At 29.3% G+C, this 230,686-nt stretch carries 178 protein-coding genes, 4 pseudogenes and 1 riboswitch (2 of these 183 only partly in view); of the genes and pseudogenes, 160 read left to right on the top strand and 22 right to left on the bottom strand.

The window, feature by feature from the left end; genetic code table 11:
- From uvrA to psyc5s11_RS25845, 18 genes are all read left to right on the top strand, one after another.
- Window positions 1–1,312: the end of an excinuclease ABC subunit UvrA gene (gene uvrA, locus psyc5s11_RS25930; protein ID WP_224035336.1), read on the top strand. 1,517 nt of this gene lie to the left of the window's left edge; the window shows 1,312 of its 2,829 coding nt (coding positions 1,518–2,829); its start codon lies off the left edge, out of view; its stop codon occupies window positions 1,310–1,312.
- A gap of 212 nt (window positions 1,313–1,524) precedes the next feature.
- Window positions 1,525–1,968: an FHA domain-containing protein gene (locus psyc5s11_RS25925; protein WP_224035335.1), complete on the top strand. Its 444-nt coding sequence runs from the start codon at window positions 1,525–1,527 to the stop codon at window positions 1,966–1,968.
- A 226-nt stretch (window positions 1,969–2,194) separates the two neighbouring features.
- Window positions 2,195–3,415 (top strand): FtsW/RodA/SpoVE family cell cycle protein, encoded by a 1,221-nt coding sequence (locus psyc5s11_RS25920; RefSeq protein WP_224035334.1) that lies wholly within the window; start codon window positions 2,195–2,197, stop codon window positions 3,413–3,415.
- Window positions 3,416–3,418: 3 nt separating this feature from the next.
- On the top strand, window positions 3,419–4,897 hold the full coding sequence (locus tag psyc5s11_RS25915) for a peptidoglycan D,D-transpeptidase FtsI family protein (RefSeq protein ID WP_224035333.1): 1,479 nt from the start codon (window positions 3,419–3,421) through the stop codon (window positions 4,895–4,897).
- Between the two features lie 180 nt (window positions 4,898–5,077).
- Window positions 5,078–6,943: an excinuclease ABC subunit UvrC gene (gene uvrC, locus psyc5s11_RS25910; RefSeq protein ID WP_224035332.1), complete on the top strand. Its 1,866-nt coding sequence runs from the start codon at window positions 5,078–5,080 to the stop codon at window positions 6,941–6,943.
- 264 nt (window positions 6,944–7,207) lie between these two features.
- A complete protein-coding gene (gene murB, locus psyc5s11_RS25905; protein ID WP_224035331.1) occupies window positions 7,208–8,122 on the top strand; it encodes a UDP-N-acetylmuramate dehydrogenase in 915 nt (304 codons plus the stop codon).
- Between the two features lie 489 nt (window positions 8,123–8,611).
- The gene (rapZ, locus tag psyc5s11_RS25900) at window positions 8,612–9,496 is read left to right on the top strand and encodes an RNase adapter RapZ (RefSeq protein WP_224035330.1); all 885 of its coding nucleotides are present in this window, start codon (window positions 8,612–8,614) and stop codon (window positions 9,494–9,496) included.
- A complete protein-coding gene (locus psyc5s11_RS25895) occupies window positions 9,493–10,845 on the top strand; it encodes a gluconeogenesis factor YvcK family protein (RefSeq protein ID WP_224035329.1) in 1,353 nt (450 codons plus the stop codon). The genes rapZ and psyc5s11_RS25895 overlap by 4 nt, the downstream gene beginning before the upstream one ends.
- Before the next feature lie 60 nt (window positions 10,846–10,905).
- Complete coding sequence (gene whiA, locus psyc5s11_RS25890) at window positions 10,906–11,856, top strand: DNA-binding protein WhiA (protein WP_224035328.1); 951 nt, start codon at window positions 10,906–10,908, stop codon at window positions 11,854–11,856.
- Window positions 11,857–12,051: 195 nt separating this feature from the next.
- Window positions 12,052–12,336, top strand: coding sequence for a Dabb family protein (locus tag psyc5s11_RS25885; RefSeq protein WP_224035327.1), 285 nt, complete (start codon window positions 12,052–12,054; stop codon window positions 12,334–12,336).
- A 242-nt stretch (window positions 12,337–12,578) separates the two neighbouring features.
- Window positions 12,579–13,139, top strand: a complete 561-nt coding sequence (locus tag psyc5s11_RS25880) for a sigma-70 family RNA polymerase sigma factor (protein WP_224035326.1) — start codon at window positions 12,579–12,581, stop codon at window positions 13,137–13,139.
- Window positions 13,136–13,762, top strand: a complete 627-nt coding sequence (locus tag psyc5s11_RS25875) for a hypothetical protein (RefSeq protein ID WP_224035325.1) — start codon at window positions 13,136–13,138, stop codon at window positions 13,760–13,762. The genes psyc5s11_RS25880 and psyc5s11_RS25875 overlap by 4 nt, the downstream gene beginning before the upstream one ends.
- A 292-nt stretch (window positions 13,763–14,054) precedes the next feature.
- Window positions 14,055–17,636, top strand: a complete 3,582-nt coding sequence (locus tag psyc5s11_RS25870) for a DNA polymerase III subunit alpha (RefSeq protein WP_224035324.1) — start codon at window positions 14,055–14,057, stop codon at window positions 17,634–17,636.
- A 460-nt stretch (window positions 17,637–18,096) separates the two neighbouring features.
- On the top strand, window positions 18,097–19,053 hold the full coding sequence (pfkA, locus tag psyc5s11_RS25865) for a 6-phosphofructokinase (protein WP_224035323.1): 957 nt from the start codon (window positions 18,097–18,099) through the stop codon (window positions 19,051–19,053).
- A gap of 101 nt (window positions 19,054–19,154) precedes the next feature.
- Window positions 19,155–20,576: a pyruvate kinase gene (gene pyk / locus psyc5s11_RS25860; RefSeq protein WP_224035322.1), complete on the top strand. Its 1,422-nt coding sequence runs from the start codon at window positions 19,155–19,157 to the stop codon at window positions 20,574–20,576.
- A 599-nt stretch (window positions 20,577–21,175) separates the two neighbouring features.
- Entirely contained in the window at window positions 21,176–22,540 is a 1,365-nt protein-coding gene (gene rlmD, locus psyc5s11_RS25855; RefSeq protein WP_224035321.1) for a 23S rRNA (uracil(1939)-C(5))-methyltransferase RlmD, read from the top strand.
- 268 nt (window positions 22,541–22,808) lie between these two features.
- A complete protein-coding gene (locus psyc5s11_RS25850; RefSeq protein ID WP_224035320.1) occupies window positions 22,809–24,251 on the top strand; it encodes a glycoside hydrolase family 1 protein in 1,443 nt (480 codons plus the stop codon).
- A 305-nt stretch (window positions 24,252–24,556) separates the two neighbouring features.
- Window positions 24,557–24,760 (top strand): DUF1657 domain-containing protein, encoded by a 204-nt coding sequence (locus psyc5s11_RS25845; RefSeq protein WP_224035319.1) that lies wholly within the window; start codon window positions 24,557–24,559, stop codon window positions 24,758–24,760.
- Window positions 24,761–24,822: 62 nt separating this feature from the next.
- Here psyc5s11_RS25845 and psyc5s11_RS25840 read toward each other — a convergent pair whose 3' ends face one another.
- Together psyc5s11_RS25840 and psyc5s11_RS25835 are read right to left on the bottom strand one after the other, a co-directional pair.
- A complete protein-coding gene (locus psyc5s11_RS25840) occupies window positions 24,823–25,188 on the bottom strand; it encodes a DUF4363 family protein (protein ID WP_224035318.1) in 366 nt (121 codons plus the stop codon).
- Between the two features lie 14 nt (window positions 25,189–25,202).
- On the bottom strand, window positions 25,203–25,931 hold the full coding sequence (locus psyc5s11_RS25835; protein ID WP_224035317.1) for a DUF421 domain-containing protein: 729 nt from the start codon (window positions 25,929–25,931) through the stop codon (window positions 25,203–25,205).
- A gap of 520 nt (window positions 25,932–26,451) precedes the next feature.
- On the opposite strand from psyc5s11_RS25835, the gene motA reads away from it, so the two are divergent.
- From motA to psyc5s11_RS25665, 34 genes are all read left to right on the top strand, one after another.
- Window positions 26,452–27,237 carry a flagellar motor stator protein MotA gene (gene motA, locus psyc5s11_RS25830; protein WP_224035316.1) on the top strand — a complete coding sequence of 262 codons (786 nt, stop codon included), beginning with the start codon at window positions 26,452–26,454 and terminating at the stop codon, window positions 27,235–27,237.
- 17 nt (window positions 27,238–27,254) lie between these two features.
- Window positions 27,255–27,980, top strand: a complete 726-nt coding sequence (locus tag psyc5s11_RS25825; protein WP_224035315.1) for a flagellar motor protein MotB — start codon at window positions 27,255–27,257, stop codon at window positions 27,978–27,980.
- 558 nt (window positions 27,981–28,538) lie between these two features.
- Window positions 28,539–28,997, top strand: a complete 459-nt coding sequence (locus psyc5s11_RS25820) for a GyrI-like domain-containing protein (protein WP_224035314.1) — start codon at window positions 28,539–28,541, stop codon at window positions 28,995–28,997.
- Window positions 28,998–29,097: 100 nt separating this feature from the next.
- Window positions 29,098–29,982 (top strand): SPL family radical SAM protein, encoded by an 885-nt coding sequence (locus psyc5s11_RS25815; RefSeq protein WP_224035313.1) that lies wholly within the window; start codon window positions 29,098–29,100, stop codon window positions 29,980–29,982.
- Between the two features lie 53 nt (window positions 29,983–30,035).
- Window positions 30,036–30,980, top strand: coding sequence for a helix-turn-helix transcriptional regulator (locus psyc5s11_RS25810; protein WP_224035312.1), 945 nt, complete (start codon window positions 30,036–30,038; stop codon window positions 30,978–30,980).
- A 359-nt stretch (window positions 30,981–31,339) separates the two neighbouring features.
- On the top strand, window positions 31,340–33,256 hold the full coding sequence (locus psyc5s11_RS25805) for a BglG family transcription antiterminator (protein WP_224035311.1): 1,917 nt from the start codon (window positions 31,340–31,342) through the stop codon (window positions 33,254–33,256).
- Window positions 33,257–33,448: 192 nt separating this feature from the next.
- On the top strand, window positions 33,449–33,778 hold the full coding sequence (locus psyc5s11_RS25800; RefSeq protein ID WP_224035310.1) for a PTS lactose/cellobiose transporter subunit IIA: 330 nt from the start codon (window positions 33,449–33,451) through the stop codon (window positions 33,776–33,778).
- Between the two features lie 52 nt (window positions 33,779–33,830).
- Window positions 33,831–34,151, top strand: coding sequence for a PTS sugar transporter subunit IIB (locus tag psyc5s11_RS25795; protein ID WP_224035309.1), 321 nt, complete (start codon window positions 33,831–33,833; stop codon window positions 34,149–34,151).
- Between the two features lie 62 nt (window positions 34,152–34,213).
- Window positions 34,214–35,572 (top strand): PTS sugar transporter subunit IIC, encoded by a 1,359-nt coding sequence (locus tag psyc5s11_RS25790; RefSeq protein ID WP_224035308.1) that lies wholly within the window; start codon window positions 34,214–34,216, stop codon window positions 35,570–35,572.
- 19 nt (window positions 35,573–35,591) lie between these two features.
- Window positions 35,592–36,116 (top strand): GrdB-related putative oxidoreductase, encoded by a 525-nt coding sequence (locus psyc5s11_RS25785; RefSeq protein ID WP_224035307.1) that lies wholly within the window; start codon window positions 35,592–35,594, stop codon window positions 36,114–36,116.
- Window positions 36,117–36,226: 110 nt separating this feature from the next.
- Entirely contained in the window at window positions 36,227–37,321 is a 1,095-nt protein-coding gene (locus tag psyc5s11_RS25780) for a DUF871 domain-containing protein (protein ID WP_224035306.1), read from the top strand.
- A gap of 17 nt (window positions 37,322–37,338) precedes the next feature.
- Entirely contained in the window at window positions 37,339–37,599 is a 261-nt protein-coding gene (locus psyc5s11_RS25775) for an HPr family phosphocarrier protein (protein ID WP_224035305.1), read from the top strand.
- Window positions 37,600–37,896: 297 nt separating this feature from the next.
- On the top strand, window positions 37,897–38,241 hold the full coding sequence (locus tag psyc5s11_RS25770; protein WP_224035304.1) for a phenylpyruvate tautomerase MIF-related protein: 345 nt from the start codon (window positions 37,897–37,899) through the stop codon (window positions 38,239–38,241).
- Window positions 38,238–39,005 (top strand): nitrilase-related carbon-nitrogen hydrolase, encoded by a 768-nt coding sequence (locus psyc5s11_RS25765; RefSeq protein WP_224035303.1) that lies wholly within the window; start codon window positions 38,238–38,240, stop codon window positions 39,003–39,005. Before psyc5s11_RS25770 ends, psyc5s11_RS25765 begins: the two co-directional genes overlap by 4 nt.
- A gap of 159 nt (window positions 39,006–39,164) precedes the next feature.
- Window positions 39,165–40,193: a CPBP family intramembrane glutamic endopeptidase gene (locus tag psyc5s11_RS25760; RefSeq protein WP_224035302.1), complete on the top strand. Its 1,029-nt coding sequence runs from the start codon at window positions 39,165–39,167 to the stop codon at window positions 40,191–40,193.
- Window positions 40,194–40,531: 338 nt separating this feature from the next.
- Complete coding sequence (locus psyc5s11_RS25755) at window positions 40,532–41,152, top strand: bifunctional 4-hydroxy-2-oxoglutarate aldolase/2-dehydro-3-deoxy-phosphogluconate aldolase (RefSeq protein ID WP_224035301.1); 621 nt, start codon at window positions 40,532–40,534, stop codon at window positions 41,150–41,152.
- Between the two features lie 11 nt (window positions 41,153–41,163).
- Window positions 41,164–41,901: a sugar phosphate isomerase/epimerase family protein gene (locus psyc5s11_RS25750; protein ID WP_224035300.1), complete on the top strand. Its 738-nt coding sequence runs from the start codon at window positions 41,164–41,166 to the stop codon at window positions 41,899–41,901.
- A gap of 95 nt (window positions 41,902–41,996) precedes the next feature.
- Window positions 41,997–43,286 carry a citrate transporter gene (locus tag psyc5s11_RS25745; protein WP_224035299.1) on the top strand — a complete coding sequence of 430 codons (1,290 nt, stop codon included), beginning with the start codon at window positions 41,997–41,999 and terminating at the stop codon, window positions 43,284–43,286.
- Window positions 43,287–43,366: 80 nt separating this feature from the next.
- Complete coding sequence (locus psyc5s11_RS25740) at window positions 43,367–45,496, top strand: hydantoinase/oxoprolinase family protein (protein ID WP_224035298.1); 2,130 nt, start codon at window positions 43,367–43,369, stop codon at window positions 45,494–45,496.
- Complete coding sequence (locus psyc5s11_RS25735; protein WP_224035297.1) at window positions 45,493–46,149, top strand: hypothetical protein; 657 nt, start codon at window positions 45,493–45,495, stop codon at window positions 46,147–46,149. Before psyc5s11_RS25740 ends, psyc5s11_RS25735 begins: the two co-directional genes overlap by 4 nt.
- Before the next feature lies 1 nt (window position 46,150).
- Complete coding sequence (locus psyc5s11_RS25730; protein ID WP_224035296.1) at window positions 46,151–47,104, top strand: sugar kinase; 954 nt, start codon at window positions 46,151–46,153, stop codon at window positions 47,102–47,104.
- Window positions 47,105–47,295: 191 nt separating this feature from the next.
- On the top strand, window positions 47,296–48,345 hold the full coding sequence (locus tag psyc5s11_RS25725; protein WP_224035295.1) for a LacI family DNA-binding transcriptional regulator: 1,050 nt from the start codon (window positions 47,296–47,298) through the stop codon (window positions 48,343–48,345).
- A 178-nt stretch (window positions 48,346–48,523) separates the two neighbouring features.
- On the top strand, window positions 48,524–49,147 hold the full coding sequence (locus psyc5s11_RS25720) for an orotidine 5'-phosphate decarboxylase / HUMPS family protein (RefSeq protein WP_224035294.1): 624 nt from the start codon (window positions 48,524–48,526) through the stop codon (window positions 49,145–49,147).
- Window positions 49,144–49,686, top strand: a complete 543-nt coding sequence (hxlB, locus tag psyc5s11_RS25715) for a 6-phospho-3-hexuloisomerase (protein WP_224035293.1) — start codon at window positions 49,144–49,146, stop codon at window positions 49,684–49,686. Before psyc5s11_RS25720 ends, hxlB begins: the two co-directional genes overlap by 4 nt.
- A 43-nt stretch (window positions 49,687–49,729) precedes the next feature.
- Complete coding sequence (gene fsa, locus psyc5s11_RS25710; protein ID WP_224034230.1) at window positions 49,730–50,377, top strand: fructose-6-phosphate aldolase; 648 nt, start codon at window positions 49,730–49,732, stop codon at window positions 50,375–50,377.
- A 130-nt stretch (window positions 50,378–50,507) separates the two neighbouring features.
- Window positions 50,508–52,502 carry a transketolase gene (gene tkt, locus psyc5s11_RS25705; RefSeq protein WP_224035292.1) on the top strand — a complete coding sequence of 665 codons (1,995 nt, stop codon included), beginning with the start codon at window positions 50,508–50,510 and terminating at the stop codon, window positions 52,500–52,502.
- A 322-nt stretch (window positions 52,503–52,824) separates the two neighbouring features.
- Complete coding sequence (locus psyc5s11_RS25700; protein ID WP_224035291.1) at window positions 52,825–54,057, top strand: amidohydrolase; 1,233 nt, start codon at window positions 52,825–52,827, stop codon at window positions 54,055–54,057.
- A gap of 40 nt (window positions 54,058–54,097) precedes the next feature.
- Entirely contained in the window at window positions 54,098–55,276 is a 1,179-nt protein-coding gene (locus psyc5s11_RS25695; protein WP_224035290.1) for a metallophosphoesterase, read from the top strand.
- A gap of 159 nt (window positions 55,277–55,435) precedes the next feature.
- Window positions 55,436–57,208 carry a sensor domain-containing diguanylate cyclase/phosphohydrolase gene (locus psyc5s11_RS25690; RefSeq protein ID WP_224035289.1) on the top strand — a complete coding sequence of 591 codons (1,773 nt, stop codon included), beginning with the start codon at window positions 55,436–55,438 and terminating at the stop codon, window positions 57,206–57,208.
- Window positions 57,209–57,405: 197 nt separating this feature from the next.
- Window positions 57,406–57,672 carry a metal-sensing transcriptional repressor gene (locus psyc5s11_RS25685; protein WP_224035288.1) on the top strand — a complete coding sequence of 89 codons (267 nt, stop codon included), beginning with the start codon at window positions 57,406–57,408 and terminating at the stop codon, window positions 57,670–57,672.
- Window positions 57,673–57,756: 84 nt separating this feature from the next.
- A complete protein-coding gene (locus psyc5s11_RS25680) occupies window positions 57,757–60,186 on the top strand; it encodes a heavy metal translocating P-type ATPase (protein WP_224035287.1) in 2,430 nt (809 codons plus the stop codon).
- Window positions 60,187–60,258: 72 nt separating this feature from the next.
- Window positions 60,259–60,465 carry a heavy-metal-associated domain-containing protein gene (locus psyc5s11_RS25675; protein WP_224035286.1) on the top strand — a complete coding sequence of 69 codons (207 nt, stop codon included), beginning with the start codon at window positions 60,259–60,261 and terminating at the stop codon, window positions 60,463–60,465.
- A gap of 83 nt (window positions 60,466–60,548) precedes the next feature.
- Window positions 60,549–60,842, top strand: a complete 294-nt coding sequence (locus psyc5s11_RS25670) for a hypothetical protein (protein ID WP_224035285.1) — start codon at window positions 60,549–60,551, stop codon at window positions 60,840–60,842.
- 194 nt (window positions 60,843–61,036) lie between these two features.
- A complete protein-coding gene (locus psyc5s11_RS25665) occupies window positions 61,037–61,936 on the top strand; it encodes an alpha/beta hydrolase fold domain-containing protein (RefSeq protein ID WP_224035284.1) in 900 nt (299 codons plus the stop codon).
- A 109-nt stretch (window positions 61,937–62,045) separates the two neighbouring features.
- Here psyc5s11_RS25665 and psyc5s11_RS25660 read toward each other — a convergent pair whose 3' ends face one another.
- Both psyc5s11_RS25660 and psyc5s11_RS25655 read right to left on the bottom strand, forming a co-directional pair.
- Window positions 62,046–63,248, bottom strand: coding sequence for an alanyl-tRNA editing protein (locus tag psyc5s11_RS25660; RefSeq protein ID WP_224035283.1), 1,203 nt, complete (start codon window positions 63,246–63,248; stop codon window positions 62,046–62,048).
- A gap of 509 nt (window positions 63,249–63,757) precedes the next feature.
- Entirely contained in the window at window positions 63,758–63,958 is a 201-nt protein-coding gene (locus psyc5s11_RS25655) for a hypothetical protein (RefSeq protein WP_224035282.1), read from the bottom strand.
- A 223-nt stretch (window positions 63,959–64,181) separates the two neighbouring features.
- Between psyc5s11_RS25655 and psyc5s11_RS25650 the strand changes: the two genes are divergently transcribed.
- On the top strand, window positions 64,182–64,706 hold the full coding sequence (locus tag psyc5s11_RS25650; protein WP_224035281.1) for a putative ABC transporter permease: 525 nt from the start codon (window positions 64,182–64,184) through the stop codon (window positions 64,704–64,706).
- Window positions 64,707–64,757: 51 nt separating this feature from the next.
- Here the strand turns inward: psyc5s11_RS25650 and psyc5s11_RS25645 are convergent, their stop codons facing one another.
- Window positions 64,758–65,945 carry a pyridoxal phosphate-dependent aminotransferase gene (locus psyc5s11_RS25645; protein WP_224035280.1) on the bottom strand — a complete coding sequence of 396 codons (1,188 nt, stop codon included), beginning with the start codon at window positions 65,943–65,945 and terminating at the stop codon, window positions 64,758–64,760.
- Between the two features lie 428 nt (window positions 65,946–66,373).
- On the opposite strand from psyc5s11_RS25645, the gene psyc5s11_RS25640 reads away from it, so the two are divergent.
- The gene (locus psyc5s11_RS25640) at window positions 66,374–67,642 is read left to right on the top strand and encodes a methyl-accepting chemotaxis protein (protein WP_224035279.1); all 1,269 of its coding nucleotides are present in this window, start codon (window positions 66,374–66,376) and stop codon (window positions 67,640–67,642) included.
- Window positions 67,643–67,753: 111 nt separating this feature from the next.
- Here psyc5s11_RS25640 and psyc5s11_RS25635 read toward each other — a convergent pair whose 3' ends face one another.
- Together psyc5s11_RS25635 and psyc5s11_RS25630 are read right to left on the bottom strand one after the other, a co-directional pair.
- Window positions 67,754–68,677: a DUF4097 family beta strand repeat-containing protein gene (locus tag psyc5s11_RS25635; RefSeq protein WP_224035278.1), complete on the bottom strand. Its 924-nt coding sequence runs from the start codon at window positions 68,675–68,677 to the stop codon at window positions 67,754–67,756.
- A complete protein-coding gene (locus tag psyc5s11_RS25630) occupies window positions 68,677–69,705 on the bottom strand; it encodes a DUF1700 domain-containing protein (RefSeq protein WP_224035277.1) in 1,029 nt (342 codons plus the stop codon). The genes psyc5s11_RS25635 and psyc5s11_RS25630 overlap by 1 nt, the downstream gene beginning before the upstream one ends.
- Before the next feature lie 768 nt (window positions 69,706–70,473).
- Between psyc5s11_RS25630 and psyc5s11_RS25625 the strand changes: the two genes are divergently transcribed.
- From psyc5s11_RS25625 to psyc5s11_RS25575, 11 genes are all read left to right on the top strand, one after another.
- Window positions 70,474–71,148, top strand: coding sequence for a beta/alpha barrel domain-containing protein (locus psyc5s11_RS25625; protein WP_224035276.1), 675 nt, complete (start codon window positions 70,474–70,476; stop codon window positions 71,146–71,148).
- 179 nt (window positions 71,149–71,327) lie between these two features.
- Window positions 71,328–71,497, top strand: a riboswitch (Lysine riboswitch).
- Between the two features lie 264 nt (window positions 71,498–71,761).
- Window positions 71,762–73,057, top strand: coding sequence for a diaminopimelate decarboxylase (gene lysA / locus psyc5s11_RS25620; RefSeq protein ID WP_224035275.1), 1,296 nt, complete (start codon window positions 71,762–71,764; stop codon window positions 73,055–73,057).
- A 342-nt stretch (window positions 73,058–73,399) separates the two neighbouring features.
- Window positions 73,400–73,933: a signal peptidase I gene (lepB, locus tag psyc5s11_RS25615; protein WP_224038267.1), complete on the top strand. Its 534-nt coding sequence runs from the start codon at window positions 73,400–73,402 to the stop codon at window positions 73,931–73,933.
- A gap of 127 nt (window positions 73,934–74,060) precedes the next feature.
- Window positions 74,061–74,720 (top strand): signal peptidase I, encoded by a 660-nt coding sequence (lepB, locus tag psyc5s11_RS25610; RefSeq protein ID WP_224035274.1) that lies wholly within the window; start codon window positions 74,061–74,063, stop codon window positions 74,718–74,720.
- A gap of 26 nt (window positions 74,721–74,746) precedes the next feature.
- A complete protein-coding gene (locus tag psyc5s11_RS25605) occupies window positions 74,747–74,968 on the top strand; it encodes a DUF3006 domain-containing protein (protein WP_224035273.1) in 222 nt (73 codons plus the stop codon).
- 61 nt (window positions 74,969–75,029) lie between these two features.
- Window positions 75,030–77,165, top strand: coding sequence for an ATP-dependent zinc metalloprotease FtsH (gene ftsH, locus psyc5s11_RS25600; protein ID WP_224035272.1), 2,136 nt, complete (start codon window positions 75,030–75,032; stop codon window positions 77,163–77,165).
- Between the two features lie 286 nt (window positions 77,166–77,451).
- Window positions 77,452–79,653 (top strand): RNA polymerase recycling motor HelD, encoded by a 2,202-nt coding sequence (helD, locus tag psyc5s11_RS25595; RefSeq protein ID WP_224035271.1) that lies wholly within the window; start codon window positions 77,452–77,454, stop codon window positions 79,651–79,653.
- A gap of 642 nt (window positions 79,654–80,295) precedes the next feature.
- Window positions 80,296–81,141, top strand: a complete 846-nt coding sequence (locus psyc5s11_RS25590; RefSeq protein ID WP_224035270.1) for a transporter substrate-binding domain-containing protein — start codon at window positions 80,296–80,298, stop codon at window positions 81,139–81,141.
- 288 nt (window positions 81,142–81,429) lie between these two features.
- The gene (locus tag psyc5s11_RS25585; protein WP_224035269.1) at window positions 81,430–82,617 is read left to right on the top strand and encodes a M20 metallopeptidase family protein; all 1,188 of its coding nucleotides are present in this window, start codon (window positions 81,430–81,432) and stop codon (window positions 82,615–82,617) included.
- A gap of 421 nt (window positions 82,618–83,038) precedes the next feature.
- Window positions 83,039–83,740 carry an amino acid ABC transporter permease gene (locus psyc5s11_RS25580; RefSeq protein ID WP_224035268.1) on the top strand — a complete coding sequence of 234 codons (702 nt, stop codon included), beginning with the start codon at window positions 83,039–83,041 and terminating at the stop codon, window positions 83,738–83,740.
- Window positions 83,727–84,449, top strand: a complete 723-nt coding sequence (locus psyc5s11_RS25575; RefSeq protein ID WP_224035267.1) for an amino acid ABC transporter ATP-binding protein — start codon at window positions 83,727–83,729, stop codon at window positions 84,447–84,449. Before psyc5s11_RS25580 ends, psyc5s11_RS25575 begins: the two co-directional genes overlap by 14 nt.
- A 551-nt stretch (window positions 84,450–85,000) precedes the next feature.
- Here psyc5s11_RS25575 and psyc5s11_RS25570 read toward each other — a convergent pair.
- Both psyc5s11_RS25570 and psyc5s11_RS25565 read right to left on the bottom strand, forming a co-directional pair.
- On the bottom strand, window positions 85,001–85,810 hold the full coding sequence (locus psyc5s11_RS25570; protein WP_224035266.1) for a DUF2628 domain-containing protein: 810 nt from the start codon (window positions 85,808–85,810) through the stop codon (window positions 85,001–85,003).
- A 114-nt stretch (window positions 85,811–85,924) separates the two neighbouring features.
- On the bottom strand, window positions 85,925–87,100 hold the full coding sequence (locus psyc5s11_RS25565) for a cation diffusion facilitator family transporter (protein ID WP_224035265.1): 1,176 nt from the start codon (window positions 87,098–87,100) through the stop codon (window positions 85,925–85,927).
- Between the two features lie 412 nt (window positions 87,101–87,512).
- On the opposite strand from psyc5s11_RS25565, the gene dapA reads away from it, so the two are divergent.
- From dapA to psyc5s11_RS25530, 7 genes are all read left to right on the top strand, one after another.
- Window positions 87,513–88,397: a 4-hydroxy-tetrahydrodipicolinate synthase gene (gene dapA, locus psyc5s11_RS25560; protein WP_224035264.1), complete on the top strand. Its 885-nt coding sequence runs from the start codon at window positions 87,513–87,515 to the stop codon at window positions 88,395–88,397.
- 536 nt (window positions 88,398–88,933) lie between these two features.
- Window positions 88,934–89,152: a DUF4351 domain-containing protein gene (locus tag psyc5s11_RS25555; protein WP_224035263.1), complete on the top strand. Its 219-nt coding sequence runs from the start codon at window positions 88,934–88,936 to the stop codon at window positions 89,150–89,152.
- A gap of 95 nt (window positions 89,153–89,247) precedes the next feature.
- Window positions 89,248–90,582, top strand: a complete 1,335-nt coding sequence (locus psyc5s11_RS25550; RefSeq protein ID WP_224035262.1) for a M18 family aminopeptidase — start codon at window positions 89,248–89,250, stop codon at window positions 90,580–90,582.
- A gap of 685 nt (window positions 90,583–91,267) precedes the next feature.
- Window positions 91,268–91,414, top strand: a complete 147-nt coding sequence (locus tag psyc5s11_RS25545; RefSeq protein WP_224035261.1) for a hypothetical protein — start codon at window positions 91,268–91,270, stop codon at window positions 91,412–91,414.
- 567 nt (window positions 91,415–91,981) lie between these two features.
- The gene (locus psyc5s11_RS25540) at window positions 91,982–94,477 is read left to right on the top strand and encodes an N-acetylmuramoyl-L-alanine amidase family protein (protein WP_224035260.1); all 2,496 of its coding nucleotides are present in this window, start codon (window positions 91,982–91,984) and stop codon (window positions 94,475–94,477) included.
- Between the two features lie 551 nt (window positions 94,478–95,028).
- Complete coding sequence (locus psyc5s11_RS25535; RefSeq protein WP_224035259.1) at window positions 95,029–104,205, top strand: GH36-type glycosyl hydrolase domain-containing protein; 9,177 nt, start codon at window positions 95,029–95,031, stop codon at window positions 104,203–104,205.
- A 147-nt stretch (window positions 104,206–104,352) separates the two neighbouring features.
- A complete protein-coding gene (locus psyc5s11_RS25530) occupies window positions 104,353–106,083 on the top strand; it encodes an MBL fold metallo-hydrolase (protein WP_224035258.1) in 1,731 nt (576 codons plus the stop codon).
- 553 nt (window positions 106,084–106,636) lie between these two features.
- On the opposite strand, the gene psyc5s11_RS25525 is transcribed toward psyc5s11_RS25530, so the two are convergent.
- Both psyc5s11_RS25525 and psyc5s11_RS25520 read right to left on the bottom strand, forming a co-directional pair.
- Window positions 106,637–106,909 (bottom strand): hypothetical protein, encoded by a 273-nt coding sequence (locus psyc5s11_RS25525; RefSeq protein WP_224035257.1) that lies wholly within the window; start codon window positions 106,907–106,909, stop codon window positions 106,637–106,639.
- A gap of 50 nt (window positions 106,910–106,959) precedes the next feature.
- A complete protein-coding gene (locus tag psyc5s11_RS25520) occupies window positions 106,960–107,208 on the bottom strand; it encodes a hypothetical protein (protein ID WP_224038266.1) in 249 nt (82 codons plus the stop codon).
- Window positions 107,209–107,605: 397 nt separating this feature from the next.
- Between psyc5s11_RS25520 and psyc5s11_RS25515 the strand changes: the two genes are divergently transcribed.
- The 11 genes and pseudogenes from psyc5s11_RS25515 to psyc5s11_RS25460 all read left to right on the top strand — a co-directional run bounded on the left by psyc5s11_RS25515 (window position 107,606) and on the right by psyc5s11_RS25460 (window position 122,289).
- Window positions 107,606–109,330 carry an N-acetylmuramoyl-L-alanine amidase family protein gene (locus psyc5s11_RS25515; protein ID WP_224035256.1) on the top strand — a complete coding sequence of 575 codons (1,725 nt, stop codon included), beginning with the start codon at window positions 107,606–107,608 and terminating at the stop codon, window positions 109,328–109,330.
- Between the two features lie 143 nt (window positions 109,331–109,473).
- Complete coding sequence (locus psyc5s11_RS25510; RefSeq protein WP_224035255.1) at window positions 109,474–109,764, top strand: transposase; 291 nt, start codon at window positions 109,474–109,476, stop codon at window positions 109,762–109,764.
- A pseudogene (locus psyc5s11_RS25505) lies at window positions 109,736–110,158 on the top strand (transposase); the annotation flags it as partial. The gene psyc5s11_RS25510 and the pseudogene psyc5s11_RS25505, both read left to right, overlap by 29 nt.
- Window positions 110,159–110,539: 381 nt before the next feature.
- On the top strand, window positions 110,540–111,880 hold the full coding sequence (locus tag psyc5s11_RS25500; RefSeq protein WP_224035254.1) for an N-acetylmuramoyl-L-alanine amidase family protein: 1,341 nt from the start codon (window positions 110,540–110,542) through the stop codon (window positions 111,878–111,880).
- A gap of 276 nt (window positions 111,881–112,156) precedes the next feature.
- Window positions 112,157–113,356: an N-acetylmuramoyl-L-alanine amidase family protein gene (locus tag psyc5s11_RS25495; protein ID WP_224035253.1), complete on the top strand. Its 1,200-nt coding sequence runs from the start codon at window positions 112,157–112,159 to the stop codon at window positions 113,354–113,356.
- Between the two features lie 179 nt (window positions 113,357–113,535).
- Complete coding sequence (locus tag psyc5s11_RS25490; protein ID WP_224035252.1) at window positions 113,536–114,003, top strand: phage tail protein; 468 nt, start codon at window positions 113,536–113,538, stop codon at window positions 114,001–114,003.
- Window positions 114,004–114,407: 404 nt separating this feature from the next.
- Window positions 114,408–115,454 (top strand): cadherin-like beta sandwich domain-containing protein, encoded by a 1,047-nt coding sequence (locus psyc5s11_RS28155; RefSeq protein WP_311196390.1) that lies wholly within the window; start codon window positions 114,408–114,410, stop codon window positions 115,452–115,454.
- A gap of 24 nt (window positions 115,455–115,478) precedes the next feature.
- Window positions 115,479–116,369: an N-acetylmuramoyl-L-alanine amidase family protein gene (locus tag psyc5s11_RS25475; RefSeq protein ID WP_224035251.1), complete on the top strand. Its 891-nt coding sequence runs from the start codon at window positions 115,479–115,481 to the stop codon at window positions 116,367–116,369.
- A gap of 18 nt (window positions 116,370–116,387) precedes the next feature.
- On the top strand, window positions 116,388–117,776 hold the full coding sequence (locus psyc5s11_RS25470) for an N-acetylmuramoyl-L-alanine amidase family protein (RefSeq protein ID WP_224035250.1): 1,389 nt from the start codon (window positions 116,388–116,390) through the stop codon (window positions 117,774–117,776).
- 579 nt (window positions 117,777–118,355) lie between these two features.
- Entirely contained in the window at window positions 118,356–120,701 is a 2,346-nt protein-coding gene (locus psyc5s11_RS25465) for a hypothetical protein (protein ID WP_224035249.1), read from the top strand.
- 148 nt (window positions 120,702–120,849) lie between these two features.
- Complete coding sequence (locus psyc5s11_RS25460; protein ID WP_311196389.1) at window positions 120,850–122,289, top strand: cadherin-like beta sandwich domain-containing protein; 1,440 nt, start codon at window positions 120,850–120,852, stop codon at window positions 122,287–122,289.
- A 153-nt stretch (window positions 122,290–122,442) separates the two neighbouring features.
- On the opposite strand, the gene psyc5s11_RS25450 is transcribed toward psyc5s11_RS25460, so the two are convergent.
- Both psyc5s11_RS25450 and psyc5s11_RS25445 read right to left on the bottom strand, forming a co-directional pair.
- Window positions 122,443–122,769 carry a hypothetical protein gene (locus psyc5s11_RS25450; protein ID WP_224035248.1) on the bottom strand — a complete coding sequence of 109 codons (327 nt, stop codon included), beginning with the start codon at window positions 122,767–122,769 and terminating at the stop codon, window positions 122,443–122,445.
- Between the two features lie 279 nt (window positions 122,770–123,048).
- Window positions 123,049–124,869, bottom strand: coding sequence for an O-antigen ligase family protein (locus psyc5s11_RS25445; RefSeq protein WP_224035247.1), 1,821 nt, complete (start codon window positions 124,867–124,869; stop codon window positions 123,049–123,051).
- A gap of 328 nt (window positions 124,870–125,197) precedes the next feature.
- Here psyc5s11_RS25445 and psyc5s11_RS25440 point away from each other — a divergent pair, with 328 nt between their 5' ends.
- From psyc5s11_RS25440 to psyc5s11_RS25385, 12 genes are all read left to right on the top strand, one after another.
- On the top strand, window positions 125,198–126,574 hold the full coding sequence (locus psyc5s11_RS25440; protein WP_224035246.1) for a polysaccharide biosynthesis tyrosine autokinase: 1,377 nt from the start codon (window positions 125,198–125,200) through the stop codon (window positions 126,572–126,574).
- A gap of 36 nt (window positions 126,575–126,610) precedes the next feature.
- A complete protein-coding gene (locus tag psyc5s11_RS25435; protein ID WP_224035245.1) occupies window positions 126,611–127,222 on the top strand; it encodes a sugar transferase in 612 nt (203 codons plus the stop codon).
- A 75-nt stretch (window positions 127,223–127,297) separates the two neighbouring features.
- A complete protein-coding gene (locus psyc5s11_RS25430) occupies window positions 127,298–128,191 on the top strand; it encodes an SDR family oxidoreductase (protein WP_224035244.1) in 894 nt (297 codons plus the stop codon).
- A 21-nt stretch (window positions 128,192–128,212) separates the two neighbouring features.
- Window positions 128,213–129,442: a glycosyltransferase family 4 protein gene (locus psyc5s11_RS25425; protein WP_224035243.1), complete on the top strand. Its 1,230-nt coding sequence runs from the start codon at window positions 128,213–128,215 to the stop codon at window positions 129,440–129,442.
- Complete coding sequence (locus tag psyc5s11_RS25420) at window positions 129,429–130,472, top strand: polysaccharide biosynthesis protein (protein WP_224035242.1); 1,044 nt, start codon at window positions 129,429–129,431, stop codon at window positions 130,470–130,472. The genes psyc5s11_RS25425 and psyc5s11_RS25420 overlap by 14 nt, the downstream gene beginning before the upstream one ends.
- Before the next feature lie 34 nt (window positions 130,473–130,506).
- On the top strand, window positions 130,507–131,616 hold the full coding sequence (locus psyc5s11_RS25415; protein ID WP_224035241.1) for a capsular polysaccharide biosynthesis protein CapF: 1,110 nt from the start codon (window positions 130,507–130,509) through the stop codon (window positions 131,614–131,616).
- Between the two features lie 3 nt (window positions 131,617–131,619).
- Complete coding sequence (gene wecB / locus psyc5s11_RS25410; protein ID WP_224035240.1) at window positions 131,620–132,750, top strand: non-hydrolyzing UDP-N-acetylglucosamine 2-epimerase; 1,131 nt, start codon at window positions 131,620–131,622, stop codon at window positions 132,748–132,750.
- A gap of 24 nt (window positions 132,751–132,774) precedes the next feature.
- Window positions 132,775–133,911 carry an N-acetyl sugar amidotransferase gene (locus psyc5s11_RS25405; RefSeq protein WP_224035239.1) on the top strand — a complete coding sequence of 379 codons (1,137 nt, stop codon included), beginning with the start codon at window positions 132,775–132,777 and terminating at the stop codon, window positions 133,909–133,911.
- Window positions 133,912–133,958: 47 nt separating this feature from the next.
- Window positions 133,959–134,576: an imidazole glycerol phosphate synthase subunit HisH gene (gene hisH, locus psyc5s11_RS25400; protein ID WP_224035238.1), complete on the top strand. Its 618-nt coding sequence runs from the start codon at window positions 133,959–133,961 to the stop codon at window positions 134,574–134,576.
- Complete coding sequence (locus psyc5s11_RS25395; RefSeq protein ID WP_224035237.1) at window positions 134,576–135,346, top strand: AglZ/HisF2 family acetamidino modification protein; 771 nt, start codon at window positions 134,576–134,578, stop codon at window positions 135,344–135,346. Before hisH ends, psyc5s11_RS25395 begins: the two co-directional genes overlap by 1 nt.
- A 24-nt stretch (window positions 135,347–135,370) precedes the next feature.
- Window positions 135,371–136,561 carry a glycosyltransferase gene (locus tag psyc5s11_RS25390; protein WP_224035236.1) on the top strand — a complete coding sequence of 397 codons (1,191 nt, stop codon included), beginning with the start codon at window positions 135,371–135,373 and terminating at the stop codon, window positions 136,559–136,561.
- Entirely contained in the window at window positions 136,500–137,291 is a 792-nt protein-coding gene (locus psyc5s11_RS25385; RefSeq protein WP_224035235.1) for an FkbM family methyltransferase, read from the top strand. The genes psyc5s11_RS25390 and psyc5s11_RS25385 overlap by 62 nt, the downstream gene beginning before the upstream one ends.
- Before the next feature lie 538 nt (window positions 137,292–137,829).
- Here psyc5s11_RS25385 and psyc5s11_RS25380 read toward each other — a convergent pair.
- The gene (locus psyc5s11_RS25380; protein WP_224035234.1) at window positions 137,830–138,027 is read right to left on the bottom strand and encodes a hypothetical protein; all 198 of its coding nucleotides are present in this window, start codon (window positions 138,025–138,027) and stop codon (window positions 137,830–137,832) included.
- A gap of 209 nt (window positions 138,028–138,236) precedes the next feature.
- On the opposite strand from psyc5s11_RS25380, the gene psyc5s11_RS25375 reads away from it, so the two are divergent.
- The 16 genes and pseudogenes from psyc5s11_RS25375 (at window position 138,237) to psyc5s11_RS25300 (ending at window position 155,856) form a co-directional block, all read left to right on the top strand.
- The gene (locus tag psyc5s11_RS25375) at window positions 138,237–139,379 is read left to right on the top strand and encodes a glycosyltransferase family 4 protein (protein ID WP_224035233.1); all 1,143 of its coding nucleotides are present in this window, start codon (window positions 138,237–138,239) and stop codon (window positions 139,377–139,379) included.
- Between the two features lie 250 nt (window positions 139,380–139,629).
- On the top strand, window positions 139,630–140,946 hold the full coding sequence (wzy, locus tag psyc5s11_RS25370; protein WP_224035232.1) for an O-antigen polysaccharide polymerase Wzy: 1,317 nt from the start codon (window positions 139,630–139,632) through the stop codon (window positions 140,944–140,946).
- Between the two features lie 142 nt (window positions 140,947–141,088).
- Window positions 141,089–142,645, top strand: a complete 1,557-nt coding sequence (gene murJ, locus psyc5s11_RS25365; RefSeq protein WP_224035231.1) for a murein biosynthesis integral membrane protein MurJ — start codon at window positions 141,089–141,091, stop codon at window positions 142,643–142,645.
- A 196-nt stretch (window positions 142,646–142,841) separates the two neighbouring features.
- Entirely contained in the window at window positions 142,842–143,228 is a 387-nt protein-coding gene (locus psyc5s11_RS25360) for a GtrA family protein (RefSeq protein WP_224035230.1), read from the top strand.
- Window positions 143,225–143,935, top strand: coding sequence for a glycosyltransferase family 2 protein (locus psyc5s11_RS25355; protein ID WP_224035229.1), 711 nt, complete (start codon window positions 143,225–143,227; stop codon window positions 143,933–143,935). Before psyc5s11_RS25360 ends, psyc5s11_RS25355 begins: the two co-directional genes overlap by 4 nt.
- A 10-nt stretch (window positions 143,936–143,945) precedes the next feature.
- Window positions 143,946–144,962, top strand: a complete 1,017-nt coding sequence (locus tag psyc5s11_RS25350) for an NAD-dependent epimerase/dehydratase family protein (protein WP_224035228.1) — start codon at window positions 143,946–143,948, stop codon at window positions 144,960–144,962.
- Between the two features lie 20 nt (window positions 144,963–144,982).
- Window positions 144,983–145,726: a glycosyltransferase family protein gene (locus tag psyc5s11_RS25345; RefSeq protein WP_224035227.1), complete on the top strand. Its 744-nt coding sequence runs from the start codon at window positions 144,983–144,985 to the stop codon at window positions 145,724–145,726.
- The gene (locus psyc5s11_RS25340; RefSeq protein WP_224035226.1) at window positions 145,723–147,651 is read left to right on the top strand and encodes a lysylphosphatidylglycerol synthase transmembrane domain-containing protein; all 1,929 of its coding nucleotides are present in this window, start codon (window positions 145,723–145,725) and stop codon (window positions 147,649–147,651) included. The genes psyc5s11_RS25345 and psyc5s11_RS25340 overlap by 4 nt, the downstream gene beginning before the upstream one ends.
- A 13-nt stretch (window positions 147,652–147,664) precedes the next feature.
- Window positions 147,665–148,222: an HAD family hydrolase gene (locus psyc5s11_RS25335; protein WP_224035225.1), complete on the top strand. Its 558-nt coding sequence runs from the start codon at window positions 147,665–147,667 to the stop codon at window positions 148,220–148,222.
- 14 nt (window positions 148,223–148,236) lie between these two features.
- Complete coding sequence (locus psyc5s11_RS25330; RefSeq protein ID WP_224035224.1) at window positions 148,237–149,292, top strand: acyltransferase family protein; 1,056 nt, start codon at window positions 148,237–148,239, stop codon at window positions 149,290–149,292.
- Window positions 149,270–151,123 (top strand): DUF6798 domain-containing protein, encoded by a 1,854-nt coding sequence (locus psyc5s11_RS25325; RefSeq protein WP_224035223.1) that lies wholly within the window; start codon window positions 149,270–149,272, stop codon window positions 151,121–151,123. Before psyc5s11_RS25330 ends, psyc5s11_RS25325 begins: the two co-directional genes overlap by 23 nt.
- A 295-nt stretch (window positions 151,124–151,418) precedes the next feature.
- Complete coding sequence (locus tag psyc5s11_RS25320; protein WP_224035222.1) at window positions 151,419–151,817, top strand: hypothetical protein; 399 nt, start codon at window positions 151,419–151,421, stop codon at window positions 151,815–151,817.
- An 86-nt stretch (window positions 151,818–151,903) separates the two neighbouring features.
- A pseudogene (gene tnpA, locus psyc5s11_RS25315) lies at window positions 151,904–152,354 on the top strand (IS200/IS605 family transposase).
- A 97-nt stretch (window positions 152,355–152,451) separates the two neighbouring features.
- Window positions 152,452–152,826 (top strand): hypothetical protein, encoded by a 375-nt coding sequence (locus tag psyc5s11_RS25310; RefSeq protein ID WP_224035221.1) that lies wholly within the window; start codon window positions 152,452–152,454, stop codon window positions 152,824–152,826.
- 1,109 nt (window positions 152,827–153,935) lie between these two features.
- A complete protein-coding gene (locus tag psyc5s11_RS25305) occupies window positions 153,936–154,388 on the top strand; it encodes a hypothetical protein (RefSeq protein WP_224035220.1) in 453 nt (150 codons plus the stop codon).
- Between the two features lie 736 nt (window positions 154,389–155,124).
- A complete protein-coding gene (locus psyc5s11_RS25300; RefSeq protein ID WP_224035219.1) occupies window positions 155,125–155,856 on the top strand; it encodes a class I SAM-dependent methyltransferase in 732 nt (243 codons plus the stop codon).
- Window positions 155,857–155,875: 19 nt separating this feature from the next.
- Here psyc5s11_RS25300 and psyc5s11_RS28275 read toward each other — a convergent pair.
- Window positions 155,876–156,034, bottom strand: a pseudogene (locus tag psyc5s11_RS28275) (IS3 family transposase); the annotation flags it as partial.
- Window positions 156,035–156,114: 80 nt separating this feature from the next.
- Here psyc5s11_RS28275 and psyc5s11_RS25290 point away from each other — a divergent pair.
- The 6 genes and pseudogenes from psyc5s11_RS25290 to psyc5s11_RS25270 all read left to right on the top strand — a co-directional run.
- Entirely contained in the window at window positions 156,115–156,432 is a 318-nt protein-coding gene (locus tag psyc5s11_RS25290; RefSeq protein ID WP_224035217.1) for a DUF2442 domain-containing protein, read from the top strand.
- A 305-nt stretch (window positions 156,433–156,737) separates the two neighbouring features.
- Window positions 156,738–156,980, top strand: a complete 243-nt coding sequence (locus psyc5s11_RS27995) for a HEPN domain-containing protein (protein ID WP_258712396.1) — start codon at window positions 156,738–156,740, stop codon at window positions 156,978–156,980.
- Window positions 156,952–157,176 (top strand): HEPN domain-containing protein, encoded by a 225-nt coding sequence (locus psyc5s11_RS27990; protein WP_258712395.1) that lies wholly within the window; start codon window positions 156,952–156,954, stop codon window positions 157,174–157,176. The genes psyc5s11_RS27995 and psyc5s11_RS27990 overlap by 29 nt, the downstream gene beginning before the upstream one ends.
- Window positions 157,143–157,469: a nucleotidyltransferase domain-containing protein gene (locus psyc5s11_RS25280; protein ID WP_224035216.1), complete on the top strand. Its 327-nt coding sequence runs from the start codon at window positions 157,143–157,145 to the stop codon at window positions 157,467–157,469. Before psyc5s11_RS27990 ends, psyc5s11_RS25280 begins: the two co-directional genes overlap by 34 nt.
- A gap of 230 nt (window positions 157,470–157,699) precedes the next feature.
- On the top strand, window positions 157,700–158,383 hold the full coding sequence (locus psyc5s11_RS25275) for a phage replisome organizer N-terminal domain-containing protein (RefSeq protein WP_224035215.1): 684 nt from the start codon (window positions 157,700–157,702) through the stop codon (window positions 158,381–158,383).
- A 111-nt stretch (window positions 158,384–158,494) separates the two neighbouring features.
- A pseudogene (locus psyc5s11_RS25270) lies at window positions 158,495–158,905 on the top strand (AAA family ATPase); the annotation flags it as partial.
- 125 nt (window positions 158,906–159,030) lie between these two features.
- On the opposite strand, the gene psyc5s11_RS25265 reads toward psyc5s11_RS25270, so the two are convergent.
- Complete coding sequence (locus psyc5s11_RS25265) at window positions 159,031–159,390, bottom strand: Uma2 family endonuclease (RefSeq protein WP_311196457.1); 360 nt, start codon at window positions 159,388–159,390, stop codon at window positions 159,031–159,033.
- A gap of 235 nt (window positions 159,391–159,625) precedes the next feature.
- Complete coding sequence (locus psyc5s11_RS25260; protein ID WP_224035214.1) at window positions 159,626–160,189, bottom strand: sigma-70 family RNA polymerase sigma factor; 564 nt, start codon at window positions 160,187–160,189, stop codon at window positions 159,626–159,628.
- Window positions 160,190–160,611: 422 nt separating this feature from the next.
- On the opposite strand from psyc5s11_RS25260, the gene psyc5s11_RS25255 reads away from it, so the two are divergent.
- The 6 genes from psyc5s11_RS25255 (at window position 160,612) to psyc5s11_RS25230 (ending at window position 169,610) form a co-directional block, all read left to right on the top strand.
- Window positions 160,612–160,866, top strand: a complete 255-nt coding sequence (locus tag psyc5s11_RS25255; RefSeq protein ID WP_224035213.1) for a helix-turn-helix transcriptional regulator — start codon at window positions 160,612–160,614, stop codon at window positions 160,864–160,866.
- 86 nt (window positions 160,867–160,952) lie between these two features.
- On the top strand, window positions 160,953–161,552 hold the full coding sequence (locus psyc5s11_RS25250; RefSeq protein WP_224035212.1) for a YqaJ viral recombinase family nuclease: 600 nt from the start codon (window positions 160,953–160,955) through the stop codon (window positions 161,550–161,552).
- 41 nt (window positions 161,553–161,593) lie between these two features.
- Entirely contained in the window at window positions 161,594–162,736 is a 1,143-nt protein-coding gene (locus psyc5s11_RS25245; RefSeq protein ID WP_224035211.1) for a hypothetical protein, read from the top strand.
- Window positions 162,737–164,049: 1,313 nt separating this feature from the next.
- Window positions 164,050–166,413 (top strand): N-acetylmuramoyl-L-alanine amidase family protein, encoded by a 2,364-nt coding sequence (locus psyc5s11_RS28145; protein WP_311196388.1) that lies wholly within the window; start codon window positions 164,050–164,052, stop codon window positions 166,411–166,413.
- A 229-nt stretch (window positions 166,414–166,642) separates the two neighbouring features.
- A complete protein-coding gene (locus psyc5s11_RS25235) occupies window positions 166,643–168,310 on the top strand; it encodes an AAA family ATPase (RefSeq protein ID WP_224035210.1) in 1,668 nt (555 codons plus the stop codon).
- A 199-nt stretch (window positions 168,311–168,509) separates the two neighbouring features.
- The gene (locus psyc5s11_RS25230; protein ID WP_224035209.1) at window positions 168,510–169,610 is read left to right on the top strand and encodes an AI-2E family transporter; all 1,101 of its coding nucleotides are present in this window, start codon (window positions 168,510–168,512) and stop codon (window positions 169,608–169,610) included.
- A 241-nt stretch (window positions 169,611–169,851) separates the two neighbouring features.
- Here the strand turns inward: psyc5s11_RS25230 and psyc5s11_RS25225 are convergent, their stop codons facing one another.
- On the bottom strand, window positions 169,852–170,409 hold the full coding sequence (locus tag psyc5s11_RS25225; RefSeq protein ID WP_224035208.1) for a hypothetical protein: 558 nt from the start codon (window positions 170,407–170,409) through the stop codon (window positions 169,852–169,854).
- Window positions 170,410–170,871: 462 nt separating this feature from the next.
- Here psyc5s11_RS25225 and psyc5s11_RS25220 point away from each other — a divergent pair, with 462 nt between their 5' ends.
- The 9 genes from psyc5s11_RS25220 (at window position 170,872) to psyc5s11_RS25180 (ending at window position 187,277) form a co-directional block, all read left to right on the top strand.
- A complete protein-coding gene (locus psyc5s11_RS25220) occupies window positions 170,872–172,326 on the top strand; it encodes a cadherin-like beta sandwich domain-containing protein (protein ID WP_224035207.1) in 1,455 nt (484 codons plus the stop codon).
- 420 nt (window positions 172,327–172,746) lie between these two features.
- Window positions 172,747–175,014 (top strand): N-acetylmuramoyl-L-alanine amidase family protein, encoded by a 2,268-nt coding sequence (locus psyc5s11_RS25215; RefSeq protein WP_224035206.1) that lies wholly within the window; start codon window positions 172,747–172,749, stop codon window positions 175,012–175,014.
- 200 nt (window positions 175,015–175,214) lie between these two features.
- The gene (locus psyc5s11_RS25210; RefSeq protein WP_224035205.1) at window positions 175,215–176,519 is read left to right on the top strand and encodes a methyl-accepting chemotaxis protein; all 1,305 of its coding nucleotides are present in this window, start codon (window positions 175,215–175,217) and stop codon (window positions 176,517–176,519) included.
- A gap of 518 nt (window positions 176,520–177,037) precedes the next feature.
- Window positions 177,038–177,709: a CHASE4 domain-containing protein gene (locus tag psyc5s11_RS25205; protein ID WP_224035204.1), complete on the top strand. Its 672-nt coding sequence runs from the start codon at window positions 177,038–177,040 to the stop codon at window positions 177,707–177,709.
- Window positions 177,672–179,096: a bifunctional diguanylate cyclase/phosphohydrolase gene (locus psyc5s11_RS25200; protein ID WP_224035203.1), complete on the top strand. Its 1,425-nt coding sequence runs from the start codon at window positions 177,672–177,674 to the stop codon at window positions 179,094–179,096. The genes psyc5s11_RS25205 and psyc5s11_RS25200 overlap by 38 nt, the downstream gene beginning before the upstream one ends.
- Window positions 179,097–179,263: 167 nt before the next feature.
- Window positions 179,264–180,814 carry an N-acetylmuramoyl-L-alanine amidase family protein gene (locus psyc5s11_RS25195; protein ID WP_224035202.1) on the top strand — a complete coding sequence of 517 codons (1,551 nt, stop codon included), beginning with the start codon at window positions 179,264–179,266 and terminating at the stop codon, window positions 180,812–180,814.
- 432 nt (window positions 180,815–181,246) lie between these two features.
- On the top strand, window positions 181,247–184,729 hold the full coding sequence (locus tag psyc5s11_RS28140) for an InlB B-repeat-containing protein (protein WP_224035201.1): 3,483 nt from the start codon (window positions 181,247–181,249) through the stop codon (window positions 184,727–184,729).
- Window positions 184,730–185,037: 308 nt separating this feature from the next.
- Entirely contained in the window at window positions 185,038–185,373 is a 336-nt protein-coding gene (locus tag psyc5s11_RS25185) for a restriction endonuclease subunit S domain-containing protein (RefSeq protein WP_224035200.1), read from the top strand.
- A 308-nt stretch (window positions 185,374–185,681) separates the two neighbouring features.
- The gene (locus psyc5s11_RS25180; RefSeq protein WP_224035199.1) at window positions 185,682–187,277 is read left to right on the top strand and encodes a peptide chain release factor 3; all 1,596 of its coding nucleotides are present in this window, start codon (window positions 185,682–185,684) and stop codon (window positions 187,275–187,277) included.
- Between the two features lie 71 nt (window positions 187,278–187,348).
- Here psyc5s11_RS25180 and psyc5s11_RS25175 read toward each other — a convergent pair whose 3' ends face one another.
- Window positions 187,349–187,483, bottom strand: a complete 135-nt coding sequence (locus tag psyc5s11_RS25175) for an ATP-binding protein (protein ID WP_258712470.1) — start codon at window positions 187,481–187,483, stop codon at window positions 187,349–187,351.
- Window positions 187,431–187,655: a hypothetical protein gene (locus tag psyc5s11_RS25170; protein ID WP_224038282.1), complete on the bottom strand. Its 225-nt coding sequence runs from the start codon at window positions 187,653–187,655 to the stop codon at window positions 187,431–187,433. The genes psyc5s11_RS25175 and psyc5s11_RS25170 overlap by 53 nt, the downstream gene beginning before the upstream one ends.
- 341 nt (window positions 187,656–187,996) lie before the next feature.
- Here psyc5s11_RS25170 and psyc5s11_RS25165 point away from each other — a divergent pair, with 341 nt between their 5' ends.
- From psyc5s11_RS25165 to psyc5s11_RS25130, 8 genes are all read left to right on the top strand, one after another.
- Entirely contained in the window at window positions 187,997–188,332 is a 336-nt protein-coding gene (locus psyc5s11_RS25165) for a hypothetical protein (RefSeq protein ID WP_224035198.1), read from the top strand.
- 194 nt (window positions 188,333–188,526) lie between these two features.
- Window positions 188,527–190,785 carry an N-acetylmuramoyl-L-alanine amidase gene (locus psyc5s11_RS25160; protein ID WP_224035197.1) on the top strand — a complete coding sequence of 753 codons (2,259 nt, stop codon included), beginning with the start codon at window positions 188,527–188,529 and terminating at the stop codon, window positions 190,783–190,785.
- 480 nt (window positions 190,786–191,265) lie between these two features.
- Complete coding sequence (locus psyc5s11_RS25155) at window positions 191,266–193,296, top strand: N-acetylmuramoyl-L-alanine amidase (protein WP_375541975.1); 2,031 nt, start codon at window positions 191,266–191,268, stop codon at window positions 193,294–193,296.
- Window positions 193,297–193,565: 269 nt separating this feature from the next.
- Window positions 193,566–193,799 carry a hypothetical protein gene (locus psyc5s11_RS25150; RefSeq protein ID WP_224035196.1) on the top strand — a complete coding sequence of 78 codons (234 nt, stop codon included), beginning with the start codon at window positions 193,566–193,568 and terminating at the stop codon, window positions 193,797–193,799.
- A 565-nt stretch (window positions 193,800–194,364) separates the two neighbouring features.
- Complete coding sequence (locus psyc5s11_RS25145) at window positions 194,365–194,763, top strand: hypothetical protein (protein ID WP_224035195.1); 399 nt, start codon at window positions 194,365–194,367, stop codon at window positions 194,761–194,763.
- A 245-nt stretch (window positions 194,764–195,008) separates the two neighbouring features.
- Complete coding sequence (locus psyc5s11_RS25140; protein ID WP_224035194.1) at window positions 195,009–197,981, top strand: N-acetylmuramoyl-L-alanine amidase family protein; 2,973 nt, start codon at window positions 195,009–195,011, stop codon at window positions 197,979–197,981.
- A gap of 274 nt (window positions 197,982–198,255) precedes the next feature.
- On the top strand, window positions 198,256–200,106 hold the full coding sequence (locus psyc5s11_RS25135) for an NTP transferase domain-containing protein (RefSeq protein ID WP_224035193.1): 1,851 nt from the start codon (window positions 198,256–198,258) through the stop codon (window positions 200,104–200,106).
- A gap of 275 nt (window positions 200,107–200,381) precedes the next feature.
- Entirely contained in the window at window positions 200,382–201,077 is a 696-nt protein-coding gene (locus psyc5s11_RS25130) for a sugar phosphate nucleotidyltransferase (RefSeq protein ID WP_224035192.1), read from the top strand.
- Window positions 201,078–201,177: 100 nt separating this feature from the next.
- Here the strand turns inward: psyc5s11_RS25130 and psyc5s11_RS25125 are convergent, their stop codons facing one another.
- Both psyc5s11_RS25125 and psyc5s11_RS25120 read right to left on the bottom strand, forming a co-directional pair.
- Entirely contained in the window at window positions 201,178–201,861 is a 684-nt protein-coding gene (locus psyc5s11_RS25125) for an NAD(P)H-dependent oxidoreductase (protein WP_224035191.1), read from the bottom strand.
- A gap of 5 nt (window positions 201,862–201,866) precedes the next feature.
- A complete protein-coding gene (locus psyc5s11_RS25120) occupies window positions 201,867–202,475 on the bottom strand; it encodes a TetR/AcrR family transcriptional regulator (RefSeq protein WP_224035190.1) in 609 nt (202 codons plus the stop codon).
- Between the two features lie 266 nt (window positions 202,476–202,741).
- Here psyc5s11_RS25120 and psyc5s11_RS25115 point away from each other — a divergent pair, with 266 nt between their 5' ends.
- The 20 genes from psyc5s11_RS25115 to psyc5s11_RS25025 all read left to right on the top strand — a co-directional run.
- Window positions 202,742–204,205, top strand: coding sequence for an oligosaccharide flippase family protein (locus tag psyc5s11_RS25115; RefSeq protein WP_224035189.1), 1,464 nt, complete (start codon window positions 202,742–202,744; stop codon window positions 204,203–204,205).
- A 609-nt stretch (window positions 204,206–204,814) separates the two neighbouring features.
- On the top strand, window positions 204,815–204,946 hold the full coding sequence (locus tag psyc5s11_RS27970; RefSeq protein WP_258712394.1) for a hypothetical protein: 132 nt from the start codon (window positions 204,815–204,817) through the stop codon (window positions 204,944–204,946).
- Window positions 204,947–204,958: 12 nt separating this feature from the next.
- Entirely contained in the window at window positions 204,959–205,954 is a 996-nt protein-coding gene (locus psyc5s11_RS25110; protein ID WP_224035188.1) for a DMT family transporter, read from the top strand.
- A 259-nt stretch (window positions 205,955–206,213) separates the two neighbouring features.
- Window positions 206,214–208,613, top strand: coding sequence for a sensor domain-containing diguanylate cyclase (locus psyc5s11_RS25105; protein ID WP_224035187.1), 2,400 nt, complete (start codon window positions 206,214–206,216; stop codon window positions 208,611–208,613).
- Window positions 208,614–208,831: 218 nt separating this feature from the next.
- Window positions 208,832–211,513: a sigma 54-interacting transcriptional regulator gene (locus psyc5s11_RS25100; RefSeq protein ID WP_224035186.1), complete on the top strand. Its 2,682-nt coding sequence runs from the start codon at window positions 208,832–208,834 to the stop codon at window positions 211,511–211,513.
- 335 nt (window positions 211,514–211,848) lie between these two features.
- The gene (locus psyc5s11_RS25095; RefSeq protein ID WP_224035185.1) at window positions 211,849–212,148 is read left to right on the top strand and encodes a PTS sugar transporter subunit IIB; all 300 of its coding nucleotides are present in this window, start codon (window positions 211,849–211,851) and stop codon (window positions 212,146–212,148) included.
- A 63-nt stretch (window positions 212,149–212,211) separates the two neighbouring features.
- Window positions 212,212–212,532, top strand: coding sequence for a PTS lactose/cellobiose transporter subunit IIA (locus psyc5s11_RS25090; RefSeq protein ID WP_224035184.1), 321 nt, complete (start codon window positions 212,212–212,214; stop codon window positions 212,530–212,532).
- 95 nt (window positions 212,533–212,627) lie between these two features.
- Window positions 212,628–212,936, top strand: a complete 309-nt coding sequence (locus tag psyc5s11_RS25085; protein ID WP_224035183.1) for a PTS sugar transporter subunit IIB — start codon at window positions 212,628–212,630, stop codon at window positions 212,934–212,936.
- Window positions 212,937–213,131: 195 nt separating this feature from the next.
- Complete coding sequence (locus tag psyc5s11_RS25080; protein ID WP_224035182.1) at window positions 213,132–214,448, top strand: PTS sugar transporter subunit IIC; 1,317 nt, start codon at window positions 213,132–213,134, stop codon at window positions 214,446–214,448.
- A gap of 240 nt (window positions 214,449–214,688) precedes the next feature.
- On the top strand, window positions 214,689–216,101 hold the full coding sequence (locus psyc5s11_RS25075; RefSeq protein WP_224035181.1) for a prolyl oligopeptidase family serine peptidase: 1,413 nt from the start codon (window positions 214,689–214,691) through the stop codon (window positions 216,099–216,101).
- Window positions 216,102–216,164: 63 nt separating this feature from the next.
- The gene (locus psyc5s11_RS25070; protein WP_224035180.1) at window positions 216,165–217,355 is read left to right on the top strand and encodes a carboxylesterase family protein; all 1,191 of its coding nucleotides are present in this window, start codon (window positions 216,165–216,167) and stop codon (window positions 217,353–217,355) included.
- A 291-nt stretch (window positions 217,356–217,646) separates the two neighbouring features.
- Window positions 217,647–219,005 carry a 6-phospho-beta-glucosidase gene (locus tag psyc5s11_RS25065; RefSeq protein WP_224035179.1) on the top strand — a complete coding sequence of 453 codons (1,359 nt, stop codon included), beginning with the start codon at window positions 217,647–217,649 and terminating at the stop codon, window positions 219,003–219,005.
- Between the two features lie 18 nt (window positions 219,006–219,023).
- Window positions 219,024–221,840, top strand: a complete 2,817-nt coding sequence (locus tag psyc5s11_RS25060; protein WP_224035178.1) for a glycoside hydrolase family 3 protein — start codon at window positions 219,024–219,026, stop codon at window positions 221,838–221,840.
- Between the two features lie 294 nt (window positions 221,841–222,134).
- Complete coding sequence (locus psyc5s11_RS25055; protein WP_224035177.1) at window positions 222,135–223,595, top strand: glycoside hydrolase family 1 protein; 1,461 nt, start codon at window positions 222,135–222,137, stop codon at window positions 223,593–223,595.
- 84 nt (window positions 223,596–223,679) lie between these two features.
- Entirely contained in the window at window positions 223,680–224,543 is an 864-nt protein-coding gene (locus psyc5s11_RS25050) for a Cof-type HAD-IIB family hydrolase (RefSeq protein ID WP_224035176.1), read from the top strand.
- 400 nt (window positions 224,544–224,943) lie between these two features.
- Window positions 224,944–225,666, top strand: a complete 723-nt coding sequence (locus psyc5s11_RS25045; protein ID WP_224035175.1) for a response regulator transcription factor — start codon at window positions 224,944–224,946, stop codon at window positions 225,664–225,666.
- 155 nt (window positions 225,667–225,821) lie between these two features.
- Entirely contained in the window at window positions 225,822–227,096 is a 1,275-nt protein-coding gene (locus tag psyc5s11_RS25040; protein ID WP_224035174.1) for a sensor histidine kinase, read from the top strand.
- Between the two features lie 172 nt (window positions 227,097–227,268).
- Window positions 227,269–228,045 (top strand): hypothetical protein, encoded by a 777-nt coding sequence (locus psyc5s11_RS25035; protein WP_224035173.1) that lies wholly within the window; start codon window positions 227,269–227,271, stop codon window positions 228,043–228,045.
- Window positions 228,046–228,315: 270 nt separating this feature from the next.
- Complete coding sequence (locus tag psyc5s11_RS25030) at window positions 228,316–230,043, top strand: cell wall-binding protein (protein WP_224035172.1); 1,728 nt, start codon at window positions 228,316–228,318, stop codon at window positions 230,041–230,043.
- Between the two features lie 348 nt (window positions 230,044–230,391).
- On the top strand, window positions 230,392–230,686 hold the start of the coding sequence (locus psyc5s11_RS25025) for a glycoside hydrolase family 1 protein (RefSeq protein WP_224035171.1). Its footprint extends 1,118 nt past the window's final position; only the first 295 of its 1,413 coding nucleotides appear in the window; its start codon is at window positions 230,392–230,394; its stop codon lies beyond the right edge, outside the window.

Below are 230,686 nucleotides of genomic sequence, written 5' to 3'. Positions count from 1 at the left end.
ACTTATGGGTGTTTTGTATATTTTAGATGAACCTAGTATTGGTTTGCATCAAAGAGATAATGATAGACTGATACAAACTTTAAAGAATTTAAGAGATGTGGGAAATACAGTAATAGTTGTAGAACATGATGAAGATACTATTAGAGAAGCAGATTATATTGTTGATATTGGACCTGGTGCAGGAGAGCATGGGGGTGAAGTGGTAGTTACTGGTACTCTTGATGATGTTAAAGCGTGTGAAAAATCAATAACAGGACAATACTTAACAGGAAAAAAATTAATTGAAGTGCCAAAAATAAGAAAAAAGGGTAATGGACAAATTATAAAGGTTGTAGGAGCAAAAGAAAATAACTTAAAGAACATAAATATATCAATTCCACTTGGAACATTAACAGCAGTTACTGGAGTTTCAGGTTCTGGAAAAAGTACTTTGGTAAATGAAATACTTTATAAAGGCTTGAATAAGCTAGTGAACAAGAGTAAAAAGCCTGTGGGAAAGCATAAAGAAATAATTGGGTATGAGAATATAGATAAAATAATAGATATAGATCAAAGCCCAATAGGAAGAACGCCACGTTCTAATCCTGCTACTTATACAGGGACATTTGATATAATTAGAGAGCTTTTTTCGCAAACTCAAGAAGCTAAAATGAGAGGTTATAAGCAAGGACGATTTAGTTTTAATGTTAAGGGCGGAAGATGTGAAGCCTGCTCTGGAGATGGAATTATAAAAATAGAAATGCAATTTTTATCTGATGTATATGTACCTTGTGAGGTATGTAAAGGAAAAAGATACAATAGAGAAACCTTAGAAGTTAAGTATAAAGGGAAAAATATAGATGATATATTAAACATGACAGTTGAAGAAGCAGTGAAATTCTTTGAAAATATTCCTAGGATAGAAAACAAGTTGAGAACATTAAATGATGTTGGCCTAGGATATATTAGATTAGGTCAGCCATCAACTCAATTATCAGGTGGAGAGGCTCAAAGAATAAAATTAGCATCTGAATTATCAAAAAGAAGTACAGGTAAAACACTGTACATATTAGATGAACCAACAACAGGATTACATGTAGATGATGTTAGCAGATTAATAGAAATACTTCAAAGGCTAGTAGAGTCAGGAAACACGGTGGTTGTAATTGAACATAATCTAGATATGATAAAATGTGCAGATTATTTAATTGATTTGGGACCAGAAGGTGGAGATAAGGGAGGAACTCTTATTAAAGCAGGAACACCTGAGGAACTATGCAAAGTTGAAGCATCATATACAGGAAAATATTTAAAAAGTGTTTTGAATAATTAACTTAAATTCTGTAAGAATTTGTTTTTCGATTCTATATTGTTAATTGAAAAGTAATACTTTGGGATGTCAGACTTGAATTTTTGTTGTATAATCATTAATAAGGCATTTAAAAAATTAGGATATTATTTTCAGCGTTAACTGTTAACTTTTAATTGTTAACTCTTAACTAAATAAAGTGCCTATGATGTAGGAATAGATATTGAGGTGAAAATATGAGTTTTTCAAAAATAATTGCTGGAATTTTTGGAGTAGTTTTTATTGTTATACTATATGTAATAATATACTATGCATTAAAGATAATGTATAAAGATGTTAAAAACGGTGGGAAGAAGAGAAGACCACCTGTAACAAAAGGGAATTATGGATTAGAAATAATAAATTCAGGTAATGGCAAGGATTTAAAAGATGAGTCTATTATTCCTATAAGATCAGATTTGACAATAGGTAGAAAAGATGATAATTCAATTGTTTTAGCAGACCAACATGTTTCAGGGAATCATGCTAAAATTATAGTGAGAAATGATTCATTATTTATAGAAGATTTAAATAGCACCAATGGTACTTATTTGAATGGCAATAAGATAAGTGGCAAAATGAAATTAAATAATAAAGATGAAATAAAGATTGGAACATCAGTTTTTAAGATTTTAAGATAGGAACAATTTTTCGGATAGAGTTTTATATTCTTGCTGAATTTAGTTGAACTTATAACCCTTGTGGATACATTATGACCATTGTGGTTATGTGGTACCCCTGAGTATGAATTAAATAATCTAGACCAATTAAGGCTCAGTGGGAGATTATGCATAATATATCTTTCTCTGAGCCTTACAAAAGATTAAGGCATATAAAAAAGAATTAAAAGTAATGAGGTGATATAGATTGAAAATTAAGAAGGATGAGATAAAGTTATTAATGTTAACATACCTTTTATGTATAGCTCTTTTTACAAATTTGTCTATATTAAAAGATCCTATGGATATGAATGCAATATATATGGGATTAATAGTATGCGTATTATTAACAATTACTCAGATTTTAATAAGAAAATTTTATCCCCATGGAGATAAATTTTTAATTACATTTGCATGTATTTTATCAGTTATAGGTATTGCTATGTTATATAGGTTAGATACTGGTGTTGCAATTAAACAATTAATCTGGTTTATAGGGGGGATTATTGTATTTATTGCTGTATTAGTAGCCATTCCAGATTTAAGAGACTTTGCAAAATATAAAAAAATATATTTAGCTATGACCATAATAGTAATGCCATTGGCACTACTCGCACATCAAGAAACTTATGGGGCTACTAACTGGGTTACTATTGGGGGATTTGGATTTCAACCATCTGAATTTGGAAAAATAACATTTGTTCTTTATCTTGCAGCTGCGCTTAAAGAGTATGAAGATAAAAATAATATAATAGAAGATTTTAAACAGCTTTGGCAGCCTGCATTAGTCGTAATGTTTGCATTAGCATGTTTAGTTGCTCAAAAAGATTTAGGATCAGCTTTAATATTTTTTGGGATAGCATTAACAATGGTTTATGTTGCAACTGGAAAAAAGAAATATGTGATAATTTGTTTTGCATTATTTATAATAGGATCATTTATGGCCTATCATTTATTTTCACATGTAAGACAAAGAATATTAGTTTGGAGAGATCCGTGGAATTCTAAAGATAAAGGTGGATATCAAATAGTTCAAGGATTATATGCTATTTCATCAGGGGGAATGCTTGGATCAGGTTTAGGCCAAGGATATCCTAATTTATTGCCAGTTAATACTTCAGATTTAATCTTCGCAGTTATTTGTGAAGAACTTGGAATGGTGTTTGGTTTAGGTATCATGATAATCTATTTCTTATTTTTCTATAGAGGAATGAGAGCAGCATTTAGAGTTCAAGATAAATTTTCACAACTTAGCACAATAGGAATGAGTGCTATGATAGCTTGCCAAGTATTAGTTATAATTGGTGGGGTATTTGCAGTAATACCACTTACAGGAATCACGTTACCTCTTATTAGTGCTGGTGGATCTTCCATGATAAGCATGTTTTTTGCACTAGCAATACTTCAAAAGATATCAGAGGAGGGCTAAAAATTGAAAAATGTTTCTAATAGTATAAAACAAGTTATGGTAGTTTTTTTATTTTGCTTTGTAGCTCTTATCTCTTATATTGCATATTTTCAAGTTTTTTCAGCACCTAATATAGCAGAAGAGCAAGGGAATCAAAGACTATGGGCAAAAAGAAATGAAGTTTTAAGAGGAACTATATATGACAGAAATAAAAATGCACTGACAACAAGTGCAAAAGTAAATGATCTTACACAAAAAAGAACTTATGTTAATGGCGATTTATATGTTCATGCTTTAGGTTATGTAGATCCAAGGTATGGATTAACAGGATTAGAAGCAAATTATGATAGTGAATTGACAACTTATAATAAAATTACAAATAACATCTTAAATTTAACTAAAGATTTTAGTAAAGAAAAATTAAAAGAGATGTTTAATAGCAGAAAAGAAGATGAGGTTAAAATCGGTAATGGGGTCATAACTACACTAGATCCTACACTTCAAAAGATAGCTTATGATGCTCTTGAAAATAATAAAGGGGCTGTAGTTGCATTAAATCCTAAAACAGGAGAAGTACTTGCGATGGTTTCAAGACCAACATACAATCCAAATGATTTAGAAAGTTCAATGAAGGCAGCAAATGCAGGTAAAGCAGACAATAGCCCACTTATAAATAGAGCAACATCTGGACTTTATCCACCAGGATCAACTTTTAAAACTGTCACTCTTAGCAGTTCTTTAGACAATATGCCAGGTGTTACAAGCAGGACATTTGATGATACTGGGAAAATAGTATTTAATGAAAAACAATCTCTAAGCAATGATAATGGAGAAGTTAATGGAGCTATAAATTTAAAAGAAGCATTTAGATTATCAAGTAATTTTGTATTTGGTACACTAGCGATGGAGCTTGGAAATGATAAATTAAAAACTACCGCTGAAAAATATGGTTTTAATAGTACCATTGATTCAGATGGATTTAAGATAACTCAAAGTCAATTTCCAAAGTTAACTAAAGCTGAAGTTGGTAGTATAGCACAATCTGGTATTGGGCAAAGTAGCATTTTAGCAACACCAATGCAAATGGCTTTAATTTCAAGTACTATAGCCAATAATGGGAAGATGATGGAGCCAAGACTTGTTAACACAGTAATAGATAAGGATGGAAATACAGTAAAAACTATAGATTCAAAAGTATATAAACAAGTCATTAGTACAGCTAATGCAGCTATTATAAAAGATTATATGAAAAATCTAGTTGATTCTAGAGTTGATTCTTCTTGGGGTTTTTTTCAAGGAATTGAGGCAGCTGGTAAAACAGGTACAGCAGATTATAATCTTGCGAGTGGTGAAAGTGCTAAACCTCATTCATGGTTTATTGGATTTGCACCAGCAAACAATCCACAAATTGCAGTAGCAGTTATAGTGGAAAATGGAGGATATGGAGCAAGTGCAGCAGCACCAATAGCAGGAAAAGTTATGAAGTCTGCACTAAATAAGTAACAGTTACAATTATGGATGAACTCCAAAGGGATTTTTAAAAATATAACTAAAGAAATCATGTAAGGAAAAGTGATGCTCCAAATCTTGTATTTGGTCAGCAGAACTTTCTCTGTAAGAGCTTCATCCTAAATTGTTAATTCTAAATTGTTAACTGTTAATTGAGAAAAGGGGGTGGATTTAATGTTTGATTTTAATGCTCAATTAAAGATTCTACCAGATAAACCAGGGGTATACTTAATGAAAAATATTCTTGGGGAAATTATTTATGTTGGAAAAGCGAAAGTATTAAAAAATAGAGTTAGACAATACTTTCAAAATTCGAAGAATCATTCAGAAAAAGTAAAGGCAATGGTTAAAAATATTTCTGAATTTGAATACATAGTTACAGATTCTGAAATGGAAGCATTAATATTAGAATGTAATTTAATAAAAAAATATAGCCCCAAGTATAATATTTCCTTAAAAGATGACAAATTCTATCCTTTTATAAAAATAACTACTAACGAGGATTTTCCAAAAGTTTTTATAACTAGGAATTATGCAAAGGATGGGAATAAGTATTTTGGACCATATCCTAATGCGGGAGCTGTACATGAAACAATAAATTTGATAAGAAAGATTTTTCCATTGCGAACTTGTAAAAAGCTTATTATAGAAGGTGGAAAGCAAACAAGACCATGTTTGAATTATCATATAAAAAAATGTAAAGCTCCATGCGAAGGGCATATTTCGAAGATTGATTATAGAAATATGATAGATGAAATTAGAGATGTTTTGAGTGGCAAGGATAAAACTCTTGTAAATGAATTAAAAAAGGAAATGCAGGAATCTTCATTAAAATTAGAATTTGAGAAAGCTGCATCTTTAAGAGATAAGATTTTAGCTATAGAAAATATAGCTGAAAAACAAAAAGTATTTAAATCTCATGAAGGTGATGAGGATTTCATTAATATGTATAAAGATGAAAAGGACTGTTGCATCCAAATCTTCTTCTTGAGAGATGGAAGAGTGACAGGAAGAGAACACTTTATTCTTGAAAATAGTTCTCATGAAGAAGATAGTACTGTTATTTCTCAGTTTATAATCTCATTTTATGGAGGTACTCCTAAGGTGCCTAAAAACATATATATTCCAGAAAATGATGAAATAGAAGCTTTAGAGGAATTTCTAAGTATAAAGAGGGGCTCGAAAGTTTTTGTCAAAATTCCAATAAAAGGCGAAAAAAAAGATATGATAGAATTGGTAAAAAATAATGCAAGGGTTAGCCTAGACCAATTTAAGGATAAGATTTTAAAAGATAAAGAAATGAATAAAATATGCTTAGAGCAAATGCAAAATTTATTAGAGCTTGATAGTATACCACTTAGAATAGAAGCTTATGATATATCTAATATACAAGGCGTAGATTCTGTAGGATCAATGATTGTATTCGAAGATGGAAAAGCTAGAAATAGTGATTATAGAAGATTTCGTATAAAAACTGTAAAAAATGCTAATGATTATGACAGTATGAGAGAAATTTTAGAAAGAAGATTTACTCATGGATTAAAAGAAATTAAAGAGATACAAGATAAAGAAATTAAATTTTCTAGTGGTAAATTTTCTAATTTTCCAGATTTAATTATGATGGACGGTGGAAAGGGGCAAGTTAATATAGCCCTTGAAGTTTTAGATAAGCTAGGAATAAATATACCAGTATGTGGATTAGTTAAAGATGATCATCATGGAACTAGGGGAATAATTTACGATAACAAAGAATTAATAGTGAATAGAAGTTCTGATTTAATGCAATTGATAAGACGGATTCAAGATGAAGTTCATAGATTTGCAATTACTTATCATAGAAGTTTAAGAGATAAGAGAACATTACATTCAATATTAGATGATATACCGAATGTTGGGAAAAAAAGGCGAATGGCACTTCTTATGAAATTTGGTAGTATTGATAATATTAAAGAGGCTACCCTAGACAAACTTCTTGAAACTGAGTCGATTGATAATAAGGCAGCAAATAGCATTCTAGCATATTTTATGCAACGAAAATAAAATAGACTAGAATGGAGATTTGTTATTTTTTTGAATATATCAAAAAACATGAACAAAACAATTAAATTATGCTATAATAATACGGAATAAAAATTTACTAGGTATAAGCTAAGATGGATAGAATTTTAAATTATGTTATTTTAATGGTATATAATATAATGTAAGTATATACCAATAAAATTTTACTTGTGTTAGTTTTGTATATAGATTATTCTATATCATATAAAGAAATGATATTAATATCAGTGTTTAAGGAGTTTTAGCATGAATCAGTATGGAAAGTATAAGAATTTGTTCAATAAAATATATGGAGAGTCACAAATTCAGTTAGATGCGAAAATGAGTGAACATATATACTTTAAAGTTGGAGGCTTAGTAGATATACTTTTAACTCCAAATAATGTAGAACAATTAAAAGAAACTATCACTATTTGTAAACAAAATAAGATTCCCTTTTATGTTATAGGAAATGGATCTAACCTTTTAGTTAGGGATGGTGGTATTAGAGGCATTGTTATAAAGCTATGTAAGCTTAATAGGATAGAACGTGTAGGTAATAAAATTACAGCAGAATGTGGAGCATTACTTAAAGATGTTTCAACAGAAGCTACAGCAGGATCTTTAGCAGGTTTTCAATTTGCATGTGGAATTCCAGGAAGTGTAGGAGGCGCTGTATTTATGAATGCAGGAGCCTATGATGGAGAAATATCATTTGTTATTGAAAAGGCAGAAGTTTTAGATGATAACCAAGAAATTAAAGTTCTTTCTAAAGAAGAGTTAAATTTAGGTTATAGACAATCTTTAGTTATGCAAAAGGGATATGTAGTATTAAGTGCAACCTTTGATTTAACACCTGGAGATAAGGAAAAAATTCAAGACAGAGTTGATACATTAACTACAAGAAGAGAAGATAGGCAGCCATTGGAATATCCTTCAGCAGGTAGTACATTTAAGAGACCAGAAGGTCATTTTGCAGGAAGGTTAATTGAGGATGCAGGGTTAAAAGGATTCACTATAGGCGGAGCATGCGTTTCAGAAAAACATGCAGGTTTTGTAATTAACAATGGAAATGGAACAGCTAAGGATGTATTAGATGTAATAAACCATGTTAGGGATGAAGTGAAAAAACAATTTGATGTAGATTTATACCCAGAAGTTAGAATTTTAGGCGAAGATTGAGACAAAATAAATTAAGATTCCGAAGGGTCTATTAGAAAATAAAACTCAGAAGTTCATAAACTTTTGAGTTTTATTTAATTTTAGGTTCTTAGGGATTTATCTGTTAATTGTACTTTGTTAATTCTCAATTAATAAAAGTGGCATAGCCACTTAGGCACAATCAAAAAAATAACAAGTCCATCTGCCAGGCTATTTTCCATCATAAATGAAGCTCGATTCGCTACGCTCACTGAGTAAGCGATTCACACAAAATCATAGATTTTGGTTCACTGCTCACGTCAGCAAAATGTCATAATAGGCTCACTATGATGGCACTTTACTTCCTTGCCTGATGAAAAATATTCATGTCAGTTTTGGACTTGTTATTTATTTTCATGTGCCTTACATTAATAGTATGATATAATTTGAATGTTAAAGTACATTAAAGAATAATAGATTAGTATATTTGATGTGTTTAAAAAGTATCTTTGGTCAAGGGGAGTGTGTAATATGAGATTTGTTATAGTTACAGGATTATCGGGAGCAGGAAAAACACAAGCAACAAGAGCATTAGAAGATTTAGGGTATTTTTGTGTAGATAATCTTCCGCCAAAGTTAATCTCAAAGTTTGCAGAAATGTGCGCACAAAGTGGCGGAAATATTGAAAAGATAGCATTAGTTATAGATATTAGAGGTGGAATATTCTTTGATGATTTTTTGGAAACCTTAAACTATCTAAAACAAAATGAATTTAAATATGAAATTTTATTTTTAGAAGCAACTGATGAAGTTCTTATAAAGAGGTTTAAAGAAACAAGAAGAAGTCATCCACTATCACCAGATGGTAGAGTTTTAACTGGTATTACTCAAGAAAGAGAAAAACTAAGAGAAATTAAAAATTTGGCAGATATTATGATTGATACATCAAAGTATGAAATAAGACACCTTAGGGAAAAGATAAATCAAGCTTATGGAGATAATATTCATCCTAAAAAGCAATTATCAGTGACCGTATTAAGTTTTGGATTTAAATATGGAATACCTGTAGATTCTGATTTAGTTTTTGATGTTAGATTTATACCAAACCCATTCTATATTCCAGAATTAAAGCAGTATTCAGGAAATGATGAACCCGTTAAAGAATATGTATTAAAGCAAGCAGAAACTGTCAATTTTATAGAAAAATTAGTGGATATGTTAAAATATTTAATTCCTAATTACATTAAAGAAGGGAAAAGACAGCTGATAATATCTATAGGATGTACAGGGGGAAGACATCGATCCGTTGCAATTGCTAATGAAGTTTATGAACTATTAAATAAAGAAAATTACAATGCTAGAATAGAGCATCGGGATGTAGCTGAAGATCTTCATAAAGGGGAAAAGAAGCTATGAGGATACGAGATTGGCTTAAAGTAGGAATTAAAGTAAAACGATGGTTAGCGTTTGGATTGTTTGGAGTATTATTAATAGCCTTTGGTTTTACAGAATTAGTAACCCATAGAATTTATGATTTATATTACAAAGTTTTTTATATATTTTTAAATATTACTGGAATATTTGTGTTATATATTTCAGTTACAGAAATGATGAAATCTATAATTGCATTATTTAATAGAGGTTATCTTAAAGTGTCTTTAGACAGTAGAAAAATTGAAAGCTTAATATATGAGAAGAGATTATTAGTTAAAGGTCCTAAAATAGTTGTAATTGGTGGAGGAACTGGTCTTTCAACAATGCTTAGAGGATTAAAATACTATACATCTAATATTACTGCAATAGTAACAGTTGGGGACGATGGTGGTGGTTCTGGAGATTTAAGAGAAGATTTAGGAATGTTACCACCAGGAGATATAAGAAATTGTATTTTAGCACTTGCAGATACTGAACCTATACTAGAAGATTTACTTCAATATAGATTTAAAGATGGAAGACTTAAAAATCAGAGTTTTGGAAATTTGTTTTTAGCAGCCATGACAGGAATATCAGATAATTTTGAAGAAGCAGTTCAAAAAATGAGCTCTGTACTTGCAGTAACAGGTAAGGTTATACCAGTTACCTTAGATAATATGCAATTAGTAGCAAAACTTCAAAATGGTAACATAGTGAAAGGTGAATCTCAAATTCCAGAAGAAGCCATTAGACAAAATTCTAGAATAGAAGAACTAAAAATAAATCCAGAAAATGCAACGGCATTGCAAGAAGCATTAGATGCATTAAAAGAAGCTGATGCTATAGTTATGGGACCTGGAAGTTTATATACTAGTATAACATCTAATTTACTGGTTAAAGACATTGCCAAGGGAATTAGAAAAAGTGATGCAATTAAAATTTATATTTCAAATATAATGACACAGCCTGGTGAAACTACAGGGTTTAAAGCATCAGACCATTTAAAAGTTTTGCTTAAATATGGTGGGAAAGATATTGTTGATTATGTAATTGCCAATACAGGCGAAATATCAGATGAGTTAAAAGAAAGATATCTACAAGATGGTGCAGAACTTGTTAAGTTAGATAGAGAAGATATAAACAGTTTAGGTGTAAAAATAGTTGGTGAGAATTTAGTGAAAATTAAAAATGGATTTATAAAACATGATGCAGATAAATTAGCAGAAGTATTAGCAGATACAATAATGGAAAAGAAACTTTTGTATGATAAGAAGAAAATTATAGAATATATGTATTTATCACAACGTATTAAAGAGAGAGTAAGAGAAGAAAAGGGAAAAGAAATTGATTAACAATTGTCAATAGTACATTGTACATTGTCAATTGAATAAGTAGATAAGGTAGGAAACAAAATGTCATTTTCATCAAAGGTTAAAGGAGAAATATGCAGATATATAGATATTTCTAAGGCGGAAGCATTGGCAGAAATATCAGCTATAATGAAGGTTAGTGGCACATTAGCTTTTAGTGGAAGCGGAATTAGTTTCAAAATGACCACGGAAAATCCAGCTAGTGCTAGATTGATTTTTACACTTTTAAAAGAGTATTTCAATATTCATTCAAAATTAATGGTAAAAAAAAGTAACTCATTAAAAAAGAATAATATTTATATGGTAGTGATTACAGAAGAAATGGGTGTTAGAGGATTATTAAGTGATACTGGTATACTTAAAGAAATTGATGGAATAATGAGCTTAGACTACAGGATAGAAACGCACGTTTTTAACGAAGATGATACAAAAAAAGCATATATAAGAGGTGCTTTCATTGGTGGTGGAAGTATAAGCAATCCGGAAAAAACATATCACTTAGAATTTGTAACTCATAGTGAAGATTATGCTAAAGACTTATCTAATCTTATTAATACTTTTAGTTTAAATTCAAAAGTAATACAAAGGAAGAATAGTTTTATAGTATACCTTAAAGAAGGGGAACAGATTGTAGATTTACTCAATGTAATAGGAGCTCATTCATCTTTGTTAGAAATTGAAAATATAAGAATAATGAAAGAAATGAGAAACAATGTAAATAGACTTGTTAATTGTGAAACTGCAAATCTTTCAAAAACAGTAAATGCGGCTGTACGGCAGGTTGAAAGCATAAGACTAATACAATCACAAATAGGTCTTCAAAGATTACCTGAGAATTTAAGAGAGATTGCAGAATTAAGATTGAATTATCCAGATGAGTCACTGAAGGAATTAGGAGAAATGCTAAATCCACCTGTAGGAAAATCGGGGATAAATCATAGATTAAGAAAGATTGAGAAAATCGCAGAAGAATTAAGAAGCGGTAAATATTAATCAGTTAACAGGTAACAATTAACAGTTAAAGAACAAGCTCACAGAGAAAGTTCGAAGAACGAAATATAAAATTTCGATTCTCACTTTTCACTTTGTGATTTGAAAAAGTATATTAATCAGAAATTTCGAAGAAATTTCATCATTAACTCTTAACTGTGTACTCTTAACTTTTAACTGAAATAAGGGGGTGATATTATGTTTACACATATTGTACTTTTTAAAGCAAAAGAGCCAACAGAGGAAAATTTAGAATTCTTAGAAAAGACGTTTTTATCTATGGATGGAAACATTAAAGAATTAAAACAACTAGAAGTAGGAATCGATGTTGTAAGAAGTGACAGAAGTTATGATATAGCCATTATAACAAGATTTGAGTCTAAGGAAGATTACTTAGCTTATGATGTAAATGAATTCCATGTAGAGAAGGTTAAGAAGGTTATAGGGTCTTATATAGAAGTGAGTAAAACAATAGATTTCTAAACAGTAATAATAAAATTAAAGCGAAAGATCCCAGTTCAATAATATATGGACTGGGATTTTTGAATTTTTAATTAAGAGAATGAAAATTCTGCTTTGAAAGAAATTTAACTAAAAAGTGTGAAATTAGCATACTTCTTTAGGGGGAATATGTATAGTGAAAATATTTACAAATTAATGTCAGAAAAGTATATTTGAAAACGTCTATTATAGTATAAGAGGAAAATAATAAAGGGGTGATATCTATGAATGATGAAGAATTGGTAGAAAACTTAATTAAAAAAGATAAACAGTCATTCAATGAGTTTATGGATAAATATTCAATAGATATATTGAAAACTATATCTTATGTGCTGAGGGATCCGGAAGAAAAAGAATATATTGAGGAATGTTTTGATGATGTGGTAATAAAAATATTTGATAAATGTGATAACTTTAAATTTGAATCTTCATTTAGAACTTGGGTTATGACGATAGCAAAAAACAAGGCGCTAGATTATAAAAGAAAATTAAAGAAATTATCAAGAGAAACTGAAATTAATGAAACACTTCAAGTTGAATTTAATATAGAAGATAATTATATAAATAATGAGCTGGGAAAAGAAATTAATGATGTTATTAATAAATTTAATGATAATGAAAGGGAATTATTTGTTAATAAATACATATTAGATTTATCAACAAAAGAGTTATGTGAATATTATTTTATAAGTGAAACTTTGCTATATAAAAGGCTTAGTAGAGTAAAAGAAAAATTTAGAAAATTATGGGATAGTAACCATAATAGTGAGGAGGTTTTTTTATGAATAAGGATGACTATATCTCACAAGAAGAAATGGAAGAAATAGATAGAGTTGAGGTAGATAAAAAAATATTAGAAAATATTAAAAGTAAATGTGATAATACCTTTTCTAGAATACAAATACGGAAAATATTAAATTTAGTAAAACAGGATTTACAAGAAAGTGAAATTATAGAATTTCATTGTGTAGGTAGAAATTATTCAATAGATTCTGCTAGGATAGGAGTTGCTGCGTCAGTAGTAGCTTCAGATGTAGCTAATCCTATATTTGGATGGAATACTAAAACAATCTTGATAAAAACAAATATGAAAATGATTTTAGTAGAAGTTACAATGGGATGGCAGTATTCAAAACATTATGAAATAAGTCACGAAGTACATTTAGTTAAGAAAAAGGGGATGTTCTATTTAATAGTAGATGGTGATAATAAAAAAACCATAATTGAATATAATAATATCCGATATGATTTAATAATAAATTCTATAAGTGATAAAGCCAATATTGTTATTGATAAGAAATTTAATAACAAAGTTCTGAAGGCAGGTGTAGGAACAGGGTATTTATATGTTCTTCTTGTTGGTATTGTACCTATGATTCTAATTATTATTTTTATTTTAACTAATTAGGATTTTAAGCATCTATATAGACAATTAATAAAAATGTTTTAAAACTGATGAAATCAGGATATAATATAATTAGTATTAAAAAATAGAATAAATTAATAAAAATGTAATATTAAAGTATAGAGAAACCCAAAAATAAATTTAAATAGCAGTTGATTATGAATAAGCATAATTCAGTTGCTGTTTTTTTATATAAAATTATATAAAAAAGAGCTTTAGATTGTTATAATAAAAAAAGCAGACAATTTCAAGGAACTTATTGATATATAATTATAATAAGGAAAGGAGGATTTATATGGAGAACGAAAAGGAATTTGTGCATCTACATCTTCATACGGAATATAGTTTATTAGATGGATCAGGCAAAATTAAAAATCTTATGAAAAAAGCTAAAGAATTAGGAATGAAGAGTATAGCAATAACAGATCATGGTGTTATGTATGGACTTGTAGACTTTTTTAAGGCTGCAAAAGAAAATGAAATAAAGCCAATATTAGGTTGTGAAGTATATGTAGTACCAAAATCTATGCATATTAAACAGCCAGATAAAGAAAATTCAACTTATCATTTGGTATTGTTAGTTAAAAACCAAATTGGATATGAAAATTTGATGAAGATAGTATCAGCAGCATCAATTGAAGGATTTTATTATAAGCCAAGAGTTGATCATGATTATTTAAGAAAGCATAGTGAAGGATTAATTGCCTTAAGTGCATGTTTAGGTGGCGAAGTACAATCTTATCACCTTAAAGGAAATTATGAAAAAGCTAAAGAAGCAGCTTTAATATATAAAGATATATTTAATGGTGATTTTTATCTTGAAGTACAAAATCATGGAATGGAAGAACAAAAAAAGGTAAATGAAGAAAATATAAAATTGGCTAAGGAAACAGGGATACCATTAGTTGCTACTAATGACGTCCATTATATAAATAAAGAAGATTCTAAGTCTCATGATGTGCTAATGTGTATACAAACAGCTAAAACTATAGATGATCCTAATAGAAGAAGATATCCTTCAGATCAATTTTATTTTAAAAGTGCTGAAGAAATGTGGGATATTTTTTCATATGTACCAGAAGCTTTAGAAAATACAATTAAAATTGCAGAACAATGTAATTATGAGTATAAGTTTCATGAATCTAAATTGCCTAAATTTCCATTAGAAGAAGGGCAAGATCCATATGAATATCTTAGGGATACTTGCTATAAAGGGCTTATAGATAGGTATGATGTTTTTGAAGGACTAGTCGGAAAGCCTTTAAATTATGAACAAATAGATAAGATAAAAGATGGTAGCGAGAAAGCAAAAGAATATATAGATAGATTGGAATATGAGCTTGACGTTATAAAACAAATGGGTTATATTGATTATTTTTTAATTGTTTGGGATTTTATTAGATTTTCTTATGAAAGTGGAATCCCAACAGGACCTGGTAGAGGTTCGGCAGCAGGGTCAATAGTAGCTTTTACTTTAGGAATTACTAAGATAGATCCTATAAAGTATAATTTGATATTTGAGCGTTTTTTAAATCCAGAGAGAGTATCTATGCCTGATATTGATAGCGACTTCTGTTATGAAAGAAGACAAGAAGTAATTGATTATGTTGTAGAGAAATATGGATCAAGTAATGTTTCACAGATAATAACCTTTGGTACAATGGCTCCTAGAGTATGCATAAGAGATGTAGGAAGAGCTATGAACTATAGTTATTCAGAAGTTGATAGAATTGCTAAGATGATACCGACCATGTTAGGCATAACTATAGAAAAGTCATTAGAAATGAATCCAGAGCTAAAATTAGCTTATGACAATGAGGAAAGAGTAAAAACCTTAATAGATGTTGCAAAGGACTTAGAAGGACTACCAAGGCATTCTTCAACCCATGCAGCAGGTGTTGTTATTGCATCAAGACCACTAGTTGAGTATGTACCACTACAAAAAAATGATGAAATGATAGTAACTCAATTTGGAATGGGAACTTTAGAAGAGCTTGGGCTATTAAAGATGGACTTCTTAGGTCTTAGAACTTTAACTGTTATGAATGATGCTATTAATATGGTTAAACAAAATAGAAACATTGATATAGATCTTGATAAGATAGATTTTACTGATAAAGAAGTTTATAAAATGATTGGTGAAGGTAAAACAGCAGGAGTATTCCAATTAGAATCAGCTGGTATGACATCTTTTATGAAGGAATTAAGACCAGATAATATAGAAGACATAATTGCAGGTATTTCACTATATAGACCAGGTCCTATGGCTGAAATACCAAGGTACATAGATGGAAAGAGAAATCCAGAAAAAGTTACTTATCTAACTAAAGAATTAGAACCAATATTAAAGGTAACTTATGGATGTTTGGTGTATCAAGAACAAGTAATGCAAGCTGTTAGAGATTTAGCAGGATATTCTATGGGCAGAAGTGATATGGTTAGAAGAGCCATGTCTAAGAAAAAACATAAAGTCATGGAAGAAGAAAGACAAAATTTCATTCATGGTATTGTTGAAAATGATGAAGTAGTAGTTCCAGGATGTATAAGAAATGGAATTACAGAGGATGCAGCAAACAAGATTTTTGATTCTATGATGGATTTTGCATCTTATGCTTTTAATAAATCACATGCAGCAGCATATGCAGTTGTAGGTTATCAAACAGCATACATTATGAAATATTATCCTGTAGAAATGATTGCAGCTATGCTTAATTCAATTATGGGAATAAATGAAAAGGTAGCTTATTACATTGCAATAGCAGAAGAATTAGGTATACAAGTATTGCCACCTAACATAAATGAGAGTTTTTCAAGATTTACAGTTAAGGGTGATAAAATTATATTTGGTTTAGCAGCTATTAAAAATGTAGGAGCTAATGTTGTAGATAGTATTGTAAAGGCAAGAAAAGACAAAGGTGAATTTGAATCTTTAGTAGACTTTATAAATAAGATGGAACCATCAACAATAAATAAACGTGCAGTTGAATGTTTAATAAAGGCTGGCGCTTTAGATGAGTTTAAAGTTTTTAGATCAAAAATGCTAGCAGTTCATGAAAAAATGATTGAAAATATATCAAGTGATAAGAAAAGAAATATTGATGGACAAATAAGTTTATTTGCAACTGAAGAATTAAAAAATCCAGAGGTTAAGTATCCTAATATAAAAGAATTTAATAAAAGAAATTTATTAGCTATGGAAAAAGAAATGACGGGACTTTATATTACAGGACATCCTTTAGATGATTATGCTCAAACTTTAAAAATGCAAACTTCAAATGAAATATCTAAGATATTTTTAGTTCAAGAAACCCTTGATGAAACATTAGAAAATGAGATGGCTGAAGTTGCTATATTTGCAGGGGCAGATACTCTGCAAGACAATGATAGAGTAATTCTTGGGGGAATACTTGCAGTAGTTAATCAAAAAGTAACTAGGAATAATACAATAATGGCATTTTTAAAACTTGAAGATTTAACAGGAACAATTGAAGTAATAGTATTCCCTAAAACATTAGATAAAGTTAAAGAATTATGCGTAACGGATAGTTTAGTTATAATAAAGGGGAGATTAAGTTTAAAAGAAGATGAACCACCTAAACTTATATGTGAAACGATAGAACCTTTAGAAAAAATAGATAATTCAAAAGTATATTTAAGAGTAGAGAATTCGGTAGAAGCGAAAGAGCTTAGTAAAAAGCTTAAAGATTTATTAATAAAAGAATATATTGGAGATACACCTATTTATATATTTGCAAGTAAAGAAAAACAAAAGTTTAGGGTACCACGAGATAGGTGGATTTCACTAGATAGTGATGTAATAAATTTGCTAAAAGAAAATTTAGGCGAAGAAAATGTAAAAATACAAGAAGGACTTTAACAATTGACAGCAAGTTAGGGCTTTAAAATTATCAAATATGTAAATGAAAAATATTACAAAAATTAATATTGCAAAAATTATATTAATTTATATAAATCAATCGATTATTGGGTATAATAGAGAAGGCAAATTAAAGTTTAATATATAGTTATAAAAGAATTAGTACATTAAATGCATCGAGTATCTTGATTAAAAATGTATGTTAACTATATAAATGAGCTTACAAATGGCGAAATATGTGGAATAGTAAAATAAATTGAATAATTAGAAGAAGATGAATTATATAAAACTTATTATGAAATTATGATATTTATTTTAGAATAATATCAGAAATTGGTCAAATATGATTGATAATTGATAGAATTTTATGTACAATAATTGTTGGTTAATGAATTATGGTTATATTATGTACAAGGGGGGCTAAAAATGTCCCGTAGTATTTAAGGAGGAAATATATATTATGAAAAAGATAGCTGTGTTAACAAGTGGTGGAGATGCACCAGGAATGAATGCTGCAATTAGAGCGGTAGTAAGGACTGCAATTCATAATGGAATTGAAGTTATGGGAGTGCAAAGAGGGTATAGTGGACTTATCAACGGAGAATTATTCAGCATGGATAGAAATTCAGTATCTGATATAATTCAAAGAGGTGGAACAATTTTAAGAACTGCTAGATGTCCTGAATTCAAAGATGAAGAAGTAAGAAAAAAAGCTGCTAAAATATTACAAGCCTATGGTGTGGAAGCTTTAGTAGTTATAGGTGGAGACGGCTCATTTATGGGAGCAAAATTATTATCAAAACTTGGAATCAAAACAATTGGTTTACCAGGAACAATTGATAATGACTTAGCTTATACTGATTTTACTATAGGATTTGATACAGCATTAAATACTGTAGTAGATGCTATAAATAAAATCAGAGATACGTCAACTTCTCATGAAAGAGTTTCTATAGTAGAAGTCATGGGAAGAGATTGTGGAGATTTATCTTTATATGCAGGTATCTGTGGTGGAGCAGAATCAGTCATAATTCCAGAAATAGAATTTGACAAGGATATGCTTTGCAGAACTATTTTAGAAGGTAAAAACAAAGGAAAAATGCATAACTTAATAATCCTTGCAGAAGGAATTGGTGGAGCATTCGAACTTGCAAAATATGTTGAAGAAGTAACAGGAATTGAAGCAAGAGCAACAATTTTAGGTCACATTCAAAGAGGTGGTAGCCCTTCAGCTACAGATAGAGTTTTAGCTTCAAAAATGGGAGCAAAGGCTATTGAAGTATTAATAGAAGGAAAAACTTCAAAAGTAATAGGAATTAAGGGTAACAAGATTATAGATCAAGATATAGATGAAGCGTTAGACATAGAAAGCGTTTTTGATAAAGAATTATATGATATTGCCCAAGTATTATCATAATAATAAAGGTTATAATAATAATATAGTTTATTTATATAAAATTTATAAATAGAGACACATTTAATAATGTGCCTAATCAAAAAAAGAGGAGTGTTAGTTTAATGAGAAAAACTAAAATGATTTGTACAATTGGCCCAGCAAGTGAGGATATGGAAATATTAGAAAAAATAATGTTAGCAGGAATGAATGCTTCAAGACATAATTTTTCACATGGTGATCATGAAGAACATGGTGGAAGAATTGCAAAGGTTAAGGAATTATCAAAGAAACTTAACAGAGAAATTGCAATAATCCTTGATACTAAAGGACCAGAAATCAGAACAGGAAAGTTTGAACCAAAGAAACTTGAATTAATTAAAGGTACAGAATTTACTGTATATGCAGGAGATATGGAAATAGTTGGAGATGCAACTAAATGTGCTGTTACATATGAAGGATTAGCTAATGATGTTAAACCAGGAAATACTATTTTAATAGATGACGGTTTAGTTGGATTAACTGTTAAATCTGTTTCAGGAAATGCTATAAAGTGTGAAGTTCAAAATACTGGATTCGTTGGAACTCATAAGGGAGTTAACGTACCAGGAGTATCTATTAAATTACCAGCTCTTACTGAAAAAGATAAATCAGATTTAATATTTGGTTGTGGAGTTGGAGTTACTATGATCGCGGCTTCATTTATAAGAAAAGCATCTGATGTAAAGACTATTAGAGAAATACTTGATGCAAATGGTGGAGAAAGAATATTAATTTGTTCTAAAATCGAAAACCAAGAAGGTGTTGATAACATCGATGAAATCTTAGAAGCTTCAGATCTTTTAATGGTAGCAAGAGGAGACCTAGGAGTTGAAATTCCAATAGAACAAGTACCTACAGTTCAAAAGATGATGATTCAAAAATGTAATGCGGCTGGAAAACCAGTTGTAACTGCAACTCAAATGTTAGATTCTATGATGAGAAACCCAAGACCAACAAGAGCAGAAGTTTCAGACGTTGCTAACGCAATAATTGATGGTACTGATGCAATCATGTTATCAGGAGAAAGTGCTAATGGAGACTATCCAGTAGAAGCAGTAGCTACAATGGCTAAAATTGCAGAAGAAGCTGAAAAGCAATTAACTTATACAGTTGCTGTTTCAACTGCTAAATCTCATACACCAGCTATATCAGGAGTAATCTCAAGAGCAGCATGTAATGCAGCTAGTGAATTACAAGCAGAAGCTATTATATCATCAACTCAAACTGGTGCTACTGCAAGAAGAATTTCTCAATGTAGACCAGATTGTGCAATTATAGCTGTTACTTCAGATGAAGTAGTTGCTAAGCAATTAGCATTCTCATGGGGTGTATATCCAATAGTAGCAGATAAGATGGTATCAACTGATGAAATGTTAGAAAAATCAGTTCAAACTGCTAAAATGTATGAATATGTTAAATCAGGAGATACAGTAGTACTTGCAGCTGGAGTACCTGTTAATGAAATTGGAGCAACAAACCTATTAAAGGTTAGCGTTGTAAAATAATTTAAAAACATAATTTTTTAATATACATAGAGACTTTAGTAATTATTTTACTGAAGTCTCTTTTTGATATATAGTCTGAACTGAAAATCTAATTATACATTTTATTGCCTATATAAATGTTAACAAAAAATTAACATTTATATAGGCAATATTTAATATATAATGTATATTATTACTCTTAATGAGAAATACTTATTAAATGACTATGGAATTAAATGGCAACTGATTCTGTATTAGCACCGAAAGGTGCTCTTTTTATTTTATAAACTATATATAGAAATGTTATAAATAGTAATCAAAGAGTAAATTACTTTTAAGTAATGATAACTGAGTTAATTATGATATAATTCATTGCATGGGAATAAGGCATAATCAAAAAAATAACAAGTCCATTTGCCAGCCTATTTCCCATCATGCTGCGTCGGCAAATTGACCTAATAGGCCTGCTATGAGGGCAATTCGTCTTCTTGCCTGATGAAAAATATTCATGGCAACTTTGGACTTGTTATTTATTTTCATATGCCTAAAAGTCTGGCTAAAGGCGTAAAGAATAAGAAAATAGTTAACATAAATGTAAAATTAACGAAGGATGTGTGTGTGTGTTAGAAAATAATAAAGAATATATTGTGAATATTGAATCATTAGGTTATGAAGGTGAAGGTGTTGCTAAAATAGATAGATATCCAATATTTATACCAGGAGCATTAAAGGGTGAAAAGGTAAGAATAGAAATAATTAAGGCTAAAAAAAAGTATGCTTATGGAAAGCTTATAGAAATAATAGAAAAATCAAATGAAAGAAAAGAGCCTGAATGTGATAATTATAAAAAATGTGGTGGTTGTACTTTAATCCATTTAAATTATGAAGGACAATTAGATTTTAAGTTTGATAGAGTAAAAGATTGTGTAAAGAAAATTGCAGGATTAGATGAAAAAATCGTAAAATATCCACTAGGAATGAAAAAGGAATATAGATACAGAAATAAAGTTATATATTCTGTTGGATTAGTGGAGGATAAACTTGCAATAGGATTTTTTAGTGAAAAAACTCATGAAATAATCAATATGGATACTTGTCTACTTCAAGATGAAGAATCTGATAAAATTGTAAGAGTCATAAGAGCTTGGATTGAAAAGTATTCAATAATACCAGCTAAAAAAGATGGAATATTTTATGAGCAAGGCTTGATTAGAAATATAATGGTTAGAAAAGGCTTTAGGACTAATGAAGTTATGGTTGTATTAGTTACTACAGAAAAAGAAATTCCCAATAGAGATGAATTAATAAATGATTTGAATAAGGAAGTTAATAATTTAAAGAGTGTAATTCAAAATATAAATTCTGTAGATACTAATTTAGTCCTTGGTGATAAATGTGTTACGTTATGGGGAGAAGATTATATATGTGATTACATAGGGGAATATAAGTTCAACATATCTCCTTTATCATTCTTTCAAGTAAACCCAATGCAAACAGAAGCCCTTTATAATAAGGCTTTAGAATATGCTAATTTAAGTGGAAATGAGGTTGTATTTGATGCTTATTGTGGTACAGGTACAATAACACTATTTTTATCTCAAAAGGCTAGAAAAGTTTATGGAGTAGAAATTTTAGAACAAGCAATTGAAAATGCAAAAGTTAATGCAAAGCAAAATGAAATAGCTAATTCTGAATTTTATGTAGGTAAAGCAGAAAAGATAATTCCTCAATTAATAAATGATGGAGTTAAGCCAGATGTAATAGTAGTAGATCCACCAAGAAAAGGGTGTGAAGCTAAATTACTAGATGCAATAGGAGAAGCAAAGCCTAAACGAGTAGTATATGTATCTTGTGATCCAAGTACTTTAGCAAGGGATTTAAAACATTTGAATGAGTTGGGATATGAGACTGTAGAAGTACAGCCGGTTGATATGTTTTCTATGACCAAACATGTGGAGACAGTGGCTGTGCTATATCACAAGTAGAAATTATTATGACAACATATTTAATGCGTTGGTAGATAGAATTGAGATTCTAGAACCAAGGCATTTTATGTTGTATTAAAATATTTTAAAACAATAAGTTATAACATGAAAAGTTATAACATAAAAATTCAAATGATATAGACAAAGTTAATGGTTATATGATAATCTAGACTTATAAAGTTGTTAATAATTAGGCGTAATTTCTTATCTTAAATGGATACGAAATTTAATTAAAAGGAAATAAGAAATATTGTTAGGAGGATGAGGAATGTATTTTAAAGACAAGCATGGATTCCAAAAGGATTTTCTATGGGGGAGTGCATCTGCAGCGTATCAAGTAGAGGGTGCTGCTGAAGAAGAGGGAAAAGGAAGAAGTAACTGGGATGAATTTGTAAGGATTCCTGGAAAAACATTTAAAGCTACAACAGGTGATGTAGCAGTTGACCATTATCATCGTTTTAAAGAAGATATTGCTTTAATGGCAGAAATGGGATTAAAGAGTTATAGATTTTCAATTTCTTGGTCAAGAATTTATCCAAAAGGCAAAGGCGAAGTTAATGAAAAAGGCTTACAATTCTATGATGATGTAATTGATGAATGTTTAAAATATGGAATTGAACCAATGGTTACAATTTATCACTGGGATCTACCACAAGCTCTTCAAGAAGAATATAGCGGATGGGAAAGTAGAAATATAATTGATGATTATGAAAATTATGCAATTACTCTATTTGAACGTTATAAAGGTAAAGTTAAGTATTGGATAACTTTAAATGAACAAAATGTATTTACAGAACATGGATGGATGATGGCAACACACCCACCAGGCAAGAAGAATGATTTAAAGATGTTTTATCAAGTAAACCATCATGCAAATATAGCTCATGCTAAAGCAGTACTTGCATTTAAAAAGATAATCCCAGATGGGAAAATTGGTGCAAGTTTTGCATTTTCACCATCTTATCCAATTGATTGTTCACCTATAAACAATATGGCAAAGGCGGATTATGATGATTTAAGATCATTCTGGTGGATGGATGTTTATGCATATGGACGTTATCCAAAAGCAGCCTTTAAGTATTTGGAATCACAAGGCGTTGCACCAAAGTTTGAAGATGGTGATGCTGAACTTATGAAATCAGCTTCACAAGTTGACTTTATGGGAATAAACTACTATCAAACAGCAGTTGTTGAATACAATCCAATAGATGGTGTTGGAATGGCTGAAATGAATACTTCGGGTAAAAAGGGTACAGCACAAGTTAGTGGAACACCTGGATTATACAAGAACCCAGCTAATCCACACTTGAAAACTACAGATTGGGATTGGACTATTGATCCTATGGGAATAAGAATGTGCTGTAGAACTGTCACAAGCAGATATGATTTACCAATAGTTATTTCTGAAAATGGACTCGGAGCATTTGATAAGAAGACTGAAGATAATAAGATTCATGATGATTATCGTATAGCATATCTAAAGGCCCATATAGAAGAATTAAAGGAAGCTGTTAATGAAGGCTGTGAAGTACTTGCATACTGCACATGGTCAATAACAGATCTATTAAGCTGGTTAAATGGATATCAAAAACGTTATGGTTTCATTTATGTAGACCGTGAAGAAGAAGAAGGAGCATCAATGGATCGTTACAAGAAGGATAGCTTCTATTGGTATCAAAATGTAATAAAGACTAATGGTGAAGAACTATAGTTTAAATTTAAAGGAGTCATTGATAATAGTATCAATGACTCCTTTAAATTTTAAAATATATATGCTGAAATCTATAAAACCTTTTGGAGTAATCCAAGAGTTTTTTGCAACTTAAATTAAAAGAAGTAAGAAAGCTTGCAAGTAATTTAAGTGAGATGATAAAGAAATTTAAAGTGTAATTGTAAAAATGAATTCTAAGAAAAGAACTAATAAGAAGGAATATATTACATTATGAATAAATAGAATATTTAAATTAGTTATGAGCAAAATATAGTTGCAATAAAAAATAGAAAGAAGGAATTATTATGCCAACAGGAACAAAACTTGAAACAGCATTAGCTAGTGCTAAAGGATTAGCTTCTGATATGAAGACATTTTCTTTAGATACAGATAATCAAGAAGCAAAACAAATGTTTTGTCAACTTTCAAACACAATGGAAAACGTATCACAAACACTTCAATCAAGATTTGACTTTGTGAAACAAGAAGAACCTCAATACAATAAATAATTAATATTAGTAGAGGGAGTCATTGAGACAAATATCAATGACTCCCTCCACTAATTTAAGGTTTATTTTCCTAATCCCTCCCAATGTTCATAAGCTTCATTTAATTGCATAAATGAAGAAGATTTATCTTTTGCCATTATAGCACCACGAAGACGAGCTATACTTGTATCAAACGAATTTATCTCATCTCTTTCGGAACTGAATTGTATTCTTTTAACTACTTTCTCCCATACATTTGATAAATTCTCTGTCTTATCACTAGCACTTTCCCAGTTTTCAGATTCTACATCCTGAATAATCAATTCGATTGATTCAGGAATATTATCATCTTTTCCTAGAGATCCTTTTAAAATACTACTACTAAGCATAATTAATACAAAAAAAGCTAATGTCACTATGGGGATAGTTATAACTAAAAATTTTCTCATAATAATTTTCCTCCTTAATATGGTCCTTTAAAATCACCGATATCAGTTATCTTTTTTATGTGATCATCATATTTATCTACATACAAGGAACCAGAAGGTGTTAATGTTGCAAGAAATACTTCTGAAACGTCTTTAATTTCTTGCATTTTCAACTGATCCATAATCCATTTTTTGGTTTTGTTAAGTTGCCTTAGATTTTCATCTATAAGGATTCCATCATAAATAAGTTCTGTACTGATACCAGTTGGTGCTTTAAGAATACTCATATCTTTAGGTGTTAAAGGTTCATAGTCTGGCTTTTTTAGTACAGAGAGTTGGCCATTTGTTTCGATAATTGCAAAATCTACCTGTGACAAATCAAAAACATCTTTATTTCTTAGTAACCCCATAATATCAGAGATTTTGTATTTCATTTTTCGTAATGCATTCTCCATTATTTTGCCATTCATGATGATAATAGTGGGTTCTCCATCTATATATTTTGAAGCATATCGCCATTTTAAAGTAATGGATTCCATTAAATATCCAAGTAGAGCCCAAGTGAAAAGCCCGATAAAATGAGGCCAAGCTCTACTGGATAAGTCTGTAGTAAGAGTTGCAGCAATAGATCCAATTGTTATTCCAAGTACATAATCGAAAAAACTTAATTGGCTTATTTGTTGTTTCCCTAATATCTTCGCAAAAATAAGTAAAGAAAAGAATCCAATAATAGAACGCACAAAAACTACTAATCCTTCATTCAATTTTTTATACCTCCTTATCTTAAATAAAGCATTTCAAATAAAATAGACTATAGTGGGAACTTGTTATTTTTTTGAATATGCCTAATATATATAGTTATTATTTAACTTAAAGTAAATTTTATACTATATAAGATTACATATATTTATAGAATAATTAATGCTACAATGTTATAATTTTAATATATCGAATTTGAAGGAATTATTAATGAAAATAAATATAATTGATATATATATGAGATTAAAGGTGATATTAGGGGATTTTCTTATAAAACAGAAAAAAGTCAAGAATCTTATTCAGATATATATTGGAATTAAATGTTAAAATGGCAATTAATTATGGTATTATATTTATATTAGAAATTTACGATCAATAATGTGAAAAATGAAGTATTATGTATTAATTGAGAACTTAAAGCCATGTGAAAAGCAAAAGGGAAAACTATTATAAAATGTGAAGACTTAAAATATTAAATAAATTAATTCAAATTCAGTTAAGGTACATATTAGAAAGGGGACAAACATGGATATATTTTTGGTTATAGGTCTTATTGGTGGTCTAATAATTGTAGTTGCAGCTATGCTAGAAAAAGGGGCTAGTCTTGCGGTACTATTAAGCGTTGAAGCAATAATGGTAATTCTTGGGGGTACTGTAATTGGATTGATGAATTCTTTCCCAAAAGGTGAGTTTATGAAATTGGGTAAAGTTTTTGGGGTTCTTTTTAGTAATAAGAATCAACAAGATCCTAGTGAAATTATTGTGCAACTTGTAGAAATGGCTCAAACAACTAGAAGAGATGGATTGCTATCTCTTGAAAGTACTATAAATGGACTAGAAAGCAAATTCTTGAAAAAAGGATTAGAGATGGTGGTCGATGGTCTAGAGCCAGACCTTATAAAAGAAGTATTAGAAATAGAAATTGAGAGTATGGAAGAAAGACATAGGCTTGGTATTACAGCCTTTTCATCAGCGGGAGGTACAGCTCCAACCCTTGGAGTTTTAGGAGCTGTTATTGGACTAATTGGTGCTCTTGGAAATCTTAATGATATTGAAAAACTTGGGGAAAGTATAAAGTCAGCTTTCGTTGCAACAGTTTATGGTATTTTTACTGGATATTTAATTTGGCATCCATTTTCAAACAGATTAAAAAGAAAATCTTTAGAAGAAGTAACAAGTATGAATATTATGCTTGAAGGAATTTTAGCTATTCAAGCAGGGAACAATCCAAAGAGTATTGAAAGAAAACTAGTAGGGATGATAGAACCTAGCAAAAGAGCAAGATTTGAAGAAAACAATAAAGAAAACTAATTTAAAGGAGAATAATGATGAGAAAGAAAAAAGAACATCATGAAGAGCATGTTGATGAAGCGTGGCTTCTTCCATATTCAGATATGTTAACACTCCTATTGGCACTATTTATTGTTATGTTTGCTATGGGTCAAACCGATGCAGCAAAATTTAATGCAATGAGCCAACAATTTAATATTATTTTTGCAGGTGGTAGTGGGGTAATGCAACGCGATGGTAATTCAGTTATCTCTATGGAGGTTTCACCAGGACAAGCTGAGGATGACAAGATGACTGAAGTAAAGAAAATGTTAGAGGCAGAAATTACAAAAGAGGGTTATTCTGATAAGGTTAAGGTTGCTCTTAACGGTGAGGGATTAGAAATTTCAATACAAGATGTTGTGCTTTTTAATACAGCTGAGGCAGAGGTTAAAAATAATTTATCACCATTACTTGTACAAATTTCAAATCTGCTTCAAGGCTTAGAGAATAAAGTTAAGGTTGTAGGCTATACTGATAATGTACCTATTAAGAATGATAAATTCCGATCTAACTGGGAATTAAGCGCAATGAGAGCTATAAATGTAATGAATTTTATGGTTGCTTCAGGGGAAATTAGCGCTGATAAAGTATCTATTCAAGCTTACGGTGAATATATGCCTAAATTTGAGAATACCACAGAGGCAGGTAGAGCTAAAAATAGAAGAGTAGAAATCATTGTAATTAGAAAGTATCCACAAACTGCACAAGAAAAGTCAAATTGATAGGATAAATAGAAAATTTTTAATTATATATATATTGCAATTAAGAATTAATAATGTACAATTGATAATTTAGGATGAAGTCACTACGCGATTTTTTTAATAATTAGTACTGTAATTGTAGAAAACCAATTAAAATATATATAACGATTATGGAAAGCATTCAATTTAAATGAACAGTATTCTGCTGATTATGCAGGGTAGAGTTTAAGTTAATTGAGTGCTTTTTTGCTTGTTTAGGATTGTAAATAAAATGTAGTGGAATCATTTTTTAGAATTAAAAATTATAATCATATACTTATGCAATTTGAATTTAAATATGCGTAGTCGTGTAATTTGCATTCAAATAAATGACCTGTGGTACTTAAGAGATTTTTATAAAGAACTTAAGATATAAATAATATATTATAATATGACATACTGTTGTCAAGTTACAATTGATATACTGACTTTAGTTCATCTAAATTATATTTGAAGATGACTTTTTAAAATAGTACATTCTAGTTTCAAGTAAAGTTTTGAGAATAACTATTATATTATTAATGAAAAGGGGTATATAAAATGAATTATGAAGTAGTGTATTTAAAAGAAAAAATAGTAGCAGGGATTACAATCAGAACAAGCAATAATGATCCTAATATGGGAAAAGCTATAGGTGAAACTTGGCGACATTTTTTTGCAGATGGTGTTTATGGATCAATTCAAAACAAGAAAAATGATAGAAGCATTGGTTTATACGCAAATTATGAAGATAAAGTTAATGGTGCTTACGATGTGATGATTTGCTGTGAAATTTCTAAAGATAAAAATATGCCAAGTGAAATTGATGTGAAAAAAAGTGCAGAAGGCAAATATGCAAAATTCGTAGCTAAAGGCAATGTACAAAAAGCAGTAGCAGAATGTTGGGGTGAAATTTGGGCAATGGATTTGGACCGAAAATATAGTTCTGATTTTGAGGAATATATAAGCGGTGGGGACATGGATAATGCTGAAATAAATATTTATATCTCAATAAATTAGTAATTGTAATTTGAGTATAATGATTATGATAGAAGTAATTTGCTATAATAGAGAAAAATAAACAGTTCAATAAATGATTTTTATGTAGGGGAGGTTAATAATGGAATTCATATCTGCTAAAACTATTATATCTGGATATGTTGAGAATAGTCCTTGGTTTGGGAATAATTATAATATGAATATTTACAAGGGGTGTTGTCATGGATGCATTTATTGTGATAGCCGTAGCGAATGTTATAGAATAGATAATTTTGATACAGTAAGAGCAAAAAAAGATGCCCTTGCATTAATTAATAAGGAACTTAAATCAAAGAAAAGAAAAGGTGTAATAGGAACTGGAGCTATGAGTGATCCTTATAATCCCTTTGAAAAAGAATATTCTTTAACAAGAGGTGCCTTAGAACTTATTAATATGCATGGTTTTGGTGTTTCAATTATTACGAAAAGTGATTTAATAAAAAGAGACATTGATATATTAAAAAAGATAAAAAGTCATTCGCCAGTGCTTGTTAAGATAACAGTAACAACTTGCGATGATGAACTTTGCACGAAGATAGAACCTAATGTAGTGGTAGCCTCAAAGAGATTTTCTGCCATAAAGGAACTTTCTGATAACGGGATTTTTGCTGGAGTATTGCTTATGCCAGTTCTCCCATTTTTAGAAGATAATGAAGAAAATATAAATGGAATAATTAATCTTGCACATGAAAGTGGAGCTAAGTTTATATATCCAGCCTTTGGAGTGACTTTAAGACAAAACCAAAGAGATTGGTATTTTAAAAAGCTTGATGAGAATTTTCCCGGAATTAAGCAAAAATATATAGGGCAGTATAAAAATGATTATGAATGTAAATCAAAAAGAGCCAAGGAATTATGGAAGGTATTTAAAAGAGAATGTGATAATTTTGGCATACTATATAAAATGGAAGATATTATTAATGCTTATAAGAAGGGGTATGAAGACGATCAACTTTCAATGTTTTAAAAGCAAGTATTAATAATATATCTTGTAATGTATAATAAATTTAGGTGATAAAAATGCAAATAAACAGATTATTTGAAATAGTATATATTTTACTAGATAAAAAAACTATAACAGCCAAGGAACTTTCAGAACGCTTTGAGGTGTCAGTTAGGACCATTTATAGAGATATTGATACGCTATCAATTGCAGGTATACCCATTTATACTAACAAAGGTAAAGGTGGAGGAATCAGCCTTATGGATGATTTTGTACTTAATAAATCTGTGCTTTCAGAGAAAGAACAAAATGAAATATTAATGAGCCTTCAAAGCTTAAATGCCATGAAATTCCTGGATGTAGAGCCTGTTTTAAAAAGACTTAGTACAATTTTTAATAAAGAAAGTACTAATTGGATTGATGTTGATTTTTCTAGGTGGGGTAGTGATGATAGTGAAAAAGAAAAGTTTAATATCATTAAAACAGCTATTCTTAGTACTAAAATAATAAATTTTGACTACTTTAGTTCCTATGGAGAAAAAACTTTAAGGACTGTTGAACCATTAAAACTTGTTTTTAAAGGACAAGACTGGTACCTCTATGGCTTTTGTAGGATTAAGAGTGAGTTTAGAATTTTTAAAATCACACGAATTAGAAATATGAAATTATTAGATGAAACTTTTAAAAGAGATATTCCAATTTATATTTGGGATGATGGTGATAAATCTTATAAAAATAAAATGGTCACTTTAATTTTAAAAATTGATCAAAGAATGGCATATAGAGTTTTTGATGAATTTGAACAAGAAAATATTGTGAAAAATTCAGATGGAAGCTTTAATGCAACTGTTACTTTTCCAGAAGGTGATTGGATTTATGGGTATGTACTGTCTTATGGAGAGTATTGTGAAGTTATAGAGCCAAAAGATGTTAGAGAAGTTATAAAAATAAAGTTTGAAGAAGGATTAAAAAAATATACACAATTAAAAAAAGCGCGAAGCGTAACCAGGAACTTAAATTAAAAAAAGCATGCACATATAAAAAATGTGCGAATCACAATTAAGAACATATTAAGAGCAACCAAGAATAATTTATGATGAAAATTAAATAAAGTGTCATTAGAAGTTGAAAATCGTCATTAATACTCAACAAAGATATCTGAATAAGCTTTTAGAAAATCTTTATTATAGAATGAAATATCCCTTACAATGCCTAATCAATTAGTAGTAATGCCAAACTTAAAAGCATAGTAAGGAAAATAATTAAAAACAAGAAATAACTTTGCATACTGAAATAACAATAGAAATTAAAATGAAGTAAGAAATTTTATAGTGAGAGTAATACGTTTTGTTATATTAAAAATAAGTGTGAGGTGATTAAATTGCTGAACGAGCGCCAAGAAAAAATTATAATGTTACTTAAAGATAATAAAAAGTGGATGATAGGCAAAGAATTTTCTGAGTTTTTAAATGTGTCAGATAGAACCATAAGGTCTGATATTGCATATATAAATTTATACTATGAAGATATACTTATCGAATCAAATGTTCGAAATGGTTATCATTTAAATGAAGAATTATCGTCAAATTTAAATATTCATTCAGAAAATATAATTCCACAAACATCTTTTCAAAGATGTTTTTATATTATTCATGAATTATTGTTAAAAAAGAATGAACTTAATCTAATTTCTGTAAAAGACATAGTGTTTGTTAGTGATTCTTCAATGGAAAACGATTTAAAAGAAATAAAAAAAATCTTGGAACCTTATCCTACACTTAAACTTGTAAGGCATAAGAATTATATATCTTTAGAAGGAAATGAGGAGAATAAAAGAGAACTTTATGCAAATTTACTTATGAAAAAAATAAAAGGAAACTATTTAAACCTAGATTCTTTAGCTGTTCTATTTCCAAATTTCGATCTGCTTGCAGTAAAAGAATTACTAGAGGATATATTTGAAAAATATAATTACACCGTGAGAGAAATGGAATTTCCAATAATTATGACTTATATTGGAGTGGCAATTGAACGTATACTTTGCCATAATTACATAGAAACAGATGGAAAAAATGAAAACATTACTGGTAGTATAGAATTTTCTATAGCACAAGAATTTTTTGAAAATGTATCGAAAAAATTAAACATTGAACTTAAAAAATATGAAAACACTATTTTGGCATCCATATTGATTGGAAAAACACAAGCTGATATTAAAGATAGTAAAGATAGGGCTCTTTTATTGAATTATGATTATAGTACGAACCAATTGGTAAGTAACATATTAGAAGATATATATATTCAATTTGATGTTGATCTCAGGAAAGATGAAGATTTAAGGGGAGGATTATGTGTTCATATTCAGCAACTTCTTGAACGAAAAAAGAAAAATATTAATGTTTCCAACTTGTATCTGGATGAATTAAAGCATAAATATCCATTTTTTTTCGATATGGCTATTAGAGTAGGTAAATTAATTGAGGATAAATTAAATATAACCATTGACGAAAATGATATAAGCTTTATTGAACAACACTTAGGTGGTGCTCTTGAAAGGATGAATTCTAAAAATAAATATCGAGTAATCATGATGAATCCAAATAATCAAGCTTTGTCAAGTATGTGTATAAAAAAAATAGAGAGTATATTCCATGAACGCATAGAAATTTTGGGGTTTATTAATTATTTTGAAAAGAAGGAAGTACTTAAGGTAAAACCAGATTTGATTCTGACTACTCTACCATTAGAACATGATTTGAATATTTTAACAGTACAGATTTCGATTTTTATGAGCTTAGAAGATAAAATTAAAATTTTTAAAGCTTTAAATTTACTGGATAGTAATAGATTTAAAGTGAATTTTATCAGTGATTTCAAGACTATGATGGAACCTCGCTTTTTTTATTTTGATCTTGATTTGGATACTCCAAAAAAAGTTTTGAGCTTTATGAGTGATGAACTCTATAATTCTGGTTCTGTTAAGAAGAATTTCAAAGAGGCAGTATTAAAACGGGAAGAACTTTTCCCTACATCATTCATTTATTCTTTTGCAATCGCTCATCCAAACATAGCAATGAGTAAAGAATCGAAAATTTCAGTTGCGCTGCTAAAAAAACCAATACAATGGGGAGAATTTCAAGTGAAATTGGTTTTGCTATTATCTATTCAGGAAGGAAAGCAAAAAATGCTTAGAACTTTTTTTGATTGGCTGGGTAATATAGTAAGTGATTCTAAAAAGCTATCTTCACTTATGAAAACAACAACTTATAATGAATTTATTAATCAGATTATTAAATAAAGGAATCCGTGCATAAATAAAAATCATTAATATTGGCAATATGTTTATGCGCAGATTTTTTTATTTCCATTTTTTATATTGTGTAAATAGGTTCCTAACATTAGGAAGAAACATTGGAAGCATTTGTTACAAATTCATGTATAATTAAATTATAAGTAGCATATTTTAAACTACGAACAATAGGAGGGTACAATGGAAGGATTAGAATTAGTTTGTTTTCAGCTAATTTCTGCTGCTGGGATAGCACGATCTTGCAGTATTGAAGCAATACGAGAAGCTAAGAAGGGAAACTTTGAAAAAGCAGAAGAACTAATGAAAGAAGGTAAAAGCCAGTTTTTGAAGGCACATGATATACATAGTAAATTGCTTCAGCAGAACACGAATGACGAAAATACCAATAGCTTAATATTGGTTATGCATGCGGAAGATCAGCTTATGAGTGCAGAAATGTTTGAAATATTAACGAAGGAATTTATTGATAACTTTAAAAGAATGCTTAAATTAGAACAAAAAGTTAATTGAAATTTTATTAAATAATAAAATCTAATTTCATAATGGAGAGGAAGTGATATTAATGAAGAAAATTTATCTATTTTGTAGTGCAGGAATGTCTACAAGTTTGCTTTCAGCTAATATGCAAAAATTAGCTGATGCTCATGGCCTTCAAGTTGAAGTGAAAGCGTTTTCACTAGCAAGCCTTGATGATATTTATGAAAAAGATCATCCGGACTGCATTTTAATAGGCCCTCAGGTGAGATTTGCCTATGAGGAAACTAAAAATAAATACAATAAATTGAATACTCCAGTGGGGTTAATTGATAGCAATGATTATGGTACTATTAACGGCGCAAATGTTTTAAAATTAGCATCAAAATTGATAAAGCAGGGTGTTTAATAAATTATTCCAATTTATAATGTGAAATTTAACGTTATTGAAGGAAATGGAGGAAATTAAAAATGAAAAAGAGTTTTATGGATAAGTTAGAATCAAAACTTATGCCAGTTGCTAAGCTTATAAGCAATAATAAATATCTTATAGCAATTCGTGATGGATTTTTACTCGCTATGCCACTTTTAGTAGTTGGTTCAATGTTTATGCTTATTTCAAATTTTCCAGTTCAACCTTGGATTGACTTACTAAACAACACAAAACTTGGAGGAACATCAATTTCATCTTATTTTTCAAATGTAACAGCAGCAACCTTTTCAATTATGGCAATATTTATTGTAATTGGTATTGGCTATAATTATGCAAAGCAAGAAAAAGTAAATATGATATTTGGAGCAGCTGTTGCTATTTTAAGTTGGTTTATGCTTATGCCATTTACCACAGCTTTTACACCAGAAGGTTCTACAGCAGCAGTTCAAGTAGCCAGTATACCTTTAGATTGGGTTGGATCAAAAGGCATATTTATAGGAATTATATGTGCATTTATATCCGTTAAGATTTACAACTGGGTGGAAAATAAAGGCTGGACAATCAAGATGCCAAAAGGGGTTCCACCTACAGTTGGACAGTCATTTTCAGCATTATTTCCAATCGCCGGAGTAATTATTGTATTCTTCTTTATTCGAATTATTTTTTCATTAACACCATGGGGAAATGCTTTTGACTTTATTTATAAAGTTTTACAATTGCCAATGCAAAGAGTTGGAGATTCTCTTGGGGCAATGATGGGAGTTTATTTCTTTGCACATGTCTTATGGCTCTTTGGTATTCATGGGACAAACATCACAGGTTCAGTTTTTAATCCAATACTTTACGCATTATCTGCAGAAAATTTAAAAGCATTGCAAGCAGGGTTACCTTTGCCTCACATTATAAATCAACAGTTTCAAGACTTGTTTGCTACTTATGGAGGTGCTGGATCAACACTTTCTCTATTGGTTGCTATGTTTGGATTCTGTAAATCAAAACGAATCAAAGAGCTGGGAAAAATAGCAGTTATTCCTGCTATATTTGGTATAAATGAGCCAATTATTTTTGGACTTCCAGTTGTATTAAATCCTTTGATAGCTATTCCATTTATTCTTGTACCTATGATTAATATAATTATTTCATGGATTACTATGAGGATTGGAATGGTTCCAATTTGTAATGGTGTTATTATGCCATGGACAACACCACCAATTATTTCAGGTTTCTTATCATCAGGATGGCAGGGAGCATTGCTTCAAATATTCCTTATAGTTCTTGGAATATTTGTCTATTTACCATTCATTAAAACTATGGATAAACAATATTTAATTGATGAAGCTGAAGCCGAAAGCAATTCAGATGACGATAACATTTCTTTAGATGATTTAACATTTTAAAAGTTAGGAGAATTAATTCATGCTTAAGATAATAACAATTTATGATCAAATTCAAGCTGGAATGGGAACAAAAGATGACAAGATGTTGCCTTTGGGCGGGAAAAATGTTCCTATTGGTCCTAGCATCATGATGGAACCTTTTCTAAAACAAATTGGTGCAAAGGTTGTAGCATGCTTGCATTGTGGCAATGGAACCTATTTAAATGATAAAGAGGTAGTAAGCAAAAAACTATGTGATATGGTGCAAAAACTGCGTCCAGATGTAGTGGTTTGTGGACCAGCATTTAGCTATAAGGAATATGCACAAATGTGTGCTGAGGTTACGTACGACATAAATAATTCAACTAGTGTACCTGCAATTGCAGCTATGTCCGTTGAAAATGAAGAAGTAATAAGTAAATATAAGGACCTCATATATATTGTGAAATGTCCGAAAAAAGGTGAAGTTGGTTTAAACGAGGCACTGAAAAATATTTGTCTAGTAGCAAAGACTATTGCTGTTGAATATGACAATGTAGCAAAGATTAAAGAATATTGTTTCTAAAAATATGATAAAAGCAGTATAACATTTTATATCCTCTACAAAATAGCAGATTCCATTAGGTTTCTGCTATTTCTTAACAAGTATTAAAAATTGAAAGGCAGGTTTTTACAATGCATAGAATGGGTATATCTATTTATCCAGAACATTCAACAGAAAAAAAAGATTACGATTATATGAAGCTAGCTGCAAAATATGGATTTACTAGAATGTTCACTTGTTTACTGTCAGTGGATGAACCAAAAGAGATTATTATGGATAAGTTCACAAAATTTATGGAACAAGCACATGAACTTGGATTTATTGTAGGCGTAGATACAAATCCTAGTGTGTTTTTGCATCTGGGAGCTACCCCGTATAATTTAAAGCCATTTTATGATATGAAGGTGGATATTGTTCGTCTAGATGGACATTTTAGTGATAGGGAAGACATAGCAATTACTCATAATTCATATGGAATTCCTATTGAGTTTAATGCAAGTTCAAATACAGCTTTGGATTTAATGATAGAAAGAGGTGCCAACAGGGACAATATGGTTGTCTGCCATAATTTTTATCCTCAGAAATATACAGGACTTGGATGGAATAAGTTTATGGAATTTACTAATAAATATAAAGCTTTAGGTCTTACTGTTGGTGCTTTTGTTTCTAGTAATAATGAAAATACCTTTGGGCCTTGGCCAGTATTTGAAGGATTAGCTACTTGCGAAATGCATAGAGGTTTACCTATAGATTTACAAGTAAGGCATCTACTTGCAACTAATAAAATTGATGATATTTTAATTGGAAATGCCTATGCCACAGAAGATGAGCTAAAAGCAATATCTAAAGTGGATAAAACAAGAACCACATTCAAATTGGAGCTTGCTGATAGCATTACAAGTGAAGAGGAAAATATCATATACAATTATCCACATTTTGGAAGAGGAGACGCGTCTGATTATCTTGTTCGCAGCAGTATGCCACGTGCAGATTATAGAGAAGTAAAAATTCCATACTGCAAATATGATAAAGAATTTTTCCATAGGGGAGATGTAGTAATAGTTAATGATAATTTATATCATTATCGAGGTGAACTAGAAATTATAGAGAAAGATATGCCTAATGATGGTAAAAGAAATCTTGTGGCTAGAATACCCAAAGAAGAATTAATTTTATTGGATATATTGAAACCGGAACATCTTTTTGGTTTTATTAAACCGGAATAAATTTTGGGAGATATGGTGTGAAAAAGATTAAGTATCAGGTTAAAAATCCCCAGGGAATTCATGCAAGACCATCAGGGTTGTTAGTCAATGAATTTAGTCAATTTAAATGTAATGTAATTATTGAAAAGGCAGGAAAAGCAGTAAATGCAAAAGAAATCTTTCCTTTAATGAGTCTTAGCATTAAACAAGGTGATAATATTATCATAACTTTTGAGGGTGAAGAGGAAATGGCTGAGGCTAAAGTAGCAGAAAAATATTTAAAAGAAAATTTATATTAATTATTTTAGCTTAGATAAACGTAAGTGTAAAAAGGATGTTTGGCAATTAAAATTTAAACATCCTTTTTTTAGTTGATAATTACATATATTTAATTATGCTGTTTATATGGTATCATATATATATATAAATCTTTTCTGAGGTAAATGGTGATTTTATTTTTTTATCAATTCAATTTTACCATAAATCAGTGAGGAATTATTCTATTTTGTAACAAAAAATAAGTCGCATTTATGTGGGTTACGGCGTTTCGCAAACGACTAAATAGTGAATTATTAATTGAAAGGGGATTACAAGAGATGCCATTTATAGGATCAAAGGTTACTGTTAAAATTTCAAATGAAAAAGAGGAAATTATAAAAAAGAGATTAGGCGAAGCAATAAAGTTAATCCCAGGAAAAAGTGAGACATTTCTAATGGTTGGATTTCAAAATGAATATTCATTATATTTTGGAGGAGAAAAATTAGAAAAGGGTGCGTTTATAGAAGTGAAAATATTTGGAAAGACAAGTAAAGAGGCTTATGCTAATTTGACAGCAGAAATTTGCACTATATATGAGGAAGAATTAGGAATACCTCAAAATAAGATATACGTTAAGTATGAAGAAGTTGAAAATTGGGGCTGGAATGGGAGTAATTTTTGATTATAGGAATTGCTCAAATAGATATAGTTTGGGAAGATTGCACGGAAAATATGAAGAAGATTGAAGAGCTTGTTAATAAGGCTTCAGAAAATAAAGTTGAATTAATTTTATTTCCGGAGATGTCATTAACAGGCTTTACAATGGACATTAATAAGCTATTATTATCTGAAGAGCAAATAATAAGTTGGATTAAGCAAGTGGCTGTAAATAACTATATAAATATAGGACTTGGATTTGCAATAAAAGTTGATGAAAAAGGCAAGAATAAGTATGTTATTGTTTCTAAAGATGGAAAAATTTTAACGATATATACCAAAATACATCCATTTTCTTATAGCGGAGAAGATAATAAATATTATAGTGGAAATGAAATATGCATTTGTAAAATAAAGGAGTTTCAAATAACTCCTTTTATTTGTTATGATTTAAGGTTTCCTGAGATATTTCAAATGGCATCTAAAGAAGCGCAAATAATAACTGTGGCAGCAAGTTGGCCAAAGTCCAGAGAAGAACATTGGATAACATTATTAAAAGCAAGGGCTATAGAAAATCAATGTTATATTATAGGTATAAATAGAGTAGGTTTAGGTGATTACTTGCAGTATAATGGAGCATCAATTTTTGTAAGTCCAAGTGGAGAAGTTTTAAATGAAATAAATTCAGAAGAAATGCTTATTATAAAGGATTTAGAAATAGAGAAAATTAAAGAAGTTAAAGATAGCTTTGATATAAAGAAGGATAGAAGAGAAGATTTATATAGGTAATTGACAATTGACAATTAAGGAAGAAAAGCCAAAGGCTTTTCAAAAATATAAATTAAAGATATTCCTAAGGAATATCCTCCTAAATTGGTCACAGACTACCCATAAAGGGCATTAATTGTACATTGTAAATTGTAAATTAATAGGATGGCAGGTGAAAAAATGATAAATGATTTTGAACAAGAGAGTGAAAATAGAAAATTATCACTAAAAGAAGATATAAAGAGAACTGGCGGAAATTTTGCTAGAATGCTTCTTATTTTAGCAATATCAACATATGTCATAGGTTTCATAATTATATTATTCATTAAAGTTAAGGGGAGAATTCTAGGAATAGATACAACAACTAATAATGAACTAAATATTATTTTAGGAATTTCCAAAGATAAGTATAATTTTTTAGTAGGATACCTTCCTTGTGTAATTGGTGACATTATAGCAATTATTATTGCAATGAAGACTACAAAGATAAAATTTAAAGAAGATATATTGAGCAGAAATAAGTCACCTAAAAGGTTTATATTATTAGGGACAATTTCTTGTATAGGAACGGGAATGATTTCAAGTATAATCTATTTGACATATTCAACAATAATTAAACATTACGGCATAAGTATTCCAGAGCCAGATTTTAGTTTTCCTACTGAAGGTACATATTTAATATTATTTTTAATGTATGCATGTTTCATAGGTCCTATTTTAGAAGAAATTATATTTAGAGGATTTATACTAAGGAGCATGCAAAAGTACGGTAATTTAACTGCAATTATTGTATCTTCAATTTTATTTTCTATGTTTCACTTAAATTTAGTTCAATTTGTTAATCCTGTAATAATGGGAATTGTTTTAGGATTTATTGCAATTAAGTCCAAATCTATTGTGCCATCAATAATAGCACACATATTCAATAACTCAATAACTTTTATAGCACTAGGAATATCATTGCTAAAAATGCCATTAGTACAATCTATATTTGGCGTTACATATTTATTTGTTGGAATTTTAGCACTTATATTATTTATTAGAAATTATGGAAAAGATTTTATAGAATTAATAAATGAAGATAATAGAATATTAAGAACTTATGAGAAAGTCAGGTATTCTTTTAGTGGAGCATGGGCGTTAACATATATAGCTTCTTACGTAATATTTGTAGGTGGACTTATGATTTTAACTAATATAATAAAGTAGGGCATATTTGAATTATTAATTTAAAAGGTGATGCTTGTTTATTACTGCCAGTGAAGTGATAAACAAACATCACCTTTTTTGTTCATTAAATATAAATTAGGAGCATAAAGAAAAATTAGATAATTAGAAGATATTAGAACAAAATACATATATATATATAAAAGTAAAGAAAAAATTCAACTTCTTTTATAACATGTACTTGACATTTAATAATGAAAGCGTTAACATGAAATTATAGTTTTAGAAACCGGTTAACTAAAACGATAAACTAACAATTTATATAGTGGAATTTTATGAAAATATAAATTTAACAAATAGATAAAGGAGAGATAATATACATGAATAAGGCAGAAGTGAAAAAGTTAATGAAAGGAAAATTAATTGCTGTGATTAGAGGAAATGATTTAGCAGAAGCAAAAGTGATATGCAAAACGCTCGTAGAATCAGGAATTACATCTCTAGAAATTACATTTAGTTTACAAGGTGCAGAAAAATTAATTAGTGAGTTAAAAAAAGAATGTCCAAAGGCTCTCATTGGAGCGGGAACAGTATTAACTAAAAAACAAGCAGAACTTGCTGCAATTAATGGTGCAGACTTTATAGTATCACCGTGTATTATAAAAGAAGTTGGAGCTTACTGCAAAGAACATGATATTTTTTGTTCAATGGGTGCAGCAACACCAACAGAAGCCTATGAATCTTATATGGCAGGCAGCGACGTAGTTAAGTTATTTCCAGGAGACTGCTTATCACCAAAAATGATTAAAAATATACAAGCACCAATGCCATTTATTGAAATAATGCCAACCGGTGGTGTTGATGATACAAATGTGAAGAACTGGTTTGAAAGTGGCGCTTATGCTGCAGGTTTCGGTGGATATTTAACTAAAGGTATCACTTCATCAAATCTTGATTTATTAAAAGAACGTTGTGAAAAATTAATAAATGCAAATAAATAGGAGGTGAGATTATGGAAAAAAATCAATTAGTGATAAATACACTTGTCTTTCTTAATGAGCTTAAAAAAGGATTAGATCAAAGTGTAATGATGGATACAGTTCATGAACTAGGGATTAATAATATAGAAATACGACGAGAGTATATTAAAGATTTTGAAAAAGAAATTGCAACTATTAAAGAAAAATCTAAATTGCATAATATGAATATTTTTTACTCAGTACCTGAGTGGGTTTATAAAGAAAATAAATTATTAGCACATGATATAGAAAAATACTTTAAAGAAGCTTATGAAATGAATTGCCACAATGTCAAATTAAATATTGGGCAATATAAAGAAGTTAATAATGAGGATATTCAAAGAATAAATGAATTATCTAAAAAGTATGAAGTAAAAATGACTGTTGAAAATGATCAAACCAGTTTAAATGGTAAAGTTCAAAGCATTAACCAATTTCTATGCCAAGTAAAAAAGCATAAAGGGAACATAACTTTTACTTTTGATATTGGAAATTGGTTTTTTCAAGATGAAGACCCATTGGAAAATGCAGAGTTATTAAATGAATTTGTTACTTATATTCATTTGAAAGATATTAGCAAAGAAAGAAACAATGTTTTATTAAATGAAGGAGTTATAGAGTGGAAAAAGGTACTGGATAAATTGCCCAAGGGTTTACCTATAGCAATTGAATATCCATGTGAAACAAAAGAAAAATTACAATTAGAGATAAACAAAATTTTGCAAGATTAGAATTTACTAAAAAGTATGTAAGAAGGTAAAATACAAAATATTAATACTGAAATTTACTTTCTTGTAATAAAGAATAATGAATGGAGGAAAATATAATGAACATAATTCTTGGTATTATCTTATTATTAACTTTTATTGGTTTTATTATTTATGCTGTTAAGGGCGGAAACATGATGATAGGTTTCTTAGCTATGGCAATTATTTGGACTACACTCGGGATGATAGGTGGGCAAATTACTTGGGCAGATGCACAAACAAAAATTTTCCAAGGTGGACCTGAAAGTTGGGGTGCAACCGCAGTTGTAGTTATATTCGGTAGTTGGTTTGGGCAAGTACTTGTTAAAACAGGAGTGGCTGCAAAAATTATTCGTTTAGCTGTTGAACTAGGCGGAGATAAACCATTAGTTACAACAATTTTAATATCAATTGTTACTGGACTAATTTTTACTAGTACTTTTGGAGCAGGAGCAGTTGTTGCTATTGGTGTTATCGTATTACCAATATTATTATCACTTGGTGTACCAAAGCCTTTAGCAGTTTCATCTTACCTTATGTCAGTAGGATCAGGAATGTATGTAAATATAGTTCTTTTCAAACAAATGCAAGGTATTTTCGAAGGATTCTCATATGATGGTAATTATTTGAAATTTGGATTTACAGCAATGGCAATGCAAATACTTATTGTTATTATCATGTTAGCTGTAAGACTTCGTAAGTCATCAGTAAGTCATGCTTGGGCAGCAACAGCAGGTAAAACTTCCACTAGTGATGAAGTTCCAGGAATTGCATTAATTACACCAATACTTCCTGTTGTCCTTGCTATTGTATTTAAGTGGCAACCAATTCCAGCATTTATTGTTTCCGCATTCTTTGCATTATTTGTTTGTGGAAAAATTAAATCTTATAAAGATTGTGAAAAGATTATTTCTAAGACATTCTATGATGGTGTTGTAGACGTTGCAGCATTACTTGGATTCTTATTCATATTACCAATGTTTAATAAAGTAGCAGGTTTTGATGCAGTATTCTTCCAAAGCATATTAGGCGGAATTATGCCAAATAGTCCATTACTTTTATGTATCTTATTTATAGTCATTGCGCCATTTGGATTATTCCGTGGACCATTAACTGTATTCGGTGCAGGAGCAGCAACTTTAGGAATTTTAAATGGTATGGGAATTTTCTCAGTAGCTTTATTATTCCCACTTATGTATATACCAACAATTACAATGAATATATCTTGTTGTCCAACACAATCTTGGAATCTATGGGCAATCAATTACTCAAAATCTACAACAAAAGACTTCTTACGTTCAGGAGTACTATGGGGTTGGATAATATGTGCAGTTAATACTGCAATAGCATATTTTATGTTTGGAATGTAAAAAAAACTTAGGTTGTTCCTTTTATTAGGAGCAACCACTTGATAAATAGATGTATATTAACATGAAATGGAGGAATAAATATGACTAAAAAAGCAATACGTGTGGGAATAGATGTAGGTGGAACCCATACTAAAGCAGTTGCAATAGATAATGAAACGCATGAAATTATAGGTAAAGGATCAGTAATGACAACGCATGATGATGAAATGGGCGTTGCTACTGGTGTTATTGAAGCATTTAAACTATGTTTAACAGCAAATAATATCAACCCAGAGGATGTTATATTTATTGCACATAGTACAACACAAGCTACAAATGCTCTTTTAGAGGGGGATGTTGCTGATGTTGGAATTATTGGAATGGGAAAAGGTGGACTTGGCGGATTCCTTGCTAAAAGGCAAAGTAAAATTGATGATATTGATTTGGGAACAGGAAGAATTATTAAAGTCCATCATACTTATTTAAAACAAAAAGATGTTAATGATAAAAATGTAGAAGCAGCAATTAATGAATTAAAGCAAAAAGGGGCAAATGTCCTTGTGGCATCTAAAGCCTTTGGGGTAGATGATTTAACTGAAGAAGAAGAGGTTAAAAAGATTGCAGAAAAACAAGGTATTCCTGTATCTGTAGCATCTGAAATTAGTAAGCTATATGGGCTTACTAGAAGAACAAGAACTGCAGCCATTAATGCAAGTATTCTTCCTAAGATGTTAGAAACAGCAGACAGTACTGAAAGTAGTGTACGTAAAGCCGGAATCAAAGTACCATTAATGATCATGCGTGGCGATGGTGGTGTTATGGACATTAGTGAAATGAAAAAACGTCCAGTATTAACTATGCTTTCTGGTCCAGCAGCCAGTGTTGTTGGTGCACTTATGTATTTAAGAGCTTCAAATGGTATTTATTTTGAAGTTGGAGGAACAAGTACAAATATAGGAGTAATTAAAAATGGTAGACCTGCAGTTGATTATTCAATTGTTGGAGGTCATCCTACCTATATTAATTCATTAGATGTTCGTGTATTAGGAGTTGCCGGAGGTAGCATGGTTCGTGCTTCTAAAGATGGAGTTGTTGATGTAGGACCAAGAAGTGCTCATATTGCAGGAATGTCTTATGCAGTATATACACCTATTGAAGAGATTGAAGATCCAGAGGTTGAGTTTTTCTCTCCCAAAGAAGGAGATCCATCAGATTATGTTTGTATTAAACTTAAGAATGGTAAGAAGATTACAATTACAAATAGTTGTGCAGCCAATGTTTTAGGATATGTAACACCTGCGGATTATTCATATGGTAATCCAGAAGCAGCACGTAAGGCTATTGAACCTTTAGCAAAATATATGAATATTAGTGTTGAGGAAGTTTGTAAACAAATTTTACAAAAATCCTATGAAAAGATTAAACCATGTATTGAAGAATTAGCAGAAAAATATAAGTTAGAAAGGGATCAAATGTCATTTGTAGGTGTAGGTGGAGGTGCAGCAGCATTAATACCATATACAGCTAAATTCATGGAATTAGATTATAGTATACCTGAAAATGCTGAAGTTATTTCATCTATAGGTGTTGCACTAGCGATGATTCGTGATGTTGTTGAACGTGTTATACCATCACCATCTAAGAAGGATATTGCTGATATTAAAAAAGAAGCAGCAAATATGGCTATTGCAAATGGTGCAATTCCTGATTCAGTAGAAGTTCAATTGGAAATTGATTCACAAACGTCAAGAGTAACAGCAATTGCGTTAGGTTCTTCAGAAGTTCAAACAACTGATTTATTAAAAGCATGTAGTGAAGATGATGCAAAAGAATTAGCTGCAAAATCAATGGGAGTTTGTGTAGAGGATGCTAATCTTGTTACTAAAAGTAATGTATTTTATGTATTTACTACTAAAAAGAAAGATGATTCAAATCAAATTAGAATTGTAGATAAAAAAGGATTTATTAAAGTTCAACGTGGAGATGGAGAAGCTACAAAATGTACTGTAGCAGAAGCCGAGGAAATAATAGCAGAAATGTGGGAAAATTTATCTGTATATAAAAATGATATTAGATTAACACCAGATGTATATCTTTGTATAGGTGGAAAAGTGCTTGATTATGCAGGAATGATGGATTTGGATCAATTATACATGGTAGTAGATACAGAGTTATCTAGTATGGAACCAGAAGAAGAAATAATTATTATTGGAGCTAAAAACGATATATGATTAGTGAAAAAATAGATTTTCTTGTTAATATGAGTGACGAAGAATGGGGTCAATATGCTTTTAGCAGAGACCCCATTAAGAATAAAATTAGTTATGAATTAAGACAGGAAATGATCGAAAAAGCGAATTTATGTGGAAAAGAGCAAGCATTAAAACTTAAAAAAAGATTTCATAATTTTTCAGTAAAACAGATAGTTGAAAAGATGAATTTGAAAATTACACACAAAGATTCAAATGGTACAGATAATTATATTATGTTTGCTTGTTATAATAGCCCTAATAAAGTGACATTGTTTACGAAAAATATGATACTAGTTGAACAATTTATAAAAGAAAATCAACTTGAAAAAAGTTTAGATAATGTGGACATTGAGAATATGCTACTTTTACATGAAATGTTTCATCATATTGAAGGCAATGAACAAAATATATATACAAAAACAGAAACTATTAAGTTGTGGAAGATAGGATTTTTTGAATATAAATCTAAATTAATAGCTCTTGGTGAAATTGCTGCCATGGCATTTGCAAAAGAGATGCTATCTTTGTCTTACAACCCATATGTCTTTGATATAATTATGTTATATCCTCATGATACAAAGAAAGCAGACGAGTTATTAGATGAAGTAAAAGAAATTAAAGGAGGAATCTAAAATGAATGAAGTTATATTATTCGGAGAACCTATGGCTATGTTTACAGCAGAAGTTGAAGGAAATCTTGATGAAGTAGAAAAATTTAGTAAATCTTTAGCAGGTGCTGAAGTTAATGTATGCACAGGACTTACGAGACTCGGTCATAAGGTTTCTTATGTAACAAAACTTGGAAATGAACCTATGGGACAATATGTAAAGAAATTTTTAGATAGAGAAGGAATTGGCACAGAATTTATTGAATTTCATAAGACATATAAAACGGCACTTATGCTAAAGAGTAAAGTTGCTCATGGAGATCCAGTAACAGCTTATTATCGAAAAGGATCAGCATTTTCATATATGAGTGCAGAAGATATTGATAAAATTGATTTTAATGGAGTTAAACTTGTCCATGTAACAGGTATACCACCAGCATTATCTATAAGTTGTAGAGAAGCTACATATAGATTAATAGAACGTGCAAAAGAAAATGGTATTTATGTAACCTTTGATCCTAATTTACGCCCTGCATTATGGGAAAGTCAAGAAGTAATGATAGAAGTAATTAATGAGTTGGCTTCAAAAAGTGATATGGTATTACCAGGAACAAGCGAGGGATTAATATTAATGGGAAGTGAAGATCCAGAAAAAATTGCAGATTTCTATCAAAAGCTAGGGGTAAAGAATGTTATTGTGAAGCTTGGCGGACAAGGTGCCTATGTTAGGGAAGGCGAGAATAGCTTTATTCAATCAGGATTTAAAGTAGAGACGGTAGTTGATACTGTAGGTGCTGGAGATGGATTTGCAGTTGGTGTTATTAGTGGGAAATTAGAAGATTTAACAATTCGGGATTCTGTTGTAAGAGCCAATGCTATTGGAGCGATTCAAGTAACTTTTGTTAGTGATAATGAAGGACTACCTACCAGAAAAGAATTAGATAGTTATTTGAAAAAATCATTAAGCTATGTAAAATAGTAGCTGACAGTTAGTACTAAGAATATTATTTGTTTATCTATAATTACAGGTAGATGCATTATTAATTAATGCAGTTTAAATAGGCTTACTTAGTGAGCCTATTTAAAGATGACATAAAAAATAATATAGTATAAATTATTGAATATTTAGTATATATGATTGATAATAAGTACTGAATGGAGGAATAAATTATGCTGAAAAGTTCTGTGGATAAACAAAAAAATATTACAATTGTAGATGTTGCAGCTTATGTAGGAGTTTCAAAGACAACAATATCTAGATATTTAAATAAAAATTTCGAATTTATGTCAAGGGAAACTCAAGAAAAAATAGATGAAGCAATTAAAGTACTAAAATATAGACCAAACCGCATAGCGCAAACATTAAAAGCTAAAAATAAAAATATAATTGGTGTAACAATCGCAGATATAGGTAATCCTTTCTCTTCTTTACTTATTAAAGGAATAAATAATGTATGTCGTGCAAAGAATTATCAAGTACTTGTTACAAATGCTGATAATATAGATGAACAAGAAAAGGAAAATATAGAATCTTTACTGGACAGTCAAGTTGATGGGTTGCTAGTTAATACAACGGGTAATAACTATGAATATATAAAAGAATTTAAAAATAGGGATAATTATAAACCTATAGTATTATTAGATAGATTTATAAGCCCATTAATTTGCGACTCAGTAACAACAAATAATGTAGATGTAACAAAAAATATATTAAATGAATTATTAAAAAATGAATATAATCACTATGTATTTTTTTCGGAGGATATAAATGGTATAAGTCCTAGATTAGATAGGAAAAAGGGAATGGAAGAATTTTTATCTGAGTATTCATTTATAAATGGAGAGACTATTATTATTAAAAAAGAGGAAATAATAGATATACAAGAAAAGATAAAGACTATTTTAAATGAAAATAAAGGTAAGAATACTTGCTTTTTTGCAAACAATGATGAAATATTAAAAGTTCTTATAGAATGTCTATTTGATTTAAAAATAAACATTGGAATAGATGTGGGTATATTTGGATTCGCTGATGAAAAATGGGCTCGTTTAATTGGACCAGGAATTACTTCAATAGATCAGAATCCATATAAAATAGGAGAAAGAGCAGCCACATTACTTTTTGAAAGGATAGATGGTAGTAGAACAACAGAATTTGTTCTAGAAGAAATTCCTGCTACAATTCACCTACATTATTCTACAAATATTATAAAAAAATAGGTGGAATGATTATGAATAAAAAGGCATAAATTTATTAGTTTTAATATAGGTGATTTAGAAAATTTAGATGCATATGAAATATAGAAATGGGACATAATGGTGCATATTATAGAGAAAAATTAGATAGTCTCTTGAAAATTTACAAAAAGAAAATTTTAACATAATGTAGGAGGTTAAAATGAAATTACAAGTTGCTATAGACAGAGTTCCATTAGAAAAAGCAGAAAGTTTAGTTAAGGCTTTTGATGGAGTAGCAGATATTATTGAAATTGGAACATCATTAGTCAAGGATTATGGACTTTTAAAATTGAAAGAATTAACTAGTAAAACAATTAGTTCACAAATATTAGGAGATATTAAGACAAGTGATGAAGGGGCTTATGAATTTAAACAAGGTTTTAAACAAGGCTTTAATATTTTAACGGTAATGGGAAGTGCATCATTAGAAACTATAGAAAAATGCTATGAGGTTTCTGAAAAAAGCAATGGAACAATGATGATAGATTTATTAGAGTGTTCAGATGAGAAAATTAAAGAAATATCAAATTTTAAGAATGCTATCTATTGTATACATGCTTCTATTGATAGAGAAAAATTAAAAAATCCAGGTAAAACAATAGAAGTATTTAAGGAAAAATTTCCGAAAATCAATCGAATTGCAGTAGCAGGGGGAATCACCTTAGACTCTATTACTGAATTAAACAAATATAATATAGAATTAGTTATCGTAGGTTCTGCAATTACTGGTACAGATAATCCAATAGAAATAGCAAAACAATTTAAGGAGGTAATAGAAAGATGAGAACAATAGATCAAATATTAGATGAAATTAAAGATGTAATAGAAAAAGTGGATGAGGAACAAGTAAAAAAGATAATGAATGTTTTAAAAAAGGGAACACGAATTTTTGTAGATGGAGAAGGCCGTAGTGGATTTCAAGCAAAAGGATTTGCAATGCGTTTAATGCATATTGGATATAACTCTTATGTAATGGGGGAAACAATTACACCAGCTCTAAAAAAGGGAGATATATTTCTTTCAATATCAGGTTCAGGAAAAACAAAAAATATATTAAGTAATGCAAAAGCTGCGAAAGATTTGGGACTAACTATAATTGGAGTTACAAGTAAGAAGGATTCTCCTCTTGGAGAAGTATCAGATTTAGTACTTGAAGTTCCAGGAAAAACAAAAAATGATAATGGTGTTGCATCAATTCAACTCTTAAGCTCTTTATTTGATCAATCTGTTCATATAGTATTAGATGATTTATGCTTATTAATAAGTAAAAAAGATAATTTATCAGACAGTGAAGCTTCAAAGAATCATATTAATGTAGAATAATAGACTTTAAAAGTAATTATTAATAGAAAGGGATGGGAAAATAATGAGATTTTTTTTAGACACAGCAAACATAGAACATATTAAAGAAGCAAACGAAATGGGAGTAATATGTGGTGTAACTACAAACCCATCACTAATTGCAAAAGAAGGTAGAGATTTCAATGAAGTTATAAAAGAAATAACAGAAATAGTTGATGGACCAATAAGTGGAGAAGTTATAAGTGAAGATGCACAAGGAATGATTAAAGAAGGAAGAGAAATTGCAGCAATTCATAAGAACATGATTGTAAAAATTCCAATGACAGCAGAAGGACTTAAGGCTACTAAAGTTTTATCTAAAGAAGGAATAAAAACAAATGTAACTTTAATATTTTCAGTAACACAAGCATTACTTGCAGCAAATTCAGGAGCAACATATGTAAGTCCATTTTTAGGAAGAATAGATGATATATCTATGGATGGAATGGAACTTGTTAGAAATATCGCAGATATATTTGCAATTCACGGAATAGAAACAGAAATAATTGCAGCTAGCGTAAGAAATCCAATTCATGTTATTCAAGCAGCACAAGCTGGAGCAAATATTTCAACAATACCTTATAGCTTAGTTCTACAAATGATAAAACATCCATTAACAGATCAAGGACTAGAAAAATTCAAAGCTGATTGGGCAGCAGCTTTCGGTAAATAAATGTATCATTTGTAAATAATGATAAATAGTTATGCGAGAACTTTAGAATTTTAGAATTTTAGAATTTGCTTGTAGAATGCGGATTTAGGCAGATATTATAAAAAATTAATAATGCAAAGTGAGGAAAAAAATGAGTAGAGAATTAGATAAGTTATCTATTAATGCAATAAGAGTACTTTCAGCAGATGCAATTGAAAAATCACAGTCTGGTCATCCAGGACTTCCACTTGGAGCAGCAACTATGGCATTTACTTTATGGGCAAAGATGAACCATAATGGAAAAAATCCAACTTGGGATAATAGAGACAGATTTGTATTATCGGCAGGACATGGATCAATGCTTGAATATTCATTATTACATTTATTTGGATACGGAGTAGAGGTTTCTGATATTAAAAACTTCAGACAAGTTGGAAGTTTAACTCCAGGACATCCTGAGTTTGGTCATACTAAAGGTGTTGAAATTACAACAGGGCCACTTGGTCAAGGAATATGTAATGCAGTAGGTATGGCTATGGCAGAAGCACATCTTGCAGAAAAGTTTAATAAAGAAAAATATAGTGTAATTGATCACTATACATATTCAATATGTGGAGACGGCTGCCTTATGGAAGGAATTTCAGGAGAAGCATCATCACTTGCAGGAACTTTAGGACTTGGAAAATTAGTTGTATTGTATGATTCAAATAATATTTCAATTGAAGGAAGTACTGATATAGCATTTAGAGAAGATGTAGCTAAAAGATATGAAGCCTATGGCTGGCAAGTGTCAAAAATTGCTGATGGAAATGATATAGATGCAATAGAAAGTGCAATAGAAACAGCTAAAGCAGAAACTTCAAAACCTTCAATTATAATAGTCAAAAATCAAATTGGTTTTGGATGTCCCGCAAAACAAGGAAAAGCATCAGCTCATGGAGAACCATTAGGTGCTGAAAATGTAAAAGCCATGAAAGAAAACTTAGGTTGGAAGACAGAACCAGCGTTCTATGTACCAGATGAAGTATATACAAATATGAATGAACACATAGAAAAAGGTGTTTCAAAAGAATCAACTTGGAATAAATTATTCAGTGAATATTCTAAAGAGTACCCTGAACTTGCAAAAGAATATGCTGCATGGATGAGTGGAGAAATAGATAAAGAAGCCTTATTAAATAATGAAGAATTCTGGGGCTTTGATAAAGAAATGGCTACAAGAGAATCTTCAGGAATATTGATAAATAGATTAGCAAAATTAATTCCTAATTTAATAGGAGGATCAGCTGATTTAGCTCCTTCAAATAAAACTTATATGGCTGGCAAAGGAGATTTCTCAGATACAGACAGAAGCGGACAAAACCTTCACTTTGGAGTTAGAGAACATGCAATGGCAGCTATAGTTAATGGTATGTATGTTCATGGTGGACTTAAGGTATTCTGTTCAACATTCTTCGTATTCAGTGATTACATGAAGGGTGCTATGAGATTATCAGCTCTTATGAATCTTCCTGTAGCTTATGTTTTAACTCATGATAGCATTGGTGTTGGGGAAGATGGTCCAACTCATCAACCAATAGAACAATTAGCAGCACTTAGAAGTATGCCAAATATGACAGTATTTAGACCAGCTGATTCAAAGGAAACTGCAGCAGCTTGGTATTATGCTGTAACTAATGGAACAACACCAACATCATTAGTTTTAACAAGACAAAAATTGCCATTATATGATGGATGCCCTAAGAGAGCATTAAAGGGTGGATATATCCTTAAAGATTCTAAAAAAGAAACTCCAGATGTACTTCTTATGGCATCAGGTTCAGAAGTTGAATTAATATTTAAAGCAGCAGCTGAACTAGAAGCTAAAGGAATAGATGCAAGAGTTATAAGTATGCCATCATTCGAATTGTTTGAAGCTCAGGATGCAGCTTATAAAGAATCAGTTATGCCAAACGCAGTACGCGCAAGAGTTGCTGTTGAAGCATTAACATCATTTGGATGGCATAAATATGTAGGTCTTGATGGAGATGTTATTTCATTAGATACTTTCGGAGCATCAGGAAATGCAGATACATTATTTAAGCAATTTGGATTTACTGTAGAAAATGTTGTAGAAAAGGCTGTTAAGATTTGCAATAAAAAATAATTTTAGAGAATATAGTGAAAAGATTCTACTCATATTAATATTTGAGTAGAATTTTTTCATGTCTATTAAAATAAATTAATTAGGGAGTACAATTTGATTTTTTGTAGTTTATTATATTTGCTGTTCCTATATTCATTTTCAGCATAAAATAACGAGTAACTATATAAAAGAATATCTGTCCAAGTTTACTTAATTAGATAAAATAAATCTTATTAGAACATATAGAATAAAACAAAGAACATCATTGGTAAGATGGTTATATGTATTGACACAATAAGAAGGGATGCTATAATTTAAACATCAATGTACAAGGGGGATTAATATGATGAATAAGATATTATTATCAATAATAGAGGACTTAAATGACGAACTTATAGGTGTATATCGTAAATTACATGAAAATCCTGAATTACCTAATGAAGAATTTGAAACAACAAAATTAATAAAGAAGTTATTAAAAAAAGTAGATATAGAAGTTCTTGATTTACCACTAGAAACAGGACTTGTAGCACAAATAAAAGGAAATCCTAATGGGCCAGTTGTTGCTATTAGATGTGATATAGATGCATTGCCAATTCAAGAAGAGACAAGCTTATCTTATAAGTCTAAAATAAATGGTAAGATGCATGCTTGTGGACATGACTTTCACACGGCTGCAATTTTAGGAGCAGCTTATTTAGTTAAAAGACATCAAGGATCATTAATAGGTACAATAAAATTTATATTTCAGCCTGGAGAAGAAAGTGCAGATGGAGCTAAGAAAATTTTAGCAACAGGTGTTTTAGATGATGTAGATGCAATTTTTGGTGTACATAATGTTTCTGACGCAGAAGTGGGTATTATGGGAATAAAAACTGGAGCGATGACTGCAGCTGTTGATAGATTTGAAATTAAAGTTACAGGTGTTGGAAGTCATGCCGCTAAACCAGAAAGAGGAATAGATCCAATTATAATTGCAAGTAATATAGTTACATCTCTTCAAACAATCGTTAGTCGTAACATAGGTGCAACAGAAAAGGCACTTTTAAGCGTAACACATATAGAAGGTGGAAATACATGGAATGTAATACCTGAATCTGCATATCTTGAAGGGACAGTTAGAACATTAAATGAAGATATACGTGGACTAATATCTAAAAGAGCAAGTGAAATAATAACTGGAATAGCACAATCTTTTGGCGGAAGTGCAGAACTTATTTGGCATTCAGGTTCACCAGCAACTAATAATACTGAAGAATGGGTTGATTTTGCTACTAAACTTGGAAAGAGGACTGGCTATAATGTTAAGAAAATTTCTATGGGTTTAGAAGGAGAAGATTTTGCATATTATCAAAAGAACATACCAGGCGCATTTATTATTATAGGGACAGGACTTTCTTATGCACATCATCACCCAGCATATCAAGTAGATGAAAAAGCAATCTTAAATTGTTCAAAATACTTTGCTCATCTGGCAGAAGGTGCATTGAAGGAAATATTAGATAAAAATTATACACAGATAAAAGAAGCACGAAGTGCAACCAAGAACTTTATAAGTTCAAATAAGAACTTATAAAATAAAGAAATCTTGGAATTGAAAAAGAGGTAAATTGAAAATGAATACTAAGATGATTATATCAATTTTTATTGTATTAGGTTTATATATGAGCCTTTGTTATTATATTGGTTTAAAAGGAAAAATAATATTTTTAGGTGGGTATGTAAAATTTGAGCATAAGATATATGGATTAATATATTGGACAACATATTGGATTGTAGCTTTAGCTTTTATTTCAAGTAATATATTAAGAGGGATATTAACCACAGATAACTGGATAATATCAATATTCACATTGATTGGGACAACTTATCTTGGAGTTTTTATTTATTCAATAATAATATTTTTTGTGGTAGATTTTATAAAATTTGTTTTAAAGAGAATTAATCTTAAGCCACCAATTAAAGAAAAGCTAAAAAAGGTATATTGTAATGGAATTTCAGTATTTATAGTAGTATTCATTTTAGTTTGTTTTGGAATTTGGAATGCTCAAAATCAAGTTGTAACAAATTATGAAGTAAATATAAATAAAGATGCAGGTGAAGTTAATTCATTAAATGTTGTTATGATTTCTGATGTTCATATGGGAATAACAATAAAAGAAAATGGAATTAATAAAATGGTAAATTCAATAAATGAATTAAATCCGGACATAGTTTTATTTTGTGGAGATATATTTGATGAGAATACTAGTACAAAATTAAAAGAATATTCTAGAGAAGCTTTTAAAAATATAAAATCAAAGTATGGAGTATATGATGTTACAGGAAATCATGAGTATGGTGCTGGTGATTTATCAGAGACTATTTCATACTTTAAAGATGCAAATATTCAGTTTTTGCAAGATGAGTCAATAAAAATCGCAAATAGTTTTTATATAGTTGGAAGAAATGATTCATCAAATAAAATGGTAACGGGACAAGACATAAAACAACTTAGTGAGGTCTTGAAGGACACGGATAAAGCACTTCCTATTATAGTTTTAAACCATAGACCAGAAGACTTAGAGGCAGCAAAAGCAGAAAATGTGGATTTACAACTTTCAGGGCATACACATAAGGGGCAGATATTTCCTTTTAACTTTGTTACAAGCTATTTATATGAAAAGGATTATGGACATTTAATAAAAGATGATTTTAATTTGATTGTAAGTTCAGGCTATGGTACATGGGGGCCGCCAATAAGAATTGGAAGTAAAAGTGAAATTGTGAATATTAGAGTTAATTTTAATAAATAATAATATTACAGATGATATTTTAGAAAAATTAAATTTATATGAAAAGCTAGTGATTACATTTGTTTGGAAAGTTATGTTAAACATTTAATGATGTAGTACAATTATCGAATATTTGAGGTATAATTATTTTATGTAAAGTTAAAGAGGTGAACGTATAATATGGAGTACAATATATTTAAATTATTAGTGGATAATATTCCACAACCTATATGGATAAAAGATATTGACCTAAAATTTGTATATGTAAATGAAGAATATGAGAATATTCATAAAGGTGTAAATAAAAAATTTATTGGACTAAAAGACGAAGAAATCTTTGATGGAGCAATAAATAATGAATGTTATAGATATTGTAATCTAGTTATAAGTTCATTGAAGCCAATAACAGAAGAATGTTATCTAGGTGGAATACATAGAAAAATCACTATAATTCCATTGATTAATAATAATGGAGAAATAGAAGCCATAGCGGGTATATATGTGAATTTAGATATTATAAATGAAAAAGATAAGATTATTGAGGAACAAGAAAATATATTGAAGGTTGTAATGGAAACATTGCCAGGAATGGTTTTTTATAAAGACAAGGATGGAAAATACGTTTATGTAAATAAGGAATTTGATGAGTTTTATAATAGAGAAGGTATAGGCAAATCAATAGGAAAAACCAATTTTGATATACATTCTTCAGAAGAATTAGCACTTAAATATACAAAAGAAGATAATGAGGTTATTAAAAATAAGCAAAGTATATGTGTACAAACTGTAGTTAATTCAAAAAATGGGGAAAAAATATATACTGAGGCTGTAAAAGTACCTGTAATAGATAAGAATAATGAGGCTGTTGGTGTAGTTGGACTTATTTTAGATATTACTGAAAAGAAGGAAGCTGAAGAACAATTAAAACACGTAAGCTTTACGGATATTTTAACTGGCTTATATAATAGAACTTATTTTGAAGAAAAAGCAAAGGAACTTTTATCTGAGGAATATCTTCCAGTGGGCGTGATAATGGGAGATGCAAATGGTTTAAAATTAGTAAATGATACATTAGGACATAACGAAGGTGATGAGTTATTGAAACTTATAGCTCAGGTGCTTAGTGATGTGTGTAATGCGGGTCAGTTAATATTTAGAACCGGTGGGGATGAATATGTAATTCTGATTCCGAATACAACTGATTATGAGTGTGAGAATATTATCAAAAGAATATTTAAACAATGTGAGAATTATAAACATGACTTAATTGATGTAAGTGTATCTTTAGGCGCATCCTTAACTGATAATATAAATAAAAGTATATATGATGCTTTAAAAGAAGCAGAGGATAAGGTATATAGGCAAAAATTGTTACAAAAAAATAGTTTCAACAGTTCGGTTATGTATTCTTTGCAAGCAGGACTTCAAACTAAGAGTTTAGAAACAGAGGAGCATACAGATAGGGTAGTAAACTATTGTCTGATTATTGGAGAAAGACTATCACTTCCAATGTCTGTAATGGATGAATTGACAATTGTTGCAAAGCTTCATGATATAGGAAAAATAGGAATAAGTGAAGAAATATTACTTAAAGAAGGAAATTTAACTGATGAGGAATTTGAAGTAGTTAAAACACATACAGAAAAGGGCTATAGAATTGTAAAAGCATCTAATCAATTAGATAATATTGCTAAAGGTGTTTTAACACATCATGAAAGATGGGATGGAAATGGCTACCCTCTTAAATTAAGTAGGGAAGGTATACCACTAATAGCTAGAATTGTTAGTATTGCAGATGCATATGATTCTATGACTAATAATCATCTTTATAAAAAAGTATTTAATAAAGATGATGCTATTGAAGAATTACAAAGATGTTCAGGAAAGCAATTTGATCCTGACATAGTTAGAATATTCACAGAATATTTAAGTGAAACTCAAGTATGTGTCTAAAAACAATAAGAACTTAGAAAAATGAATAACAGTAAATAATCAAGGTGTGAAATTAATTGAGAATAATTAATTTCACACCCTTTTATTTCTATGGAATCAGATTTGATTTTTATGAAATAAAAATAACATTGACAAAATGAATTGTTGATATATAATAATATTAAGTAACACCCCCGAGGGGGGAGGGGAGAAATAACATGAGTGAAGAAAGAAAAAAAGCAGTTCAATCATTGAAAACTGCAAAGGGACAAATTGAAGGTATAATAAAAATGATTGAAGACGATAGATATTGCATAGATGTAGCCAATCAATTGCTAGCAGTACAATCTTTAATAAAAAAAGCAGATTTGATGATTTTACAGGGGCATTTACGTCATTGTGTCAAGGAAGCTTGTCTTAATAATAATCCAGAAGAAAAAATAGAAGAATTTAACAAGGTTTTAGAAAAAATACTTTCTAAATAAGATATTCAGAAGGAATATCATCATTAATTGTCAATTGTAAATTCTACATTGTCAATTGAATAAGTAAAGAGGTGAAAATTAATTATGAATAAAAAAGCACTTAAAATTGAAGGAATGACGTGTTCTGCATGTGCAAATAGGGTTGAAAGGTTTGTTGGGAAATTAGATGGCGTAGATAATGCAAATGTTAATTTTGCTACAGAAACTCTAAGTGTTCAATTTGATGAAACAAAGTTAAATAATGAAAGCATTGAAGAGGCAGTAATAAAAGCAGGATATGGTGTTAAGAAGAATATAAAGACTTATACTTTTAAGGTTGAAGGAATGACATGTTCTGCATGTGCTAACAGGGTTGAGAGAGTTACAAAGAAGCTTCATGGAGTTGAAAATTCTGTTGTTAATTTTGCAACTGAAAAACTTACTGTAAATATAGATGAAGATGAAATTGGATATGGTGAAATTAAAGCGGCTGTAGATAAGGCTGGATACAAATTAATTAAGGAAGAAGAAAAAGTAACAGGAAAGAAAAAGTTAGAAGCAAGTAAAATACTGCTTTTTAGATTTATAGTATCTTTAATTTTTACAGTTCCACTTTTAATAATAACTATGGGTCATATGCTTGGGATGCCACTTCCGCATATAATTGATTCCATGATGAATCCATTAAATTTTGCAATTATTCAAGTAGTGTTGACACTGCCTGTAATGATAATGGGATATAAGTTTTATACTATTGGTATTAAAAACGTATTTAAATTGAGTCCTAATATGGATTCTCTCATTGCTATAAGTACACTTGCAGCATTTATATATGGTTTATTTGGTATTTATAAGATAAATATTGGAGAGACAGAATATGCTATGCATTTATATTTTGAATCAGCAGCAGTTATTTTAACTTTAATAACTCTAGGTAAATACTTAGAAGCCGTTTCAAAAGGGAAGACATCACAAGCTATTAAATCATTGATGAGACTCGCACCTAAAACTGCAACAATTATACGTGATGGTAAGGAAGTAATTGTTCCTGCTGAAGAGGTAATAGTTGGGGATATCATTTTAGTTAAACCAGGTGAAAAGTTATCAGTAGATGGGGAAGTTGTCGAGGGAAGTACAGCAATTGATGAATCAATGTTAACAGGTGAAAGTATTCCTGTAGAAAAGAGCATTGGAAGTAATGTAATAGGAGCGAGTATTAATAAAACAGGGTTTATTAAGTACAAAGCTATAAAAGTTGGAAAAGATACTGCACTTGCTCAAATTGTTAAGTTAGTTGAAGATGCACAAGGATCAAAGGCACCAATAGCAAAACTTTCAGATGTTATTTCAGCTTATTTTGTTCCTACAGTAATTATTTTAGCTATAATATCAGCTGTAGGGTGGTTAAGCTTTGGAGAAACTCCCGTATTTGCACTAACAATATTTATTGCAGTACTTGTAATAGCTTGTCCATGTGCACTAGGCCTTGCAACACCAACAGCAATAATGGTCGGAACCGGTAAAGGTGCTGAAAATGGTGTATTAATAAAAGGTGGAGAAGCTTTAGAAATAACACATAAAATTAAGACCATTGTATTTGATAAAACGGGTACAATTACAGAAGGCAAACCTGTGGTTACAGATGTTTTGACTAATGGAATTTCAGAAAATGAAATATTAGTTTTAGCAGCAAGTGCTGAAAAGGGATCAGAACATCCATTAGGTGAAGCCATAGTAAGAGGCGCAGAAGAAAAGAATCTAAAACTTAAATCAATAGAAGAATTTAATGCAATTCCAGGGTATGGAATAGAAGTTAAAATAGATGGTAAAACTATTTTAGTTGGAAATAAAAAATTAATGAATGAAAAAAGAATAGATATAGATGTTTTAGCCAAAGATTCTGATAAATTAGCAAATGAAGGAAAAACACCTATGTATATATCAATTGACAATATTTTAAGAGGGATAGTAGCTGTTGCAGATACCGTTAAACCAAGTAGTAAAAGTGCAATAGAAGCCCTTCATAAAATGGGGATAAAGGTTGCTATGATTACTGGTGATAATAAGAAAACAGCAGATGCTATAGCTGCGCAAGTTGGAATTGACATAGTGCTCGCAGAAGTTTTACCAGAGGATAAAGCAAATGAAGTCAAAAAGCTTCAAGGAGAAAATATAAAAGTAGCTATGGTTGGAGATGGAATAAATGATGCACCGGCCTTAGCACAAGCTGATGTTGGAATTGCAATAGGATCAGGTACTGATGTTGCAATTGAATCTGCAGATATAGTCCTTATGAGAAGTGATTTGATGGATGTTATAACAGCAATTAAATTAAGCAAAGCAACCATTAAAAATATAAAACAAAATTTATTCTGGGCATTTGGATATAACGTACTTGGAATCCCAGTAGCAATGGGTGTTCTTCATATATTTGGAGGGCCATTACTAAATCCAATGATAGCAGCGGCAGCAATGAGCTTAAGCTCAGTTTCAGTACTTACAAATGCACTAAGACTAAGAAATTTCAAAGTATAGTATCAATTTACAATTCATAATTATGAATTGATAAAGGATTATAAATTAATTTAAAAATATGGAGGGATAAGTATGAAAAAGAAAATATTAATTGAAGGAATGAGTTGTGAACATTGTGTAGGTCATGTAAAGGAGGCTTTAGAGGGCTTGGACAAAGTGACTTCAGTAGAAGTTAGCCTTGAAAATAACTGTGCAATAGTTGAAACTACAAATAGTAACGAAGAATTAAAGGCAGCAATTGAAGAAGAAGGCTATGATGTAGTCAAAATTGAAGAATAGATCATTGTAACATTACCAATATAGTCATTATATTTTTAATTAATCATTACTACCATGTAGGAAAAATGATTTAGAAAAATATAATGACTTTTTTATTTAATATAAATTTTTATGTAGAGATGGCTATAGAAGAGATAAGTACCATATCTGAAGATATTGCAGCTATGTCACAGGAACTAAATGCTTCAATAGATGAAATAAATTCAATTGTTGAGAATATGGCAACTAATTCAGATAAATCAACAAAGAATTCATCAAAGATCCTAGAGGGTATAACACAAACAACTATAAGCATGGAACAAGTTGCAGCTACTGCTGAAAGCCAAGCTATACTTGCACAAGACTTAAATAATCTAATAGAAGGATTTAAAATATAACATGCGCTTATGTGTATATACAACCAAAATAAAGGTCACGCATTTGTTATGTTTGCTGAGGATTTATCTGTGAACTTCTACTGAAAAAATATTTACAGATAAATCCGAACATGCAACATTATACATAAGCATGACCTTTATTATTGTTTTGGTATATAATTGAAGGTATAAGTGAAATTTGAAAAGGAGATAATATGGAGAGCATTGGAAGTAAGTTAGCAAAAATTATATTGCGGATCATTAAACTAAATAAAATGTGGCAATTAACTGGTAATGAGCTTAGAGATAGTATAGAAAAAAGGCAATTATCAGAAAGTCATGAGCCGCCTAAAGTAATCAAGAATAGATTTAATATTATCAAAAATGATATAAATGGTTATTGTTATTATATAATGAAACCATTAAAAGATGTAGGACAAAAACATATTCTTTTTCTTCATGGAGGAGGATATGTATATGAAATTAATATCATGCATTGGGAATTCTTGGAAAAAATATCAGATGAATTGGGATGCACAATAACTATTCCTATTTATCCTTTATTACCGAAACATGAACACCAAGACGTATTTAATATGATTGTTCCAATATATAATCATATTATTTCAGAGGTAAAACTTAAGGATATAGTAATCATGGGTGATTCGGCAGGTGGGGGTATGAGCCTTGCCTTAGCAGAGCTTTTAAAAGAAAAGAACTTGCCACAGCCTGGGAACATAATTCTTATATCACCAGCTTTAGATATGTCACTTTGCAATCCTGAAATACCTGAAGTAGAGAAACTTGACCTAATGTTAGCAGTACCTTCATTAATTAATATTGGTAAGTGGTATGGAGGAGAAAAGGGTTCAAAACATTACTTGGTTAGCCCGATTTACGGTGACATTGAAGATCTTGGGAAAATTAGTTTGTTCACAGGGACTAATGATATATTATATCCAGATGCCAAGAAGTTAAAAATCATAGCAGAGCAAAAAGGAATAAAGATAAACTATTATGAATATCCTTCAATGCTTCATATTTGGCCCTTGCTTTTCTTTCCTGAATCAAAAAAAGCAAGAGAACAAATTATTGAAATCATAAAATCATCATAGAAATAAATTTTCTTAAGGAAACTAGAACAAATATGCATTGAATTTCACCGAGTTATACATAAGTACGAGTTTACGAGGAAATCTATCTACAGTCCCATCTATCTTTGTATTAATTAAAAGATTGTGTTATTTTGCTTATGGCGTAGTCTAGGGCACTTTCAAGGTTTGCATTATTTTTGCCAGCACCTTGAGCCAAGATAGGACTTCCGCCACCTTTACCATCAATAAGAGATATAGCATCTTTTAAGAGGTCATTCATTTTTACTTCTTTAACATCTTTAGAACATGCGAATAGTAGATTAACCTTGTCATCAGATTTTACTGCCATTAAAGCAATTGTATTTTCATTTTCAACAAGCTTAGAAGTTAGAGTGGTTATATATTTTAGATTTTCACCATTAAATATTTCCTTTATGACTTTAATATTTTTTACTTTAATTGCATTTTCAAGAATTTCTTTAACTTGATATTTAGCTAATAAAATATTAAGGTTTTTATTATTTTCATTAGCTTCACGTAAGTTTTCATTTAAATTCTTTATTCCATTTATCGCTTCATCTTCGTTGGAATTCAAATATTTGCATATAGAATTTTGGAATTCATCTTTTTTAAAAGAATCAGAAACAGCACGTTCGCCAGCTAAGAATTCTATTCTTGTTCCATCTTTGTGTTTCTCAAATCTTTTTATTTTAATAAGCCTAAGGTCTTGAGTTGATGCAGGGTGAAGACCACAACAAGCATTAATATCAAAATCATCTATTTTAACAATTCTAATGTCGTCCACAACGTTTGGAAGAGCACGTCTAAGAGATAACTTTTTAAGCTGCGCTTTAGTTGGAATGAAAGATTCTACAGCTAGGGCATCACCTATGATTTTATTTGCAAGCCTTTCAGCTTCTCTCACTTGAGCTTCGTTTAAAATTCCTAAAATATCAACAGAACTTATATCGCTACCTAAATGTATTGCAAATGTATTTGCATTAAAAAGATTATAAAATGAACCAGATAAAATATGTTGACCTAAATGTTGATGCATGTAATCTGCTCTTCTAGGCCAGTCAATTTCACATTTAACCTTATGTATTTTAATTGGTTTCTTTTCAACCACGTGATAAATAATTTCATCTTTTTCATAAACATCAAGGATTTTTTGATCTCCTAAATTTCCAAGGTCACAGCTTTGTCCGCCACCACCTGGGAAAAAGGCTGTTTTATCTAATATAACGTGAAATGTATTTTCAATTTCTTTTATATCAACAATTTCAGCAGTAAAATCCTTAAGGTATTGGTCATCATAATAAATTTTTTCCATATGTAAATAAGCCTCCCAATATAATTTTTTCTAAGGCTCAGATGAATATCATATTTAGAAATTCACAAAATTTTAAATAAATAAGCAAAACATAAATTTCATGAAGAAATCATTTTACAATATATATTATTTTTAATCTGAGGCTAAGAATAATTCGATAATCTTATTATAACAGATACGAGTTTTTTCAGCATAATCAAAAATAAATGTTAAAAAATAATTACTGGAAAATAAGTATTAAGAAATAAGTATCTAAAGATAACTAAACAGGCAGCCGAAAAACAGAAAATTAATTTATTGGAGGGAAGTAATATATACTGTTTCAATTCCATATGGAGTGTTTTAAATAAATGTTGCTATGAGTCGCGTGATTATAACAACATTTATTTAAAACAGTCACCATGGAAATAGATTTTAAGAGGTGACTAGGGTTTATAAGTTTTTATATTTCAAATTAGTCATAAAGAAATAGTTATTAGATATTTATATGGTTTTTATTAAATTTCTAATTATAATTTCATGATTGTGTTATTTTTTAATGAAGTTAAGCCTTCTGGAGTATGAGTTGATAAATATACAGTATTATTTGATTTGATAAAAGTTCTAACATTTTCTAATGTTTCTTTTGCTAATTCTTTATCTTCAAAAACTACTGATAATTGATTTTGTCTTAAAGCTTCGTCTGTATAAGTAATATCACCATGAATCATATAATGAATTCCATTATATATTTATTTTTAAATTAATTTTACCAATAGTTTAATGAAATTAAATTTAACTCAATTTAAATTCTGAATAAATCTTACTTCTATTTAGATTAATTGTCAATATGTCTTATTTATTATTGGATAAAAGATAATTATTCTACAAATACTAACATAAGAAGAGAACGAATGTGAGTTGGGTATATTTGTAGAATAAGGTGGTAATAGTATGAATTTATTATTTTATATGACTTTCAATTTCATTATTTATTCATTTATAGGTTGGATTATAGAAGAAGTGTATTCTTATGTAACTGTTAAAAAAATTAAAAAGGAAGGTTTTTTAAAAGGACCAGTTAAGCCAATGTATGGTATTGCAAGTACAATTTTGATTTTATATAATCAAATATTAGATATTGATGGAATTCCTTTAGTATTATTATGTTTTTTGATTCCAACAACAGTAGAATATATAAGTGGATATGTGTTAAAGCATGTATTTAATAAAGCTTATTGGGATTACTCAAATTTAAAATATAATATTCATGGATTCGTAACCCTTAGATTTTCTTTATATTGGACATTACTTAGTTTTATAGGTGTTTACTTTTTGCAACCAGCTGTGTATAACATTTATAAAGCATCAGAAAAGACTTTAATCATAGGAGCTTGTTTTTTTTCAATTATATTAACAATAGATTTTTTCTTAACTTTACGAAACGTTAAGAAAAATACGTTTTTAACCCAAAGGTGAAAACTGCACCTATGGGGGCTATCCTCATAAGTGCAGTTTTTATATTAATATTTATAAGTTATATAGTACAGCTAATTTATCAAATGCTGGAAATGAGTTTTTAATCTTTTCATATGAGATACAATAAGCTAATCTTACATGACCAGGGCATCCAAATGCTGAACCTGGAACAAGTAATAAATTAAATTGTTTTGCATCTGCACAGAATTTCACATCATCCTCAATTGGTGATTTAGGGAATAGGTAAAAAGCACCTTGAGGTTTAACACAAGTAAAGCCAAGAGATATTAAATGGTTATATAAAAGGTCACGATTTTTCTCGTATATACTAACATCAACTTCTGCATCTAAAGATTTTGCAATTACTCTTTGGAATAGGGATGGGGCATTAACGAAACCTAAAATTCTGTTTGCAATGTTCAAAGCAGACGTCACTTCGTCAAAACCATCCATTGATGTGTTAATAACCACATATCCTATACGCTCGCCAGGTAAAGATAATGATTTACTATAAGAATATCCTATAAAAGTATTAGGATAATATTTCAAAAGACAAGGAACTTCGATATTATCATAAACTATTTCTCTATAGGGTTCATCTGATATTAAATATATAGTTGTATTTAATTCTTTTTGTTTTTCGCTTAGCAGATTAGCTAAAGCTTGTATTACTTCTTTTGAATAAACAACACCAGTTGGATTGTTTGGATTATTTAATATTAAAGCCTTAGTTTTAGAAGTGATAACTGAACTTAAAGTTTTTAAATCGGGTTCAAAAGTTTCAGTGTCAGTTGGAGAAATTACAAGCTTACCATTAAAATTTTGAACATAATTTTTATACTCCCCAAAGTATGGCGCAAAGGTAATAACTTCATCGTCAGGATTTAAAATTGATTTCAAAATTATATTTAATCCACCTGCAGCCCCACAAGTCATAACAATATTATTTCTAGAAAGATCTAGATCATGTTTTTTATTTAAAAAGGCACTTATGTCATCTCTAACATCTTCATAACCAGCATTGTTCATATATCCATGAACATAATTTGGTTTTTCTTCATCTAAAATTTCAGAGATAACCTTTTTTATACTTTCTGGAGGTTCAACGTTTGGATTACCTATACTGTAATCAAAAACATTTTCTTCTCCATAAATTTCGGATAATCTTTTGCCCTCTTCAAACATAGCTCTTATGATAGAACTATTTGAAACAAGGGATTTCATCTTATTTGATATCATATTTTTAGCCCCCAATTCATATTTTGTATAGTATAATTTTATCACATTATAGCTAAATACGGACGAAATATTTATTAAAGTACGAATTAATTATGATAATAAAAATAGCATAATATTTAATGGAAATACACTTAGAGAAGCCTTAATAAATTGAATGTTTATAATAATATACAATGTTATTTATTAGTATTTCAATTTATAATATAAATAAATGTGATAAATCTTAATATAATCTAAAATTTTAGATTATTTGGTTGAAAGGAGCAAATAGACATGATATTGTAATGTATAGTCCGTAATGTGATTATATATATATTATTTTTCATATATGAGACATAATAGAATTAGATTTACATAATACGTATTTTATTTAACAAAATAAATTTATTATCATAGACATTTATCAAATAATAGGAGGATTTTTAATTATGCAAGAAAAAGTAAAAGAGGAGATTAAATCATTTTTATCCCTTAGAGCAAAGATAATGATGCAATTTGTAATTTTAATAGGAATTGGAATAGGAATTGGAATAGCAATAAAGACGAGTTCAACAGTGGCAATTATAGTTATAGTAATTTCTGTAATAATAGTTACAATTCTATCATTTGCAGCTAGTATTACAATAATGCAACCCTTAAGGAAAATAAATGCGCTAGCAGAGAGAATGGCTGAATATGACATTACGACAGATATAAAAATTACTAAAAGTGATGAATTTGGAAAAATTGGGATAGCTTTAAATAAAGCACAAGAAAATCTTAGAGAATTGATAAGAATATGTGCTGATAATGCAACAAAGGTATCTTCATTAAGCGAAGAAGCATCTGCAACAGTTCAAGAGTTATCAGTAAGCTTAGACGAAATAAACTTAGAATTTGTAAAGGTTGATTCAAATACCCAAGCAAATAGTGGAAATGTTGAAGAGATTTACGCATCAATTCAACAAGTAACTGCCAATATGGAAGAATTAGCAGCAAGAGCTGAAACAGGAAATGAAAACTCAGGTAATATAAAGGAAAGAGCTAAGGCTGTAGAAGTTAATAGTAAGAAAGCAATTGAGAATACAAGAAATGTATATTATGAAAAAGAGAAATATATAAAGAAAGCTGTTGAGGAATCAAAAGTAGTTGAAGAAATAAAAATAATGGCAGATTCAATAGCAGCTATAGCAGAACAAACAAATCTTCTTGCATTAAATGCAGCAATTGAAGCAGCTAGAGCAGGAGATTCAGGTAAGGGATTTGCAGTAGTTGCAGAAGAGGTAAGAAAGCTTGCAGAAGAGTCATCTTCATCTGTAGTCACAATTCAAAGTACAATTGAGAGAGTAGAAAAGGCATTTAACAATCTTTCAGAAAATAGTAAGGAAATGCTTAAATTTATTAAAACTAATGTAAGTGAAGATTTAAAGGATTATGGAAATGTTGCAGTTAAATATAATGAAGATGGAGAATTTATAAGTGAAATGTCACAGCAAATAGCTGAGATGTCTGAACAAGTAAATTCATCAGTTGAACAAGTAAGTGCCGCAATATCAAGTACTGCTAAGAACTCAGAAGCAGTTTCAAGCAGTACTCATAATATACAACAAGGAATAGGTGAGACATCAATTGCTATGAGACAAGTAGTAGAAATAATAGGAAAAGAAGCTATTAAAGCTGAAGAATTAAGCAGTATAATTTCTAAATTTAAATTATAGTTAGAGTATATCCAAAGTATAAATGGGACATGCTTTTGTGAAATGTTACATGAAAATATTTGGTAACATTAACAAACACATGTCCATTATTTTATGCGGATATATATAAGTTTACTTTATATGAAGGTCTCCACTTGTAGTAGTAATATTTATAAGTGAACTCTCATCACCAGAAGATAATTGTTTATGAGATGAGTCTAAATCTCCAGAAATTGTGTCATAATTTATTTTGTAGCCTAAATTTTTAGGGATGGATAAGGCTACGGAACCAGAGGCAGTACTTAAAGATGTATTGCTTAGAGAATCTTTAAATTTCAATTCAATATCACCGGAAGATGTGCTACCATTTACAGTTCCTAAAGCGCCACTTCCAATAATGCTTCCAGAAGAAGAGATTAACTTAGTTTCATTTAAGGTTGTTATAGCATTGAAGTTTATAGAGCCACTAGAACTATTTAAGCTTAAATAATTTAGATTTAAGTTAGAAATATTTATTTCACCGCTAGCTGTAGAAAGATTTAAGGTATTCATGGATAAATTAGAGATATTTATATCACCACTGCTTGTAATGATTTTTAAGGTACCTCTGCCATTAAATCCATAAGGGATGCTTATGGTGATATTAGCATTACTTGGAGTATCATAGCTAGTATTAAGAACTAATTTATTGTCATTTTCAGCTTTAAGCAATTCACTAGATATAGTACTATGGCTTTTAATTTGTACTTTCAAATCCTGTCCATCATAATTAACTATTTTAATGCCTTGAGAATTTAAATTAAGATCAATTTCATTAATATTCTCATTAATAGTATAGTCTTTTGATATATAAGAGTCATTAAAATTAAAGTCATTGAAATCAAAGAAAGTGACTTTTAAATTATTAGGGTCTATATTAAGCTCATCGGCATAATCAGAAAGCTTATAACCGCTTTGTACGAGTACAATGCATCCGGAAGCATAGAAGGTAATAGATAAAAGGAGCAATACTAACATGAATATTTTCATATTAGTAGAAATAAACTTCTTTTCCATTAGAATGCACCCCCTTTAGATTTAAGTGATTTAAAAGATTTAACTGATATGTGTATAAAGAACTTGCAAAGATAATAAAATATTAGTGATAAAATAATTGATAATGAAATTGATCCTAATGAAAAGAGAACTATTACTGGATATGGGAAATTAGCAACAAACATTGGTACATTAGGACCTCCAATAAAACTAGTAAATGTTCCGCCAACTAATAAGCCAATGCTACCCAATAAAATACCTATAGCTGCTCCTAAAAGTCCCAAAATGCAACCAATAATTCCAGTTATAACTGGGAAGAATATTATTAAAGCTAAAATTATAATGGAAATTTTTAAAAGTGTATTTACGTTAAATTGTGAGGTCTTATTTTTAGAAATTTGGTCATTAAAATTACTTGAGTTAGAATCTGAACTTCGATTATTATTAAACTTAGAATTATAATTGGAGTAATCATTGTTATCGTTATTAGAATTAAAACCACTTTCATCAGTATAATTAAAATTTGATTCATTTGAATTATCAAGGTTATAAAAATCAGAATTTAAATTAATATCTTTATAAGAATCATTAATTTTAAGAGTATCCAACTTGTTATTAGTTTCAAAGTCATTTTCCTTATTATTATTATTATTGTTTAAGTTATCATTAGTGTTAAAATCATTGAAAATATCAGTGTAAGTATTATCAGTAACTATAGCTGGTTCATCAATAGAATTTGGATAATTGTTTATAGAATTATTATTATCAGAAATTATGTCAGTGATGGAATTCTTATCATTAATAGGAGTAATATCAGCATCACTTGTAAGACATTCTGAATTAATAGGAGTTTTTAAATCTTCATTCCTATATCTATTAACGATTAAATTGGGATCACCTAATTGCCTTAGTATTTCTTGTTCTGTTTTTCCAGAAGCTAATCCAACCCTAAAGTTATTTTCATAATAGGAAATAATATCTTGTAATTTTATTTCGGGAAAGTCTTTTAAACCATCCATTAAAACATTGAAAAATTCATTTTGGTTCATTAAAATATGCCCCCTTTAATTTTTATGGTATATATTGAATAAGCTAGATTTCATGTTTAATGATTATATTTATTAAAAAATATTTCTCGATTAAAAGTATATGGTATGAAAGGGCATAGTACAATATATTAGGACACAGTTTAATATTTTATTAAGGTATTATATGGTAAAATAATAAAGTATTAAGAAATTCTTAAGGTCTGATATAAATAAAAAATGGGAATTGTACAAGCACTGTGAATAAGTATGTGGATAAGTACTGCATGTATGTCTATAAATATGGGGGATTAAGCTAGTAAGTTACAACGATTAGTCATGATGTTGATAACTATATAATGATTGTGGATAAGTTATAAGTAATCTTGCTCTTTGAACTTCTCCAGCGAACAAATGTGAGTCAAGTTTCCTTTGATTTGGGTCCTCAAACTTGGTTAACTCGTGAATATGAGTTAACCTCACTATAAAAGTTATTTTCATAGTGACTGTTTTAAATAAATGTTGTTAAGTGCATTAGATGGAAAGTAATAATTATAAACAATATCCACACTTTTGTGGATAAATACTGTGGATATTGTGGATAAGTTTTAAAGATAAAAATTAACTTTAAGAAAGAATATAAAGGAGTATAATATATTGTATTAATGATTTAAAAAATAACAAAAGTGTTCACAATTAAAGAAAATTATTATATAGTAAAATGTAATTATGAAAGTTTAGTAAGCCAAATTAAACATATTCAAAATAAATAATGAGGAGGGGATAAGAATTATGGTAAGTAAAGAGGCGAAATTTATTCCTCAAATAAAAGGTACACTTAGAAATCATGTGATAGAGGTTCCAGCAGTCATAAGAAATTGTGGCGGAATTACGATTTTTGGAAAAAGAATAAAGTCATTATTATTCAGCACGGATGTTGCATTAATAAGAAATAGTAATGCAGATGCTATTATAGCAGTGTATCCATTTACACCACAACCTCTAATAACACAAGCTCTTATTATGGCAGCAGATGTTCCTGTTTTTTGTGGTGTTGGTGGAGGAATAACGCAAGGTAAAAGGGTTGTGAATTTAGCTATGGATGCTGAGTTTAAAGGTGCTATGGGAGTAGTAGTAAATGCGCCTACAACTAATGAAATTGTTAAAAAAATTAGAGCGACTATAGATATACCAGTTATAGTAACTGTTATTTCAGAAGATGAAGATATTGCTAAAAGAATCGAAGCTGGAGCAACTATATTAAATGTTTCAGGTGGCAAAGAAACAGTTAATATAGTCAGAAATATTAGAAATAGGTTTCCAGAGTTTCCTATAATAGCTACTGGTGGACCAAGTGAAGAGTCAATTTATGATACAATTCAAGCCGGAGCTAATGCCATAACTTTTACACCACCAACTTCAGCAAGTATTATGGGAAGCCTCATGGATAAATATAGAAGTGAATAAAAGATAAGTGAGAATCGCGTGCTCAGTGAACGAATGCGAATCGAGTTTCATTTAATTTAAAAAAAGTGTTGATTTAAGGAAAAAATATGGTATCATATTTTTAATAGTTTAATAATATAATAGTAACTATTATAAGTTTCAAGGAATAGAATTTTAGAATATTACGAGAATATAACATGACCTGGGGTAGAGGTGCTGTAATAAAGAGTAGGTATAAGGAGTCGGTAGGCAATGATTTATACACAAAGGTATTATAGCCGAAGAAATGAATTAATATACGGTAATTTATTTCTGGATATTCATAGAATATGTGAATAACTGTCACGAAAAGTGTTGAGCTACAAGGTGCCTTTTTCAGTTAACAATGAACAGTTAACAGTTAGCAATTTAGAAATAAAGAAGGATGATTTTGTTAGTATATAAATTAAAATCCATATAACAATTCATTTTTGATAAATTGATAATTAATGAAAATATTGAGCATACAAATTAGCATAAGCGACCACTCGTCACAGATATTTTCTGTGGCGTTTATTTTTTTGAAATTTACAATAGACAATTGTCAACTGTAAATTGTACATTGTCAATTGAATTTAATTTGGGGGTTAACGAAATGAAATTATTTGGAACGATGAAAGCACAAGATAATCAATTAGTAATTGGTGGGGTTAGTGCCAAGGATTTAGTAAAGGAATATGGAAGTCCGTTATATGTATTCGATGAAGCTTTAATAAGAGAATACTGCACTGATTATAGAAAGTATTTTAAATGTGAAGAAAATAATAATAGAGTAGCCTTTGCTGGAAAAGCATTTTTGACTATTCAAATGTGCAAATTATTAAAAGAAGAAAATATGTGTTTAGATGTTGTGTCTGGTGGAGAATTATATACTGCGCATATTGCAGGATTTCCACTTGAAAAAGTAATGTTTCATGGAAATAATAAAACTTTAGATGAAATAGAGCTAGGAGTAAAATTAGGCGTAGGAAATTTTGTTGTAGATAATTATTATGAAATTGATGCATTAAATGACATAGCTAAGGAATATAATAAAGTTCAAAATATTTATTTGAGAATAACACCAGGAATCGAAGCACATACACATGATTATATAAAGACAGGACAAATAGATTCAAAATTTGGTTTTGCACCAGTTGAAACTGTTATAGAAGATGCTATTAAGAAGGCTATAAGTTTAGACAATATAAACCTTGCAGGAATACATTGTCATATAGGTTCACAAATTTTTGACTTGGAACCATATGAGGATGCTGTAGAGATAATGTTAGAGCTTGTAAGAAAAACTAAAGAAAATTTTGGCTATTTGATTAAAGAAGTAGATTTCGGTGGTGGCTTTGGGATATATTATACTAGCTCGGATGAACCAAGAACAACTGAAGAATATTGCAAGACAATAATTAATAAAGTTGATGAGGTTTGCATCCGAACTGGTCAAGAAAGACCAATTCTCACAATAGAACCAGGAAGAAGTATTGTAGCTAATGCGGGAATTACTTTATATACTATAGGTGCAGTTAAAGAAATTCCAACTGTCAGGAAATATGTTTCAGTAGATGGTGGGATGACTGACAATATTAGACCAGCTCTTTATAATGCACAATATGAAGGTATTATTGCAAACAGAATTGCAGGTGATTTAGAAGAGACTGTAACTGTAGCAGGGAAATGTTGTGAATCAGGAGATATATTATTAGAAGATATTAAGCTCCCAGAAGTTAAAAGTGGAGATATTTTGGCTATAATGACTACAGGTGCTTATGGTTATTCTATGGCAAGCAATTACAATAGAATACCAAAGCCAGCAGTGGTTATGGTTAAAGATAATGAAGCAAGATTAATCTGTAGAAGAGAATCTTATGAAGATTTATTAAAGAATGATTTAATCTAGAGTCATGTTGTTTTAAAGGTACTATATTTAAAAAATGGGTATTTTAGAAAATTTTACATGTAATAAGGATGATATGCACTAATTTTTAAAATTAGTGCATATTTTAATATCTGTGGAATTATAAAATGTAGATATAATAAAAAGATATAAAAGTTTACAACTTGTAAATATTTAAAACAATAAATTATGGTATACTAAAACAGTATCGAAAAATAAACACCTATAAAAAAAACTCAACCAAGACTTAAAGAGAAACCTAATCATAACATGTTAATGGAATATATAACCATAAAATATAAAACGTGGAGGCAAAGTGGTGTGACAGAAAATGCTAAAAATCAAATGACAGAAGATAAAAAGATTAAAAAGAAGTCAACAATAAAAGAATGGATAATAGATATAGCAGTTGTTGCTGTTGTAGCACTTTTAATTTGGAAGTTTGTGGGTTATGGGGTTTGGATTAAAAGTGGATCTATGATTCCAACCTTAGAAGTTAAAGATAGATTGATTGTAACAAGAGTACATAATGCTGGTAATTTAAAGGAAGGGGATATTGTACTATTTAAAAATGATGAATTTAAAGGTGATATTTTAATAAAAAGATTAATTGGACTTCCCGGAGATAAAATAGAAATTAAAAATGGAGTTGTCTTTAGAAATGGAGAACAGCTTAAAGAGGATTATGTGAAAAATAATGAAAGATATGATGGTACATTTCAAGTACCACAAGGAAAATACTTCTTTTTAGGAGATAATAGAGCAAATTCTGATGATTCAAGACATTGGAAAAAAGGTCCTTATGTTGATGAATCTGATATAGAAGGCAAGGCTAGAATAAAATATTATCCAATAAAAGATTTTGAAATATTAAAGTAATAGCAATAATTGAAAAATGAATATTGATTATAAGTGCAAATAGTATTACAATGATATATTAATGTTAATTTAAATGTATATATGATTGAAACTATAAGAGCAGTTTAATAAAAAGGGAGAACGTTAAATGAGAGAAGAAGATGAGATGATGGAATCAAAAGATATAGATAGCTCAGAAAATAGCTCTGATCTAACCAATATTTATTATTCAAAATCAGAAAATATAATAGAGGATAAAGAAGAAAACTTATCAAAAAAGGGATTCATAGCAAGTTTTCTATCAAAAGGTAGCTTTTTCAGTGAATGGATAATTCCAATAATAGCTGCCATAGGAATAGCATTACTAATAAATAAGTTTTTAGTTTATAATGTTTATATACCAAGTGAATCAATGGTTCCAACTTTAAATATTGGTGATAAATTAATGGTAACGAGAGTGTATGATACTGATAAAATTAAAAGAGGAGATATAATTGTATTTTTTTCAGAGGAGCTTAATGAGGTGCTTATAAAAAGAGCAATAGGACTTCCTGGAGATCATATTAAAATACATGATGGTATTGTCAATGTAAATGGAGAAGATATTAAAGAAGATTATGTAAAAAATAATGAAAGTTATGATGGGGATTTTAATGTGCCAGATAATAAATTCTTCTTTTTAGGAGATAATAGAAGCCGTTCATATGATGCCAGAAAATGGATTAATCCATTTATAGATGCTTCCAATATACAAGGAAGAGCTAGAATTAAATTTTATCCATTTAAAGACTTCGGTAGTTTAAATTAATGTGTATTATGAAAAGAGGGGATTAAATGGAGGAAAAGTATATAATAGATAGAGTTGAAGGAAACTATGTTATTGTTGAAAAGGAAAATGGAGATATGTATAAGATATGTATTGAAAATATTGAGAGTAATTTCAATGAAGGAGATATTTTAATTAAGAAGGGTGAATACTTTGAAATAGACAAAAAGTTTACGTTAAATAGAAAAAAGCAGATAAATGACAGTATGAAAAATATGTGGGAAGAGTAATACTGCATATGAATATGACTAAAGATAAAGAAAATAAATAATGTTAAGGAAAGGTGATTAGATGCAGAATAATAATAAAAATGGAAATAATAAAAATGGAAATAATAAAAATGGAAATAATAAAAAGAATAATAAAAATTCTATGACCATGGCGATTACTTACTTTCTAATAGCTTTTGCATTTGTAATGGCATTTAATTATGCAAAAGATTCAACGACAACTCAAAGAATTACATACAATGAATTTTCAAAATTACTAAGTGATAAAGAAATTTCAAAAGTTGTTATAACAAGTGATGATTTAGTTATAACACCTAGTGAAAATAATGGAGAATATAAAGGAAAAACTTTATATACAGGGAATATGAATGATCAAAGTTTAATTCTAGCTTTAAAGGATGCAAACATTGACTTTTATCGTGAAAATCCTAAGCAAACTCCAATTATGAATTTTGCACTTACTTGGATATTACCTATGATACTTCTATTTTTCATGTGGAAGTTCTTGTTTTCTAAAATGGGCGGAGGCGGAGGCGGTGTCATGGGCATCGGCAAGAATAACGCTAAGATTTACGTAGAAAGCGATATAAAAGTAACTTTTGATGATGTAGCAGGGCAAGAAGAAGCTAAGGACTCATTAAAAGAAGTTATTGATTTCTTAAATGCGCCAACTAAGTATACTGAAATAGGAGCTAAATTACCTAAGGGAGTTTTACTAGTAGGACCTCCAGGAACAGGTAAAACACTTATTGCAAGGGCTGTAGCTGGAGAAGCTAAAGTACCATTTTTCTCACTTTCAGGTTCAAGCTTTGTTGAAATGTTTGTAGGAGTTGGAGCTTCAAGAGTTAGAGAATTATTTAAGGATGCAGTTGCAAAAGCACCATGTATTATTTTTATAGATGAAATTGATGCAATTGGTAAGAGTAGAGATAATCAAATGCAAAGTAATGATGAAAGAGAGCAAACTTTAAATCAATTACTTTCTGAAATGGATGGATTTGATTCATCTAAGGGTGTAGTTTTACTTGGAGCTACAAATAGACCTGAAATACTTGATAAAGCACTGTTAAGACCAGGTAGATTTGATAGAAGAGTTATTGTTGATAGACCAGAATTTAAAGGTAGAGAAGCTATACTTAAAGTTCATGCAAAAAATGTACATTTAGGTGATGATGTTGATTTACATGAAATAGCAAAAAGTACTCCAGGAGCTGTAGGAGCTGATCTTGCTAATATTGTAAATGAAGGTGCTTTAAGAGCAGTAAGAAAAAGAAGAAAATTAGTACTACAAGAAGATTTGAGAGAAGCTGTGGAAGTTATAATTGCAGGTAAAGAGAAAAAAGATAGAATTCTTTCTCCAAAAGAAAGAGAAATTGTTGCATATCATGAGGTTGGTCATGCACTTGTTGCAGCATTGCTTAAAAATACAGAACCAGTACATAAAATAACTATTGTTCCCAGAACTGGGGGTGCACTAGGTTATACTATGCAAATAGAAGAAGAAAATAAATATTTAAATTCTAAGGAAGATCTAATAAATCAAATAACAATGTTAGTTGGTGGTAGAGCTGCTGAAGAAGAAGTATTTGATATAGTTACAACCGGAGCATCAAATGATATAGAAAGAGCAACTGCAATTGCAAGACAAATGGTATCAGTTTATGGTATGAGTGAACAATTTGATATGATGGCATTAGAGTCTATTCAAAACAGATATTTAGATGGCAGGGCTGTAAGGAATTGTAGCGAAGAAACTTCAACTATTCTGGATAAAGAAGCAATGAATATAATTAGGGAAGCTCATAAAAAAGCAAGAAAAATCATAAGTGATAATAGAGAATTAATGGAAAAAATATCTGCTGTGCTTCTAGAAAAGGAAAGTATTTTTGGCGAAGAATTCTTAGAAATTGTCTATGAAAAGTATCCGGAAATGAAGGAAACAAAGGAAAAAGAAAAATTAGAAAATGATAAGCAAGTAAAAGATCTAGAAGAAAGAAGAGCTAAAAAGCATTCAATAGATACAATTATAGATGATGACGCCAATAAGAATGAAGAAAAGTTTGAAATTGGAGTTATTGGTGGAATTAGAAATAATAAGACGGATGAAGATGCAGCTGAAAATGAAATCATAACGAGTGGAGAAACTAAACCTCGGCTTGATGGTGAAGCTGAAACTACAGATGATTATAAATTGTAGTTTTGGATTTGTTATTTATTTTCATGTACCTAAGATGAGAACTGAGACTATAAGTAATTACAAATTTAAATAAAAAATATTAATGCACAATGGAGGACATAAAACTGATTTAGAGTTTTTAGCCATACATTGTGCATTGTCAATTGACAATGTACAGTTAACAATTAACAGTTAAGGAACAAAGCCCAATTGGCTTTTAATAATTTATTAGAAACTCCAAAAGAGTTTCATCCACAATTGTTAATTGTAAACTGTTAATTGTAAATTGAATAAAGGGGTTGGAATTTTGGATAAACAAGTAGATTTCTTAAGAGAAGAAAATAAATTAAATGAAATTTTAGATATATTAAATAAGGAAATTTTGAATTATGTAGAGAAAAGAAAAGGTGTTACAAAATACATTCTTGACTCTAGAAAGAAATATATTGAAGAATATAAAGATGATGACGATCAAGTTATAGATTACTTTGATCATGAAAACTATGTTCAAGAAGAATCATATAGGACAATAGATAAAAGGCTTATGGAATATACAAAACTTAAGGAAGCACCTTACTTTGGAAAGGTTACTTTTAAGGAAAATGAGGATGTTCCAGAAGATATGTATGTAGGCAGATACGGATTAACTTTAGAGGACAGTTATGAACCTTTGATTGTTGATTGGAGAGCTCCAATTGCAGCCCTTTTTTATAAAGGAGCACTTGGAAAAGCAAGTTATAACCCGCCAATGGGGGAAATAGATGCGGATATATTATCAAGAAAACAGCTAATAGTTAAAAAAGGTGAATTGAAAGGTGTATTTGATTCAGCATTAGATGTTAAGGATGAAATACTTCAAATGGTTTTAACTGAAAATTCATCTGATAAGTTAAAAGATATAGTGATGACTATTCAAAGGGAACAAGATGAAATTATTAGAGAAGATAGAAATAAAGTAGTTGTTGTAAATGGTGTTGCAGGTTCAGGTAAGACAACTATTGCACTTCATAGAATTTCTTATTTGCTTTATAACTTTAGAAAACAATTTGGAGATAAGGTATTAATTTTTGGACCTAATGATATTTTCATGGATTATATAGCTCAAGTACTGCCCACTCTTGGTGAGGGTAATATAAAACAAAGTACTTTTGAGAATTTTGCAAAGAAGGAACTTGGCTTAGAAAATATAAAAGTAAAGACTTTTGGAAGTTATATTGAAGATGCTATGAATGGAAATGAAACTGCATTAGAAGAATATAAGTATAAAAGTTCTAAGGAATTTTTGGAGTTATTAAATTCAAGCATACAAGCATTAGATAAAGAATATTTTGAAATACAAGCAATTAAATTTAAAAACACAGAAATTGTTTCAACTAAAGAAATAGAAGAATTATTCACTGTTCATTATAAAGATATGCCTTTGTTTAGAAGAAGTGAAAAGATAAAAAGAATACTAATAGTTAAGATTAAGGATAAAAGAGATGAAGAAGTTTATAAATTAAATGCTGAGATTAAGGAAAAGACAGATAATTTATCAAAAGATGAATTAGAAATGGAAAAAAGTAATATAGAATACATGAAAAGAATTAAAATAAGAGAAATTATAAGAGAGGTTATAATTTGCCGTAATGAATTAGATGCTTGGATTAAAATTGAGCCAATGATAGATATTTATAAGAAAATGGTTAATTCAAAAGGAATTAAAGAAGATACGTTGGATAATGTAGATAACATCATTTTGAGGACAATTTTAAATGACAATAATGAAGTTTTAAAAGAAGAAGCAAATAATTTAGGATATATGGATTTAGCAGGAATGCTTTATTTTATGGTGAAATTACAAGGAATAAAGGTAAAGGACGAAATAAAACACATTGTAATTGATGAAGCACAAGATTATAGTTTTATACAATTTGAAATCATTAAGGAAATAACAGGATGCAAAAGTTATACAATAGTTGGAGATTCTAATCAAAGATTAATCACAACTAGTAAAGAACCTGCAATGCTTCATTTAGATGAAGTCTTTAAGGATTCTAATATTGAAATTAAGAAATATGAATTAAATAAGAGCTATAGATCAACTCAAGAAATAATGGAATATGCAAATCAATTCTTAAATGAAGAAAAAATAATTCCGTTAGTTAGAAGTGGAGAGCCTGTTATTCAGGAGGAAACTTCAAGTGAGGAGGACTTTGTAAATACTCTTATATCAATAATTGAGGATTATGAAGAAGATGGATATGAAAATATTGCAGTAATATTTAAAGGTAAGAAGGAATTAAACAAATTTGCCCATCTTATTAAAGAAAGAATTAATATACAAAATCTAGATAATGAAGATATTCTTTATAAGGGCGGAAAGGTACTTATACCAGCTTATTTAGCGAAAGGTCTAGAATTTGATGGTGTAATAGTAGTGGAAAATGGAGAGATTCAGCCTTTAGTTAAGTATATAATGTGTACTAGAGCATTGCATAGATTATCTATAATTAAAGATTTAATATAACCTTAAGGTGAAAACTACATTTATGCGGATAACCACCGAAATTGAATACATGTTTATTCCAGCGGACTAAGAAAATTTCGCTGGAAGACACTAAATGGCAGGTTGCATCCATTTTAGTTTGCTCCCAATGTAAAATTGGGACAAACTAAAATGGAACAACCTGCCATTAAATGTCTTCATCAGCTTATTTTCTAATGCCGCTTTCACAAACATGTATCCAATTTCTCTGTTTGTTTATACGCCTAAGTATAGTGAATATTCACTACTATAAATTCCAATTAGTATTTGAGTATGTATATAGATAAACATACTTAATGGTATTAATGTTCAATTTGTCATAAATTATATTTGGGAATTTATGTATTAGAATGTAGAATATTTAATGATATATATATTCAAATCATAAGTAAATCAATCTAAATAAAATCGGACAGTATACATAAAAGATAGATAAATATATATACTATCATTAGGAAAGATTACTATAATTATAATTCTACATAATAAAAGTTAAAAATTTAGCATATTGCTATTGAATAAATATTAAGAAATGTGTATAATTATGCTATTGAAAAGAAAAACTATAGAGTTTTGATTTAGAACAAAATTTAGGGAAGATATAAATTTTAGGAGGTAGTAATAATGAAAAATGGAATAATAAAAAAATTAGTTGCAGTAGCAGCAGTAGCAACTATTGCTATAAGCATGGTTGGATGTGGAAGTGGAAATACTGAAAAAAAGGAAGATACTACAGCTAAGACTACAGCTACAGCAATAGAAGCAATAAAATCAAAAGGAAAGCTTGTTGTTGGAACAAGTGCAGATTATGCACCATATGAATTCCACACACAAGTAGATGGAAAAGATAAAATAGTTGGATTTGACATTGAAATTGCAAAACAATTTGCAAAAGACTTAGGGGTAGAACTTGAAGTAAAGGATATGGCTTTTGATGGTTTGCTTGTAGCGCTTCAAGCAGATAAAGTTGATATGATATTTGCAGGTATGACTCCAACTGATGAAAGAAAACAAAATGCAGATTTCTCAGATATATACTTCATTGCAACACATAGATTTATGCTTAGATCTGGAGAAGAAGCAGGAATTGCTAAAATTGAAGATTTAAAAGGAAAGAAAATTGGAGTTCAAAAGGGATCAATTCAAGAAGGTATTGCAAAGGGTAATTTTGAGGCAGATAAAATTAAGTCTTTAGATAAAGTTCCTGATTTAGTATTAGATCTAAAGAACAATAAAATAGATGCAGTTTTAGTTGAATCAACAGTTGCAGATTTAACTGTTCAAAAGAATACAGGTATTGCAGCAAGTAGCTTAGAAGTTAAAGATCCAGATGGTGGATGTGCAATAGCAATGAAAAAAGGTTCAAATGAGTTAACAACAGAAATTAATAAGACATTAAAGAAATTAAAAGATGAAAACAAAGTGCAACAATTCTTCGTAGAGGCAAATAAATTAGCACTAGCAGAATAATATATGTCATATTAGAATATTCATTGTGATTTTAATGAAAAATTTGTATAACATATATATATAATTAAAAGTTGAGGCAACACTTCTTATAAAATATTAAGATTGTGATGCCTTTAACTTATTACAATACCATATACAAATAATTAAATTACATTTTGAAGGTAAGGATATAACATCAAAAGTAACTAATATAGATAAAATAGATGCATATCCTGTGTCATTATTAGATGGACAAAAGTGAAGAATTTCAATACATACAACCTTTGAGTTTGGAGGCATAATTATAAAATGAATATAAGAAGCGAAGTTTTAGATATCAATAATGAATTAATAAAATGGAGAAGAGAGCTTCATAAGATGCCAGAAATAGGAATGATTTTACCTAAGACATATGAATATGTAAGAGCTAGATTGGATGAAATGGGTCTTGAATATACTACATATGATAAGCATTCTGGAATATGTGCTGTTTTAGGAAAGAAAGAAGGAAAAACAATTGCTATAAGGGCAGATATGGATGCTTTAGAAATTAAAGAAGAAACAAATTTAGATTTTAAATCTGAAAATGGTAATATGCATGCTTGTGGTCATGATGCACATACAGCAATATTACTTGGTGTAGCTAAAATTCTTAAAAGAAACGAAGAAAAATTAAATGGAAAAGTTAAATTAATATTCCAACCTTCAGAAGAATGTGCCCCTGGTGGTGCATTAGCAATGATTGAAGATGGAGTGTTAGAAAATCCTAAGGTAGATGCAATGATAGCATTACATGTTGATAATGACTCGGAAAATTGTAAAAATGGAGATATAATAGTTAAGTATGGAAGTGTATCTGCATTTGAAGATCCAATTAATATAAAAATAATTGGAAAGGGTGGCCATGCATCTACCCCAGATTTATGTATAGATCCAATTTCCATTGCAACTCTAGTTATTAATAATATTCAGTATATTTTAACTAGGGAAATAAAACAAACAGTACCTACAGTAATAAGTTTTAGTGGTATCCAAGGTGGAAGAAATTCTAATAATATTATTCCTGATGTGGTAGAGATAAAAGGAACTGTAAGAAATACAGATATTGAAACAAGAAAATTTGTATTAAAAAGAATAGAAGAAATTGTATCAGGCTTAATTAAAATAATGAGAGCAAATTTTGAATTAAATTTCGATGGTGGTTGTTCTGGCGTTGTTAATGATACTGATATGGTAGATATGTTTATAAAATCAGCAAAAAAAATAGTACAAGAAGATGAAATTCATATTGCAAAAGAGTGCATGATGGGAGCAGAGGATGTAGGATTTTTCTTTGAAAGGGTTAAAGGCTGTTATTTTAAGCTATATAATCCTGCTACTTTTGAAGATGGAATAGTATATCCATTACATAATTCAAAATATATGATGGATGATTCAGTATTATATAGAGGAGTTACTTTGTTTTTACAGACAGCTATAGATTATTTAAATGATTAGAAATATATAATTAGATGAGAAGGTAACACTTAGGCACAATCAAAAAAATAACAAGTCCATTTACCAGCTTATTTTCCATCATACTGCGTCGGTAAATTGACCTAATAGGCCCGCTATGAGGGCACTTTGCCTCCTTGCCTGATGAAAAATATTCATGGCAACTTTGGACTTGTTATTTATTTTCATGTGCCTTATTAAGAAATTAAGCTTGTGATACTGTATGTTTATTTAAAGCAATTTTATCAAGTGTTAATTATTACAATTGATAATTAACAACTAATAACTTATAATAATTAAATGTAGATTTGATTATTATAAGTAGACTACACTTATAATAATCAAAAAATTAACAAGTCGGTATGACTTGGAGCTTAATAACCATCAATTGAACATTGATAATTAACAATTGGGAGGGAAAAAATTGAATTTTTCATTTATAGACAAATACTCTGGATATTTTTTAAAGGGAACAGAGATAACTATTATATTAGCATTTTTTGCAGTGCTATTTGGAACAATTTTGGGACTTGTATTAACACTTTTAAGACGCTCGAATTTTAAACCTATAAGTTCTATAAATTTCAAACCTATAAGTTTTATAGCAACAGCTTATGTAGAATTTGTAAGAGGTACACCACTTCTAGTTCAAATCTATATAATTTATATTGGATTTCCCAAATTAAATGGATTGCCTAAAGTTATGGGAATACCTATGGAAGACGTACTTGTAGGTGTAATTGCTTTAGCATTGAATTCAGCAGCATATGTATCAGAAATAATGAGAGCAGGAATTGATGCTGTAGATAAGGGACAAATGGAAGCAGCAAGAAGTTTAGGGATGAATCAGAAATTAGCAATGTTTTATATTGTGATACCTCAAGCCTTTAAAAATATTTTACCGGCTCTTGGAAATGAATTTATTTCAGTAATTAAAGAATCTTCACAAGTTTCTGTTATTGGAGTTGCAGAGCTTATGTACAATGCAGGAGTTGTAAGAGGTAATACAGCTTTGGGATTAGAACCAATTATAGTAGCAGCGGTAATTTACTTTATAATAACTTTCACAATGACAAGAATATTAGGATATGTAGAGAGGAGGATGAAGGCAAGTGATATACGTTAAGGATTTACATAAGAGCTTCGGAAAAAACCAGGTTTTAAAAGGTATAGATGAGCATATTAGTAAAGGTGAAGTTGTTGTTGTAATTGGACCATCTGGTTCAGGAAAAAGTACATTTTTAAGATGCCTTAACTTATTAGAAATTCCTACCTCCGGTCAAATTACTTTTGAAGATAAGGATATAACATCAAAATCAACTAATATAGATACAATGAGAGAAAAAATGGGTATGGTTTTTCAACAATTTAATTTATTCCCTCATAAGACTGTATGTGAAAATATATGCTTAGCACCTATAAAAGTGAAGAAAATTTCAAAAGAAGATGCTAAGAAAAGGGCAATTACCTTATTGGAAAAGGTAGGACTAGTTGAGAAAATAGATGCATATCCGGCTTCATTATCAGGTGGACAAAAGCAAAGAATTGCAATAGCTAGAGCTTTAGCTATGCAACCAGATGTTATGCTATTTGATGAGCCAACATCAGCTTTAGATCCTGAAATGGTTGGAGAAGTTTTAACTGTTATGAAAGCTCTTGCAAAAGAAGGAATGACAATGGTAGTTGTTACACATGAAATGGGCTTTGCAAGAGAAGTTGGAGATAGAATATTATTTATGGATGGCGGGAAAATAGTAGAATCAGGAACTCCAGAAGAAGTATTCAAAAATCCTAAAAATCCACGTACAATAGATTTTTTATCTAAAGTACTTTGAAAACTATACTTATGCGTATAACTCGCCGAAATTGAATACACGTTTATAACCACAAGGGTCACAATGTTCCAGCGGACTAAGAAAATTTCGCTGGAAGTCCACTAAATGGCAGGTTGCATCCATTTATGCTTGCTCCTGAGGCAAGCTCAGGACAAGCAAAAATGGAACAACCAACCATTAAGTGGCTTCAACAGCTTATTTTCTAATGCCGCTTGCACAAACATGTATCCAATTTCTCTGTTTGCTTATATGACTAAGTATGGTGAATATGGGGTTTGATGGCATATATAATTAAAACTTGCATTGTGGGTATATATATATATAAGAGTTAACCGTTAACTGATTTATAGTGTTAAAAAAATGTTGTTATGAGTTTGGACACCCATAACAACATTTTTCTTTGTAATATATACTGATTTATTTTTAATACTTGCTATATCATACGAATTTTAAATATATTAACAACATTTATTTAAAACACTCACTATGGAAATAAATATTAGTAGTTAATTTATTTAGGGCAAATGGAATTGTTATTTTTTCGATTGTGCCTAATAACTATAAGATGGTGATGAGAAATTATGAGGAACAATACCAGTTCTAGATAAATAAACTGCAAAAATAATTATAAATATTAATATATATATAGCTATTAGAATGAATGGTGCAGCTAAATTAACACCACCTTTTTTGTGTAATCTATTAATATATTGAGTTGCACTTAAATTTGCAATAATTGTTTTAACAGTCTTGATTTGACGAACAGAATGATTGAGATAAATGGCATTTGCAAACATAGCTAATAAAATGCGTAGTAACAATGATAAAACTCCAGGTATTAATAGAGATGTACCAATAGTGACAACAAAGAAAATAGCTGCGGCAGCATAAAGTTTTCTGTATAACAACCAATAAGTACCCAGAAAAAAGCAAGGCCAGTTCCAAGATATAAAATTAGTGTTTTTCTTCATTTTGTCAATATAATCAAGATAATAATTAGCATTATTACTGCCAATGAAAGCAACAAATTCTTCTTTGGATATATTATCAGATGTATAATTATCTTTGTTTAAACTTTGAAAATTATTAGGATTGTTTATATTATCATAATTTTGATTAGGATTATTATTACTATTATTGAATTTAGGATTATTATTAAACTTATTATTATTATTTAAATTAGTATTGGAAGTATAGGAATTAGGTTCAGTATTGTAACTATTTTTATTATCTAAATTATTTTCAGTACTATTTAAATGAGATTTTTCAGAAAACTCAATTTTAGTACCAAAATAAGAACATGCAGGATTTATGCATATATCATTAAGGCCTAATTCTTCTTGACAATGTGGGCATTTCATATAGATGTTCCCCCTTAAAATTGGTAATTACTATTAAAAGAATAACACAAATTTATTCAGTTAACAATAAAAGTAATTAAGAAGTTATAGCTGCAATCAATATTTCAGGAGTATCTATATAAAGTTTTTATCTACAGTAATTATGCAGTTGTAATTTGAATGAGATTTTCGCACACTTTCACAAAACTTATCAATCAATTCAGAGTCTGTTATAGGAGATTGTTTTAATGAATCAACAACTATGTCAAAAATTAAATTTTTAACGTCACCTTCACCAACAACCCTAAAATCATGTATGGATTCAATATAGTCATATTCTGAAATTAAAGATAAAATTTCCTCATAAGCATCTTTGACTTCTCCTTCAATAATACAAATAGGATCAATATGTATTACTAAGTAGATTCTAAGAGCTGCAGAAATCTCTCTCTCAGCTTTATCAATTATTTCATGAATAGCAACAACGCTGATATTACTTGGGATTTCAGCATGAATTGAAGCCATACATTTACCTGGACCATAATTATGAATTATTAAGTCATGAGCTCCTGATATATTCTCATAAGATAAAACCATTTCTTTAATGGAATTAACAAGTTCAGGATCTGGAGCTTCACCGAGCAGGGGACTTATAGTATCTTTAACTAAACTGAAGCCAGAATAAACTATAAATAATGCAACAACCATTCCGATATATCCATCTATAGGGAAGGTTGTAAAGTTTGCAGCTAAAAATGAAATAGCAACACAAGTTGAAGTAAATACATCACCTAAAGCATCTACTGAAGAAGCTTTTAAAGCAGTAGAATTAATTTTTTCACCAACAAATTTATTAAATCTTGAAAGCCATACTTTAAGAAATATGGATATGAAAATTAATATAAATGGAACTAATTCAAAAGTAACAGGAGTTGGATTAATTATTCTTTCGAAAGAAGATTTAATAAATTGTACACCAACTAACATTACCATGAAAGCAACGATTAAGGCTGAAAGATATTCAATTCTTCCATGACCAAAGGGATGTTCCCTATCTGCTGGTTTACTTGAAAGTTTAAAGCCTAAAATAGTTATTAAAGAAGATGCTGCATCAGAAAGGTTATTAAAGGCATCTGCCATAATAGCTATACTTGAAACAAGAAGCCCCACAGAAAGTTTTATAATAAATAAAAGTGCATTTACTAAAATTCCAACAATTCCACCAAATACACCATAAGAATTTCTAACTCTATCATCCTTAACATTAGAATTATTTTTTATAAATATATTAACCATATGTTCAAAAAACATGAAATACACTCCAATCGTTTGTAAAATAATTAACTATAAATATGTAATAGGTTTATTATAATACATCTTTGTAGTTAAGCAAGTTCTTTATAAATAATATACCCAAATTAGTTAATTATTAAATAAATTTTTATTAATTTAAAATATATTCTGAGTTTATAGTATAACTTTACTGTGTTATAATTTATATATCAAGTGAAACTTGATTCAGGTGGGGTTTGATCCCCATCTGAATCTTAGTTGAACTTATCCAGGAGCGTGCAGCCGTTAACTCCCAGTTAAGCAGAGAACCTAAATCTATGATTTAGTGTGAATCGCTTACTCATCTGACGTTAGGAAGATGAGTTTCCTATAAAAGTGGGAGTGTTACGGATGCTAGCTATCGGAGAAAATATTCAAGGGGGCAAATTTTATGAAGGATGTTATTTTTACTGGTGCAGCAGTTGCTATTGTTACACCTTTTACAGAAGATGGAGTGAATTTTTCAGAATTAAAAAAATTAATTGATTTTAATATAGAAAAAGGAACTGATGCAATTGTAATTGCAGGAACAACAGGGGAATCTTCTACTATGAGTGATGAAGAACACAAAGAGGCTATTAGATTTACAGTTGAGTATGTGAATAAAAGAGTACCAGTTATTGCAGGTACTGGTTCTAATGATACCATGTATGCACTAGAGCTTTCTAAATATGCTGAAAGTGTTGGAGTTAATGGACTTTTATTAGTTACACCATATTATAATAAAGTTACTCAAAGTGGTTTAATTAAACATTATAATTATATTGCAGATAGAGTTAATGTTCCTATTATTTTATATAATGTACCATCAAGAACAGGTGTTAATATAACTCCTGAAACATATTTGGAATTAGCTAAACATCCACGTATAGTAGCTACAAAAGAAGCTAGTGGGGATATTTCAGCTATTGCAAAAATAAAAGCTCTTTGTGGTGATGAACTTAATATTTATTCAGGAAATGATGATCAAATAGTTCCTATTTTATCTCTTGGAGGGAAAGGGGTTATTTCTGTTTTCTCAAATATTATGCCAAAAGAAGCACACGATATTTGCAGTTTATATTTTGAAGGTAAAGTAAAAGAAAGTTTAGACCTTCAAATAAAATATTTAAATATTATAAATGCGCTATTTATAGAAGTAAATCCAATTCCAGTAAAAACGGCACTCGGACTTATGGGATATAATGTAGGACCACTTAGAATGCCATTATTTGCTATGGAAACCAAGAATCTAGAAATGCTACGTACAGAACTTAAAAATAATAAGCTTATATAATTTCATAAGCTGTAAGCAATGAAAACATAATCAAAAAATAAGAAAACTTATGCTATTAACAAATTTTTAGCATAAGTTTTCTTGCTATGGTTATTTATTAATTCTAAGCTTTGCAATCAATACTACTAGTGCTTTTAATATAGATACTCAAAGTGAAATTTACTTTTTGTATATGTTGATTTTTTATAGTTCGATATATATTGAAGGTCTTCATATAACTATTTTAAATTCATATGGAGTGTTTTAAATAAATGTTGTTTTCGGTTTTAATTAGAAATAGTGATGATTAAGAACATAAGTTTGTATAAGGTTTTCTCAAGTGGTTAATATATAAATACAATGCTACTTGGAAGGAGTCTTAATATGGATTATAATAAGGTTGAGGATGCAGTTTTCAAAAAGGCTATGGAAGTATTGAGATAGCAAAGAACATAAATGACAATAAAGAAAAGAATAATTGCTTAATGCTACTTTATGCACTATTTGATAAATTTGGTGATGATGTTTCGAAAAAAAGATTTAAGGAGGTTGTGAGCATGACTGATGTTGGAAGAATGATATATGAAGAAGGTATGGAAGAAGGAATAGAAAAAGGAAAAACAGATTTAATAATAAGGCAATTAATAAAAAAATTTAAAATAGTACCTGATGAGTATAAAAAGAAACTTACGACTTTATCACAAGATACAATAGAAATTATAGGTACTGAAATATTTGATATGGAATCAATTGAAGATTTAAAAAAATATTTTTAGTATACATATTAACTTATATATGGTGCAATTATAAATAGTAATATATGTATTAAAAATTAGTTTCAATTTATATGAAGAAGAGGGATGAAATAGGTATGAACAACACACAAGAACTATTAGATTTTATAAATAAAAGTAAAACTGCATTTCAAAGTGCTTATGAGATTAAGTCTATTTTAGATAAGAATGGATATAGTGAAGTTAAAGAAGAAGATAAATGGGACTTTAAAAAGGGTGAAAAATATTATGTTACAAAAAATGATTCTGCTGTAATTGCATTTGAAATTGGCAGTGGAGAAATTGAAAAAGATGGCTTTAGATTAATTGGAGCTCATACTGATTCACCAGGCTTTAGAATAAAACCTAATCCTGAAATGTTAGTGGAAGGACATTATCTAAAGTTAAATACTGAAGTGTATGGTGGACCAATACTCAGTACTTGGTTTGATAGACCTTTATCAGTAGCTGGGAGAGTTACGTTAAGGAGCGAAAATCCATTTAAGCCTGAAGTTAAATTAATTGATGTTAATAAACCAATTTTGATAATTCCTAATTTAGCTATACATATGAATAGAAATATAAATGAAGGATATTCATATAATAAGCAAAAGGATACATTACCACTAATGACAATTGCAAATGATGAAAGTTCTTCTTTAGAAAAAGAGGTAGCAGATATGGCTACTGCTAAATTAGAAAAGGATGGTTATCTACTTAAATTGATAGCAGATACTTTAAACGTTGATTCTAAAGATATATTAGATTTTGATTTATTTTTATATGAATTTACAGAAGGTGCACTAGTTGGATTACACGAGGAATTTATTTCTGTAGGAAGATTAGATGATCTTTGGATGGTATTTGCAGGTTTGAAAGCATTAATAGAGAGCAAAAAAATCAAGGGTACTAAAGTCCTTGTAGCTTTAGACAATGAAGAAATAGGAAGCTTAACTTCACAAGGTGCTAATTCTTCAATTTTAGAAAATATATTAGAAAGAATAAGCTTAGCACTTAAGAAAGACAGAGAAGACTTCAAGAGAGCATTGAGCAATTCAATTATGATCTCAGCAGATTTAGCTCATGCATTTCATCCAAACTATGCAGAAAAGTGTGATCCAACAAGTAAACCAATGCTTGGGAAAGGACCTGTCCTAAAAATTGCAGCAGGTGGTAGTTATTCAACCGATAGTTATACAAGTGCAGTATTTAAAGGTATATGTGAAAAGGCGAAAGTTCCATGTCAAGTATTTGTAAATAGATCAGACTTAAGAGGGGGAACTACAATAGGCCCAATTACAGCTTCGAAATTAAATATACCAGTCATAGATATGGGTGCACCAGTACTTAGTATGCATTCCATAAGAGAATTAGCATCCACACGGGACAATGACTATACAATTAAAGCATTTACTAAATTTTTCAGTGTATAGGAAGTTATAGAATGTGCATTAAATTAAAAATATTAAAGATTATGAAAAAATTAACAATTATCAATTGTGCATTATACATTGTCAATTAAAAAGTCATGAGCGTAGCGAATTTTCTTGTTAGTAAATAGTATTAAACATTTAAAGATTAATATGAAGTGTTAGTTAACTTAATATGCAAAATCACAAGGTAAGATAATTAAAGCATATTATAAAACTCAAGCAATTGTAACATTAAATTACAGTGCTTGAGTTTTTTTATTTCTTTTTTTCACACTAAATTTTCCCATGTATATAGGTTGAGGTAAAGAATTTAGCATTACTATTTAGGATTTAAACTTGTGCCAATTATTTTAATATAATGTCATTATCGCAACTTATATAGATAAAATTTTGATTAAATGTGTATTGACCTTAAAGTTACTTAAAGGTTTATACTATTAAACATAACAAAATAAACATTAAATAACTATATGCAATCAAGATTAATTATAAGATAGTCCTAATATTTTTGATATATGAATATGAAATAACTAAATCAATATTATTAAATAATCAGGATAATGAACAGATGTGGTTATTATTTAAGAAAGTGGAAATGTATATATTTATTTTTAGCTATTGAATTTGATAAAGGGGAATCATTATATGATATAAATGTTAAAAATAAAGTGAGTTATATAAAGGTGTGTGTAGAGCAGAAGATGAAGATTATATTGTTAAAATTAATGGGGTCACAGTAACTGATGATGATGACTGGATGAAGAAAGTACCATTATCAGAAGGTAAAATTACTGTTACAGTTAAGATTAAAGATGATGATAACGAAAGATAATATAATCTAAATATTACTAGTGGATCAAGCAACACTACGAGTAGTAGTATAAGCTCAACAACAACTACTATTGCAATAGTACAAGCAATCTTACAACAGCATTAAGTGAAGGATGGCAGCAAATAAGTGGAAAGGGGTGTTATCTAAATTCAATATCTAATAGACATTAAAGGTGTGATGCTTATAAATACCATAATTGAAGGATATATAGTAGGTTCTGATGGTGCAATAACAAATTAATTAGTTTACTGAAATAAAAGTTAAGATATCAATTATATAATATAAATAGTTTCAAAAATTATTATGTATTGTTTTTAATATGAAACTAATTAAGTAGAAACCATATTAGTAATAAAAATAAAATTATAGAATATTATATAAAAGGTACCTAAAAGAGGAAAAAATTTTGTATTATATAACGAAACAGAAAGAAATATAAGATAATTAATGGTATTAGGTTCTTAAATAACTACTTATTTAAGAATAAATTAAATAGTATTATATATTTATATCTTACTAATACCAATTAATAATAAATTATGAAGAAAATTAGGAGGAAAGAAAATTATGTTTAAAAGAGCAAACAAAATTACAGCTTTATTAGTAGCTGCTGCATCAGTGATATCATTGGTACCAGCTATGGCTGCAGATTCTACAAGATTAGGAACTAAGGACGGTACTATCGAAGATGCTATCGCATACAAAGATGGTAAATATGCATTTGAAGGATACAAAACAGACGATAACAATAAATCAGTTTATTTCAACGATGGAAGCAAAGATAAAGAAATAAATGATTTAACAGATGCTACAATAAATGATGCAAGCAAATATGATGCTAGTAGCACTATTGCTTGGGATGGTAATGACGAATACTTACTTGACTTATCAAACGGTAAAGTAACAGACGAAGATGTTGCTAGTGATTTACAAAGCACTGCAACAGACAAGTTATTAGCTAAATTAAAGAAAGCTGACAGATACGGAAGTAATGTTAGTGTATCTACACAAAGAATCACACCAGATCAATTCGGTGATGTATGGTATTCATATACTGCAACTAACGGAATTGCAGGAGCTACTGATGGAAGAGGAGCTGTAATAGAAGTTACTCCAACTAACTTTACTTCAAATATAACAGTATACGGAAAAACATTCATAGCTGCTGGTACTGGAGCTACAGGAGATTTTTCAAGCGGAAGTAAAGCAGGATTTGCTATTAAAGCAGCTACAATGTCATTTTCTAATTATACTGCAAATATTAAATCTGAAAGTGCAGGAACAATTCAATTAACTGGAACTACTACTGGTGCAGCAGCAGCAGTTAACGTATCTGCAATTCAAGCATTATCAACAAATGTAACAATAACAGCAGATACAGTAGTAGACGGAAGCGTTCCAGTTAAATTAACTGTAGGTATTGTAGATGCTACAAAACCAGCTACAATAGCTACTGATCTTACAGCTGCACATAATGTAACTGTATCTTTAGTAGGCGCAGGAACAACATCATTTAGTTCAGCAGCAACATTTGCAGCTACTGTTAAATCAGATTCAATTCCAGGTTACAGTACAACAGTAGATGCTACTACAGGCAAACTTACGCTAACAGCTAATACTGCAGCAACAACAAAAGATTATACTGCACTTCAATTAGCTGGTGAACCAGTAGGAACTTTTGTTAATGCTACAGCAGCACTTAAAACTTCTGGTTATGCAGGAACAGGAAATGGAACTGGATACGATGTTTATCATGGTTACACAAATAAATCAGCAGCATATATAGATGCTGATAAGACAGCTAACATTCGTGTATATAATGGATCTAAGATGGTTAAATTAGACGAATTTGATGAAAATGTTAATGATGACAAAGTGGCAGCTACTATTAAAGATGGTTCAGTTGTAACAATAGCTCAAGATAAAGACTATATCTATAGAATAATTGATGTAGATTTTAGTAAGTCAACTGTTGCAGTTTATAACAGTAAGGGTACAACTCCAATTCTATCTGCTAAATATCTTCAAAAGATATCTAAAGCTCAAGGAGAAACAGAAAAGGATGCTTACTTACCAAAGACTGTAGAATCTTATGAACTTGATGCTACTATAAGTGGTGATGCTGAAACAGCTGCTACTAAATTAGCTACTTTAGTTTCTGGTGATTCTAAGGTTGTTGGAGTAAGAGTAGTAGATGGAACACTTTACTATACTGAAATGGACGATGCTGATACTATCAAGACTTATGTATTAAAATTACAAAAGAATGAAAAAGTTGAAGCTACTGGATCATCTACAAAAGTTGATGCTTATGTTGTTAAGAAAGATGGAGATAAAGATCACGATCTTAAGGGAGATGCAGGAAAAGAAGGAGCATCATTCGATATTAATGGTAACCTTTGGATAATAAATGAAGGAAAAATCTACAAGTCAGAAAAGGCTGGAGATTTCAAAGAAATGTTTACTTGTGATAGATCTATAGATTCATTAGATGTATATGATGCTGGAAGCTTAATCGCTTGGGATGGTAACGGAAATGTTTACACTACACAACAAGAAGGAACTAAAGTAACAGAAGGTGAAACACCAGTTATTGTAACTGGATGGGTTCAAGGAACTGATGGAACTTGGACATTCAATGATGTTACAGGAGCTAAAGTTACTAACAAATGGATTACTGTAGGTGGAAATTGGTACTTCTTAAATACTGATGGTAGCATGGCTACTGGTTGGGTAAATGATAACGGTACTTGGTACTACACAAATCCAATATCAGATGGTACTAGAGGTGCTATGAAGACAGGTTGGATAAATGATAACGGTACTTGGTACTATACTAATTCATCTGGAGCTATGCAAGCTGGGTGGGTAAATGTTAACGGTGCTTGGTACTACACAAATCCAATATCAGATGGTACTAGAGGTGTTATGAAGACAGGTTGGGTAAATGTCAATGGTACTTGGTATTACTTTAATCCAGTATCAAATGGTACTAGAGGTGTTATGCTTGCTAACACAACTGTCAACGGGTATGTATTAGGAAGCGATGGAGCTTTGATTTAATATTTCAAATAGTCATATACATTTAGAAATTCATTTAAACACTAATAAAGTATATATTTATAATAAAAGTTGTGATTTTGTGAATTTCTGCTTGCTCTTAGCAGAAATTCAAACAAAATATTTGAAAATAATTTCCTAAATTTTAAATTCAGTATGTTGCTGGAAACATTCGTTTCCAGCAATACTTTTATATTGTGAATTTTTTGTATTTAAGTATGATTTACAATTGTAATTATGTAAGATTACTGCTAAATGTCAAATGAAAAGAAGGAAGATATATTATGCATATTAATGCTTAAAATGTGGAATAGCAGAAAATATACCTAAGGAGCGTGACGCAGTCACTTTTGTTCATTAAGAATAAAACTTTTTTGGTTCTGAAAAAATAACTGTCCAGTATGTTGCATTTTGCAACATTGGATAGTTATTTTTTTTTGGAGAATTAGATTAGTAAGAATATATTTTGTAATTTTGGTAAAAATAATTCCATTAACAATTAATAATTGTAAATTGTACATTTTCAATTGTTAATTGAAAAGGGGGTTTTTTACTTGAAAAACAATAACTTTTATGGAGTAAGGAAAAATGTTTTAAGAGAGCTTGCAGATGGATTTTCTTGCATCCGTGAAAACTACAAGTATTTTAGTAAGCTGTCTAAAAGTGGTTATAAAGTACTTGGAGCATGCGAATGGCTTCTTGATAATATATATTTGATTGAAAAAGAGTATAAAGGAATAAAAACAGAAATGCCCATAGATTATTTTAAGGGGTTACCTTCTTCTATAGGAGAAAATAATAAAGAAGATAAAGAATTAATTCCACGTATTTTTACAATTGCTAAGAATTATATAAATAATGAAGATGAAATTAGTTGTGATAACTTTATTATGTACATAAATAAAATTCAAGAACAAGGTATTCAAAAATATGGTATTAAAGACAGCAGCATTAAAAAACAGGATACTGTAGAAGAGAATTCAAATATAAACTCAGAAAATAATAAAACTGTTTTTACTATGGGGGAGCTTTGGGCTTTTCCACTTATGCTTAAAATAGCTATTATTATAAATTTATCAAAATACACACAGGAACTTGTTAATATTCAAAAAGAAGTTTTAAATTTAAAGAATATAAAAAATGAATTAGAAATAGATTATGATTTTAATGGCGGCACCAAAAAATATAACTTAAGAGAAGAGCTTTTAGAAAAACATCTTGGTGAATATATAAATTCAATTAGAAAAATTGAAGGGATAAGTTGGCGTAGATTTTTTGAAAATACTTCTTTAGTTGAAAAGGTTTTGAAAAATGATCCTGAAAATATTTATAACTTAATGGATTTTGCATCTAAAGATTATTATAGGCATAAGCTTGAAAAAATAGCTAGAATTATTCAAATAAATGAAATTAGTTTAGCAAATTATGTTTTAGAACTTGCTAAAAATAGCAAAGATAATAAGGAAGAAAGTTATAAGTGCCATGTGGGTTATTATTTAATTGATGATGGAATAAGTGAAATAAAAGGATATAATCATAGTATGAGAGGTGTGATTTCAGAAGAAACATATTTAAGTCTTAATATTCTAGGAACAATTATAATAAGCATACTTCTTTTATTTATAAGTATCTTAATGGGAATAACATATACTAAAACTGAATATATAATTTCATTATTAATTATTTTAATTCCCATAAATGAAATAATAATGGGTCTTATTAATTGGACGGTAAGTAAAATTTCGGAAATTAGATTAATTCCAAAATTAAATTTTAGTATGGGAATTCCAGATGAAAATAAAACAGTAGTTGTAATTCCGGCTATCGTGAATTCTAAAGAAAAAGTTAAAGAACTTATGGATAGATTAGAAGTTGCTTATTGTGGAAATAAAGATAAAAACTTATATTTTGCGCTACTTAGTGATTTTTGTGATTCTGATCATGAGCTTGAAGAAAAGGATGCTGAAATAATTAAATGTGGAATTGAATGTGCCAGAAGTTTAAATGAGAAATATTGTAGTGATAAGTTTTTCTTTTTAAGCAGGAAAAGACTTTATAATAAAAAACATAATGTTTATATGGCCAAGGAAAGAAAACGTGGAAAGCTTATGGAGTTTATGGCTTTACTTAGAAATAGTGATGATCATACTTATGATGTTTTTAGTTCAGAAATTCATGAACTTAAAAATATTAAATATCTCATTACATTAGATGAAGATACTTTTATGGTGAGGGATAGTGCTTTTAAACTTGTAGGTGCTATGAGTCATGTTCTTAATATTCCATATGTGAAAGAAAATAAAGTTGTTAGAGGTTATGGAGTAATGCAACCTAAAGTAAGTATAAGTTTAGAAAGTAAAAATCAGACTTATTTTTCTAAGGTTTTTGGGGGAGAAGAAGGTGTTGATGGATATTCAGTAGCTTATTCTGATACTTATCAAGATTTATTTGGCGAAGGATCTTTTACTGGGAAAGGAATAATTAACATAGATGAGTTTTATTCCTTATTACATAATTCTATAAAGGATGATAAAATACTTAGCCATGATCTTCTAGAAGGCGGAATTGCAAGATGTGCCTTGGTAAGTGATGTAGAATTTATTGATGGTTATCCAGGATCTTATGAATCTAGTTCACGACGCTTACATAGATGGGTTAGAGGAGATTGGCAGTTAATAGGGTGGCTATTTTCTAAAAAATTAAGTTTCTTATATAAATGGAAGATAGTTGATAATTTAAAAAGAAGTTTATTAGCTCCTAACTTACTTGCTACTCTTATTCTGTCATTGACTATTTTAAATGGAAGAAGTCAAATTGCAGTACTTTGCTTTTTAGGGCTTATTATTTCATTAGTATTTACAATAACAGATTTTGTTGTAACACCTAAAAATAAATTAATGGGGACCTTCAAAAGTTTTGAACAAATATTATTAATAATAAGTTTTATTCCTTATCAAGCCTTTTTAATGATTGATGCTATAACTATAACGTTATTTCGAGTGTGTATTTCTAAGAGGAATCTTTTAGAATGGCAGTCTTCAGATATTGTAGAAAAGAATCATAGCAATACTTTTATTGGTTATTTAAAAAGAATGTGGATTGGGTCAGTAATGGGATTATTGATACTTTATTTATCCTTTTACAGTTCTTTTGTAGTTATTACTTATAATTTAATTATTGGAGCACTTTGGATAGCTAGCCCATATATAGCTTATAGTATAAGTATTAAGCTTCCAGATAATAAGAATATTTTAAAAAATGAAGAAAAAACTTATTTAAGAAAGATAGCTAGACGAATATATGGTTATTATGAAGACTTTGTTAATGAAGAAAATAATTATTTAGCTCCAGATAATTATCAAGAAAAACCATTTAAAGGCGTTGCGCATAGAACTTCTCCAACTAATATAGGCATGGGACTTGCTTCAAATATTGTTGCATATGATTTAGGATATATAACTATACTTGAATTTGTTGATAAGGTGGAGCTTATATTAAACAGTATGAAAGACTTAAAAAAAGTAAATGGTCATTATTTAAATTGGTATAACACAAAAACAAAAGAACCACTATGGCCAAGATATGTGTCAACAGTTGATAGTGGAAATCTTTTAAGCGACTTGTGGGTATTAAAAGAAGCTATGGAGGAACTTAAATATAATAAAGTAATAAGGATAAAAGAAATTAAAGCATTAAATGACATTTATAAGATAATTGAAGATGAAGATTCATCTGCTAAACTTAGATTTACCTCAACTTTTAAAATAGGAGAATATCTTAAAGTTTTAAATGAAATTTCACTGAAAGTTGAGGCATTTAAAAATAATAAAAAAATAAGTAAATCAAAGCAGTTAGATGAGGTCAAAGATAATGATTTTAAGAAAGAAGAAAACAAAGTCAATAAAAATGAAAGCAAGGTAAATCAAGATAAAAATAAATTAAACGAAGAGGCAAATTATTGGATTTATAAGCTTACATATGAAGTTCAGAAAAAAATTAAATCTTATAATTGTATTTTAGGCGGTTTAGAGAAGTTATACAGTAAAGAATTTTTTGAGGGAGTTCCAAACATTATAGAATTAATCCACAGGTGCGAAGATTACAAAAGAAAAAATGGGGATAACTTTGATTGCACATTAGGAGAAAGAATTTATACTTTAAAAAAATATGTGGATAAAATAGATAAAATAATTGAAGATATTAATATAATTTCAGAAGAAATGAATTTTAGTTTTCTTTATGATAAAACTAGAGAGTTATTTTCTATTGGATACAATGTAGAAGAAGATTCTCTTGGAAATTCATATTATGATTTATTGGCATCGGAATCTAGAACAGCATCATTTGTTGCTATAGCTAAGAATGATGTATCTTCTGCCCATTGGTTTAAATTAAGCAGGGCAATGACTAATGCTTTTCATACTCATTCTCTTGTATCTTGGAGTGGAACTATGTTTGAGTATTTTATGCCTTCATTAATAATGAAAAATTATCCTAGAACCTTACTTAGTCAAACTTATAGATCCGTAATAAAAGCTCAAATAAATTTTGCAAAACAAAAGAAAACAACCTGGGGAATATCAGAATCTGCATTTTATAAATTTGATGCAGCACAAAATTATCAATATAAAGCATTTGGTATACCTGGTCTTGGATTAAAGAGCGGTCTTGAAGATGAAATAGTAATATCACCTTATTCAACTTTAATGACACTTAATTTTGCAAAGAATGCTGGAATTAAAAATCTAAAAAGACTTGAAAAAATAGGTGCATGCGGGAGATATGGATTTATTGAAGCTATAGATTATACTAAAGCTAGAGAAGATAAATATATAATGACACTTCCTAAAGGCGCAACACAAAATGAAATGTTAAAAAAATCACCTGTGGATAAGTATGTGGAGAAAACACCTATAAAAGGAAAAAGTAAGGATAATTTTTTATCAATTGAAAATAATTATCCACAAAATGTGGATAAAAACGAAGATAATGTGGATAAGCACGATAAAATCGTGGATAGTTATGATAAAAACGTGGATAATATATGGAATAAAAATAGAGATAATAATGTGGATACTGTGGATAACTTTAAGGATAATGAAAATATATATGAAAATAATTTACAGGATAGGGATTATGAAGTCTTAGGAAAAGAGTCTGAAGTATTAGAAAAAGATGTTGAAACATCTGAGGAAAATGCTGAAATTTTGAATAATACACAAAAAATTAATAAAATCATGACTTATATGGTTCATCATCTAGGCATGTCTCTTATGTCTTTAGATAATGTCTTGAATGACAATATTTTGATTAATAGATTTCATAATTTGCCAGAAGTTAAAGCAACAGAGCTTCTGCTTAAGGAGAGAATTCCACAAAATGTAACCTTTGAAAGAAATGAAGATTTTTCTTTAAAGAATAGGTATTTTGAGGGAGAAACCTTAATTCCAAGAATATTTAAAAACGCAAATGCAGATAGTCCACAGCTTTTATTATTAAGTAATGGTGAATATTCATCTATGATTACAGCCAGTGGAAGTGGATATTCTAAGAAAAATGATATTATGCTTTATAGATGGAAGGGGAATTCTACAAGTGATGATAGTGGAATGTTCTTTTATATAAAGAATTTAAATTCTAATGATTTTTGGAGTTCAACCTTTGAACCTTGCAAAAATTATGGTGATAAATATGTAGCAGAATTTAATTTGGATAAAGGTAAGTTTAGTAGAAAGGATGGAAATATTGAAACTGTAACAGAAATTGTAGTTTCTTCAGAAGACAGTTTTGAAATTAGAAAGTTAATTTTAAATAATTTAGGAGACAAAGGCCGAAGTATTGAAATAACAAGTTATATGGAAATAACATTAGCTACTTTTGGAGCGGATGCAGTACATCCTGCTTTTTCTAATTTATTTGTTGAAACCGAATATGATGAAAAAGAAAACATTCTTATAGGAAGTAGACGAGGAAGAGTTAAAGATGCAAAAGTCCCATATATATTTCATAAGATAATAGCAGATGGAAAGATTGCGGGTAGTATTACATATGAAACTTCTAGAATAAACTTTATAGGCAGAAATAGAGAGTTAAAATATCCACTAGCTATGGATAATGATAAAGCTTTGGATAATACAGTAGGGACAGTTTTAGATCCTATAATGAGTTTAAGAGCTAGAATTAGATTAGAGCCCCATTCACAAACGGAAGTTTTCTATATAACAGGAATATGTGATTCTAAGGAAGAAATTTTAGAATTATGTAGAGAAAATAGTGCCCAAAGTAAGCTAAACAAAATATTCAAAGATTATAGCATAATAGTGCAGCTTGAACTTAGAAAATTTCAAATAACGAGTAAAGAGGCAAATATATTTCAAAGTATTGCTAGTGAAATATTCTTTTTAAGTAACAACAGAAAAAACAGAGAAGAATATATTAAAAATATATCAAAACACCAAAAGGATTTGTGGGCTTATGGAATTTCAGGAGATATCCCTATTATAATGGCAGTGATTGAAAAAGAAAAAGACATAAAATTAGTATTCTCTATGATAAAATTCCATTATTATCTAAAGCTCAAAGGCGTTAAATTAGATTTGATTATATATAATAATGAAGAGATTTCTTATGATGAACCGATCCAAAAGAAAATAATGGAAGCCATAAAATTCGAAAGTGGAGGAGAAACCTTAAACCAAGCAGGCGGAATATTTATTCACAATAAAGCAACTATGGACCTTGAAGTTAAAGACTTATTAATAGGTATTTCAAGGGTTTATGTAGATGGTCAGAACAATCTAAATTCCTATATAGATTCAAACTCGCCTGTGGATTTAAAGAATAGTTTAGCCTCAAATATAACCATGGAAAACAATAATGAAATAAAATATGAAGAATATGATCAGGATATTGATGTATTAAATAGTGATGATTTACGTCTAGGAACGGGGGAAACAAAAGAAATAGACGATCAACTTAAGTATAATGGAATAAAAGAACATTTAGAGAAAAGTGTTAATAAAGAAGATGATTACAATGTAGAAAATGCTTTTGAAGACTTCAATGCAGAAAATGTTTATGAGGATTTTAATGCAGAAAATCTAGATTTCTTTAATGGCTATGGTGGTTTTAGCAAAGAAGATAAGAGCTATATAATTAAATTATCTAATTATAAGAATACTCCAGCTCCTTGGATTAATGTTATTTCTAATGAAGATTTTGGATTTCATATATCTGAGTCAGGTGCAGGATATACTTGGTGTGGAAATTCTAGAGAAAATAAAATAACACCTTGGAGTAACGATTATATTAGAGATCCTTTAGGTGAAGCTCTTTATATTAAAGATAATATTTCAGGAAACTATTTTTCAATATCACCAAAACCAGTTAGAGATGATGGAGATTATTTAATAAAACATAGTTTTGGATATTCAGAATTCAAGCATACTGCGTATGATTTAAAAGGAAAACTTGAGATTTTTGCACCTATTGGTGAAAAATTAAAAATTCAAAGAGTTACTTTAGTAAACTTAAGTGATGAAGATAGAAATATTTCATTGTTTTATTATGCAAAGCTTGTCTTGGGTGTTTATGAATACGATAGTTCAAGATATATTTCTACATATATAAGTGGTGAATTATCTCAAAATGAAAAAAAGACTTCATATAATAGTGGGTTTATAGGAGGAAGTAATCCTTATAGTGAGTACTTTGGTAAATTAAATGCTTATTTAACTATTTTAGGCGGAGAAAATTTAAGTTTTACTGGAGATAATAAAGAATTTTTAGGTATTGGTGGTGAGATTTCTAAGCCAGAAGGTGTGAAACACAATAATTTAAGTAACTGTTCAGGTGCAATTTATGATCCTTGTTTAGCAGCTACAACAAGTGTTAAATTAAGAAAAGGAGAATCGAAGGAATTAGTTATTTTATTTGGGCAAGAAGAAAGGGAAAATATAGAGAAAACAATAAATAAATACAAGACTTATAAGAATGTAGAAGTGGAGTTAGATAAGGTAAAACAATATTGGAGTCATTTCCTAGGAAATATACAAGTTAAGACACCTGACAAATCTTTAGATTATCTTTTAAATGGATGGCTTTTGTATCAAACCTTGAGTTGTAGATATTTAAGTCGAAGTGCATTTTATCAAAGTGGTGGAGCTTACGGATTTAGAGATCAACTTCAAGATTCTTTAGCACTTGGAGTAGTGAAACCTGAAATGACAAAGGCACAAATCTTAAGAAGTGCTTCAAGACAATATGTAGAAGGTGATGTACAGCATTGGTGGCACCCAGTTGTAAATTCTGGTATAAGGACTAGGTTTAGTGATGATCTATTATGGTTACCTTATGTAACAGCAGAATATATTAATTCTACAGGAGATTATGAAATTTTAAATAAAAGTGAACCTTATTTAGAAGATGAGCCTTTAAGAGAAGGGGAAGATGAAAGATATACTATAGTAAATCAATCTTCAAAGGAAGGTACTATATATGAACATTGCTTGAAAGCTATAGAAAAATCCTTGAAATTTGGTGCTCATAATATTCCTTTAATGGGTAGTGGAGATTGGAACGATGGAATGAGTACTGTTGGAAATGAAGGAAAAGGAGAAAGTGTATGGCTTGGATGGTTCTTATATTCAATTTTAAATAGCTTTATTGAAATTGCTGAAGTGCAAAATGATGAAGAAACAAAAAATCATTATGAAGAAAGAAAAGAATTCATAAGAGAGAATTTAGAGAAAAATGCATGGGATGGTGGCTGGTATAGAAGAGCATATTTTGACGATGGTACACCACTTGGCTCGAGAGAAGATCCAGAATGTCAAATTGATTCACTAGCTCAAAGCTGGTCCATAATTTCAGGCGCATTTGAAAAAAACACTAAAATTGAAGCTAAAACAGATGGAAGTGCAATGAATGTGTATGGAGAAGAAAGAGCAGTAGATGCTTATGAAATGACAACATACATAGATGCAAGAGCAAGGGCAATTGAAGCTATGGAAGCTGTAGATAGAAATCTTGTTAAAAAAGATAAGGGGATGATATTGTTACTTTCACCCCCATTTAGTAATTCTGCATTAGAGCCAGGATATATAAAAGGATATGTACCAGGAGTAAGAGAAAATGGAGGACAATATACTCATGCAGCAGTTTGGGTTATATTGGCTTTAACAAAGCTTGGACTTGGTGATAAAGCAACCAAATATTTCAATATGATAAATCCAATAAATCATGCAAAAACAGAATTAGAATGTATGACTTATAAAGTAGAACCTTATGTAATGGCAGCGGATGTGTACATAAAAGAACCACATTCTGGACGTGGAGGCTGGAGCTGGTATACTGGAGCATCGGGATGGATGTATAGAGTTGGAATTGAAGATATTTTAGGTCTTAAAAAAGTCAAAAACAAAGGATATATTATAAATCCTTGCGTGCCAAAAGATTGGAACGAATTTGAAATAAAGATCACAAATGAAAAAGAAGATTATGATATAAGGGTATCTAGATTAGAAAAAGAAGACATTAAACTGAAGTTTAATAAAGAAGATATAAATATATACAATGACTCTATGGATAACTCTAAAACTTTGACATCAAAATCAGAGCAGCAGAACATACATGGAAATGAAATGCAAGTAGTTATAAATGGAGTGAATATTAAAGACAAAATAATTCCAAGAGATGCAGGAAAACTTAATATTGAAGTATATCTAAAGTAATATATATTAACATATTTAAATCATATAAATATAGAGCATTTCCCATAAATACAAAATTTATGGGAAGTTTTTTGCATTTAAAATTTGAAACAATTGAAATCTTGCAGTATAATGTTCCTTATGAATATTAAGGAGGCAACATAGGTTATGCAAAATATAAAAAAGGTGTTAGTCATAGTTTCAATGATTTTCGTATTAAGTATGTCGTTTATGGGAACCAATGCAAAAGCAGAGAATAAAGTGGACAAGCAAAATACTATAACTACAACAAGTGAAAACACAACAGGTACCCAAAATAATGAAAGTAATAAATCATCTAGTAAAAAAGACACAGGAGCAAACAGTCCAAGCGCGGGGAAGGTTGGACAAAATCAAGATTCATCAATAGTTAAAAATGAGGGAACAACAGTTATAGAAACTTTTCCATTATGGAAAACTATGGATGGAAAGTTGTATTATGTTACTAAAGATGGAATACTAGAAAAAACGGGATGGTTCAAGGAAAAAGATGAGAATCCTGGTGTTAACAATGATTATGAGTATTATTTAGATAAAAATCATGCAGCAACAATTGGCTGGAATAAAATTGAAGGTTCATGGTATTATTTCAATGAAGCTGGAATTGAGCAAACTGGTTGGAAGCTAATTAATTATAATTGGTATCATTTAAATAAAGATGGAATAATGGAAACTGGTTGGATTGAAGATGAAGGAAAAAAATATTACTTAAATGATGACGGTGTAAAGGCTCTAGAAAAGAAATACATAGAAGATAAATGGTATTTTTTTGGAGATACTGGAATTCTTCAAACTGGAATATACAGTTACAAAGGGAAATATTATTATTCCACTAAAGAGGGAGTAATGGGAGCAAATGAATGGATAAATACTAAATCTGATAAGTATTATGTTAAAGCAGATAGTACTCTTGCAACTGGAGATGCAATTATAGATAATGTAATGGATAAATTTGATTCTAGTGGAAGATACATAGGGCCTACACAAATTAAAGATTATTTATTTATAAAATATTTAAAGGTTGGAAATGCAGATTGTGAATTCATAAAGCTTCCAAGTGGAGAAACTGTACTCATTGATACTGGAGAAGCAAAAACTTCACAAGAAGTAGCTGATTTTTTAAAGGGGCAAGACCTTAAACAGGAAGATGGGAAAGGAGTAATTGACTATATTGTAATTACTCATGGACATTCTGACCATATTGGTGGACTAGCTTCTATTTTGGATAAATTTAAAGTTAAGAAAGTTTATATGCCTGATATTGCAATAATGAAAGATTGGTATTCAGATGTAAAGGTAACAAGCAAAAATGAGGCAAGTGTTGAGATGCTGAAATTGGACTATAAAATATACCAAGATGCAGTACAAGCAATGGAAGATAAAGATATAAAATTCACTAATACAAAGAAAGGTGAATTTATAGATAAAGGTAAAATATTACAATTTGTACAAGCAGACAAAGGTTTTGGGCCAATAGGTTCTGATGCAGTTACAGCAGATTATTGGAGTATTAATGAAAGCTCAGCATTAGTATATTTAAATTATGGAGATTTACAAGCTTTCTTTGCTGCTGATATGGAATGGAATTCGGAAAAAGATTTCTGGGTAAATGATTTATTAAATGGAAGAGATGTTGATGTATTAAAGGTACCACATCATGGGAATGATACATCATCAACTGTAGACTTTATTAGATATTTAAAACCAGATATAGGAATAATAAGCAGAGCAGAAGAAAATGTTCAAAAAAATGTTGCTTATAGCAATTTAACTTCAAATGGAGTTAGTATATATGAAACAAGTTCAAAAGATGGAATTTCAATATATGCAACACCAGAAAATTGGACAGTTTCCCAATAGATACTACACTTAGGCGGTATCTCGCCGAAATCAATAATACTCTGTTGTTTCGGTTTCTAAGGAATTTTGATGGGTGCTTCTAAGATCGCAAGTTATACCAAAATGCTTGCTTCAAAGGTAAACTTTGAACAAGCATATTTGGAACAACTTACAATCTAAGAAGCACAACCATCAAAATTCCTAATGAAACACTGCACAAAAGAGTATCATTGATTTCTAGTTATGCGTATATATTCACAATATAAGTATAATTTAGAAGATGCGTATCTATATAATTTAATTAAAAAAGTTTCCCATAAGTATTGAATTTATGGGAAACTTTTTTTGGAAATAAACACTAAATTAAAATGATAAACTCTAGTGTTTAAGTATTATGGGGTACAATTATTATTTTTACCAACATTAAAAAAAATATTCAAATAATTTTAGAAATTAACAATTAACAATGAAGGAAGAAAAGCCTATGGCTTTTTAATAATTATATTTAAGAAATTACGAAGTAATTTCATCCTTAATTGGTCACAGGCTACCCATAAAGGGTATAAATTGTACATTACTCTTCTGTATAATCAAATTCTGCATTAGATATATTATTTGAAACAATGGGATCTGCTGCTGGATTTGGCATATTTATTGAAAAATCAACACCTGTAGCACTTTCAACGCTTTCATTACTTGGAGTGTAATCAGTTCTCATTTTTGGCAAATATGATTGTTCTATGTTTTCAGAGGAATTGCTCATTAGTTTTGGTGAATTAGTATTACTTGACTTTTTACTAGAACTGCTTTCTAAATTTAAATTATTAGGTACTTTTTCTTTATCCATAATAATCTCTCCAATCTTAATTAATAATTCTTTCTAATTTTAATATATTTTCATATTTCATCGTTATAATTAGATTCATCAGAATCGCCATCAGCATTCAAATCAATAAGCTGTGTATCTAGGTTTGTTCTGGAAATATTTGAGTTATTTTTATTCTTAATGTTTCTTTCACTTGAATTATTAGTATGTCTTAAATTTTCAGAATCAGAATCTTCTAACGCTGTTGAGTAGATATCCGTTAATTTTGAAACAGCATAATCTTGTTGAGTTGGGTTAGATGTAATCTTTTCTTTACTCATAATAATCACTCCTATCAATGAACAATTAACAATTGACAATTGACAATTGAGGAAGAAAAGCCTATGGCTTTTCAAGAATTATATTTAAGAAATTATAAAGTAATTTCATTCTCAATTGGTCGCAGACTACCCATAAAAGGCATAAACTGTACATTGTAAATTATTAATTGTAATACATTATTATTATTTGAAAAAGTAAGTTCATTAATACATGAAATATGTAGAATACATAGAAAATTGTGGGGAGAAATCAGAAATAATTGGATTTTACATAAGAATAATGGTAAAATTATTGTATGTGAGTTATGTTAGTTTAATATTCAACTAAATTCACGTATAGAATAAGGACTTTACCTGAAAAGGTTAATTTTATAATGACATGAGGGGGAAAAAGATTATGAATAAAAATATCAAACGTATAATTGCACTTACACTTACTATTAATGCTTTTTCAGCAATTTCAGCTATAACACCAGGAGTAGCTTTAAATTTTATAACTAAGCCAGTTTATGCAGCTTCATATTCTCCAAGTTCTGAGGAGTTAAAATCATTAACTGTAAAATCAACAAATGGAGATACTCTTGATTTACGTGATGACTATAATGGAAGTACTGTGAAATTAAATGATGATAAAGAGTATTATGTAAAACTTACAGATGATAGTGATGGAATAAAAATAAATGCAACTGCAAAGGGTTCAGATTACGTAGTTAGAATTTTCACATCTGATAAAGCTGATGCAACAGGAATTGACCCAGGGGAAAAAATTTCACTTGGAAAAGGTAATACAACTCTTTATGTGAGAACATATGAATCTTTATCAGCATATAGAAAAGCTAAAGATACCAGTAAGGACGTAAGAATATGTAAAGAAACATATGAAATAAATGTGAAGAAAACAACAGGTAGTGCTTATGAAGACACTACACAAGATTCTGTATATTTAGAAAAGATTAGCCTTAATAAAGGAGAAATAACTTTCGTGAAGCAAAGAACTAGTTATGATGTAAAAGTAGATGCAAACGTTAGTGAAATAAAAATTACAGCACCACCAGAAGATAGTGGTGATAGAGTTAGAATAGATGGAACATTAGTAGATAGCAACGACAACTATAGGAAAACTGTTTCTTTAGATAATGGTAAAAATGAAATTAAAATAAAAGTAACAGATGATAAGGATAACCAAAGAACATATACTTTAAACGTAACAAGAGGGACGTCATCAAGTGATAATAAGGATTCAATATACTTGGATGATCTTACTGTAAGTGATGGTAAGCTTGATTTTTCAAAAGAAGACGCGACCTATAATGTGAAACTTGATGATTCAGTTAGTAAAGTAACAATAGGTGCAAAACCAGAAGATACAGAATACTTAGTTACAATCAATGGAGAAGCAGTAAATTCTGGGGATGATTATGAGAAGAAAGTTTCTTTATCTAAAGGCGAAAATACTGTTAAGGTAGTAATTGAAGATGAAGTAAATGATAAAAAAAGAACATATACATTAACAATAACTAGAGGCACAGCAGATACTGTTGCTACTACTGATACAACTACTAAAAAAGAAGGCTGGGTACAAACAGAGGCTGGCTGGATATACAATGATGCAACTGGAAAGCAATTAAAGAATTCATGGCTATTTGATAAAGAGCAAGGCGTATATTGTTATTTAAATGAAAATGGAATTAGAAAAACAGGATGGCTTAAAGACAATGACAAATGGTATTTATTAGATACAAAAGGTGCTATGTTAAAAGGCTGGCAAGATACTACAGATGGAAAAAAATATTTGCTAGATGCAAGTGGAGCTATGAAGACAGGCTGGTATGAAGAAGAAGCTGCAGCTACAAATACTTCAAGTGACACAAGCGTAGCTGTAAATACTGCAAAAACTAAAAATTGGTATTATTTAAATACTGATGGAACAATGAAAACTGGTTGGTTACTTGACAGCGGGAAGTGGTATTACCTAAATACAAATGGAATAATGCAAAAGGGATGGTTAATCAGTTCTAATTCAAAATACTATCTAAATGAAGATGGAACAATGGTAACAGGTACTAAAACAATTGATGGTAAAGTGTATAAATTCACTGTAGGTGGAACGTTAATAATTTAGTTTTTATAGTACTCAAATAAATTTTTTATTTTTAAAGGGGCTGTTGCAAAACTAACGTAGTTAGTTTTGTGGCAGCTCATTTTTTTATAAAAAAATAAAAAATGTGAATTCAAAAGAATTCACATTTTTAGTATAATTAAATTATGTTAAAAACCAAATTATACAATAAAAATTATAATCAATTTAATGATAATTATCAACTTATATTACCATTAAATTTAGAAAACTTAATACCAGAAGATGATTCAGTCCGCTTGCTAAGCCATATATTGGAGGGATTAAATTATACAAAGTTGTATCAGGCGTACTCTTCCGTTGGAAGAAAACCGGCAGTGGAACCAAAAATCATGTTCAAAATAGTATCGTATGCTTATTCTCAAAATGTTTATTCTAGTAGAAAAATAGAGAAAGCTGATTCCGACCTCTATTATTAATAGAAAATCCGCCAGTGGATACAAATCAGAGGCTACTATCTATGAGTGTGAAAGTTGTGATAACTGTGCTCATAAATCGAAGTGCACTAAAGCAAAAGGAAATAGAAAGATGCAAGTTTCAAAAACTTTTATGGAAAAGCGTGAAATATCTTATAGAAATATCACAACTGAATTTGGAACTAAATTAAGAATGAACAGATCTATTCAGGTCGAAGGAGCATTTGGAGTTCTAAAAAGTGATTATGAATTCAATAGATTTTTAACACGTGGAAAAAATAGTGTTAAAACTGAATTTATTTTGCTTTGTTTTGGCTACAACATTAACAAATTGCATTCAAAAATACAAAATGAAAGAACCCAAAATCATCTTCATGAATTAAAATATACTGCCTAATTATGGAATAAAATAAGTAGGTTTATTTGAGTGCGCTTGAAATTCAGAAATCTCCCCAAAATTGATTTGATATTTCAATTTTGGGGAGATTTCTTTCTTTGAATCGAAAAGGAGCATCGCTCCTGATCGAAAATCAATCATTTTGCGACACTCTCTTTTTTGTTTTTAGTAAAATATTTATAAAAAATTAATAATTACATAACAAAATGTTTAGAACTATAGGATATACTTAGAAATATATAGAATTATAGTTCTATATTTATAATTAAATTATTTTGTGGTATTATAACTATATAGAGGTTATATTACCATATAGTTAATTAATTAAACTTATAAAGATAATAAATGTAATAAAGTTAAAAGTGTATAAGGAGGAGAACAATGCATAATAAAGTTAAACATATAATTGCTGCAAGTCTTGTAATAGGAGCAGTTTCAGGGGTTTTACCAGCAAATAATTTTATATTAGGAACTACTAAAGCTTATGCAGCATCTTATAGCGGTGCAAGCACTGGGGAGTTAAGTTCATTAACTATAACTAGAGGAAATGGAAATGACCTTGAACTACGAGATAGTTATACTGGTGATGCGATATCATTAACAGGGCAAAATGATTATTATATAGAGCTTAAAGGTGCTGATGGAATTGATTTATCAGCAGATGTACAAGGAAGCGGGTATGTAATAAAAACATTTACTTCAGCTAGTAAAACTGAAAAGGGCAAAGATGTTGGAGATTATATTAGTATTAATTCAACATACACTAATATTTATTTAAGAACTTATAAAAGTGAAGGTGATTACAAAGATGCTTATGATGGTGGAGATGTAACTAATTGCAAAGAAACTTATGTAATTCATGTTAAAAAGCCAGCTGCAAGTGATTCTGAAGAAGAAGAGAATACAGACCATGCATATTTAAGAAGTATTTATTTAAGTGATGGAAATATTGATTTTTCAAAGAAGAAAACTTCGTATGATGTTAATGTAAATGAAAATGTTGCAGAATTAGTTATTAGGGCAACTCCAGATGATAAGGATGATTCAGTTGAAATAAATGATAGCTCTGTAGAAGAAGATGATAATTATGAAAAAACAGTAAGCCTAAATAAAGGAAACAATACTATAAAGATATATGTTAAAAATAATGATGATGATATTACATATACATTAAATGTATATAGAGGAAAGATAGCATCTACAACTACCGCTGCAACAGGAACAGCTACAGCTACAAATTCAACTACAGGTGCTCAAACTTTCACAATCCAAAGTGACGTTAATAAGTACAATGCATGGCAAAGAGTTGATGGAAAATGGAAGTATATTGATGGTACTGGACAAGTTTTAAAGAGCCAATGGTGGTTTGATAAAAATTCTGGAATGAATTATTACTTAAATGCAGATGGGTTTAGAACTACAGGATGGTTTAGTAATAACAACAATTGGTATTATTTCAATGAAAACGGAGAAATGAAGACAGGCTGGGTAGGTATAGATAAAAATTGGTATTACTTAAATAAAAGTGGAGTAATGAAAATGGGATGGCTAGAAGATGCTACTGGAAATTGGTATTACCTTGATAGTAGCGGAGCTATGAAAACTGGATGGGTTGAAAATTCAGATGGAAAGTGGTATTACCTAGATACAACAGGAAAAATGATTAAAGATTCAACAGTTAGTGGATATAAATTGGATAACGATGGAGTTTTAATTAGCTAAGAAAATTTATAAAGTAAATAACTGCCACTAATACATCTCCATCTTTAGATTATTGTATTAGTGGCAGTAAGCTTATGGAAAAAAGTTTCCCTTTGAGTATATAAGTTCAAATTAAATCAAAATGAGATTAAAACTTACTTGAATTGAACTTTATTTAAGGTTTCACAATAAAATTAAGATGAATTTAAGAATAATGTTGGTGTAAAATTATAATTAAAATGGTAAAATATAATAAGTATATGGAAGTAAAATGTTAATTAAAATGGAGGGGTAAAAATGAATAAAAATTTAAAAAGAATAATGGCGTTAGTGCTAGTTTTAGGGACTGTTTCAGCAGTAGCACCAGCAACAAATTTTAATATATTAACTACAAAAGCTTATGCATCAGATGATGAAAATGATGAAACAACATTAAAGAGTTTAGAATTAAAGACTTCAAGTAATAGTACTATAAGGCTTTATGATGATTCTGATTATGATAGTGATAATAAAATAGATGATGATGAAGTGAAAGATGATGGAAAATATTATGCTAAAACTTCATCTAGTAAGATTAGTATAGATATAGATGGACCTAGTACAAAATATGTTAAAGTATTTAAAGGAACTTCTAGTTCTACTAAGGGTAGAAGTATAACTGAAGATATTAGCTTATCTTCAGGAACAAACACTTTTATTGTAAGAGTATATTATAATAAGCCGGATTCAAATGTAAGATATGATGATGGTGATGTTGCCAGTGAATATACACTTAAAGTAAAATATACTGGAAGTGATTCAGATTCAAGCACAAGTACAAGTACTGATAAGGCAGATAGTTATGATGATATTTATTTAAGAAAACTTAGTGTAGAATCTGAAAGCATACCTTTATCAGATTCAAAAATTGTATATGCTTATAATGTTGCTAGTAATATTGATGAAGTAACAGTTAAAGCAGAACCAGATTATGATTATTATACAGTCAAAATTGGTGGCAAGGAAGTAGATGAAGATGATAAATGGAAAACAACAGTATCTTTAAAAACAGGTTTAAATGAATTTAAAATAAAAATTGAAGATGATGATAAAAATGATGAAAGAGTATATACTTTAAACATAACTAGAGGAAATACTGGTACAAGCAATGAAGCTAGTGTAACGGCTGGAACTACTACAACTTCTAAAGTTAGTCAATGGGTGCAAGTAAATGGAAGATGGCAATACAATGATGATTTGGGGATTGCAGTAAAAAACAGCTGGTTTTTTGATAGAACTATGGGAAAAAGATACTTTTTACAAGCTGATGGAAGCATGGCTACTGGATGGTTATTTAACAATGGAAAGTGGTACTATTTAGGAACAAATGGAGCAATGAACACAGGGTGGATAATTGATCAAGGCAAATATTATTATTTAAATGATGATGGATCGATGGCGGCTAATACTAAAATTGGTTTGTATAAATTAGGATCTGATGGAGCTTGGATTAGATAACAATTAAGAATGTACAATAATTATCAGTTGTGTATTCAAAGTGAAGAAGCTTAATTATTAGGAATTTTTTGTTTAATTTGCTTGAATTGTAATTTATTATTTAAAAATTCTACATTGTACAGGTAAATTGTAGTATAATAAAGGTCATATAATAATAATATAGATAAGGGGAGATTAAAATGAAAAAAATAGCTAGAAAGTTAATAATAACTTCATTACTTGCTGTTTCAATAATAGGAATTATGCCAATAGGAGCTTCAGCAGAGTGGATAAAAGATTCAAAGCAAAGCTATACTTGGGTTGAAAATGGTGTAAAGGCTCAAGGATGGAAAGTTATTGATCATGACTGGTATAATTTTAGGAACGATGGAATAATGCAAACAGGTTGGATTAAGTATGGTGAAAGCTGGTATTATTTATGGTCTAATGGAACTATGGCTCATGATACTTGGTTTAGTAATGGTGCATTTTGGTATTATTTTGATTCAACAGGAAAGATGTTAACAGATTCAGCTACTGTTGGAAATAGAGAATATGATTTGAGTACACCAACATTTATAATATCTAACGATTTAGGCAATAAAGTAAGTACAACAACTACCACAGGTAGTGCAGTTAATACAAATATTAATACTGCAGTTAAATAAGGCACAGTTCATAGATTTTTAGTAAACATATTTTTAGAAAATATACCTTGGAGGTTTCTCTGAGGTATATTTAATTTTATATAGAAAAAAATAATAATAACAATAAATATTGAAACTTCAAGATTAATTTTATTATAAATGAAAAAATAGGAAAAATAAGAAATTTGTATATCATAATCCTGTTTTATGTACAAGCATTATGAGTTATAATGGATATATTGGAAATTGACGATTAATAATTGACAATTGACGATTGACGATTAGCAATTAAGGAACAAAACTCACAGAGAAAGTTCGACCTACTAAATTTTATATTTGGTTCCGTTAATTTTCTATGTGAGCTTTAACCTTAATTGTACATTGCTAATTGTCAATTGTACATTGAAAAAAAGGAAGGTATAAAAATGAATAAAAAGATTAAACGTATAATAGCAGTTGTTCTTACTATAAGTGCTTTTTCAATTATTGAACCTACAAAGTATATGAATTTAACTAATACAGTAAAAGCTCATGCAGATATTGTAGGTGCAGATTTAGATGATATTTCTTTAGAAAAAGGGCAAATGAAATTTAATGCTAATAGAACAGCGTATTCTGTAACTTTAAAGTCAACTGTAGAGAAATTAGAGATTAAAGCTAAACCTAGGGAATCTAGTGCAACAGTTGAGATTGATGGAGAAAAAGTTACTTCAGGCAGTGACTATATGAGAATTGTAAAATTAGATAAAGGTGAAAACAAAATCGATATTAAAGTTACAAATGGCTCAAAAAAGAAGACATATACTGTAACTATAATAAGAGGAGATATAGAAGAGGCAAAACAAGTTTATTTAAATAGTATAAATTTAAGTGATGGTGAAATTAATTTTTCTAAGGAAGTAACTTCATATGATGTAAATGTTAGCTCAGATATAAAGGATATAACTATTAAGGCAAAACCAGAGGTTGATGATAATGAAGTTGAAATAAATGGATTAACTGCATATGAAGATGATAATCACAAAAGAACAGTGTCTTTAAATAATGGTAAAAATGAGATAAAAATAAAAGTAACAGATGATGATGATTATGAAAAAACTTATACTTTAAACGTAAATAGAGGTGGTACAAGTACCGCAACTAAGGAACAAACAACAGCTTCTAATAATACAACAACTACTACTAATACTAATAATAATGTAGCAACAAGCACCGCACCAGTAACAACAGTTAAAGGATGGTCATTAAATAATGGACAATGGTATTATTTAAATGAAGATGGAACTAAACAAATAGGCTGGAAATTAGTAAATGGAAGTTGGTATTATTTAGACACAAATGGAATAATGAAAACAGGGTGGTTAAAAGATTCAAATGGTAAGTGGTACTATTTATACGATTCAGGAATAATGGCTAAGAGTACAACAATTGGTGGATATAAATTAAATTCAAGCGGAGATTGGATTAATTAACAATTGTAAAAGGGGAAGTAGCGTATGAATAAAAGAATTAAATTAACAATAGCATGTTTACTATTAATAGGTACTTTTTCATCAATTTGCCCAGAAGATTTTTTTAATATAACTACAAAAGCATATGCAGCAGCAGCTACATATTCACTTGCAAATAATGGGGAGTTAAAATCTTTAGAAATAAAATCTACAGAGAATAAGAGCCTTGATTTATATGATTATTATAACGGGCAGAAAAAGAATTTAACAGATGAAAAAGAGTATTATATAACTCTTGATGAAAAGAGTAATGGACTTAAGGTATTGGCAGAATGTGAAGGTGATGATTATGTAGTTAAGGTCTTTGAATCGGATAAGAAAACTGCCATAGCTCATGAGGTTGGAGAAGAAATGTCTTTTTTAAAAGGTATGAGTGCTATTTATATAAGAACTTATATAAGTAAAGAAGCTTTTGAAAGAGCAAAAGACAAAGAAGATATATCTAATTGTGTAAAGACTTATAAAATAAATGTAAATAAGGCAGAAATAAAGGACACTAATACAAATGAAGTGAATACAAACGAACTAAATACAAACACAGGAAGTATTTCTGTTGATTTTAATAAGGATGCTATTACTAATCAATGGGTAAACAAGTGGCAATATAATGATGCATCAGGGAATCCATTAAAAAATGTTTGGCTTTATGATAAAAATAGTGGGAAAAATTATTATTTACAAGCTGATGGAGCTATGGCTACTGGATGGTTGAAAAATAATAGGAAGTGGTACTATTTAGGAAGTGATGGAGTAATGAAAACAGGTTGGATACTTGATGGAAGCAAATATTATTACTTATATAATGATGGAACTATGGCATATAATACAGTGATTGATGGATTTAAAGTAGGAAACGATGGAGCTTGGATCAATTAAGAGAGGGATGGTATAAAAATGAACAAAAATATTAAACGTATAATTGCATTAACACTTATTATGGGTATTTACTCAGCAGTGGAACCTACAAAATATATAAACTTAACAAGCACACAAGTCCAAGCGGATACTGCAAGTATTTATTTAGAAAGTCTTTCTGTTAATAAGGCAGATATTAATTTTGATTCGAATAAGACAAATTACAGCGCAAATGTAGGTGGGGATGAAACTGAAATAAAAATTACAGCTAACCCTAAAAGTGAGGATTCAGAGGTTGTAATTAATGGGGATGTAGTAGATGCTAGTGAAAAGTATAAGAAAACAATACATTTAGATCAAGGTGAAAATGTTATAAAAATAAAAGTTGCAAACAATGATAGTATGTCAAAGACTTATACTTTAATTGTAACAAAGGGAGTAAGTAATTCAGACGATATTTATTTAAATATTATAAGCTTAAGCGAAGGAACAATTAATTTTCAAAAAGAAGCAAAAACTTATGATATTGATGTTAAATCTGAAAGTGATAAAATAAAAATAAAAGCTAAGCCAGAAGATAATAATGACATAATTAGAATTAATGGTACAAGTGTTACTGAAGATGGTGGATATGAAGAAACAATAAATTTAGAAAAAGGTAAAAATCAAGTAATTGTAGAGGTGGAAAATAAAAAAGGAAAGAAGAGAAGTTATATATTAAATATAACTAGGAAAGATAATTCTGGTGGTGTAGCTCAAGATAACATTTATTTGGATCTTATTAAAGTAAGTGATACACAAATAAATGTATCAAAAGATAAAACAACTTATGATGTCGCAGTTAAGGAAAATATTGATGGAACTACAATACAAGCTGAACCAGAAAGTACTAAATATATGGTTGAAATTAATGGAGATGCAGTAGAGGAATCAAAAAACTATGAAAAAAACGTTGTTTTAAATAATTATAAGACTGAAGTTAAAGTGAAAATTGAGGATTCAAATAATAAAAAAAGAATTTACACTTTAAATATATATAAAGGTAAGATACCAGCAACAGCAGCAATAACAAATAATACTACTACAAGTACAGCAACTAATAATAGTGCAGGACTCAAAGTAAATCAATGGGTACAAGTAAATAACAAGTGGCAATATAATGATGAAACAGGAAATACAATAAAAAATTCTTGGTTTTATGATAGAAGTTATGGTAAAACCTATTATTTACAAGTTGATGGAAGCATGGCTACTGGTTGGCTAAGTAATAATGGCAAGTGGTATTACTTAGGAAACGATGGAGGAATGAAAACAGGCTGGATACTTGATGGAAGTAAATATTATTACTTATATAGCGATGGAGCTATGGCATATAGTACAACAGTTAGTGGATATAACTTAGGATCAGATGGAGTTTGGAGTAATTAACAATTGACAATGATGGATAAAAAATCCCCTTAGGGGGATTTTTTTGTTTATTAATTGTTAATTGTACATTGTAAATTGTTAATTGAAAAAAAAGGTCCCCAAAATAATTTGGATGGTTGTATTATATAGTGACAATGCAGGACATTAAAGGTAATTTAGGAATATAAAAAATAAATTCCTAAAATATCTAAAAAAAGGTACCGAAAAGAAATCAAACCATTGTATTATATGGTGTACTTAAATAAAAGAAGGATATGTAGGAAATATATATTAAATAAATTTCTAAAATATCTCAAAAAGGTACCAAAAAGAAATTAAGGTCTTGTATTTTATAAGGACAACAAGGAAATGCTAGATTATATATTAAATAGATAAAAATAGTAGTAATTTATGTACAGGCTTAAAGTAATGTAATACTTTTGTGAATAGTGTAGATTTAGTATGAATTAAATATTATGCAAATTGTAAAATATTAATATTATACAAAATTATACATTCACAAGAATTATATTCCTTTACAGGGTTGGACAATAATGCTATAATTTATCTGAATTTAAAATTTTAGGAGGAAAAAAAATTATGTTTAAAAGAGCAAACAAAATTACAGCTTTATTAGTAGCTGCTGCATCAGTGATGTCATTGGTACCAGCTATGGCTGCAGATTCTACAAGATTAGGAACTAAGGACGGTACTATCGAAGATGCTATCGCATACAAAGATGGTAAATATGCATTTGAAGGATACAAAACAGACGATAACAATAAATCAGTTTATTTCAACGATGGAAGCAAAGATAAAGAAGTAAATGATTTAACAGATGCTAGAATCAACCAATACAGCAAATATGATACTAGTAGCACTATTGCTATGGATGGTAATGACGAATACTTACTTGACTTATCAAACGGTAAAGTAACAGACGAAGATGTTGCTAGTGATTTACAAAGCACTGCAACAGACAAGTTATTAGCTAAATTAAAGAAAGCTGACAGATACGGAAGTAATGTTAGTGTATCTACACAAAGAATCACACCAGATCAATTCGGTGATGTATGGTATTCATATACTGCAACTAACGGAATTGCAGGAGCTACTGATGGAAGAGGAGCTGTAATAGAAGTTACTCCAACTAACTTTGCTTCAAATATAACAGTATACGGAAAAACATTCATAGCTGCTGGTACTGGAGCTACAGGAGATTTTTCAAGCGGAAGTAAAGCAGGATTTGCTATTAAAGCAGCTACAATGTCATTTTCTGGATACACTGCAAATATTAAATCTGAAAGTGCAGGAACAATTCAATTAACTGGAACTACTACTGGTGCAGCAGCAGCAGTTAACGTATCTGCAATTCAAGCATTATCAACAAATGTAACAATAACAGCAGATACAGTAGTAGACGGAAGCGTTCCAGTTAAATTAACTGTAGGTATTGTGGATGCTACAAAACCAGCTACAATAGCTACTGATCTTACAAGTGGACATAATGTAACTGTATCTTTAGTAGGTGCAGGAACAACATCATTTAGTTCAGCAGCAACATTTGCAGCTACTGTTAAATCAGATTCAATTCCAGGTTACAGTACAACAGTAGATGCTACTACAGGTAAACTTACACTAACAGCTAATACTGCAGCAACAATAAAAGATTATACTGCACTTCAATTAGCTGGTGAACCTGCTGGAACTTTTGTTAATGCTACAGCAGCACTTAAAACTTCAGGTTATGCAGGAACAGGAAATGGAACTGGATACGATGTTTATCATGGTTACACAAATAAATCAGCAGCATATATAGATGCTGATAAAACAGCTAACATTCGTGTATATAATGGATCTAAGATGGTTAAATTAGACGAATTTGATGAAAATGTTAATGATGACAAAGTGGCAGCTACTATTAAAGATGGTTCAGTTGTAACAATAGCTCAAGATAAAGACTATATCTATAGAATAATTGATGTAGATTTTAGTAAGTCAACTGTTGCAGTTTATAACAGTAAGGGTACAACTCCAATTCTATCTGCTAAATATCTTCAAAAGATATCTAAAGCTCAAGGAGAAACAGAAAAGGATGCTTACTTACCAAAGACTGTAGAATCTTATGAACTTGATGCTACTATAAGTGGTGATGCTGAAACAGCTGCTACTAAATTAGCTACTTTAGTTTCTGGTGATTCTAAGGTTGTTGGAGTAAGAGTAGTAGATGGAACACTTTACTATACTGAAATGGATGATGCTGATACTATTAAGACTTATGTATTAAAATTACAAAAGAATGAAAAAGTTGAAGCTGTTGGAACATCTACTAAAGTTGATGCTTATGTTGTTAAGAAAGATGGAGATAAAGATCACGATCTTAAGGGAGATGCCGGAAAAGCTGGAGCATCATTCGATATTAATGGTAACCTTTGGATAATAAATGAAGGAAAAATCTACAAGTCAGAAAAGGCTGGAGATTTCAAAGAAATGTTTACTTGTGATAGATCTATAGATTCATTAGATGTATATGATGCTGGAAGCTTAATCGCTTGGGATGGTAACGGAAATGTTTACACTACACAACAAGAAGGAACTAAAGTAACAGAAGGTGAATCTACAGCAGTTAAACCAGTTATTGTAACTGGATGGGTTCAAGGAACTGATGGAACTTGGACATTCAACGATGTTACAGGAGCTAAAGTTACTAACAAATGGATCACTGTAGGTGGAACTTGGTACATGATGAAAGCTGACGGAATCATGGCTACTGGTTGGTACCTTGATAATGGAACTTGGTACTTCTTAAAACCATCAGGAGCTATGGTTACTGGTTGGTACAATGATAATGGTACTTGGTACTACTTAAATGCATCAGGAGCTATGCTTGCTAATACAACTGTTGACGGTTATGTATTAAATGGTTCAGGAGCATGGGTTAAATAATTTAAATAATTGACAATGTACGATGTACAATTGACAATTTAAGAGGGACGAGGCTATGCCTCGTCTCTTTTTTCAATTAATAATTGACAATTGAAAATTGTACATTAATAAGGTAAAATGTATAGTATAGAGAATTGGAGGGAATAATATGAATAAAAAAATTAAACGTATAATTTCACTTACACTTGCTATTGGTACTTTTTCAGTAATTGCACCTGCAAGTAACTTAGATTTATTTGCTACAAAGGCTTATGCTTATAATACAAGTGATGATGTTGCCTTTTTAAAGGATATTGATGTAAATCATGGAAGCCTTAATTTTTCAAAAACAAGAACTTCTTATGATATAAAACTTAATAGTGATGTTGAAACGATAGATATCACAGCTAATCCAGATAAAAGTACTTATGATGTTACAATTGATGGAGAAAAAAAGACAGGTCAATGGACAAAAACTATTAAACTAGATAAAGGTAGAAATAAAATTGCAATAAGGTCTGAGGATTCAGGTGAAAACGGTCCGATAACATACTATGTTAATGTGTATAGAGGAGGAAGTACATCAACAAGTTCAAGTGATGATGATGAAGTTTATATAGATAATATTACTTTAAGTGATGGAGATATATCATTTTCAAGAACTAAAAAATCATATGATATAAATGTTGCACAATCAGTTAGCGAAATAAGAATAAAAGCAGATCCAGAAAATGAAGATGATGATGTTGTTACTATCAATGGTGTTACTGTGGATGGAGAAGATAAATATAGAAAAACAGTAGCTTTAAGTAGTGGTAAGAATGTAGTTACTATAGTAGTTGAAGACCATGATGGGGAAAATGGAAACAAAGAAACATATACCTTGAATATTTATAGGGGAGGTAGTGTGGCTACAACAACAACTACAGGTGAAATTGATGATAACCAAGATTCTATATATTTAGATGACATAGTTATAGAAGATGGAACAGTTCCAATCAGTTTTAGACCTAGGGTTACTTCTTATGCTGTAGATGTAAAAAAAGACTGGGAAAATGTAATAATTAAAGCTGTGCCACAAGATGATGATCGTATAGTTAGAGTTAATGGTAGTAAGCTAAGTTATGATGGAAAGTTTAGAACTCAATTGGCATTAAAAGAGGGGAAAAATGTATTTGAAGTAAAGGTTACTAATGAAGATGAGTATGACTCAAAAGATGATAGTTCTGATGCTGTAAAGTATAAGCAAAGAACCTATACTTTAACAGTATATAGAGGTACAAGCCAAGGAACAGCAACAGGGATTACTTCTACTAATACTGCAAATAATAATACTAATGTAAATGCTAATATTAAAGTTAGTCAATGGGTAAGTAATAATGGTAAGTGGCAATATAATGATGCACTTGGTAATTCTTTGAAAAATATGTGGTTCTTAGATAAGAGTACTTCATATTGGTATTATTTAGATGCAAATGGTGATATGAAAACTGGCTGGATTCAAGATGGAAGTGGGAATTATTATTATCTATATCCAAATGGAGCAATGGCTAGTAATACAACCATTGATGGTTATAAACTAGGTTCTAATGGTGCGTGGAGTAAGTAGGAAAAATTTACAATTGACAGTTTACAATGGACAATTAAGGAAAAAATCCGTTGGATTTTTAAATATTAAATTAATGCCCTAGAGATCTCTTTTTGAGATTTCTAGGGCATTAATTTGCAATTGTAAATAGTAAATTGTAGATAGATTTTTATATTATTCAACAGCTTTTAATTTTACTATATCAGCCCAATTATTTGCTGTAACTAATTCAACTTGTGATAAATCTTTTCTTATTCCAGTAACATCACCTTGGATCTTTGCTATATCATTTGACATCTTATCATGCTCAGCTTTATTTACTTCTGAAGAATGTTCTAAGGCTCTTAAAATTAGAGTGTGCTCATCTAGTTTAGTTCCAAGCACATTGATTTTAGTTTCAAGTCTACCTAGGCCTTTGTCTATTTTAGTTTCAAGTCTATCTAGACCTTTATCCATTTTAGTTTCAAGTCTTTTTAAAATTTCTAATATTTCTTTATCCATTTATTTCACCTCACATTTTTATTTAGTAAGTAGATTTATTATACTATAGCTACTTATAATTAACAATGCACATTTTGTACGATTAAGGACAAAACTCACAGAGAAAATTCGATTTGCAAAATATAAAATGTCCACAAGGGTAAAGTGCGAAAAACCAAATATAAAATTTAATTTCTCGTACTTTTGAGTCTAACCTTTTCGGAGGATTATAGAAAAATGTATAAAAAAATCCCCGTAGGGATTTTTTATCTTTCATTGTAAATTGTACATTGTCAATTGTTAATTGCAAGCTTTTCTGTTCATATAGTTAAGTGAAACCCCAACGCCTAAGATTATCCAAAATACAGGAGAAACACTAACAACTGAATCATTAAACATTCCAGCAAATAGATATCCAATAACACCGAAAGAATTTACTGCACCTAATATTTGAGATTTTTCATATTTTTCTTTAAAAGCATATAACTTAAAGCTGTCAACAAGATAAATGAGCATGATAGCCATAAATCCTATTAAGGCAACTACACCGTAATTTAGAGCTATTTGTAAATAAAGATTATGTGCTTTATCTACAATTTGATTAGGTGTACCCAAAGCATAGTATTTACCTATTAAATCATTTTGAGGGAATCTAAAAGCAAAGGTATCAGGACCTCCTCCAAGAATAAAATTATCTTTAAGTAAAGGTAGTGATCTTGACCAAATATATCCTCTAGCAGAACCAAGTTTTTCTTTACCGTTAAATCCGAATGTCTTTGGAAATTCTATATCTGCAAATTGCTTACTATTAGCATTTATTAAATGAATGCTATTATCAGTTTTTAATTTGAATGTAAATGTTGGGTGTCCATCGACTTGTAAAAGAAGAATATCTGAAGTAACAGATTTGTTATCTACTTTACCAAACAAAAATGAAATATTACTAAAAGCCTGAACGGTGGGCGAATATATTTTATCACCTTTTAAAAATGGTATAACTTCGTCTTTAGAATTTTTAAATACAAACCCATCATTTCCATAAGTTATATTTAAAGTCTCATTAGGTAATATAACTTGCACACCTTTATCTACATGTTTTATATCCTTAACAGGAGTATGCTCTTTATAATCAAAATCACTAGTGCTAGTAAAAAGACTACTAACATCTTGCGTCAGAGCGGTAAATCTATTAAGTACTCCTTTAGATGCAAAACTAGCACCTAGGAGTAATACTAATATAGATATAAAAGCTATTAAAAAACTTTTCCACTTCTTAATAAGTAATCTCCAAAATACAACAACACCAAATATAGTTGCACAAAAAACACCAATAACTCCTGAACGAGCATCACTACCAATCAGTAACCATACTGAAAGTAGAGTCCCGATAAATAACATTATTTTTTTCATAACCTCATCTTCAAAAATTGTTAAACAAAATAATATTGGCAAAACAATAGAAGCAAAACTACCAACATAGTTACTGTTGAATAAAGTGCCATAAATTGAATTCCCGTTGCTTAAATTTATTTTGGAACCATCAATTTTATATTCGCTAGGGAAAACTATAGAAGTACCTAAGCTGGTTTTAATTAGATCTTGCCCTATGAATTGAAAAAGACCTAAAAAGGCATTGATAGCTACTAAAATTAAAAGCGGAGTAATAATGTATTTATAGTCCTTAGTATTTTTAAAGGTATAAATTGAATATACAAAAAGAACCATATAGCAAGCTATAGTAATTAAACCTTCAGCTCTGTCAAAAATCCCATAAAAAGAGACTTCTTTATATTTTGAAAAGATTGCAGAAAGTAAAGTGAAAAGAAAGAATACACCGCATGATATTAATATGTAATTTACAATCTTATCTTTTTTACTGAATATTTTCTTGAAAAAGATGACGCTAATAATAATCAGAAAAATAGAAAAAATCATTAAATAAAATGCTTTCTTTTGTGAAAACAAATCAGTTTGAGTTGAAGATTCCCATATATTAGCAGTAGAAACATCGATCTTAACAATTGCCATACGAACAATTAAAGGTATCATTGATAATATAAGTGCAATAGGTAAGAAAAAATTAAAAGATTTTTCTTTAGAAGAGTTTCTGTAATTATCCATTTTTTACACATCCTAATATAGTTATTTTTGTTATTTAGAAATATAAATATACAATATTATATCATTTTAAATTATCATGTACAAATATATACAGTGCAAAATAGATCAATAAAAAGCAAATTTTATACATTTTCACTGAAATGTTAATAATTAATATTATAAATATATAAATTTATGATATAATCTTATATGATATACAGATTAATAGAAAATGTAAAATATAAGTTGTTATATTTTCAAAATTACATTCTATTATAATTTTGAAATTAGAGCATAAGTCTATATAATAACAACTAGGTAAAAACAATTTAAATATAAGGAGAAACTTATGGAAGAAACAACACTAGATTTAAGGGATTTATTTAAAATTATAAAAAGGAGAAAATGGATTGTTATATGTATAACTCTATTGAGTATTTTCTGTGGATTGATTATAAGTTTTATACCACAAAATATTGTTCCTGTAGAAAAGAAAAAAGAGCTTTATAAATCTACAGCTAGTATAGTTATAGGAACATTTCCGGATTTAGAAAGTGATAATATAAAAGACATAACTATTTTAAATCAACAAATAGTACAAACATATGGAACTGTTGCATCATCAAGAACTGTTGCGGAGAAAACTGTAGAAGAATTAAATTTAGACATGAAGACTGATGAATTCATGCGTAAAATAAAAGTTATTTCTAATCCAGGGGCTCAGGTAATAACAATACACTATGCAGATAAAGAAGATGGTAATCAACAGACAATTTTGAATTCATATATAAAGAATTTTATAAAAGAAGCACAAAATATATATCCTACAGGTAAGCTTAAAATATTAGACGAGCCTTCAGAGGTAGAAAAAATTGCTGAAGATGATTATTTAAAGCTAATAGGCACACCAACTCAAGCACAAACTAATGTGCAAACTAATACACAAGAAAAATCTAAAAATAAGAAATTAATACTTGCTATATCACTTATATTAGGACTTATGGTTGGATTTGGAGTAGCTTTTGTAGTAGAATATATTGATAATAGTTTAAAAAAGAAAGAAGAAGCAGAGGAAATATTAAAGTCAACTACTTTAACTATCATTCCTAAGGACAAACCAAAGGAAAAAGAAAATATAAATGAAGCTTTTAGAACTTTGAGAACAAATTTACAGTTGAAGGAAGATAAGATATTTACTGTTACAAGTACATCTAAAGAGGATGGAAAAACTATGGTTAGTGTAAATTTAGCTAAAACTTTTGCTGAGGCTGGTTTTAAAACTTTAATTATAGATGGAAATGGTAGAAATCCCAGGATAAATGAAGCTTTTAATTTACAAATTACTAAGGGAATAAGTGAAATATTGTATGAAGAAAATACTTCTTTAATAAATGAGAGTAATTCAGTTTTATTAAATACTGATGTTAAAAATTTAAATATTTTATCTTGGGGAAATGAAAAGCTAAATCCAGCAGATTTACTTAGTAAAAGTAATCTAGAAGAATTATTAAAGGAATTAAAAAATAAATTTGATTATATAGTTATTGATACAACATCAATGGTTAACTATTGTGATGCTCAAATTTTTTCTAAGGTGTCAGATGGAACTTTAATAGTATCAACTGAGGGAAAAACGGATAAGAATGAAACTGTTAGAATGAAGGAACTTATAGATATTTCGGGCATAAATGTTATAGGAATAGTTTGGAGAGAAGGTAATTTTTAATTAACGAATGAGTTAGAAGCGGAGGAAAATATAATTATGAAGAGGTTTTTGGAGATATTGGTTAGTTTAATATTATTAATAATATTGTCACCTTTATTTTTAATAATATCAATATTAATAAAGTTAAATTCCAAAGGACCAGTATTTTTTACACAAATGAGAATAGGGGAGAACAATCACTTATTTAAATTTTATAAATTTAGAACAATGAGGGTTGGAACACCAAATGTAGCAACTGATAGACTTGAAGATGCAAAAAGCTATATGACATCTGTTGGAAGGCTCGTAAGAAAAACAAGTTTAGATGAAATTCCACAATTAATTAACATATTTAAGGGGGACATGACATTTGTTGGACCAAGGCCAGCTTTATATAATCAATATAAGTTAAAAGAATTAAGAACTCAGGCAGGTGTCCATGTATTAGTGCCAGGGGTTACAGGCTGGGCACAAATAAATGGAAGAGATCATAATGATGATTTTCAAAAGACAGAACTTGATAGATATTATTTGGAGAATAAATCAGTTAAATTAGATATAAAGATATTGTTTATGACAGTATTTAAGGTGCTAAGGGCTGAAGGCGTACTTGAGGGTAAAAATAAACATATAGAAGAAGTTGAGCATAATGATAGTATTGGGAACTAGTCACTTTTGATAATTATTATGGATTAATTGATTTGAGAATAGTGAAGAAATGGTACGATTAGAGGCGGTGAAGATATGTTATTAGTTACAGGAATCACAGGGCACAGTGGAAGATATTTTCTTCAAGAGCTTATTAAAAATAAATATGATGGATGTATCCGTTGTATTATTAGAGAAACATCGGACTCATTATTATTAGATAGTTGTGGATTAAATATAGACAAGGTTATCGGTGATTTAAGTGACCAAGAGTTTATGAATAAAGCCATGGTTGGTATTGATACGGTAGTGCATATAGGTTCAATTTTTTATTCAGTTACTTTGACTAGAGCAGCTGTGAAAAATAATGTTAAGAGAGCAATAATTATTCACACAACTGGTATTTATTCGAGATATAAGAGTGCATCAGAAGAGTATAAGAGTATAGAATTAACTATGGAAAAAATTATTAAACAGAGTAATTCAACAATAGGTCTTATATACTTAAGGCCTACTATGATTTATGGGTACATAAATGACAGAAATATGATTGTATTTATAAAAATGGTAGATAAACTCAGATTATTTCCTATTATTGATTATGGTAAGAACTTGTTACAACCTGTCAGTGGTAGAGACCTTGGAAAGGCATACTATCAATTATTAATAAAATCTGAAATTATTAGTGGAGATTATGTCCTATCAGGAGAAAAACCAATCTCCATGTTAGAAATGTTTAAATCAATAAGTTATAACTTAAATAAGAAAACTACCTTTATTAGTGTGCCTTTAGGATTAGGAGTATTCATGGCAAGATGCCTTAAGGTATGTACTTTTGGAAAGGTTGATTATATAGAAAAAGTTCAGCGAATGGGAGAAGATAGAAATTTTCCACATGACCAAGCAAAAAGAGACTTTGGATATAAGCCTATGCCTTTTAATGACGAATTGAAAATAGAAATTGAAGAATATTTAAATACGGTTAAATAAAATGTGGGAGTTTATATTATAATGAAGATACTAGTTGTTTGTCAGTATTACTATCCAGAGCCTTTTAGAATTTCAGATATATGTGAAACCCTTGTAAAAAATGGACATGAGGTAACTGTTTTAACTGGTCTCCCTAATTATCCAGAGGGACGTATTCTTGATGATTACCGTCATGGAAAGAAAAGAAAAGAAACAATTAATGGCGTTAAAATTATTAGATGTTTTGAAATAGGTAGGGGAAAAAGCCATTTAAAATTATTTTTAAATTATTTTAGTTATGCAGTATCAGCAACATTAAAAGCATTATTTATGAAGGAAGAATTTGATGTTGTATTAGTAAATCAGCTATCACCTGTAATGATGGGAATTCCAGCAATGGCTTATAAGAAGAAGCATCATAAGAAAATATTATTTTATTGCTTAGACTTATGGCCAGATAGTTTGGCTGCTGGTGGAATTAAAGAAGATTCAAGTATTTATAAGTTATTTTATAAAATATCTAGGTGGATTTATAGTTCGGCAGACATTATATTAGTTACATCAAGTATGTTTAAGGATTATTTTGAGAATACTCTTAAAATAAATAATATTAATATAAAACACTTGCCACAATATGCAGAGGATTTGTTTGTGCAAAGTGAAAATAATACTGTTGTTCAAAGTGTAGCTATAAGTGAAAGTAAAATATATAATTTTGTTTTTGCTGGTAATATTGGTGATATGCAGAGCGTGGATACTATAGTCAAAGCAGCTAATGAACTAAGGGAGTTCACTAATATTATTTTTCATATCGTAGGGGATGGCTCGAAATCAGATGAATGCAAGCGAATTGCTCATGACTTGAGAGCATCTAATGTATTGTTTCATGGAAGACGATCCCTTGAAGAAATGCCATACTTTTATGGAATGGCTGATGCAATGCTAATTACTTTAAAAGATAACAAAACTTTATCATATACATTGCCTGGTAAAGTACAATCCTATATGGCAGCTGGAAAACCGATTATAGGTGCTATTAATGGTGAAGCTAGACGTGTTATAGAAGAAGCTGATTGTGGATTATGTTGCATTGCAGAAGATTATAAAGGCTTAGCAGATTTAATATTAGAGTTTTGTAATAGTGATAAAAAAGAACAAATGGTAGCAAACTCTCAGAGATTCTATCTTGAAAACTATAGCAAAGAAAGATTTATGACAGTGTTGGAAGAAGCACTAATTAATTTGGAGGAAAAACAACATGTTCAAAGATAAAACATTACTAATAACAGGTGGTACTGGTTCTTTTGGAAATGCAGTGCTTAAAAGATTTTTAAATACAGATATAAAGGAAATTCGTATATTTTCTAGGGATGAGAAAAAGCAGGATGATATGCGAAGATTATATAAAAACGATAAAATAAAGTTTTACATAGGAGATGTTAGGGATTTAGCTAGTATAAAAAATGCAATGTATAGTGTTGATTATATATTTCATGCAGCGGCATTAAAACAAGTTCCTTCTTGTGAATTCTTTCCAATGGAAGCTGTAAAAACTAATATTATTGGAACTGATAATGTTCTTACAGCTGCTATAGAATATGAAGTGAAAAAGGTAATATGTCTTTCAACTGATAAGGCAGCTTATCCAATAAATGCTATGGGAATTTCTAAGGCTATGATGGAAAAGGTCTTTGTCGCTAAGTCAAGGACTGTATCACCAGATAAAACTGTAATTTGTGGTACAAGATACGGTAATGTTATGGCATCGCGTGGCTCTGTAATTCCTTTATTTGTTGATCAAATAAAAAGTGGGCAACCATTAACGGTAACTAATCCTGATATGACAAGGTTTCTTATGAGTCTTGAAGAAGCGGTAGAACTTGTAGTATTTGCATTTCAAAATGCAGAGGCGGGAGACATAATGGTACAAAAATCACCTGCATCTACAATAGGTGATTTAGCACAAGCAATAAAAGAATTATTCCATGTTGATAATGAGATTAAAATAATAGGAACTCGTCATGGAGAAAAATTATATGAAACATTATTAACCAAAGAAGAATATATTCATTCAGAAGACATGGAAGGTTTCTTTAGAGTTCCAGCAGACAAAAGAGATCTTAACTACGATAGATATTTTGTAGACGGCGATGAACAGCTCTCTACAGAAGACGAATATAATTCACATAACACAGAAATTTTAAATATAGAACAAATTAAGGAAAAACTATTAAAGCTTGATTATATAAAACAAGAACTAGAAATGCTAAAATTAGTAGATGAAGTTGCTTTTACAAAGTAGATAAGTTATTCGTAAATGAAGGGTAGGACTAATTATGAAAATATTGGTTACAGGAGCAAATGGATTTGTAGGTAAAAATCTTATTGCAGAGCTTAATAATAGAGGATATAAAGATATATTTAAATTTGACATAGATACAGATAAATCGTTATTAAGTAAGTATGCTAAAAACTGCGAATTTATTTTTCATCTTGCAGGAGTTAATAGACCTAAGGATGAAAAAGAATATATGAAAGGTAATTTTGGCTTCACATCTGAACTTTTAGATCTTTTAAAAGAGCATAATAATAAGTCGCCAATTTTAATTACTTCTTCTATTCAAGCTGAAAGAGATAATCCTTATGGGAAAAGCAAAAGAGCAGGTGAAGAGTTGCTATTCGACTATAGTAATGAAACAGGAGCAACAGCTTTAGTGTACAGATTACATAATCTTTTTGGAAAGTGGAGTAAGCCTAATTATAACACAGTTGTAGCTACATATTGTTATAACATAGCTAGGGATTTGGATATACAGATAAATAATACTGAAGCAGAACTGAAATTATGTTATATAGATGACGTCTTAGATGAATTTATAAGAGCCTTAGAAGGTAGGCCTACTCAAAATGGTGAATACTGTTGTGTTACAGTGAGTCATCAGATTAAATTAGGGTATTTAGCAGAAAAGATAAGACTCTTTAAAAAAAGCAGAACAGATTTAAGTATTCCTAATATGGAAGATGAGCTTACTAAAAAGCTTTACAGTACATATTTAAGCTTTCTACCGGAGAATGAGTTTTCCTATGATTTAAAGATGAATTGTGATAATAGAGGTTCCTTTACTGAATTTATTAGAACTCTTGATAGAGGGCAGGTATCAGTAAATGTAGCAAAACCAGGAATTACGAAGGGAAATCATTGGCATCATACTAAAAATGAAAAATTCTTAGTGGTAAGTGGTACTGGATTAATTCGTTTTAGAAAAATAGATTCAGATGAAATTATAGAATACTCCGTTAATGGAGAAAAGCTTCAAGTAGTTGATATACCAACAGGCTATACTCACTCCATTGTAAATATAGGTGATACGGATATGGTTACAGTAATGTGGGCTAATGAAGCCTTTAATCCTGAAAAGCCAGATACTTATTTTTTGGAGGTTTAATAGATGAAAAAACTAAAAGTAATGACAGTTGTTGGAACAAGACCAGAAATAATAAGATTATCTGCTGTTATAAACAAATTAGAAGAATCTGAAGCAATAGAACATATTTTAGTACATACTGGTCAAAATTATGATTATGAATTAAATGAAGTATTTTTTAAGGATTTTAATTTGAAAAAACCAGATTATTTCCTTAATGCAGCAACTGGAACAGCAGTTGAAACAATAGGAAATATACTTGTTAAGATAGACCCTATTATGGAAGAAGTGAAACCAGATGCTTTTTTAGTGCTTGGAGATACAAACAGTTGTCTTACAGCTATAGCAGCAAAAAGAAGACATATTCCAATATTTCATATGGAAGCAGGAAATAGATGTTTTGATCAAAGGGTACCAGAAGAAACTAATAGAAAAATTGTAGATCATACATCAGATATAAATCTAACATATAGCGATATAGCTAGAGAGTATTTACTAAGAGAAGGATTACCAGCAGATAGAATAATAAAAACAGGAAGTCCTATGTTTGAAGTAATTAATTCAAGAAAAGAAGATATAGATGCATCAGATGTATTAGAAAGACTGGAATTAAAAGAAGGTCAATACTTTGTAGTATCAGCTCATAGGGAAGAAAACATAAATTCAGAAAAGAACTTTTTAAACTTGGTTGATAGTTTAAATGCAATTGCAGAGAAATACAAACTACCAATAATAGTTAGTACACATCCTCGAACAAGAAAAATGATACAGTCAAAACATATAGAATTTAATCCGTTAATATCACTTATGAAGCCACTTGGATTTAATGATTATGTAAAACTTCAAATAAAAGCAAAGACAGTACTAAGTGATAGTGGTACAATAAATGAAGAATCCTCAATTCTTGGCTTTAAAGCTCTTAATTTAAGAGAAGCTCACGAAAGACCAGAAGCTATGGAAGAAGCAGTGGTTATGATGGTGGGACTTGCAGAAGAGAGGATATTACAAGGATTACATATATTGGAGACACAAGAAAAGAATATATTAAGAAGAGTAGCGGATTATAGCATGCCTAATGTATCTGATAAGGTGCTTAGGATAATATTGTCTTATACGGATTATGTGAATAGAGTAGTGTGGGGAAAGCTTAGCTAAAACAAAAAGAGGAGTAGTAGTGCTATGAAAGACAGAGAATATCAGGTTTGTACAAATTGTGTTATGGATACAACAGATTCTAAGATTGTTTTTGATGAAAAAGGAATGTGTGACCATTGTAATAATTTTTATACAAAAATTAAACCTAATTGGAATCCAGATGAGATTGGAGAAAAACAATTAAAAGAAATTGTTGATAAAATTAAAAAAGATGGAAAAGGCAAAAAATATGATTGCATAATCGGGTTAAGTGGTGGAGTGGATAGCTCTTATTTAATTTATATGGCAAAAGAAAAATGGGGACTTAGACCCCTTGCTTTCTGTGCTGATACAGGTTGGAATTTAAATGTAGCAAATGAGAATATAGCGAGAATAGTAAAAGGACTTGATATTGATTTGTACACTGATATTATAAATTGGGAACAGATGAAAGATTTACAGCTTTCTTATTTTAAATCTCAAGTACCATATCAAGACACGCCTCAAGATCATGCAATATTTGCATCTGTATATAATTATGCAGCTAAAAATGGGTTTAAGTATGTAATTACTGGAGGAAATTTTTCTACAGAATGCGTTAGAGAGCCAAATGAATGGGTTCACGTTAATGATATAAGACAAATTAAAGATATACATAAAAAATTTGGCAAAGTTTCTTTAAAAGGATTTCCTTTATGCGGAATGTTTAAATATAGATTGTATTATAAGTATATAAAAGGCATGAATATAGTTAAACCTTTGGATTTAATACCTTATTATAAAGAAGATGCTATTAAAGAATTACATGATAGATTTGGTTGGGAAAGATACAAAAATAAGCATTTTGAAAACACATTTACAAGATTCTATGAAGGTTATTGGTTATTAAAGAAATTTGGATATGACAAGAGAAAAGCTCATTTTTCAAGCCTCATATTAACAGGTCAGCTTAAAAGAGATGAAGCTGTAGAAATATTAAAACAACCACCATATCCAGAAAACGAGGCAATTCAGGATATGGAATTTGTTGCAAGTAAACTTGGAATAACAAAAGTTGAATTTGAAAAAATGATGGCGGGTGAAAATAAAACATATCAAGATTATAAATCAAGTTTAACCTTAATAAATTCTGCAATTAAGATAGCACAATCTGTAGGAATGGAAAAGCGCAATTTCAGATAAAAATTATGTTTCACATAATTAAAGAATATTGGATTAGAGGTGCATAAATGATAGCAATAATAGACTACAATATGGGGAATGTCGCTTCGATTGAAAATATTTTAAGAAAAATTGGAATAGAAGCAATAATTACATCAGATCCATCTGTTATAAGACAAGCAGATAAAATAATATTACCTGGTGTTGGTTCTTTTGATTATGGAATGAAGAATCTTAATGACCTTGGACTTATAGAGGTTCTTAAAGAAAAGGCTATAGAATCCAATACACCGCTACTTGGAATATGTTTAGGGATGCAGTTATTAACTGAAGGAAGTGAAGAAGGAACACTTCAAGGGTTAGGTTTTATAAAAGCACATACGAAAAAATTTGAATCTGAATATAATGGAGAAAAATTAAGAGTACCGCATATGGGATGGAATTATATATATCCAAAATCTAATGCAGGAATTTTTAAAAATTCACTAGATAATATGCGCTTTTATTTTGTACATTCATATTATGTGGAATGTGAAAATGAAAAAGACGTTTTAGCTACTACAGAATATGGTAATAAATTTGCAAGCATTATTGGAAAAGATAATATTTTAGGGGTACAGTTCCATCCTGAAAAAAGTCATAAATATGGTATGAATTTATTAAAGAACTTTGTGGAGATGGTATAATGTATAGAAGTAGAGTGATTCCCTGTTTATTATTAAAAGATGAAGGATTATATAAAACAATAAAATTTAAGAAACCAAGATATTTAGGTGATCCAATAAATACACTAAAGCTTTTTAATGATAAAGAAGCTGATGAAATTGTTGTTTTAGATATATCATCATCAATTAATGGAAAAGGGCCAAATTTTGATTATATAAAGAGATTAACTAGAGAATGTTTTATGCCAATGTGTTATGGTGGTGGAGTAACTACTATTGAACAAGTTGAGGCTCTTTACAAACTTGGAGTAGAAAAAGTGGCTTTTAATACTTCTTTATTTACAAATCCAAAACTGATTACAGATGTAGCTAAGAATTTTGGTTCACAAAGTGTAGTTGCGTCGATTGATGTGAAAAAAAGTTTATTTGGATCATATTCAGTATATGTTATGTCAGGAACAAAGGATACTAAATGTAATCCAGTTACATATGCAAAGAGAGCAGAAGAGCTAGGTGCAGGAGAAATATTTATTAATTCTATAGATAAAGATGGAATGATGAATGGCTATGATTATGATCTTATTGAAAACGTAAGTTCAGCAGTTAATATACCAGTTGTAGCTATTGGTGGTGCAGGAAATTTATCAGATTGCGTTAAAGCAGTAAATATTGGTGCTTCTGCAGCAGGGGCTGGAAGTTTATTTGTATATTATGGTGTACTTAAAGCAGTACTTATAAATTATCCTACACAAGATGAGTTATCTATAGCTTTTAAGGGTGATAACAGTTAAAATTTAAATAATGGAGATTGGTATATGAAAGTTTTACTTTTAGACGTAAATTGTAAATCAGGTAGTACAGGTAAAATTATTTATGATTTATATACACAACTTAATGAAAATGATCATACAGCGGCAATAGGTTATGGTAGAGGTCCATTGGTTGATGAATCTAATATTATTAAATTCAGCAGTAATATAGAAGTGTATATTCATGCATTACTTACTAGAATTACAGGATTTACAGGATGCTTTTCATATTTTGCTACAAGAAGGCTAATAAAATTTATTGATAAATTTAAGCCTGATGTTGTTCATTTAAATGATATGCATGGTTATTTTGTAAATATAATGACATTAATGAAATATCTTAAGAAGAATAATATCAAAACTATTTGGACATTTCACTGTGAATTTATGTATACAGGTAAATGTGGTTATTCATATGACTGTGAAAAATGGAAAAGTGAATGTGGATATTGCCCTAATTTAAAAGATTATCCAACAACTATGTTTTTTGACTTTACTAAGAAAATGTTTAATGATAAAAAAGAGATATTTAAGGATTTTAATAATTTAACAATTGTAACACCATCAAAATGGTTAGCTGATAGAGTTAAGCAATCATTTTTAAAAGATAAAGAAATAGTTGTCATACATAATGGTATAGATACAAAAAATGTTTTTTATCCTCGAAAATTTGAGCATCTTAAGAAAAAGCATAATATCACAAATGAAAAAATTGTACTTGCAGTTGCACCTGATATAATGTGTGAACGTAAAGGTGGTAGGTATGTTTTAGAACTTGCAAAAAGGATGAAAGATGAAAATGTTAAATTTATTTTAATAGGCGTGACAGACTTAAATGAAAAGTTTGATGATAATGTTATAGCATTAGGTAGAACTGAAAATCAGATAGAACTTGCTGAATATTATTCTTTGGCGGATGTTTTTATTATATGTAGTAAAAAGGAAAATTTTCCAACTACGTGTATAGAAGCGATATCATGTGGGAAACCTGTTTGCGGATTTGATGAAGGTGGAACATCTGAGACAGCACCAGGTAAGACCGGTTCATTTGTTGATTATGGAGAGGTTGAACAGTTGAAAGAAAAAATATTGTTAGAATTAGAACAAGGTGGAAATTATAAATTATATGAACAGTATGGTAAAGAGACATATACTAAGGAAACAATGTATAAGAATTACCTCAAAATTTATAGATAAAAAAATTAAAAATTATTCAGAAGGTTGTGATAATGTGAGTATAAAAAGTATGATGAAATTTAAATTAAAGGTTTTAATTGGTAAAGAAATTGAATTACATCCACAAAAGTCTTGTAATAAAATACGACTGGGAAATGATTATGGAGGGTGGACAATTTATCCAGATAATATTTCAAATGAAAGCATAGTATATTCTTTTGGTATAGGTGAAGATATTTCTTTTGATTTAGAAATTATAAAAAAATTTAATTGCAAAGTTTTTGCTTTTGACCCAACACCAAAATCACTAAAGTGGTTAAGTAATCAACAATTGCCAACTAATTTTACATATTATGATTATGGAATTTCAAGTTTTGATGGATATACTAAATTTTTCATGCCAAAAAATAACGAATATGTATCTTGTAGCAGTATTAAAAATACTAGTACATCTGATCAAACAATAGAAGTTAAAGTCAAAAAGCTAGATACTATTATAAAACAATTAGGACATAAAAAAATAGATATTCTTAAATTGGATATTGAGGGATCAGAATATGATGTTGTTGAAGGGATACTAGATTCTGGTATACATATTCAACAAATACTGATAGAATTCCATCATAGACTATGTAAAAATGGATTAGATAAAACAAAGAGAATTTACCAAAAATTGAATGAAAGTGGTTATAAACTGTTTAATGTATCTGAATCTAAAGAGGAATATTCATTTATACATGACAAATGTTAATTACATAGAATTAATATATTGCTATGTAAATTATTATTTTAGTAATATACATAAAATATCCTTGAATAAAAAAATTAATAAATTTTAAAATAAATACAATATGTTTAATTTGTCCTATATTAATAATATTCCTTATGATTATATTTAAGATGAATGATAAGTTATGAGCTATTATTTTTATTGAATGATCCGGTTCAACAAGTTGAAAACAGGAGCTCTATAAGCAATATTAGCAGCTGTTAAAATAAAGTTTGTGTAGTAACTAAAACATGAGGTTTTAATCAAAAATAAGTTTCTTTTTTTGAAGTACAATAACTATATATTGACATGTGTTTAAATAATTTGCTAAAATACGATCTTTCAAATTTGTATACGGGTATAGGCAGATTATTAATAATACTAGTATCATCATCTTTAAATATTGGCAAGTTAGAAAAATGTTTTTGAATTTCTAAGATTACTTTGTATGAATTGCACCGATATTATGAAATAGATATCTAAAGTCATTTAAAAAAATAAAACCAAGCTTTTTGAAAATCTATTGTAAGGTATTGGTTACGATACTAAGTGTTATTATTTTTGAGTGCGAAAGCTTACATTCTGAAATATTTCTTCTACTTTTTTTAGAATTAGGTATTATTTCAATGCAAATATCATCAATTAATACAAAAGCAACTTTAAAAAAATCTTTTGAATTATCAATTTTTTCAGTATGATAAAAAGTGAGATTTAACATATTAATTAGCTCATAATTATACTTTTATTTGTTGATTTAATTATAATTTGGATGATTAAATTTTGTTAGAGTTCTTCTTGTATGTTTATGTGGAATATATAACGATGATCGGGTATAGAAAGAAAATATTATAACAAAGTATAATAGAAAAAATATACTTAAATATATTAGTATTTAAAGTTTAAATTATAAGTGTAGGTGAAAATAATATGAAAATTGTTTTAATAGGATTAGCTTCAGTTTTTACAGAAGGAATGACTTATCAAGATAATTTATTAGCGAATCAGTTAAGATATGATGGCCATGAAATAACAATTATATCAGAATGTTATAAATATCAAGATGGTGTAATAGTAAAAACACATGAGGAAGATAAGGTTTTACCTAACGGAATACATTTAGTGAGAATAAAATATAGAAATATATTAGGAGACTTTATATCAGGTAAAATTAGAGCGGTAAAAGGATTATATAATATTTTAGAGCAAGAGTGTCCAGACATAATTTTTCACCATGGATTGCAATCATATGAACTTTTGACCATAGTTAAGTACAAAAAAAAGCATACTGATATAAAAATTTTTTTAGATAGCCATGAAGATTTTAATAATTCTGCTACTAATTTTTTATCAAAATACATATTACATAAAATGTATTACAAATATATTATCAGAAGAGTATTACCATATATTGATAAAGTATTCTGTGTTGCATATGAGAGTTTCGATTTTTTACGACAGTTGTATGGTGTTCCAGATAATTTAATGGAATTCTACCCACTAGGGGGAATTATATTAGATGAATCTATACGTGAGGAAAAAAGAATTAAAATTCGCAAAAAGTTAATGTTGAAAAATGCTAATATTTTAATGGTGCATTCAGGAAAAATGGATAAACTCAAGAGAACTGATGAAATAATAAAAGCATTTATGCAAGTAAAATCAGATAAGTTTAGACTTTTACTTATAGGAACAATGCAAGATGATGTAAAAAAAGATATATTTCCGTTAATAGAATCTGATAATAGAATTAAGTTTTTAGGATGGAAAAATGGAGATGAATTATTAAATTATTTATGTGCTTGTGATTTATATGTACAACCTGGCACTCAATCAGCTACAATGCAAAATGCACTTTGCTGTGGAAGTGCAGCCGCGCTTTATCCATATTCAAGTCATAAGTATTTACTAAAGGATAGTGTGTTTTATATTGAGACTATAAATGATATGATGAATCTTTTTGATGATATTTCAAGAAATCCCGAGATACTCGAAAAAAAACAAATTCAATCCAATAAATTAGCTCATGAAATATTGGATTATAGGGTGTTAGCATCAAGATTATTTAAGTAAGCATGATTTATGTTTAATGTAAGAACATAATAATCATAAATTATCGCCCGGTTTAAAATAATATGAAATTTTAAGTAATGTTTTAAACTGAAATGAGTATTTCAATTAATGTCATGCATGGTATTATTTTAATATATCTTAAGTACTCTATTCTGTATATAATTATACTTTTATAGACTAGAATAATTAAGATGAAATTACTAAAATAATAAAAAAAGCTATGTGATTTTAGGAATAAGGGGAAAACTATATGTTATTATTTACAAATTTTATTGCTATTATATATATAATTTTTTTATTTAAAAGAAAATATCCTGTATCTTTATCAATGTATTGGGTAGTGGTTTTCTATGCAGTCTATATATTTGTTCCAACAGTTAGAAATCATATAACATATATTAAAGATATACCCAATCAATTAGTTGAAGAAATCGCTTTATATTCATTGGTAGGGTTAATATCATTCATAGCTACAAATCAAATTTTTTTATTTAAATGGAATAAAATGGGGGCTGTATCTCGAATAGAGATATCAAATAAAGCAACTAAGAATCTAGTTTATTTTTTTGTTTTAATTTTTATATTGATATTAATGGTAACAACTGGTGCGGAAGGATTAACAAAAATTTTTTCAACTGGTTCAGTTAATTTATTAGTTGAAGATAAGAGTATTTTTGATACTTTTAGAAATGTAACATTATTTTATTTGACCATATTAGGATCGGTGTTAGTTCTAACAGCCAGAAATATTAAAGAAAAAAAGAAATCAGTAATTCTATTTGTATTGATTATAATTATTATAGCAATAGTAGGATATGCTCGTAGAGTGATTATTTATCCTATATTTGTGGTAATGTTTTATTATTTATCAAGAATTAGAAACAAAACTAAAATTTTACTAGCACCATTATTAATTATTCCGGTTTTGTTTATTATTATGTTTTTAATGGGTTATATTAGAACTTTCGGAATTGGAAATTTAAATATAGAAAACATAATAAGCTATTTTAAGGATGGTAACTTTTTGGATATATTTATGTCTAATACTGATTTTTCAGCTTCATACTACTATTTAAGTAAACAAATTAGTTATGGTGAAATTGCAACAAGTCCACTAGGATATTTAAAAGTATTATTTGCGGCAATACCTAGATTAATTTGGGAAAGTAAGCCTCAGTATACTTCTGTTTCTATTTTATCTATTATTGAACCTTTAAAAGTTAGCCAAGGCTTTTCAGCAGCAACGGGGTATATTGGAGAAGCTTTAGCTACAATGGGAGTATTAGGAGTTGTTTTAGTTTCAGCAGTATGGGGAACAGCTTGTGGTTATTTAGATAAAAAATATCAATATATAGTAACTAAAAGAGTAAATGATATGAGAGCGGGGGTTAATAATAAGGGATTTACTATATTTGAATATATGTATTTATATATCGGAGCTTTATTAATTACGGAAAGTCATCGAGGAGATTTTGGTGCGGCTTCAATGGATTTTGTTTTGGAAGTAGTTTTTTTAGGAATACTATTAATATTTTTCTCTAGGAAATACAAAACAAAAACAATATAGTTACCAATTCGATTAAAATTAACATATATTATTTAGGTGCAAAATTATATAATATAAGTACATAAAAGGGTTATAGGCGAGTACTGACAACCTAATATATCAGTTTTACTGCGATTTTTAATTTATTTGGAAGGAAGTAAACATGACTAAGAAAAACATAATCAAATCAGCTGGAATAATTATTTTTATCAATATTTTAAGTAAAATATTAGGATTATTAAGGGATTCTACTATAGCATCTTCTTTTGGAGCTAGTATAGCAACAGATGCATATGCTATGTCACTAACTATACCTAATATTCTATATGGTATAATTGGTGCTGCAGTTTCAACAACTTTTATTCCTATACTTAGTGAGAGTTATAAAAATAATGGGAAAGAGGATATGTATAAATTTGCTAATTCTATAATAAATATAATTCTTATTATATCCATATTCTTATCTGTTTTTGGATGGATTTTTACACCTTCAATTGTGAAATTTATTGCACCTAATTTTGGAGGGGAAAAATATAGTCTTACAGTTAATCTTACTCGTATTAGTGTTCTAAATTTATTGTTTATGAGTATGACTTGTGGATTTGTTGCGTTACTTCAAACTATGAATGACTTTATTGCTCCAACACTTATAGGAATAGTTTATAGTATTCCTATAATTATGTACAATTTTATTGGATCAAAGCTTGGAATTTATGGTCTGAATATTGTGACCCTATTGGGTTTTGGTTTACAAATACTTATTCAGATACCGTGGTTAATTAAAAATGGTTATAAGTATAGATTTAAGATAGATTTTCATGATGCAAGGATAATAAAAATGTTTAGATTAATTCTACCGATATTAATAGGAACAGGGGTTAATCAAATAAATATACTTATAGATAGAATAATGGCTTCTGGACTTCCTGATGGAAGTATTGCATCTTTTGACTTTGCTTTAAAAATTAATGAAATAGTTTATACTATTTTTGCTATGGCAATTGTTACAGTTATTTATCCTAAGTTATCTATGGAGAGCTCAGGAAATGACTTGGTAAAATTTAAGGGATCTATATCAAAAGCAATAAATAATATAAATATCGTTATGATACCTTCTGCAATTGGACTTATGATTTTAAGAGTTACAGTAGTTAGTGTATTATTTAAACATGGAGCATTTAATATAAATGCAGTTACTATGACTTCTAATGCAGTATTATTTCTTGCTATTGGAATGATTTTTTATGGCATCAGGGATATATGTAATCGTGCTTTTTATGCGTTGCAAGATACAAAAACTCCAATGATTAATGGTATTATAGCAGTTGGTGCTTGTATAACTATGAATATAATTATGGTTCCTATACTAGGACTTGGCGGATTGGCACTTGCAAATACAACTTCTGCCATAGTGAGTGCATCTCTTTTAATAATAAATTTAAGAAGGAAAATTGGTAGCATTAATGGAACCAATATCATAATAAGTAGTTTGAAGATGTTCCTTGCCTCTATAATAATGGGGATTGTTGTATATAATGTTAACAGATTTATTCCAAGTTATATTGAGGGTTTTAAGGGTGAAATAATTACATTAATTATTTCTATAATTATAGGAATTATTATTTATTTTATTATGTTATTTATTTTAAAAGTAGAAGAATTTAAAATTATATTAGATATATTAAAGAAATACATAATGATTAAACTACAAAAACTATAAAGTATTGATTTTAGTTTTAGAGCTTTGTTTCAAATTAAAAAAATATAATCATAGGCTGAGTAAAAGTTGAAAAAATTGATGAAGTTCCAAAATGTATGGTATAATAATATATATTTTATATATAAAATAATTAACAATGATGGAAAACAATATTGTAAAAAGCACAAATTAAGGATTATAAGCAGGTGTGTTATCAATGATAAAAAGCATGAATAATAGCTTTTCGCGCTTTTTGCTGGTCGGTGGTACATCTACGATTTTGGATTATGTTATCTACATAATTTTAAGTAGGTATATTGATTATTCATTGGCAAAAGTCATTTCGATGTGTTGTGCATGTACTTATTCATTTTTTTTAAATAAGGAATTTTCTTTTAAAGACCAAAGTAAGAATAATATTGATCAACTTATCAAATATGTAGTCGCACAAGTTATTAACATTACTGTAAATGTTTTGGTAAATGCTTTTGTACTAAAGACGGTTGGAATTAAAATCATCGCTTTTATTGTTGCCACAGGAACGGCAATGATAGTTAATTATTTATTACAAAAGGTATTTGTGTTTAGAGGGGTAAAAAAATGAAGTTTTCAATTGTAATTGCATGCTATAACGAAGAAAAAAGCTTGGAAACGCTTATTGAACGTATATTGCCATTAACATTGAAATATAATATTGAATTTATTTTGGTGGAGAATGGCTCGACTGATAATAGTAGGGATGTTTTTAAATCTTTAGAAGCTATTGACCATAAGAGTATAGAAGTAATCTATGTAGATAAAAATCGTGGTTATGGCTATGGCTTACTACAAGGATTGAAAAGTGCAAGTGGCAATTATGTTGGATGGATACATGCAGATATGCAGATAGCACCTAAAGAATTATGTAAGTTCTTAAGTTATGCTGAAAAATTCGGCAATGATACGAGATTTTTTTTAAAGGGAAAAAGAGAGAATAGAAGTTTAGTTGACAGGCTTTTTACAGCAGGGCAATCTATCTTCAATTCAATACTCTTTATGGTTCCCTTATATGATGTCGGTGCTATACCAGTAATTTTTGAAAGAACGTTGTTGCATGGTATTGATATAGCACCATATGACTTTTCGATAGAATTGTTCTTTTACAATAAAGCAATAAAAAATAGATTTGTAATAAAAAGGGAGAGAGTAACTCTTATTGATAGAGAAAATGGCGCATCCTCATGGAATAAAGGTATAAAGTCAAAGTTCATGCAAAGTAGGGTTATCTTTGTTGACAGTATAAAAATAAGGTTGGGAATACCAGTTAGATAGGAGGATTTGTATGAAGGTATTAATTACGGGTGCAGCAGGATTTATTGGGTCACAATTAGCATATCGATTATGGAAAGATAAAAATGAATTATTATTGATTGATAATTACTCTTATGGAAGAGAAGATAATCTAATATTCTCAAAACATGATTTCAGAAATGAAGTTATTAATATGGATGTCAGAAATTCGGATGGGATAGCTAATTTGCTAAAAAATGGGGATGTTGATTATATATACAATATTGCGGGAATTGCACCCCTTCCAGATTGCCAAATGAATCCGCAAGAATCAATAGATGTGAATGTTATTGGGTTGGTTAATATACTTGAAAATGCTAGAAGATATGGTGTAAAGAAAGTAATTCAAGCTAGTACAAACGCAATATATGAAAATGAGACTGAGTTCCCAACTATAGAAACTAATTTCAAATTGCCTACTTTGATTTACCCAAATACTAAATACGTTGCGGAACGCTTTGCACAGTCATTTTGTGACACATATGGTATGAATGTGACTTGCTTACGATTTGCAAATGTTTATGGACCACATATTGATTGCATCAGAAAACAACCACCTTTGGTCGCATATATGATTCGTGAATTGTTTTATGACAGAATACCAGTGTTTCATTCTGATGGGAATCAAAGACGCGATTATATATATGTTGATGACTTAATTGAATTGGCGATATGTGTACAAAATACTGAGGGATTTGAGTGTGTCAATGTTTCCTCAAATTGCAATTATTCAGTAAATGAAATGTATGCAATTGTTTCTGAAATTATGGGAAAAGATATTAAATCTGTATATGCTTCTGATGCACATTACTGGGGGAATTATCCACAACTTTATAAAGGTACATATCCTATTAGAGACGAAATATTGAATCACGAAATAAATAAATATTCATTATGTGATAATATGTTGGCTGAAGAAAAGTATGGGTGGCAACCAAAAGTTTCTATGGAAGAAGGATTGAAACGCGTTATTGAAAACGAATGTGAACTGTTAGAGTCTTTGCAATAAAGTATAAGGAAGTGAAAACAATGGGAAAAATTCACCTTATAATGCCAATGGGTGGACGCGGTTCTCGATTTGTGGAATACGGTTATGCATTCCCTAAGCCTCTTATAGAACTAAATGAATTTCCGTTCTTTTTTTGGGCCACACAATCGATTAGAAAATTTGTCGAGTTAGCAAGTCTAGATTTTGTTGTACTCAAAGAACACGTAGAAAAATATGAAATTGATAAAAAAATAATAAGTTATTTTCCGGAAGCTAATATACATATAATTCCTGAAGTATTGGATGGCGCAGTTTTAACTTGTATGGAGGGGATTTTTGACATCTCTGACGATATGCCAATACTGTTTAATGATTGCGATCATTTGTTTAGAAGCATAGCTTTTAATGATTTTTGCCTAAAAGGGCAATTTGATTATGCAGATGGTGCGTTGTTAACATTTAAATCGGATGAACCAAAATATAGCTTTTTAAAATATGGTGAAAATGAAAATGTAACACAAACAGTTGAAAAAGTCGCAATCAGTAAAGATGCCATTTGTGGGGCTTATTATTTTAAAAAGAAATCAATCTTTATAAATGCTGTTGAGAAATATTTAAATAATTGTAAATATGATGAATATTTTGTAAGTGGTGTATATAATATTATGGCTGACGAAGGGCAATGTATCAAAGGTTTTGCTACTGACTATCATATTCCTTTTGGGGTACCAGATGAATATGAGATTGCAAAACGTACTGATAGATTTGGAGAATTACTTGTATGATATTATTTATGCTTGTCGCCATTATCACATTATTGATAGGACATGTTTTTAAAGTCCTTCGATGGAGTCTTTTTATTGACGTATATGAAAAACCTAATATTAATTCTTTATTGCTTGCTCTTTCTACCGGACATATGATGAATGCATTATTACCTATACGTTTGGGAGACTTTGTTAGAATGTATATATCTGGTAAAAATATGAAGAATAGGTATTTTTTAGCGATATCAACTGTTTTAATTGATATCTATTTAGACGTTGTTGTTGTGGGTGTGATATTTGCACTTTTACTTATATTTCCTGGTTTAAGTGATACATTTGCGTTTTATGCGCGTATTTTTGTGATATTAGCAATTGCTTCAACATTACTTTTGTTGCTTTTTTTTAGATTTAGCAAGCCGGTTAAAAAAATTATTCGTTATGTTAGCAGTATATTTAATCAAAAAATAGAATTGCGAATTTTATATTTGACTTGGTCATTGATTAATTCACTAAAAGATATATTAAGAAAGCTTAATAAGTCAAAATTCTTACTTTATACTTTAGGAATCTGGGGAGCGTATATTATATCTTATTATTTATTTGCAACGGCGGTCACAAAGATGGGGATAGAAATGACTACTGTAGATGTGTTTCTAACTGTATTTACTTCAAATTGTTGGTCGTTATTTAGAAATTATAATGCAATGTCGGGAATATATGGATTCTCAATGTTAATGCTCGTATTTACTACAGTTTCACTTTTGCCTGTATTAGCTTTCTCAATAGTAGGAATGCTCTTTTCTGCTAATAGTATGACAGAAGTGGAAACCAAGCAAAAATATCGTTATCTTTTGCCACAACTTAATCCGAATGAAAAATTAGCTTTTTTAGAAGAATACTTTTCAGGAGAAAACCGTGATAGAATATATCTTTATGTAAAAATCAACCAAGATGTGAATGTGATTCAGGACTGTTCTGCAGGCTCTAATGCCATAACAATTTTATGCATGGCAAATGATGAAACCTTTTATAGAAAATATGCATTTGGCGAAGATGCATATAAACTAAAGGAACAAATTTGCTGGTTGCAGAATCATGAAAAATTCCTACCGCTTCCTAAAATAATGAGAAACCATTTTGATGATAGTTATTGCAGTTATGATATGGAGTATGATAGCAGTGCTGTTGGATTTTTTACTTATATTCACTCAATTTCGGTGGAAGAGAGTTGGAATAAATTGAGCAATGTACTTAAAGTGTTGCATAGCAATCTTCATACAAATAATCTTAGAAATGCTTCAAATATTGATATTCACAAATACATTAATGAGAAAGTTGAAAAAAACATTGACTTAATTAAAAATTTTGGCGGTAAATTTCTTAAAGCATTATATGAATATGATTACTTGATTATAAATGGTACTAGATATAAGAATCTTAAACATTATAATCATATACTGAATCATGAATTCATTTATAAGATATTTATGAATGATCCATGCTCTGATATTCATGGTGATATGACAATTGAAAATATAATTTGCCTTTTACAAAGTGGGGACAGAGAGTTTTATTTAATTGATCCCAATACTGGAAATGTACATGAAACATCATATTTAGATTATTCAAAGCTATTACAATCACTTCACGGTGGATATGAGTTCCTTATGGCAACAACCAATGTTGAAATTGAAGGAAATAGTATTAATTTTTTATATGCGGTTTCTCACGCGTATAAGAGGTTGTATGAACGATACAATGATTATCTATATAAAAATTTTGATGAAGAATCAATAAAGAGTATATATTTTCATGAAATTGTACATTATTTAAGACTCATGCCATATAAAATTAGAAAGGATCCTAAAAAAGCAATTATATTTTATGCAGGTTTAATTATGGTTTTGGATGATGTATGTAATATGTTCTTATTAAATGATTAAGTGGGTGAAAAATGTGAAAGGAAAGTTGGCTATCTTAGATTTAGACGGTACATTATTTGATACTAAGGAAGTAAATTACATGGCATATAAAACTGCATTAGAGGAGTATGGCTATACAATTGAGTATGATTATTATTGCCAATATTGTAATGGAAGGCATTATACCGATTTCCTACATAACATAATTAAATCTAAAGATGAAATTGAAAATATACATAAAAGAAAGAAGGAACTGTATAGTAAGTATTTAGATAATGCAATACTAAATGAGCATTTACTGAATATTGCTAGAGGCATTAAGGAAGAATACTATTTATCATTAGTAACTACAGCATCACGAAAGAATACTGAAGAAATTCTTGATAAATTTTTCTTGGGAACGTTTTTTGACGCGATTTTTACAGCAGAAGATACTAAATTTGTAAAGCCAGATCCCGAAGGCTTTTTGCAGGCAATGAATCATTTTAAAATAAGTCCTGTGAATACTATTATTTTTGAAGATTCTGATGTAGGGCTTGAGGCTGCGCAAAATAGTGGCGCGTATTACATAAAAGTATATGGGTACAACTAATGAATATATATATAGTGAAAGATTATGCTATAAGTTCAATAAGGTGTATGGCGCTCTTGTTTGTTATAAATTGTCATATTATGGAACAATGCGGATATATAACAATGGGTAATTATTTTAGCGTTGGCGTCCAGATATTTTTATTTATTTCTGGATGGTTATATAGTACTAAAAAGTTTGAATCAGCTGACATAAAGATAAAATTTGTTGTGAAGAATTATTGCAAAATACTATTGGATTACTATGTATATTGCTCGCTGTTTGCATTACCAATTTATTACATATTAAAACCAGAGACCATAACAGTAGGTAGTATATTACGAGTTCTAACATGTTCGGGAACGATTGGTGGAATTCATCATTTATGGTATATACCATATCTTCTTTTCTGTTATTTGATTACGCCTGCATTGTATGATGTTGGAATAGGGCTTGAAGTCAAGTTATGGGGGGAGAAAAGTAGAAAAGGGTACTTTACGGTATTGTTGTTAATGGCATTATTAGTACAAATATTGATGTATGCCTTTAACTCATATTTTATTGCAGCTTGGATTTTTTGCTATGTTGCTGGATACTATTTTAACAGTATTTTAGAAAAATTAAAATCAAATAATATCGTTAATGTTGTCACGATTATATTTTTTTTGACAACTATTTTAGCAAATATTTTAAAATATTATTTTAAATATTATCTCCAAATCAATGTTATCGGAGTAAGATTAACTTTATTTACATTATTATACAACTACGCGCAAGCATTTTTAGGGATTTCTATTATCGTTATTGTGTATTTTGCGTTGAGGCATGTAGAGTGGAAAAAACACAGGGGTGTAATGAATGTTTTAGAATTTACAGACAAGTACTCTTATGATATATATTTAACTCATATGATATATGTAAAAGGTGTATTAAGTGTAATTGGTATAACAAAGAGTTTTGGGTTAAATGTTTTTATGGCGATATTTTTAAGCTTAGTAAGCGGAACTATACTACATATTATTTGTTGTATATTAAGAAATATTAATCAAAAGAAATGGGAGAAAAGAAATGAAAAGAAACAGATATATTGACAAAAATATTTTCATTGAGGTGCTTATGACATTTGTGACATCTTTGTGCATTTTGATTTGCTTCGTATCCGCATCAATAAGTTCGGATAATACAAATTATGCAATAGAGCAGCTACATGAATATGACAATTTTTTGTTTGTAAATAATCCATCATTTTCAACAGGCGAATTTTCACCACGATTTTTTATGAATTTTATTTTCACTATATTTATGAAAGCTTTGCATTTGAAGTGGGAAAATGTGGCAGTTTTTTTTATATATTTAGGTGTTGTTATAACAGCAATTGGTATTGTAAATACTGTATTTCGGTTGATTGACAATAAAAGAATATTTTATGCAGTGATACTTACAATATTTGTTGCAAAGGGGATAACGTCTGGATTATCCGGCTGGTCTACTTTCGTGCCTGGAACTATTGGACTGGGTACAGGCTTTGCATTCTCAATATTAGCCATATCATATGTCCTGGGGGAGAATAAGAGATGGAATATTGCATGGATTATTATAGCAATTTCTATGTTAATGCATGTTCACGAGGGTATATGGGGATTTTGCGCTCTGTTTTTACTGTGGATTATTGAGTGTATAATAAATCGAAAAATACAAATTAAAGATTTGAAAACTATTTGGATATTTGTAATTGTTGCAGCAATTTGTATTATACCGAGTATGAGGACAGATACCAGTGCATTAACTGATGCTAAATTTGTGTATATTTACGCTAATCAGAGAACTCCACATCATTTATTACCTTCGTATTGGGGGAAGAAAAGTATTATTCAATATTTTCTTATTCTTGTATATCCAGTTGTGTTATATGTTCAATGCTTATATTTTAAAAATCGTAAGGCAATTAAGAATTTCATAATCAAAGCATCGTTATGTCTTGTAGCGTGGTGTGGAGCACTAGTTATAACATATGTATTTACAGAAATCTTTCCTACTTCACTTATAGTTACTATGTATGTAACTAAGTTTTTTAAATATATATCTTTGCTTGCTATGATATGGTATATAAAAATCTTATATACATTTATTGAAGACAACAAAACAGTGATGGCATTAATGGTTTCTGCATTTGCAATGGTAGCAGTCAACGCGGGTATCATGGCTCCTATTTTATTTGTGGTATTGTTGTCCCTTATTTATTATATGATAAAATATGATACAAAACTGTCTGAATGTATTGGAATGCTGTTTATAATTGTGGAGATTAATTGGTTTAATAATTTGGGAATTCAATTAGTAGCTGTTGTACTGGGTATAATCATGTTATTAGCTATATTTCAATTAAATGTTATCAAGAAATTGAACAACACTAAAAAATACATATTGGCTATTGGTTGGGTAATTGGCATACTTGCATTATCTCTTTATGGGAAATTATATATAATTAATAACAGCAGTATATCAGTTTTAAATCCCAAAGATTACTTAATTGCAAGCTCAACACAAGATGTATATGATCTAGCTGAACTCTTTAGTGAAAATACAAAAAAAGATGATGTCTTTTTGGCAGATCCTGGTTCTGAGTCCGATGCTGTCGGCTGGTTACAAGTAATTTCTCGAAGAAGTTGTTACGTTCTATGGAAAACAACGCCTGCATCAAAAGGAAGTATAGAAGAGTGGTATGAGAGATATTTAAAAGTAAAGGGTATTTCAAATTTTGATGTACATAAAGTATTTAATTTAATGAATGAAGAAGGAATAAGATATATTTTAATTGATTCACGACAGTATGAGAAATATGATGAATCAGATTTGTTTGAGATATATTTAGAAGCTGGAGAGGACAGTTATAGGATTTATAAATTATCAACAGTGCAATAGGATATCTTTATAGATATGCTATTAGTGCAATTCAAATTTTTCACCGAAGTGCACCATTTACATTGAGGGGCATATATATAGTATTTCTTGGGCGTAGGCTCATTTAATGTGGCTCATTACAAGGCTATAAAACTATATATGTAGGGGCTCAATGTCAATGGTTAATATCTACATTGGAATTGTTAAAAGAGGCAGGTAAGGAAAATAAATTGAAAAAAATTTATGTTGAGATTGTTTATACAATTATGGGATCAACAAATCAAACTTGACAGCAACATATCTTATTTCTGATTATATGAATCAATCAGTAGATAAATTATTATATATTTTACAAGCAAGTGACAAGAAGTATTATTATAATGGCTTTCTTAAGGAGCGACTATATATTTCTAATTTTACCCACATTGGAAATACGATAAAGAAGAAGATGACAGATGCTTATAAAAATTATGATTATGTTGATAATGGAATTGAGAGATACGCGGGAAAAGGTTATGTATATAGTTCACAAAAGATAGGAAAAGGCAATTTGTTAGAAACGAGTGACTTTAAAGAAATATCAGATAATATTTTATCATCAGATGATAAAAAATATATACAAGAAATTATTGAATATTGCCAAGAAAATAGCATAGAATTAGCTTTTGTATCGGCACCTATGCCTGATTTTTTCATTTCTATGGGCGTGGTTTAAATCCACTGTCTTTAGACGGTATACGCTTTTAGCCTTTAAGAAACTGTAAATATGACCATATTAATTACCAAGGATGGTGAATTAGTATGAATGAATACAATAAAGGAAGTCACACTGTATATGACATAAAATATCATGTCATATGGGTAACAAAATATAGATATAAAGTATTGAGCAAACCAATAGCTTCAAGATTACGAGAATTAATCCGGCAAGGTTGCGAAGCAAGAGGCATCACAAGTGTTAAAGGAAGTATTGGAAAAGACCACGTTCATATGTTAATAGGATGTTCTCCGAACATTGCACTCAGTAAGGTTGTGCAGTATCTTAAGGGTAGATCATCAAGATTGATACAAGATGAGTTCCAAGAATTAAAGAAAAAAGTACTGGGGACAACATTTGTGGGCAAGGGGATATTTTTGTTCAACAGTTGGCAGTGTTACAGAAGAAACTATTAAAAGGTATATAGAAAGTCAGGAACTTAGTGATAAAGAAGATATTCAAAATAGAACAATGAGTTTCAGTCATGCTCTTTAGGTTGCTTCAGCTAATGGACTTTTAGAAGGATTAATCCTTAAATGGCTATGACTTTCAGTCTAAGGTATTTATACCTTAAATCCACCTAATTTAGTAGGTGAGTAGTTTAATAGCTAGTATTGGTAATTATGATAAATATGTTAAGATAATTAATGAACTTATTGCAAATACAAATGCAACTTATTATGACTCCAATTTATGCAAAGAATCAATGTTAGATTTATCTGAAGAAGATTTTAAGGATTATAACCATTTAAATGGAAATGGTGCAGAAAAATTTAGTACGGTATTTTCAAAATTTTTTACTGGAGATATATCGAGAAATCAGTTGTTTTGGAATTCTTATCAGGAAAAAATAGATAATGAACCAAGCAAGGTATTTGGACTTATAGTAACAAAATTAGATAAAGGAAATACTTATAAACTTGAGCCGGTAAAAAGTTCGAAAATGAATTTAGTTTATACAGTTTGAAAAATTGATGCTAAGGGAAATAAGACTCCTTTGCAAGAAAAAATATAAATACTATGGTTGTTTTTCAGTATGATGAATCTGGAACATTAGATATTACAGTATTCAATGGAGATAGTGATGAAGAAATGAATCATGTTATCAGGGCATATTAAATGATAATTGAAAAAGATTATGTATAAATAAGTTGAATTAAAAAGCATTGGATATTGAGTTATTCTTAAAATTAAGAAAACAACATTTGACCATTAAAAAATGGGTAAGAAGAACCATTAACACAAAATCCCAAAAAAAATGTGCCATTTAAATTTATATTTTCTTACCAGCAAGGGCTTTTGATAAAATATAAATTTAAAAGTAATTTAAGCGCTTTTTATGTGCTCCGAAAGTTCAAGGATAATATATTAGAAATGTATGCTCTAAAGAATGTTTTGTTACTATAAATGATTATTGAAATTAGAATTTTATAAAAAAGCCAAAGCGTATCTCTAAAATGTATGGTATGCATAGTATTCTTAAAACATTTATAAACAATTAATAAAAATCTAATCAGATAAAATATTATACGATAAATGTTTTATCTTTATGCAATAGGAAAACTAAATGAGTGTTTTTTATATTTAAGAGTATACACAATATGATTCAATTAGGACTTGTAGATTAATCTGTGATATTATAATAATGTATGAAAATTATTGTAATATTGGGGCTATTAAATGATTAAAATATTGAAGTCAATACGTTTTGTTCTATTTAGGCTATTTTTTTATATCATTCTTCTATTTTAGTAAGTAATAAAAATTCATCTCTTTATCAAAGATTTTTTGGAGATGGGTATATGTAGGGACAATCTTTTTTATAGTATTAAGTGGTTTTGTGATTTCTTATAATTATTATTGTACATGTTAATATGAAAGTGGTTGACATTTACATTATACAATTATAATTGCTACTCGTCGAATTTTCTAACCTACGAGGAACGTATAAAATTAGAAGCATTATACAAGGCAGGATTGAGTCCAGTTTGTATCGCAGAGCAAATAGGAGAGCGTTCTGAACGCACTGTAAGGCTTGAAATTGATAAAGTAATGGTAGAACTGTTGAATAGTGACTTGACAACTCGAATAGAATATAGCGCCGAGGTTGGACAGTTAGAACACGACAGAAGAGGTACAGCAAAAGGACCTGAATTGAAGATGGGGAAAGATCATAAATTGGTTGAGTATCTAGAAAAAGCCATTGGTACATGTGGTGAATCACCGTATGCAGCTATTCAAAATATTACAAATAAGAAACTACAATTTGATACAAGTATATGCTTTAAAACTCTATATAACTATTTGAATAATAATCTATTTTTGCATATCAGTAACAAAGATTTACCCGTTAAAAACCATGGTAAAAAGCGAAACCATAGAAAAATAAGACAGGCATACAACAATACCAAAGGAACAAGCATATCTGAAAGGCCAGAAACGGTAGATGCACGTGATGAGATAGGTCACTGGGATGGATATCGTCGTTGGAAAACAGGGGACAAAGACTGTCTTAATGGTGCTAAGTGAAAGGGTAGCTCGTAAAGAATTGATTTTTAAAATACCATCTAAATCGCAGGCTGCTGTGAAGACCTTGACTTTGAATGGATTGAGAACTCTGTCAGAAATAAAAAAAGAGAACTAAAGTGTATTATGCCCATCCATATAGTTCATGGGAGCGGGGCACAAATGAAAATACAAATAAGATTATACGTAGATTTATTCCCAAAGGAATAGATAATTCAATATTCACATGTAAACAAATTAAGCAAATACAATATTGGATCAGCAACTATCCAAGAAGGATTCTCTGTGGTCTTTCTGCAAATATGATAGAAGAAAGAAGCATATATGCTTAACCTTATATTTTTCTCAAAAACTTGGACATTTTATATTGCAATTTTTAAATGAAATTAAAAATCCAATTTTTTCTATATATTTAGATCTAAATATGTTATATTTATAAATAAAAAATAAAGGTGAAATAAAATGAAACTAAATATATAAAGAAATTAGAGGATACGTGTATGTAAACTCTTCCTAAATTAGCATTAGGAAAGGCCATTCACTATACTTGGGATTAGTGAAAGTATTTAGATGATTATCTTTTAGATGTGAAATAAACAATATTCGTGCTGAAAAAGCATAAAGCCTTTTCTTATGAAAAGAAAAAAATCTTTGATATTTTTAAATACAAAATAGAAGGATATCAATTAACAGTTATAGAAATAAGATAATATAAAAAAAGAAGAGGAGATAGAATATATTGGATAAAATAAATAAACAACTTAAGGAGCACTATAATAATTATTATGATGATGGCATGTCTGAGTGGAGATATATTGGTGCTAAGGATAAAACTGAAAATATTATTAAATTATGTATTGACTACCCTCATAATAAGATTTTAGAGATAGGGTGTGGTGAAGGGTCTATATTGGAGGTACTTTCTAAAAAGTCTTTTGGTAAAAACCTATATGGAATTGATATTTCAGCTAGTGGCGTACAGGTTGCATCAAAAAGAAATATACCTAATTTAGCTGAATGCCAAGTCTATGATGGTTATAACGTGCCATATGAATCTGATTATTTTGATTTAGTTATTTTGACTCATGTTATTGAACACGTTGAGTACCCAAGAAAGCTTTTATATGAAGCTAGTAGAGTTGCAAAGTATGTATTTGTTGAAGTGCCTTTGGAAGATAACATAAGAGGTTCCAATAACTTTATATTTGATAAAACTGGGCATATAAATTTTTATTCAAAAAAAACTATAAGAAAATTAATTCAGTCATGTAATCTGAATATTTACAACGAGTTAGTTACTAATCCTTCGTATGAAACTTATGAATTTGAAAACAAGAAGGCAAATTTTTTTATAAAAGAATTAATGTTGAAATTTTTATCGAAAATTTCAACATCAATTTTTACTTATCACAACAGTATTCTGTGTAGTAAATTGGATCTAACAAACGATGAACTGCATTCTGTCAAGTAGACCGGTGAAAAAATAAAAATTATGAAACTAAGATCTGATTTCGATATTCAATTGGAGTCAGATCTTTTAAATTTTTCTGTAATCTTTTTGTATTATAAAAAACTATGTATTTATCAATTGCTTCTCTCAATTCTTCGTATGTATGAAATTTTTGTAAATAGTACTTTTCACATTTGGGAGTTCCCCAAAATCATTTCATCGGTCCATTGTAAATATATCTAGCGATATGAGACATGCTTTGCGTCGCATTGATTAGCTTTGAAATTTTTATTAGTATCTATAGTTCTGGACAGTCAAAAATTCTTTATCATTAAGAAACATGTAGATCCTAATGATGATTATACTTTATTGTTAAAGTTTAGTAATGGTGAAGTGAGAACTTACGATATGAAGGATAGTCTATTTGGTGTATTTGAAATTTTGAAAGATGTAAATAAATTTAAGGAAGTCTTTATAAATGAACATGGTAATATTGCATGGGATAGGGATAATAGTATTGATTCAAACATACATTGGAATAATAGAATTGATATATGTAAAGATGCTATTTTATTAGAGTCTAAATTGGTTATATAGAAATCTAGTAAATTACAACAAAATACAACCGGGATTATCAAGGTCGGTCATGTTTCTCTCACAAAGGGGTCAGACCATTGTGAAAAATTACCATGTACAAGTCCAAAATAATATATAAATAAAGATAACAGGTAAGATGAATTAATATCAAGTCGCTCGTAACTCACGAATAGCACCTGTGAAGTCTAAAATTTTACAGGTATAAGTTTTAAATTAATAGATAGACAGATGAGATAAATTAAAAAATATAAGGTGAAGTTTTTATAAAAATTGGATATAATATAGGTAATAGGATATGATTATTAATGAACAGTAGAGAAAAATATGAGTATTGGTTGGATATTGCCGAATATGATATTGAAACAGCTAGGTCAAATTATAATTCGGGTAGATACTTATATGTAGTATTTATGTGTCAGCAATCAATAGAAAAATTAATCAAAGGAATTTCTGTATTATATACAGAAAAAGAAGCGGATAGAACACATAATATTGCTAGGATATTTAATAAGATATTTGATGAAAAAGAAAATACAACTTATAAATGATGATGAGTTTGATAATAAGAAGGAAAAATATATGGATTTTTTTGCAGAATTACTGTATTACTATATATCCGAAAGATATCCATCATATAAAGAAAAACTATCAGTATCTATTTATAAAGATAAGGCAAAAGGTGTATTAGATAGAGCGGAGGAGGTATTTGTATGGATAAAATCACTAAATCAGTACAAGAATTAGCAGAAAATTATGTTCAAAAGATAAGTACACAAATTCCAATTAAGAAAGCAATATTATTTGGCTCTTATGCAAAAGGTACTTATGACAAAGACAGTGATATAGACTTAGCTATTTTCTCTGACTACTTTGTAGGAATGGATGGTGTTGATGCATTTAAATTTCTATTCATGCAAACTCTTGAGTATAGGGTAGATCTGGAGCCTATTGCATTTACAGTAGCAGATTATGAAGAACCAATTGGATTAGTGGAAGAAATATTAAAAACAGGTATAGAAATTCAATTTATAAGTTAAGTTCCACTTATTAGCAAGTCACTCATAAACTAGCAAGCAGCCCCTTTGGTCCTAAGATGTCCCCCTGTTCTGAAAATTTTCATATACAAGCAGTGCCATTAAACTACGTGAAAGCGTAGTTTTTTGTTTAACAAGAGTATATTATATATAAATATTATTTTAATTTATATTAGTATAATGTTATTTTTAACATATATCCTATATAAGATATTTAAAGGAGCGTGTTAAAAATGAAAGAAAGAAAATTTGTTAAATTAAAAGTAGATATGTACGAGGATACTAAATTCAAAATAATAGATACAATGCCAAAAAGAGATCTTATTAATTATATTTGGACTAGACTTTTAACTTTAGCTGGAAAAGTTAATTTAGCTGGTGAATTATATTTGTCAAAAAATATTCCATATACAGTAGAAACCTTGGCAATAGAATTTAATAGAAGTGCTATTGAAGTAGAATTAGCTTTAAGGACATTCCAAGATTTAGAAATGGTGGAATTTACAGCAGATAATGTTTATAAAATTAAAAACTTTGCAAAACATCAAAACATTAAGGTAGAAGAAAAAGTAATTGAAAATTTAGAGAATGAAATAATTACTACTGAATCTGCCCATATAGATATTCCACAAATTCAAGATATATCAATTAAAGCTAAAAATCAAATAACTAAAGAAGAAGTAATGATTATTAAAAATCATGATTCAGAAAAAATAAAGGCTGAGCCGTCACCCGCTAATATTTCACCACTTTTAAATAAGAAAAAAAGAAATAAAACTAGCACAAAAAATAGAAAAGGTGTAAATGATATTGAAATGTTAGAAGAAGAATCTCTAATTACCATATATGATGGCTTTAATGCCATACCTTTTGTTGAAGGCGACAAAGTTGTTGCATCGTGGACTTGTTGTACTTAGGTGCTATATGATGGTTTCTAGCTATGGATAAATAGATATAGTAAAGTGACTATTCATGTAACTTTTCTGATATAATATAATCAATATGAATTTTGTAGTGGGTGTGTTAAATTGTCTATATATTTAAATACTAAAAGGCCTTTAGAAAATTTCAAAGAATTATATGATGATAATTATTTTGTGGATAAATCTGAATTAATAAGTGCGTTAAATGAGAAAATATCAACCAAAGGGAAATATGTATGTATAACAAGACCAAGAAGATTTGGGAAATCATCAGTAGCTGATATGCTTGGAACTTATTATCTTAAAGCAGTAGATTCAAAATATATTTTTAATAATAATTTATTTGTTGAAAATCAAAATGATTTTTTAGAGTTTTTAAGAAATCTCTTAAAGGATCAGCCTTATGTTGCATTAGCATATATGACTGGTGTACTTCCAATAAAAAAACATTCAAGTACTTCAGCTCTTAATATGTTTGAGGAATATACATTTTTAAAGGATAGAATATTTGATGAATAACTAATTCATCTGCTTTTTACATTGTTTTTTTGTATTAAGTAAATTTATTATACAAGGATATAATATTAATTATAGATTCAATAAATTAAAATCTATTTGAAGCTCATCATAAATACCTACTTTTACTGTATCTTGAAACGTATATATATATCTGGCATGCCGTAGCTACCTTTATCATCTAATTTGTAGACTAATATATTTTTTTTCATAGGATTAACAATCCAATATTCTTTAACTTTGTATTTATCATAAAGGCTTAACTTTCTTATAAAGTCATTGTTTGGATTATAAGGAGAAACTACTTCAATTATCATATCAGGTGACCCCGTACAACCGCTATCAGTTAATTTGCTTTCGTCACAAATGACTGAAATATCTGGCTGAACAATATTTTTACTATCTTCAATATTTTCATCATCATTTTTTAATATTACATCAAAGGGAGCAGGGTATACTTCACATGAACCATTATTAGCTTTTATATAATTTCGTATTTCAGCTGATAATTATATTAGTATTTTTGAGCATATTCTAAAAAATATTAATTATATATGTATCCATAAGTCTTTATATCAATCATAGCCTTTATGTCTTAAGGATTCACATTTTGTAGTTAAATTATAACATTAGTATATTACTTTTAATAGGCAAACTTTAGTAACAAGATCGCGACCTTCTCCTATAGAACCTCGGAGGCTAAGAAGATTTGGGAAGACTTTAACTCAAAAGTTGTTTCATCTTGTTTAAGATGGTTCTTTTCTTTCGATTAGCTGTGGAATAGCACATGTTCTTCCAATAGGCATATGTTTGCAAAGAGTTATTTTTAAAGTAGACAAAAACTATCAGTTCTTTTTCTTCGTTGCTTAAGTTACTAAAAACTTCTTTTAATAATTCAAAATCTGCTTTATTGCACAACATTTCATCTAGGCCACAATCTGTAGAGGGAAAGATATGCTCTAAATTATCAGAAAGTGTTAACGCTTCAAAACCTTCTGAGGAACTTCTATTTTTGCTTTTTCTTATTAAATCATTGATGCTATTTTTAATTCCATTAGTAGCATAAGCAACAAATCTATGTTTTTCCAACTTATATACTGAAACACATTTAAAAAGTATTCTATAACATTCATTTTGAATATCTTTAGTATCATAACCATTGATAAAGGTCTTATTTGAAAGATTTATTATAAATGGTGTAAATTCTTTTGCTAATTTTTCCTTTGATGGGTCATTTTGAGCTTTCGCAGCAACAACTAATTTTTCAATTTCTTTGAAATCCATTATTAGAGCACCTCCATGTATTTTTTAGTAAAAATGAATGATGAATGATAAAGGATGAATGATGAAGGAAGAAATTCCAGAGGAATTTCACCAACCATTATTAATCATTCATCATTCATCATTAATCAAGAACTAAAGCGTGGCGTAGCCAGTTTTGTTCTTATAAATATATGGACTTAAGAAAAGTTTAACATATAAAATTGTAAAAAATTAGGAAAAGTTAACTCGAACTATATGTTTCATGTCGTTTTATATATAAGAGTTATTAAAAGTGATAAAAATGAATATAAATAGCTAAATCAAGGTATTTTAAGCAAATAACGGATTGGAAAATAGAAAAAGTATATTATAAAATACACATAAGGTAAATATTTACATCAAACATTAAAAAATTAAAACATAAATTAAGGAGGCAAAATATTATGGAGAAATTTTTATGTGACTTGCAAGAAATGTTTATGAATAGCAAATTTTGTGAAAGAATAAGGTATCTAAGAAAATTCAGAAATCTAACAATAAAACAAGCAGCAGATAAGTGTATCACAACTGAAAAATGCTGGTCAGATTGGGAAAATGGGAAAGCAATTCCTCGAAAAAGAAATAGAAGAATAATAGCATCAGTACTTAATGTTAGTGAAGAAATAATATTTGGAACTCCAAAGGTATATGCTTTCTAAATAAAGGAATTTAAATTGATTGGGTAAAAAATGAATAGTATCAAAATGACAACGTATTCAAAATTAAATAGATAGGAGAAATTGAAGTGGGGGAAAGGAATATTTTAAAAGAATTTAAAAATGGGATTGATGGTTTAGATATCGCTGCAATTATGAGCAGTGATAAAAATAGAAGTGCAACTGATGTGTACTTAGAGAAAATAAATTTAACGGATGAAATTATAAAATATGGCGGGATTTTAGAAAGAACAAGTGAAGCTAATTATTGGGATTTAACTTTTGATGAAACCATTGCAAAGGAATATTCTCTTAGAAGTAATAAGAAGGTTAGAAAAGGGAATAAGCAATTAATAGATGATGAATATGAGTTTATGGTAGCAAATATTAATAGAAAGGTGGTTGGAGAAAATTCCATTTTAATTTGTAAATGTGAAAATATATTTTTATCTATGAATTGGAATGGAGAAGAGCTTCCAGCAGGTTATGTCCTTGAAGCGCAACATTGCATGAGAGTTTCTAAAGCTGAAAAATGTTATATAGCATCATTACTTGGGGGCAAAAAATTTGTATATAAAGAAATTTTAAGAGATGATAATGTAATTAATATGATTATTCAAATAGAAAAAGACTTTTGGTTTACTAATATTTTGAATAGAGTTCCACCTAAATCATATGAAAGAAAATAACAAGTCATAAAAACAGCTAAAAAAGAGGAGGTACACAAGGGATGGCTACAAAACTATATAATTCTCATTTATCTAAAATAATATTCGAGTGCAATGAATACTACATTCTTGATACTTATATATCTTTAGTAGCCATATCTAGTGAAGTTAATTCAAAATATCTTATTCAAACATTTACGAGCTCTAAAGCTGATCTTATAGCTTTAGTTCGCCGAAATTTAAATGTTTCTTATAAGACTGTATTTAATTGCGTAAACAAATTAATTGAGAAGTCAATTTTAGCTTTTGATAATATATTAGATAGCTGGATCTTAGTTAATATGGAGAATATGACAAAAGCAAAAGATAATTTAAAGTCTGATTTAAATAGTGAAGATTATCTAGGATTAACTGAGGGTACAGGTGATAAAGAGTTTAGTTTAACTGCTGCTACACGTTATGAGGCGATTGGTTTAACTGGCTATACTCATATAAGAAGTTTCTTTTTTACTCCTGAATTTAGAAATATGAAAGCACGTGAAAAGAGACTTATGATATACATGTCAGAGCTTAGTGATTCTAAAGCTTCAAAGTTTCATGATGGTTTTTCTATGAACTTATTAAAACTTAACAGCGGTTGGATGAAAGTTTTAAAGACTAAGTGCAAGTATTATGCAAAATACACTATAGATAAAATGCTTATTAAGTATTCAGAAATATTTAAAGATAATAGTGAGACTGAGCGTTTAAAGGACTTATCACCTAAAAAAAATACAAATTTTAAATTTTACTTTGAATGTGCTGCAATTAATACTAAGACTCAAGAAGATGATTATATTGAACTTGTTAAGCTAAATAATCCCAAGGAATACAATCTTGTTATGGAAAAAATTAAATTTGCTGAAATAACATTGACTAAAAAGTTAGTGATGCATTTAGTGCGCGCTATCGCTAATCTTAAAGAATGGTTTTTAAAAGAAAGAATTACTCAGCTTATAGTAAATAAATATAGAGCTATTCAAATTCATAAAAGCCGTGAGAATATAAAATCCTTACCTGCATATGCAGCAGCTGTAGTTAGAAGTGTTGTAAACGAATATAAAAGATTTAAAACTAATATTATCTTACATAATGTAAGTAATTATGAAGTTGGAGAGTATTTTATGGAGTATGCAAGTGAGAAGGAGGCTTATAAGGCATATTAAGATAAATAACAAGTTAGAATGCTTGTTATTTTCTTTAATATGCTTAATCTTGGAGATGAAATTAAGCAAGTGTTAGCTATATTGTAATTGACAATGGATGACTTGAACTTAATCCGCGTAAATGTAAAAGCTATTGAATGTTTATCTGATGTCTAGCCACTGTAACACTCCCTATTATTTGATTTGGAGATAACAGTGGCACGACCCTAGACTAAGTACCCTTGGTGTTTTAGAACTTGATAATTATAATTAGCAATATGACTTAGATGAGAAAGTAATTTCTTGTCTTTTTTTAGTGTGTAGGAAATAGCTTGAGTAGCGAAGTATGGATAACATATATACTGTTTAAATTCCATACAGTCTGTTTTAAAAAAATGTTGTTATTATTAACAACAACATTTTTTTAAAACAGTCACTATGGAAATAAAATGTAATGTATAATCCTGAACTTGTATTACACAGAGAAGTTGATGATTATACAGAGAATTTGATAAAAAGATTGGCTTTAGTAAGAGTATTGAAGAACAAATCTCACAGAGAAAGTTCGAGAACTCAAATATAAAAGCTCCAAGGAGAAAGTTCTGCACATATAAAAGAAGTAGCTATGCTGCAAATAAGAACTTTTCCCTTATATCCAAATACAAGATGCACTGTGTGAAAGTTCGACTTGCCAAATATTAAATTTGGAGTCTCACTTTTGGAGCATCACTTTTTGGACGCTCACTTTTCCAGAGTAGCTAGAAAAAATGTAAAGTTATTAAATAATTTTTTATAGTTATTAAAATATATTTCCTAACTATTTAATTAACTTATAATACTATGAAATTTTATGTTCTTTTCTTTAAAATATAAATTATGCTTTAGTCTTTATATATCAATGTATACAGATATATATTACACCACCATAAATTGTATGTATAATATATAAACTGTATGTATATTGTATTAAGTGTAAGAATTAAATATAAACTGTCAGATAGGAAATTAACAGCAGCAATGACTTAGTTATCAAAGATATTGGAGTTTTCTACATTTTGTATTGAAAGTTTGGTTGCTTGAACTTAATCAACGAGTAAATACGAATCAAGTAATCTTCAGACTATATACTATATTTTACAAATTTGAATACTATTTAACATCAAAAGAATTAATTTCACACAATAACAGTATTTTATTCAAAAAATACGTATAAAAACTACAAAAAATATACAAATAAAGTGGACAAGGTCGAAATGTGCTGATATAATAATATTTGTAGATGGAACAAAAACAAAAGATAAAGTAAAAGATAAAACTTTAGGAGGAATATACAAATGATAAAAAGAACAAATAAGATTACAGCTTTATTAATAGCTGCTACATCAATCATGTCACTAGTACCAGCGATGGCTGCAGATTCAACAAGGTTAGCAACTAAAGAAGGAACTATCCAAGAGGTAGTTGCATTCAAAGATGGTAAATATGTATATGAAGGATACAAAACAGACGGAGATAATAAATCAGTTTATTACAATGATGGACAAAAGGACACTGAAATAAACAACTTAACTGATGCTACATTACAAGACAAATATAACAATGATAGCGTTATAGCTTTTGACGGTAGCGATGAATACTTAGTTAATTTATCAGATGGTAAAGTAACAGATCAAGATGTTGCTAGCGATTTACAAAATACTTCAGAAAATAAGTTAGTAGCTAAATTAAAGAAAACTAGCAGATATGGAAGCAATGTTAGTGTAGATCTTCAAAAAATAACACCAAATCAATTTGGTGATGTATGGTATTCATACATATCAAATGCAGCTAATGTAACTAATGGAAGACAAGCTGTTATTCAAGTTACTCCAGACGTATTTAATGGATCTACAGATATAATGGTGGCTGGACATATATTTAAAGCATCAGGAGATACTGTAACTGGTGATTTTACATCAGGAAGTAAAGCTGATTTTGCTATAAAAGCAATAACTAAATCATATACTGGTTTTGCAGCAGATATAAAAAGTACTGATGCTGGAACAATTCAATTAACTCAAACTACTACTCCAGCAGCAGTTAACTTAGCAGCAATTCAAGCATTATCAGAAAATGTAACAATAACTGCAGATAATAATGATGGAACTACAGCAACTAAATTAGCTGTTGCTATTAAGGATGCTACAAAAGTGGCTAAAATATTTGTAGACAATACAAATTTTGCAACTGTAACACCAAAGAATGATGCAGCAGCACAATTTGCTACAGCAGCTCAATTTGCAGCTACTGTTAAATCAAATTCAATTCCAGGTTATACTACTACAGTTGATGCTACTACAGGTGTACTTACACTAACAGCTACAACAGCAGCAGACTACAATCAAGCTACTTTAACAGCGGATTTAAGCACAAATTTCGCTAATGTAAAAGCAACTGTAGCTGATACTAAAGTTATAACTTCAGGTTATGCAGGAACAATTAGTGCTACTGGAAATACTTACAGAGGATATACAAATAACACAGGAGCTTATATAGATGCTGATAAGACAGCTAACATTCGTGTATATAATGGAACTAAGATGGTTGCATTAGACAAATTTAATGAAGATGCTAATGATGATGGAATCGCAGCAACAGTAGCAAATTCAACAACTATAGCTCAAGATGCAGACTATATCTATAGAGTAATTGATGTAACATTCACTGCTGGTACAGTTTACGATAGCAAGGGTGGAGCAAAAATCACAACTGCTAAATATCTTCAAAAGATCTCTAAAGCTCAAGGAGATACAGAAAAAGATGCTTACTTACCAAAGAGTGTAGAATCTTATGAAATTACAACTGCTGTAAGTGATGACACTGCAACAGCTGCTAATAAATTAGTTAAATATGCTACTGGTACTGATAGTTCAATTGTTGGATTAAGAGTAATAGGTGGAGCAATTTACTATACTGAAATGGATGATACTGATACTATCAAGACTTATGTATTAAAATTACAAAAGAATGAAAAAGTTGAAGCTGCTGGATCATCTAGCAAAGTTGATACTTATGTTGTAAAGAAAGATGGAGATGTTGATCACGATCTTAAGGGAGATGCAGGAAAAGCTGGAGCATCAATTGATGTTGACGGTAACCTTTGGATAGTAAATGAAGGGAAAATCTACAAGTCAGAAAAGGCTGGAGATTTCACTGAAATGTTTACTTGTGACAGAACTATAGATTCATTAGAAGTATATAATGCAGATAGTTTAATCGCTTGGGCAGAAGGAAAAGATGTTTATGCAACAATGGGCAAAACAACTACTGAAACTCCAGTAACAACTCCAGTAACTACTACTGGCTGGGTTAATACTGCTGCAGGTTGGACATTCTTCAAGGCTGATGGAACTCAAGTAAAAGGACAATGGGTTAACGATGGCGGAGTTTGGTACATGATAAAAGCTGACGGAATCATGGCTACTGGTTGGTACAATGATAACGGAACTTGGTACTTCTTAAACGCATCAGGAGCAATGAAAACTGGTTGGGTTCTAGATGGATCAACTTGGTACTTCTTACAATCATCAGGAGCAATGAAAACTGGTTGGTTGAATGACAATGGAACTTGGTACTACTTAAATACTTCAGGTTCAATGGCTGCTAATACAACTGTTGATGGATACAAATTAAACGCATCAGGAGCTTGGGTTAAGTAATACTATAAAAAAATGATTAAAGATGAGGCTTAGCCTCATCTTTTTTTGTTTTATGTAAATATATTGGGATATAATATTAATATAGAGTTTTAAAAAATATATAAATACTTAATATCATGGAAAATGTTAAAATAGAAAATAGATTGGCAATAAACAATTTACTTAAACAGGATAAATAGATATAGTAAAGTGACTATTCATGTAACTTTTTTCATATAATATAATCAATATGAATTTTGTAGCGGGTGGTGTTAAATTGTCTATATATTTAAATACTAAAAGACCTTTAGAAAATTTCAAAGAATTATATGATGATAATTCTTTTGTGGATAAATCCGAATTAATAAGTGTGTTAAATGAGAAAATATCAACTAAAGGGAAATATGTATGTATAACAAGACCAAGAAGATTTGGGAAATCATCAGTAGCTGATATGCTTGGAGCTTATTATCTTAAAGCAGTAGATTCAAAATATATTTTTGATAATCTTAAGATAAGTAAAACTTATAATTATGAAGAACATTTAAACAAATATAATGTAATTAATATATCCTTTAATGGAATATCTGAAATTGGAAATACCTATGATGATTATATTAAGATGATAAGAGATACAATAAAAAAAGATATAGTGGAAAAATATCCTCATATTAATCCAGAGGAATATTTCAATCTAAGTTCTATGTTATATGATACTGGTGAAAAGTTCATATTCATATTTGATGAATGGGATTATATTTTTAATAATAATTTATTTATTGAAAATCAAAATGAATTTTTGGAATTCTTACGCAATCTATTAAAGGATAAGCCTTATGTTGCTTTAGCATACATGACAGGAGTACTTCCAATAAAAAACCATTCAAGTACTTCAGCTCTTAATATGTTTGAGGAATATACATTTTTAAAGGATAGAATATTTGATGAATATTTTGGATTTACTGAGGAAGAAATTGAAAAATTATGTGAAAAGAATAAAAATATTTATTTTAAAGAACTTCAAAACTGGTACAATGGATATATTACACCAAATGGAATAAAAATATATAATCCGCGTTCAGTAAGCATTGCATTAAACAGAGGCTACTGTGAAAGTTACTGGACTAGTACAGGAGCAATGGATGAAGTTAAGCAGTTCTTGGAATATAATACATTAGAAGTTCGTGAAGATGTAATAGAAATGGTGGCTGGAAACGAAATAGATATTACTATAGATGAAGAATTTAGAGCGGGACAGAAAGCACCTAAGACTAAAGAAGAAATATATTCAGCTATGATAATACTTGGTTTTTTATCGTATCATAATGGATATTTAAAAATACCTAATAAAGAATTAATGATGGAATTTGAAAAATCATTAAAAGATGAAGCTTTTGGGTATGTTTCAGAAATAGCAAAACAGTCAAATAAAATGCTTAAGGCTACAGTGAATTGTGATACTGAAACAGTAGTAAATATACTGCATGATATTCATAATTCAGAAATTCCAATACTTCAATATAATGATGAGAATAGTTTGGATTGTGTAATAACTTTGGCTTACCTTAGTGCGAGGGATCAATATAGAGTTGAAAGAGAAGATTTTTTGAAAGGAAACTCCGACTCATGTTCATTCGTTGGAGTAAGCGATTCGCACAAAAAACAAGTTTTTGGCTCTCTGCTTAAAGGTTATGCAGATTTTACGTTTCACCCAAGAAGAAAAAATGATATAGCATTTATCTTAGAGTTAAAGAAAGATGCTACTGTAGATGAGGCTATGAAGCAAATGAGAGAAAAGGAATATTTTCAAAAATTCATACAAGAACATGAAAATAATCTGCTCGCAGTAGCTATATGTTATGACTCTAAGACGAAAGAACATAGTTGTAAAATTGAAAGAATAAATTTAGGTAATTGACAATTGATTATCAAGGTAGCAGACGAAGTGGACGTTATAAAAGTATTTAATTATCCGTATGCAGCATCATAAGCAGTTGCATCTTCAATTTCTCCAGTTGATAAATTTACTAATCTACGCTAAAATTATATTTTAGCGTGTTTTTTGTTTAAGAGAAGTTGAATTTGGCACATAATACTTATGGGAGAGTGAATTAAATATGAATTTCTTAAAAGAATTATTTCAAAAAGATTTAGTTAAAAAGCTTGTGGTTCTAATTATAATTGTAATTATTATTTTTATATTAAGAGCAATGCTTAATTTATTTTTGCTCACATTTATATTTACGTATATTGCTTATAGTTTGCAAATAGGAATTACTAAGAGATTAGACAAATTTATTAAAATAAAGCCTATGGTAGTGACGTTATTTTTATATTTATTTATGTCTTCTACTATTGTGTTTATTATTTATAAGTATATACCAAAAATTATTAGACAATTAACTGAAATAGGTATAAAAGTATCTAAATTTGATTTTAAAATTATTGGAGGAGATTTTTTATCTACTTATGTGGCACCATACTTTGGTAATATTGATTTTATGTCAATTTTTAATAATTCTGATTTTAATAATTTTTTAAGATTTGATCAATTTTTACGATATGCTTCTGATTTTGGTACTTGGAGTTTTAATGTATTTATAGCATTAATACTAAGTCTTTTCTTCATGGTTGAAAGAGATAAAATCAAACAATTCTTTTCACAATTTGAAAATAGTACTATTTCTATGGTTTATGGATACACAAAGAATTTTGCAATTAACTTTTTAAATTCTTTTGGAAAAGTAGTGCAAGCACAGATAATTATTGCATGTGTAAACAGCATTCTATCTGTTATATCACTTTTTATATTGCATTTTCCACAGGTTTTAGGTCTTGGTGTTATGATTTTTATATTTAGCTTAATTCCAGTTGCTGGAACTATTGTTTCTTTGATTCCCTTAAGTATAATAGCATATACAGTTGGAGGCTTTAAGATGATTATATATGTCCTTATACTTATAGCCGTCCTACATGCTCTTGAAAGCTATGTATTAAACCCTAGGTTTATGGCAGATAAAACTGAATTACCAGTTTTTATTGTATTTATTACACTTTTAATATCAGAACATTTCATGGGAGTTTGGGGACTGTTACTTGGAGTACCACTTTTGATGTTCGTTTTAGATTTATTCAATATTAAGCCAAATCATAAAAGAAAACCTAAAAGAATTGTAAGATTAAAAAAACAGAAAATAACATCCTTATTGGATAGGTAAGATAGGTGCAGTAGTAACAACAGGTAAGATGAATTAATACAATAAAATCTTATCTGTTTTTTGTTTTAAGTAAATAGTTTATATAAATTATTAGATATAGAAAAAAGTATTTATAAAGCCAGAAAATCGTTGCTTTTGTAAAGAACAACGATTTTCTGGTCTTAGAAGTCTGAATATAAATAGTGTTATTGCAAGAATATTTATGCTGTCAATTAAATAGTCTGTTGCAAAATTAACTATATTATTGAGCTAATATTATTTCAGCAAAAGCAATTTTTCCATCAGGTTCATTGTTAGAAACCACATTTACTTTGAAAACATCAAATTTATTATTCCATTCAAGTCCAGCTGGAGATATTTTATCTGATTGACCTGCATCGATACCTATTAACTTAAGGATATTAGCTCCGTCAGCTGGATATTTCATTTCTGATTTAGGAATTATTTTGAATTGCTTACATTTTGAATCAGAATAAGTAACTTCAAAAGTGTAAGTATCTTTTTCATAAATAGATTTAGTATCATCTTCACTAAGTGGCTTGCCTAAAAGTTTTTCAATTGCAGCTTTATCTTTATCTTTAAAATCAGATATAGTGGCAATCTGATTAACTTCAACTGTTGGTTTATTATTTTCACCTGATATATTAGAATCTTTATTACTAGAATCAACCGATGAAGTTTGTTCAGTTGTAGATTTTTCAGTATTTGAATTTCCAGTAGTTTCAGTCTTCCCACAAGAAATCAATGCAGTTGAACTAACTATTGTAACTAATAATAAGCTAATAATTTTCTTTTTCATAATAATGTCCCTCCAATTTGTATTCTAAGTTTTATTTTAATTATAAAATTATTTTGTATTCACTAAATATAATAACACGAACTATATTCAGTAACGGTTTACTTAATATAATTGTAAGAAAGGATAATATTTACACCCAAGCTATAAACCTTACTTGGGGTAACTATTTATGTTTTAGAAATGTTAAATCTAGGGTATAATTAAAGTAATAAATGTAAGTTGAATATTTTATTATAAGAGAAATATTAAATATATATGAAGGGTGATTATCACCGTTAGGAGTGTCAATTTTGGATGTTGAATTAAATAAGGCCATTGAGGTTTTAATTTTGAAAGAATTATATGGAGTATTTAGTTAAAATTAAGATAAACTTAAGAATTTTCATGGCAAACCTCGTTTACAGTTAAGTATTATAATGGTAACATTATTAATACAGACATAAGGCATAAGGGAGTGAATTTATGAGCAAAAGAATTAGAAATATAATTGCAGCAGTATTTATTATTGGTGTTTTTTCAGTTATAGAACCCAATTGCTTTAATTTAATAGCTACAAAAGCTTATGCAGAAGAAAAACCTTATTTAAGAAACATTTATTTAAGTGAAGGCAATAATATTGATTTTTCAGAAGATGAGCATTCTTATATTGTTGATGTTGATAAAGATACTGATGAAATATTTATTAAAGCTAAACCTGAAAATGCTTCAGATAAAGTTGAAATTAATGGTCAAGAGGTAACTAAAGATGATAATTATAAACAGACTTTGAAATTAGATAAAGGTAAAAATAAGGTAGAAATAGAAGTCCAAAATGATAATATTAAAAGTACATCAATATATACTGTTTATATTTATAGAGGTGGGAAAGATGCTGTTTATTTAAAAGATATTAATATAAATGGTAGTACCATTGGATTTGATAAAAGTAGTACTCTTTATAATATAGAATTGGATGAGGGAACAGATATAGTAGAGCTTGAAACAGTTCCAGGGGAAGGGAAGTATTCAATTACTACTAATGGAAAGGTACTAGGTGAAAATAACTCAATCAAATTGAAATTTAATGGTATTGGTAAATATACAATAAATATAGAACTTAAAGATGAGGATACTCAAAGAGTGGGGACATATACTATAAATATATACTTAGGAATTCCAGTATCTCCTAATGTCTCGGATGCAATTAATAAAGTACTTAAACCTAATCAATGGATAATTGTAAATGGAAGATGGAGATATAATGATGTCTTAGGAAAATATTTAAAGGATCTGTGGTTTTATGATAATGAATATAAAAGCTATTTTCATTTTAATAGTAGAGGAAATATGCAAAGTGGTTGGATTGAAGACGGTGGTAATGATTATTATTTAGATTCTAGTGGTAAAATGCAAACGGGATGGTTATTTTATGAAGATAAATGGTATTTTTTAGATTCCCATGGAGTAATGCGAACGGGTTGGATAGAAGATGATCATAAATGGTATTTTTTAAGAAAAGATGGATCAATGGCAACTGGCTGGATTGTTAGTAAGGATAAGTGGTATTATCTAAATTCTAAGGGTGAAATGCAAACAGGCTGGTTATATTATAGAAATCAATTTTACTATTTAAATTCGTATGGAGCTATGGAAACTGGCTGGATTAATTATAATGATGAATGGTATTTTCTAAATTCTAATGGAAATATGAAATCTGGGGAATGGATTTATAGTAATGGAAATTGGTACTATTTAAATGGTGTTGGAAATATGCGACATCGTGAGCGTAACAGTACTGATATAAAGAGTGGATGGCTTTCAGACAGAGATAATAAAATTTATTATTTTAATGAAGATGGAACAATGAGGACAAGCACTAAAACTATTGATGGTTATACCTATAATTTCAATGAAGATGGTTCAGTAAACCTTAACTAAAAGAAATCCCTTGGGAAAATTAAAAATAAAGTTTTCTCAAGGAATTTTTTTAATTAATTGCCCATAATTTATATTAAAATACATAAATTTAAAAATATTAATTAAAATATTTATAAAAAAGTAAAAAAATAAGTCGAAAATTATACTGAAGAATTAAAAAAGGGACTTATAATATAAAATAATATTGTATATTATAGTGACATTGTAAAGAAAGGTTTAAGGAAGAAAATAAAGTGAACATATATTTAAAATAGTTAAAAATAGTGTTATTATATAAATGTACGATTAATTCTAGATAAGGCATATTAAAGAAAATAATGCGGGGATATGCTTAACATAATTTTCATAAAAGTAAAATTTATATACAAATATAGAATTATTACATATAAAATATAACAATCTAGGGAGGATACATAAATTATGGAGAAAAAATTTACTATGAAGAAGATAATTTCATACTTATTGATTTTTACAGTGATGTTAGGATTAGTACAATCAGGAAACACACATATTGCTAAGGCGGATGCAATAACTACATCACTGGATAGAACATTTATTGATCAAGTAACACTTAAGGCTAATAATAGTACTCTATTAGTAGACCAAAGAAGAAGTGATGATGTTTATCTTTGTGAGTATATTGATACGGGAACAAAATCGTTTACTATAACAGGTAATAGTGATTATAAGGTTACAAATGTTATGACGTATAAGGCTACAAATGTTACATTGCCTACTGATATGACTCCTTTTGTAGATACTAGCACATCTACATATCAATTCACAGGTATTAAAGATTATAGTGATTTTTATTTTAAAATCACTGTTCAAAAAGGTTCCGATACTAGTACTCTGAAGACTTTTGTTGTACTAATGAAATTTGATACAGAATCATTATTTAAATTTGATAATATCAGACTTACTTATACAGATTCTCAAAATTCAATCACAACCCCAACGATTCCTTACGCTGGAATGGGAACTGACGGATATTATAGACATAGTGTAGAGGACAATATAAATGAAGTTAAGGTTGAATTACTAGTTGGATCAGATGTTTTATCGAGTGGAGTTACAATTAATGGCAGCTCAAATAATACGGTTAAATTAGTTGGTGGTGATAATCTTATAACAATAAAAATAACTACTAATAATGCTAGTAAGCAGTATAGTTTAATAATCACCAAAAAAGGACAACCTTTATTACAAGCATTAGTGCCTTCAGCTGGAACCTTAGCACCAGCTTTTGATGCAAATACTTTTGATTATACAATAACTGTACCTACAACTCAAGAAACAATAGCATTTACTCCAACATCTGTAGATAATTCATCTACAATTATAGTAGGAAAGAGTACTGTAATAAGTGGGAAAAAGAGTGGTGAAATTAAAATTTCAGAAGGTACAAATAAGATCCCAATTAAAGTTACAACTAAAGAAGGATTATTTCAAACTTATACGGTTACTGTAGTTAGAACCGAAAAATTTAGAAGTGCTAAGCTTTCAGGTTTAACCTTGAGTTCTGGGACATTAAATCCAGCATTTAACAAAGATATTTCTGACTATACAGCAATAGTTGAAAATACTGTTTCATCAATAACAGTAACTGCAATAGCAGAAGATCCTGCATCAACTATTAAGATTAATGATATAAAAATACCAAGTGGTGCAGCATCAGGTTATATTAACTTAAATGAAGGTGGAAATTTAATAAGTGTAACAGTTACGGATACTAATGGAAGTACTAATACTTATACAATAAGAGTAACAAGAAGATATTCTAAGGAGAACGTTAATTTAAGCAGTCTTTCTGTAAGTGATGGAACAATGACGCCAAGATTTGATCCAGAAATGTATCTTTATACTGTTAAGATAGCTAAAAATATTGAGAGAGTCAGAGTTAAATTTGCTTCACAAAATGACAAAGCAAAAATTAAAATAAATGGGAAAGAATATGCAACTGGACAAGAATCAGATTATATAAATCTTAATGTAGGGGCCAATCTTATAACAGTAGAAGTTAAGGCTGAAGATGGTAAAACAACAACTACTTATAAGATAAGTATAATAAGAGGAGATTTAGAGGCAAAAAATCAATGGGTACCTATTGCAGGAAATTGGACATTTTATAATGGAGTAGGACTTCAAATTAAAAATCAATGGGTTAAATGGGATAATCAATGGTATTTCTTGGATATAAATGGATACCGTAAAGATGGATGGTTACTTGAAAGTGGTAACTGGTATTACTTAAACAAAGATGGTATCATGCAAACAGGTTGGTTTTATGACAGAGGATATTGGTATTACCTTCAAGGTAATGGTCCTATGAATGTAAATACCTGGGCTAGTTATGATGGAAAATGGTATTTGTTCAATGAGCTTGGAGAAGTGCAAACAGGTTGGACATTTAATGGAGGACGTTGGTATTACATGGATGAACATGGTGCACAACAAAAAGGTTGGATAACTTATGATAAGAACAAGTATTATTTAAATGATGATGGTACTATGAAAAATGGTTGGTTTTACAGTGGAAAGTCATGGTCCTACCTAGGCGAGGGTGGAAAAATGGTAAGAGGCTGGCAAACAATAGATGGTAAAAGATATTACTTTGATGCAAATGGAATCATGAAAACAGGAATGATGTTCCTTGATGGTCAATGGATAAATTTAAATAACGCTTAAGTTATAAAATTATAATATGGGGATAACCCACGAAATTGGATACATATTTGTTCTGAAATATGTATCCAATTTTATGTTTGTATATAGGTTTAACATTTATTGAATGGAGAAAATATTAGTGATATTATTAATATTAGGAAGTATTGTCGCTTATTAGTTTTAATTAAAATTAAATTGCAAAAAATAAGGGGGAAATAAGAATGAACAAAGAAAGAAAAAATATGTCACTTAAGGCTAAATTGATAATGTCATATGCTATTATGTGCATAATGGTATTTATATCAGGTATTATAAATTTTAAACAAATTAGTGACATAAAAAATGGATTAGCAAATGGAGATACACTAGCTAGAGATATTACAACAATAATATTATTGAGTGGTGCAACTTTAGTAATTGCGATTATTTCAGGAATTTACATGCACAAAAATATAATTTCAAGATTAAATATTCTTAAGGGTTTTGCTATAGAATTAGCAAAATATGATTTTGCAGAAGACATTAAAATATTAAAAAATGATGAAATTGGAGCTATATCAAAAGAATTAAATACTGCTCAAAAAAATATTAGAGAACTTATTTCTACAATTCTTAATGAATCTTGTAATATAAGTTCATTAAGTGAAGAACTTTCAGCAAGTGTAGAAGAAGTATCAGCTAAGCTTGATGAAGTTGATAACTCTTCAAAGGATATAAATATGACAATGACTGAAACAAGTGCTACAGCACAAGAAATTGCAGCATCTATTGAAGAAGTTAATTCAAATATGGAAAATTTAGCAGCAAAAGCATCTGCAGGAAGTACAAATGCTGAAAGGATTAAGAGAAGAGCTGAAAAAGTAAAACAAGATAGTAAGATTGCAATAAAAAATACAGAAGAAGTTCGCAAGCAAAAAGAAAAAAATATATTAAAGGCTATTGAAGATTCTAAGGTTGTTGAAGAAGTTAAAGTAATGGCAGATGTAATAGCTGGAATCTCAGAACAAACTAATCTTTTAGCCTTAAATGCAGCTATTGAAGCAGCAAGAGCAGGAGATGCAGGTAAGGGTTTTGCAGTTGTTGCAGAGGAAGTTAGAAAACTTGCAGAAGAATCTTCACAAGCAGTTATAACCATTCAAAATACAATATCTAAGATAAATGATGCAGTTAAGAATCTTTCTGACAATAGTAATGATATACTTACTTTTATGTCAACAGATGTTGATAAGCAGTTACAGGATTATGCTAAAATTGGAGAAAAATATAGTGCTGATGGTGACTTTGTAAGTTCAATGTCAGAGGAATTAGTTGCAATGGCACAAGCGGTTGAAGCTACAGTTGAAGAAATAACTAAGGCACTTCAAACTACAGCAAGAGATGTTCAAAAAGCTTCTGTAAACAGTGAATCTATACAATCAGAAATAGACGGAAGCTCTGCAGCTATGGTTCAAGTTGCACATGCAGCAACAGAACAAGCAACAATAGCAATGAACTTAACTGGATTGGTACAAAAATTCAAATTATAATATAGATACCCACTGAAAAACATAATTATGCGTAGATGCGCCGAAATAAGGGGGCATGCATTTGTTCCAGTTACTGAAGATTTTGCTGGGTGATTCTAAAATTATAAGTTGCACCCAAAATGCTTGTTTCAAAGACAAGCTTTGAACAAGCATTTTGGAACAACTTATAATCTAAGAATCACAGCCATCAAAATCTTCTGATGTAACATTCCACAAAAGCAAGCCCCCTTATTTCTAGTTGGGTATACTTTTATAGTATAAGCATAACTTAGAAATTGCATATCTATATACGTTGCAATACAATTTACAATAATTTAGCCAGCCATAAATCTAATTTCCATATGAATTAGATTTATGGTTATTTTTAGTTTGGACAATATTTATAATTGAATATTGAATGTAAAGAATTTGCATATACAATTGATTATTGACAACTAATTACTAAGCACTCATAATATAGTATATAACTAAAAATCAACAGTTAATACCAACAATCGACAATGGTAGGGGGCAATGTTATGAGCATTAAACATAAAACAATTCTAATATATAGTTTGACTTTTATAGTAATAATAATAACAACTATTATAATATTTAATGTTTCTTATTTTGGTTATATAAATAAAGAAAAAGAGCAAAGTATGGTAAGAAATTTTGAAGTTATGAATTCTATGCTTGAAAAAGAAGAGGGAAATTTGCAAAACCTTCTTGTGGATTGGGGTCAATGGGATGACACGTATGAATTTATGAATAAATTTAATCAAGAATATATTGAATCAAATTTATCAGAAAATACAATAGAAGATTTAAATTTAGATAATTTAATTTATGTAAATAATGATAGGCAAATAGTTTATTCTGAAGAAGGTGGAATGGAAAAGGAAGATAGCCAAGCTATTTTAAAAAAGCTTTTATTAAATAATGAAAATTTTAATAAAACAAATACTCAAAGAATTGGGTTGTTATTTTTAAAAGGCAAAATTTATATGGTTGGAGTGTTACCTATAACTTCAACTGGCAAACAATTAGAAAGTAATGGAACAATAATAATGACTCGTGAAATAGATGATAAATTATTAAATTATATAGAAAAAATAATTCCTGTCAATTTGATGTTTAGAGAGACAGAGCAAGAAAAATTTGAACGTGAAGATGATTGGACTTATATACATACATATAACGGCATATAATAAAGAGAAATATGAAGCAAATAAGACCATGAAAGATATTAATGGTCAGGATTTAATTACTGTTAAGATGGTTGATAAAAATTACAGTAATGAACAAACAATACTTTTTTTAAGGAACTTTATTTTTGATTTTTTATGTGTAATAGCTATAATTTTAGTTTTTGATATTATATTTATTAATAGATATATATTAAGAAGACTTTCAAAATTTACTGATTTCATGAAAACGGTTAGTGAAACTAAAGATACTAAATTAATTGTTAGCATAATTGGAAACGATGAATTTTCTAAATTAGCTGATGAAACTAATAAAATGCTTTCAACACTAAATTCAGCAAATGAAGAAATATTATTTTTGAGCTACTCCGATAAACTTACAGGCTTGAAAAATAGAGCATATATGGAAAAAATGTTAAGTGAATTATATGAAAATGAAAAAGCAAGTTATTATATTATAATGGGGGATATTAATGGTTTAAAATTAACAAATGATGCATTAGGTCATGCAGAAGGCGATAAATTAATTTGCATTGTAAGTAAAATATTAAAAGAAAATTGTGATTCTGATGATATAATTTCTAGATGGGGTGGAGATGAATTTGTAATATTAATTAAAAATAAGGATGAAGTTTATGTATCTAATTTAATAGATAAACTAAAAGGGAAATGTGAAAATGAAGCAGAGTTTCATTTTAAAATAAGTGTAGCATGGGGATATGCTGGATCTTATGAAGAAAATTTAAATATAGAAGCTATTATGAGTTTGGCGGAAAAGAGAATGTATAGAAATAAACTTTTAGAGGAAAAAAGTGCTAGGAGTTCTACTATAAATTCACTTTTAAGAACTTTACATGAAAAAAACAGTGAAACAGAAGAACATACAATGAGAATTAAAAACTTAAGTATGAAGTTGGGTAAAAGACTTGGATTAACAAAAGGAAAATTAGATGAATTAGAACTTTTGTCTTCATTACATGATATAGGTAAAATTGGAATACCAGAACATATTCTTATGAAACCATCAAAACTTACTGAAGAAGAATGGGAAATTATTAAGACACATTCTGATATAGGTTATAGAATCGCATCGTCAACTCCTGAATTAGCTCATATTGCAAATAAAATATTAGCTCATCACGAAAGGTATGACGGGACAGGTTATCCTAATAAATTGAAAGAAGAAGAAATACCATTATTATCAAGGATAATTAATGTGGTTGATTCTTTCGATGTAATGACTCACAAAAGAGTGTATAAAGATGCTTTTGATAAAGGATATGTTATTGAGGAACTTAAAAGATGCTCAGGAACTCAATTTGATCCATTTATTGTAAAGAAATTCCTTACGTTATTAGAAGAAGAAAATTTATTGACAATTGACAACTAAGGAACAAATTCTTTTGGAATTTAAAAAAATATATTAAAGATATTCTGGAGGAATATCATCCTAAATTTTCAATTGTAAATTGTACATTATACATTGTCAATTAAAAAGTATTTGAACTACTCAGTATAAATGATATAATAGGGATAGATATTTTGGAGGCGATGAATATGATACGAAGAATTAATAAAATAGCAGGATTGGTGTTAATAGCTACGTGTATAGTTTCAACAACATCTGTAACACCTTTTAATAAAATAGCAAAGGCAACAGAAAATGGACAGGCGCAGGAGATAAATATCGGGGATCAACATAATAATGTAACTTTAGCTGGTAGTACGCCAACAGATGAGCAAATATTTTATGTAATAAAAGGTAATATGGATACAATGTATGCACAACAAAATTGTGTTGTTTTAGCTAGTCCAACACCAACGAAAAGTATACCACTAATTATAAGTAGTGATACAGCAACTAAAATTGCAGAAGCTATTACTACAGATAGTTTTGTAAAAGAACAACTTATAAAACAATATGGTACTGCTTTGGTAAATGGTATGACACAAGCACAATTAGATGCAGCAAAACCAGCAGTAATAAAAGCTGTAGCAGCTCAAGTACAAAGTCTTGATGGGCAAAGTGTACCAATATATGGATACAAAGCAGTAAATAAAACAGATATGACAACAGTTAAAGATCAAGGTTATTTTGTAGGCGGACAAGTTGGATACATGATTATGCAAAAACAAGGAAAACCCATGGTTGTATCTGAATCAACACTCAATAGCGGTATTGTTGGACAACTTGTTTCAGCTTTAATAGACAAAAGTGGTATAGGTACTACTATTAGTGGAGTAACTGATAGCCTTGATGATTTAAGTGATTCTATGAATGATTTGACTGACTCACTTAATGACAAGAATGATGATGTAGATGATGCTTGGGACAAGGTCTTTGATAGATTTGATAATGATAAAGGCTGGGGAAAAAGAGATGGCTACAGATATTATTATGATAGTGATGGAGTAAGTTTAAAGGGTGTCCAAAAGATCAAGGGAAAGACTTATTATTTCAATAGAATTGATGGAGCTATGGAGACAGGCTGGCAAATAGTTGATGGTAAGAGATGCTATTTTGATAAGAACAAAGGATATGAATTATTTACTCAATGGGTTCAAGATGGTGAGGACAAATATTTTGTTGGTGAAGATGGAACAGTTAAAAAGATGCAGTGGGTTAATGATGGTGGTAAAAATTATTACCTAAAAGCTGATGGGAAGATGACAACGGATTGGATCAAAATTGAAGATTATTGGTATTTATTTAATAAAGATGGATCAATGGTAACTTCGACCTGGAAATGGTCTAAGGACAAATGGTATTATCTAAAATCTGATGGAGCAGCAGCTACACAGTGGCTTCAATTAGGTGAAAAATGGTATTACTTTAAAGATCCATCAGGAGCTTTGCAAACAGGCTGGTTTAGAGCAGATGGTAGCTGGTATTGCGCAAATGAAGATGGTTCTATAAAAAAAGGATGGGCAGAATCATCGGATGGAGTGTGCTATTTAGATGAAACAACTGGTAAGATGAAGAAAAATGAATGGGTAACTGTTGATGGTCAAAAATATTATTTCAATATTAATGGAATAATGGTAACAGGCTCAAGATATATAGATGGAACAAAATACAATTTCAATTCAGATGGAAGCTTAAGTTAGATTCCAGGAATCCCTTACATTAATAGATGTAGGGGATTTTTCATTTTACATATATATCTTGCAAAAATGATTCTTCATTTCAGATTTAATAAATTCTGTAAGAATTTCATACACAATTGGTCACAGACTACCCATAAAGGGCATCAATTGTAAATTGCCCACAGGATACCCATAAAGGGCATAAATTTTTACTTGCAACATAGATAAATGAAAAATAATTTTTTTAACATATTATCTTATAATACTATGTTTGGTATAATATAACCATATAGTTATAGTAAAATATGTCGATAATAGAATGTATTATATATTTTGTAATTATAAATTGCATATATAAATGGATATTTTAAAAAAAATATTTTGAATTAGAAAATGAAGGATTATAAATAGAAATTATAAATATAATAGAAGTTTTTATGGGAGGAATTTTAAATGAAGAGCAAGTTTTTAAAGAAAATAATTGCATTAGCGGTTGTTGGTACAAGCATTAGTACTTTTGTATCAACCGATGCTTTTGCTGTAGGATCAAGTGATTTTTATGCTTGGCAAAACATGAATAGTGGACAAAGTAGTGGGTATTGGCAACTGAATAGTGGAAAATGGTATTACTTTAATTATTCTGGAACACTTCAAACTGGGTGGATTTATGATAAGGGTCGATGGTATTATGCCGATTCTAGTGGAGTAATGAAAACGGGAGTTATTCAAATTAATGGGAAGATTCATTTATTTTCTGAAAGCGGAGCAATGCAAACAGGAAATGCTGTTATAAATGGGAAATACTATTCTTTTGATGAAAACGGAGTTGCTGTAGGGAAAGATATTCCTACGCCTATTAACTCTTTTGATTTATCAGGTTCAACGACTGTTCCTTATACTCCTAAAATGATAACAAACGAGGATTCATCACCAAGTGATCCTACTACTGTAGCAAGAGATCCTGATAATCTTATAAAATATAATGTTAAATTTAAAGATGATGATGGAGATGAATTTAGCACAAAGACTATTGAAAAGGATGAGAAATTAACCTTGTATAAACCTACAAAGAGTGGATATACATTTGTTGAATGGACTACTAAGAAAGATGGAGATGGTGATAGTTACGAGGCTGGTGAGTCAATCACTATCAAAAAAGACATCACTTTATATGCTCAGTGGAAAGAATCTAGTACTTCAGACCCAGGAACAAGTACGGATAAAGTACTTGTAGAAGATATTACAGTAACAAGCACTACGGGAACTATAACAACTAAATCTGGAACTCTACAAATGAGCGCTAAAGTACTACCGATTGATGCAACTGAGGTGGGTGTAACATGGTCAGTGTCTGATTCAAAAATAGCAACAATAAGTTCAAGTGGATTATTAACTGCAGTATCCAATGGAACAGTTTCAGTAATAGCAACTGCTAATGATACTTCTAAAGTAGTTGGAAGTACTAATATAACAATAAATGTAGCAACTGATTCTGGAAATACAAATACAGGTGGAACTACGAATACAGGCGGTACTACAAATAATCAAAATTTAGGGAAAATAGTTTACTTTGATAAAAATGTAAGTTTAACTGATGTGGTAATTGATACTACAGGAGATATAGTAGATTTAGCAGTATTAAAGGCATCTGGTAAACTTCCAACTAAGGCTAATGTGTCATGTAGTTTAAGTGATGGTACAGTAAAAGTAATAGAAATGGGAATAACTGATTGGACAGGAATTTATAATGGAGCAGCTACTGGAAATTATGATTTAGTTGCAACATTAGGGGCTGTACCAACTGGTTATACTAAAACAGATGGGTTACCTATGCCAAGTGGAACACTTAAGGTAATAGTTAATACAAAACAAACAGATAACAGAAAAACAATAACAGGAGCAGCTACAATATCTGAAATTCCTTTAGCTTCTGATAAGCATATAATGGATACAACCCTATTAAATGCAGCAGGAATTCTTCCAAAGACAGTTACATTAAACTATGATGGTGGTACAGTAGTAGCTAATGTTAAAACATGGAATTGCACCGCATTTGATGGAAGCCAAGGAATCAAGAATTTAGTTGCAGATATTGAAAGCCCAGCAGGATACATTATGGGAAGTGGTGTCTCAGTTACGGCTAAATTAAATGTTAGTATTAAACAAACACTTAGTATTAATGAACTAGTGGGAGTTGTAGATGGAAGTGTAACATTAAATTATGCTGAAGGTGATAACTTAAAACTTAGTAATTTAAAGGTAAACGTGAAATTCAATAATAATACTGAGAACCCAATCCTATATAGTGATTTCAAGTTATATGGTATTACAACACCAGGCTATTACGATGGTATGCCGTTAACTACAAGGAATAGTGCAACTGCGGGTATACCAGTAACGTATAATAATAAAACGGTATATACAGGAGCATTTAAAGTAGCAGATGCAGCTAGTCCAACGATAACAGCAGACACTACAGCAATTTACAATACTACAACACCAAGTGCTGTGACATTTAATTATACTTTGGGAAGTGGAAGCAAAACTGCCACAGGAATTGATTCAGTAACATTAGGGGGTGTAACTTTAGGTAAGGGTACGGATTATTCACTTGATGAAAATTCTAAGAAGTTAACAATTAGTCAAGCTAAATTAGATGCAGTAATAAAGGATAAAACTACACCAAATAGTTATGCACTTATTGTAACATTTACAACAAATATAGCCGGAACTAAATTATATTCAAGTCAAAATATAGCATTTATAAGCGAACGAACACTAACGGCTGGTAGTATTTCACTAGCAACTGGTTCTGCAGTGCCAGCTAAAGATAATACAATAAAATTATCAGTATTAACTAGTGCTGTAAGTTATGAATATTGTGTATGTGCAGATGGCGTTACTCCAAATTGGGCCAATGCAAAATCATTCACAGCAACAGGTACTACTATTGAATTGACTGATACTAATTTTACAGCAGGTAATAATTTATATGTTAGATTAAAAGCAATTTCTAACGCTGGTGCTACAAATCCTGCATCAAATTACCTAGATGTAGGAAAACTTGATGCAACTAATATTGGAAAAACTTTAAGCACTCAAAAATCAATAAAAACATTTAGTTTAAGTAATATTAATGGTTCTTATACAGGAACAATAGATGAAACAAATGGAATAATTACAGTGGTAGTTCCTACAGATGTATCAAGTTTAACTGCAAACTTTACTTTGTCAGATAACGCAACTTTAGCAGTAAATGGAACAAATCAAACAAGTGGAAGTGGAACAGTTAACTTTGCAAGTCCAGTAATATATACAGTAACAGCAGAAGATGGAACAACAAAGAAGGATTATACAGTTAATGTAGTTCAACCAGCTTTACAAAATTCAAATGTGCGTGCAGATGTTTTGTATTATAAAGTAACAACACAGAAAAAAACAACAGTAAATGGAGTTGAAACTATTACTGATGTTATTACTGATGTACCATTTAATATATTGAATGATGGATATGAAAAAGCAGGGCTTGGGATTATTACTATAAAAGATGGAATTGTTAGTATTACTGTACCAAGTACATTTGATACTGATAAATCGGCAGCGCTAGATAAAATAAGAGAATTGACTCCATATACAAATGCACAAATTGCATGTGTGGGAATTAAACTTACAAATCCATATACTGGATCTAAAATAGCAACAAAAGTTAAAGTGGCGACAACATTAGATGGTTTAAAAAATGCAACAGTTGTCAGCTTAAGTGGTACTGGAACAAATGTACTAGGAGGACAATACTTAGAACAAATTCCAGTTGCTATGTATGGTTCAAGTACATGGGCTGTAGTTACACAACCTATTACTACTAAATATTATGCTTGGGTAGATAGTAATGGAAATATACTTGGATACACTTCATTAAGTATTAAAGTAGAATAGTATAAATTTAATAAGCTGCCTTACATTAGAAAAACAATTTCTGATGCAAGACAGCTTATTTTTAATTTATAATGTTCAATTAAAAATATATAATTAAGGGAAAAAATTCTTTTGGGATTTTTTGTTATATATAGAAATTACGAAGTGATTTCATCATTAATTGTCAATTGCACATTGTAAATTGCAATAGTTTTAAGTATTATAATTATCAAAACTGGGAACAATTATGAGTATAAATTCATGAGGATTTAATGTATAATTAAATCATTATTTAAGAACGGAAAATATTTAAAAGGAAGTGAAGTTAGTTGGAGAATGAAATCTTAGAAATACTAAAAACTATTAATGGAAGATTTGACAAACTTGAAGAGAAGGTTGACAAATTAGATGAAGGTCAAAAAAAGATAGTAGCTAGAATAGATAAAGTAGATGCAAGGTTAGATAAAATAGATGTAAGATTAGATAATTTAGAAAATGGTCAAAGAGAAATAAAAGCTAAATTAGATGATATGACAGACGATATGACAAGAGAATTATCTAATATAGCCATAAAAGTTAGCGGGGTTGATGCGATTACTGCAAAGAATGTTCATAAAATAGCTGACTTAGATATGGAATTAACTAGAGTAAAAGCAATGCACTAAAAATAGACAATACAACAATTTTAATAGTAGATATTTTGTAAACTCCATATAGTGGAGTTTTTTTCTTTGGTGACAGTCATCATTGTGTATGGTATAATATATCAGTTAATAATGAGGAAAAATAGAATTTTTTTTACTTATCCACAGTTTAGATAATATATTAATAAGTTATCAACAATTAAGTACAAAATGAATTTGAAATTGTGGATTAAACATGTTGACGTAAGACGCAGAAAAGTGTAAAAATAGATTAATTAAGACATATTAGGCACAATGAAAAAAATTTATATCAATAGGAGGACTTAGCTTTGGCTGATTATATAAAAGAAATTGAAAAGAGAAGAACCTTTGCGATTATTTCTCACCCTGATGCTGGTAAAACTACCCTTACAGAAAAGTTATTACTTTATGGAGGAGCTATAAGGCTTGCAGGTTCTGTTAAAGCAAGAAAAGCTTCTAAGCATGCCGTTTCTGACTGGATGGAAATTGAAAAACAAAGAGGTATTTCTGTTACTTCTTCAGTTATGCAATTTAATTATGATGGATATTGCATAAATATATTAGATACTCCAGGTCACCAAGACTTCTCAGAAGATACATATAGAACACTTATGGCAGCAGACAGCGCAGTAATGGTTATTGATGCTGCAAAGGGTATAGAAGATCAAACAAGAAAATTATTTCATGTTTGTGCCCTCAGGGGAATTCCTATATTTACATTTATAAATAAGATGGATAGAGAAGCTCAAGATCCGTTTATACTTCTTGATGATATTGAAAATGAACTTGGAATAAAGACCTATCCAATAAACTGGCCAATAGGTTCTGGTAAAGAATTTAAAGGTGTTTATGAAAGACAAAACAAGAGAGTTTTAGCTTTTAATGCAGGAAATCATGGTCAAACAGAAGTTACATCAACAGAAGGAGATGTTAATGATGAGATATTCAAGGATCTACTTGGAGTATCACTTCATGATAAACTTATGGAAGACATTGAACTTTTAGATATTGCAGGAGATGAACTTGATGCTAAGCAGGTAAGAGACGGGGATTTAACACCTGTATTCTTTGGATCTGCTTTAACTAACTTTGGAGTTGAACCATTTTTAGAGCATTTCTTAGGAATGACTTCACCACCACTTCCAAGAAATTCAAGCATAGGGGAAATTGATCCTCTGAATAAGGATTTTACAGCCTTTATATTTAAAATTCAAGCAAATATGAATAAGGCACATAGAGATAGAATTGCCTTTATGAGAATTTGCTCTGGAGAATTTAAAAAGGGAATGGAAGTTATGCATATGCAAGGTGGCAAGAAGCTTAAACTTGCGCAACCTCAACAATTCTTAGCTCAAGAGCGAGAAATTATTGAAGAAGCTTATGCAGGAGATATAATAGGTGTATTTGATCCGGGTATATTCTCAATTGGTGATACTTTATGCATGCCAAATAATAAATTTAAATTTGAAGGAATACCAGCCTTTGCACCAGAACATTTTGCAAGAGTTAGACCAGTAGATACCATGAAGAGAAAACAATTTGTAAAAGGTGTTACTCAAATTGCTCAAGAAGGAGCAATTCAGGTATTTAGAGAAACTCATATAGGTATGGAAGAAATCATAGTTGGTGTTGTTGGTGTACTTCAATTTGAAGTATTAGAATACAGATTAAACAATGAATATAATGTTGATGTAAAAATGGATAGATTAGACTATAGATATGTAAGATGGATTGAAAATAAAGATATTGAAATGGATTCTTTAAACTTAACTTCAGATACTAAAAAGGTTAAAGACCTTAAAGATAGAAACCTACTTATATTCCAAAACGATTGGGGCATAAGCTGGGCTTTAGAACATAACAAAGGATTAATTTTATCAGCAATTGGAAAGAGTGAAGATTAGTTCAATTAACAATTAACAATTGATGTGGAAGCTCAAAGAGAAAGCTTGAAGAACTAAAGTTAAGGTTACAGTCACCTAGATTTGCGGTGATTGTAACCTTTATTATTTTTTAAAAGTATAGAAACTTTAAACACATTATTTTCAGAATCAACTTCAAATTTTGCACTGCCACCATATTTGGAGGCAACCGCATGAACAGAGGAAATTCCAATGACGTGTTCTTTTGAATTTTCCAGAAGTAAAGTTTGAAAGCAATTCTTTACCATTTTTATAAGTGAAAAGTTTAACTTCTAAATTATAATCTTTGCAATATTTTTCAATCATATGTATTAAAGCATGTCTATCGTTTTCTAAATCATCACATATTGCAATATTCAAAATTATATCACTCCTATTTTTGATTGTGCCTAAATTCACATAACAATGATTCTTCTTATTATTTTATCATTAAATGGGGTGATTCACTAAAGAAATATTATCGGTCAAGAATAATTTTTGAGTAATTCACGAAATAAAATGCCGGTTCACGGCAAAAGAAACTAAATTTAAAATCAAAGACATATTATAGAAGAGAATTTAGGGATATTTGAATATGATAATTCTATTAAATTAATAAATGAGTTGTTAGAAATTGAAAAAGATAATTAACAAGTAACAAAAGGGACAAATTCTTCATACTATTATTATATATAATATGTTTGTACATGGAGAGGAAGAGAATGAGTAACTGTAATTTTTGTGATACTGATTTCGATACTTTAGGAACAGATACTGACGCAACAAGTGGAGCAACATGTGCTCCAACAAGTGATTTGAGCTTGTCTACACTGGTTATGGGAAGCCAAGAAGCTGTGTTAAGCAGACTAATAATGATATTGTTATTCTTATATGCTTATACTAATCAAAATTTTATTTGCCATTTAATGTGTGTAAATGAAAAGATGATAAATAACCAAATGTGTCTTACAGACAAAATGGTAGACAACTTAATGGACAATCTTGATGATTGTAATAGTAATCTTGGTAAATGTAGAGGAAAACACAATAATCACTGAGAAGAGAGCAAATAAAAAGGCTCTCTTTTTTTTAAGGAATCTCGACTCACATGCGTTCGCTGAGTAAGTGATTCACACCAAATCATAGATTTGGGTTCTCTACTTATGATAAAAAAATTTATAAATTTTCAAATTTACCTTTAATCATGTGACATTTTTTGTTAGAATCTAATATAGGGAGGTGACGGACTGTTTTGAATATAAAAAAGAAGATTATTACCTTTGTATTGACTTTTGCAATGGTATTAAGTTTGGTTCCGACATTAAGTGTACAAGCAGCTACTACTGATTTTAAAATAATATCAGACAGTGAGGTTACTGCAAAACAGGCAAAAAATTGGGCTAAATCTAAAGGAGCAACAGAGACTTTTCAAGGACTCGCAGATCTTTATTTTAAGTATTCACCTAATTGTGGTGATGTTAATCCAGCTATTGCGTATGTACAAGCTGCAAAAGAAACTGGATTCGGAAAATTTGGTGGAGTTATAGATGAGAGCTATCATAATCCGTGTGGACTTAAGACAGCATCAGGTGGAGATAATTATGATCCAAAGGCTCATAATAAGTTTGATAGTTGGGATAAAGGTGTACAAGCACACATGGATCATTTAGCATTATATGCAGGAGCTAAGGGATATCCAAAGGATGGTACTGAAGATCCAAGACATTTTAGAACGCTTAAAGGTACTGCAACTACAGTAAATGCTTTAGGTGGCGCCAATAAATGGGCTCCAAGTGCTACATATGGTGAAGAAATAGGTTCATTATACAAAAATTTAATGGATTATGCTGGAGTAGATTATCCGAAGGATACAACAGAGGATACTAATAGCAGTAACAGTAATAACAATCAATCGTCAAATGCAGCACCAAATCCAGGAAAATCTGAAATCAAACCAAGTGCGCCAAGTACAACAGATGTAATTGCAGAAAACAAACCTCAAACAGGTAATAAAACTGTAGAGGAAAAAACTAATATAACATCAATTATTGGTTGGAAAAATGAAAATGGAGATTGGTATTACTATAAATCAGATAATACAAAAGCAATTGGGTGGATTAAACCTGATAGCAATTGGTATTATTTAAAAGATGATGGTAAAATGTCAACTGGTTGGATAACTGACGGAGGAAAATGGTACTATTTTGAGCCTTCAGGAATTTTGGTTAAAGGTTGGAAGCAATTAAATAATAATTGGTACTTTTTAACTGCTGATGGTAGCATGGCAATTGGAAGTCAATATGACGGTACAAGCCTGTATTCTTTTAAGGATTCAGGAGTTATGGCTGCCAATGATGGTTGGACAAATTTAAATAATAAGTGGTACTATTCTGAGAAGAGTGGAAAAATAAAGACTGGTTGGTTTAAAGATAATAATAATTGGTATTATCTTCAAGGCGATGGAAGTATGGTAACTGGTCTGAATAAAATAGATGGTAAGAACTACATGTTAAATAAGAACGGTACCATGGCAACTGGGTGGATACAATTAAATAATTATTGGTATTACTTTAACACTAGTGGTACTATGTCAACAGGATGGATTTCAGATGGTGGAAGTAACTATTATCTATATGATACTGGAGCTATGGCTAAGGGATGGGTTAGTATTAGTGGAGTATGGTATTATTTAAACACTAATGGAACTATGGCAACAGGATGGGTTACATCTAATGGAGATTCATATTATTTAGATCCAACTACAGGAAGAATACTTACCGACGTTACAATAGGTGGATTTAAGATTGGTTCAGATGGTAAGAAGCAAACTTCAGCTAGTAATACTGATAAAGATAAAGATAATCCTGCAACTAATACTACAACAAACAATAATTCTTCAAATGGTAAAAAGACAATTGTAGTAGATGCAGGTCATAACTATGGTGGGGACGGTGGTGCTACATCTAATATAGATGGAGTAACATATAGTGAAGCAGACTTGAATATTCAAGTTGCATTAAAATTACAAAAAGAACTTGAAAATAGAGGCTATAATGTAATAATGACTAGAACTAAGGATCAAAAAGAAACATTGGCTTTGCTTCAAAGTCTTACAAATAGAGTGAATATTGCTAATAATGCTAATGCTAATTTCTTTATAAGCATACATCATAATTCAATAGATAATGCACCAACAGTAAACGGAATAGAAACTCTTTACTGTACATTAGTTCAAGATACTGATTTTGGTGGTAAATTAGACAGCAATAGAATAGAAAAAAGTAAGGAAATGGCAACTCTTATAAATAATAATATTGCAAGTAAGCTTAACTTAACTAATAGAGGTGGTAAAAGTCAAAATATATTTGTAGGTAGAAATACAAATATGCCAGCAGTATTAGTTGAAACAGGGTTTATAACAAACAAAGAAGAAGCAATAAGATGCTCAGATCCAGCTAGTCAACAAAAAGTAGCTGAAGCTATAGCAGAAGTTATTGCAGCGAATATTTAGATATAGGTACCCACATTGAAAATCGTACTTATGCGTATATCCGCCAAAATTGGATATACGCCTAAGTATAGTAAATGTTGAATATAATACCCAGTATAAGTAAAACTTGCAATGTGGGTATCTATATAGATAACCAATTCATAGAAAATATACCCAACTAGAAATAAGGAGCATGTTTTGTGAAGTGTTTCATTAGAAACCGGAACAAAAGCATGCTCCTTATTTCGGCAGATATACGCATAAGTATTAATGAATGGAATTTATTACGGAATACACGTTGGAAATATTTACATATAAAAACATGTCGTTATTTGCAATTTGAGGTACCTAAAATAAAGAATGTAGTTGTAATATATAATAAGGCAAATATTATATTTTTCGGATAAGGCACATGAAGATAAATAACAAGTTCAAAGTTGCCATGAATATTTTTCATTTTTTGATTGTGCCAAAAACTAAAGAGAACGGAGGAAAGCTGTTTTGAAGGCTATTAAGAGACTGACTACATTTTTATTTGCTTTTGCAATGGTTTTAGTATTAATACCAATAACTAATGTACAAGCAGCTATTACTGATAATAAAATAATATCAGAAACAGAAGTAACGGCAAAACAGGCTGAAGAATGGGCTGAATCTAAAGGTGCAACGGATGCGTTTATTGGATTGGCCCAGTTATATTGGAAATATGCACCAGAACATGGGGATGTTAATCCAGCTATTGCATATATACAAGCAGCTAAGGAAACAGGGTATGGTAATTTTGGCGGAGTTTTAAATGCAAGCTATAACAATCCATGTGGAATGAAGACAATTGTTGGTGGAGGTGATAGTGATCCAAATGCTCACCAAAAATTTAATTCCTGGGATGAAGGTGTACAAGCTCATTTAGATCACTTGGCACTTTATGCAGGTGCTACTGGTTATCCAAGGACCAATACATATGACCCAAGGCATTTTGTTACTGTTAAAGGTAAAGCAGTGACAGTAAATGCTTTAGGCGGAAAATGGGCGCCAAGTCTTACGTATGGTGAAGAAATTAATAAATCATATAATGATTTGTTAATAGCTTCAGGAATTGTATCTACGACAAAAACTGAAACTAATGATTCTAAAGTAGCTGATAATACTGATAAAACTTCTGAATCAACAAATTCAAGCACAAACACAACAAAAAATACAGGATCAACGTCAACAACAGTTAAGATTCAAGAGAATACAACAGCTCCAACAGGAGTACAAGTAACTGAACCAATAAAAATAACAACAGATAATAGTAATACCATTTCATCATCAATTGGTTGGAAATTAGAGGGTGGTACGTGGTATTATTATAAATCAGATGGTAGTAAAGCAACTGGATGGATTAAACCAGACAGTAATTGGTATTACTTATATAGTGATGGTGCTATGGCAAAAGGTTGGTTAAAAGATAGTGGCAATTGGTATTATCTTAAATCAAGTGGAGTTATGCAAACTGGTTGGTTAAAAGATAGTGGCAAGTGGTATTACGTTGAAGGTAATGGACATATGGTAACTGGCTTTAAGCTAATTGATGGTAGTAAATATTTCTTAGATGCAAGTGGAGCTATGAGAACAAGTTGGTTTGAAATTAGTGGACAATGGTATTTCTTTAATAGTGGTGGAAATATGCTAACAGGGTGGATTAAACCAAATGGAAGTTGGTATTATTTACATACAAATGGAGTAATGGCAAAAGGCTTACTTAATGCTGATGGAAATACGTACTACTTAAGAAACGATGGCAGTATGGCAACAGGTTGGATATCAGACGGAGGCAATACTTATTATTTTAATCCTATCTCAGGTAGTATGGCTAAAGACACAGTTATAAATGGCTGGAAAATAGATGCTAATGGAATACGAGGAGATAAAATAGCAGGTAGTACTTCTGGTAAGACAATAGTTATAGATCCAGGTCATAACTTTGGTGGAGATGATGGTGCTTATGCAACTAATAATGGTATTACATATGTAGAAAGAGATTTAAATATGCAAGTTGCAGTTAAGCTAAAGTCAAAACTTGAAGCGCAAGGATATAAAGTAATTATGACAAGAAATGCATCAGATAGAGAAACTGCAAGTGTAACTGAAAGTCTTACTAACAGAGTAAACATTGCTAATAATGCTGGTGCGGCTCTATTTATAAGTTTACATCATAATTCAGCAACAGCAGCAGCAAGTGGCGTAGAAGTATATTATAGTTCAAGAGCGCAAGATGAAGAATTTGGCTCATCATATAGTGATTCTAAGCTTTCAACAAGTATGAATATTGCATCTTCTATTGCATCTTCTCTTACAAATAGTAGTGGAGCTAGCAATAGAGGTGCCAAAGATGGTAATTTATTTGTTTGTAGAAATACAATTATGCCAGCAGTATTAATTGAGTGTGGATTTATAACAAATCCAGATGAAGCTCAAAAATGTGCAAATTCAAATTATCAAGACTTAGAAGCTGATGCAATTGCAAATGCAATAGCAGCAGCAATATAAAGTGAAATTTTTCATGTGGAGTTTTATACTCCAGCTGAATTTAGTTGAACTAATACCCACAAGGGGCACAATGTCCAGGAGCGTGCAGCCGTTATCTCACACTTGAAAAAGAGGGAGTATTACGGATGCTAGCTATCGGATAAATTAAAACATTCTTAAAATACACTAAAATTTTTTAGTGTATTTTTTTGATATTTTAGGTACAGTAACGTGAGATTAAAGGATTAGCGCCAATATTTGATAATGGATATTCATTATTAAATTTTGAAATGGAAGAAGATCTTATAAATTATGATTATAATAAGAGTATGATTGGAACCTTTGATGTTGATAATAAAGCTCAAGCTGAAGAATTAGTAATGAAAGATCCTAAAAAGTATAAGAAATGGGCTAAGATTTTAGCTGATAATATTGAAAAAATTGATTTTGCAGAAGTTCCAGAATATAGAAAAGCTATGGTTAAATTATTGAAAAGTAGATGTAAGATGATACAAGAATTTTAATATGGGGTGATAATGGAACTAGAGATAATTATTACAATAACTGTACATTATATTTATAGTCGAACCATCAACGTATAGTAATATTTATTTCTATAGGAGTGTGTTTTAAAGAAATGTTGTTAATGCACCAAATAATTTCTCTTGCATAATACAGATAAGGATTAGTATATTTTAAATAAATGTTGTTAATGTATTAAAATCTATAACAACATTTATTTAAAACACTCAACAGGGATTTGAAATAATAGATGTTACATATGATTCAGTTTGCAAAATGATAATACATTCTTGCCTAGAGGTTTGAAATAATAGATGTTATCCGAGTTATAAAAAAATAATACATTATTTATACTATATATGTTTCAATTAACAAATTTACAATGTACAATTGACAATTATGGTTGAAATCCTTACAGGATTTCTTGAATTTATAATGTAGAATTAGTATTGCAACATATATATATTGATACTTTTGTATTATTAGACTATATTTAAAAGTAATAGTATTTTAGCGTAAGCTACAACTTAAATTAAATGCTTATTTTAAATTAAATGAGGTGGAAAAATGAATTGGTTGAAAAAATTTATGTATGGAAGATATGGTGCAGATCAACTGTCTAGAGCATTACTTATTTTATCTTTTATATTAATAATTATAGGAGGTTTTTTGCCAAGTAACTTATCAAGTTTAGTAATTATAGGATATATCCCAACTGTTATGTGCATTTTTAGAATATTTTCAAAGAATATATTTAAGCGTAAACAAGAAAATTACAAATATTTAAAATGGGAAAATTCTGTAACTAAATGGGGTAAGCAAAAATTAAATAGGGCAAAAGATTCAAAAACTCATAAATATTTTACATGTCCAGATTGTAAGCAACAATTACGTGTACCAAGAGGGCAAGGAAAAATTTCTGTTACATGTCCTAAATGCAAAAAATCATTTAAAGGGAAATCTTAGAGAAAAAAATAAAATAAAAATGAAATAAAAGTACCTTCCATAATATATAGTTGGTGTATTATATTATGGAAGGCTTTTTTTGTACATAATGTATTTAAATATCTAAAGATAAGATTAAATGGTTCGATAAATAAAATGTGGTATATTTAAATATAGAATTAATGTAATAAAATTAATATAATGAAGTGAAGGATTACTAAAGTTAAATTTAAAAATTAAACATGCAATTTAGGAGGGCGACAATAATGAATAAAATAGGAAAAAGATTTGTGGCATTGGTTATAGTATTTGCAAGTATAATGTCATTTTTACCAATACAATTTGGCTTAAATGGACAAGCAGCCAAAGCTATCACAACACAAATAAAAGTAAGCGGGAAAGCTACTGAAGCTGGAGATAATATTACTATTACTGATGGAGAATATTGTACAAAAGAACCGTATAATAACTTTACAATAGCTGTTGATTACAAAATAGTAGATGATATACATAATATAGAGATTAAAGATACAGGTGTAACTGAACAAGAAGTTCTAATTAAATCTATTGATGGTATTAAACTAGATGGAAATGATGTAATTAATGATAATAAAAAATTAGAGGCAATTGGAGCTACTATAAGTCCTGGGACTACAGTATATACTAATACTCAGGATGGTAGTAAAACAATTGGTGCAACAATAGCAAAACTTCCTTATGGAGTTAATAAAATTGAATATCAAATAAGGGAAAAAACAAGATTTAATAAACCAATAACGAGTATTGATTCCAATGGTAAGACTGTAACTACAGGTGAATTGCAAGATCCTGTAGAGAATATTGCTCCTTCTTCAGAAACTACTGAGGAAATAGTTATTCAACATGCAAATCAATTTGTTCAAGGAAACATAGATGTTATGTCTTTTGATGCTTATACTGGTGGTACTATGGCTGTTTATGATACAAATAAAGATCTAAAAGACAGTAAAGCACCTTTTCTATTTACTACAGAAAATGTAACTGCTGATAAGAACTGTCCTCTTAAATATAATTATCCTGTAACTAATGCAATTCGAACACTAAGATATTCAATGCATTTTAATAATATAACTGTAAATGAGGCTACCATATTAAAAAATGGTAAAGATGATACAGGAAACATGGCCGTAAATGGAAATACTATATCGGGTTATTTAACGAACATGGGTTCATCGGATTTAATTGTAGCTAAGATAATTGAAGGTAAGAATAATGTTGTTAGTACATATGCGATACAACTTAAATATACAACTATAAATACTAATGATGATTATACCTTAAGAGATGCTGGAATAACAAAGCTAAATTATAATGAAGATAGTGATGTTAAAGCATATGTTGATAAGGAATTCAAAGTAACATCAGAAGGTGGCGTACCAACTTATACTGGAACAATGTCAATAAATAAAATGGCTGGAATGATAAGTATGGAGCCTAAACTCGGAAAACCTGCAAGTGATACGGCTTTTATAATATCAAATCATTATGATGGTAGTGGTGGAGTTGCTGATTCTAAAATCATCAATGGAAAATCATATGTTGACTTTGCTAAAGGAAGTATTAGTAATGAAATATGGGTGGAGGTATATCCAGGCAAAGATGGAAATAAAACTGGAAATATTTTAGCTAGATATAAATTTCTAGTTAGGTTCGAAGGAGCTCAGTCAAGCACAGTGAATTTTAATTTTACAGATTCAACTTTAACTCAACCAGGTAGAAGTAAGACTGATGCAATACTTTTTAATTCAGATAGACGTAGTTACGATGTACATTCTGATTCGGAAAGTATAAATGTTGAACTTGATAAGCCAGTGACATATGGTATTGATGGTAACAGAAGAGAATATATAAAAGCTTGGGGTAGTGCTAGTGTTAATAGTGACAATTTGACTGAAATTCTTAATTCAGATAAAAAGAATATATTAGCACTTGATGTAAGTGCTTATAAGAAAATAATACTTCAAGGTTATTATGAAGATATTGTTTACCAAAAAGATGCAAGTGGTGTTATTTTAATAGATCCAATAAGCAAAGAGAAAGTAATTAAAAGTAAGACAGAATACCCTATTGGAGAAAAGTATGCATTTTATATTGTTAAAAATGCAGGCACACCAGATCCTACTACTGGAACAACTTCTAGTGATGCTTCATTAAGTAATGTAAAAGCTGGCAATGGAACTGTAAAATCTACTGATAATATTAATTATACGGTTAAAGTTCCTAAGATTGATACATCATCAGGAATTACTGTAACAGCAACAAATAGTAAGGTTAAGGATATTTCAGCAACTATTGTTGAAACTGGAGATGAATATGGGTTAACTTCAGGAGAGTCTTTTGATTTTCCTTTAAATACTAGTGGAACAACTAATATTAAAGTAGTTGTTACTGCTGAAGATGGAATTACTAGTAAAACATATTATATTACTGTTACAAATGATACAAGAAGTGCCAGTGCACTGTTAAAAAATGTAGTGACAGATAACGGAGATTTTACTTTTGATCCTGAAGCAAGCATTAATAAAATACGTGTAGATCAAGTTATAAAAAAACTTAAGGTTGCACCAGTTCCAACAGATTCTAAATCTAAGGTTACTGTAAATGGAACAAAATTTAGTGGTAGTCCAATAACAATAGATCTTGCAGGATCACAACAAACTGATATGACAATAACAGTAGTATCAGAAGATGGAAGTGATAGCAAGACTTACTCTTTTGAAATTTATAGAACAGATGCAGCTTTAGATAATCCCGATGATAATACTAATCAAGATGATGTATTCTATGATGATATTGATAATTGTTGGGTAGATACAAGCAAGTATGAAGAATGGGGCAAAGTAAAAGGAAAAGATATTTACTTTAACAATAAAGGTAGACAAGTTAAGGAACAATGGATAAATACTAAGAATACTTGGTACTACTTAAATTCAAACGGATATAAAACAAGCGGTTGGAGAAAAGATATAGGTGGTAAGTCATATTATTTAGACCCAACTACTGGAGAATTAAAGACTGGCTGGATGAATATAAATAATAAAATGTATTATTTGGGACTAAATGGTGTAATGCAAAAAGGATGGTTATACTTAAATGGTAAATGGCACTATTTCACTCCTGAAGGAGAAATGGTAACAAATCAAAGTATGTTTATTAATGATAAAGTATATAATTTTGGACAAGATGGAGTTATGTATTAGCAGTTAACAATTAACAATGATGGTACAATTTTCGTTGGAAGTTGAAAAAAATATACAATTAACAATTTACAATAATAATGCACAATGTACAATGTACATTGTGCATTATTAATTTGAAAATCCAATTGACATGGAGAATATTAGGTAATATAATAATTATAGTTCATATTTCGAACGCTAAAAATATGCAAGTGTATACACGCATATACACATGTGTATGAAAAACTGTGGATTATTAATTATTTATTGTGAAAAAAAATAATGGAGGGTTATTATGTTAGAGGATAAATTAGAAATTTTAAAATCGTTAAATGATAATTTTAATATTAATCAAAGGGAATTAGCTAAAAAGACAAATATGTCTCTAGGTAAGGTAAATGCTGTTTTGAAGGATTTTACCATTGATGGATTTATAGATAGAATTACTAATAATAGAGGGACTTTATATAAGGTAACTGAAAAAGGAATGAAGTTTTTGGAAGAAAACATTGCATCTGCAAAAAGTACTAGATTAAAACTTCATGAAGAAGAAAAGAAAATTGTAAAGCAAGCTGTAATACTAGCAGCTGGTAAAGCTGAAGAATTTGGAAAGCCAGTAGGAATGCTTGAAATTGAAGATATTAAATTAATTGATAGGACTTTAAATATTTTAAAAGAAAATGGAATAACTAAAATTGTTATTGTAACAGGTTATGAAAGTCAATACTATGAAGAACGTTTTAAAAATAGCAAAAACATAACTTTAGTAAAAAGTGATACTTATAAATGGACTGGAACAATGCATTCATTATCACTGGCTAAAGATTATATTGATGATGACTTTTTACTTGTTGAAAATGACTTGATTTTTGACAAAAAAGCTATTAAGGAATTAGCAGAAAGTGAAAATCGCGATTGTATACTTTTCACAAATGAAAGTGGATCTGGAGATGAAGCTTTTGTTGAAATAAGAGATAATCATTTATTTAAGATGTCTAAGGATATTCATCAATTTAATAGAATTGATGGAGAAATGATTGGACTTACTAAAATTTCTTACAAATTATACAGTATGATGCTTGAAGAGTTTAAAGGAAATGTTAATCCTTATTTAAATTATGAATATGTACTTTTAGATGTAGCTAGAAATTATAATATTGGTTTTGTTAAGATAGATGACCTTGCTTGGGGAGATGCAGATACTAATAAGGAATATGAAAAGATTAAAAATTATCTTTATCCAACTATAAGAAGAAGAGAACTCAGTTATGAAATAGATAATATAAAGACCATTATTCGCGATGCTTTAAAAGTCAAGGATGAAGATATTACAGAAGTTGAACCAGCTGGTGGAATGACAAATAAAAATTATAAAATATGTGTTAAGGGCATGAGATATATATTAAGAGTTGCAGGAACTGGTACAGAACAAATGATAAATAGAAATACAGAGATGTTTAATTCTGCAATTGCTTCAGAAAAAGGATATAATGTTGAAGTACCTTACTTTAGTCTTGAAACTGGAGTTAAAATATCTAAGTTTATAGAAAATGCAGAAACATTAACACATAGAAGCGTCAAAAAGGAAGATAACTTGAAACAAACTACTGGTATTTTAAGAGATTTACATGAATCAACTGATTTCCATATGGATAATGAGTTTAATATGTTTAGAGAACTTGAAAAATATGAGAATATTTTAAGAAAAGATAATGGAGACTTTTTTGAAGATTATGATGAAGTAAGAGTAAAAGTAATGGCTCTTGAAGAAGAATTAAAAGTTTGCAAAAGAGTATTTGTACCATCACATAATGATTTAGTTTCTGAAAATTTAGTTAAAGATACGGACGGTAGAATTTATTTGATTGATTGGGAATATAGTGGCGTTAACGATGATATGTGGGATTTAGCAGCACTATCTTTAGAAAATGAATTTTCAGAAGATGATATTGAATTAATGTTTAGATTATATTTTAATGGAAGAGAAGCAGATAAAAATTCAAGAAGAAGACTATTAATTCATCAAATATGTCAAGATACTTTATGGGCAGTTTGGACGTTAATTAAAGAAGCAGAAGGCGATGATTTTGGTACTTACGGGATAGATAGATATAATAGAGCTAAAGAATATTTAAAGAAACTTTAATATAGATACCAACGTGAAAAGCAGACTTATGTGGTATCCTGCCGAAATAAGGAGCATGCTTTTATTCCTAATGAAACACTTCGCAAAACATGCTCCTTATTTCTAGTTGGGTATATTTTCGTGGATAAGTATAACTTAGAAATTAAGTATGTATTCAATTTCGGCGGATATACGCATAAGTATGATTTCCACTGCGGGCATCTATATAAAATAAAACTGAAATAATATCTTTAGATAAGGAATGATTTTAATTAGCTGTGAGGAGAAGATAATAAATGAGAGCAATTTTAATGGCAGCAGGGATGGGGACTAGGTTAAGACCTTTAACTTTGAATACTCCAAAGTCTTTAATAGAAGTTAATGGAATGTCTCTGCTTGAAAGACAAATAATAAATTTAAAAGAAGTTGGAATTGATGAAATTATAGTATTAACAGGTTATTTACATGAAAAATTTGATAACCTGGTTAAAAAATATAATTTGATCAAAGTAATTAATGACAAATATGATGTTTATAACAATATCTATACTATGTATCTAGTCAGAGAATATCTTGAAGATGCTTATGTGATTGATGCAGATCAATACATAACACGAAATTTCCTACCTAAAGAAATGCCAAGTACATCAGTTTATTATTCTGCTTGTAAGGAAAATATTACGGGTGAATGGATATTAAAATACGATGAACAAGGTAAAGTATATAGAATAGATATTGGAAAAGAAGGAGACAAACCTAACTACATAATGTCTGGAGCATCTTTCTGGAGTGCAAAAGATGGAAGACTAATAGGCAAAAAAGTTCAGGAAGCTGTTGAAGCTAATAATTCTATGGATATATATTGGGATAATATTGCTGTGGAGAATTTTAGTGATATGGATGTTTATATTGAAAAAATTGATTCAAACGATATATTTGAAATAGACTCACCTGAAGATCTAGAATATCTCAAAAGAACACTAAAAATTTAAATATATTATACACCGATAAGAATACTATGATGTAATAAACATCATAGTATTTTTTATTGATAGTTATGTATAGCTATATGTACTATTTAATGTTTATTTTCTAATGAGGGCAGGAGTGATTTCTTTCATAGCTTAAATTTAGTACATTAGAATGATCAGTCTTAAAAATAGGTTTTGCTCTTGAAGAAGTTATTTGATTCAAAATGGGAGTTTTTCTAGTGTGTACCCTAAGATATAGCGCTATGATTTTGTTAGATAATTTGAAAATTTTCTTGTTTATTTTTAATTTTTTTTCTGAGGTTACATAATCCCAATTTGTTTCATAAAAGGTCTTAGAAAATTTACATATATTATTTATTCCTAAAAAATTCAAATTTTTTTCCAATATTTTGGTAGAATGAAATAATCCAGCGCCTGCCGAAGTAGACATGACTAAACCAATTTTATTTTTCATAAAAGAACTCTTGTTTTTCTCAATAGATTTATAATGTAAATACTTTAAAAATAATTTCATATGATCTGTAATATCACAGTTTAATACTGGGCATGCAAGAATAATTAGATCAGATTTCTCCAATGAATCAGCAATATAGGCAGTGTAGTCCAAATGGAGAAGTGTACTAGCATGAGATGGAAAATCACCATCAAATGGCAGTGAGTCTTTTGATAAAAAAAATTCTGTGACTTTAATACTCATAGTAACACTAAGATTACTTAATAAAAGTTGAACACAATTATAAGTATTTGCTTTTCTAACAGTCCCATAAATAACAGTTACATTCATAAAGATCATCCTTTCATAGTATAGATATCTTTAAATTCAGAGATATGATTTCTTAAATATATAATTTCTTTATCGGTTGGTAGTTCACATTTAGAAAACATTAAAAATACTGGAGAATAAAATTGAAGAGCTAATGTATAAGGATCTTTTTCTATTAAGATATTCAAATTAATTAGATTTTTAAATATAATTGTTTGAAAAGTTAGTATGTCATCAATAAAGAGTTTATTATACAAAGTTGCTATTTTAGAGTTATTAAACTGCTCTATTGTAAGCAATTTTCTAAACTTAACTATATACTCATCTTCTAAAAAAAGCTTAAATATAGTTAAACTTTTCTTGAAAAATTGTTCATCAGATAACCATTCTATTTGACTATTAATAATATCATCTTGATTATTATCCATATTCATATAATAAAAAAAATTGTGCACATATTTTGAATACGTCTCAATTATAGTATAAAAAATTTCATGTTTACTTTTAAAATGATTATAAATAGAGCTTGCCTTAATTCCAACTGCTTTAGCAATATCTCTAACAGATATTGAATCAAAGCCTTTTGTTGAAAAAAGATTTAATGATTCATAGATAATCTTTTCCTTTGTATTCATAAAAACTCCTTCTCAAAATATTATTAATTAGTATATAGAGTTTGGAAAATACTTAAAAATACGGTAATAATACAATATTAGTTTCAAACTAACAATCGTTAGTTTGATTATACCCATTAATAACATAAAAGTCCATAAAATTGAAAAAATATATAAAATTGAAATGTAAATTGACAATAAATAGCGTAGAATGTACAATTGAAAAAGTAAAAAAGATAAGAGGATAAGTAATTTTAAATATCCTTACATTTATGGAGGCTAAACAAATGGCTAAATCAATTTCAAAAAATGCAATTTTTAAAGCAATGCTCAATTTATTTAATATAATTTTGCCAATACTCGTAATACCTTTAGTTAGTAGATCCTTTGGAGATGAATTATATGGCTACATGGGATATGGAGATTCCTTAACTGCATACTTTTTGATATTTGCAAGTTTTGGAATTTACCAATATGGTTTAAGAGAAATAAGTAAAGTTCGTGATGATAAAACTAAGCTCAGACAAACCTTTACCAGTTTATTTCTCTTTACAAGTCTTACTAATATTGTTGCATCAGCTGCATATATGATATTTGTAGCTATTTTTTATAAAAATGAACCATATTTTTATACATGCATAATTCTAGGATTTAACTTAGTTTTTAATACGTTTTATGTGGAATGGGTTAATGAGGCACTAGAAAATTATGACTTTATTGCTCTTAAGACAATGGTAGTTAGAATAATATATTCTGCATTAATTTTATTATTTGTGAGAGAAAAAGGAGACTTCCTATTTTATTTATATTTAGTTGTAGGCTTTAATTTCATAAATAATATAATAAGTTTTATATATGTTAAGAAGAGATTAAGGTTTGATTTTTCTGATTTACAATTTCTTAGACATGTTAAGCCAATGCTTTATGTTGTAATTCTTTCTAACACAGGAGTTTTATATACTCAACTTGATAAGATTATGTTAAAGGATAGTATAGGAGGGACTACAGCTGTTGGATATTATTATATGGCTCAAAGAATAATGCTAATAGTAAATACGCTACTCCTAACCATAATTCAAGTTACTATGCCAAGACTTTCTAATTACTTGGGAAATAATTCTAAAGAAGAATATTTAATATTATTAAAAAAGGTAATAAAGATATATTTCTTATTATTATTTCCAGCATCAATAGGTCTTCTATGTCTTTCTAAAGAAGCAATATATATTTTTGGAGGATCTAGTTTCTTGCCAGCAGTTCCAGTAATGATAGTATTTGCTATATATATGTTAAGTATTGGAGTTGAAGGCGTAATAGCTAATCAAATGATATACCTCCATGGAAAAGAAAAAGAGGATGCTATATTAGTTTTGATTGGTGGAGTTATTAATTTGATATTTAATGTGTTATTATCCATTACAGGAAATTTTAATATGGTAAGTGCTATAACAACCACTCTTATAGCTAATCTAATTGTAATAGCACTAGAATATAGAATGGTTAAAAAGGTTATAAAACTAGATATACATTTATTTGCATATGAAAACATTAAATATTTCTATTATTCATTAATATTTATCCCAATAACATTTGGAATAAAATTTGTTATATCAAATATATTTATTGCATGTGTAGTAGAAGTTTTAATATGTGGATTGGTTTATTTAGGTATACTTGTGATTACTAAAGATTTAGTGTTTTTTGAGTTGTTAAATAAAGTACTCGTAAAGTTTAAGCTTAAAAAACTATAAACCGATGGTTATGGTTAAGCTAATATAGATAACCACAGTGGAACTCATACTTATGCCTACATCCGCCGAAATTGAATACATATTTATTCCGTAGGACTGTGAAAATTTCGCTGGAAGCATTCTAAATGGGAGGTTGCACCCATTATAGTTTGCTCCAAACATAAAAGCTCACAGAGAAAGTTCGAAGAACGAAATATAAAATTTCGATTCTCACTTTTTGGACAAACTATAATGGAACAACCTGCCATTAAGTGGCTTCAACAGCTTATTTTCTAATGCCGCTTTCACAAACATTTATCCAATTTCTCTGTTTTTGTATACTCCTAAGTATAGTAAGTATTGAATATAATACCATGTATAAATACAACTTATGATGTGTTTATCTATATAAAAATTGAATTATTGGATTCTTAGAAAAAGAGAGTTAATTTCTTTTTCTAGGAATCTTTTTTTGAGTAAGAAATAATGCAGTTTCTGAAGCTGTAAAGTTAGTTAAATAACTTTTTATTATTTTTAATCTGAACGTATTGCTATGAACATTGAACAATGATAATATAAAGTTGTTCACAAAATGAACTTAAAAAAGTTGAACGAAGTTAGAGTAAATATATGTATAGTGAATATTTTTATGTACAAAATATAAATGATGATTTACTTGAAAAGACTGTAAGGCGTAAGGCTTTCATAAAGAAATTAAAAAGCGAAAATTATTATGCAATGAAAATAAGAATTATATTTTAGGAGGAATTTTTTATGACAAATAATAAAGGTAATTACAAAGTAGGTGTAATGAGTGGACTGACTTCTGCTATAACCTGGGGATTGGACACAGTTTTAATGGCAATAATACTTACAATGATTGTTAATAATACATCGTTACCAGAGAGTGCAGTGTTTTTAGCGCCGATTATAACAGCATTTTTTCATGATGCATTTTCAACAATATGGACATTGGTATTTCTTGCATCTAAAAGACAATTATCACCTCTAATTAAAGCAATGAAAACTAAGAGTGCTTTGTTTGTTGTTTTAGCAGCACTTATGGGTGGACCTGTTGGAATGACAGGATATTTACTTGCAGTAAAACTTATTGGACCATCTTATACTGCAATAATTTCATCATTATATCCAGCAGTTGGAGCAATTTTAGCATATTTTATATTAAAAGAAAAGATGAATAAGAAAGCTTGGCTTGGATTATTATTCGCAATTGCAGGTGTATGCATAATTGGATATTCATCAGGAGAAACTGGAATTAGTCTTGTAGGATTTTTATGTGCCTTATTGTGTGTATTCGGATGGGGTAGTGAATGTGTTATATGTGCATATGGAATGAAGGGTGATGAAGTATCTTCAGAATTTGCACTTCAAATAAGACAATTAACATCAACAATTGTTTATGGAGCTCTCATAATTCCAATTCTAGGCGGAATAGGACTTAGCGTTGATATTTTAAAGACAAGCGTAATTTATTGGATTGGTGCAACTGCACTCGCAGGAACAATATCATATTTATTTTATTACAAAGCAATTTATAAAATTGGTGCAACAAAAGCTATGGGTTTAAATATAACATATGTTGTTTGGTCAATTTTATTTGATATATTAATCAATGGAAATACAATGAGTTTGAAAACAATTGTATGTAGTATAATGGTTATAGGTGGAGTTTACTTTGTGGCAAAACCACCAGAAGAAGAACCAATTGAATCATCAATTAATGAATCAAGACTTGTAGATGTTGAGTAATATTAATGCATACTGATTCGTTAGTTTTTGAAAATAAGTAAATTAATATGAAAGTGTTAAATAAGTTATTGTTAATTAACAATGACTTATCTAGCACTTTTTTTATTATTATGATAAAGGTATGATATTTTGAATGTTAATTTAAAGATTAATTACAGATTTTCCACTTAAATTATAAATATATATATATAAAATAATTCAAAAGTTTGGTAAAATTAATATATAATTTGTATATTAATAGTTATAAGGGGGAATGTGAGTGAATATAAGAAAGAAATTTGTGATTTTTTCTATAATATTAGGGCTGGTTCCTGTCACTATTTCGACAAGTGTTAGCATCGCTCATTTCAACGCTAGAGATATAGAAATGATTAAGCAAAATGTTATAACAGAAGCTAATCACCAGTCAACTCATTTAGAATATTTCTTTGATGAAAATGTTAGTAATCTCAATATTATGTCAAAGATGTCAGCAGTAAAAGAGTTACTACTTGATTCAAATAATAAATTAAATATTGAAAACCAAAAAGATAATAGAGAAAAGTTAAATGAACTTTTTACTGATAGAATAAATGAGCAATTTTATTTGAGTATAGAATTACTCATTAACAAGGATGAAATTATAATTGCAACTAGTGATAATAAATATATAAATACAGAAATCATACTTTCTAGTGAAGAAATACAAAGACTAAAAAGTAATCAAGTTGTTGTATCAAACATTATAGAAAGAGAAACTTTTAATAAGGGGATTAAAAGTGCAATGATAATAAAACCAATATTCTCTGGAAATGAGTATCAAGGAGCTGTAATCAATGTAATAAATATGAATTACTTCAATAATGTTGTAAAAAGAATAGAGTTCTTTAAACATGGAAACGTGACAATAATGGATTCGAATGAAAAGATTGCAGCCAGCAGTAGTGAGAATGTTAGAGAAAGTAGTAATACAATCATTCACCCTAATAATTTATCTGAACAGTGTAATAATATAGACTTCAATAGTAATCCAAATGGAGTAATAGAGTATACTATAGATGGAATTGAGAAAATAGGATATTATTCAAGAATTAATAATACTGGATGGATAGTACTTAGTGGAACTGACTGGAATGAATTTAAGGAGCCTATTCATAAAAGTATAAGTAGTATAGTTATCTTTTCAATATTTATTTTGATAATTATAATGGTTTCTTATACATTTGCAATTAATCATTTCTCAAAACCAATCTATAAGTTGTTAGAAGTTATAAGAAAAATGAAACAAGGTGATTATAAAGAAAGATTTACATATGATAAAGACAATGAATTTGGAGAAATATCGACGGCTTTCAATGATTTAATAGATACTGTAGAAAAAAATAAAAAGTATATAGAAGATAAGAATCGAGACCTAGAATCGTTAACGTCCAATATACCAGGAGGAGTTCATCGTTGTAGAATAGAAAATGAAGAATTCTATTTTGATTTTTTAAATGGTGGTTGTTTGAATCTTTTAGGATATGAAAAGCATGAATTTAAAGAAATCTTTAATAAAAAATTAATTGATTTTGTTTTTAAAAAGGATCGTAAAAGAGTAGTTACAGAAATTAAAGAACAATTAAGTAAATCCAATAAATATACTGTAGAATATAGAGTTAAACGAAAAGATGGAAGTCTTATTTGGCTGCTAGATAATGGAAAGATGATTAAAAATAGAGATGGAAAATTGTTTACTTATAATGTAGCAATAAATATTACTAAAACTAAGATAACTCAAGAGAACCTTAGATTAAGTGAAGAACGTTATAGTATAATCATGTCTCAAACAGAAGATATAATTTTTGAATGGAATATTGAGGAAGACACTATTAGTTTTTCGGAAAATTGGGAAAAGAAATTTAATTACGAGCCAATTATATTTGATGTTAGCAAGAAAATATATCAAAGCAATCTGATTTATAAAGATGATGTTAAGAAATTGGGGGCAATGATAAATGATATTATATATGGAGACACATATAATGAAACTCAAATTAGATTTAGAAACAACAATGACAAATATATTTGGTGTAAAGTAAGAATAACGGCCATGTTTGATGAAAATGGTGATATATTTAAGGCTATAGGTGCAATAATTGATATTGATAAGGAAAAAATAGAAGCAGAGAAACTTATATTTAAAGCACAAAGAGATAGTTTGACCGGTTTATATAACAAAGGAACAGCTGAAAGTATTATTGAAGAATACTTGAAAAATGAAGGTTTAAATAATAAAGGGGCATTATTTATGATAGATGTTGATTATTTTAAGGCTATTAATGACAACTTAGGACATTTAGCTGGGGACTTTGTTTTATCTAATATTTCTTCAATGCTTTTAGAAGTTTTTAATGAAAATTCTATTATTGGCAGGATAGGAGGAGATGAATTTATTGTATTTTTAAAGAATATAGATTCAGAAGAATTCTTATATAAAAAGGCTGATGATTTAGTGAATGGGTTTAGAACAGATTTTGTAGGAGAAACAAAAGACTATAAAGTATCAGGTAGTATAGGGATTGCGAAGTTCCCGGAGCATGGTAAGACATATAAAGAACTTTTTGTAAATGCAGATGAAGCGGTATATTTAGCTAAAAATAAAGGCAGAGATAATTATTGTGTCTTTGGGGATATTTAAGAAATAAAGATGACAATGGCAAAAGTAGTAAGCAAAACAAGGAAATGAAGTATAAAGAGTTGTAATAATTTTTGATTATTATAACTCTTTATTTATATGAACATAGATAAATTGTTATTAATATGATAATATTTTATTTAGAAGAAATACATAAATCTAAAATTTCTAATGCAATATTATAAAAAGTAAATATTTAACGCAGACACGGAGGGGATTAGTTGGTAAAGAGAATTGATTTAATAGCTACAAAACTTAAAGAACTAGGGGAATTTAATAAAGAAGGAGTTTCAGCATCGTATATTGCAGAAGAATTAAATCTTAACAGAGCAAATGTAAGTAATGACTTAAATAAGTTGGTGAATGATGGAAAGGCAATTAAGACAAAAGGAAAACCAACATTGTTTATACCTGTACTTGAAGAAAACGTTGTCTCAGAGGTATCAACTATAAATAAGTTTTCAGAATTAAATCCTAGCTTATATTCAGCTATTGAGCAGGCGAAAGCAGCTATATTATATCCACCTAATGGAATGAATATGTTGTTACTTGGTGAAACAGGAGTTGGAAAATCAACTTTTGCTTCATTAATACATAGATATGCTATTGAAATGAAGATAAATAATTTAGAAGGTCCATTTATAACATTTAATTGCGCAGATTATGCCAATAATCCTCAACTTCTACTGGGACAATTATTTGGCGTAAAAAAGGGTGCATATACAGGTGCGGAAGCTGATAAGGTTGGGTTGTTAGAAAAAGCAGAAGGTGGAATTTTATTTTTAGATGAAGTTCATAGACTGCCAGCTGAAGGTCAAGAAATGTTCTTCACATTTATGGACAAGGGGGTATATAGGAGACTTGGAGAAACTGAAAGTGAGAGACATGGAAATGTGCTCATAATAACAGCAACTACTGAAGATCCCAATACAACGTTGCTTAAAACTTTCACTAGAAGAATTCCTATGGTAATAACAATACCAACCTTAAGAGCTAGAGGTATGGAGGAAAGATTCAATCTTATAAAACAATTTATGATGGAAGAGTCAGGAAGACTTGGACAAAGTATTAAGGTGTCCATAAACTCTATAAAAGCATTTTTGTTTTACGATTGTGAAAATAACGTGGGACAACTGAGGGCGGATATACAACTTGCTTGTGCTAAAGCATATGCAGATTTCTTATCAAATAGAAAAGATGAGATAAAAATAAGTAGTTTAGATTTACCATCATATATAAGAGAAGGTCTTTATAAGGAAATAGAACATAGAAAGCTTTGGACTAAGCTTATTGATATAAATAAAAGATATTGCATATTTAATAAGGATGAGCAAGGAGTAATATTTGAAGAACGTACAAATGATGAGAATATTTATGAAATGCTAGATTTAAGAACGAGAGAGCTTAAAAGAGAAGGAATAAATGGTATAGAACTTGAAGCTGAAATAGAACGAGATATAGGGGACTACTTCAAGAAATATATGAATGATTTTAACGATAAAGTTGATGTTACTAATATAAAAAATATTGTTGAAGATGATGTTATGAAGGTAATAGAAGAAGTTATTATGTTTTGTGAAGAAGAACTTGGAATAAAGTTAGATAAAAAAATTTATTATGGATTAGCAGTTCATATTAGTAATTCAATAGATAGAATGCGAAGAAATAGGAAGATTATAAATCCAAAATTAAATAGTATAAGAGAAGAGTATGAAAAGGAATTTAATGTTGCATTGGATGCTTTAAAGATAATAGACATAAAACTTGATATAGATATGCCAATTGATGAAGCTGGATTTATAACTATGTTTTTAAGCTATAATTATGAAAATATAAAAAACAAACAAAATGATGTCAGAGTAATAATAATAGCTCATGGTGTAAGTACAGCAACTTCAATGGCAGATGCCGTAAATAGTCTTCTTGGAACAAAGAATGTTATTGGGATTAATGCACCTATAGAAGAAAAGCCTAAAAATATACTAGAAAAGACTAAAGAATATATAAGAGAGCATGAAATAAAATCAGATATATTATTTTTGGTAGATATGGGTTCACTTACAACCTTTGGCAAAGAGATAGAGAATTTATTTAATGTAAAAACTAGAACGATACCATTAGCTAGTACTCTTCATGCTTTAGAAGCAACTAGAAAATCAATGATTGGATATTCTTTGGATGAAATATATAGGGAAACTCTAGAGGTTAATAACTTATATGATAATGATATTTTAGATTATGAACCCGAGGAAGAAGAACGGAAGTTAGCAATAGTAACTGTTTGTACAACTGGTGAGGGTGGAGCTAAAACAATGAAATGCTTATTAGAAGAAAAATTAACCTTTGATAAAAATTTAATGGAAATAGTTCCCTTGAATTTTATAGGAAAAGAAAATATATATGAAAGAATAGAAAAACTAAAAAGAAAATATTCATTGGTTTGCTTTGCCGGTCCATTTGAATTAGATGTAAATTATCCACAATTTATGTTAGATGATATTATGGAAGGGACCTGCATTAATGATATTCAAAAACTTATTGATGTAGAGAAAACTTATATAAAGATGGAAGAAACCTTAGAACGTCAATTAAAGAATATTGATGGGGCAATGGTGTTAAAAGATATAAAGAAGTTTAATATAAATATTACTGAAGCTTTAGATGTGAATATAAGTACTAATATTCTGATTGGAATTACTTTCCATATAGCTTGTATGATAGATAGACTTAAGGAAAAAGTAATTATAGATGAATTTGAAGGGAAAGAAGATTACATAAAAGACAATTTTAATTTATATAGAATAGTTAAGAATGCATGTGCATCTCTAAATACTAAATATTCAATTATTATTTCAGATGATGAAATATGCTGTTTGATGAATTTTTTTAATAATAAAATATAAATAAAGGACTAAAATAAAATTTATTTGTATTTTTTTATATAAATACAAATAATAAAACACATGAGCAATGTGTTTTGAAAGGTTTTTAAAAAGTAAAACACATTGATGCTTTTTAAAAACCCTTTCTTTTTTCTATAAAGCATTGAAAATACTAGGCTAAGCTTATTGAATAAATTAATTTGTTTTTAAGTTAAAGTTGGCATGATTATTGCTTTATATATAAGTATAAGCAAATTAAAACAAACTTAATAAAACAACTTATAAAGATTGAAGAAATTGTACAAATGAAAAAAAGCTAAAGAAAAGATAAGGTAGTCTAAGAAAGGAAAATTATCATGAAAAAAATTACATTGATTTGTGGAGTGGGAATGTCAACAAGTCTGTTAGTCTCAAAGATGGAAGAGGTAGCTAAAAATAAAGGAATAAACGTAGAAATAAGAGCTACAGCAGAAGGAAAATTTCGAGAATATGAAAACGATACAGATGTATTATTACTAGGACCGCAAGTTGGATATTTATTAGATAAATTTAAAAAAAAGTATGCTGAAACGGGAATTAAAATTTCAATAATAGATAGTGTAGACTATGGAATGATGAATGGAGAGAAAGTATTAGATTATGCTTTAAACATGTAATAGGAATTTTAGAAGGTAAATAAAGATAATAATATTTTAATAATTTGAAGTGAGGGATTTAATATGGATGAATTTGAAATGGCAATTATGAATATTATAATTAACGCTGGAGATTGTAAAAATCATGCGTACATGGCGCTTAATAATGTAAATGAAGGAAAATATGAAGAAGCTGATAAAGAATTAGAATTAGCAAATGATGCATTAGGCAAAGCTCATGATAGTCAAACAATGTTTCTTCATAAAGAAGCAAATGGCGAAAAAATAGATATGTCAGTTTTATTCGTACATGCACAAGATCATTTAATGACAGCAATAACAGAAAAGAATTTAATTGAACAAATAATTGAACTAAGAAAAATTGTAAATACTTTGGTTAAATAAAAACTAGAGACTAAAGAGATACTTAAAATAATGTTTATAATTAAATATAAATTAAATAAATATAAAATTATTATAAATTTAAGGAGGAATAAATTATGATAAAAATTAGATTATTTTGTGCAGCAGGGATGTCAACAAGCCTTTTGGTTAATAAAATGGTAGCTGCAGCTAAAGACAAAGGAATAGAAGTTGATATAGAAGCTTTTCCAGAAGGACAAATGGATAAACATCTAGATAATGTAAACGTTGCGTTACTAGGACCACAAGTTGGTTATACATTATCAAAGGCAAAAAAAATATGTGAACCTAAAGGAATTCCAGTAGAGGTAATACCAATGGTTGATTATGGAATGATGAATGGGGCAAAGGTTTTAGATTTTGCATTAAAACTAGCAGGAAAATAAAAAAATTAAATTTCTTAAAAGACTTATTTTAGTTAACAAATTTTCATGTGAATTGTAAAAACGTTCAATCTCTTAATTCACATGAAAACTTGAAACTTTAAGTAATATAATAATCAGAAATAGGCTTTCATAATTATTATATTTATATTATACCAAATTTATAGAAAAATTCATATTATATAAGGGGGAATTATTATGTCATCATTCGGAACTACTATGAACGAAAAAGTAATACCAGTAATTATGAAATTTGTCGGGTTAAAAGGAATTATTGCTTTAAAAGACGGTATTTTGTATACATTACCTATAATTATGGTAGGATCAGTATTCTTATTACTTGCACAAATTCCTTACCCACCATTTAATGATTGGATGGCTAGTATGATGGGTCCAGGATGGACAGAACCATTAATGCAAGCTTATAATTCTAGTTTCGCTATAATAGCAATGGTTGCAGTAGTGGGAATAGCATACACTTATGCTCAAAACGAAGGGCATGAACCATTATCATCAGGAGTTATAGCTCTTGTAGTATTTCTACTCACAATGAATGCTTTTGTTGTGACTAAAAGTGGAGAAATAGTAAGTGGCGTTATTAACAAAGATTTTATTGGCGGAAAAGGTATGGTTACAGCTATTATTATCGGTTTAGTTGTAGGTGCAATTTATTCATGGTTTATGGCTAGAAAAATTACAATTAAAATGCCAGCAGGTGTGCCACAAGGGGTTGCAAATTCATTTGCAGCATTAATACCAGCAGCAGTTATAATTACAGGTGCAACAGTACTTTATGCAGTTTTAAAATATGGAATGAATACAACATTTATTGAATTAATATATAAAGTAATACAAACACCTTTGCAAGGAATATCAGACTCTTTAGGTGGAGCTTTGTTTATGTCATTCTTAATTCCTTTCTTATGGTGGTTTGGTGTACATGGATCAACAATTGTAGGTGGTGTAATGACAGGAATATTAACATCAAATACATTAGAAAATCAATCTATACTTCAAAGTGGAAAAGCACTTACAGTAGCAAATGGTGGTCATATAGTAACACAACAATTCTTGGATAATTTTGTTAGTATGACAGGTGCAGGTGTAACAATAGGACTTGTATTATGTATGATAATACTTGGAAAATCAGCACAAAGTAAAGAATTAGGTAAATTAGCTGTAGTGCCAGCATGTTTCAATATAAATGAGCCAGTTACATTTGGAACACCAATAGTAATGAATCCATTTATGGCAATACCATTTATAATTACTCCAATGGTAACAAGTTTAATTACTTATTTATCAATTGCTTCAGGTTTAGTTCCATTATTTACAGGAGTAATGGTTCCATGGACAACTCCACCAGTAATTTCAGGATTAATATTAGGTGGACCAAGAATGGCTTTATTACAAATTGTAATTATGGCAATATCATTCTTTATTTACTTACCATTCTTTAAGAAACAAGATGCTATAAATGTTGCAAATGAAAAAGCAGCAGCATTAAATGCATAAGGTTAGTAAATAAGAATAGAAAGCAAATAATAAATTGGATGATTTATTCTTTGTATAATTAGCTAAACCCAGTATTTCAAAATGCATATATGCAAAAGAAATACTGGGTTTACTTATTAAAAACTATTAGATTATAAGGGTAGGGCGTTTAAAATTATGAAGAAATTTGTAAAAAGTACTTTTGAAACAGAAGTTTCTATTGGATAAATATCAATAATAATTTTAGAAGAGGGGTAAAAAATGAATAAAAATTTAAAGAAAATATCGTTAATAACATCAATGCTTTTGCTTGTAACAGGAACAACTGTTTCAGCAGCTACAGTAACTAATACTATTAATGTAGAACCAAAGTATACAACAGTAACAGAAGGCTTTGACTGGGGCCCTGCTATTACTAAAGTTACTCTTAATATGAATACAACATTAAAGGAAGGTTCAGTATCTGCTAAAACATTTAATGTCAAGTCTGAAAGAAAATATAATGGAATTGATTGGACGAAGTTAGGGACTTCAGCAAATCCAACGTATATCTATATGGATTATGACAAAATAGTTGATAGAGTAGTAACGGATGCATATGTTTCTGATGAAAATGGAAATAAAGCAGCAGTTGGAGAATATGTGACAATTGAAATGAAGGTAGGTCCAAATTTAGCAGAAGGTTCACCATTTGATTATGATCTAAAAAGTGGATTAAATAAATATGTTAATACTTCATATATTATTTCATTAAATAAAGATGAAAAGATTTTAAATAAAGACTCAGTTAATGTTTTAATAACTGCAACTAATGCAAATGATAAAGCGGGAAATAAAACACTTATTTCAGATGATTTTGATTTAAATGGAGTATCTTCATATAAGGACGGTAAATATGGAGATATTACTTTACATTATGCTTCTTATGCACCTAAAGAAGACAACAAAAAGAATCCTTTAGTTATTTGGCTGCATGGAGCTGGCGAAGGTGGTGCAGATCCTACAATTTCAATAACAGGAAATAAAGCTGTTAATCTTGCTACAGATAAAATACAAAATATTTTTGATGGAGCATATATTTTAGCACCACAATCGGATACTATGTGGATGAATGATGGAACAGGAGCTTATACAAAAGATGGTACATCAAAATATACTAAATCATTAATGAACTTAATTGATAACTATGTTAAATTCCATCCAGATATTGATACAAGCAGAATATATATTGGAGGATGTTCTAATGGAGGGTTTATGACAATGAATATGATCATGAATTATCCAAAATATTTTGCAGCAGCATATCCAGTTTGTGAAGCGTATAGCGATGTTTGGATTACAGATAATATGTTAAACGGAATTAAAGATTTGCCAATTTGGTTTACTCAAGCAGCAACAGATAAAACTGTAGCACCAGATAAGCATACTATTCCGACATACAAGAGATTAATTGCTTTAGGTGCAAAAAGTGTACACTTTAGCTATTTTGATAATGTAAGTGATACTACGGGATTATATAAAGATGCTAATGGAAAAGCATATGAATACAATGGACATTGGTCATGGATTTATACTTTAAACAATGAATCTATAAAGGATTTTGATGGTTCAAATGTTAAGTTGAATGGAAAAGATACAACTATTATGGAGTGGCTAGCAAATCAAAGTAAATAGAATCACAATAAAATAATGATTAAACATATAAAAGGTTATTTTATAAAATAGGGGGAATACTCAATGAAGAAATTTATAAAACCATTTATTAGTATGCTAACACTATGTACACTTTTGACGATTACAACAAATGTAAAGGCAGTAGAATTAAATACGGATAATAAAAATAATTCTATTGAAAAATTAGAAGCTTATGCTCCAACTAGTGATTTTGGAAATAAAGTTCAGTCAATAAAAATAACAGTGAAGAATGGTTCGAGTTTAGATTTAAAGTCAAGTGATTTCCATATTGAATTTCCTAAACTAGTTAATGAAGTTACTGAAATATCAAAACAGCCAATTAAAGATATTAAAATTGAAGGAAATGTAATTACACTAGTATTTGATGCTTTTGTATATAATCAAAAGTTTAATATAGTATGTGATTCTAAATCAGAACTTAATTTTGATAAAGATAGTATTAAATTTAACCTAGGAGATGCAGATAAGTTTGAAAAGAGAAAATATGAAGGAACATATACTACAGAGACATTAAATTATCGTTTATTTGCGCCTAAAACAACTGAGAAAACACCTTTAGTATTGGTTCTTCATGGAGGTGGAGAAATTGGAAGCGATAATGAAGCTCAATTAGTAGCTAATGATATGGTAACAGGATTTGCTTCAGATACTGAGCAAGCTATTAATAAAGCTTATGTTGTAGGACCACAATTACCAGCAGAACTAAAAGTAAATGTAGCTACCACTGGTAAAAAGGGATGGAATGAAGAAAAAGTGAAATCAGCTTTAATTGAAATTATTAAAGGCTTAGAAAAAGAATATCCTAATATAGATGAATCTCGTATTTATGTAACAGGAGCATCAATGGGATCAATGGGAACATGGGGGTTAATTACTTCATATCCAGATTTTTTTGCAGCAGCGATGCCTGTATCTGGCCAAGGAGATATATCATTAATGGAAAAAGTGAAGAACTTACCTATTTGGGCATTTCATGCAACAGATGATCCTGTAGTTCCAATGTATGGGCAAAAGGATCAATATAAATATAATAATAATATTATAGGGACAAAAACATTAGTTTATAGATTAAAAGAATTAGGTAGTAATGTTATGTTTACAGAATATTCATCAAAAGATATGTTAAATGCTGGAGTACCAGTAAACGAAAATGTTGTATATAACCATTTTGCATGGGTACCAACTTATAATAATCAAAATGCTATAAATTGGTTGTTTAGTCAAAAAAAATAAATTAATTTAAAGGAGGTTATAAAATGATTTATAAAATCATTTTGTAACCTTTTTTATATCTATATTTTAAGAAATGAGGTTAAAACACATTGTTTTATAAAAAAACAAATAACTAAAAGTAGAACGTGTCACTAAAATTCAAAAACCAAAGTAATTGCTTATTTTCTGTGATATCTTTAGGTAAAGGATTACTTAGATCAATTAACAGTTTAGGATAAAAGCCTATGGGCTTTTAATTCATAACTTATAACTGATTAAAAACTGATTAAAAATTGAGGGAGGAAATAAGATATGAAAAAGGAAAAAATCAAAATAGTTACTATTGGTGGAGGGTCAAGTTATACTCCTGAATTAATTGAAGGATTTATAAAAAGAAAAGATGAAGTACCTATTAAAGAATTATGGCTTGTTGATATTGAAGATGGAAAAGAAAAACTAGAAATTGTTGGAGCTATGGCTAAAAGAATGGTTAAAGCTGCTGGACTTGACTGGAAAGTTATTTTAACTTTAAATAGAAGAGAAGCACTTAAGGACGCAGATTTTGTATCAACTCAATTTAGAGTAGGTCTTTTAGATGCAAGAATAAAGGATGAGAGAATTCCTTTAAGTCATGGAATAATTGGACAAGAGACTAATGGTGCTGGTGGTATGTTTAAAGCATTTAGAACAATTCCAGTAATTTTAGACATAATAGATGATATGAGAGAATTGTGTCCTGATGCATGGCTTGTCAATTTTACAAATCCATCAGGCATGGTAACAGAAGCTGCTATTAAATATGGTGGATGGGATAGAACAGTTGGTTTATGTAATGTTCCAATTAACTGTGTAGAAGATGATGCTAAGAAGCTTGGAGTACCTTCAAGTGAACTGTTTTATAAGTTTGCAGGATTAAATCACTTCCATTACCATAGAGTATGGGACAAAGAAGGAAATGAAAAAACTGCTGAAGTAATTGATAAATTATATGATCCAGCACAAGCAGAAGAAAATAAGGATGCTGGAGTTGCTAATATTAAAGATATTAAGTTTAATTATGAACAAATTAAGGATTTGGGAATATTACCTTGTCCATATCATAGATATTATTATGTTACAGATGATATGTTAAAATCTGAACTTGAAGAATTTGCAAAAGGTGAAACTAGAGCAGAAGTAGTAAAGAAAACAGAAGCTGAATTGTTTGAATTATATAAGGATCCAAAACTTGATTATAAGCCAGAGCAATTAACTAAGCGTGGTGGAACTCATTATAGTGATGCTGCATGTGAATTAATTGCTTCAATTTATAATGACAAGAGAACTACTATGGTAGTTAGTACAAAGAATAATGGAGCTTTAGAGGATCTCCCATATGATTCTATAGTGGAAGTTTCAAGTATAATAACATCACATGGACCAGAACCAATTAACTTTGGAAAATTTGATCCAGCAACAAGAGGAATGGTTCAAATAATGAAGGGAATGGAAGAAACAACAATTTCAGCAGCAGTTACAGGAAATTATAATAAAGCTCTTCATGCATTTACAATAAATCCATTAGTTCCAAGCGGTGAGATTGCAAAAGAATTGTTAAATGAAATGTTATTAGCACATAAAAAGCACTTACCTCAATTTAAAGATATAATAGAAAAATTAGAAAATAAATAATTATTGAAGGGTGAGAGTATGAAGGGGTATGCAAAAAAAGCAATTAATAAGTTTTTAACTATGAGCATGGTATTAATTTTTGTATTTGTTTTTATGATAAATGGTCAAGTTAAAGCAACTACTTTACAATTATCAGAACGTGAGAAAATAAATGCTGAACTTTCTATGAAAGCAGCAACAGAAGGTATGGTGCTTTTAGAAAATAAGAACAATGCACTTCCAATTGAAACAAAAGGTAAAATAGCTTTATTTGGTGGAGGAGCATATGAAACTATAAAAGGTGGTACTGGTTCAGGAGATGTTAATCAAAGATATACCGTATCTGTATATGAAGGCTTTAAAAATGCAGGATATGAAGTTACAAGTGAAAAATGGATTGATAATTATGTAAAGTTATGGAATGAAGGCAATGCAAATTTCAAAAAGGACTGGATGAACAGCTTTACATTTCCAGATACCGAAGTGACAGATGAAGACATCAATACTGCTAAATCAGGAACAGATACAGCAGTTTATGTAATATCAAGAATTTCAGGAGAAGGAAAAGATAGAAAAGCAGAGAAGGGAGATTATTACTTAACAGATACAGAATACAATAATATAAAAAAGATGTCAGCATCTTTTAAAAATAGTATTGTTGTTCTTAATGTTGGAGGAATAATTGATACATCATTATTTAAGGAAATAGAAGGACTTGACTCAGTGCTTCTTATGTCTCAAGGAGGAATGGAAGGTGGAACAGCGCTTATTAAAGTGCTAAATGGTGAAGTTACGCCTTCAGGAAAACTTACTGATACATGGGCAGTCAATTACAATGATTATCCATCTTCTAAAACATTTAGTAGTAATGATGGAGATAGTAAACAGGAAGATTATAATGAGGGCATATATGTTGGATATCGTTATTTTGATACATTTGGAATAGCTCCTGCATATGAATTTGGATATGGTTCATCTTATACTACTTTTGATACAAAAGTTGAAGCTGTAACTGCTGATAAAGATAAGGTAACAGTTAAGGCAAAGGTAACAAATACAGGTTTAAAGTATTCAGGAAAAGAAGTTGTTGAAGTATATTTTTCCGCTCCTAAAGTTAATATAGAAAAGCCATATCAAGAATTAGCATCATATGTAAAGACTGATACATTGGCGCCAGGGCAAAGTCAGATTGTTACAATAAGCTACAATACAAGTGATATGTCTTCTTATAATGAGAAAAAAGCAGCTTATGAAATGGAAAAAGGCAGCTACTATATACGTGTAGGTAATAGTTCTAGAAATACACATGTTGGAGCAGTATTGAACTTAGATGAAAGTGTTGTAACAGAGCAATTAAGTAACCAGCTTGAACCAGATAAAAGGATAAATACTTTAACTAATATAGGGGAAAAACCTTATACTTATGATTCAGAAGAAACTGAAATTGCAAAAGCACCAGTAATTAAACTGTTAGCAAATGAATTGAATTTGAAAGATGGTAATAATGCTTCTAAATATGATGATGAAAAAGTTACTACCTATGTACCAAGTACTATTACTGATGAAGAAATAGGAAAGCTTTCTAGAGATGGCAGCTATAAACAAGAAATTAAAAAAGTAGATGTAAAAGAAAATGCAAAATTATTGGATGTTTATAATAATAAGATAACTATGGAACAATTTGTTGCAGGAATGTCTAATGATGAGCTGGCTGAAATTGTAAATGGAGTAGGAATGACAGCGAGTGAAGCAAATGATCAGGCAAAAAAAGGTGCAGCAGGACAAACTACAGGAAAATATTATGAAAAGTATGGTATTCCAGAAATTATACTAACAGACGGACCAGCAGGAATAAGAATTTCTCAATCTTATGAAGATAAAGATAAAAATAAACATTATCAATATTGTACAGCATGGCCTATAGGATCTGATTTAGCACAAACTTGGAATACTGATGTAGTAAAAAGTGTTGGAAAAGCTATTGGAGAAGAAATGCTTGAATATGGAATGACTTTATGGCTTGCACCTGGAATGAATATTCATAAAAATCCACTTTGTGGACGTAATTTTGAATATTATTCAGAAGATCCTTATTTAACAGGAACTATGGGGGCAGCAGCTACAAAAGGAGTACAGTCTAAACCAGGCATTGGGGTAACAATAAAACATTTTGCGTCTAATAACCAAGAAAATGACAGAACAAGTGAAAACAATACAGTTTCAGAAAGAGCACTCAGAGAAATTTATTTAAAAGGTTTTGAAATTGCAGTTAAGAATGCGAAGCCTATGGCTATTATGACATCTTATAACAAGCTTAATGGAAAATATACTGCTGCAAATCATGACTTATGTACAGATATTCCAAGAGGAGAATGGAATTTTAAAGGTCTTATAATGACTGACTGGTTATCTGGTGCAGATCCAATTGAATCAATGCACGCTGGAAATGACTTAATAATGCCAGGCTGGGATAAAACTTCATTAACTTCAGGCTTAACTAAGGTTATAGAACCACAATTTGAAAAAGATGGATATGTTAAGGTATCAAAGGCTTTTGATTTTGTAACTTTCAGCATGAAAAATGTAGAATCATGGAACAACTTTATTTTAGATCCAAATGGTAAAGATACTGCAATTACTAAAGTAGCTGCAGGAGTTGAGCTTAATCCATCTGTAAAAGAAACAGAAAATGAAGGGTTAGCAGAAGTTACAACAAATCAAGATGGAACAAAGACAGTTACTTATAAAGGAAGATATGATGAACCTAAATTATATTTAGGAGATCTTCAAAGATCTGCTATAAGAGTTTTAAACACAATTATGCAGTCTACACAATTTAAAAATATGCACAAATAAAAAAAGCAGCTATGCTGCAACTAAGATCATTTCACCAATAAAAAAAGCGCGAAGCGCATATAAGAACATCTCACAGCTAAAAAAGTGCGAAGCACAATACGGAACTTTTCTGCAATTAAGAACATTTAGGATGGAATTACTGATTAAAAAGTGATGCTCCAAAAGTGAGAGTCAAAATTTTATATTTTAGTTCTCGAACTTTCACACAGTAAATTTTATATTTGGATATCAGAACTTTCTCTGTGAGTTTCATCCTAAATCATTCATCATTAATAAAGAAAGTGAGGAATAAAAATGTTAAATAATAAATTTGAAGGATTTTCAAAGGATTTTTTATGGGGAGGAGCAACAGCGGCAAACCAATTTGAAGGTGGATATAAGGAAGGCGGAAAGGGGCTTAGTACTTCAGATGTTATGACAGGTGGTACTCACACAACTCCAAGAAGAATAACACCTGTTTTAGAAGCGGAAACATACTATCCAAGCCATGAAGCAATAGATTTTTATCATCATTATAAAGAAGATATAAAGTTATTTGGAGAAATGGGATTTAAGACTTTTAGATTGTCAATAAATTGGAGTAGAATTTTCCCAAATGGTGATGATTTAGAACCAAATGAAGAAGGATTAAAATTCTATGATGATGTTTTTGCAGAATTAAAGAAATATAATATTGAGCCTTTAGTTACAATTTCTCATTATGAAACACCATTTGGATTAACTAAAAAGTATAATGGATGGGCTTCAAGAGAAGTTATTGATTGTTATGTTAGATATTGCGAAACTATATTTAAAAGATATAAAGATGTAGTGAAATATTGGCTTACATTTAATGAAATAAACTGTTTGACTATGCCATTTGGTACATTTATGGGTGGTGGAATTTTATTAAATGATGGCGGTGAACTTGCATTTGATAAGGAAAGTGAAGATAGTAAACAAATAAGATTTCAGGCTCTTCATCATCAATTTATTGCAAGTGCAAAAGCTGTAAAATTAGGACATGAAATTAATAAAGATTTTAAAATGGGGTGCATGATTGCATATATGACAGCATATCCAAATACATGTAATCCAGAAGATGTATTTTTAGCTCAAGAAAGAGATAATTTAAATAATTTCTTATGCTCTGATGTTCAAGTAAGAGGAGCTTATCCAGGTTTTGCAAAGAGATATTTTAGAGATAATAATATTGAAATCAAAATGGAAGAAAATGATGAGCAAATATTAAAAGAAGGCTGCGTAGATTATTATACATTTAGTTATTATATGTCAAACTGTGCAAGTTCAGATCCAGAATTAGAAAGAACTTCTGGAAATATACTTGGAGGAGTAAAAAATCCATATCTTAAAGCAAGTGATTGGGGATGGCAAATTGATCCTAAAGGATTAAGATGGACATTAAATAATATTTACAACAGATATCAAATTCCGTTAATGGTTGTAGAGAATGGACTGGGTGCCGTAGACACAGTTGAAGCAGATGGTTCAGTTAATGATGATTATAGAATTGATTATTTAAGAGAACATATAAAAGAAATGAGAGAAGCAGTAGAAGATGGAGTAGAGTTACTTGGATATACTCCTTGGGGATGTATAGATCTAGTAAGTGCATCAACTGGTGAAATGAAAAAGAGATATGGATTCATTTATGTTAACAAAGATAACGATGGAAATGGAGATTTAAGTAGATCAAGAAAGAAGAGTTTCTATTGGTATAAGAAAGTAATTGAAAGTAATGGAGAAGAACTTTAATATTTAAAAATACTTAATAGTATTTAAGGGCTAGAAAAATTAAAATATTTTCTAGCCCAATTTTATAATAGGGAGTAGAAAAATATGATAAAATTTATTGCATCAGATATGGATGGAACATTACTTGGAAGAAATGATGATATACCTGAAGAAAATTTAAAGGCTATAAGAAAAGCTGAAGAAATGGGAATACAGTTTGTAATTGCCAGTGGAAGAATGTATGAAGATATTAAACCATTTCTTGATAGGTATAATTTAAAGTGTGAATGTATAGTACTAAATGGTGCGGAATATAGAGATAAAGATGGAAATATATTAGAAGGAATTTATATGGACAAAGGTAAGATTAAAGACATTTTAGAGATAATAAAAAGAGATGGACTTAATGTTGAAATATATACGGATAAAGGATTATATACCATTAATACTAAAGAAGAATCTTTAAAAGGAAGTATACTGAGGGTTCAATATTCACATCCAGAAGTTACAAATCATGAAGAAATACTTAAGAGGGCAAAAGAAGAACATCATTTTGCAATTTTAAAGTATATTGATAATATAGATGAATTTTTAAGTAGAGATATTAAAATAGGAAAAATTGAGTCTTATGATGAATGTGAAGATAAGATTTTTAAATTAAAAGAAGAACTTAAAACTATAGAGGGGCTTGCAATTGCATCAAGTGTTGCAATTAATTTAGAAATAAATCACATAGAAGCTCAAAAAGGAATTATATTATCTAAGGTTTCAGATAAAAAGAGAGTAAAAAAAGAGGAAGTTGTTGTAATTGGAGATGGATTTAACGACTATTCAATGTTTACTGAATTTCCTATATCTTTTGCTATGGAAAATGCTATTCCAGAAATAAAGAAAGTTGCAAAATATATAACAGATACCAATGATAATGCAGGTGTTGCTAAAGCTATCTACAAGTGCTTGAATTTATAAATTAAACTTGCATTTAAGGCGTAAAAATTATTAACTAATAAAAAATACGCACATATAAAAAAAGTGCGAAGCACAATTAAGAACTTAAACAGAACCAAGAGACTTTATACATCTAAAAATTAAATATATAAGAATAAACCCAGGAGTAAGCAATATGATATATTGATTTTTTCTGGGTTTTAAAATTTAATATTGTAATAAATAGCAGTTTTTTTATTTACGTATTGATATTTTTAATTCTCCAGAAATTTTTTTGACGTTACAGCCTATATAATAGATCAATAGGTTTTATTGTTTTTTATATGATATAATTTGTATAATATGAAATAATATTTTAAAATGTAATACATTGTATATTAGGTTTTGCTAACAATTGTACAATTATTATTTGGAGGCGAATATGTTAAAAAAGAGAATATTAGTAGTAGAAGATGAATTTTCAATTAATGATACTTTAAAATTTGCTCTTTCGAAGGAAAATTATGAAGTAAAGGGAGCTTATAATGGGGAAAGTGCTTTAAAGGTTTTTGAGGAATTTGAACCTCATTTAGTTTTACTAGATTTAATGCTTCCAGATATAAGTGGTTTTGAATTATGTAAGATTATGAATCAAAAAAGCTATGTTGTTATGCTTACGGCAAGGGATGATGTAATTGATAAAATATTGGGGATGGAAATAGGTGCAGATGATTACATAACAAAGCCTTTTGAAATTAGAGAAGTTACAGCAAGAATTAATGCTATTTTTAGAAGAGCAAGTAAAAATATTTTCGATAATGAAAACATAGTGAGTAATGCTTTAGAAAAGAATATAAATGATAGCAATAAAGAGAATAATATAAAAGATGAAATTACTATTAATTTTGATACAAGAACAGTAATAAAAGATGGAAAAGAAATTATGTTAAAGAGAAAAGAATTTGAGGTATTAAGTTATTTATATAAAAATAAAGGAGTTGTTATTACAAGACAGCAGCTTTTAAACTATGTTTGGGGATATGACGATTATGGTGATACTAGAACTGTTGATGTTCATATTAGGAGACTCCGAGCAAATCTTGGTGATGATAAGGAAAATTCAGTAATAGAAACAGTTTTTGGGGTAGGATATGTAGTAAGATAAAAGCTTTAAGTTAGGACGTGGAGAATATGCTAAACACACTAAAAGGAAAAATAATGATAGGAATTGTATTTGCTCTCATTATATTTAATTTTGGGTTAAGTATTTTCATATATAATACTTTTTACACGAATATAAAGAATAATATTAAAGGTGACATGGAGAATGTTAGAAAGTTTAGCATAAGCACCTTAAAATATAGTGCTATGGTTATTGAAGATGATCTTAAAGTGAAAAATAAAACTGTTTATGAAGTTAACAATAATTATGAGTGTTATGTTGGACTATATGATTCTAATAATAATCCAATAGATTATAAAGGTAATACATTATTTGAAAATAGTATAAATAATATATTAGAAAGTTCCAAAGGAAAAAGCTCAGCAATAATATTCAATATTAAAAGTGGGCTAATTTGTACATACGTATATCCTGTGTATCTTAATGGAAAATACGATTCAAGTTTAGTTATACAAAAAAGTTATAATGATTATTATAATAGCATTAAAAGTACAATGACCAACATAATAGCAGCACAAATTGTTCTTCTAATAGTTATAATAGGTGCACTAAATTATTTTATAAATAAAATAATAAGTCCTTTAAAAAAGCTTAGCGTGGAAATGAAAAGATATGGAGAAGGAAAAGAAGTTGATAAGATTTCAGTAAAATCTAAGGATGAAATTGGACAAGTTACTAAGTCTTTTAATGAAATGATTGAAGAAAAGAAAAAGTTGGAAAATATATCAAAAGACTTTTTTAATAACGCAACTCATGAGCTTAAGACTCCAGTTACTTCAATATATGGATATGTTCAAGTATTAAAAGAAGAAGAGTTAAATAATATGGATGAGGAATTTAAAAAAAGAGCTATTAACAGAATGATGCTGGAATGCGGAAAATTAAAAGAGCTCATACAAAAGCTTCTTGAGGTTTCAAGATGTGGTGTTAGTAAAAAGGAAATAAAGCAAAAGGTGAATCTTAATATATTAATAACAGAGCTATGTGATAGATTAATTGACAGAAGCAGAAGATTAAATAAGGAGTTTATTATTAATATTGAGGAAATTACTACATTAGTTATAAAAGAAGATATTGAGCATATAATTTTAAATTTAATTGATAATTCATTAAAATACTCTAAAGGTAAAGAAATATACATTTCTCTTAAGAAACTGGATAAAAATTCGGATAACTTTATATTTGAAATAAAAAATAAAATTTCTTCAATACCTGAAAATATTTTTAGAAATTTATTAGAGCCATTTGTTAAATATAATGAATTTGATGGTAATTTAGAAGAGAGTATTTCAAGTTCTGGATTAGGATTATATTTGTGCAATGAATTAGCTCAAAAGAATATGCTTACTTTGAAATATAATATAAAAAATGATGAAATATCCTTCTATTTGTTAAATTCAAATTTATCTTAATATGTTACAAGAATGTAACATAAATGTTAAATAAACTATAGTTGTTACCAGGATACTACAATAACATTACAAAAATGTAAAAACTGTTGAATTTAGCTAGAATGAGTTTATGATAGGTATTGTAATAGATGGAAGTAATAGATATTTATTATTATTTTGAGGAGGAAGAAAAATGAAGAAAAGAATATTAAATCAATTAATTGCAGCAGTTTTAGTTTGCGGAAGTCTTTTAGCAGTAGGTAATATACCTGCAAATGCAGAAGAGAAAACTGAACCAGGAATGAAAACTGAAAATGGACAAACTTATTGTTATAATGCAATGGGTAAAAAAGTAGTAAATAACTGGGTTAACAGCAGTGGGAAGTGGTATCATTTTAATGATAAGGGCGAAATGGAAAAAAATACAACAGCAAAAGATGCTGATGGTAAAGATGTTCAGATAGGTGCAGATGGAATAGGAAACCTTGACGATGGAATTAAAGAAGAAAAAATCACTAAAGATAGCTCAGAAGCTTATAAAAATAGTCATAAACAATGGAAGAAGGTAGGAAATGACTGGTATTATTATACTGGAAGTAACCTTGAAACTATGATTACTGACAGCTGGTACCCAGATAATGGAATATGGTACTATTTTAATGATAAGGGAATAATGCAAAAGAATGCAACAGTCAAAGATGAAAAAGGTAATGACTGTGTATTAAATGTAGATGGTGCATTAACTAATAGAGACCACCCAGAAATTGATGTCCTTAAGTGGAAACAAGTAGATGGAAATTGGTATTACATGACTCGTAAAGGAGAAAAAGCACTTGGATGGACACGCGATGAAACAAATGGTAAGTGGTATTATTTGAATATAAAAGATGGTATAATGCAAAAAAATACAACTATAATAGACAATAACGGCAAATATGTTTTAGGTGCAGATGGTGCATGGATTAAATAACAAAACTTTTTAAATGAAATCTTGAAAAATTATAAAAATGTATAAAAAAGTTGTCATCATAATTAACTTATCTTTGGGTTTCCCTAAGAAGCAAGTTTAATGTGGACAACTTTTTTAGTTCGTAAAATGAAAAACAGAATATAAATTAGTTAACAATTGTTAATAAGTTTGGTTTATAATTATTTATATTGAATATTCTAGAAAATAATAAGAAAATATGTTGTTTATTATTTTCTTTATATGTATATTGATTATCCAGGGAGGATAAAGATGAAAAAATTACTTGGTTTAATAATTTTATTAGTAACTATATTATCATGTATATGTTATCAAGAATATATAAAGAAAGGAAATGAAGAAGTCGAAGTACTAAATACAGATGTTAGCATTAATAATATAAAAAGCATTATTGATATAAACAATGAAATTGATGATAAATATGAAGAGGTTCCACTAGGATATAATAATGGAAATATATACTTAATAAAGTATGATTCAGCTAATAATAAATTATATGATGATAATATATTTATTTTAAATAAAGATGGAAGTACTAAAGAATGTGGAATAAAGTTACCTGATAATTATTTGAACTGTGAGTTAAGTATTTATGGAGATAAGATTTTTGGAAGAGATGGATATTTTAATTGGCAATTTGGAAAAGAATACAAACTACTTTCTAATGAAGATGATACATTGACTACAAATTGGTATTCTGTTTCAGGAAATAGCGATTATTACTTATGTGTAAAAAACAGTACACAGAATAAAAAGTACATATTATACAATATTAATAGTAATGATAAATATGAATTTGAGTGTAGTGTTGATAGTACAGATGTTACTAATGGTATATTTTATGATGATATATCAAAAAACTTCTATGGAATATGCCAAAATAATGTGGTAAAGGAAATACATATTAATGGAAGTAATTTTACATTAGAAAAATATGATGATATAAAATTTTTGAATAAAAATAATATAGAGAAAAATAAAGATTCAAGCAATAATTACGTTAATTATATATATTGTTTAGAGGGGAAGGCATATATAAGTTTGAATTATAATGATAAACCTCAAGATAGTATTGATATTAATAAATATAACATAGCTGATAAATTTACAGAACAATTAGATAATATAACTTTATATGGATATGATAGTTTTTATAAAGAATACATATTAATAAAAAAAAGTGATGATAAAAGTACTAATAAAATATATTTAGCTAAACTTGATAAAAATGGATTTGATATGCTTATCGAAATACCTAAAATATATGGTGATGATAGTAAATTAAGTATTCATATGGTTGATTCAGGGAATGTATTAGTTAAAGAAGAATATCATAACAGAGAAAATAAAAGAATTAAAAGCAGATATATTGTTTATGATTTAGCAGAGTATTTTCAGGAGAATACAAATAAATTTAAAAGTGATAGTGATAAATTAACATTGAAAAATACCTATAAAAATATTAATGATTATGATTCTAGCAATAAGAATATATTAAATGAAAATGAAGAAAACAAAAATACTAAAGAAGTTGAACAAACTAAAACAACAGTAAATAATAATACAGCAAACGATAATGAATCTAATATTTCAGCTACAGAGAATAAGGATTATAGAGAAAATAATTCATCATGGAGAAAAGGAAATGGTGACTGGTATTATTATAAAGATGATGATGAAAAAATCATAGGATGGTTAAAAACTGAAAAAGGCTGGTACTATTTTTACAAAGATGGAATTATGCAGAAAGATGCAATTATTATTGGGAAAATGGGTAAAGAATATAAATTAGGACATGATGGATTATTAATTAACCCAGATGCTACTATGGATTATGATTACGATGAAAGTAAAGAAAAAATAAATAAAGAGAGCAATAACAATAATGTAAAAGATGATTTTAAGTCTTCAAATAGTACAAAAATCGAAGAATCAGTTGAGGATAATATTAAATCAAATAAGGCACAATCAAAAAAATAACAAGTCCATCTGCTAGCCTATTTTCCATCATCCTGCGTCGACAGATCGCCCTAATAGTACCACTATGAGGACTATCTACCTCCTTGCCTGATGAAAAATATGCATGGCATTTTGGACTTGTTATTTTCTTTCATGTGCCTAATACTAAAAATTAGAATGTGGATTAACATTAAAAAAGCATATTTTTATTTAAATATAAAAACAGCATGTTTCTAAAAAAAACAAATACCTAAGAAGTAGTATGTGTTCCTAAATAACCTAAGTAATACATATCTCCATTATATTATGATATATTAAAATTAAATAAATGAGAAATTTAGAGAAAATAATATATATGGAGGGGTTTATATGTTTCACAAAAATTTAAAGGATTTCCCAAAGGATTTTTTATGGGGAGCATCAACATCGGCCTATCAAGTAGAGGGAGCTTATAATGAGGATGGAAAAGGATTATCAGTTCAAGATACAAAGGAACCATTACCAGGTACGCCAAATTTTAATGTATCGAGCGATCATTATCATCACTATAAAGAAGATGTAGCATTATTTGCAGAAATGGGATTTAAGACTTATCGTTTTTCAATAGCATGGACTAGAATAATTCCAAATGGAGCAGGTGAAGTAAATCCTAAAGGAATAGAAT

Origin of the sequence: Clostridium gelidum (genome assembly GCF_019977655.1) — a bacterium.
GTDB lineage: Bacteria > Bacillota > Clostridia > Clostridiales > Clostridiaceae > Clostridium > Clostridium gelidum.
This window is presented reverse-complemented; position numbering and strand designations above follow the sequence as displayed.

Bases quoted from the DNA above. Each gene is read 5' to 3' on its own strand.
- psyc5s11_RS25925 (WP_224035335.1), top strand. From the start codon at position 1,525: ATGAGTTTTTCAAAAATAATTGCTGGAATTTTTGGAGTAGTTTTTATT.
- uvrC (WP_224035332.1), top strand. From the start codon at position 5,078: ATGTTTGATTTTAATGCTCAATTAAAGATTCTACCAGATAAACCAGGG.
- murB (WP_224035331.1), top strand. From the start codon at position 7,208: ATGAATCAGTATGGAAAGTATAAGAATTTGTTCAATAAAATATATGGA.
- rapZ (WP_224035330.1), top strand. From the start codon at position 8,612: ATGAGATTTGTTATAGTTACAGGATTATCGGGAGCAGGAAAAACACAA.
- psyc5s11_RS25895 (WP_224035329.1), top strand. From the start codon at position 9,493: ATGAGGATACGAGATTGGCTTAAAGTAGGAATTAAAGTAAAACGATGG.
- whiA (WP_224035328.1), top strand. From the start codon at position 10,906: ATGTCATTTTCATCAAAGGTTAAAGGAGAAATATGCAGATATATAGAT.
- psyc5s11_RS25885 (WP_224035327.1), top strand. From the start codon at position 12,052: ATGTTTACACATATTGTACTTTTTAAAGCAAAAGAGCCAACAGAGGAA.
- psyc5s11_RS25880 (WP_224035326.1), top strand. From the start codon at position 12,579: ATGAATGATGAAGAATTGGTAGAAAACTTAATTAAAAAAGATAAACAG.
- psyc5s11_RS25875 (WP_224035325.1), top strand. From the start codon at position 13,136: ATGAATAAGGATGACTATATCTCACAAGAAGAAATGGAAGAAATAGAT.
- psyc5s11_RS25870 (WP_224035324.1), top strand. From the start codon at position 14,055: ATGGAGAACGAAAAGGAATTTGTGCATCTACATCTTCATACGGAATAT.
- pfkA (WP_224035323.1), top strand. From the start codon at position 18,097: ATGAAAAAGATAGCTGTGTTAACAAGTGGTGGAGATGCACCAGGAATG.
- pyk (WP_224035322.1), top strand. From the start codon at position 19,155: ATGAGAAAAACTAAAATGATTTGTACAATTGGCCCAGCAAGTGAGGAT.
- psyc5s11_RS25850 (WP_224035320.1), top strand. From the start codon at position 22,809: ATGTATTTTAAAGACAAGCATGGATTCCAAAAGGATTTTCTATGGGGG.
- psyc5s11_RS25845 (WP_224035319.1), top strand. From the start codon at position 24,557: ATGCCAACAGGAACAAAACTTGAAACAGCATTAGCTAGTGCTAAAGGA.
- psyc5s11_RS25840 (WP_224035318.1), bottom strand. From the start codon at position 25,188: ATGAGAAAATTTTTAGTTATAACTATCCCCATAGTGACATTAGCTTTT.
- motA (WP_224035316.1), top strand. From the start codon at position 26,452: ATGGATATATTTTTGGTTATAGGTCTTATTGGTGGTCTAATAATTGTA.
- psyc5s11_RS25825 (WP_224035315.1), top strand. From the start codon at position 27,255: ATGAGAAAGAAAAAAGAACATCATGAAGAGCATGTTGATGAAGCGTGG.
- psyc5s11_RS25820 (WP_224035314.1), top strand. From the start codon at position 28,539: ATGAATTATGAAGTAGTGTATTTAAAAGAAAAAATAGTAGCAGGGATT.
- psyc5s11_RS25815 (WP_224035313.1), top strand. From the start codon at position 29,098: ATGGAATTCATATCTGCTAAAACTATTATATCTGGATATGTTGAGAAT.
- psyc5s11_RS25810 (WP_224035312.1), top strand. From the start codon at position 30,036: ATGCAAATAAACAGATTATTTGAAATAGTATATATTTTACTAGATAAA.
- psyc5s11_RS25800 (WP_224035310.1), top strand. From the start codon at position 33,449: ATGGAAGGATTAGAATTAGTTTGTTTTCAGCTAATTTCTGCTGCTGGG.
- psyc5s11_RS25795 (WP_224035309.1), top strand. From the start codon at position 33,831: ATGAAGAAAATTTATCTATTTTGTAGTGCAGGAATGTCTACAAGTTTG.
- psyc5s11_RS25790 (WP_224035308.1), top strand. From the start codon at position 34,214: ATGAAAAAGAGTTTTATGGATAAGTTAGAATCAAAACTTATGCCAGTT.
- psyc5s11_RS25785 (WP_224035307.1), top strand. From the start codon at position 35,592: ATGCTTAAGATAATAACAATTTATGATCAAATTCAAGCTGGAATGGGA.
- psyc5s11_RS25780 (WP_224035306.1), top strand. From the start codon at position 36,227: ATGCATAGAATGGGTATATCTATTTATCCAGAACATTCAACAGAAAAA.
- psyc5s11_RS25770 (WP_224035304.1), top strand. From the start codon at position 37,897: ATGCCATTTATAGGATCAAAGGTTACTGTTAAAATTTCAAATGAAAAA.
- psyc5s11_RS25760 (WP_224035302.1), top strand. From the start codon at position 39,165: ATGATAAATGATTTTGAACAAGAGAGTGAAAATAGAAAATTATCACTA.
- psyc5s11_RS25755 (WP_224035301.1), top strand. From the start codon at position 40,532: ATGAATAAGGCAGAAGTGAAAAAGTTAATGAAAGGAAAATTAATTGCT.
- psyc5s11_RS25750 (WP_224035300.1), top strand. From the start codon at position 41,164: ATGGAAAAAAATCAATTAGTGATAAATACACTTGTCTTTCTTAATGAG.
- psyc5s11_RS25745 (WP_224035299.1), top strand. From the start codon at position 41,997: ATGAACATAATTCTTGGTATTATCTTATTATTAACTTTTATTGGTTTT.
- psyc5s11_RS25740 (WP_224035298.1), top strand. From the start codon at position 43,367: ATGACTAAAAAAGCAATACGTGTGGGAATAGATGTAGGTGGAACCCAT.
- psyc5s11_RS25735 (WP_224035297.1), top strand. From the start codon at position 45,493: ATGATTAGTGAAAAAATAGATTTTCTTGTTAATATGAGTGACGAAGAA.
- psyc5s11_RS25730 (WP_224035296.1), top strand. From the start codon at position 46,151: ATGAATGAAGTTATATTATTCGGAGAACCTATGGCTATGTTTACAGCA.
- psyc5s11_RS25725 (WP_224035295.1), top strand. From the start codon at position 47,296: ATGCTGAAAAGTTCTGTGGATAAACAAAAAAATATTACAATTGTAGAT.
- psyc5s11_RS25720 (WP_224035294.1), top strand. From the start codon at position 48,524: ATGAAATTACAAGTTGCTATAGACAGAGTTCCATTAGAAAAAGCAGAA.
- hxlB (WP_224035293.1), top strand. From the start codon at position 49,144: ATGAGAACAATAGATCAAATATTAGATGAAATTAAAGATGTAATAGAA.
- fsa (WP_224034230.1), top strand. From the start codon at position 49,730: ATGAGATTTTTTTTAGACACAGCAAACATAGAACATATTAAAGAAGCA.
- tkt (WP_224035292.1), top strand. From the start codon at position 50,508: ATGAGTAGAGAATTAGATAAGTTATCTATTAATGCAATAAGAGTACTT.
- psyc5s11_RS25700 (WP_224035291.1), top strand. From the start codon at position 52,825: ATGATGAATAAGATATTATTATCAATAATAGAGGACTTAAATGACGAA.
- psyc5s11_RS25695 (WP_224035290.1), top strand. From the start codon at position 54,098: ATGAATACTAAGATGATTATATCAATTTTTATTGTATTAGGTTTATAT.
- psyc5s11_RS25690 (WP_224035289.1), top strand. From the start codon at position 55,436: ATGGAGTACAATATATTTAAATTATTAGTGGATAATATTCCACAACCT.
- psyc5s11_RS25685 (WP_224035288.1), top strand. From the start codon at position 57,406: ATGAGTGAAGAAAGAAAAAAAGCAGTTCAATCATTGAAAACTGCAAAG.
- psyc5s11_RS25680 (WP_224035287.1), top strand. From the start codon at position 57,757: ATGAATAAAAAAGCACTTAAAATTGAAGGAATGACGTGTTCTGCATGT.
- psyc5s11_RS25675 (WP_224035286.1), top strand. From the start codon at position 60,259: ATGAAAAAGAAAATATTAATTGAAGGAATGAGTTGTGAACATTGTGTA.
- psyc5s11_RS25670 (WP_224035285.1), top strand. From the start codon at position 60,549: ATGACTTTTTTATTTAATATAAATTTTTATGTAGAGATGGCTATAGAA.
- psyc5s11_RS25665 (WP_224035284.1), top strand. From the start codon at position 61,037: ATGGAGAGCATTGGAAGTAAGTTAGCAAAAATTATATTGCGGATCATT.
- psyc5s11_RS25660 (WP_224035283.1), bottom strand. From the start codon at position 63,248: ATGGAAAAAATTTATTATGATGACCAATACCTTAAGGATTTTACTGCT.
- psyc5s11_RS25655 (WP_224035282.1), bottom strand. From the start codon at position 63,958: ATGATTCATGGTGATATTACTTATACAGACGAAGCTTTAAGACAAAAT.
- psyc5s11_RS25650 (WP_224035281.1), top strand. From the start codon at position 64,182: ATGAATTTATTATTTTATATGACTTTCAATTTCATTATTTATTCATTT.
- psyc5s11_RS25645 (WP_224035280.1), bottom strand. From the start codon at position 65,945: ATGATATCAAATAAGATGAAATCCCTTGTTTCAAATAGTTCTATCATA.
- psyc5s11_RS25640 (WP_224035279.1), top strand. From the start codon at position 66,374: ATGCAAGAAAAAGTAAAAGAGGAGATTAAATCATTTTTATCCCTTAGA.
- psyc5s11_RS25635 (WP_224035278.1), bottom strand. From the start codon at position 68,677: ATGGAAAAGAAGTTTATTTCTACTAATATGAAAATATTCATGTTAGTA.
- psyc5s11_RS25630 (WP_224035277.1), bottom strand. From the start codon at position 69,705: ATGAACCAAAATGAATTTTTCAATGTTTTAATGGATGGTTTAAAAGAC.
- psyc5s11_RS25625 (WP_224035276.1), top strand. From the start codon at position 70,474: ATGGTAAGTAAAGAGGCGAAATTTATTCCTCAAATAAAAGGTACACTT.
- lysA (WP_224035275.1), top strand. From the start codon at position 71,762: ATGAAATTATTTGGAACGATGAAAGCACAAGATAATCAATTAGTAATT.
- lepB (WP_224038267.1), top strand. From the start codon at position 73,400: ATGACAGAAGATAAAAAGATTAAAAAGAAGTCAACAATAAAAGAATGG.
- lepB (WP_224035274.1), top strand. From the start codon at position 74,061: ATGAGAGAAGAAGATGAGATGATGGAATCAAAAGATATAGATAGCTCA.
- psyc5s11_RS25605 (WP_224035273.1), top strand. From the start codon at position 74,747: ATGGAGGAAAAGTATATAATAGATAGAGTTGAAGGAAACTATGTTATT.
- ftsH (WP_224035272.1), top strand. From the start codon at position 75,030: ATGCAGAATAATAATAAAAATGGAAATAATAAAAATGGAAATAATAAA.
- psyc5s11_RS25590 (WP_224035270.1), top strand. From the start codon at position 80,296: ATGAAAAATGGAATAATAAAAAAATTAGTTGCAGTAGCAGCAGTAGCA.
- psyc5s11_RS25585 (WP_224035269.1), top strand. From the start codon at position 81,430: ATGAATATAAGAAGCGAAGTTTTAGATATCAATAATGAATTAATAAAA.
- psyc5s11_RS25570 (WP_224035266.1), bottom strand. From the start codon at position 85,810: ATGAAATGCCCACATTGTCAAGAAGAATTAGGCCTTAATGATATATGC.
- psyc5s11_RS25565 (WP_224035265.1), bottom strand. From the start codon at position 87,100: ATGTTTTTTGAACATATGGTTAATATATTTATAAAAAATAATTCTAAT.
- dapA (WP_224035264.1), top strand. From the start codon at position 87,513: ATGAAGGATGTTATTTTTACTGGTGCAGCAGTTGCTATTGTTACACCT.
- psyc5s11_RS25555 (WP_224035263.1), top strand. From the start codon at position 88,934: ATGACTGATGTTGGAAGAATGATATATGAAGAAGGTATGGAAGAAGGA.
- psyc5s11_RS25550 (WP_224035262.1), top strand. From the start codon at position 89,248: ATGAACAACACACAAGAACTATTAGATTTTATAAATAAAAGTAAAACT.
- psyc5s11_RS25540 (WP_224035260.1), top strand. From the start codon at position 91,982: ATGTTTAAAAGAGCAAACAAAATTACAGCTTTATTAGTAGCTGCTGCA.
- psyc5s11_RS25530 (WP_224035258.1), top strand. From the start codon at position 104,353: ATGCAAAATATAAAAAAGGTGTTAGTCATAGTTTCAATGATTTTCGTA.
- psyc5s11_RS25525 (WP_224035257.1), bottom strand. From the start codon at position 106,909: ATGGATAAAGAAAAAGTACCTAATAATTTAAATTTAGAAAGCAGTTCT.
- psyc5s11_RS25520 (WP_224038266.1), bottom strand. From the start codon at position 107,208: ATGAGTAAAGAAAAGATTACATCTAACCCAACTCAACAAGATTATGCT.
- psyc5s11_RS25515 (WP_224035256.1), top strand. From the start codon at position 107,606: ATGAATAAAAATATCAAACGTATAATTGCACTTACACTTACTATTAAT.
- psyc5s11_RS25510 (WP_224035255.1), top strand. From the start codon at position 109,474: ATGTTAAAAACCAAATTATACAATAAAAATTATAATCAATTTAATGAT.
- psyc5s11_RS25500 (WP_224035254.1), top strand. From the start codon at position 110,540: ATGCATAATAAAGTTAAACATATAATTGCTGCAAGTCTTGTAATAGGA.
- psyc5s11_RS25495 (WP_224035253.1), top strand. From the start codon at position 112,157: ATGAATAAAAATTTAAAAAGAATAATGGCGTTAGTGCTAGTTTTAGGG.
- psyc5s11_RS25490 (WP_224035252.1), top strand. From the start codon at position 113,536: ATGAAAAAAATAGCTAGAAAGTTAATAATAACTTCATTACTTGCTGTT.
- psyc5s11_RS28155 (WP_311196390.1), top strand. From the start codon at position 114,408: ATGAATAAAAAGATTAAACGTATAATAGCAGTTGTTCTTACTATAAGT.
- psyc5s11_RS25475 (WP_224035251.1), top strand. From the start codon at position 115,479: ATGAATAAAAGAATTAAATTAACAATAGCATGTTTACTATTAATAGGT.
- psyc5s11_RS25470 (WP_224035250.1), top strand. From the start codon at position 116,388: ATGAACAAAAATATTAAACGTATAATTGCATTAACACTTATTATGGGT.
- psyc5s11_RS25465 (WP_224035249.1), top strand. From the start codon at position 118,356: ATGTTTAAAAGAGCAAACAAAATTACAGCTTTATTAGTAGCTGCTGCA.
- psyc5s11_RS25460 (WP_311196389.1), top strand. From the start codon at position 120,850: ATGAATAAAAAAATTAAACGTATAATTTCACTTACACTTGCTATTGGT.
- psyc5s11_RS25450 (WP_224035248.1), bottom strand. From the start codon at position 122,769: ATGGATAAAGAAATATTAGAAATTTTAAAAAGACTTGAAACTAAAATG.
- psyc5s11_RS25445 (WP_224035247.1), bottom strand. From the start codon at position 124,869: ATGGATAATTACAGAAACTCTTCTAAAGAAAAATCTTTTAATTTTTTC.
- psyc5s11_RS25440 (WP_224035246.1), top strand. From the start codon at position 125,198: ATGGAAGAAACAACACTAGATTTAAGGGATTTATTTAAAATTATAAAA.
- psyc5s11_RS25435 (WP_224035245.1), top strand. From the start codon at position 126,611: ATGAAGAGGTTTTTGGAGATATTGGTTAGTTTAATATTATTAATAATA.
- psyc5s11_RS25430 (WP_224035244.1), top strand. From the start codon at position 127,298: ATGTTATTAGTTACAGGAATCACAGGGCACAGTGGAAGATATTTTCTT.
- psyc5s11_RS25425 (WP_224035243.1), top strand. From the start codon at position 128,213: ATGAAGATACTAGTTGTTTGTCAGTATTACTATCCAGAGCCTTTTAGA.
- psyc5s11_RS25420 (WP_224035242.1), top strand. From the start codon at position 129,429: ATGTTCAAAGATAAAACATTACTAATAACAGGTGGTACTGGTTCTTTT.
- psyc5s11_RS25415 (WP_224035241.1), top strand. From the start codon at position 130,507: ATGAAAATATTGGTTACAGGAGCAAATGGATTTGTAGGTAAAAATCTT.
- wecB (WP_224035240.1), top strand. From the start codon at position 131,620: ATGAAAAAACTAAAAGTAATGACAGTTGTTGGAACAAGACCAGAAATA.
- psyc5s11_RS25405 (WP_224035239.1), top strand. From the start codon at position 132,775: ATGAAAGACAGAGAATATCAGGTTTGTACAAATTGTGTTATGGATACA.
- hisH (WP_224035238.1), top strand. From the start codon at position 133,959: ATGATAGCAATAATAGACTACAATATGGGGAATGTCGCTTCGATTGAA.
- psyc5s11_RS25395 (WP_224035237.1), top strand. From the start codon at position 134,576: ATGTATAGAAGTAGAGTGATTCCCTGTTTATTATTAAAAGATGAAGGA.
- psyc5s11_RS25390 (WP_224035236.1), top strand. From the start codon at position 135,371: ATGAAAGTTTTACTTTTAGACGTAAATTGTAAATCAGGTAGTACAGGT.
- psyc5s11_RS25385 (WP_224035235.1), top strand. From the start codon at position 136,500: ATGGTAAAGAGACATATACTAAGGAAACAATGTATAAGAATTACCTCA.
- psyc5s11_RS25380 (WP_224035234.1), bottom strand. From the start codon at position 138,027: ATGTTAAATCTCACTTTTTATCATACTGAAAAAATTGATAATTCAAAA.
- psyc5s11_RS25375 (WP_224035233.1), top strand. From the start codon at position 138,237: ATGAAAATTGTTTTAATAGGATTAGCTTCAGTTTTTACAGAAGGAATG.
- wzy (WP_224035232.1), top strand. From the start codon at position 139,630: ATGTTATTATTTACAAATTTTATTGCTATTATATATATAATTTTTTTA.
- murJ (WP_224035231.1), top strand. From the start codon at position 141,089: ATGACTAAGAAAAACATAATCAAATCAGCTGGAATAATTATTTTTATC.
- psyc5s11_RS25360 (WP_224035230.1), top strand. From the start codon at position 142,842: ATGATAAAAAGCATGAATAATAGCTTTTCGCGCTTTTTGCTGGTCGGT.
- psyc5s11_RS25355 (WP_224035229.1), top strand. From the start codon at position 143,225: ATGAAGTTTTCAATTGTAATTGCATGCTATAACGAAGAAAAAAGCTTG.
- psyc5s11_RS25350 (WP_224035228.1), top strand. From the start codon at position 143,946: ATGAAGGTATTAATTACGGGTGCAGCAGGATTTATTGGGTCACAATTA.
- psyc5s11_RS25345 (WP_224035227.1), top strand. From the start codon at position 144,983: ATGGGAAAAATTCACCTTATAATGCCAATGGGTGGACGCGGTTCTCGA.
- psyc5s11_RS25340 (WP_224035226.1), top strand. From the start codon at position 145,723: ATGATATTATTTATGCTTGTCGCCATTATCACATTATTGATAGGACAT.
- psyc5s11_RS25325 (WP_224035223.1), top strand. From the start codon at position 149,270: ATGAAAAGAAACAGATATATTGACAAAAATATTTTCATTGAGGTGCTT.
- psyc5s11_RS25320 (WP_224035222.1), top strand. From the start codon at position 151,419: ATGAATCAATCAGTAGATAAATTATTATATATTTTACAAGCAAGTGAC.
- psyc5s11_RS27995 (WP_258712396.1), top strand. From the start codon at position 156,738: ATGAACAGTAGAGAAAAATATGAGTATTGGTTGGATATTGCCGAATAT.
- psyc5s11_RS27990 (WP_258712395.1), top strand. From the start codon at position 156,952: ATGAAAAAGAAAATACAACTTATAAATGATGATGAGTTTGATAATAAG.
- psyc5s11_RS25280 (WP_224035216.1), top strand. From the start codon at position 157,143: ATGGATAAAATCACTAAATCAGTACAAGAATTAGCAGAAAATTATGTT.
- psyc5s11_RS25275 (WP_224035215.1), top strand. From the start codon at position 157,700: ATGAAAGAAAGAAAATTTGTTAAATTAAAAGTAGATATGTACGAGGAT.
- psyc5s11_RS25260 (WP_224035214.1), bottom strand. From the start codon at position 160,189: ATGGATTTCAAAGAAATTGAAAAATTAGTTGTTGCTGCGAAAGCTCAA.
- psyc5s11_RS25255 (WP_224035213.1), top strand. From the start codon at position 160,612: ATGGAGAAATTTTTATGTGACTTGCAAGAAATGTTTATGAATAGCAAA.
- psyc5s11_RS25245 (WP_224035211.1), top strand. From the start codon at position 161,594: ATGGCTACAAAACTATATAATTCTCATTTATCTAAAATAATATTCGAG.
- psyc5s11_RS28145 (WP_311196388.1), top strand. From the start codon at position 164,050: ATGATAAAAAGAACAAATAAGATTACAGCTTTATTAATAGCTGCTACA.
- psyc5s11_RS25235 (WP_224035210.1), top strand. From the start codon at position 166,643: ATGAATTTTGTAGCGGGTGGTGTTAAATTGTCTATATATTTAAATACT.
- psyc5s11_RS25230 (WP_224035209.1), top strand. From the start codon at position 168,510: ATGAATTTCTTAAAAGAATTATTTCAAAAAGATTTAGTTAAAAAGCTT.
- psyc5s11_RS25225 (WP_224035208.1), bottom strand. From the start codon at position 170,409: ATGAAAAAGAAAATTATTAGCTTATTATTAGTTACAATAGTTAGTTCA.
- psyc5s11_RS25220 (WP_224035207.1), top strand. From the start codon at position 170,872: ATGAGCAAAAGAATTAGAAATATAATTGCAGCAGTATTTATTATTGGT.
- psyc5s11_RS25215 (WP_224035206.1), top strand. From the start codon at position 172,747: ATGGAGAAAAAATTTACTATGAAGAAGATAATTTCATACTTATTGATT.
- psyc5s11_RS25210 (WP_224035205.1), top strand. From the start codon at position 175,215: ATGAACAAAGAAAGAAAAAATATGTCACTTAAGGCTAAATTGATAATG.
- psyc5s11_RS25205 (WP_224035204.1), top strand. From the start codon at position 177,038: ATGAGCATTAAACATAAAACAATTCTAATATATAGTTTGACTTTTATA.
- psyc5s11_RS25200 (WP_224035203.1), top strand. From the start codon at position 177,672: ATGATTGGACTTATATACATACATATAACGGCATATAATAAAGAGAAA.
- psyc5s11_RS25195 (WP_224035202.1), top strand. From the start codon at position 179,264: ATGATACGAAGAATTAATAAAATAGCAGGATTGGTGTTAATAGCTACG.
- psyc5s11_RS28140 (WP_224035201.1), top strand. From the start codon at position 181,247: ATGAAGAGCAAGTTTTTAAAGAAAATAATTGCATTAGCGGTTGTTGGT.
- psyc5s11_RS25165 (WP_224035198.1), top strand. From the start codon at position 187,997: ATGAGTAACTGTAATTTTTGTGATACTGATTTCGATACTTTAGGAACA.
- psyc5s11_RS25150 (WP_224035196.1), top strand. From the start codon at position 193,566: ATGGAAGAAGATCTTATAAATTATGATTATAATAAGAGTATGATTGGA.
- psyc5s11_RS25145 (WP_224035195.1), top strand. From the start codon at position 194,365: ATGAATTGGTTGAAAAAATTTATGTATGGAAGATATGGTGCAGATCAA.
- psyc5s11_RS25140 (WP_224035194.1), top strand. From the start codon at position 195,009: ATGAATAAAATAGGAAAAAGATTTGTGGCATTGGTTATAGTATTTGCA.
- psyc5s11_RS25135 (WP_224035193.1), top strand. From the start codon at position 198,256: ATGTTAGAGGATAAATTAGAAATTTTAAAATCGTTAAATGATAATTTT.
- psyc5s11_RS25130 (WP_224035192.1), top strand. From the start codon at position 200,382: ATGAGAGCAATTTTAATGGCAGCAGGGATGGGGACTAGGTTAAGACCT.
- psyc5s11_RS25125 (WP_224035191.1), bottom strand. From the start codon at position 201,861: ATGAATGTAACTGTTATTTATGGGACTGTTAGAAAAGCAAATACTTAT.
- psyc5s11_RS25120 (WP_224035190.1), bottom strand. From the start codon at position 202,475: ATGAATACAAAGGAAAAGATTATCTATGAATCATTAAATCTTTTTTCA.
- psyc5s11_RS25115 (WP_224035189.1), top strand. From the start codon at position 202,742: ATGGCTAAATCAATTTCAAAAAATGCAATTTTTAAAGCAATGCTCAAT.
- psyc5s11_RS27970 (WP_258712394.1), top strand. From the start codon at position 204,815: ATGTATAGTGAATATTTTTATGTACAAAATATAAATGATGATTTACTT.
- psyc5s11_RS25110 (WP_224035188.1), top strand. From the start codon at position 204,959: ATGACAAATAATAAAGGTAATTACAAAGTAGGTGTAATGAGTGGACTG.
- psyc5s11_RS25095 (WP_224035185.1), top strand. From the start codon at position 211,849: ATGAAAAAAATTACATTGATTTGTGGAGTGGGAATGTCAACAAGTCTG.
- psyc5s11_RS25090 (WP_224035184.1), top strand. From the start codon at position 212,212: ATGGATGAATTTGAAATGGCAATTATGAATATTATAATTAACGCTGGA.
- psyc5s11_RS25085 (WP_224035183.1), top strand. From the start codon at position 212,628: ATGATAAAAATTAGATTATTTTGTGCAGCAGGGATGTCAACAAGCCTT.
- psyc5s11_RS25080 (WP_224035182.1), top strand. From the start codon at position 213,132: ATGTCATCATTCGGAACTACTATGAACGAAAAAGTAATACCAGTAATT.
- psyc5s11_RS25075 (WP_224035181.1), top strand. From the start codon at position 214,689: ATGAATAAAAATTTAAAGAAAATATCGTTAATAACATCAATGCTTTTG.
- psyc5s11_RS25070 (WP_224035180.1), top strand. From the start codon at position 216,165: ATGAAGAAATTTATAAAACCATTTATTAGTATGCTAACACTATGTACA.
- psyc5s11_RS25065 (WP_224035179.1), top strand. From the start codon at position 217,647: ATGAAAAAGGAAAAAATCAAAATAGTTACTATTGGTGGAGGGTCAAGT.
- psyc5s11_RS25060 (WP_224035178.1), top strand. From the start codon at position 219,024: ATGAAGGGGTATGCAAAAAAAGCAATTAATAAGTTTTTAACTATGAGC.
- psyc5s11_RS25055 (WP_224035177.1), top strand. From the start codon at position 222,135: ATGTTAAATAATAAATTTGAAGGATTTTCAAAGGATTTTTTATGGGGA.
- psyc5s11_RS25050 (WP_224035176.1), top strand. From the start codon at position 223,680: ATGATAAAATTTATTGCATCAGATATGGATGGAACATTACTTGGAAGA.
- psyc5s11_RS25045 (WP_224035175.1), top strand. From the start codon at position 224,944: ATGTTAAAAAAGAGAATATTAGTAGTAGAAGATGAATTTTCAATTAAT.
- psyc5s11_RS25040 (WP_224035174.1), top strand. From the start codon at position 225,822: ATGGAGAATGTTAGAAAGTTTAGCATAAGCACCTTAAAATATAGTGCT.
- psyc5s11_RS25035 (WP_224035173.1), top strand. From the start codon at position 227,269: ATGAAGAAAAGAATATTAAATCAATTAATTGCAGCAGTTTTAGTTTGC.
- psyc5s11_RS25030 (WP_224035172.1), top strand. From the start codon at position 228,316: ATGAAAAAATTACTTGGTTTAATAATTTTATTAGTAACTATATTATCA.